General features: G+C 69.7%; 198 protein-coding genes and 2 pseudogenes (1 of these 200 only partly in view). 125 read left to right on the top strand and 75 right to left on the bottom strand.

All coding sequences use genetic code 11. The annotated features are described in order from the left end of the window. Positions 1-257, bottom strand: partial view of a preprotein translocase subunit YajC gene (locus HLB44_RS36755; RefSeq protein ID WP_425500797.1) — the beginning only. The gene continues 328 nt to the left of window position 1, outside the view; 257 of the gene's 585 nt are visible here — the first part of the coding sequence; it begins with the start codon at positions 255-257; its stop codon lies off the left edge, out of view. A gap of 155 nt (positions 258-412) precedes the next feature. Here HLB44_RS36755 and HLB44_RS10080 point away from each other — a divergent pair, with 155 nt between their 5' ends. Further along, positions 413-850 carry an HU family DNA-binding protein gene (locus HLB44_RS10080; RefSeq protein ID WP_173122452.1) on the top strand — a complete coding sequence of 146 codons (438 nt, stop codon included), beginning with the start codon at positions 413-415 and terminating at the stop codon, positions 848-850. 7 nt (positions 851-857) lie between these two features. Here the strand turns inward: HLB44_RS10080 and HLB44_RS10075 are convergent, their stop codons facing one another. Beyond that, a complete protein-coding gene (locus HLB44_RS10075; RefSeq protein ID WP_343051278.1) occupies positions 858-3,203 on the bottom strand; it encodes an ATP-dependent DNA helicase in 2,346 nt (781 codons plus the stop codon). 231 nt (positions 3,204-3,434) lie between these two features. Between HLB44_RS10075 and HLB44_RS10070 the strand changes: the two genes are divergently transcribed. After that, positions 3,435-3,656 carry a hypothetical protein gene (locus HLB44_RS10070; protein ID WP_173122451.1) on the top strand — a complete coding sequence of 74 codons (222 nt, stop codon included), beginning with the start codon at positions 3,435-3,437 and terminating at the stop codon, positions 3,654-3,656. Between the two features lie 15 nt (positions 3,657-3,671). Here the strand turns inward: HLB44_RS10070 and HLB44_RS10065 are convergent, their stop codons facing one another. Both HLB44_RS10065 and HLB44_RS10060 read right to left on the bottom strand, forming a co-directional pair. Further along, entirely contained in the window at positions 3,672-4,118 is a 447-nt protein-coding gene (locus tag HLB44_RS10065; protein WP_217283605.1) for a DUF1801 domain-containing protein, read from the bottom strand. Next, entirely contained in the window at positions 4,111-4,590 is a 480-nt protein-coding gene (locus HLB44_RS10060; RefSeq protein ID WP_173122449.1) for a cupin domain-containing protein, read from the bottom strand. The genes HLB44_RS10065 and HLB44_RS10060 overlap by 8 nt, the downstream gene beginning before the upstream one ends. Before the next feature lie 162 nt (positions 4,591-4,752). On the opposite strand from HLB44_RS10060, the gene HLB44_RS10055 reads away from it, so the two are divergent. From HLB44_RS10055 to HLB44_RS10045, 3 genes are read left to right on the top strand one after another with little or no spacing between them, the layout of a single operon-like run. Then, positions 4,753-4,905: a hypothetical protein gene (locus tag HLB44_RS10055; protein ID WP_173122448.1), complete on the top strand. Its 153-nt coding sequence runs from the start codon at positions 4,753-4,755 to the stop codon at positions 4,903-4,905. Between the two features lie 35 nt (positions 4,906-4,940). Further along, the gene (locus tag HLB44_RS10050; RefSeq protein ID WP_173122447.1) at positions 4,941-5,492 is read left to right on the top strand and encodes a DUF4136 domain-containing protein; all 552 of its coding nucleotides are present in this window, start codon (positions 4,941-4,943) and stop codon (positions 5,490-5,492) included. Positions 5,493-5,520: 28 nt separating this feature from the next. Then, the gene (locus tag HLB44_RS10045; protein WP_173122446.1) at positions 5,521-6,054 is read left to right on the top strand and encodes a hypothetical protein; all 534 of its coding nucleotides are present in this window, start codon (positions 5,521-5,523) and stop codon (positions 6,052-6,054) included. A gap of 35 nt (positions 6,055-6,089) precedes the next feature. Here HLB44_RS10045 and cls read toward each other — a convergent pair whose 3' ends face one another. The 6 genes from cls to HLB44_RS10015 all read right to left on the bottom strand — a co-directional run bounded on the left by cls (position 6,090) and on the right by HLB44_RS10015 (position 11,469). Then, positions 6,090-7,370, bottom strand: a complete 1,281-nt coding sequence (gene cls / locus HLB44_RS10040; RefSeq protein ID WP_173122445.1) for a cardiolipin synthase — start codon at positions 7,368-7,370, stop codon at positions 6,090-6,092. 91 nt (positions 7,371-7,461) lie between these two features. Next, on the bottom strand, positions 7,462-7,974 hold the full coding sequence (locus HLB44_RS10035) for a hemerythrin domain-containing protein (RefSeq protein ID WP_173122444.1): 513 nt from the start codon (positions 7,972-7,974) through the stop codon (positions 7,462-7,464). A gap of 164 nt (positions 7,975-8,138) precedes the next feature. Further along, a complete protein-coding gene (locus HLB44_RS10030; protein ID WP_173122443.1) occupies positions 8,139-10,265 on the bottom strand; it encodes a sodium:solute symporter family protein in 2,127 nt (708 codons plus the stop codon). Position 10,266: 1 nt separating this feature from the next. Then, positions 10,267-10,527, bottom strand: coding sequence for a DUF4212 domain-containing protein (locus tag HLB44_RS10025; RefSeq protein WP_173122442.1), 261 nt, complete (start codon positions 10,525-10,527; stop codon positions 10,267-10,269). Between the two features lie 76 nt (positions 10,528-10,603). Continuing rightward, positions 10,604-11,167 (bottom strand): tetratricopeptide repeat protein, encoded by a 564-nt coding sequence (locus tag HLB44_RS10020; protein ID WP_173122441.1) that lies wholly within the window; start codon positions 11,165-11,167, stop codon positions 10,604-10,606. 5 nt (positions 11,168-11,172) lie between these two features. Then, a complete protein-coding gene (locus HLB44_RS10015) occupies positions 11,173-11,469 on the bottom strand; it encodes a hypothetical protein (RefSeq protein WP_173122440.1) in 297 nt (98 codons plus the stop codon). 168 nt (positions 11,470-11,637) lie between these two features. Here HLB44_RS10015 and HLB44_RS10010 point away from each other — a divergent pair, with 168 nt between their 5' ends. The 3 genes from HLB44_RS10010 to HLB44_RS10000 all read left to right on the top strand — a co-directional run bounded on the left by HLB44_RS10010 (position 11,638) and on the right by HLB44_RS10000 (position 15,650). Then, positions 11,638-12,018 carry a hypothetical protein gene (locus tag HLB44_RS10010; RefSeq protein WP_173122439.1) on the top strand — a complete coding sequence of 127 codons (381 nt, stop codon included), beginning with the start codon at positions 11,638-11,640 and terminating at the stop codon, positions 12,016-12,018. A gap of 96 nt (positions 12,019-12,114) precedes the next feature. After that, positions 12,115-12,753: an MEDS domain-containing protein gene (locus HLB44_RS10005; RefSeq protein WP_343051277.1), complete on the top strand. Its 639-nt coding sequence runs from the start codon at positions 12,115-12,117 to the stop codon at positions 12,751-12,753. Next, the gene (locus HLB44_RS10000) at positions 12,750-15,650 is read left to right on the top strand and encodes an ATP-binding protein (RefSeq protein WP_173122438.1); all 2,901 of its coding nucleotides are present in this window, start codon (positions 12,750-12,752) and stop codon (positions 15,648-15,650) included. The genes HLB44_RS10005 and HLB44_RS10000 overlap by 4 nt, the downstream gene beginning before the upstream one ends. Positions 15,651-15,666: 16 nt before the next feature. On the opposite strand, the gene HLB44_RS09995 is transcribed toward HLB44_RS10000, so the two are convergent. Both HLB44_RS09995 and HLB44_RS37140 read right to left on the bottom strand, forming a co-directional pair. Further along, the gene (locus HLB44_RS09995) at positions 15,667-16,875 is read right to left on the bottom strand and encodes an MFS transporter (protein ID WP_173122437.1); all 1,209 of its coding nucleotides are present in this window, start codon (positions 16,873-16,875) and stop codon (positions 15,667-15,669) included. A 44-nt stretch (positions 16,876-16,919) separates the two neighbouring features. Continuing rightward, positions 16,920-17,999, bottom strand: coding sequence for a serine hydrolase domain-containing protein (locus HLB44_RS37140; protein WP_173122436.1), 1,080 nt, complete (start codon positions 17,997-17,999; stop codon positions 16,920-16,922). A 59-nt stretch (positions 18,000-18,058) separates the two neighbouring features. Between HLB44_RS37140 and HLB44_RS09985 the strand changes: the two genes are divergently transcribed. The 3 genes from HLB44_RS09985 to HLB44_RS09975 are packed head-to-tail and all read left to right on the top strand — an operon-like array spanning position 18,059 to position 20,808. Further along, on the top strand, positions 18,059-18,940 hold the full coding sequence (locus HLB44_RS09985; protein ID WP_173122435.1) for a DMT family transporter: 882 nt from the start codon (positions 18,059-18,061) through the stop codon (positions 18,938-18,940). 1 nt (position 18,941) lies between these two features. After that, positions 18,942-19,304: a translation initiation factor Sui1 gene (locus HLB44_RS09980; RefSeq protein ID WP_173122434.1), complete on the top strand. Its 363-nt coding sequence runs from the start codon at positions 18,942-18,944 to the stop codon at positions 19,302-19,304. 25 nt (positions 19,305-19,329) lie between these two features. Beyond that, positions 19,330-20,808 carry an RCC1 domain-containing protein gene (locus tag HLB44_RS09975; protein WP_173122433.1) on the top strand — a complete coding sequence of 493 codons (1,479 nt, stop codon included), beginning with the start codon at positions 19,330-19,332 and terminating at the stop codon, positions 20,806-20,808. A gap of 46 nt (positions 20,809-20,854) precedes the next feature. Here the strand turns inward: HLB44_RS09975 and HLB44_RS09970 are convergent, their stop codons facing one another. After that, a complete protein-coding gene (locus HLB44_RS09970; protein ID WP_173122432.1) occupies positions 20,855-21,073 on the bottom strand; it encodes a DUF3606 domain-containing protein in 219 nt (72 codons plus the stop codon). A gap of 178 nt (positions 21,074-21,251) precedes the next feature. Here HLB44_RS09970 and HLB44_RS09965 point away from each other — a divergent pair, with 178 nt between their 5' ends. From HLB44_RS09965 to HLB44_RS09935, 7 genes are all read left to right on the top strand, one after another. Continuing rightward, positions 21,252-21,989, top strand: a complete 738-nt coding sequence (locus tag HLB44_RS09965; protein WP_173122431.1) for a TetR/AcrR family transcriptional regulator — start codon at positions 21,252-21,254, stop codon at positions 21,987-21,989. A 114-nt stretch (positions 21,990-22,103) separates the two neighbouring features. Then, positions 22,104-22,706, top strand: a complete 603-nt coding sequence (locus HLB44_RS09960) for a BPSL1445 family SYLF domain-containing lipoprotein (protein ID WP_173122430.1) — start codon at positions 22,104-22,106, stop codon at positions 22,704-22,706. Between the two features lie 230 nt (positions 22,707-22,936). Beyond that, a complete protein-coding gene (locus HLB44_RS09955) occupies positions 22,937-24,103 on the top strand; it encodes an efflux RND transporter periplasmic adaptor subunit (protein WP_173122429.1) in 1,167 nt (388 codons plus the stop codon). Between the two features lie 13 nt (positions 24,104-24,116). Further along, on the top strand, positions 24,117-27,200 hold the full coding sequence (locus HLB44_RS09950) for an efflux RND transporter permease subunit (RefSeq protein ID WP_173122428.1): 3,084 nt from the start codon (positions 24,117-24,119) through the stop codon (positions 27,198-27,200). Positions 27,201-27,235: 35 nt separating this feature from the next. Then, on the top strand, positions 27,236-28,624 hold the full coding sequence (locus HLB44_RS09945) for an efflux transporter outer membrane subunit (RefSeq protein WP_173122427.1): 1,389 nt from the start codon (positions 27,236-27,238) through the stop codon (positions 28,622-28,624). Positions 28,625-28,713: 89 nt separating this feature from the next. Continuing rightward, the gene (serC, locus tag HLB44_RS09940) at positions 28,714-29,796 is read left to right on the top strand and encodes a 3-phosphoserine/phosphohydroxythreonine transaminase (RefSeq protein ID WP_173122426.1); all 1,083 of its coding nucleotides are present in this window, start codon (positions 28,714-28,716) and stop codon (positions 29,794-29,796) included. Beyond that, positions 29,789-30,973 carry a phosphoglycerate dehydrogenase gene (locus HLB44_RS09935; protein ID WP_173122425.1) on the top strand — a complete coding sequence of 395 codons (1,185 nt, stop codon included), beginning with the start codon at positions 29,789-29,791 and terminating at the stop codon, positions 30,971-30,973. The genes serC and HLB44_RS09935 overlap by 8 nt, the downstream gene beginning before the upstream one ends. Before the next feature lie 16 nt (positions 30,974-30,989). Here the strand turns inward: HLB44_RS09935 and HLB44_RS09930 are convergent, their stop codons facing one another. After that, positions 30,990-32,369, bottom strand: a complete 1,380-nt coding sequence (locus tag HLB44_RS09930; protein ID WP_173122424.1) for an MmgE/PrpD family protein — start codon at positions 32,367-32,369, stop codon at positions 30,990-30,992. Between the two features lie 7 nt (positions 32,370-32,376). Beyond that, a complete protein-coding gene (locus HLB44_RS09925) occupies positions 32,377-33,345 on the bottom strand; it encodes a tripartite tricarboxylate transporter substrate-binding protein (protein ID WP_173122936.1) in 969 nt (322 codons plus the stop codon). A gap of 155 nt (positions 33,346-33,500) precedes the next feature. Here HLB44_RS09925 and HLB44_RS09920 point away from each other — a divergent pair, with 155 nt between their 5' ends. After that, a complete protein-coding gene (locus tag HLB44_RS09920; protein ID WP_246312184.1) occupies positions 33,501-35,084 on the top strand; it encodes a multicopper oxidase domain-containing protein in 1,584 nt (527 codons plus the stop codon). Further along, positions 35,081-35,539: a hypothetical protein gene (locus HLB44_RS09915; protein ID WP_173122422.1), complete on the top strand. Its 459-nt coding sequence runs from the start codon at positions 35,081-35,083 to the stop codon at positions 35,537-35,539. The genes HLB44_RS09920 and HLB44_RS09915 overlap by 4 nt, the downstream gene beginning before the upstream one ends. On the opposite strand, the gene HLB44_RS09910 is transcribed toward HLB44_RS09915, so the two are convergent. Beyond that, entirely contained in the window at positions 35,496-35,777 is a 282-nt protein-coding gene (locus HLB44_RS09910) for a hypothetical protein (RefSeq protein ID WP_173122421.1), read from the bottom strand. The two genes, HLB44_RS09915 and HLB44_RS09910, sit on opposite strands and share 44 nt — an antisense overlap. Before the next feature lie 154 nt (positions 35,778-35,931). Here HLB44_RS09910 and HLB44_RS09905 point away from each other — a divergent pair, with 154 nt between their 5' ends. After that, on the top strand, positions 35,932-37,038 hold the full coding sequence (locus tag HLB44_RS09905; RefSeq protein WP_173122420.1) for an S-(hydroxymethyl)glutathione dehydrogenase/class III alcohol dehydrogenase: 1,107 nt from the start codon (positions 35,932-35,934) through the stop codon (positions 37,036-37,038). 40 nt (positions 37,039-37,078) lie between these two features. On the opposite strand, the gene HLB44_RS09900 is transcribed toward HLB44_RS09905, so the two are convergent. The 3 genes from HLB44_RS09900 to HLB44_RS09890 all read right to left on the bottom strand — a co-directional run bounded on the left by HLB44_RS09900 (position 37,079) and on the right by HLB44_RS09890 (position 40,198). After that, a complete protein-coding gene (locus tag HLB44_RS09900) occupies positions 37,079-38,179 on the bottom strand; it encodes a porin (RefSeq protein ID WP_173122419.1) in 1,101 nt (366 codons plus the stop codon). A gap of 46 nt (positions 38,180-38,225) precedes the next feature. Beyond that, positions 38,226-39,203 (bottom strand): Bug family tripartite tricarboxylate transporter substrate binding protein, encoded by a 978-nt coding sequence (locus HLB44_RS09895; RefSeq protein WP_173122418.1) that lies wholly within the window; start codon positions 39,201-39,203, stop codon positions 38,226-38,228. Between the two features lie 71 nt (positions 39,204-39,274). Continuing rightward, positions 39,275-40,198, bottom strand: a complete 924-nt coding sequence (locus tag HLB44_RS09890) for a dihydrodipicolinate synthase family protein (protein ID WP_173122417.1) — start codon at positions 40,196-40,198, stop codon at positions 39,275-39,277. A gap of 199 nt (positions 40,199-40,397) precedes the next feature. Between HLB44_RS09890 and HLB44_RS09885 the strand changes: the two genes are divergently transcribed. Then, positions 40,398-41,330 (top strand): LysR family transcriptional regulator, encoded by a 933-nt coding sequence (locus HLB44_RS09885; protein WP_173122416.1) that lies wholly within the window; start codon positions 40,398-40,400, stop codon positions 41,328-41,330. Between the two features lie 4 nt (positions 41,331-41,334). On the opposite strand, the gene HLB44_RS09880 is transcribed toward HLB44_RS09885, so the two are convergent. The 4 genes from HLB44_RS09880 to HLB44_RS09865 are packed head-to-tail and all read right to left on the bottom strand — an operon-like array spanning position 41,335 to position 43,747. Beyond that, positions 41,335-41,916 (bottom strand): pyridoxamine 5'-phosphate oxidase family protein, encoded by a 582-nt coding sequence (locus HLB44_RS09880; RefSeq protein WP_173122415.1) that lies wholly within the window; start codon positions 41,914-41,916, stop codon positions 41,335-41,337. Between the two features lie 4 nt (positions 41,917-41,920). Next, positions 41,921-42,862 (bottom strand): carbon-nitrogen hydrolase family protein, encoded by a 942-nt coding sequence (locus HLB44_RS09875; RefSeq protein ID WP_173122414.1) that lies wholly within the window; start codon positions 42,860-42,862, stop codon positions 41,921-41,923. A gap of 3 nt (positions 42,863-42,865) precedes the next feature. Next, positions 42,866-43,195: a hypothetical protein gene (locus HLB44_RS09870; RefSeq protein WP_173122413.1), complete on the bottom strand. Its 330-nt coding sequence runs from the start codon at positions 43,193-43,195 to the stop codon at positions 42,866-42,868. A 36-nt stretch (positions 43,196-43,231) separates the two neighbouring features. Continuing rightward, positions 43,232-43,747 (bottom strand): carboxymuconolactone decarboxylase family protein, encoded by a 516-nt coding sequence (locus HLB44_RS09865; RefSeq protein WP_217283602.1) that lies wholly within the window; start codon positions 43,745-43,747, stop codon positions 43,232-43,234. Between the two features lie 106 nt (positions 43,748-43,853). On the opposite strand from HLB44_RS09865, the gene HLB44_RS09860 reads away from it, so the two are divergent. From HLB44_RS09860 to HLB44_RS09845, 4 genes are read left to right on the top strand one after another with little or no spacing between them, the layout of a single operon-like run. Next, entirely contained in the window at positions 43,854-46,994 is a 3,141-nt protein-coding gene (locus HLB44_RS09860; RefSeq protein ID WP_173122412.1) for an ATP-binding protein, read from the top strand. An 18-nt stretch (positions 46,995-47,012) separates the two neighbouring features. Further along, the gene (locus HLB44_RS09855) at positions 47,013-47,261 is read left to right on the top strand and encodes a nickel-binding protein (RefSeq protein WP_173122411.1); all 249 of its coding nucleotides are present in this window, start codon (positions 47,013-47,015) and stop codon (positions 47,259-47,261) included. A gap of 11 nt (positions 47,262-47,272) precedes the next feature. After that, on the top strand, positions 47,273-47,662 hold the full coding sequence (locus HLB44_RS09850) for a GFA family protein (RefSeq protein ID WP_173122934.1): 390 nt from the start codon (positions 47,273-47,275) through the stop codon (positions 47,660-47,662). Continuing rightward, positions 47,611-48,225 carry an MAPEG family protein gene (locus HLB44_RS09845; RefSeq protein ID WP_173122410.1) on the top strand — a complete coding sequence of 205 codons (615 nt, stop codon included), beginning with the start codon at positions 47,611-47,613 and terminating at the stop codon, positions 48,223-48,225. Before HLB44_RS09850 ends, HLB44_RS09845 begins: the two co-directional genes overlap by 52 nt. 15 nt (positions 48,226-48,240) lie before the next feature. On the opposite strand, the gene HLB44_RS09840 is transcribed toward HLB44_RS09845, so the two are convergent. Beyond that, positions 48,241-49,053, bottom strand: a complete 813-nt coding sequence (locus HLB44_RS09840; protein ID WP_173122409.1) for an Ivy family c-type lysozyme inhibitor — start codon at positions 49,051-49,053, stop codon at positions 48,241-48,243. Between the two features lie 100 nt (positions 49,054-49,153). Between HLB44_RS09840 and HLB44_RS09835 the strand changes: the two genes are divergently transcribed. The 4 genes from HLB44_RS09835 (at position 49,154) to HLB44_RS09820 (ending at position 53,646) form a co-directional block, all read left to right on the top strand. Next, positions 49,154-49,720 (top strand): restriction endonuclease, encoded by a 567-nt coding sequence (locus HLB44_RS09835; RefSeq protein ID WP_343051275.1) that lies wholly within the window; start codon positions 49,154-49,156, stop codon positions 49,718-49,720. Between the two features lie 20 nt (positions 49,721-49,740). Then, positions 49,741-50,082, top strand: coding sequence for a hypothetical protein (locus tag HLB44_RS09830; RefSeq protein ID WP_173122408.1), 342 nt, complete (start codon positions 49,741-49,743; stop codon positions 50,080-50,082). Positions 50,083-50,097: 15 nt separating this feature from the next. Continuing rightward, positions 50,098-52,458, top strand: coding sequence for a CHASE domain-containing protein (locus tag HLB44_RS09825; protein ID WP_173122407.1), 2,361 nt, complete (start codon positions 50,098-50,100; stop codon positions 52,456-52,458). A gap of 78 nt (positions 52,459-52,536) precedes the next feature. Beyond that, positions 52,537-53,646: an MBL fold metallo-hydrolase gene (locus HLB44_RS09820; protein WP_173122406.1), complete on the top strand. Its 1,110-nt coding sequence runs from the start codon at positions 52,537-52,539 to the stop codon at positions 53,644-53,646. Here HLB44_RS09820 and HLB44_RS09815 read toward each other — a convergent pair. Beyond that, positions 53,612-54,280, bottom strand: coding sequence for an FMN-binding negative transcriptional regulator (locus HLB44_RS09815; protein WP_173122405.1), 669 nt, complete (start codon positions 54,278-54,280; stop codon positions 53,612-53,614). The genes HLB44_RS09820 and HLB44_RS09815 overlap by 35 nt on opposite strands. A 208-nt stretch (positions 54,281-54,488) precedes the next feature. Here HLB44_RS09815 and HLB44_RS09810 point away from each other — a divergent pair, with 208 nt between their 5' ends. Beyond that, entirely contained in the window at positions 54,489-57,083 is a 2,595-nt protein-coding gene (locus HLB44_RS09810; RefSeq protein ID WP_173122404.1) for an ATP-binding protein, read from the top strand. Here the strand turns inward: HLB44_RS09810 and HLB44_RS09805 are convergent. From HLB44_RS09805 to HLB44_RS09795, 3 genes are all read right to left on the bottom strand, one after another. Next, positions 57,058-57,666: a hypothetical protein gene (locus HLB44_RS09805; protein WP_173122403.1), complete on the bottom strand. Its 609-nt coding sequence runs from the start codon at positions 57,664-57,666 to the stop codon at positions 57,058-57,060. The genes HLB44_RS09810 and HLB44_RS09805 overlap by 26 nt on opposite strands. Positions 57,667-57,814: 148 nt before the next feature. Further along, the gene (locus tag HLB44_RS09800) at positions 57,815-59,149 is read right to left on the bottom strand and encodes a hypothetical protein (RefSeq protein ID WP_173122402.1); all 1,335 of its coding nucleotides are present in this window, start codon (positions 59,147-59,149) and stop codon (positions 57,815-57,817) included. Between the two features lie 247 nt (positions 59,150-59,396). Continuing rightward, positions 59,397-59,687: a YciI family protein gene (locus tag HLB44_RS09795; protein ID WP_173122932.1), complete on the bottom strand. Its 291-nt coding sequence runs from the start codon at positions 59,685-59,687 to the stop codon at positions 59,397-59,399. 39 nt (positions 59,688-59,726) lie between these two features. Between HLB44_RS09795 and HLB44_RS09790 the strand changes: the two genes are divergently transcribed. Beyond that, entirely contained in the window at positions 59,727-60,560 is an 834-nt protein-coding gene (locus HLB44_RS09790; protein ID WP_173122401.1) for a 5'-3' exonuclease, read from the top strand. Positions 60,561-60,627: 67 nt separating this feature from the next. On the opposite strand, the gene HLB44_RS09785 is transcribed toward HLB44_RS09790, so the two are convergent. Further along, a complete protein-coding gene (locus HLB44_RS09785; RefSeq protein ID WP_217283601.1) occupies positions 60,628-62,418 on the bottom strand; it encodes a peptide ABC transporter substrate-binding protein in 1,791 nt (596 codons plus the stop codon). Between the two features lie 175 nt (positions 62,419-62,593). Between HLB44_RS09785 and HLB44_RS09780 the strand changes: the two genes are divergently transcribed. Next, positions 62,594-63,700 (top strand): patatin-like phospholipase family protein, encoded by a 1,107-nt coding sequence (locus tag HLB44_RS09780; protein WP_343051274.1) that lies wholly within the window; start codon positions 62,594-62,596, stop codon positions 63,698-63,700. 82 nt (positions 63,701-63,782) lie between these two features. On the opposite strand, the gene HLB44_RS09775 is transcribed toward HLB44_RS09780, so the two are convergent. Further along, a complete protein-coding gene (locus HLB44_RS09775) occupies positions 63,783-64,799 on the bottom strand; it encodes an ABC transporter substrate-binding protein (RefSeq protein ID WP_173122399.1) in 1,017 nt (338 codons plus the stop codon). A gap of 274 nt (positions 64,800-65,073) precedes the next feature. Here HLB44_RS09775 and HLB44_RS09770 point away from each other — a divergent pair, with 274 nt between their 5' ends. After that, positions 65,074-67,143 (top strand): C2 family cysteine protease, encoded by a 2,070-nt coding sequence (locus HLB44_RS09770; protein WP_173122398.1) that lies wholly within the window; start codon positions 65,074-65,076, stop codon positions 67,141-67,143. Positions 67,144-67,434: 291 nt separating this feature from the next. Next, the gene (locus HLB44_RS09765; protein ID WP_173122397.1) at positions 67,435-68,271 is read left to right on the top strand and encodes an MBL fold metallo-hydrolase; all 837 of its coding nucleotides are present in this window, start codon (positions 67,435-67,437) and stop codon (positions 68,269-68,271) included. 205 nt (positions 68,272-68,476) lie between these two features. Here HLB44_RS09765 and HLB44_RS09760 read toward each other — a convergent pair whose 3' ends face one another. The 3 genes from HLB44_RS09760 to phhA form a co-directional block, all read right to left on the bottom strand. Then, positions 68,477-69,412 (bottom strand): S1 family peptidase, encoded by a 936-nt coding sequence (locus tag HLB44_RS09760; protein ID WP_173122396.1) that lies wholly within the window; start codon positions 69,410-69,412, stop codon positions 68,477-68,479. A 210-nt stretch (positions 69,413-69,622) separates the two neighbouring features. Continuing rightward, positions 69,623-73,183: a toll/interleukin-1 receptor domain-containing protein gene (locus HLB44_RS09755; protein WP_173122395.1), complete on the bottom strand. Its 3,561-nt coding sequence runs from the start codon at positions 73,181-73,183 to the stop codon at positions 69,623-69,625. 604 nt (positions 73,184-73,787) lie between these two features. Continuing rightward, entirely contained in the window at positions 73,788-74,699 is a 912-nt protein-coding gene (gene phhA / locus HLB44_RS09750) for a phenylalanine 4-monooxygenase (protein WP_173122394.1), read from the bottom strand. Between the two features lie 266 nt (positions 74,700-74,965). Between phhA and HLB44_RS09745 the strand changes: the two genes are divergently transcribed. From HLB44_RS09745 to HLB44_RS09615, 27 genes are all read left to right on the top strand, one after another. Continuing rightward, entirely contained in the window at positions 74,966-76,321 is a 1,356-nt protein-coding gene (locus tag HLB44_RS09745) for a DUF4384 domain-containing protein (protein WP_343051304.1), read from the top strand. 76 nt (positions 76,322-76,397) lie between these two features. Next, entirely contained in the window at positions 76,398-77,189 is a 792-nt protein-coding gene (locus HLB44_RS09740; protein ID WP_217283600.1) for a lytic transglycosylase domain-containing protein, read from the top strand. An 8-nt stretch (positions 77,190-77,197) separates the two neighbouring features. Then, on the top strand, positions 77,198-79,168 hold the full coding sequence (locus HLB44_RS09735) for a flagellar biosynthesis protein FlhA (protein ID WP_217283599.1): 1,971 nt from the start codon (positions 77,198-77,200) through the stop codon (positions 79,166-79,168). After that, on the top strand, positions 79,168-81,156 hold the full coding sequence (sctC, locus tag HLB44_RS09730; RefSeq protein WP_173122391.1) for a type III secretion system outer membrane ring subunit SctC: 1,989 nt from the start codon (positions 79,168-79,170) through the stop codon (positions 81,154-81,156). The genes HLB44_RS09735 and sctC overlap by 1 nt, the downstream gene beginning before the upstream one ends. Positions 81,157-81,184: 28 nt before the next feature. Next, positions 81,185-82,306: a SctD/MshK family protein gene (locus tag HLB44_RS09725; RefSeq protein ID WP_173122390.1), complete on the top strand. Its 1,122-nt coding sequence runs from the start codon at positions 81,185-81,187 to the stop codon at positions 82,304-82,306. A gap of 84 nt (positions 82,307-82,390) precedes the next feature. Beyond that, positions 82,391-82,702 carry a hypothetical protein gene (locus HLB44_RS09720; RefSeq protein WP_173122389.1) on the top strand — a complete coding sequence of 104 codons (312 nt, stop codon included), beginning with the start codon at positions 82,391-82,393 and terminating at the stop codon, positions 82,700-82,702. A gap of 27 nt (positions 82,703-82,729) precedes the next feature. Then, positions 82,730-83,134, top strand: a complete 405-nt coding sequence (locus HLB44_RS09715; RefSeq protein WP_173122388.1) for a hypothetical protein — start codon at positions 82,730-82,732, stop codon at positions 83,132-83,134. Positions 83,135-83,136: 2 nt separating this feature from the next. Then, positions 83,137-83,964, top strand: a complete 828-nt coding sequence (sctJ, locus tag HLB44_RS09710) for a type III secretion system inner membrane ring lipoprotein SctJ (protein ID WP_217283598.1) — start codon at positions 83,137-83,139, stop codon at positions 83,962-83,964. Between the two features lies 1 nt (position 83,965). After that, positions 83,966-84,514, top strand: coding sequence for a hypothetical protein (locus HLB44_RS09705; protein ID WP_173122386.1), 549 nt, complete (start codon positions 83,966-83,968; stop codon positions 84,512-84,514). Then, entirely contained in the window at positions 84,511-85,122 is a 612-nt protein-coding gene (locus tag HLB44_RS09700; protein ID WP_173122385.1) for a FliH/SctL family protein, read from the top strand. Before HLB44_RS09705 ends, HLB44_RS09700 begins: the two co-directional genes overlap by 4 nt. 70 nt (positions 85,123-85,192) lie before the next feature. After that, positions 85,193-86,533 (top strand): FliI/YscN family ATPase, encoded by a 1,341-nt coding sequence (locus HLB44_RS09695; protein ID WP_173122384.1) that lies wholly within the window; start codon positions 85,193-85,195, stop codon positions 86,531-86,533. Continuing rightward, positions 86,530-87,009 (top strand): hypothetical protein, encoded by a 480-nt coding sequence (locus HLB44_RS09690; RefSeq protein WP_173122383.1) that lies wholly within the window; start codon positions 86,530-86,532, stop codon positions 87,007-87,009. Before HLB44_RS09695 ends, HLB44_RS09690 begins: the two co-directional genes overlap by 4 nt. Continuing rightward, entirely contained in the window at positions 87,006-87,671 is a 666-nt protein-coding gene (locus HLB44_RS09685) for a hypothetical protein (RefSeq protein WP_173122382.1), read from the top strand. Before HLB44_RS09690 ends, HLB44_RS09685 begins: the two co-directional genes overlap by 4 nt. A 76-nt stretch (positions 87,672-87,747) precedes the next feature. After that, on the top strand, positions 87,748-88,368 hold the full coding sequence (locus tag HLB44_RS09680) for a DUF6683 family protein (RefSeq protein ID WP_173122381.1): 621 nt from the start codon (positions 87,748-87,750) through the stop codon (positions 88,366-88,368). 4 nt (positions 88,369-88,372) lie between these two features. Continuing rightward, on the top strand, positions 88,373-89,344 hold the full coding sequence (locus HLB44_RS09675; protein ID WP_173122380.1) for a hypothetical protein: 972 nt from the start codon (positions 88,373-88,375) through the stop codon (positions 89,342-89,344). Then, on the top strand, positions 89,344-90,429 hold the full coding sequence (locus tag HLB44_RS09670) for a sensor histidine kinase (protein ID WP_173122379.1): 1,086 nt from the start codon (positions 89,344-89,346) through the stop codon (positions 90,427-90,429). The genes HLB44_RS09675 and HLB44_RS09670 overlap by 1 nt, the downstream gene beginning before the upstream one ends. Beyond that, a complete protein-coding gene (locus tag HLB44_RS09665; RefSeq protein ID WP_173122378.1) occupies positions 90,426-91,088 on the top strand; it encodes a response regulator transcription factor in 663 nt (220 codons plus the stop codon). Before HLB44_RS09670 ends, HLB44_RS09665 begins: the two co-directional genes overlap by 4 nt. A gap of 84 nt (positions 91,089-91,172) precedes the next feature. Then, positions 91,173-92,033 carry a hypothetical protein gene (locus tag HLB44_RS09660; protein WP_173122377.1) on the top strand — a complete coding sequence of 287 codons (861 nt, stop codon included), beginning with the start codon at positions 91,173-91,175 and terminating at the stop codon, positions 92,031-92,033. Between the two features lie 70 nt (positions 92,034-92,103). Beyond that, positions 92,104-92,760, top strand: coding sequence for a type III secretion system export apparatus subunit SctR (gene sctR, locus HLB44_RS09655; RefSeq protein ID WP_173122376.1), 657 nt, complete (start codon positions 92,104-92,106; stop codon positions 92,758-92,760). 4 nt (positions 92,761-92,764) lie between these two features. Then, entirely contained in the window at positions 92,765-93,037 is a 273-nt protein-coding gene (gene sctS / locus HLB44_RS09650; protein ID WP_173122375.1) for a type III secretion system export apparatus subunit SctS, read from the top strand. Further along, positions 93,037-93,831 carry a type III secretion system export apparatus subunit SctT gene (sctT, locus tag HLB44_RS09645; RefSeq protein WP_173122374.1) on the top strand — a complete coding sequence of 265 codons (795 nt, stop codon included), beginning with the start codon at positions 93,037-93,039 and terminating at the stop codon, positions 93,829-93,831. The genes sctS and sctT overlap by 1 nt, the downstream gene beginning before the upstream one ends. Positions 93,832-93,835: 4 nt before the next feature. After that, positions 93,836-95,059 carry a type III secretion system export apparatus subunit SctU gene (sctU, locus tag HLB44_RS09640; protein ID WP_173122373.1) on the top strand — a complete coding sequence of 408 codons (1,224 nt, stop codon included), beginning with the start codon at positions 93,836-93,838 and terminating at the stop codon, positions 95,057-95,059. 15 nt (positions 95,060-95,074) lie between these two features. Then, positions 95,075-95,392 (top strand): FliO/MopB family protein, encoded by a 318-nt coding sequence (locus tag HLB44_RS09635; protein ID WP_173122372.1) that lies wholly within the window; start codon positions 95,075-95,077, stop codon positions 95,390-95,392. Between the two features lie 221 nt (positions 95,393-95,613). After that, positions 95,614-96,231 (top strand): hypothetical protein, encoded by a 618-nt coding sequence (locus HLB44_RS09630; protein ID WP_173122371.1) that lies wholly within the window; start codon positions 95,614-95,616, stop codon positions 96,229-96,231. 95 nt (positions 96,232-96,326) lie between these two features. Then, positions 96,327-96,701, top strand: coding sequence for a hypothetical protein (locus tag HLB44_RS09625; RefSeq protein ID WP_173122370.1), 375 nt, complete (start codon positions 96,327-96,329; stop codon positions 96,699-96,701). Continuing rightward, positions 96,698-96,931 (top strand): hypothetical protein, encoded by a 234-nt coding sequence (locus HLB44_RS09620; RefSeq protein WP_173122369.1) that lies wholly within the window; start codon positions 96,698-96,700, stop codon positions 96,929-96,931. Before HLB44_RS09625 ends, HLB44_RS09620 begins: the two co-directional genes overlap by 4 nt. A 13-nt stretch (positions 96,932-96,944) precedes the next feature. Then, complete coding sequence (locus tag HLB44_RS09615; protein ID WP_173122368.1) at positions 96,945-97,607, top strand: hypothetical protein; 663 nt, start codon at positions 96,945-96,947, stop codon at positions 97,605-97,607. On the opposite strand, the gene HLB44_RS09610 is transcribed toward HLB44_RS09615, so the two are convergent. Beyond that, the gene (locus HLB44_RS09610; RefSeq protein ID WP_343051303.1) at positions 97,555-98,094 is read right to left on the bottom strand and encodes an ABC transporter transmembrane domain-containing protein; all 540 of its coding nucleotides are present in this window, start codon (positions 98,092-98,094) and stop codon (positions 97,555-97,557) included. The genes HLB44_RS09615 and HLB44_RS09610 overlap by 53 nt on opposite strands. Positions 98,095-98,266: 172 nt before the next feature. Beyond that, a pseudogene (locus HLB44_RS38340) lies at positions 98,267-98,398 on the bottom strand (cysteine peptidase family C39 domain-containing protein); the annotation flags it as partial. Positions 98,399-98,685: 287 nt separating this feature from the next. Here HLB44_RS38340 and HLB44_RS09600 point away from each other — a divergent pair. Continuing rightward, complete coding sequence (locus tag HLB44_RS09600; protein ID WP_173122366.1) at positions 98,686-99,237, top strand: hypothetical protein; 552 nt, start codon at positions 98,686-98,688, stop codon at positions 99,235-99,237. Positions 99,238-99,243: 6 nt separating this feature from the next. On the opposite strand, the gene HLB44_RS38150 is transcribed toward HLB44_RS09600, so the two are convergent. The 4 genes from HLB44_RS38150 to HLB44_RS09580 all read right to left on the bottom strand — a co-directional run bounded on the left by HLB44_RS38150 (position 99,244) and on the right by HLB44_RS09580 (position 109,024). Next, on the bottom strand, positions 99,244-101,979 hold the full coding sequence (locus tag HLB44_RS38150) for a tetratricopeptide repeat protein (protein WP_173122365.1): 2,736 nt from the start codon (positions 101,977-101,979) through the stop codon (positions 99,244-99,246). 605 nt (positions 101,980-102,584) lie between these two features. After that, a complete protein-coding gene (locus HLB44_RS09590; protein WP_173122364.1) occupies positions 102,585-105,101 on the bottom strand; it encodes an IPT/TIG domain-containing protein in 2,517 nt (838 codons plus the stop codon). Between the two features lie 57 nt (positions 105,102-105,158). After that, on the bottom strand, positions 105,159-108,131 hold the full coding sequence (locus HLB44_RS09585) for an ATP-binding protein (RefSeq protein WP_173122363.1): 2,973 nt from the start codon (positions 108,129-108,131) through the stop codon (positions 105,159-105,161). Positions 108,132-108,259: 128 nt separating this feature from the next. Beyond that, entirely contained in the window at positions 108,260-109,024 is a 765-nt protein-coding gene (locus HLB44_RS09580) for a glutathione S-transferase N-terminal domain-containing protein (RefSeq protein ID WP_173122362.1), read from the bottom strand. Positions 109,025-109,123: 99 nt separating this feature from the next. Between HLB44_RS09580 and HLB44_RS09575 the strand changes: the two genes are divergently transcribed. From HLB44_RS09575 to HLB44_RS09560, 4 genes are all read left to right on the top strand, one after another. Beyond that, positions 109,124-110,323, top strand: coding sequence for a serine hydrolase domain-containing protein (locus HLB44_RS09575; protein WP_173122361.1), 1,200 nt, complete (start codon positions 109,124-109,126; stop codon positions 110,321-110,323). Continuing rightward, positions 110,320-112,800 (top strand): ATP-binding cassette domain-containing protein, encoded by a 2,481-nt coding sequence (locus tag HLB44_RS09570; protein ID WP_246312181.1) that lies wholly within the window; start codon positions 110,320-110,322, stop codon positions 112,798-112,800. Before HLB44_RS09575 ends, HLB44_RS09570 begins: the two co-directional genes overlap by 4 nt. A 250-nt stretch (positions 112,801-113,050) precedes the next feature. Next, complete coding sequence (locus HLB44_RS37785) at positions 113,051-113,221, top strand: TIR domain-containing protein (protein ID WP_173122360.1); 171 nt, start codon at positions 113,051-113,053, stop codon at positions 113,219-113,221. A 38-nt stretch (positions 113,222-113,259) separates the two neighbouring features. Then, the gene (locus tag HLB44_RS09560; protein ID WP_425500796.1) at positions 113,260-114,519 is read left to right on the top strand and encodes a S41 family peptidase; all 1,260 of its coding nucleotides are present in this window, start codon (positions 113,260-113,262) and stop codon (positions 114,517-114,519) included. A gap of 120 nt (positions 114,520-114,639) precedes the next feature. Here the strand turns inward: HLB44_RS09560 and HLB44_RS09555 are convergent, their stop codons facing one another. Beyond that, positions 114,640-115,743 carry a M14 family metallopeptidase gene (locus tag HLB44_RS09555; protein WP_173122358.1) on the bottom strand — a complete coding sequence of 368 codons (1,104 nt, stop codon included), beginning with the start codon at positions 115,741-115,743 and terminating at the stop codon, positions 114,640-114,642. 111 nt (positions 115,744-115,854) lie between these two features. On the opposite strand from HLB44_RS09555, the gene HLB44_RS09550 reads away from it, so the two are divergent. The 24 genes from HLB44_RS09550 (at position 115,855) to HLB44_RS09435 (ending at position 143,422) form a co-directional block, all read left to right on the top strand. After that, positions 115,855-117,081: an alpha/beta hydrolase family protein gene (locus tag HLB44_RS09550; protein ID WP_343051272.1), complete on the top strand. Its 1,227-nt coding sequence runs from the start codon at positions 115,855-115,857 to the stop codon at positions 117,079-117,081. 58 nt (positions 117,082-117,139) lie between these two features. After that, complete coding sequence (locus HLB44_RS09545) at positions 117,140-119,833, top strand: LuxR C-terminal-related transcriptional regulator (RefSeq protein ID WP_173122356.1); 2,694 nt, start codon at positions 117,140-117,142, stop codon at positions 119,831-119,833. Positions 119,834-120,027: 194 nt separating this feature from the next. Continuing rightward, positions 120,028-120,876, top strand: a complete 849-nt coding sequence (locus tag HLB44_RS09540) for a TauD/TfdA family dioxygenase (RefSeq protein ID WP_173122928.1) — start codon at positions 120,028-120,030, stop codon at positions 120,874-120,876. A gap of 22 nt (positions 120,877-120,898) precedes the next feature. After that, positions 120,899-121,957 (top strand): beta-keto acid cleavage family enzyme, encoded by a 1,059-nt coding sequence (locus HLB44_RS09535; RefSeq protein ID WP_173122355.1) that lies wholly within the window; start codon positions 120,899-120,901, stop codon positions 121,955-121,957. Positions 121,958-121,959: 2 nt separating this feature from the next. Then, a complete protein-coding gene (locus HLB44_RS09530) occupies positions 121,960-122,556 on the top strand; it encodes an RBBP9/YdeN family alpha/beta hydrolase (protein WP_173122354.1) in 597 nt (198 codons plus the stop codon). Positions 122,557-122,581: 25 nt separating this feature from the next. Beyond that, the gene (locus HLB44_RS09525) at positions 122,582-123,553 is read left to right on the top strand and encodes a quinone oxidoreductase family protein (RefSeq protein ID WP_173122353.1); all 972 of its coding nucleotides are present in this window, start codon (positions 122,582-122,584) and stop codon (positions 123,551-123,553) included. A gap of 26 nt (positions 123,554-123,579) precedes the next feature. Continuing rightward, positions 123,580-124,950 (top strand): MFS transporter, encoded by a 1,371-nt coding sequence (locus HLB44_RS09520; protein WP_173122352.1) that lies wholly within the window; start codon positions 123,580-123,582, stop codon positions 124,948-124,950. A gap of 23 nt (positions 124,951-124,973) precedes the next feature. Further along, complete coding sequence (locus HLB44_RS09515; protein ID WP_173122351.1) at positions 124,974-126,602, top strand: 3-(methylthio)propionyl-CoA ligase; 1,629 nt, start codon at positions 124,974-124,976, stop codon at positions 126,600-126,602. A 10-nt stretch (positions 126,603-126,612) separates the two neighbouring features. Next, the gene (locus HLB44_RS09510; RefSeq protein ID WP_173122350.1) at positions 126,613-127,704 is read left to right on the top strand and encodes a YeiH family protein; all 1,092 of its coding nucleotides are present in this window, start codon (positions 126,613-126,615) and stop codon (positions 127,702-127,704) included. A gap of 26 nt (positions 127,705-127,730) precedes the next feature. Continuing rightward, on the top strand, positions 127,731-128,726 hold the full coding sequence (locus HLB44_RS09505; RefSeq protein ID WP_173122349.1) for a tripartite tricarboxylate transporter substrate binding protein: 996 nt from the start codon (positions 127,731-127,733) through the stop codon (positions 128,724-128,726). A gap of 412 nt (positions 128,727-129,138) precedes the next feature. Further along, the gene (locus tag HLB44_RS09500; RefSeq protein WP_173122348.1) at positions 129,139-129,690 is read left to right on the top strand and encodes a TRAP transporter small permease; all 552 of its coding nucleotides are present in this window, start codon (positions 129,139-129,141) and stop codon (positions 129,688-129,690) included. Beyond that, positions 129,687-130,970 (top strand): TRAP transporter large permease, encoded by a 1,284-nt coding sequence (locus HLB44_RS09495; RefSeq protein ID WP_173122347.1) that lies wholly within the window; start codon positions 129,687-129,689, stop codon positions 130,968-130,970. Before HLB44_RS09500 ends, HLB44_RS09495 begins: the two co-directional genes overlap by 4 nt. A gap of 227 nt (positions 130,971-131,197) precedes the next feature. Then, the gene (locus HLB44_RS09490) at positions 131,198-132,178 is read left to right on the top strand and encodes a TRAP transporter substrate-binding protein (RefSeq protein ID WP_173122346.1); all 981 of its coding nucleotides are present in this window, start codon (positions 131,198-131,200) and stop codon (positions 132,176-132,178) included. A 14-nt stretch (positions 132,179-132,192) separates the two neighbouring features. Beyond that, positions 132,193-132,618 (top strand): MaoC family dehydratase, encoded by a 426-nt coding sequence (locus tag HLB44_RS09485; RefSeq protein ID WP_246312180.1) that lies wholly within the window; start codon positions 132,193-132,195, stop codon positions 132,616-132,618. A 4-nt stretch (positions 132,619-132,622) separates the two neighbouring features. Then, positions 132,623-133,435 (top strand): enoyl-CoA hydratase/isomerase family protein, encoded by an 813-nt coding sequence (locus HLB44_RS09480; protein WP_173122345.1) that lies wholly within the window; start codon positions 132,623-132,625, stop codon positions 133,433-133,435. 7 nt (positions 133,436-133,442) lie between these two features. Then, on the top strand, positions 133,443-134,588 hold the full coding sequence (locus HLB44_RS09475; protein WP_173122344.1) for an acyl-CoA dehydrogenase family protein: 1,146 nt from the start codon (positions 133,443-133,445) through the stop codon (positions 134,586-134,588). A gap of 36 nt (positions 134,589-134,624) precedes the next feature. Next, positions 134,625-135,824 (top strand): CoA transferase, encoded by a 1,200-nt coding sequence (locus HLB44_RS09470; protein WP_173122343.1) that lies wholly within the window; start codon positions 134,625-134,627, stop codon positions 135,822-135,824. Further along, positions 135,821-137,017, top strand: a complete 1,197-nt coding sequence (locus HLB44_RS09465) for an iron-containing alcohol dehydrogenase family protein (protein ID WP_173122342.1) — start codon at positions 135,821-135,823, stop codon at positions 137,015-137,017. The genes HLB44_RS09470 and HLB44_RS09465 overlap by 4 nt, the downstream gene beginning before the upstream one ends. Next, positions 137,017-137,796 (top strand): SDR family NAD(P)-dependent oxidoreductase, encoded by a 780-nt coding sequence (locus HLB44_RS09460; protein WP_173122341.1) that lies wholly within the window; start codon positions 137,017-137,019, stop codon positions 137,794-137,796. The genes HLB44_RS09465 and HLB44_RS09460 overlap by 1 nt, the downstream gene beginning before the upstream one ends. Positions 137,797-137,832: 36 nt before the next feature. Continuing rightward, positions 137,833-138,267, top strand: coding sequence for a MaoC family dehydratase (locus tag HLB44_RS09455; protein WP_173122340.1), 435 nt, complete (start codon positions 137,833-137,835; stop codon positions 138,265-138,267). Positions 138,268-138,276: 9 nt separating this feature from the next. Next, a complete protein-coding gene (locus HLB44_RS09450) occupies positions 138,277-139,488 on the top strand; it encodes a fumarylacetoacetate hydrolase family protein (RefSeq protein WP_246312179.1) in 1,212 nt (403 codons plus the stop codon). Between the two features lie 13 nt (positions 139,489-139,501). Beyond that, positions 139,502-141,088 (top strand): aldehyde dehydrogenase (NADP(+)), encoded by a 1,587-nt coding sequence (locus HLB44_RS09445; RefSeq protein WP_173122339.1) that lies wholly within the window; start codon positions 139,502-139,504, stop codon positions 141,086-141,088. A gap of 44 nt (positions 141,089-141,132) precedes the next feature. Continuing rightward, entirely contained in the window at positions 141,133-142,026 is an 894-nt protein-coding gene (locus HLB44_RS09440) for a helix-turn-helix domain-containing protein (RefSeq protein WP_173122338.1), read from the top strand. Between the two features lie 154 nt (positions 142,027-142,180). Then, a complete protein-coding gene (locus HLB44_RS09435; protein WP_173122337.1) occupies positions 142,181-143,422 on the top strand; it encodes a glycoside hydrolase family 88 protein in 1,242 nt (413 codons plus the stop codon). A gap of 34 nt (positions 143,423-143,456) precedes the next feature. Here the strand turns inward: HLB44_RS09435 and HLB44_RS09430 are convergent, their stop codons facing one another. The 4 genes from HLB44_RS09430 to HLB44_RS09415 are packed head-to-tail and all read right to left on the bottom strand — an operon-like array spanning position 143,457 to position 150,016. Next, positions 143,457-145,886 (bottom strand): efflux RND transporter permease subunit, encoded by a 2,430-nt coding sequence (locus HLB44_RS09430; RefSeq protein WP_173122336.1) that lies wholly within the window; start codon positions 145,884-145,886, stop codon positions 143,457-143,459. A gap of 12 nt (positions 145,887-145,898) precedes the next feature. Then, on the bottom strand, positions 145,899-146,939 hold the full coding sequence (locus HLB44_RS09425) for a WD40/YVTN/BNR-like repeat-containing protein (protein WP_173122335.1): 1,041 nt from the start codon (positions 146,937-146,939) through the stop codon (positions 145,899-145,901). A gap of 24 nt (positions 146,940-146,963) precedes the next feature. Next, the gene (locus HLB44_RS09420) at positions 146,964-148,325 is read right to left on the bottom strand and encodes a DUF1329 domain-containing protein (RefSeq protein ID WP_173122334.1); all 1,362 of its coding nucleotides are present in this window, start codon (positions 148,323-148,325) and stop codon (positions 146,964-146,966) included. Between the two features lie 11 nt (positions 148,326-148,336). Beyond that, positions 148,337-150,016 carry a DUF1302 domain-containing protein gene (locus tag HLB44_RS09415; protein ID WP_173122333.1) on the bottom strand — a complete coding sequence of 560 codons (1,680 nt, stop codon included), beginning with the start codon at positions 150,014-150,016 and terminating at the stop codon, positions 148,337-148,339. A 218-nt stretch (positions 150,017-150,234) separates the two neighbouring features. Here HLB44_RS09415 and HLB44_RS09410 point away from each other — a divergent pair, with 218 nt between their 5' ends. Both HLB44_RS09410 and HLB44_RS09405 read left to right on the top strand, forming a co-directional pair. Continuing rightward, entirely contained in the window at positions 150,235-150,507 is a 273-nt protein-coding gene (locus HLB44_RS09410) for a DUF4242 domain-containing protein (RefSeq protein ID WP_173122332.1), read from the top strand. 48 nt (positions 150,508-150,555) lie between these two features. After that, entirely contained in the window at positions 150,556-152,364 is a 1,809-nt protein-coding gene (locus tag HLB44_RS09405; RefSeq protein WP_246312178.1) for a tetratricopeptide repeat protein, read from the top strand. Between the two features lie 39 nt (positions 152,365-152,403). Here HLB44_RS09405 and gntR read toward each other — a convergent pair whose 3' ends face one another. Beyond that, a complete protein-coding gene (gene gntR, locus HLB44_RS09400) occupies positions 152,404-153,429 on the bottom strand; it encodes an HTH-type transcriptional regulator GntR (protein ID WP_173122331.1) in 1,026 nt (341 codons plus the stop codon). Between the two features lie 158 nt (positions 153,430-153,587). On the opposite strand from gntR, the gene HLB44_RS09395 reads away from it, so the two are divergent. Beyond that, positions 153,588-154,604 carry a Bug family tripartite tricarboxylate transporter substrate binding protein gene (locus HLB44_RS09395; RefSeq protein ID WP_173122330.1) on the top strand — a complete coding sequence of 339 codons (1,017 nt, stop codon included), beginning with the start codon at positions 153,588-153,590 and terminating at the stop codon, positions 154,602-154,604. Positions 154,605-154,629: 25 nt separating this feature from the next. Further along, positions 154,630-155,130: a gluconokinase gene (locus tag HLB44_RS09390; RefSeq protein WP_173122329.1), complete on the top strand. Its 501-nt coding sequence runs from the start codon at positions 154,630-154,632 to the stop codon at positions 155,128-155,130. 3 nt (positions 155,131-155,133) lie between these two features. On the opposite strand, the gene HLB44_RS09385 is transcribed toward HLB44_RS09390, so the two are convergent. Together HLB44_RS09385 and HLB44_RS09380 are read right to left on the bottom strand one after the other, a co-directional pair. Continuing rightward, entirely contained in the window at positions 155,134-156,195 is a 1,062-nt protein-coding gene (locus tag HLB44_RS09385) for a GGDEF domain-containing protein (protein WP_173122328.1), read from the bottom strand. 180 nt (positions 156,196-156,375) lie between these two features. After that, positions 156,376-157,254 carry a LysR family transcriptional regulator gene (locus HLB44_RS09380; protein ID WP_173122327.1) on the bottom strand — a complete coding sequence of 293 codons (879 nt, stop codon included), beginning with the start codon at positions 157,252-157,254 and terminating at the stop codon, positions 156,376-156,378. 102 nt (positions 157,255-157,356) lie between these two features. On the opposite strand from HLB44_RS09380, the gene argC reads away from it, so the two are divergent. Continuing rightward, the gene (gene argC, locus HLB44_RS09375; RefSeq protein ID WP_246312177.1) at positions 157,357-158,289 is read left to right on the top strand and encodes an N-acetyl-gamma-glutamyl-phosphate reductase; all 933 of its coding nucleotides are present in this window, start codon (positions 157,357-157,359) and stop codon (positions 158,287-158,289) included. Between the two features lie 83 nt (positions 158,290-158,372). On the opposite strand, the gene HLB44_RS09370 is transcribed toward argC, so the two are convergent. Next, positions 158,373-159,584 carry a multidrug effflux MFS transporter gene (locus HLB44_RS09370; RefSeq protein ID WP_173122325.1) on the bottom strand — a complete coding sequence of 404 codons (1,212 nt, stop codon included), beginning with the start codon at positions 159,582-159,584 and terminating at the stop codon, positions 158,373-158,375. Between the two features lie 83 nt (positions 159,585-159,667). On the opposite strand from HLB44_RS09370, the gene HLB44_RS09365 reads away from it, so the two are divergent. Then, the gene (locus tag HLB44_RS09365) at positions 159,668-160,477 is read left to right on the top strand and encodes a hypothetical protein (protein WP_173122324.1); all 810 of its coding nucleotides are present in this window, start codon (positions 159,668-159,670) and stop codon (positions 160,475-160,477) included. Here the strand turns inward: HLB44_RS09365 and HLB44_RS09360 are convergent. Continuing rightward, positions 160,474-161,052 carry a hypothetical protein gene (locus HLB44_RS09360; RefSeq protein ID WP_173122323.1) on the bottom strand — a complete coding sequence of 193 codons (579 nt, stop codon included), beginning with the start codon at positions 161,050-161,052 and terminating at the stop codon, positions 160,474-160,476. The two genes, HLB44_RS09365 and HLB44_RS09360, sit on opposite strands and share 4 nt — an antisense overlap. 244 nt (positions 161,053-161,296) lie before the next feature. Beyond that, a complete protein-coding gene (locus HLB44_RS37780; protein WP_281375138.1) occupies positions 161,297-161,893 on the bottom strand; it encodes a calcium-binding protein in 597 nt (198 codons plus the stop codon). A gap of 238 nt (positions 161,894-162,131) precedes the next feature. On the opposite strand from HLB44_RS37780, the gene HLB44_RS09350 reads away from it, so the two are divergent. The 12 genes and pseudogenes from HLB44_RS09350 to HLB44_RS09300 all read left to right on the top strand — a co-directional run bounded on the left by HLB44_RS09350 (position 162,132) and on the right by HLB44_RS09300 (position 177,043). Next, positions 162,132-162,359: a hypothetical protein gene (locus HLB44_RS09350; protein WP_173122322.1), complete on the top strand. Its 228-nt coding sequence runs from the start codon at positions 162,132-162,134 to the stop codon at positions 162,357-162,359. 96 nt (positions 162,360-162,455) lie between these two features. Beyond that, complete coding sequence (locus HLB44_RS09345; RefSeq protein ID WP_173122321.1) at positions 162,456-163,049, top strand: RNA polymerase sigma factor; 594 nt, start codon at positions 162,456-162,458, stop codon at positions 163,047-163,049. Beyond that, the gene (locus tag HLB44_RS09340; protein ID WP_173122320.1) at positions 163,046-163,672 is read left to right on the top strand and encodes an anti-sigma factor family protein; all 627 of its coding nucleotides are present in this window, start codon (positions 163,046-163,048) and stop codon (positions 163,670-163,672) included. The genes HLB44_RS09345 and HLB44_RS09340 overlap by 4 nt, the downstream gene beginning before the upstream one ends. A 7-nt stretch (positions 163,673-163,679) precedes the next feature. Next, positions 163,680-164,516, top strand: a complete 837-nt coding sequence (locus HLB44_RS09335; protein WP_173122319.1) for a caspase family protein — start codon at positions 163,680-163,682, stop codon at positions 164,514-164,516. A 79-nt stretch (positions 164,517-164,595) separates the two neighbouring features. Continuing rightward, positions 164,596-165,879 carry a type VI secretion system lipoprotein TssJ gene (gene tssJ, locus HLB44_RS09330; RefSeq protein ID WP_173122318.1) on the top strand — a complete coding sequence of 428 codons (1,284 nt, stop codon included), beginning with the start codon at positions 164,596-164,598 and terminating at the stop codon, positions 165,877-165,879. A 43-nt stretch (positions 165,880-165,922) separates the two neighbouring features. Next, complete coding sequence (icmH, locus tag HLB44_RS09325; RefSeq protein WP_173122317.1) at positions 165,923-167,134, top strand: type IVB secretion system protein IcmH/DotU; 1,212 nt, start codon at positions 165,923-165,925, stop codon at positions 167,132-167,134. Between the two features lie 510 nt (positions 167,135-167,644). After that, positions 167,645-171,151, top strand: coding sequence for a type VI secretion system membrane subunit TssM (gene tssM, locus HLB44_RS09320; protein WP_173122316.1), 3,507 nt, complete (start codon positions 167,645-167,647; stop codon positions 171,149-171,151). Between the two features lie 6 nt (positions 171,152-171,157). After that, positions 171,158-171,781 carry a type VI secretion system-associated protein TagF gene (gene tagF / locus HLB44_RS09315; RefSeq protein ID WP_173122315.1) on the top strand — a complete coding sequence of 208 codons (624 nt, stop codon included), beginning with the start codon at positions 171,158-171,160 and terminating at the stop codon, positions 171,779-171,781. Positions 171,782-172,361: 580 nt separating this feature from the next. Beyond that, complete coding sequence (locus tag HLB44_RS09310; protein ID WP_173122314.1) at positions 172,362-172,889, top strand: hypothetical protein; 528 nt, start codon at positions 172,362-172,364, stop codon at positions 172,887-172,889. Positions 172,890-173,001: 112 nt separating this feature from the next. After that, positions 173,002-173,700 (top strand): annotated as a pseudogene (locus tag HLB44_RS38335) (hypothetical protein); the annotation flags it as partial. 416 nt (positions 173,701-174,116) lie between these two features. Next, positions 174,117-174,278: a hypothetical protein gene (locus HLB44_RS38330; protein ID WP_425500800.1), complete on the top strand. Its 162-nt coding sequence runs from the start codon at positions 174,117-174,119 to the stop codon at positions 174,276-174,278. Continuing rightward, complete coding sequence (locus HLB44_RS09300; protein WP_173122313.1) at positions 174,275-177,043, top strand: calcium-binding protein; 2,769 nt, start codon at positions 174,275-174,277, stop codon at positions 177,041-177,043. The genes HLB44_RS38330 and HLB44_RS09300 overlap by 4 nt, the downstream gene beginning before the upstream one ends. Before the next feature lie 32 nt (positions 177,044-177,075). On the opposite strand, the gene tagH is transcribed toward HLB44_RS09300, so the two are convergent. Further along, positions 177,076-178,335, bottom strand: a complete 1,260-nt coding sequence (tagH, locus tag HLB44_RS09295) for a type VI secretion system-associated FHA domain protein TagH (RefSeq protein WP_173122312.1) — start codon at positions 178,333-178,335, stop codon at positions 177,076-177,078. 79 nt (positions 178,336-178,414) lie between these two features. Here tagH and HLB44_RS09290 point away from each other — a divergent pair, with 79 nt between their 5' ends. After that, positions 178,415-179,032, top strand: a complete 618-nt coding sequence (locus HLB44_RS09290; RefSeq protein WP_173122311.1) for an OmpA family protein — start codon at positions 178,415-178,417, stop codon at positions 179,030-179,032. A gap of 15 nt (positions 179,033-179,047) precedes the next feature. Here HLB44_RS09290 and HLB44_RS09285 read toward each other — a convergent pair whose 3' ends face one another. The 8 genes from HLB44_RS09285 to HLB44_RS09250 are packed head-to-tail and all read right to left on the bottom strand — an operon-like array spanning position 179,048 to position 191,719. Continuing rightward, positions 179,048-181,975 carry a two-partner secretion domain-containing protein gene (locus HLB44_RS09285; RefSeq protein ID WP_173122310.1) on the bottom strand — a complete coding sequence of 976 codons (2,928 nt, stop codon included), beginning with the start codon at positions 181,973-181,975 and terminating at the stop codon, positions 179,048-179,050. Beyond that, positions 181,972-184,143 carry a CHAT domain-containing protein gene (locus tag HLB44_RS09280; protein WP_173122309.1) on the bottom strand — a complete coding sequence of 724 codons (2,172 nt, stop codon included), beginning with the start codon at positions 184,141-184,143 and terminating at the stop codon, positions 181,972-181,974. The genes HLB44_RS09285 and HLB44_RS09280 overlap by 4 nt, the downstream gene beginning before the upstream one ends. Before the next feature lie 15 nt (positions 184,144-184,158). Then, positions 184,159-185,763, bottom strand: a complete 1,605-nt coding sequence (locus HLB44_RS09275) for a ShlB/FhaC/HecB family hemolysin secretion/activation protein (RefSeq protein ID WP_173122308.1) — start codon at positions 185,761-185,763, stop codon at positions 184,159-184,161. Between the two features lie 57 nt (positions 185,764-185,820). After that, entirely contained in the window at positions 185,821-186,885 is a 1,065-nt protein-coding gene (locus HLB44_RS09270; RefSeq protein ID WP_173122307.1) for a tartrate dehydrogenase, read from the bottom strand. A gap of 22 nt (positions 186,886-186,907) precedes the next feature. Next, the gene (gene hpaI, locus HLB44_RS09265) at positions 186,908-187,714 is read right to left on the bottom strand and encodes a 4-hydroxy-2-oxoheptanedioate aldolase (protein ID WP_173122306.1); all 807 of its coding nucleotides are present in this window, start codon (positions 187,712-187,714) and stop codon (positions 186,908-186,910) included. After that, positions 187,711-189,192 (bottom strand): NAD-dependent succinate-semialdehyde dehydrogenase, encoded by a 1,482-nt coding sequence (locus HLB44_RS09260; protein ID WP_173122305.1) that lies wholly within the window; start codon positions 189,190-189,192, stop codon positions 187,711-187,713. Before HLB44_RS09260 ends, hpaI begins: the two co-directional genes overlap by 4 nt. An 8-nt stretch (positions 189,193-189,200) precedes the next feature. Next, on the bottom strand, positions 189,201-190,727 hold the full coding sequence (locus HLB44_RS09255) for a UxaA family hydrolase (protein WP_173122304.1): 1,527 nt from the start codon (positions 190,725-190,727) through the stop codon (positions 189,201-189,203). 5 nt (positions 190,728-190,732) lie between these two features. Beyond that, the gene (locus HLB44_RS09250; protein WP_173122303.1) at positions 190,733-191,719 is read right to left on the bottom strand and encodes a Bug family tripartite tricarboxylate transporter substrate binding protein; all 987 of its coding nucleotides are present in this window, start codon (positions 191,717-191,719) and stop codon (positions 190,733-190,735) included. A 121-nt stretch (positions 191,720-191,840) separates the two neighbouring features. On the opposite strand from HLB44_RS09250, the gene HLB44_RS09245 reads away from it, so the two are divergent. From HLB44_RS09245 to HLB44_RS09215, 7 genes are all read left to right on the top strand, one after another. Continuing rightward, complete coding sequence (locus tag HLB44_RS09245; protein ID WP_173122302.1) at positions 191,841-192,797, top strand: LysR substrate-binding domain-containing protein; 957 nt, start codon at positions 191,841-191,843, stop codon at positions 192,795-192,797. Positions 192,798-192,863: 66 nt separating this feature from the next. Further along, the gene (gene phaR / locus HLB44_RS09240; protein ID WP_173122301.1) at positions 192,864-193,439 is read left to right on the top strand and encodes a polyhydroxyalkanoate synthesis repressor PhaR; all 576 of its coding nucleotides are present in this window, start codon (positions 192,864-192,866) and stop codon (positions 193,437-193,439) included. Between the two features lie 50 nt (positions 193,440-193,489). After that, positions 193,490-194,905 (top strand): 30S ribosomal protein S12 methylthiotransferase RimO, encoded by a 1,416-nt coding sequence (rimO, locus tag HLB44_RS09235; protein ID WP_173122300.1) that lies wholly within the window; start codon positions 193,490-193,492, stop codon positions 194,903-194,905. 2 nt (positions 194,906-194,907) lie between these two features. After that, a complete protein-coding gene (locus HLB44_RS09230) occupies positions 194,908-196,110 on the top strand; it encodes a PLP-dependent transferase (RefSeq protein ID WP_173122299.1) in 1,203 nt (400 codons plus the stop codon). Between the two features lie 26 nt (positions 196,111-196,136). After that, complete coding sequence (locus HLB44_RS09225; RefSeq protein ID WP_173122298.1) at positions 196,137-197,057, top strand: GGDEF domain-containing protein; 921 nt, start codon at positions 196,137-196,139, stop codon at positions 197,055-197,057. A gap of 110 nt (positions 197,058-197,167) precedes the next feature. Further along, positions 197,168-197,515, top strand: coding sequence for a type II toxin-antitoxin system Phd/YefM family antitoxin (locus tag HLB44_RS09220; protein ID WP_173122297.1), 348 nt, complete (start codon positions 197,168-197,170; stop codon positions 197,513-197,515). A 16-nt stretch (positions 197,516-197,531) separates the two neighbouring features. Then, positions 197,532-198,185, top strand: coding sequence for an AAA family ATPase (locus HLB44_RS09215; protein WP_173122296.1), 654 nt, complete (start codon positions 197,532-197,534; stop codon positions 198,183-198,185). 2 nt (positions 198,186-198,187) lie between these two features. Here the strand turns inward: HLB44_RS09215 and HLB44_RS09210 are convergent, their stop codons facing one another. The 4 genes from HLB44_RS09210 to HLB44_RS09195 form a co-directional block, all read right to left on the bottom strand. Next, entirely contained in the window at positions 198,188-199,600 is a 1,413-nt protein-coding gene (locus HLB44_RS09210; RefSeq protein ID WP_173122295.1) for a serine hydrolase domain-containing protein, read from the bottom strand. Between the two features lie 115 nt (positions 199,601-199,715). Next, positions 199,716-201,062 carry an argininosuccinate synthase gene (gene argG, locus HLB44_RS09205; protein WP_173122294.1) on the bottom strand — a complete coding sequence of 449 codons (1,347 nt, stop codon included), beginning with the start codon at positions 201,060-201,062 and terminating at the stop codon, positions 199,716-199,718. Positions 201,063-201,486: 424 nt separating this feature from the next. Beyond that, positions 201,487-201,993 (bottom strand): methylated-DNA--[protein]-cysteine S-methyltransferase, encoded by a 507-nt coding sequence (locus HLB44_RS09200; RefSeq protein ID WP_173122293.1) that lies wholly within the window; start codon positions 201,991-201,993, stop codon positions 201,487-201,489. Between the two features lie 4 nt (positions 201,994-201,997). After that, positions 201,998-203,452: a DNA-3-methyladenine glycosylase 2 family protein gene (locus HLB44_RS09195; RefSeq protein ID WP_173122292.1), complete on the bottom strand. Its 1,455-nt coding sequence runs from the start codon at positions 203,450-203,452 to the stop codon at positions 201,998-202,000. Between the two features lie 117 nt (positions 203,453-203,569). Between HLB44_RS09195 and HLB44_RS09190 the strand changes: the two genes are divergently transcribed. Beyond that, the gene (locus tag HLB44_RS09190; RefSeq protein ID WP_173122291.1) at positions 203,570-204,961 is read left to right on the top strand and encodes a phosphomannomutase/phosphoglucomutase; all 1,392 of its coding nucleotides are present in this window, start codon (positions 203,570-203,572) and stop codon (positions 204,959-204,961) included. Between the two features lie 32 nt (positions 204,962-204,993). Continuing rightward, complete coding sequence (locus HLB44_RS09185; RefSeq protein WP_173122922.1) at positions 204,994-206,277, top strand: 3-deoxy-D-manno-octulosonic acid transferase; 1,284 nt, start codon at positions 204,994-204,996, stop codon at positions 206,275-206,277. On the opposite strand, the gene HLB44_RS09180 is transcribed toward HLB44_RS09185, so the two are convergent. The 9 genes from HLB44_RS09180 to HLB44_RS09140 all read right to left on the bottom strand — a co-directional run bounded on the left by HLB44_RS09180 (position 206,274) and on the right by HLB44_RS09140 (position 215,509). Continuing rightward, positions 206,274-206,858: a hypothetical protein gene (locus tag HLB44_RS09180; protein ID WP_173122290.1), complete on the bottom strand. Its 585-nt coding sequence runs from the start codon at positions 206,856-206,858 to the stop codon at positions 206,274-206,276. The genes HLB44_RS09185 and HLB44_RS09180 overlap by 4 nt on opposite strands. A gap of 18 nt (positions 206,859-206,876) precedes the next feature. Continuing rightward, positions 206,877-207,689 (bottom strand): DUF899 domain-containing protein, encoded by an 813-nt coding sequence (locus HLB44_RS09175; protein ID WP_173122289.1) that lies wholly within the window; start codon positions 207,687-207,689, stop codon positions 206,877-206,879. A 122-nt stretch (positions 207,690-207,811) separates the two neighbouring features. Further along, positions 207,812-208,489 carry an NHL repeat-containing protein gene (locus HLB44_RS09170; protein ID WP_173122288.1) on the bottom strand — a complete coding sequence of 226 codons (678 nt, stop codon included), beginning with the start codon at positions 208,487-208,489 and terminating at the stop codon, positions 207,812-207,814. Between the two features lie 47 nt (positions 208,490-208,536). Next, entirely contained in the window at positions 208,537-209,781 is a 1,245-nt protein-coding gene (locus HLB44_RS09165; protein WP_173122287.1) for a helix-turn-helix domain-containing protein, read from the bottom strand. A 98-nt stretch (positions 209,782-209,879) separates the two neighbouring features. Next, entirely contained in the window at positions 209,880-211,082 is a 1,203-nt protein-coding gene (locus HLB44_RS09160) for a DUF1501 domain-containing protein (protein WP_217283593.1), read from the bottom strand. A 13-nt stretch (positions 211,083-211,095) separates the two neighbouring features. After that, entirely contained in the window at positions 211,096-212,466 is a 1,371-nt protein-coding gene (locus tag HLB44_RS09155) for a DUF1800 domain-containing protein (RefSeq protein WP_173122286.1), read from the bottom strand. Between the two features lie 125 nt (positions 212,467-212,591). Beyond that, the gene (locus HLB44_RS09150; RefSeq protein ID WP_173122285.1) at positions 212,592-213,938 is read right to left on the bottom strand and encodes a TolC family outer membrane protein; all 1,347 of its coding nucleotides are present in this window, start codon (positions 213,936-213,938) and stop codon (positions 212,592-212,594) included. 146 nt (positions 213,939-214,084) lie between these two features. After that, positions 214,085-214,741 carry a protein-L-isoaspartate O-methyltransferase family protein gene (locus HLB44_RS09145; RefSeq protein WP_173122284.1) on the bottom strand — a complete coding sequence of 219 codons (657 nt, stop codon included), beginning with the start codon at positions 214,739-214,741 and terminating at the stop codon, positions 214,085-214,087. A 42-nt stretch (positions 214,742-214,783) separates the two neighbouring features. After that, positions 214,784-215,509 (bottom strand): TetR/AcrR family transcriptional regulator, encoded by a 726-nt coding sequence (locus HLB44_RS09140; protein ID WP_173122283.1) that lies wholly within the window; start codon positions 215,507-215,509, stop codon positions 214,784-214,786. A 135-nt stretch (positions 215,510-215,644) separates the two neighbouring features. Between HLB44_RS09140 and HLB44_RS09135 the strand changes: the two genes are divergently transcribed. After that, a complete protein-coding gene (locus tag HLB44_RS09135; RefSeq protein ID WP_173122282.1) occupies positions 215,645-216,472 on the top strand; it encodes an undecaprenyl-diphosphate phosphatase in 828 nt (275 codons plus the stop codon). Between the two features lie 16 nt (positions 216,473-216,488). Here HLB44_RS09135 and trmB read toward each other — a convergent pair whose 3' ends face one another. Beyond that, positions 216,489-217,187, bottom strand: a complete 699-nt coding sequence (trmB, locus tag HLB44_RS09130) for a tRNA (guanosine(46)-N7)-methyltransferase TrmB (protein ID WP_173122281.1) — start codon at positions 217,185-217,187, stop codon at positions 216,489-216,491. 197 nt (positions 217,188-217,384) lie between these two features. Between trmB and HLB44_RS09125 the strand changes: the two genes are divergently transcribed. Both HLB44_RS09125 and dacB read left to right on the top strand, forming a co-directional pair. Next, entirely contained in the window at positions 217,385-218,491 is a 1,107-nt protein-coding gene (locus HLB44_RS09125) for a trypsin-like serine protease (protein WP_173122280.1), read from the top strand. Between the two features lie 204 nt (positions 218,492-218,695). Further along, positions 218,696-220,126: a D-alanyl-D-alanine carboxypeptidase/D-alanyl-D-alanine endopeptidase gene (gene dacB / locus HLB44_RS09120; RefSeq protein WP_173122279.1), complete on the top strand. Its 1,431-nt coding sequence runs from the start codon at positions 218,696-218,698 to the stop codon at positions 220,124-220,126. A gap of 193 nt (positions 220,127-220,319) precedes the next feature. On the opposite strand, the gene HLB44_RS09115 is transcribed toward dacB, so the two are convergent. Continuing rightward, positions 220,320-224,708, bottom strand: a complete 4,389-nt coding sequence (locus HLB44_RS09115; protein WP_173122278.1) for an anti-phage protein — start codon at positions 224,706-224,708, stop codon at positions 220,320-220,322. 163 nt (positions 224,709-224,871) lie between these two features. On the opposite strand from HLB44_RS09115, the gene HLB44_RS09110 reads away from it, so the two are divergent. From HLB44_RS09110 to HLB44_RS09100, 3 genes are all read left to right on the top strand, one after another. After that, complete coding sequence (locus HLB44_RS09110; protein WP_173122277.1) at positions 224,872-225,438, top strand: recombinase family protein; 567 nt, start codon at positions 224,872-224,874, stop codon at positions 225,436-225,438. 130 nt (positions 225,439-225,568) lie between these two features. Beyond that, complete coding sequence (locus HLB44_RS09105) at positions 225,569-226,450, top strand: hypothetical protein (RefSeq protein WP_173122276.1); 882 nt, start codon at positions 225,569-225,571, stop codon at positions 226,448-226,450. Between the two features lie 431 nt (positions 226,451-226,881). Then, positions 226,882-227,889 carry a protein NO VEIN domain-containing protein gene (locus tag HLB44_RS09100; protein WP_173122275.1) on the top strand — a complete coding sequence of 336 codons (1,008 nt, stop codon included), beginning with the start codon at positions 226,882-226,884 and terminating at the stop codon, positions 227,887-227,889. 280 nt (positions 227,890-228,169) lie between these two features. Here the strand turns inward: HLB44_RS09100 and HLB44_RS09095 are convergent, their stop codons facing one another. Next, positions 228,170-228,538, bottom strand: a complete 369-nt coding sequence (locus HLB44_RS09095; RefSeq protein WP_173122274.1) for a hypothetical protein — start codon at positions 228,536-228,538, stop codon at positions 228,170-228,172. Positions 228,539-228,714: the final 176 nt, after the last annotated feature.

Raw genomic sequence — 228,714 nt, 5'->3', positions numbered from 1 at the left:
AGCACCACGTCCGCAAGCGCTTCTTCCATCTGCAGCCGATGTTGCTCGGCGGCGGGCGTGAACGAGCCGCCCAGCGAGCGGTATGCGGCGACCAGCGATTTCAGCCGCTCCGTTTCCTGACGGTTCTCGCGTTGGCGCCGCTGCTGGATGCGCTGCAGGACGAAGATCCGAACCGCCAGCAACACGACAGCCACGACAAGCGAGGCAATGATCGATATCGGCAGCGGGCCGAGGTCAGCGAGTCGCAAGGGCGGCACCAGCGATCGAATGTGATTGCAGCTTACCGCTGCCCCCATTCGACAGTCCAGCATGGGCAGTGCGCCGCCCGGCCGCCCGCAATCCATGCATGATCCGCACATAGAATGCCGCGCCCGAACGATGGGCGCATCTCAATAGTCAGGACAAGATTCCCATGGCAACTGCATCGAAGAAGACAACGACCAAGACGACGGCCACCAAGAAGGCTGCTGCTCCCGCGAAGAAGGCCGTGAAGGTCAGCGCCCCCGCGAAGCCGGCCGCCGCGCCGGCCGCCCAGAAGCCCATCAAGACCGCGTTCAACAAGAGCGGGCTGGTTGCGCACCTGGCCGAGGTCTCTGCCGTCGAGGCCAAGGCCGTCAAGGCGGTGCTCGCTTCGCTGGAAGCGACGATGCTGGCGTCCGTGCACAAGAAGGGCCTGGGCTCGTTCACGCTGCCGGGGCTGCTGAAGGTCAACGTCCTCAACGTGCCCGCCAAGAAGAAGCGCACCGGCATCGATCCGTTCACGAAGCAGGAGCGGGTGTTCGCCGCCAAGCCGGCGACCGTGAAGATCAAGACGCGCGCGCTGAAGAAGCTGAAGGACGCCGCGCTCTGACGCAGCGTTAGGCGCCGGGCGCGCCGGCGCTCGCCACCACCTCGACCCGCCACCAGCTCGGCAGCAGCTGGCGCACCGCGGGCCGGCAGAACCGGCCGTCGATCAGGTGGATGCTGCCGACATCGGTCGGCGAGCGCAGCACCCGTCCCGCGGCCTGCACCACCTTGCGCAGGCCCGGGTACAGGTAGACGTACTCGAATCCGGCGCCGAACGCGCGGTCCAGCCGCTGGCGCAGCGCCTCGTTCACCGGATTCACCTGCGGCAGCCCGAGCGTGGTGATGAAGGCGCCGATCAGGCGCGTGCCGGGCAGGTCGATGCCCTCGGCGAACACGCCACCGAGCACGGCGAATCCGATGCCGTGCCCACCCGCCACGAAACGCTCCAGAAACGCCGCGCGCTCGCACTCGTCCATGCGCCGTTGCTGGCGCCACGCGGCCTCGTCCGGATAACACGCTATGAACGCGTCCGCGGCCTGCTCCATGTAGTCGTGGCTGCTGAAGAACGCCAGGTAGTTGCCGCGCTGCCGCCGCAGCTGCCGCGCGATCACGTGGGCGATCGGCAGCACCGTGGCCGGGCGATCGCCGTAGCGCGTCGACAGTGTCGGCACGATGCGCACGGCCAGCTGATCCGCCGAGTAGGGGCTGGGTACGTCGAGCCGGGCCGCATCGGCCGGGACGCCGAGCGTTTCGGCGTAGTACTGCATCGGCGTGAGCGTGGCCGAGAACAGGATCGCCGTGCGTGCGGCGGCGAGGCGCGGCTTCACGAACGGTGCCGGAATCACGTTGCGCAGGCAGACGGAGGGCCGGCTTGGTCGCCGCGAGCCACGGCGCGCGGGTGCTGCCCGCGTGACGTCGAGCAGCGAATGGGCCTCGTCGAAGACCTCGTGCAGCCGCACGAAGTGCAGCAGCGCGAAGTAGAAGTCCATCACCGCCGCGTCGAGCGCCTGCGGCGACGAGGCCAGCAGCGTTCCGGTCGCATCGATCACGGCGCGCACGGCCTTGTCGAAGCGTGCGGGCAGCGCGCTCAGGACCCGGTACGCCGCGTCGTCTTCACGACCCAGCGCGTTCCACACACGCAGCAGGCGGGCCAGTGCCTTCTTCAGCGCCGGCGGTGCGGCCCGGCGCGCGGCGTCGAAGATCGGCGGCTCGAGCGCTGCCGTGTAGCACGCGCGGGCGCGGTCGACGAGGTTGTGCGCTTCGTCCACCAGCACCGCCACGCGCCAGCCGTTGGCCTGCGTCAGCGCGAAGAGCAGCGCGGAGACGTCGAAGTAATGGTTGTAGTCGCCGACGATCACGTCGCACCAGCGCGCGAGCTCCTGCCCGAGGTAGTACGGGCACACGCGGTGCCGGCGCGCGATCTCGCGCAGCGATTCGGCCGACAACGGGCCCGGCGCCTGCACCGCATCGCTGCGGGCCTGCGGCAGCCGGTCGTAGAAGCCCTGTGCCAGCGGGCAGGACTCGCCGTGGCAGGCCTTGTCCGGATGCTCGCAGGCCTTGTCGCGCGCCACGAGCTCGATCACGCGCAGGCGCGGTGCGGGCTCGTCCTCTCCCCGCATCGCCCGCAGCGCATCGAACACCACCGCGCGCCCCGAGCCCTTGGCGGTGAGAAAGAACAGCTTGTCGAGCGCTTGTTCGGGCATTGCCTTGAGCAGCGGAAAGATCGTGCCGATCGTCTTGCCGATGCCGGTGGGCGCCTGCGCCATCACGCAGCGCCCGCGCCGGGCGGCGACGAACACGGCCTCGGCCAGCTCGCGCTGCCCCACGCGAAACGTACCGTGCGCGAACGTCAGCGCCCGCAGCGCCGCGTCGCGCAGCGTCCGATGGCGCATCTCGGATTCGGCCCACAGCAGGAAGCATTCGCACAGCTGCGCGAAGAAGCGCTGCAGCGCTTCGGCCGTGAAGCGCTCGACGAGGGCCGGTGCCTCCGCCTGCCGGTCGATGTCGAAGTAGACGAGGCCGACGTTGCACGCCGCAGCGCCGGTGGCGGCGCAATGCAGCCACGCATAGACCTTGGCCTGCGCCCAATGCAGCTCGCGGTGGTTCGGCGGCATCTGCTCGAGCGGGCCGCGGAAGGTCTTGATCTCTTCGAGCAGCTCCCGCGCGTCGTCGATGCCATCGGCGCGCCCGCGCACGAGCAGTTGCTTGTAGCCGCCCTGCAGCGGCACCTCGGCGCGGTAGCCCGGGCCGCGCCGCCGGGCGACCGCCTGATGTCCGGCCATGCCTTCATCGGCCGTCGGCGAGGGCGTGAAGCGATGGTCGAGGTCGCCGCGCCTGGCTGCGAACTCGCACAACGCGCGCACCGCGACCGTGTAGGCCGGCGCGGCCGGCAAAGGAACTGAAGGGGGCGTGGACACCTTGGCAAATGTCGCTGTATGGATATACAGTATCACCGACCAACGGTGTCAAGAGAAAGAGCCCGATGCGAACCTCACTGCGCCAGCACTACCAGCCCAGACGCGACCGTACACCGCGGTGGATCCGGCGCTTGTGGCTCTGGTTCTGACATTCGACACGGGTCCGGTGCGGCCGCGCCCCGCGAACTTCCGCGGCTGGGCGCATACTGCCTTCACACGATGGGGATACCGATGATCGCGACGCAGACTTTTCGCCACAAGGACTACGAGTTGACGTGTGGTGCCCGCGCCAGCGACAACGGGAAATTCGAGCCGACGCTGGTCGTCGCGCGCCAGGTCTGGCCGAGCCGGCCACGCACCATCGCCGTGTCCCGCGGCGGCCACCCGACGCCCGATACCGCGATCGAATCGGCGCGGATTCAGGGTGTCGAGTGGGTCAGCAACTTCGGATAGCCGACGAACGAAGCGTCAGGTGCTGCCCTCGACGTCGGCGCCGCCGGCGTCGGGCGAGACATGCTTGATCCACTCGCGCACCACGCCCTTCAATGCGGTGCGCTTGGCGCTGATGTCCTTCATGTCCCTGAACTCGACCGATGCGCGGTCCTTGGCCAGCCAGTGCAGCAGGTGGGTGGGGTCGGGGACGTACAGCGCTTCCGGTGGCAGGTCCTTCGCCTTCGCGCCGAAGTGGAAGATCAGCTGCACGCAGCCTTTGGCACGCAGCTGGAAGGTGGCGAAGAACTCGCTGGTGCGAAAGCTCGGTGCATTCCACTTGATGCTTTCGCCGATGTCGGGATGCGCGCCGAGGATGATCTTGCGGATGGCCAGGATCTCGGGCTTCGAAGGGTGATCGAGCCTCTCCAGGAACGCCGTGACCGAGGCGTTCTGCTGCGGGGCCGCCGTGCGCTCGTTACTCATGGGAAGAACCGTCCTTGCGCGTGAAGACATGGACGCCGTCCGTGACGACCACGGCCAGGTCATCGTCCGGATAGCTCGCTTGATCTCCAGCGCTGCGGTCACCGACCTCGATGTACCAGACATCGGCTGCGGTCTCGTTCTTGAGGTGGTGTGAATCACCGCTGCCGGCCTTGAAGCCCGCGCACATGCCGGGCTGAAGCTCGGTGGGTCCGGCATCGGTCACGAGCGTGGGCGAGCCTTCGAGGATGTAGACGAACTCGTCCTGCTTGCTGTGGTTGTGACGCACGGAGGAGATCGCACCCGGCTTCAGGCGCGTGAGATTGACGCCGAAGTTCGACAGACCGAATGCATCGCCGAGGCGTCGCTTCTCCCGGCCTCTGACCAACGAAGCGAACGGTTCCGGATAGCTTGTCTGCTTCGCGTGCGGAATCACATCGAGGGCGCGCCGCGCAGGCGATTTCTGATTCGACATGTGGCGTTGCCCTCGGGATGCGAACGAGATTCTCGCATCGCGGGCTCGAGGTCCTACAACCGTAATCGAGGCGCGCGGCATCGAAACCGCGCGGCAACCGACCGCGGGCTCAATGGACTGCGGCGATCAACGCAGCTCGCCGCCCGATCCAGGAGCCCCTCGATGAAGAAACCTCGCCATTCCATGGATGACCTGCTGCCGCTGGTCGTCATCGCCTTCAGCCTGCTGTGCGCCGTCGCGCTGGTGTTCGACCTGCAGGCGCCGGCGGACACGTTCGCGACGCAAGTGCAGGCCGACCTGCCAGCCTGGGCGTGAAGCCACGCCCTTCGTTTGCAACGCCCGAATCTCCCATGCCGAACCATCTCACCCCAAGCCGCCGCGCCGCCATCCTGGGGCTGCTGGCCGCCGTGCTCGCCGCCACAGGCTGCGCCTCCAAGCCCGACGTGCGCCACGATCAGGACGCCGCCTTCGACGTGAAGGCTTACCGGACCTTCGCGTTCTACGAACCCGCGACGCTGCACTACACCACGCTGCTCGAGCAGCGGCTGCGCCAGGCGACGCGCGAGCAACTCGAACGTGCGCACTACGTCTACGACGAGCGCGACCCTGACCTGCGCGTGAACTACCTGCTGCAGGTGGTCGACAAGCAGGCGTTGCGCTCGACGCCGAGCCCGCGCCTGGGTTACCGCGGCTGGAACGGTGGCAACCTGGAGACGATCGACGTGCGCGAAGGCACGCTGGCGATCGACCTGGTCGACGCCCGGCGCAATCTGCTGATGTGGCGCGCGGTCGCCGAAGGCCGCATCGACGACAAGGCGGCGCAGCAGCCCGGTCCGGCCATCGACGCCGTCGTGGCCGAGCTGTTCACGCGTTTGCCGGCCGGTGCGGCCGCCGCACGCTGAAGACCTCGACGCCACCCGAAAGCATCCAATGAAGCATCCCACCTTGCTGCTGGTCGCGCTGTGCCTCGCGTGCGCCGTCGCTCAGGCGCAGACCGGCTCCCGCGGCCCGACCGGTCAGCTCGTTTATCCGGCCAAGGGCCAGGGCGCGCAGCAGGCCGACAAGGATCGTTTCGAGTGCCACGAGTGGGCGCGCCAGCAGTCGGGCTTCGACCCGTCGCAGGCCGCGCCGGCTGCGCCCACGTCGACCGCCGCCATCGCGACGAGCGCGCAAGGCCAGGGCGCGGCCCCGGCGATGGCCGGCATGGCGATGGGCGCCGCGGGCGGTGCCGCGGTGGCCGAGCTGGCCGATCGTGATGCCGGCAAGGGCGCTGCCGTCGGCGTGCTCGGTGCAGGCCTGCGCCAGCGCGCGAAGCAGCAGCAAGCGATGTCCGCTCAGCAGCAACAGCAGCAAGCGCAGCAACAGCAGGTGCAGCAACAGCAGACGGCGCGCGCGCAGCAGCGCGGCCTCTACGACCGCGGTTTCGCGGCCTGCATGGAAGGCCGCGGCTACGTCGTCAAGTAATTGCCGCCGCTCAGCGCTCGCGTTGCGGCGCGAGGCTACAACTGCGCGCCGAACCACGACGCCGCGTGCTCCAGCGCCTTCTCCTGCCACGGCCGGCGCTGCCAGGCCTGCAGCGTCACCGCCTTCGACTGGCTGAAGTCGCGCTCGAAGATCTCGATCTGCTGCCGCGCGAATGCCGCGTCGATGATGTTCAGGTTGGCCTCGTCGTTGAGGCGGAACGATCGATTGTCGAAGTTGGTCGAGCCGACCGACAGCATCAGCGCATCGACCACCAGCACCTTGCAATGGAACATCGTCGGCTGGTATTCGGCGATCTTCACGCCGGCCTCGAGCAGCGGCCCCCAGCGCGCGCGCGAAGCGCGGCGCACGATGTCGGTGTCGATGTCCGGCCCGGGCACGATGATGCGCACGTCGACGCCGCGCCGCGCGGCGGCGGCCAGCGAGTGGGCCATCAGGTCGTCGGGCACGAAGTACGAGCTCGACAGGTGGATGCTGCGCGCGGCCGCGGTCACCGCGAGCAGGTACATCAGGTGCATGCTCTCGCTGCCGCCGCTGGGTGAGCTGCTGAACATCTGCGCGATGGCGTCGCCGCGGCGCTCCAGCGCGGGAAAGTAGTCGCCGCCATGCAGCACGCGGCCGGTGGCCTTCATCCAGTTGTCGGTGAACACCGCCTGCATCTGCGCCACCACCGGGCCAACGACACGGAAGTGCGTGTCGCGCCAATGGTCCTTGTCCTGCGCATTGCCGCGCCACTTGTCGGCGATGCCGACGCCGCCGGTGAAGCCCACCGTGCCGTCGACCACCAGCACCTTGCGGTGGGTGCGGTTGTTCATGCGCGAGAGGTTCCACCAGCGCGGCTCGTGGAAGCGCTCGATCTCGATGCCGGCGGCCTTCATCTCGTCGAGGTAGCGCGCTTCCATCTTCGCGCTGCCCAGCCAATCGAGCAGCACGTGCACGCGCACGCCGCTGCGCGCACGCTCGATCAGCGCGTCGGCGAACTCGCGGCCGATGCTCTCGGACCAGTAGATGTAGGTCTCGAAGGTGATCGTCCTGCGCGCGCCGCGGATGGCGCCGAGCATCGCCGGAAAGATCATGTCGCCGTTGAGCAGCACCTCGGCCTGGTTGCCGTCGAGCATCTGCGGCCCGAGCAGCACGCCCATCACGCGCCGGAACTGCGGATCGTCGGTGGCGTAGAGGTGCTCGACGCGCTGCTCGACCTTCTTTTCGCCGCTGCTCAGGTTGAGCACCACCAGCACCGCGATCAGGGTGAGCAGGCAACTCCCCAGGGCGATCCAGACGGTGGTGGACGTTTTCACGGCAGGCGCCGCAGGCCCGGGCCGGGACGAACCGGACTGCCCATGACATGCCGCGCGAAAGCAGCGTCCATGGGCAGTCCGCGCAACGGCGTCAGACCATCTGCCGCATCAGCTCGTCCTTGCGCGCCTGCATCTGCGTGCCGAGCTCCTTCAGATCGAGCTCCGACTTGCGCACCTTCGGGAACATCTCGCCTTCTTCTTCCTGCACGTGGTGGTCGATGTATTCGCCGAGCACCTTGACCTTGGCATCGTAGAGGTCGTCGGACGGCGACATGCCGCGGATCTGCGCGATCAGGTCCTTCGCGCTGGCGTGCTCGACTTCCGCCTCGTCCAGCAATGCCTGCTCGTCGAGCGCTTCGCGCGCGGCCGGGTAGAAGAGCTCTTCCTCGACCGTCGCGTGCACGGTCAGCATGTTGCAGATCTCCTCGGCCACGGCGCGCCGCTCGTCGTCCGCGGCTTCGGCCTTGGCGAGCTTGTCGTAGTTCTTGAACAGCTGCTTCACGTCCTTGTGATCCGTGGTCAGCAGCTTGATGGCGTCCGCGGCGGTGCTGCGCGCGCGGGTCGTTTCGGTGGTGGCGTGGGAAGTGCGATTGGCGGTGGGCATGTACAGCTCCTGGCTATGGGGTCTTGCGTCGCCTGTGGAATGGGCGGGACGCACGCCGAAGCGATGGCAAGCGCGATGCCTGCCCCGCGTTTGCCCGCCCGAAAATGAAGCGAGCCCCGCCGTTGCCGGCGAGGCTCGTGTCCCAGTGCGCCGCGGCGCGCGGCTCAGGCGTTGGCGAGTTTCAGGTCCGGGTACCGGACGTGCTCGACCAGTTCCTGCGTCTGCTGGTCGGGTTCCTTCGTCAGCAGGCTGACGATGATGATGACGGCGAATCCGACCGGCACGCCGAACAGGCCGGCCGAGATCGGCTGGATGCCCCACCAGATGTTGTCGGCGATCGGCGAGGTGACGCCGAAAACCCCGCGCATCCACGCCTGGGTCGTGGCCATGTAGTAGAAGGTCGTGCCCAGCCCGGCAATCATGCCCAGCGTGGCCCCCCACTTGTTGGCGCGTTTCCAGAAGATGCCGAGCACCAGCGCCGGGAAGAACGCGGCAGCCGCGAACGAGAACGCCGCCGAGACCAGGAACAGGATGTCCGCCGGTTTCTGCGCCGCAACGGCCGCCGCGGCCAGGGCCACGACCAGCAGCAGGACCTTGGAGATCGTCACCCGGCGCGAGGTCGGCGCGTTCGGATCGATCATCTTGTAGTACAGGTCGTGGCTGAGCGCGTTGGCGATCGTCAGCAGCAGGCCGTCGGCCGTCGACAGCGCCGCCGCGAGGCCGCCCGCGGCCACCATGCCCGAGATCACGTAGGGCAGCCCGCCGATGGCCGGCGTCGCGAGCACGATGATGTCGCCGCCGATCCGGATCTCACCCAGTTGCAGGATGCCATCCTTGTTGATGTCGACGACCGACAGCAGGGCCGGGTCGACGCGGTTCCAGGCCGATATCCATTCCGGCAGTTTGTCGAATGGCGTTCCGACGACGAGGCTGAACATCTCGTACTTCACCAGCACCGCGAGCGCCGGCGCCGTGAAGTACAGCAGGAAGATGAAGAACAGCGACCAGGTCACCGACTCGCGCGCCTGTTTGACCGAAGGCGTCGTGTAGTAGCGCATCAGGATGTGCGGCAGCGCGGCCGTGCCCACCATCAGGCAGAAGGTGAGCGCGAGGAAGTTGCGCCGCGATTCGTCGTACGCCTTCTTCGCTTTCTCGTCGCCATTGGGGTCGCCGGCGAACTGCTGGGCGTGCGGTGGCATGCCGGCCAGCGGTGCGGCGCGCGCCGTGTTCGCCGCCTTGGCTGCGGTCCAGGCCTTGCGCGCATCGGCCTCGTTCGCCGGTACCGCGGCCAGCGCCTTCTCAGCCGTGGCGATCTCGGCTGCCGGTGCATTGGCGGCCTTCAGGTCGGCGACCTTCTTCTGCGCAGCGGCACGATCGGCCGCCAGCGCGGCGGGCACGTCCTTCAACTTCGCGTCGAAGCCGTCGGCCAGGCCCTTGAACGCGGCCATCACTTCCTTCTCCTTCGGATCCTCCTTCAGGCGCTGCTCGGCCGCCGTGACCTTCTCGAGCTGGTAGCCGTAGATCGCCTGCGGGATCGGAATGCCGGTCTGCTTGACCGACAGCCAGATCACCGGCACCAGGTACGCGATGATCAGGATGATGTATTGCGCCACCTGGGTCCACGTGACGGCGCGCATGCCGCCGAGGAACGAGCACACCAGGATGCCGCCCAGGCCGACGAAGATGCCGATCTCGAAGGCCAGCCCGGACAGCCGCGTCGTGATCAGGCCGACACCGTAGATCTGCGCGACGACATAGGTGAACGAGCACAGGATCGCGCCGATGATGCCGACCATCCGCGGCAGGTTGCCGCCGAAGCGCGCGCCGAGGAAGTCGGGAATCGTGAACTGGCCGAACTTGCGCAGATAGGGCGCGAGGAACAGCGCCACCAGGCAGTAGCCGCCGGTCCAGCCCATGATGAAGGCCAGGCCGCCATAGCCGGTGAGGTAGAGCGTGCCGGCCATGCCGATGAACGACGCGGCGCTCATCCAGTCGGCGCCGGTCGCCATGCCGTTGTAGACCGCCGGCACGCGGCGTCCGGCCACGTAGTACTCGGCGGCGTCGGTGGTGCGGCTCATGATGCCGATGCCGGCATACAGCGCCACGGTGGCGATCAGGAAGATGAAGCCGATCCAGTTCTTGGGCAGGCCCATCTGCTCGAGCACCGCGAGCACGACGACGAAGGCGATGAAGCCCCCGGTGTACCAGCCGTAGACCTTGTTCAGCTGGCGGGTGAAGGCGCGGGTCGCGGTGGCATTGGAGCCTTCCACGTGTTCGAAGGTGCCGGCCATGTCAGTCCTCCTCGGCGACGCCGTGTTCCTGGTCGAGCCGGTTCATGTAGTTGGCGTAGTACCAGATGATGAGCACGTAGACGATCAGCGCACCCTGGGCCGCGACCCAGAAGCTGAACGGCCAGCCGAAGAAGGTGAAGTTGAGTTCGCGCGCATAGAACCCGACGACGTATGTCACCACGAACCAGATGGCCATCAGGATCGAGGTGATCCGCAGGTTCTTCCGCCAGTAGTGGTGGTGCCTTTCGCTCAATCGTTCCATCGACTGTCTCCATCGTTCGACCGGGATCGGCCCGGATCCGTGCTTGCCGCCTGGCGCGGTTCTTGTCGAGACGGAATCACGATGCGAGTCCGGTTTCGCGCTCCAGCTGCGCGGCGACCTGGGGCTCGAAACCCTTGAGATGCCGGATCACCCGACGCGCGGCGTCGGGCTCGTGGCGATCGATGTAGACCCGTGCCAGGTGGTACCAGCCGTAGGGACTCATCGGCTGCAGTTCGGTATTGCGAACCAGCGCGGCCTCGGCGTCTTCGTAGCGCCGCAGGCGGATCAGCGTCACGCCCAGGCCGTACCAGGCCCGGTCGAGCTTGGGGTCGAGCTCGACCGCGCGGCGGAACGCTTCCTCCGCATCCGCAAGCCGGCCGCGCTGTTCGAGCAGGAACGCGTAGTTGAACCAGTGGGCGGCACTGGCGCCGGGATGCGCGGCCACGAGCGCGGCGGCGTCGTGCAGGGCCTCGTCCACGGCGCCGCGCAGCGCGCGCGCATGGGCGCGGCTGGCCAGCGCGTAGGCGTCCTGCGGCCAGCGCAGCAGCATGCGATCGAAGACCCGCTCCGCCGCGGCGGAACGGCCCAGTACCAGCAGGCCGATCGCCTGCAGCTTCAGCCAGCGGTGGGCGAGCGGCATGCGGCTCACCGGCACATCTCCACGCCGATGCGCAGGCACAGGCTGATGCGCTCGAAGGTCACGATCGCGTAGACGATCACGAGCAGGAAGAAGGTGACGATCGGCACCTGGTGATCGCCCACCCGCGAGGGCGTGAGGCGGCGCACGACCAGCGTGAACGGCTTCGACAGCAGCTTCAGCAGCTGGTAGAAGAAGTTGCTGTCGCGCCGCGCGCCGGCGAGAACGAACAGCAACCCCTGCCCGAGCAGCGCCAGCAGCGGGATGTACAGCGTCAGCTGAACGAACGTGAGGAAGGTCAGCATCGCCACCCCTCTTGTCGTGTCTCCGTGCGCGCAGAGTCTCGTTCCCGCTGCCTTACGCAGTTCTGACAAACGGCCGCTGCTTCGCGCTTGTCCCGATCGGGCAAACCCTTGCCGTGGTGCGATGATCTTGGCCCGACGTCGTTGGCAGCCGTCGGCTGGAGAGTTCCGATGAGCACCGCACACGCCATCGCGCGCCTCGGATTTCAGAAGTGGTACGAGCGCGAACTGCTGCGCAGCCACGCCAACCTGGTGTTGCTGCTGTTGGCCACGCTCGGTCTGTTGGGGGCGGCCGAGCTGTATCAGGCGTCATTGCCGTTGCTGCAGCAGCTCGAGCTGCTGGGCGTCGGCGCCGCCAGCGCGGCGATCGGGCTGGTGGCGCTGCGCCGCTATCTGTACCGGCTCAACCATGCCGAGTACGTCGCGGACCAGGCGGTCTGCAAGGGCTGCGACACCTACGCCAAGCTGGAAGTGCTCGACGGCACGGCCGCTTCCAGCGTGCTGCACGTGCGCTGCCGGCGCTGCGATCACCGCTGGACGCTGCAGCTGTAAGCCGCCATCTGGCACGCGAGTTGCCTTCGTGCCAGCGAACCCGCCGGTAGGGGCCGATCCTGCCCAAACTTACCGACGTCGACGAAGGAGACTGCCGTGGCTGAACATCAACCGGTGCGACTGGGCGGATCGGTGCTGAGCCGTTCATGCCACGTGTGCGCCTTCTTCCATTCCAAGGAAGAGGAATACCGCGTGCTGATGCCGTTCATCAAGGACGGTTTCGAGCAGGGCGATCGCGCCTTCCACGTCGTCGACCCGAAACACCGGACCGAGCACCTGCGGCGCCTGCAGGACGAAGGCATCGACGTCGCCGATGCGCAGCGCCGCGGCCAGCTCGAGGTCCGCCGTTGGGAAGAGGCCTACATCAAGGACGCGTACTTCGATCAGTACCGCATGATCGACACGATCAAGGACGCGCTCGACCCGGCCAAGAAGCCGCCGGGCAAGCTGACCCGGCTGGTGGCCAACATGGAATGGGCATTGGAAGACTTGCCCGGCGTGCACGACATCGTCGAATACGAAACGCGGCTGAACCACGTCCTGCCCGAGTACCACGATCCGGTCGTCTGCACCTACGACCTGTCGCGCTTCGATGCCAGCGTGGTCATCGACATCCTGCGCACGCACCCGATGGTCATCGTCGGCGGCATCCTGCAGGAGAACCCGTTCTACGTTCCGCCGGACGAGATGCTCAAGGAGCTGCAGGAGCGAGCCGCCGAAAAAGCCCTGGAATGAGCGTGTCAGCGCCCGACGTCAGGCACGCGATCGAAGAGAACCGGCGCCTTCGGCGCACGATGCGCGACCTGGTCGCGCTGTCGACGCTGCCCGCCGTGTGGAGCGGACTGGATCGGGACGACATCGCGCGCAGCCTGAGCGGCGTGCTGCTCGATACCTTGTCGCTCGATGTCGTGTACCTGCGCTTGGCCGGCCGCACGGGCAAAGGCGCGGTCGACATCGTGCGCTGCGGCCGGCGCCACGACACCGACTACGAAACCACCGCCAAGGCAGCGCTGGCAGCGCTGCTGAACGCGCCGCGCGGCGAGTTGCCCAAGACCATCCCCGATCCCTGCGGCGCCGGCACGCTGCAGCTCGCCGTGGTGCGTTTCGGCGTCGGCGCCGATCCCGGCGCGCTGGTCGCGGGCTCGCGCAAGCCCGACTTCCCGACCGAGCAGGACCGCCTGCTGCTGGGCGTGGGTGCCAACCAGATGGCGATCGTCGTGCAGCGGCGCCAGGCCGAGGAGGAGTTGCAGCGGCACCGCAATGCGCGCCTCGCGCTGACCCAGGAATTGAACCAGGCCGTGACCGTCGAAGAGGCGGCCACCGGGGTGCTTCGCGCGGTCTGCGAGCACCTGGCCTGGGACGCCGGCTTCTTCTGGATCATCGATGACGACGGCGATCGGCTGGCGTGCCGGGCGCACTGGCATCGGCCGGACAGGCCGCCGAAGCAGTTCGTCGCGGCGAGTTGCGAAGCGTCGTTTCGAAGCGGCGAAGGCCTGCCGGGACGGGTCTGGGCCAGCGGCACGCCGGCCTGGATCGCGGACCTGTCACAGGACGGCAACTTCATGCGCCTGGCCGCGGCCGCGGAGGATGGATTGCGCTGCGCGTTCGCCTGCCCGGTCATCCTCGGCGACAGAACGATCGGCGTGATCGAGTTCTTCACGCACCAGGTGCGTGAGCTCGATGCCGACCTGCTGGAGATGGTCGGCACCGCCGGCGGCAACGTCGGCCAGTTCATCGAGCGCAAGGCGGCCGAGGACGAGCTGAGGCGAAGCGAACAGGAACTGGCGGAGTTCTTCGAGAACGCCACCATCGGGCTGCACTGGGTCGATTCCGACGGAAAGATCCTGAAGGCCAACCACGCCGAGTTGCAGATGCTCGGCTACACCCGCGCCGAGTACCTGGGGCGGCACATTGCCGAGTTCCATGCCGATCCGGATGTCATTGGCGCGATCCTCGACAAATTGAATGCCGGCGAGCGGCTGATCGAATATCCGGCGCGGCTGCGCTGCAAGGACGGGTCGATCAAGCACGTGCTGATCGATTCGAGCGTGTTGTGGAACGACGGCCGCTTCGTCCACACGCGCTGTTTCACGCGGGACATCACGGAGCGCACCCGTGTCGAGCGGGCACTGGCGGACGCCCGGTCGCGCCTGGAGGCCGCGCTCGAGGCGGGTGCGATCGCGACCTGGAACTGGGATATTCCGGGCAATCTGCTGTTCGGCGACGGCACCTTCGATCAGCTCTTCAACCTGCCGCCGTCCGAAGGCCAGGGCGGCGTGCTGGACAAGTACCTCGGTGCCATCCATCCCGACGACGTGCCCCGCGTCACCGCGGCGCTGGAGCGGGCGGTGCACAGCGGCGAACCCTACGAGGCCGACTACCGGATCGTGCAGCCCGATGGGTCGGCGCGCTGGGTGACCGCCCGCGGCCGCACCGAGCGCGACGCCGCGGGCCGGCCGATCCGCATGCCGGGCGTGTTGGTGGACATCACCGCGCGCAAGCGGCTCGAGGAGGCCCTGCTGGATGCCGACCGCCGCAAGGACGAGTTCCTGGCCATCCTTGCGCACGAGCTGCGCAATCCGCTGGCCCCGATTCGCAATTCGCTGGAGATCCTGAAGCTGCCGCGCATCGATGCGTCGGCGGTCGAGGAATCGCGGGCCATGATCGAGCGTCAGGTCCACCACCTGGTGCGGCTCGTCGACGACCTGCTGGATGTGTCGCGCGTGATGCGCGGCAAGATCGAATTGCGCAAGGAGCCGCTGGAGATCGCCGCCGTGGTCGCGCGTGCCGTGGAGACGGTGCAACCGCTGATCGACATGCAAAGGCACCGGCTCGAACTGTCGATACCGGACGAATCGCTGCTCGTCGATGCCGACCCGGTGCGGCTGGCGCAGGTGGTGGGCAATCTGCTGACCAACTCCGCCAAGTACACGGAGTCCCACGGCCACATCTGGGTGTCGGCGGTGCGCGAACAGGGCGTGGTTGCATTGAGCGTGCGCGATGACGGCATCGGCATGGCCGCGGAGATGCTGCCGCGCGTCTTCGAATTGTTCGTGCAGGTGGACCACGCCTCGACCCGCGCGCAAGGCGGGCTCGGCATCGGGCTGACGTTGTCGCAGAACCTGGTGCGGCTGCATGGGGGAACCATCGAGGCGCGCAGCGCAGGGCTGGGTCAGGGCAGTGAATTCATCGTCAGGTTGCCGCTGATGGCGCCAGCGCACGGCGAGCCGGTCGAGGGCCTGAGCGACGAACGGGCGCTGGAAGCGGCTGCATCCGGCCACCGGCTGCTCGTCGTCGACGACAACAGCGACGCCGCGACGAGCCTGGCGATGCTGCTGCGCATGCACGGGCATGAGGTGCGGATCGCGCAGGACGGGCCTTCCGCGCTGGCCATGGCCACGGCCTTCGTGCCCGACATGGTGTTCCTGGATCTCGGCATGCCGGGCATGGATGGTTATGAAGTCGCGCGCCGATTGCGTTCACAGCCGGCGCTGGAACAGGTCGTGCTGACGGCGCTGACCGGTTGGGGCCAGCAGGAAGATCGCCGTCGCACCGCCGAGGCGGGGTTCGACCACCACCTCGTCAAGCCGCTCGAGCTGAAGGCGCTGGAGACGCTGCTGAAGGCTTTGTAGCCGAAGCTGCGCCGGCTCAGCGTCTTCGCTGCCAGGCCGCGCCGCGCATCAGCAGCGCCGCGCAGGCCACGGCGCCCCAGCACGCGCCCGCCAGGAAGGCCACTGAACTGCCCCAGTGCATCCACAACCAGCCGCCGAGCGCGCCGCTGGCGAGCTGGAAGACGCCGGTCACGAAGTGGAACAGGCCGAAGGCCGTGGCGCGGATGTCGGCCGGCGCGAACTCGGCCACCGCCGCCGACAGGCCGCCTTGCGACAAGCCCATGTGCAGCCCCCACAGCGCGACGCCGCACCACAGGCCCGCCGCGCCCGGCCACATCGCCAGCGCCAGCTCGGCGGCGACCAGCGCCAGCAGCGATGCACCGAGCAGTGTCCACCGCCCGAAGCGGGCCGCGAGCAGGCCCGCGGGATACGAGGACATCGAATAGACCACGCTCATGACCACCATGACGAGCGGAATCCAGACCACGCCGAACTGCAGCTCCTGCGCGCGCAGCACCAGGAAGGCTTCCGACAGGCGCGCCAGCGAGAACACGGCCGTCAGCGCGATCAGCCACCAGAAGGCGCGCGGCAGCCGGGAAATCGCGGCCAGCTGCAGCGCCGCCGTGCGCTTGACCGGCGCCGCGGCGGGCGGCTCCTGCACGCCGAAGGCGAGCAGGGCCAGCGCGATGAAGGCCGGCACGCTCGCGATCCACAGCACCTGGCGCAGATCGCCGTTCCACAGCCACAGGAACAGCATCGCCAGCAGCGGACCGGCAAAGGCGCCGACGGTGTCGAGCGACTGGCGCAGGCCGTAGGCCGCGTCGCGCAGGTGCGGCGGCGTGACGTCCGCGACCATGGCATCGCGTGGCGCGCCGCGGATGCCCTTGCCGACGCGGTCGATCACGCGCGCCGCGACGACGCCGACGGCCGTGTCGGCCAGCGGAAACATCGGCTTCGTCAGGGCCGCCAGGCCGTAGCCCAGCAGGGCCAGCGGCTTGCGCCGGGCGAAGCGGTCGGACACGAAGCCCGACACCACCTTCAGCATCGACGCCGTGGCTTCGGCGAAGCCTTCGATCAGGCCGACGGCCAGCACCGACAGCCCCATCACGGTCGTGATGTACAGCGGCAGCACGGCATGGATCAGCTCGGACGACATGTCCATGAACAGGCTCACGGCACCCAGCACCCACACCGTGCGCGGAATGCGCGCAGCGCGGCTGGAAGCGGCGGTGTCCGGGAGGGTCATGAACGCGGTGCGTCGGCCGCCGGCATGGTACTCAGCCTGGCCGCTCAGCCGTCCTGCAAGGCGGCAGCGATCTGCCGGATCACCGCCGGAGCCGACGCCGCATCGAGCCAGCGCAGCACCACCACCGCATCGAGCACCGGATCGACCCACACCGTGTGCCCGCCGGCGCCGAGCATCATCATCGCCCGCTCCGACGCACCGGGAAAGTTGCGGCCGCCGCGGTTCAGCCACACCAGCCGGCCGTAGAACGGCGCCACCGGCGAAGGCTCGGCCATCGCGTCGATCCAGCTGGCGCGGATCGGCCCGCTGCGCCGGCCACGCTGCAGCTCGAGCATGCACTGGCCGATGCGGGCCTGGTCGCGCGCGCTGATCGAGACGCCGCCGCCCCAGTGCGAGCCGCCGGGCACCGACTGCACGCGGCCGACGCCAGGCAGGTCGATCCATGCGTCGTCATAACCGCGCCATGCGAAGCCCGCGCCGCCACCGGCCGCGTGCAGCATCTGGTCGAGGAACACCGCGGGCAACGGCGCGCGGAACAGGTGCAGCAGCGCCAGCGCCAGCTGGTTGATGCGCACGTCGTTGTATTCCCAGTAGCTGCCGGGCGATTGCAGCGGCCGCGCGCCGCCCTTCGGGCCGCCGGCCGCGCGCGGGTCCTGCGCCACCTTGCGCCAGCGATCCACCGTGTCGGGCAGGCCGAAGCAGCTGCCTTCCCATTCGCTGGTCTGCGTCAGCAGCTGGGCCCAGGTGACGGCGCGGTTGTGCGCGCTGTCGTCGAAGCCGATGCCGGGCAGTTGCCGGTGCACCGGCCGGTCCAGATCGGGCAGCAGGCCCTGCGCCTCGGCCACGCCGGCCAAGAGCGCGAGGTAGGTCTTGGCGACGCTGAAGGTCAGGTCGGCGCGCTCGGGCTCGCCCCAGGCGAAGCGCTCGCGGCCGTGCTGCCAGACCACGCCGGACTGCGGTCCGCGCGCGTGCACCGGGCCGAACAGCCGGTTGTACGGCGGCGGGTCGTCGTGGTGCACGCCCCACGGTTGCTGGCCGGGCGCCGGCGCGGCGGCGGGGTCGCGCGGCCAGGGCGTTTCGTGCGCCTGGGCCAGCGCGGCGGCGGCTTCGAGCTTCTGGTGCATCGTCATCGCAGGGCAGGGCGGCGGAGCCCCGCACTGTATCGGGCAGCGGGCCCGGCACAATGCCGGTCCGTTCGAATCCCCCTGCCAGCATGGGCCGCCGCGCCATTCCCTTCCTCTTCGTGCTGTTGTGGTCCACCGGCTTCATCGGCGCGCGGCTCGGCCTGCCGCACGCGCCGCCGCTGCTGTTCCTGGTGCTGCGCTATTTGGCTGTTATCGCGCTGATGACGATGGTGGCCCTGGTCATGCGTGCGCCATGGCCGCGCGGTGTGCGTGCCTGGGCCAGCATCGGCATCGCCGGCCTGCTGGTGCACGGGCTGTACCTGGGCGGCGTCTTCATCGCCATCAGCCAGGGCTTGCCCGCGGGCGTCACCAGCCTCGTCGTCGGGCTGCAGCCGCTGCTCACCGCGATGGTGGCAGTCGGCTGGATGGGGGAACGGCTCGGTGGCCGGCGCTGGTTCGGCCTGGCGCTGGGCTTCGCCGGCGTGGCGCTGGTGGTGTCGCGGCAGCTGGACGCCGGCTTTGGCGCCGGCGGCCTGCCGGCGGCCGTGCTGGCGCTGCTGGCGATCACCGCCGGCACGCTGTGGCAGAAGCGCTGGTGCCCGTCGTTCGATTGGCGCACCGGCCTCGTGGTGCAGTTCATTCCGGCGACGCTGGCCACCGCGGTGGCCGCCGCGCTGACCGAGCCGCTGCAGCTGCGCTGGACGGGAGAGTTCGTCTTCGCGCTCGGCTGGCTGGTCTTCGTGCTGTCGCTCGGCGCGGTGAGCCTGCTCAACGCGTTGATCCGCGCCGGCAGTGCGGTCGACAGCGCGAGCCTGTTCTACCTCGTGCCACCCTCGACGGCGCTGTTCGCCTGGGGCCTGTTCGGCGAGCGGCTGACCGGTGCGGCGCTGCTGGGCATGGCGCTGACGGTGGCCGGCGTGTGGCTGGCAAGGCTGAAGTGACATGCGCAAGACCGGATCGGGCGGGCTCGTCTACTCCACCGAAGGCGGCCGCATGTGCCCCGCCTGCCGCAAGCCGATTGGCGACTGCGTCTGCAGCGCACAGGCTGCGGCGGTCCGGCGCGGTGACGGCATTGTCCGCGTCGGGCGCGAATCCAAGGGCCGCGGCGGCAAGACCGTCACCGTCGTTCGCGGCGTCGAAGGCGACGCCGCGGCGCTGGCGACCCTGGGCAAACAACTGCGCACCGCCTGCGGATCCGGCGGCACCGTGAAGGACGGCGTGATCGAGCTGCAGGGCGACCACTGCGATCGCGTGGTCGCTTTTCTGCAGCAGGCGGGGTGGGCGGTGAAGCGCTCGGGCGGCTGACCGACCTGCGCCGGTCGGGATCACAATGCGCTCCCTCGAGACTTCCGCAACGGGATCCGCCATGCACGATCAAGGCGCTCGCATTCGCGCCGGCTCGAGGGCACTTCGACGCCTGCTGGCGACGCTGCTCCTCGGTGGCGCTCTCGAAGCGGTGATCGCGGCACCGCGGGTGCCCGACGCCACAGCGCTGTTCGATTGGGCCGAAGAGGCCTACGCGGGTTACTTCCCTTCGCACCAGGCCAACCAGAGCTTGGCGCCTTACGTCTACCGCTGCTACCCGGAGACCGGCAACTGCGTCGGCGTCGCGGGCACCGGCGTGTGGATCCTCGGACCGATCGCGGGCAGTGCCACCGTTCCGGCTTACGTCGGTGAGCTGGCCGCCTTCGCGTGCCTGGTGTATCCGGCCTCGTGCACCACCGGCCCGCGCCGCACACCACGCATCGCCGGTGGCTACAACGCGCTGAGCAGCATGGCCATCAAGGCCGATGGCTCGATCTGGACCTGGGGCAGCAACTTGTCCGGGCAGTTCGGAGACGGCACGGCCAAGGGCGCGACGCAGTGGTTGCCGAAGCAGGTGATGGGACCCGGAACGGCGATCGGCGTGGTGCTGGGCGTCGGCCACAGCAGCGTGATCGGCAGCCAGGGCACGGTGCTCGCTGCCGGATCGAACTCGGGCGGGACGCTGGGCAACGGGAGCTTCCTCGGCGAGCAGCTGTCCTTCGGTCCCGTCACGGTGACCAGTGCCGCCGTGCACCTGTCGTCAGCCGATACGCGGCAGGCCGTCATTCGATCGGATGGCAGCGTCTGGCGCTGGGGCATGAGCGCCACGGGCATGCCGTCGGACGCGACCAACAAGGCCGTGCGAATGGGCAGCTTCAACGATGCGGTCGACGTCGCCCATACCCAGCAGGCGATCTTCATCGTCCGCGCCGATGGCAGTGTGTGGTTCTGGGGTTTGAACGAGTACGGCCTGGGCGCTGGCGCCGTGGCGGCGGGCGCGACCACCGGTGCGCAGCCGGTGCAGATCCCGGGGCTCGATGGCGTGATCGGGATCGCCGGCGGCGCCCAGCACGTACTGGCGCTCAAGCAGGACGGCACGGTGTGGAGCTGGGGGCGCAACAACGCCGGCCAATTGGGGCTGAGCACGGCGACCACGCAGTCGAGCGTGCCCGCCCCGGTGCCGGGTATTGCCGACGTCGTGGCCATGTCCGCAGGCGCCCTGCAATCGATCGTGGTCCATCGGGACGGCGGCGTGTCCGGCTGGGGTCACAACGCCGGCAAGCTCTGCCTGGGCACCGACACGGCCATCGAGCCGCCGACACGAGTGCCCGGTCTCGATGCCGTGACAGACGTGGCTGCGGTGAGCAGCCGCGGCACGCTGCTGGTTCGAACGGACGGCACGGTCTGGGCCTGCGGCGCGAACCAGCTTGGCGTGCTGGGACTCGGCGAGTTCGTCACGAAGGTGCTGGTGCCCACGCCGGTCCCGGGGCTCAACCTCCACTGATGCGAGTCGGCTTCGCCGTGCCCCGCGCGGGCACGGCGACGCCATGTCAGCCGCGCGACGGCTTGTCGCTGTCGCTGCCCTTCCCGCGGGAAGACTTCAGGTGCTGCTCGACCTTGTCGGCGCTGTCGCCGGCGGCCTTGACGGCCGCCTTGAGCTCTTCCTTCGTGACACCGAACTTCTTCGCCCAGTCTGCGAGCTCGTAGTCCTGGTTGACATTGATGCGCTTGCGATCCTGGCCGCCTGTCTTGTCCTTGTTGTCCGACATGAGATGTCTCCTGCAGTGGTGGCCCCGAATTCGCGGCAAACGGTGTTCCTGGAGCGCGCCCGGTTGACAACCGACCGACTGGACGGTTAGTCTCCGCCCCCATGGTGCCCCCAAGCTCACTTCGTTCGCAGCCCCCCAAGGGGGCGCTCAGGACCTTCGGAACGGCCGGGCGGTCCTGATGCCTCCCAGCCCGTTCGGCGGACCGCTGGTCCCGCCCGCCAGCCCCGATATCGGCGCGACGCGCCTCGATGCGCTGCTCGATGCGGCCGAAGCCGTCATCGTGCGCGACGGCATCGCCAGCCTGACGCTCGACGCGGTCGCGGCCGAAGCCAAGGTCAGCAAGGGCGGATTGCTGCACCACTTTCCGAACAAGGACCGGCTGGTCGAGGCGCTGGTGGTGCGCACCGCGGGCAACATCCGCGCCCACAACGCCGAGGCTTACGAGCAGGTGCCGGCCGGCCCGGGCCGCATGGCGCGCGGCTTGCTCGCGGCCAACCTGCGCGACATGCACGAGTGGTGCGTGAGCTGCCAGCGCGGCTCGGCCGCGACCTTCTCGGCGCTGGCGCACAACCCGCAGCTGCTCGAGCCGATGCGCGAGGCCTACGCCGAGCTGCACCGCCGCGTCGCCGACGACGAGCTGCCCGAGGGCATCGGTGACGTCGTCGTCGCCGCGGTCGATGGCCTGTGGCTGTACTGGGTGCTCGGCCTGGTGCCTGTCGACCAGGCGATGATCGTGCGCGTGCGCAAGGCGCTCGAGAAGATCCTCGACGATGCGAAGCCGGCACGCGGGCACGCCAACGCGTCACGCAAGCGCGGGGCCGCGGGCAAGCCCGGGACCTCGCCGGCCAAGCCCGGGGCAGCGCCAGCCAAGCCCGCCAGTGCCCGAAAAGCGCCCGCCGCAGCGCGACGTCGCTAACAGCACGCCGCCGCCCTGTAGTCCGTCGTCGCGTCGACTTGTAGGACGGCCCATTTGCGCCGGTTCCGGGAACCGCGATTGCCGCGTTGCGAGCCCCTACCCAAGGAGCTTGCAATGAATATCAAAACTGGGCTGACGAGCATCGCCGTGGTGATCAGCGCACTGGCGGCCGGATGCACGACTACTGCGAACGTGACCTCGGCACCGACCCCGAGCGCAGCCGTCGGCCTCTCGCCACTGAGTGCCGAACAGCGGCGCGACCTGGCCGAGGGCTACACCGACAGCCTGAACCGCCTGTACGCGACGGCGCCACGCAGCCGCGAGCTGGTGGACGGCGCCGTCGGCGTGCTGGTGTTCCCGCGCGCGATGTCGGCCGGCCTGGTGGTCGGCGGCGAGATCGGCAACGGCGAGCTGCGCGTCAAGGGTCGCCACGCCGGCTACTACCGCACGACCAGTGCCTCGGTCGGCTTGCAGGCCGGCGCGCAATCGAAGGCGCTGGTGTTCCTGTTCATGAGCGACGAATCGTTGCGCCGCTTCCAGGACAGCAAGGGCTGGTCGATCGGCGCCGACGCCTCGGTCGCGCTGCTGAAGATCGGCGCCAATGGCGAGATCGACATCAATTCCGCCCGCGCACCGATCGTCGCCTTCGCGATGACCAACATGGGCCTGATGGCGAACCTGTCGCTGGAAGGCACGAAGATCACGCGCATCGGCTGATCTTCGACGCGGCGGCCGCGAGCCCCGCGTCTTTCCTCCCGTGGCGCCGCGCTTCATCGCGCGGCGCCACTTTCGTCTTGACTTCCCGATCCGCGCCCCTCGGCGCTGCCCGCTTGTCAGCGGCTGGCAGCAATCATCGGTTGGAATTGAAAACAGACCGTCTGGACGGTTGACGACCGACCGGCTGGACGGTATTGTTTCGTCCGTCCACCCACCACGAGGAACAGCCCGTGAATCGCGTGATCAAGTCGGCCGTGCTGCTCACGGCCTTGCTCGGCATCGGCGGCGCGCTCGCCGCCTGGAAATACAACGCGGCCGAGGCTTCGCAGGCAGCCGCGGCCGGCCACCCCGAACCGGCCGAAGCGGTGACCGCGGCCACCGCCGCGGCGCGCGAGCACCGCGCCGCCACCACCGCCATCGGCACCGTGCTGGCGCTGCGCTCGGTGACCTTGCGCAACGAGCTGGCCGGCACCGTGCGCCAGGTGAACCTGCAGCCGGGCGCGATCGTCGAGGCCGGCGCCGTGCTGGTCGCGCTCGACGTCGCGGTCGAGCTGGCGGACCTGTCGGCGCAGCAGGCCCAGCTGGCGCTCGCCACCACCAGCTTGCAGCGGCTGGAGCGGCTGCGCGAGCACAACGCCACCTCCGAGATCGAGGTCGACAGGGCGCGTGCCGAGCGCGAGGTCGCGGCGGCGCAGATCGCCCGCACGCGGGCGGTGATCGAGCGCAAGACGATCCGCGTGCCGTTCCGCGCCCGCATCGGCATCGCCGACGTGCACCCCGGCCAGTACCTCGACGCGGGCACCCCGATCACCACGCTGCAGAGCGTCGACGACGCGCTGCACGTCGACTTCGCGGTGCCGCAGGCGGTGGCCGCGGCGCTGAAGCCCGGTGACCGGATCGACGTCTTCGCCGGTGCCGACGCGGGCCAGCTGCCGATCGCCGCGAAGGTCGTGGCGCTGGACGCGCGCGTCGACCCGTCGACGCGCAACAGCACCGTGCGCGCGCGCTTCCAACTGCCGAAGGACGCGGCCAGCGCAGCGGCACTGCCACAGTCTGGAATGCCCGCGCCGGGCTCGTCGGTGCGCGTCGGCGTCAGCGTCGGCGCGGCGGCGCAGGCGGTCGCGGTGCCCGCCGCCGCGGTGCGCAAGGGTCCGGGCGGCGACCACGTGTTCGTGCTTGCCGCGGCGCCGGACAAGGCGCTGCGCGCGCAGCTGCGCAGCGTGCAGGTCGGTGCGGTGCTCGGCGACGAGGTGCTGATCGTGCGCGGCCTGGCGCCCGGCGAGCAGGTCGCGACCTCGGGCTCGTTCAAGCTGCGCGATGCGGCGCTGGTCGCTCTGAGCGGCGCGAGTGCCGCCACCACGACCTCGGTCCGCCCGCAGGCGGCGACCGGCGGCTGAAAGGGGCACGGCCATGCGTTCCTTCACCGATCTCTTCATCCGCCACCCGGTCCTGGCCGTGGTGGTCAACCTGGTTATCGCGCTGGTCGGCTGGCGCGCCCTGTCGACCTTGCCGGTGCAGCAGTACCCGAACCTCGAAAGCTCGTCGATCGTCATCACCACGGTCTACACCGGCGCCGGCGCGGAGACGGTGCGCGGCTTCCTGACGACGCCGATCGAACGCTCGGTGTCGGCGATCTCAGGCGTCGACCACGTCGAATCGAGCAGCCGCGCCGGCGTCAGCACCGTCACCGTGCGGCTGAAGCTGAACCACAGCGCGACCGCCGCGCTGGCCGAGGTGACGGCGCGGCTGCAGCAGGTGCGCTCCGAATTGCCCGGCGATGCCGAGCCGCCGGCGGTGGAGGTACAACGCGCCGACCGGCCCTACGGCACCTTCTACCTGAGCTTCAGCTCCGGCGAGCGCAGCGTCTCGGCGATCACCGACTACCTGCTGCGCAACGTGCAGCCGCGGCTGGCGACGATCGACGGCGTGCAGCGCGTCACCAACAACGAAGGCGGCCGCAACATCGCCATGCGCGTGTGGATCGACCCCGATCGCCTGGCCGCGCTGAACCTCACGCCCGGCGACGTGCAGGCTGCCCTGCAGCGCAACAACTACCTCGCCGCGGTCGGCCAGACGCGCAACGACCAGGTGCAGGTCAATGTGCTCGCCAACACCGACCTGCGCTCGGTCGACGAATTCAAGCAGCTGATCGTCGCCGAGCGGCGCGGCGCGGTGGTGCGGCTGGCCGATGTCGCGCGCGTCGAGCTCGGCGCCGAGGAGGCGCAGCTGGCCGCGAAGTACAACGCGCAGGAGGCCGTCTACCTCGGCATCTGGCCGGTGCCCGGCGCCAACGAGCTGGAGGTGGCTGACCGCCTGCGCGCGAAGATGGACGAGCTGCGCCCGGCGCTGCCCAGGGACATCGAAATGCGCCTGGTGTGGGACGGCACGATGTTCATGCGCGACGCGCTGACGGAGATCAGCAAGACGCTGGCCGAGACCGTCGCCATCGTCGCGCTGGTGGTGTTCCTGTTCCTCGGCTCGGCGCGCACCGCGCTCGTGCCGCTGGTGGCGATGCCGGTGTCGCTGATCGGCGCCGGCGCGGTGATGTTCGCCTTCGGCTTCAGCCTGAACCTGCTGACGCTGCTGGCGATCGTGCTGTCGGTGGGGCTGGTGGTCGACGACGCGATCGTCGTCGTCGAGAACGTCGAGCGCCACGTGCGCGACGGCAAGTCGCGTTTCGATGCGGCGCTGGCCGGTGCGCGCGAGCTGTTCGGCCCGATCGTCGCGATGACGATCACGCTGGCCGCGGTGTATGCGCCGATCGGCATCCAGAGCGGCCTGACCGGCGCGCTGTTCCTCGAATTTGCGATCACGCTGGCGGCGGCGGTGGTCGTCTCGGGCATCGTCGCGGTGACGCTGTCGCCGGTGATGAGCGCGCACTTCGTGCACGAGGGCGGCCACGAGGGCCGGCTGACGCGCTTCGTCAACCGCCAGTTCGACCGCGTGCGCGCCGCCTACGGCCGCGTGCTGGACGTCGCGCTCGGCCTGCGCACGGCCATCGTCGCCGGCGCGCTGCTGATCACCGCGGCGGCCTGGCCGCTGTACACCTTCTCGCGCCAGGAGCTGGCGCCGGTGGAGGACCAGCGCCACATCAGCCTGTTCTACGAAGCCTCGCCCGATGCGTCGCTGGCCGCGACGACCCGGGACCATCTGGACATCGTGAAGGCGGTGCAGGCCTTCCCCGAGACCGAGTTCACCTGGTCGCTGACGGCCAATTGGGGCGGCTTCGGCGGCATCGTCGTCAAGCCGTGGACCGAGCGCGAGCGCTCGACCGAACAGATGTACGGTGAGGTCTACGGTGCGTTGTCGCAGGTGCCGGGGCTGCGCGTGTTCCCGCGGCTCGATCCGCCGCTGCCGACGCCCGGGCAGTACGACGTCGAGCTGGTGCTGCAGAGCGACGAGCCGCTCGAGCAGCAGCTGCAGATCGTCGGCCAGGTCGTGAATGCCGGCATGAAGAGCGGCAAGTTCCTCTACGTCGACACCGACCTGAAGCTCGACCTGCCGGAGGCGCGCGTGGTGCTCGACCGCGAGCGCATCGCCGACCTAGGGCTCGACCTGGCCAGCGTCGGCCGCGAGCTCGGCACGCTGCTCGGCGGCAACCACGTCAACCGCTTCAACTGGTTCGATCGCAGCTACAAGGTCATTCCGCAGATCGGCGACGACGGCCGCGCGTCGATCGCGCCGCTGCTCGACCTGAAGATCAGGACCCCGGGCGGTGCGTTGGTGCCGGTGTCGACCTTCGCGCGCATCGAGACCAGCACCGCGCCGCGCACGCTGAACCGCTTCCAGCAGCGCAACGCGCTGCGCGTGTTCGGCGGCGTCGCGCCGGGCGTGACGAAGGAAGAAGGTTTGCGCGTGCTGGAGGTTGCGGCGCGTTCGGCCGGCGACGGCCGCGTGGTGCTGGACCACGCGGGCGAGTCGCGCCAGATCCGCCACGAAGGCTCGGCGCTGGCGGTGACGCTGGGCTTCAGCCTGGTGCTGATCTACCTGGTGTTGGCGGCACAGTTCAGGAGCTTTCGCGATCCGCTGATCGTGCTGCTCGGCTCGGTGCCGCTGGCGATCTCCGGTGCGCTGGTGTTCAGCTTCCTCGACCTGACGACGATCAACATCTACTCGCAGGTCGGGCTGATCACGCTGGTCGGGCTGGTCGCGAAGAACGGCATCCTGATCGTCGAGTTCGCCAATACGCTGCAGGCCCGTGGCCACGCCAAGCTCGCTGCCCTGCGCGAGGCGGCGCTGACACGGCTGCGGCCGGTGCTGATGACCTCGGCCGCGACGGTCTTCGGCCACCTGCCGCTGGTGCTGGTGTCGGGGCCTGGCGCGCAGGCGCGCAACAGCATCGGCACGGTGCTGGTCAGCGGCATGGTCATCGGCACGCTGTTCACGCTGGTCGTCGTGCCGGTGTTCTACATGCTGATCGCGAAGGACCGCCGGGCAGCGCAGGCTGCCGCCGGCGCGGACGAGGTGGCGCCGGGCGCGGTTGTCGCGGCCTGATGCCACTCCTGAACAAACGAACAAGGAGTCAAACGATGAGATCGATCTCGCTGCTGGTGACGGCGCTGGTGCTGGCCGGTTGCACCAGCCTGGCGCCGGACTACCAGCGGCCCGCCGCACCGGTGCCGGCGGCGTGGCCCGGCGCGAGCGCTGCCGCGGACGGCGCGCTGGCCGAGCCGCTGGCCTGGCAGCAGTTCTTCACCGATGCACGGCTGCGCACGCTGATCGGCCTGGCGCTGCAGCACAACCGCGATCTCGGCGTCGCGGCGCTGAACATCGAGCGCGCGCGTGCGCTGCATCGCATCGAGCGTGCGGACCGGCTGCCGTCGTTCGACGCCGGCCTGTCGTCGTCGCTGCAGCGCACGCCGGCCGGCCTCGCGCCCAGCGGCCGCGCCGAAACCATCCGCCGGCACGACGCGGCCATCGGCATCAGCAGTTATGAGCTCGACTTCTTCGGCCGCGTGCGCAGCCTGGACGACGCCGCGCTGCAGCAGTTCCTGGCCACCGAGGAGGCCCGGCGCAGCGCGCAGATCAGCCTGGTCGCCGAGGTCGCGAGCGCCTGGCTCGAGCTGGCGGCGGACCGCGAGCGGCAACGCCTGGCGCGCGAGACGCTGGACAACCAGCGCAGCGCGCACACGCTGATCCGCCACCGCGTCGAGTCGGGCGTCGCGTCGCAGATCGACCTGCGCCGCGCGCAGACCACCGTCGACTCCGCGCGCGCCGACCTGGCGCGCTTCACGACCCGCGTCGCGCAGCATCAGAACGCGCTGGCGCTGCTGGTCGGCGCGCCGCTGTCGGCCGAGCTGCTGCCCGAATCGCTGGCGCCGGTGGCGGCGCAGGACACGCTGCCGGCGGGCGTGCCGTCGCAGCTGCTGCAGCGCCGCCCGGACATCCGCGCGGCCGAGCATCGGCTGATGGCCGCGAACGCGCACATCGGCGCCGCGCGCGCCGCGTTCTTCCCGAGCGTCACGCTGACCGCCAGCGGCGGCGTCGCCAGCCGCGCGCTGGGCGAGCTGTTCCAGGGCGGCGCCGGTGCCTGGGCCTTCGTGCCGCAGATCGTGCTGCCGATCTTCGACGGCGGCCGCCGGCGCGCCGCGCTCGACGTGGCGCAGGTCGACCGCGACATCGCGATCGCGCACTACGAGGCAGCCATCCAACGCGCGTTCCGCGACGTCGCCGACGCGCTGGCACAGCGCGGCACGATGGGCGAGCAGCTCGATGCGCAGCAGTCGCTGGTCGCGGCGACGGCCGATGCCTTCCGCCTGTCCGACATCCGCTTCCGCCAAGGCGCGCAAGGCTACCTGGAAGTGCTCGACGCCCAGCGCGAGATGGTCACTGCCCGGCAGGCGCTGATCGGCGTGCAGCTGGCGCGGCTGACGAACCAGGTGACGCTGTACCGCACGCTGGGCGGCGGCTGGGCTTGAATGGCTTGGGGAGCGGCGGCGGGCAGGCGATCCGATATGCTCGCCCCTCGCGTGCGCCGCACGCGTTGTGCCACTCCCGGAGCCCTTGAATGACGCGTGTTTTCAACTTCTCCGCCGGTCCGGCGACCCTGCCTGAACCCGTGCTGCGCCAGGCCGCCGAAGAGATGCTCGACTGGCATGGTTCCGGCATGTCGGTGATGGAGATGAGCCACCGCGGCAAAGAGTTCATCGCGATCCACGCCGAAGCCGAGAAACTGCTGCGCGAGCTGATGGCCATTCCGGCCAACTACAAGGTGCTGTTCCTGCAGGGCGGCGCAATCGGCCAGAACGCCTTCGTGCCGATGAACCTGCTGCGCGGCAAGGCGGGCGCCGACTACGTGAACACCGGCGAGTGGTCGAAGAAGTCGCTGAAGGAGGCCGGCAAGTACTGCAGCGTCAACGTCGCTGCCAGCGCCGAGGCCGGCCACTTCACCAGCGTGCCGAAGCAGGACAGCTGGAAGCTCGACCCGAACGCCGCCTACGTGCACATCTGCTCCAACGAAACGATCGGCGGCGTCGAATACCACTGGACGCCGGACACCGGCAGCGTGCCGCTGGTCGCCGACATGTCGTCGAACATCCTGTCGCGGCCGGTCGACGTCAGCCGCTACGGCCTGATCTACGGTGGCGCGCAGAAGAACATCGGCCCGTCGGGGCTGACGATCGTCATCGTGCGCGACGACCTGATCGGCCAGGCGCTGCCGATCACGCCGTCGGCCTTCGATCTGAAGACGCAGGCCGACAACGACTCGATGTACAACACCCCGCCGACCTACGCGATCTACATCGCCGGGCTGACCTTCCAGTGGCTCAAGTCGAACGGCGGGCTGGCCGCGATGGAGGTTCACAACCGCGCCAAGGCGGCGCTGCTGTACGACTACCTCGACAGCAGCAGCTTCTACCGCAACCCGGTGGCGCGCGAAGACCGCTCGCTGATGAACGTGCCGTTCAAGCTGCGCGACGACGCGCTGGACGCGGCCTTCCTCAAAGGCGCCGAAGAGCGCGGCATGCTGCAGCTCAAGGGCCACCGCTCGGTGGGCGGCATGCGCGCATCGATCTACAACGCGATGCCGGTCGACGGGGTGAAGGCACTGGTGGCCTACATGAAGGAGTTCGAGGCGTCTCATGGCTGAGCACCTCAACATCCTGGTGCTGAACCAGATCTCGCCGCGCGGCCTGGCCAAGCTGCCGGCCGAGCGCTACACCGTCGGCGAGCACGTGGCCGATCCGAGCGCGGTGCTGCTGCGTTCGGCCGACATGCACGGCATGCAGATCCCGGCCAGCGTGCGCGCGATCGCGCGGGCCGGCGCCGGCACCAACAACATCCCCGTCAAGGCGATGAGCGCGCGCGGCGTGCCGGTGTTCAATGCGCCGGGCGCGAATGCCAACGCGGTCAAGGAGCTGGTGGTCGCCGGCATGCTGCTGGCGGCGCGCAACCTGCCGGCGGCGCTGCACTTCGTCGCCGGGCTCGACGCGCAGGCGGCCGACATCGAGCGCGCGGTCGAGGAGGGCAAGAAGGCCTTCGCCGGCATCGAGCTCGCCGGCCAGACACTGGGCATCGTCGGTCTCGGCAAGGTCGGCTGCCTGGTGGCCGATGCCGCGATCAAGCTCGGCATGAACGTGATGGGCTACGACCCGGAGATCACGGTCGACGCCGCCTGGAGCCTGCCGGCGCAGGTGCGCAAGGCGCACAGCGTCGCCGAGGTGCTGCGCGGCTCGCACTTCATCACGCTGCACGTGCCGCTGGTCGACGCGACCCGCGACTTGGTCAACGCCGACAACGTGATGCAGATGAAGCCCGGCGCGGTGCTGCTGAACTTCTCGCGCGAAGGCGTCGTCAACGAAGGCGCGGTGCTGGCGGCGCTGAACCGCAAGCAGCTCGGTTACTACGTCTGCGACTTCCCGAGCCCGGCGCTGCTGGCCCATCCGAAGTTCATCGCGCTGCCGCACCTGGGCGCATCGACGCGCGAAGCGGAAGAGAACTGCGCGCTGATGGTGGTCGACCAGCTGCGCGACTACCTGGAGCACGGCAACGTCGCGAACTCGGTCAACTTTCCCGCGGTGGCGATGGGCCGCGAGTCGGATTACCGCGTCGCGATCGCCAATGCCAACGTGCCCAACATGCTGGGCCAGATCTCGACCGCGATGGCCCAGGCCGGGCTGAACATCCACAACATGGTCAACAAGTCGCGCGGCGACGTGGCCTACACGCTGGTCGACGTCGACAGCGCGGTGGCGCCGTCGGTGCTGGCGGACATCGCGGCGATCGAAGGCGTGCTCGCGGTGCGCTACCTGCCGTTGCACGCGTGAAGCGCGCGCCCGGGTCTTAACCGGCGGCGGGCCGCGCCAGCGCAGCGAGCGCGCGCACGCTCGGCAGATCGGCAATCCCGCGGCAGGCGGCGATCAGCTGCGCCGTGCGGTCGGCACCCAGCACCGGCTCGGCCTGGTCGCTGAACTTCGCCTCGAGCGCGGCGTCGCTCATCGGCCGCTTCAGCGAGCCGATGGCGTGTTCGACGACGACCTGCACGCGCCGGCCATCGGCCAGCGTCGCGCTCACGTGCGCCGCGGCTTCGTCGATCGAATCGTCCACGGTGGCCGTCACCTTGCGGCGCAGCGCCACGACGTCGTCGCGCGTGACGATCTCATCGGCGAACTGGGGCTCGCCGGCGCGACCGAAGATCAGCCCCGCCGCGCAGCCGTGGTAGACGCTGAACTTGGCCTCCAGGCCATTCGCCGGTTCCTGCTTGCCGGTGAGCTCCAGCACCAGCGAGTGCACCCGCAGCTCGATGCGCTGGATGTCCTCCGCCCGCACACCCTGTTCGCGCAGCTGCACGCTGGCATCGATGACCGGATGGATGACGATGCCGCAGGCGAAGGGCTTGTAGGTGTTGAAGGAGATCTCGAAGCGCTCGCCCAGCTCGTCGGTCGCTTCGTGCCAGGCGCATTTGGTCGACACCGTCTGCGCGTAGCCGCGCGGGGCCTCCAGCGCCCGCGTGCTGGCCGTGAAGCCGTGCTGCGCGAGCAGCGCCGACGTCAGCCCGGCCCGCGCCGCGGCGCCCGGGTGGAACGGCTTGGTCATCGTGCCGAACTGCTCGCGCAGCCCCACCGGCTGCGAGGCGGCGATGCCCAGCGCCATCGCCGTGGCGTGGGTGTCCAGCCCGAGCAGCCGGGCGCAGGCCGCGGCGGCGCCCAAGCTACCGGTCGATCCGGTGATGTGCCAGCCGCGGTCGTAGTGTTCCGGGTACATCAGGTTGCCGATGCGGCAGGACACGTCGATGCCGAGCACCAGCGCGTCGATCAGCGCGCGCCCGCTCGCATCCAGGTGTTCGGCCAGCGCCAGCGCGGCCGAGGCCACCGGCCCGGCCGGATGGATGATGGTCAACAGGTGCGTGTCGTCGAAATCGAAGGTGTGCGAGCTGATGCCGTTCAGCAGCGCCGCGCTCGCGATGTCCACCTGCTCGCGGCGGCCGAGCACGCTGGCCTGCGCGGTGGGCTGCAGCACCTGCACGGCGGCCAGCGCGGCCCGCATCGCCTCGTGCGTGGCCGCGCCGACGGCGCAGCCGGCCCAGTTCAGGAAGGTGCGTTGCGCTTCGTGCTCGACCGCGTTGGACCATCCGCGCGACGGATGGGTGGCGACGAAGCCGGCCAGGATCTGCGTGATCGGCGGAGCGGCGTGGTCGGCGGCGACCTGGGTGTTGCGTGCCATGCGGTGCTCACTCTTCCAGGCGGATGTTGCGCTCGGCGGCCAGCGCCTTCCAGCGCATCAGGTCGGCCTGCATGTAGCTGCCGAACTGCTCCGGCCGCATCGGCATCGGCTCGACGGCTTCGCCGGCCAGCTTGTCCTTCATGTCGGTGGCCGTCAGCACCTCGTTGAGCGTGTCGTTCAGCTGCTTGACGATCGGCGCCGGCAGGCCGGCCGGGCCGACGACGCCGTACCACTGCAGCGCGTCGAATCCCTGGAAGCCCGACTCGATCATCGTCGGCACGTCCTTCACCGTGGCCTGGCGTTGCTGGCCGGTCAGCGCCAGCGCCTTGACCCGGCCCGAGCGGATGTGCGGCAGCGCCGCGGCCAGGCCCGGGAACATCGCCTGCGTCTGCCCGCCCAGCAGGTCGTTGAAGGCCGGTGCGATCCCGCGATAGGGCACGTGCACGACGAAGGTGCCGGTCTGCTGCTTGAACAGCTCCATCACCAGCTGCGTCAGCGTGCCGTTGCCGGCCGAGCCGTAGCTGAACTTGCCCGGGTTCGCCTTCAGGTACTCGACGAAGCCCTTGAGGTCGTTGACCGGCAGCGTGGCGTTCACCACCAGCACGTTCGGCGTGCCGCCGATCATGCCCACCGGCGTGAAGTCCTTGATCGGGTCGTAGGGCAGCCGGCGCGTGGCCGGGCTGGTGCCGTGCGTGGCCACATAGCCCTGCATCAGCGTGTAGCCGTCGGCGGGCGCCTTGATCGTCGCCGTGGCGGCGATCACGCCGCCGCCGCCGCCGATGTTGTCGACGATGAAGCTCTGGCCCAGCAGCCTGCCCCAGCGCTCGCACACCGTGCGGCCGACGAAGTCGCTGCCGCCGCCGGGCGGCACCGGCACGATGTAGCGCAGCGGTTTGCTCGGGAAGGCCTGCGCTCTCACGCCGGCGAAAGGCAGCCCGAGCAGCGGGGCAGACAACAGCACGGTTCGTCGCGTGATCATCGGTCACCTCCGTCGTCGGGCCGACTTTAGCCCCGCAGCGATCGTTCGACGATCGCGTCGCGCCGTGCGCCAGCGCACAGACCGGGCTCGCCGGTGCGAGCAACGTCTTGCGGTCCATGTGGACAAGGCCCGCAACGGTGCAAGGAGATCCCATGAGACATGCCCGCAAGCCGCTCACTTTGGTTGAGAGAGCCGCACGTTTGCGCCGGCGCTCGTGGGCCTGTTCAGCGCTGTCCGCAGCGCTCGTGCTGACGCTGGTGGCCTGCCGCGGCGGCGGCAGCGGCGACGGCGCGACGGCGCCGTCAACACCCAGCCCCGCGGCGGCAGCCAAGCCCGACCTCTACGACCTGCTGGAGATGGATTTCAAGACGCCGGCGGCGGTGGTCACGAACGAGCGCCACACCGGCCCCTTCGCAGCCGGCGACGCGCTGACCATGGGCGCGGTGCTCAAGCCGCTGACCCCCGGGCCGGTCAAGGAAATCCGACTCGACACCACCCACAAGATCATCGAGATCGCGCCCGGCGTGATGTTCAGCGCCTGGACTTTCGGCGACACGGTGCCGGGCCCGGTGGTGCGCGCCCGGGTCGGCGACCGCATCAAGTTCACGATGAGCAACCGCTCCGACGAGCCGGTGCCCGGCCTGCGCATGACCGCCGCGCCGATGATGCACTCGATGGACTTCCACTCGGCGATGGTGTCGCCGCAGGACAAGTACCGCTCGATCGCGCCGGGCCAGACCATCGCATTCGAGTTCACGCTGAATTACCCGGGCGTGTTCATGTACCACTGCGGCACGCCGATGGTGCTGGAGCACATCGCCTCGGGCATGTACGGGATGATGATCGTCGAGCCGCGCGCCGGCTATCCGACCAAGGTCGACCGCGAGTACGCCGTCACGCAGAGCGAGTTCTACACCCGCCCCGACCCGCGCAAGAGCAAGGTGAATGGGCAGATCCTCCACGTGCTCGACAACGACCGCCTGCGCGCCAAGGCGCCGACCTACACGGTGTTCAATGGCCGCCACAACGGCATGGTCGACAAGCCGCTGGACGCCAAGCCCGGCGAGCGCGTGCGCCTGTTCGTGATGAACGTCGGGCCGTCCAACACCTCGAGCTTCCACGTCGTCGGCACCATCTTCGACCGGGTGTGGGTCGACGGCAACCCGGACAACCAGTTCCGCGGCATGCAGACCGTGCTGCTCGGCTCCTCGAGCGGGGCCATCGTGGAGTTCATCATTCCCGAGGCCGGCAGCTACGTGATGGTCGACCACCACTTCGCCAACGCGTCGCAGGGGGCGGTCGGCCTGATCGCCGCGGGCGGCAAGCCCGAGGGCGGCGCGCCGGAGCACCACAACATCCCGGCCCCGGGCTCGCCGACCGATCCGCAGGCGGTGCAGGGCAAGCTCGCCTTCGAGTCGAAGTGCCTGGCCTGCCATTCGGTCGGCGGCGGCGACAAGCTCGGCCCCGACGTGCTGGGCACGACCAAGCGCCACGACGCGGCCTGGCTGACGCGCTGGCTGAAGGCGCCCGAGCAGATGCTGCAGACCGACGCGACGGCGAAGGCGCTGCTCGACAAGTGGAAGCTGCCGATGCCCAACCAGGGCTTGAGCGACGAGGAGATCAAGCAGTACCTCGCCTACTTCAAGTGGGCCGATCAGAACCTGCAGCCGCAGGCCAAGGCGCCGCCGCAGCCGGCCGCGCCGCCGGTGGCGGCCAGCCAGGCCAGGAAGCCATGAGGGCGATGCCGGTCGCGGCGGTCTTGGTGGTGATGGCGGCGTTCGCGCCCTCGGCCGCCCGGGCCTGCGGCGCCTGTGCCGAAGACAAGGTCGCCGCGACCTACGACCACGGCGTGGTGAGCCGCGCCGCGGCGAGCGGCGACGTGATGGTGTTCTGCGAGGTCACCGGGCCGCTCGATGCCCGCCGCCTGAAAGAGGTGGTGCGACGCGTGCGTGGCGTGAAGGCGCAGAGCGTGCGCATCTCGGTGCAGCCGGCGACGATGTCGTTCGCCGTCGACCCGGGCGTGCGTTCGCCGCAGGCCGCCGTACAGGAGGCGCAGCGCGGTCTCACGTCCGGCACGCGCCTGGCCATCGTGCAACTGCGCGGACCGCCGGACGATCCGACGGCACGCAGGGCGGCTCGGGACGGCTTCAGTGCGCCAGTTCGGGCAACTGCCGGTGCGCGGCGGCCTTGAGCGCCGAGTCGGCCAGCGCGCCGCTCGCCGCGAGGATCGTCTCCGCGAGCGTCGTGCGCACCAGCAGCGCCGGTCCGCGGTAGCTCAGCTCCGGCCCGACGCGGCGGACCTTGTGGTCCTCGTGCACCTCGACCACATGGCCCAGGTGCATCCTGAAGCGGCGCGCCTTGAGGTGGCCGTCGGCCTGCTTCACCACGAGTTGCACGTCACCGTTGTCCAACGTTTGAATCTTGTTCATGCAGCGTTCTCCCAGGTGGCGGACTATCGGCGAGTCCGGTGACAGCGCAGCGGCAGTTTTTCTCGCTTCCGGCCTGGCGCGCGGGCGCCTCCCTTGTTCGAGGGGGAGGCCGCGCGGCCGAGCCAGAATCGCGCGAACAACAGGAGAGCCCCGAATGAAGACGCGCGCAGCCGTGGCCTGGAAGGCCGGCGACCCCCTGACGATCGAGACCGTCGACCTGCAGGGCCCGCAGGCCGGCGAAGTGCTGGTCGAGATCAAGGCCACCGGCATCTGCCACACCGACCACTACACGCTGTCCGGCGCCGATCCCGAAGGCCTGTTCCCGGCCATCCTGGGCCACGAGGGCGCCGGCGTGGTGGTCGACGTCGGCCCCGGCGTCACCTCCTTGCGCCGCGACGACCACGTCATTCCGCTGTACACGCCGGAGTGCCGGCAGTGCAAGTTCTGCCTCTCGCGCAAGACCAACCTGTGCCAGCTGATCCGCGGCACGCAGGGCAGGGGGCTGATGCCCGACGGCACGGCGCGCTTCTCGATCGACGGCCAGCCGATCCTGCACTACATGGGCACCAGCACCTTCAGCAACTACATCGTGGTGCCGGAGATCGCGCTGGCGAAGATCCGCTCCGACGCGCCCTTCGACAAGGTCTGCTACATCGGCTGCGGCGTCACCACGGGCATCGGCGCCGTGGTGTTCACCGCGAAGGTGGAGGCGGGCGCCAACGTCGTGGTCTTCGGGCTCGGCGGCATCGGGCTGAACGTGATCCAGGGCGCGAAGATGGTGGGCGCCGACAAGATCATCGGCGTCGACCTCAATCCGCAGCGCGAGGCGATGGCGCGCCAATTCGGCATGACGCACTTCCTGAACCCGAAGGAGCACGAGAACATCGTCGATGCGATCGTGCAGCTCACCGGCGGCGGCGCCGACTACAGCTTCGAGTGCATCGGCAACACCCAGGTGATGCGGCAGGCGCTGGAGTGCACGCACAAGGGCTGGGGCCGCAGCATCATCATCGGCGTGGCCGAAGCGGGGGCCGAGATCAGCACGCGGCCGTTCCAGCTCGTCACCGGCCGCAAGTGGGAAGGCTCGGCCTTCGGCGGCGCCCGTGGCCGCACCGACGTGCCGAAGATCGTCGACTGGTACATGGACGGCAAGATCCGCATCGACGAGCTGATCACGCACCGGCTGAAGCTCGAGGACATCAATGAAGGTTTCAGCCTGATGAAGCGCGGCGAGTCGATCCGCTCGGTGGTGCTGTACTGACGGGCTTGCGCCCGTCGTGCTTTACTGACGGGGTTGCCGCTCAGAAGTCGTGCCGGATGCCGCTTTCGAAGGCGGTCGACTTCTTGCCACCGAAGTAGTTGGCCGCGCTCGGGCTGGCGCTCACCGCCGGTCCGCCCGGAATGGTGAACACGGCCGCGCCGCGGTTGTCGACGCGCGCGGCATGCACGTAGAGCGCGGTGCGCTTCGACAGGTTGTAGACATAACCGGCGCCGAGCAGCCGCGCGTCGTTCGCGCTCAACGCCGCCGTGGCACCGGTCTGGTCGGCATGCACGTAGGTCAGCTTGATCTGGCCGGCGCCCACCGCGATCAGCGCACCCACCTGCGTGCTCACCGTGCGGTCGCTGCCGAACAGCCAGCGCCGCTGGGCGATGCCGACCCGGTTGCCGCTGAACTCGTACGACACGCCGAAGGCCTGGTCGCGAAAGCGCTGGCCGCCGCTGGCGTTGCGCGTCGTGAACTGCGCGGCGGCCGCGTGCACGCCGCGGCCGGTCCAGCCGAGGCGGAAGCCATCGCCGTCGGTGAACCCCGCTGCCGTCGTGCCGTTCTCGCCTTGGGTGACGATCAGCATGCCGTAGAAGCCGCCGAGACCCGGCGGCAGGAAGTACTCCACCGCATTGCTCACGCGCAGCGTCGGGTTGGCGGCCTGCGTCTCGGGCGCGCTGCCGAAGGCCTGGCCCAGGGCACGCGAGGCGGTGAGCGAACGGAAGGTGTTGGCGCTGGCCACGCCGAGCGTCGAGAACGGATCGAAGGCGCTCCAGACCAGGTGCGTGGGCACCCAGTCGCGGCCCAGGCGCAGCTCGCCGAGCTTGACCGAGGCCAGGCTCACCGTCGAGCGCCGGTCCCAGAACTGCAGGCCGCCGGCGGCGCCGGTGTCCGCGCCGATCGTGCTGTCGAGATAGAAGCCGGCGCTCAGGCCGCCGCCCAGGTCCTCGATGCCGCGCAAGATCAGCTTGCTGGTCGAATTGGCGCCGCTCACTTGGGACGTCATCGATCCGAGTGATCCGTTGTCGACGCGGCGCACGGCGGCGTCGAGCGTGCCCGACACGGTGACGGACGACTGCGCCATCACGGAAATGCAGGCCAGGCCGAGCCCGGCCGCCCACAGCGGCTTCTGGTTCATGTCGATCTCCTCGGGGGTCGCGTGGGCCTGTCGACAGGCCCCTGGTTCACTCGGGCTTGAATCCCGCGGTCTTCAGCAGCTCCGCGCCCTGCGACACGTCGCTGGCGATGAAGCGCTTGAACTGCTCCGGCGTTTCGGAGACGGGCTCGATCCCGAGCGCCTCCAGTGCGCCGGACTTGGCCAGCGCGGCCACGGCGCCGTTGATCGCCGCATTCAGTGCCGCGATCCGATCGGCCGGCGTGTTCTTCGGAGCCCAGACGCCGTACCAGGACGCGTACGCAAAATTCGCGAGGCCCGCTTCGTGCACCGTCGGCACGTCAGGCGCCAGTGGACTGCGCTTCTTCGCGGTGATCGCCAGCGGCCTGACCCGGCCGGCCTTGGCCAGCGGCAGCACCGAGATCATCGAGTCGACCAGCAGGTTCACGTGGCCGCCGCCCACGTCCGTCAGCGCCGGCTGGGTGCCCTTGTAGGCGACGTAGGTGAACTTGACGCCGCCTTGCTGCGCCAGCAGCAGCGTGGCGAGGTGGCTGGGCGCGCCCGCGGCCGGAATCGCCGCGGTCCAGCTTTCGGGCTGCTGGCGTGCGGCGGCGAGCACGTCGGCCAGCTTGCGCTGCGCCGTTTGCGGCGCCACCACCACCATCAGCGGCGCTTCACCGAAGCGGGCCACCGGCGCGAAGTCGGTCTGCGGGTCGTAGGGCGGGTTGGTCAGTACCTGCCGGGCCAGCACGTGCGTCGCGGCGGAGAACAGCAGCGTAGTGCCGTCGGCCGCGGCGGTCTGCACCGCCTTGCCGCCGATCGTGCCGCTGGCACCGGCCCGGTTCTCGACCAGCACCGTCACGCCGAGCTGCTTGCGCAGCTGTTCGCCGAGCAGGCGCGCGGCGTTGTCCACGCCGCCGCCGGCCGCGAACGGAACGACCAGGCGCAAGGTCTGGCCGCGTTCCGGAAACACCGCCGCCGGCGATGCCCCCGCAGATGCGGCCCAGCCGCAGGCCGTCGCGACGGACAGCCATCTCAGCAACTTCATGATGTCTCCTTGACCCCACCCGCCCAGGGCACCCGCCGAAGCGGGCGCCTTCTCGTCACTGCTCGACAGCGTCAAGCCGCCAGGCCGGCCGCGCGCATCGCCGCGGCGATCTCCGCGCCGGCGCCTTCCGGCAGCGGCAGCAGCGGGCTGCGGATCGTCGCGTGTTCCAGGATGCCGCGCGCCACCAGCGCGTGCTTCAGCGCGACCGTGCCTTCCATGTGCGAGCCGCGGTGATAGACGTTCTTCGTCACCGGCAGCAGCCGGTCGTGCAGCGCGCGGGCCTTGGCATAGTCCTTGGCCTTGCCGGCGGCGATCATCTCGATCAGCGGCTCGGGCGCGATGCCGCCGTAGCCGACCAGCGCGCCGTCGACGTCGAACATCGTGTGCAGCAGGTACTCGTCGTGGCAGGTCAGGATCTGCAGCGCCGGACGCTCGCGGCGGATCACGGGGATCTCGGTGTCCCAGCGCTTCATGTTGCGCACGCCGTTCTTCATCGCGAACACACCCGGCATCGCGGCGATCTCGAGTTGCGTCTCGAGGTCGTAGGTCGCCTTGGTCGCATCGGGGTACTGGAACAGGATCAGCGGCAGGCCGCTGGCTTCGTGGATGGCGCGGTAGCGGTCCTGCGCGGCGCCCTTCTGGTAGCCGAAACGCAGCCAGCCGTGCGAGGGATACACCAGGCCGGCCGACGCGCCGGCCTTGACTGCGCGCTTGGCTTCTTCGGCGGCGACCTGCGTGCCTTCGAGCGTGATGCCCGCGATGATCGGCAGGCGCCCGCCCACCGATTCGCGGAAGCACTCGATGACCCTGGCCTGCTCGTCCTGCGACAGGAAGGTGCCTTCGCCGGCATGGCCGAGCACGGTCAGGCCCTTGACGCCGTCGATGCCGCCCAGCCATTTGCCGATGCGCAGGATGGCGGCGTAGTCGACTTCGCCGTCGAGGGTGAAGGGGGTGACGGGGGCGGGCACGAGGCCGCGCAGGTCCAGGGTCTTCATGGGTGATCCTTTCGGGTCGGGTCAACGGAGCGGGCGCTGGTCGGCGTCCGGTTCTGCGCCCCGGTCGGTGCCTGGGGAGGCGAGGGCGAGTGAGGTGACTTTAGGGACGCGCCGTTATCTCGCCTAGCTACACTTCTCAGACTTCAGACTTGCCGGATCAGGCAAGTCATCGCCTTTGCGGCAAACGCCGGAGACCCTCATGAACGTGGCCAGCGTGAAGCTCTTCCTCGAGGTGGCGGAAGCCGGCAGCCTGAGCAAGGTGGCGGCGCGCCGCCAGACGGTGCAGTCGCACATCAGCCGCCAGATCACCGATTTCGAGGCGGACACCGGCGGGCGCCTGTTCCGCCGCACCGGCCGCGGCGTCGCGCTGACCGAGCTCGGCGAACGCGCGGTGGCCCGCCTGCGCCCGTGGCTGCAGGAAACGGAGCAACTGGCGCAGGCGCTGCGTTCGGATTCGGGCCAGCTGATCGGCGTGGTGCGGCTGGGCATCATCCCTTCGGCGGCCCACCCGCTGGCCACGCGCCTGTTCGAGCGCCTGCAGGCCGAGCATCCGGGCATCCACCTCGACATCGCCGAAGCGCAAGGGGCGGAGCTCGATGCCATGCTGGACAGCGCCGCGGTCGACCTGGCCGTGCTGTTCCGCTTCCTTCGCCCTAGCGCCAGGGAGGAGCGTCTTCTGAGCGTGGCGCACACCTACCTGGTGTCCGCGCCGGGCGACGTGCTGACGCAGGAGCCGACGCTCAACTTCTCCCGGCTGGCCGGGCTGCGCCTGGTATTGCCGCGCCGCCCCAGCCACTGGCGCAACGCGCTCGACGAAACGGCCCGCAGCCTGGGCTTCAAGCTCGAAGCGGTGGCCGAGGCCGATTCGCTGACCGTGCAGAAGGAACTGGTGGCCTGCCGGCCCGGCCTCTATTCGATCCTCGGCCCGTATTCGATAGCAGCCGAAGTACGCAGCGGCCGCCTGCAGGCAACGCAGCTCGTCCGACCCGACCTGTGCCGCCACGTCACGCTGGCGCTGCCCAAGCACGGCAAGTCGTCACCGGCGTGCCGCGTGGTGGCCGAGACCCTGCAGCAGCTGGTGCAGGGCTGGGGCCAGCAGCTCGCCGAGCCCGCGGCGCCCGGGTCGACTTGAGCCCTCAGCGCCGCGGCAGCACGTCGGCGACGAAGTCGAACGACTTCCACTTCGGCTCCGGCGGCGTGTGCTCTTCGCGCGGCGCGTAGACCGAGAGCTCGCCGGCAGCGGTGCGGTGGATGTAGCGCGGGCAGTTCGGAAAGATGCGCTCGGCGCGCACGCGCACGATCAGCTGAGCGCCCGGCATCTGCGCGAGCAGCGGGTCGTCCTCGGCGATCGTCGCGCGGCCGTTCACGCGCAGCCGGCGCGGCGATTCGAAATCGATGAACAGCAGCCCGACGGCCGGGTTCACCAGCACGTTGCCCAGGCTGCGGAACATGCCGTTGCCGTCGTAGTTGGGAAAGGCCAGCTCGTCCGGCGCCGTCACGCGCACGAAGCCCGGCGCGCCGCCCTTGTGCGAGCAGTCGGGCCGGCCCTCGGCGTCGGCGCTGGCCAGGAAGAACAGCGTGCGGCTCTCGATGAAGGCGCGGTCGTCGTCGGTGAAGGCCGCCCGGCCGAGCCGTTCGTCGAGCCGGTCGGCCAGGCGCCGCGAGTCGAAGCGGTCCTGCAGCTGACGCATGCCCTCGTGGTAGACGGGGTGGTCCATCGTGTCACTCCTGGCCGAAGTGCACCGGCCGCGCCGGCGCCGTGTTGACCTGCAGCCGGAACAGGTCCGGCCGCGCGTAGTGTCCGACCACATCGAGGCTGCGGCGCGCAATGCCCACGCGCTCGAGCTCGATGTCGGCGAACAGCATGCCCTGAACCTCGTGCAAGGGCCCGGCCACCACCTTGCCGCCGGGCGCGACGACCACCGAGTCGCCGCCATTGATCCATTCGTCGTTGTCGTCGAACAGCCCCGCCTTGGGCGGCATCGCCGCGGCCAGGTCGCGGCCGCGGATCGCGCAGCCGGCGCCGATCACCCAGCAGCCGCCTTCGCGCGCGATGTGCTGCATCGTCGCCAGCCAGCGCTCGCCACTGTCGTAGGTGGGCGCGACGTAGAGCTGCACGCCCTGGGCGTACATCGCGCAGCGCGCCAGCGGCATGTAGCTCTCCCAGCACAGCAGCGCGCCGACGCGGCCGACCGGCGTGTCCACCGCCTTCAGCCCGCTGGCGTCGCCGAAGCCCCAGGCCATGCGCTCGGGGTTGGTCGGCATCATCTTGCGGTGGCGGTTCAGCAGCGCGCCGTCGGGGCCGATGATGACGACGGTGTTGTAGAGCGTGTCGCCGCCGGCGGCGCGGTCGGATTCGTCGATGCCGCAGACCACGGTCACCTCGTGCTGCCGGGCGGCCTGCTGCAGCGGCTGCAGATCGTCGCGGCCCAGGTCCACCGCCTGGGCCAGCAGCCGCGCGTGCAGCTGTTCGGTCAATGCCATGTCGGGGCCCGGGCGCAGCCGCCACAGCCAGGCCGGGTAGCCGGGCACGAAGGCCTCGGGAAACACCACCAGCCGGGCGCCGGCCGCGGCGGCTTCGGCCACCGCGGCGGTGGCGCGGTCGAGCGTGGCCGCGCGATCGAGGAAGACCGGCGCGTGCTGGACGATCGCGATCTTGGCCATGGTTCAGGCCTCCCCCGCCAGCACCCACTTCTCGCCGGCGGGCTCGCCGTCGCGCATCATCGTCAGCGTGCCGTCCAGGCGCGCGCCGCGCACCACGCCGTGCCAGCGCAGCGCGCCGTACTTGGCGCTGCGGGTCTCGGCCTCGAAGTGCACGGCGCCGTCGCGGGCGGTCGCGGTGTAGGGGCCGTCGCCGTAGCCGTAGCGGTCGCAGGCGCTCGAGCGGAAGCGGCCGCCCTCGAAGCTCAGCGTGTCGGCGTCGCCGGCGGTCTTGCCGCGCTCGAGCACGACGCCGTGGAAGCTGCGGCCGTCGAGGGTGGGGGTGTCGGTGGGCATGGCGAGGGCTCCTGGGTGAAGTGAAGCGGGGGGCGACTACTTCTTCGCGGCGCGTTCGGCGGCGACCCGCAGCGAAGTGTCCACCTCGGAGCGGAAGCTTGTCATGTCGATGGCCATGCCGTTGAGCACGGTGCTCCAGTGGCGTGAGATGGCTGCCAGCGCCACGGCTTCCTTGATCTCCTCGGGCGTGGCGCCGTAGGCCTTGGCCACCTGGGTGTGGAAGTAGACGCAGTAGCTGCACGGCACCTGCGCCGAGACCGCCAGCCCGATCAGCTGCTTCATCTTCGGGCTGATGCGGGTGTTCTCGGCCACCTGCACCTGCTTGAACGCCGCCCACGCGCCGGGCAGGCCTTCTTCGGGGTAGGCGAGGAAGAAGCCGGGCAGCACGCCGAGCGTGGCCTGGATGTCCTTGTGCGTGTCGGCCAGCGCCTTCTTCGAGGCGGCCGTCTGGGCCGGTGTCGCGGTTTGGGCGGAGGCGGTGCCGGCCAGCGTGGCGGCGAGCGTAAGGCCGATGGCCATCGCGGCGACAGACGAGATCAGGCGGGATTGCATGAGGAACTCCTTGGGTGCTAAATGGGCTGATCGCAACAGTGCTCTGGTCCCTGGAGCGCAACGATCCGCTCCTACCGTTGGAACCACGATGAGAAGCAGCGTGGTAATGCGCGCATCGAACGGCGACGGCGAACGGCGGGTCAGCGATGGCGCGCTGCAGATCCGCCTGCTCGGCGAGCTGCAGGTTGCGCGCGGCGGTGTGCCGGCGGCGCTGCCGGCATCGCGCCGCACCCGTGCGCTGCTGGGCTACCTGGTCGCCACCGGCACGCCGCAGTCGCGCTCGGCGCTGTGCGATCTGCTCTGGGACGGCCCCGAGGACCCGCGCGGCTCGCTGCGCTGGAGCCTCACGAAGCTGCGGCCGGTGGTCGACGACGACGGGCTGCCGCGGCTGGTGGCCGACCGCGAACGCGTGGCCTTCGACGCGCAGCGCTGCACGGTCGACACGGCGCAGATCGCCCAGTTGCTCAGCGCCGGGCCGGCGGCCACCGCGCTGCCTGAGCTCGAGCAGGCTGCCGCGCTGCTGCAAGGCGAATTCCTCGACGGCCTGGACCTGCCGGCCTGCTATCGCTTTCATCACTGGTGCATGGCCGAGCGCGAGCGGCTGGGCCGCGTGCGCCGCGAGGTGCTTTCCGCGCTGGTCGAGCGCCTGGCGCACGAACCGCAGCGCGCGCTGCCCTACGGCCACGCGATGGTCGCGGCCGACCCGCTGGCCGAAGGCGCGCATGCGGCGCTGGTGCGGCTGCTTGCCGCCGACGGCCGTTATCCCGACGCCGAACGCCACCACGACTGGGCGCGCGAGCTGCTGCGGCGCGAGGTGGCGCTGGCCGCGGGCGGTCCGCTCGACGAGGCGATCCGCGCGGTGCGGCGGGCGCAGCGCGAAGGCGGCGCGCGGCCGGCGGTCGATGCGGCGGCCGACGCCGCGCCACACGCTGCGGCAGATGCAGCGGATGCAGCGCCGGATACAACGCCGGATGCAGCGACCGTCGCGGCCTGCACCCCGGTGCCGCCGCAAGCGTCCGCCCGCGCGCTCGTCGGCCGCAGCGCCGAGCGCCGGCTGATCGACGCCGCGCTCGCCACGCCGGACCCGGCGCGCCTGCTGCTCTTCACCGGCGAGCCGGGCATCGGCAAGACGCGGCTGCTCGACCACCTGGCCGACATCGCGGCCGCGGCCGGGCACTGCGTGCTGCGCGGCCGCTGCTTCGAGGTCGAGATGGTGCGCCCCTACGGCCTGTGGCTGGATGCCCTGCGCGCGCTGCCGGCCGACACACTGGGCAGCGAGCTGCGCGCGCAGGCCGCGCCGCTGTTGACCGGCCGCGCCGCCGCCGGCGGCGACCGCGAGCGCCTGTTCGGCGCCGCGGCCGAGCTGGTGGCGCATCTGGCGGCGCAGCGCCCGACCGTGCTGCTGCTCGACGACCTGCAGTGGATCGACGAAGGCTCCGCCGCGCTGCTGCACTACGTGATGCGCTCGCTGCCGGCCAACGCGCCATTGCTGGTGGCCGGCGCCGCGCGCAGCGGCGAGCTCGACGACAACGCCTGGGCCAAGGGCCTGCTGCAATCGCTGGCGCGCGGCGGGAGCCTCAAACGCCAGCCGCTGGCGCCGCTGGACGAGGCCGAGGCCCATGCGCTTATCGGCCGAGCGCCGCTCGATGCCGCCGAGGCGGTGCGCCTGGCCGGCGGCAATCCGCTGTACCTGCTGGAGCTGGTGCGCGCCGCGGCCCACACCACCGACAACGCCACCGAGCCCGGCCCCGGCGGCATCGCCGCGCTGGTCGACGAGCGCCTGCAGGCGCTGGATCCGCCGGTACGCGACCTGCTCGGCTGGGCGGCGGCCTTCGGCGGCGCCCTGCGCCCCGAGCTGCTGGCGGCGGCGGCCGATCTGCCGCTGGCCGAGCTGCTGTCGCGGCTCGAGTGGCTGGAGCGCCGCGGCCTGCTGGCCGCCGGCGGCGCCGGCCGGCTGGACTTCGCGCACGACATCGTGCGCCAGGCGGTCTACCGCGCGCTGTCGCAGCCGCGCCGGCAGGCCATGCACCGCCGCTGCGCACGCGTACTTTGTGCGTCAGCCACCGACGACCCCGGCCTGCACGGCGAAGTGGTGCACCACGCCGCGCTGGCGCAGGACGCGCCGGCCGCCACGCGCGCCTGCCTGGCCGCCGGCGACCACTGCCTGCGCGTGTTCGCCAACGGCCAGGCCGCCGCGCTGGCCGAACGCGGGCTGCGCACGGTCGAGGCGCTGCCGCCGGGGCCTGAGCGCATCGAGCTCGAGATCGGGCTGCTGCGCCTGCGCGTCGCGGCGGCGGCGGGCCCGGGCGGACGCCGGCTGCCGGCGCTGGCCGAGCGCATCGAGGCGGCGATCGCCGCGGCCGAGGCGCTCGGCCAACACGCCCAGGCCTCGGCCGGCTGGGAGATCCTGGCGTTCTGGCGCCAGCAGGCGGGCGATGCGGCGCATGCGCAGCAGGCCAGCCTGGCGGCGCAGCGCCTGGCGCGCCGCGCCGATTCGGCGACCCACTGCCGCCAGCTCGCCAACAGCGGCCGCTGCCTGCTCGACATCGAGGCCGATCCGGTGCGCGGCAGCGCGCTGCTCGACGAAGCCTCGACGCTGGCCGATGAGCTGGACCTGCAGGTGATGGAGCTGCACTGGGGCCGCGGGCTGATCGCGCGCCGCCGCGGCGACCTGCCGCAGGCCGTTGCCGCGCTCACGCAGGCGGTCGAGCTGGCGCGGCTGACCGGCAACCACTGGCGCGAGATCGAGTGCCGCCTGTGGCTGGCCACCGCCGAGCTCGAGCGCGGCTGCCCGGCCGAGGTGCTGCGCCAGGTCGAAGAGATCGAGGCCGCGGCGCGCCGCATGGGCGAGCAGGCACCGTTCGCGCAGGCGCTCGCCGCGCTGGCACGGCTGCAGCAAGGCGAGCAAGCCGCCTGGGGCCCGCTCGGCGAAGCCATCGCCGACCTGCGCACGCTCGACGACAAGGCGCACCTCGCCTATGCCCTGAATGACGCGGCCGCGCTGGCGCTCGACGCCGGCCGCGCGGCCGACGCCGCCGCGTGGGCCGACGAGGCACTGGCCGCCGCCCGCGCGGTGCGCCGCCCGACCGAGGTGGCGGTGGCCACCGCCTGGGGGGCGCTCGCCGAAACCGATCCGCGCCGCGCGGCGCAGCGCCTTGCCGGCCTGCCGCCGGGCGAGCCGCCGAGCGAGCGCGCCGCCGCCGCGCTGGCCCACGCCGCGCGTGTGCTCGCCGCATCGACCACCTGACCGTCAAAGGAGAAGACCATGCCCCGCATCGTCGTCGAACGCCAGTTCGACACCCCGCAGACCGACGAGGACATGCGCCGCGTCGCCGACCAGGAGCGCCCCTGCCTGGCGGCCTACCAGGCGAGCTGGAAGCGCAGCCTGATCTCGGCCGACCGCAAGCGCATGGTCTGCGAGTACGAGGCCGCCGACGCCGAGACGCTGCGCCGCATCCAGCGCGAGGCCGGCGCGCAGTTCGATCGGGTGTGGGTCGGCGAGGTGATCGAGTGACGGCGGCGGCGATGCTTCAGGGTTCGTGCCTCTGCGGATCCGTTCAATGGAGGCTGCAGGCCATGCCGGAGTCGGCCACAGCCTGCAGTTGCACGGCATGCCGCCGATATGGCGTGCTGTGGGCCTATGGCTACGATGGCGAAGACATCCATGTCTCCGGCGTCACCAAAGCCTACGTTCGTGGATCCGCGCTCGGCTTTCACTTCTGCCCGGAGTGCGGCTGCGTCGCTCATTGGCGCTCGCTGCAACCCAATGAAGGAGGTCGGCGCCGAATGGCCGTCAACCTGCGCCTGACAGAGCCGGAGCCGATCGCCCATCTCCCGATCGACCACTTCGACGGCTTCGACAAATGGGAAGACCTGCCAAGGGACGGGCGCTGCATACGCGACCTCTGGTTCTAGTGCGCGCCGCCTCAACCTCGGAGTCCCCCGTCCGCGACAAGTCCGCACGCCAACGGACCATCGCGCGATCGATCTGGCTCACCGTGCCGGGAACGCTCGCCGTGCTGGGGCTGGCTGCACTGCTGCCCGCGATGAGCGGCATGGACGAGCTGAACCGGCGCATGGCGATGACGCTCGGCTGGCTGCTCGTGGCGCTGCTGCCGTATGTCGCGAGCTGCCTTCACATCGCGGCGGCGCGCTTCTTCGAAGGCTCGCATGATCCCCTGGCAGGTGCCGAGAGCGAGCGGCTGAGGATTCACTGCCGGGTGATGCAGAACACGCTGGAGCAGCTGGTGTGGTTTGCCTTCAGCGCGCTGGCGTTCGCAGCGTTCGCTTCACCGGGCCAGATGCGGCTCGTGCCGGTGGCCTGCGGGTTCTTCGCGTTCGCCCGCTTCGTGTACTGGTGGGGCTACCTGCGCAGCGCAACCCTCGGCCGGGCACCCGGCGTGCAGATGACGTTCACGCTCAACGTCACGCTGTTCGTCTACGCGATCATGCTCGCCGCCAGGCAGCTGGCCTGGTAGCCACCAACGCTCCCGTCACTTGCGAAACGCGGCCTTCCACAGCCGCTCGAGCTCGGCCGCAATGGGCGGCGGCGGCGCGCCGATCAGCGTCGAACGGCCGCGCTGAAAGACCTTGCCGACCACCTTCTGCGATGCCGCGGCATAGAGCACGACCATGCTGTTGTCGTAACAATCGTGGTTCTTGCAGACGCTGACGAGCTGGTACTCGGTGCCGGCAACCCGCACGGTCTCGACCGGCGGCGCCGGGCCGTCGAGCGTCATCAGCCACGGCTCCCTGGCCAGCGGGCCGAGCGCCTGTACGTACGCCCGCTTGAACTTCGCATCCTTCAGCAGGTCGGGCGGTCCGATCTGGATCGGCGCGGCCGTGCCCGGCGCCCGGTTGCGGTTCGGATCGCAATGCCGAACGCGCTGGCCCTTGAGTGCCGCCGGCAGCATCGCCATGACCTTCGGTCCACCCTCGACCGCGGCAAAGACGCCCGACGCGTTGCGGTAGAGCACGAAGACCAGCGCTTCGCCGCCTGCAACTTCGCTCGTCAATGCGGTCTCGAACTCCGGCGGTGCCGTGCCACGGAAGTAGGTCGGCACCGCCTTCACGTTGCGCCCGGTCAGCAGCGCCTTGCCCGCGTCCTGCACGACCAGCGAATCGCCGAGGTACTTCAGCTGGGGCAGCATGTAGTTCGAGCAGTCCGGCGCCAGCACACCGCCGTAGCGCTGCATCAGTTTGGCGTCGATCTTGCCCTGCGCCCAGGCCTCCGGCGCGGTGCCGAGCAGCAACAAGGCTATGCCGAGCAGCCGGTATTGCGGAGATGCCGTGCGGGGCGTGTTCATCGCGCTTCCTCTCGTGCTCGCCGTGGCGGCTTCATTGTGCTCACGCATTCGAACCGGACCGGCTGCAGGGCCGATACTGCGGCCCCCGGAGGACCTGCCCGTGAAGCTGAAGATGGCCCACAACTCGCTCTTCGCGATCCTGCTGCGATCGCGCTGGTGGGTGAGTTTCCTGATCGCCGCGGCGACCGCGCTGCTGGCGCGCCTGCTGCTGCCGAAGGACTACCAGTGGCTCGCCGTCTTCTCCGCGCTGCCGTTCATCGTCATCGGCGCGATCGCCGCGTGGAAGCAGCTGCAGCAGCCGAGCCCCGCGCGCGTGCAGGAGACGCTGCAGGCGATGGGCGCGATGCCGTGGGCGAAGTTCGCAGACACGCTGGAGCAGGCCTTTCGCGCCGACGGCCAGGAGGTCACGCGGCTGCCCGGGCCGAAGGCGGACTTCCAGTTGACCCGCGCCGGCAGCCTCACGCTCGTCAGCGGCCGGCGCTGGAAGGCGGCGCGCACTGGCGTCGAGCCGCTGCGCGAGCTGCAGGCGGCGATGGCCGCCAGCGGCGCGGCCTCGGGGCTCTACGTCGCGCTGGGCGAGCCGAGCGATGCGGCAATTGCCTTTGCACGCGAGAACGGGATCCAGATCCTGCGCGGCAATGATCTCGCGCGGCTGATGCGGCGCTGAGTGCGCTCTGACGCGTCGCCATGGCCCGCCGCCCCCGCGCGCCCCGGCTGTCGCACCACGTCTATGTGGTCGAGCTCTCGGATCGGGTCTGGAACGAACCGGCGTTTCGCAAGGCGAACCCCGACTGGCAGCTCGGCAAACCCTTCGTCTACGTCGGCATGACGGGGCTCGACCCCGACCTGCGTTTCGACCGCCACAAGGCCGGCATCCAGTCGAACCGCTTCGTCACGCTGTACGGCGTGCGGCTGCTGCCCGCGCTGTACGCGGTCTACAACCCGATGCCCTACGCGGCGGCGCAGGAGATGGAGGTGGAGCTGGCGATCGGGCTGCGCGAGGCCGGCTACGGCGTCTGGCAGGCCTGACAATTGCGCATGGCGATGAGCTCGACCCCTGGCACCGCCGCCCCGTCACGCCATCTGGCCGCCTGGATCGTGCTGCTGGCCGGCCTGGCGATTTCGGCGGCCGCCTTCTTCACCGTGCGCACGCTCGTCGAGCGCGAAGCGCGCCTGCGCTTCGAGGCGCTGGCCGGTGAAACCGCGGCGCTCATCCGTTCGCGCATCGAAGCCTACGACGCGGTGCTGTACGGCTTGCGGGCGCTGATGATGAGCCGCGACGACGTCAAGCGCGGCGACTTCAGGCGCTACGTCGAGACTCTGAACCTCGCGTCGTTCTATCCCGCGGTGGTGTCGGTCAACTACGCGCGCCGCGTGCAGCGCGCGGACAAGGCCGGCTTCGAGCTGCGGGTGCGCCAAGACACCAGCCGCGACGCCGCGGGCCATCCCGGCTTCGTCGTCTACCCACCGGGCGAGCGCGACGAGTACCTGGTGATCGAGTACATCGAGCCCTTCGACACGCCGGGCCGCAACGCCACCTTCGGCCGCGACGTCATCGCCGCAGACCACTCCGAGGATCGCATCCGCGCCACCGCGATGGCGCGCGACACCGGGCTGCCCTTCACCTCGGGCCGTCCGATCAACGATCCGCGCCTGCTGCGCGACGGCGTGCTGGGGATCCGGATGGCGGTGTACCGGCCGGGCCTGCCGGTGACCACGGTCGATCAGCGCCGCGCGGCCTACATCGGCTCGGTGGGTTATGCGGTCTCGGTGCCGGACCTGCTGCGCGGCGCGATCGAGCCCGCAAAACACGGCCGCATCGACGTGCGCCTGCACGACGTCGGCCCGACCGGCGCAGCGCCGCAAGCGCCGACGGCGGCGAACCTGCTGTTCGACAGCCGCCCGTCGCAGGCCGCTGGCGCGACTGAAGCGCCGCAGCATGCCGAAGCCGGCCTGCGCAGCGCCTCCGTCATCCGCGTCTCGGGCCGCCAATGGCTGATCGCATTCGACGATCGCGCCGGCCCCGAGCCGTCGGCACGCCTGCTGACCTGGGGTGCGTTGATTGCCGGCGCGACGATCAGCCTGCTGCTCTTCGCGACCATCCGCTCACTGGAGTCGTCGCGCCAGGCCGCGGTGCTGCGCGAGCGCCAGATCCAGCTCGCACAGCACCGCGACGAGCTCGAGCAGCAGGTGCGCGAACGCACCGCAGAGCTGCGGGTGGCCAAGGAGCGCGCCGAGGTGGCCAGTCAGGCGAAGAGCGCGTTCCTGGCCCGCATGAGCCACGAGCTGCGCACGCCCTTGAACGCGATCCTGGGCTACGCGCAACTGCTGAAGATGCGGCGTGACCTGAACGAGCGGCAGCTGCACGGCGTGCAGACGATGCAGCTCGCCGGCGAGCACCTGCTGCTGCTGATCAACGACATCCTCGACTTGGCGCGCATCGAGGCCGGCAAGGTCGAGCTGGCGCCGGGCGCCGTGCGGCTCGATGCCTTCCTGCGCGGAATCGTCGACATCGGCCGCGTGAAGGTGGACGAGAAGGGCCTCGACTTCCTGCTCGAGACCGATCCCGGCCTGCCGGCGGCGGTAATGGTCGACGAGCAGCGCTTGCGGCAGGTGCTGCTGAACCTGCTGGGCAACGCGGCCAAGTTCACCGACCAGGGCCGCGTGCGCCTGGGCGTCGAGTGCGGCGACGCGGCCGCTGCCGGCGCCGACGAGGCCCGCGTGCGCTTCGTCGTCGAGGACACCGGCGTCGGCATCCGCGCCGAGCACCTGCAGACGATCTTCCAGCCGTTCGAGCAGGTCGGCGATGTGCGCCGCCGCGCCGGCGGCACCGGCCTGGGTCTTGCGATCAGCCGCCAGCTGGTGCGGCTGATGGGCGGCGAGCTGCGCGTGGCGAGCGTCTTCGGCGCCGGCAGCTGCTTCGAGTTCGAGCTGTCGGTGCCGAACGGGGCGGAAGCGCCGGACAGCGCGCCGGAGGCGGAGGCGATCGTCGGCTACGAGGGGCAGCGCCGCACGCTGCTGATCGTCGACGACGTGCCGAGCAGCCGCCGGCTGTTGTCCGAGGTGCTGATGTCGGTCGGCTTCGCGGTGCGCGAAGTCGCCGACGGGCCGGCCGCGCTCGAGCCGGCGGCGCTGCGCGACGTCGATCTGGTCCTGATCAACATCCGGATGACGGGGCTCGACGGGCTGCAGGCCATCCACACACTGCGCGCGTCAGCCGGCGCCGGGGGCGTGCCGATCATCGCGGTGGCGGCAAGCGTCACCGGCGCGGAGCGTGCAGACAGCCTGGCCGCGGGCGCCGACGCGTTCCTGCAGCAGCCCGTCGACGGTGCCGCGCTGCTGCGTGCGATCGGCCAGCAGCTGGCGTTGGCGTGGCGCCTCGAGGGCCTGCGCAACACGGTCTGAACCAACCCGCGCTGACGCGTCGGATGCCGCTATGCCGCTGCGGCTTCGGTAGCATCAGGCGCGTGTTCGGAGCCCTGCATGAAGACCCGCAAGAAGGTGGTCGTGTGGTTGCTGTCACTTGCCGCGGCACTGGCGGTCGGGGCCTGGCTCGTGGTCCGACTGCCGTCGTTCGGAGGCGTGCCCGAAGGCGCTCGGCTCGAGCGCATGCGGCAGTCGAAACAGTTCCATGGCACGCGCTTCGAAAACACGCCGCCCTACGAGAGCAATCTCTCATTCGTCCGAGAGATGAAGTCGTACTTCGGCGATGAAGTGCGTGAGCCGCAGTTCGAGGTGCCGGTCGTGCGGCTGCCGGCCGAACAACTGGGCCGCCCAGTCGCGCCGGGCCTGCGGGCATGGTGGCTCGGGCATGCGAGTGTGTTGCTCGAGATCGACGGCGTGCGCATCCTCACCGACCCGGTGCTGTCCAGACGTGTATCGCCGTTCCAGTTCGCGGGGCCGGCCCGCCAGCATCCCGCGCCGCTCGCCATCGGCGAGCTGAAGAACGTCGACGCCGTCGTGATCTCGCACGACCACTTCGACCATCTCGACATGGACACGGTCCAGGCGTTGGGCCGGGGCGGCACGCATTTCTACGTCGGACTCGGGATCGGCGCGCACCTCGAGCGCTGGGAGGTGCCGGCGGCGCAGATCCACGAGATGGATTGGTGGGACTCGGCGCAGGTGCGCGGCGTCACGATCCATTGCACCCCGGCGCGTCACTACTCGGGTCGCAAGAGCATGAACAACTCGACGCTGTGGGCGTCGTGGCTGCTGAAAGGCCCGAACCACTCCGCCTACTTCAGTGGCGACACGGGCTATGCGGATCACTTCAAGGCGGTGCGCGAGCGGCTCGGCGCGCCGCAGCTGTCGATGATCAAGATCGGTGCCTACGGGGACACCTGGCTCGACATCCACATGAGCCCGGAGTCCGCGATCCAGGCGCACCGCGACCTGGATGCGGGCACCTTGCTGCCAGTGCACTGGGGAACCTTCAACCTGGCCTACCACGCATGGGACGAGCCGATGGTTCGCGCCGTGAAGGCGGCCAAGGCGCAGGGCGTTCAGATCGTGACGCCCCGGCCGGGCGAAAAGTTCGAGGTGGGCGCACCGTTCGTCAATCAGGCGTGGTACTCGAAGGCGGCGCGCTAAGTGTCGACGTGGCCTGCTGCGCCATTCCGTGGTGGCGCAGCATCGCGTTGGCCAACGCCAGCTGGCCGTACCGCGTCAGGCCGGCGATGCCGTCTTCGAGCACGCTGTCCGGGTCGCCCTGTCCGAGCTTGAACTGCACCTGCGTATCGAGGATGGTCGCCTTGAAAGGCACGATGGCGGTGACGAGCTGGTCGAAGCGTGGCCCCATCTCGTCGATCTGCCACGGGTTGGGATACGGGCCGTCCGCATGGCGGATCAGGGTCTCCAGCGCCTCGCGTGCGGCGCTGGCGCGGTCGTCCAGCGTGATCGCCACTTTGAAGTGCACGGCCTGGTAGTTCCAGGTCGGCGCGTACTTGCGCTCGCGCAGCCACGACGACGAGATGTAGCCCTGCGCACCGGAGAACGCGACCAGCGCCCGCTGCTCGCGCCGCACCAGTGCCAGCTGCGGGTTGAAGCGCGAGAAGTGCCCGATCAGCACGCCCGGCCCCGCTGAATCCCGTTGCAGCACGAGCGGCAGCGGCGAGGCCTGCAGGTCGCCATCCGCGGCGCTGATGACGAGCGCGAGCGGGTAGGCCGCGACCAGGCGGTCGATCTCGCTGTCGGCGGTCGGGCGGAAGATGTCCGGTGTGTTCATGTGCGTGGGTCGTGCCCTGCGTCGAAGAGGGCCGCGATGATACGGACCCGGCTCGAAGACGCCAGGTCCGGATCCGTGGCGTCCGCTATCGGCCCTTGGATCGGGCGCGGTCGGCGCCCGGGCGGTCAGCCGGCAAGGCGCTGGCGCCGGGCGGCCGGGGCACGGACTACACTGCCGCGAGCCGGCGCGACCGTTCCGCGCCGCCCCCATGCCCGAGCAAGCTGGCGCCTGCGTCTATCGATTCGCCCAGTTCGAGCTGCAGCCGGCCGAGCGCCGGTTGCTGATCGGAGGGGAGCCGGCCGTGCTCGCGCCACGCGCGTTCGACGTGCTGCTGGCACTCGTCGAGCGCGCCAACCACCTCGTCACGAAGGACGAGCTGTACGAGCGGGTGTGGCCCAGGCTCGTCGTCGAGGACAACAACCTGCAGCAGCAGATCGCGGCGTTGCGCCGCCTGCTCGGTGCCGACGCGATCAGCACGGTGACCGGCCGCGGCTATCGCTTCGAGCTGCAGCCGCAGCGGCTGGCGGAGCGTCCCGCGCCGACATCGGGCCCGAGCCGCCTGCCGCTGCAGCTGACGTCGTTCATCGGCCGCGAGCGCGAGATCGCCGAGGCCGCACGGCTGCTCGGCTCGTCGCGGCTGCTGACGCTGGTCGGCATGGGCGGCATCGGCAAGACGCGCCTGTCGCTGCGGCTGGCCGCCGATGCGGTGGACGCCGGCCCCGAGGGCGCCTGCTTCGTCGATCTCGCGCCGCTGCGCGATCCGTCGCTGGTCGCGAATCAGGTCGGGCAGGCGCTCGGTGTGCAGGAAGAGGCCGGGCGCCCGGTGTTGGGCACGCTGTGCGCGCACCTGCAGGCGCGCAGCCTGTTGATCGTGCTCGACAACTGCGAGCACCTGATCGGCGCCTGCGCGAGCCTGTGCGATGCGCTGCTGCGCGCCGCGCCGGGCCTGCGCATCGTCGCCACGAGCCGCGAACCGCTGCGTGTGCCCGGCGAGCAGCTCTATGCCCTGCTGCCGATGGGCGTCGAGCCGGGGGTCGGCACGGACGCGCTCGAGCCGGGCGACGCCGTGCGGCTGTTCATCGATCGCGCGCGGCTGCACAAGCCCGACTTCGTGCCCGGCGCGCGCGAGATGCCGCTGCTCACCGAGCTCTGCGCCCGCCTGGAAGGCATTCCGCTGGCGCTGGAGCTCGCCGCCGCGCGCATGCGCACGTTATCGATCGCCGACATCAATCACCGCCTGCGCGACCGCTTCAAGCTGCTCACCGACGGTGGCCGCGTGCTGGTCGAACGCCAGCGCACCATGCGCGCGCTGCTCGACTGGTCTTACGAGCTGCTGCCGCCCGATGAACGCGTGCTGTGCGAACGCCTGAGCGTGTTCGCCGGCGGTTTCGACCTGGCCGCCGCTGAAGGCGTCTGCGGCGACGCACCGCTGGCGCGCGAGGGCATCGTCGACCTGCTGTCGTCGCTCGTCGACAAGTCGCTGGTGCTGGCCGGGCAAGCCGCGCAAGGTTCGCAGTGGCGCGACCACACGCGCGACCCCACCCGATATCGCATGCTCGAGACGATGCGCGACTACGCGCGCGACAAGCTCGCGGCGCGCGCTGAAGGTGAACGTGAAGTCGAAGCGACTGCGCAGCGCCACTGCCATCACTTCCTCGCCGTCGCCAAGGCGGCGAACCAGGGCATTCGGGGTCCGCAGCAGGGGGCCTGGACCGAACGCGTCGAGCTCGAGCTCGACAACCTGCGCGGGGCCATCGCCTTCGCGCTCGCCGGCGGCGTCGACCCGATCATCGCGGTGAAGTTCGAGGTCGCGCTGCTGAAGTTCCGCCTGCTTCGCGGCCATGTCGGCGAGGGGCGCAAGGTGATCCACGCCGCGCTCGAGCTGCCCGCCGTGCGCGCCGCCGATGTCGCCCATGCACACGCGTTGTACGTGGCCGCCGGTCTCGCGGCGAACCAGGGCGAGTGCACGGAGGCGGCGCGGCTGCTGCAGGCGTGCCTGGCCCTGCGCCGCGGCTTCGGCAATCCCGTCGAAACCGCGGCGACCTTGTCGACGCTGGCGCTGGTTCGGCTGCAGGAGGGCGACGCGGTCCTTGCGCGCGAAGGCGAGGAAGCCGCGCTGGCGATATTTCGCGAGATCGGCGACCGGATCGGCGAGGCGATCGGCCTGCTTCACCTCGGCCAGATCGAGATGTTCGTCGACGACGACCGCCTGGCGCAGGATCGTTTCGAGGCCGGCCTGGCGATCGCGCGCGAGATCGACCACGCCGAAGTCCGCAGCGAGTGCGAGCGCATGTTGGGCGAGCTGGCGCTCGACCGCGGCGACGTCGCCGGCGCGAGGCTGCGCTTCGCGGCATCGTTGGCGGTTTGCCGGGATGCCGCAGACAAGCGCAACGAGGCGATCTCGCTGTGCTGCCTGGCGCGCACCGACCTCGCCGACGGCGACACCGCGCAGGCTCGCGGCAAGCTCGAGGCGGCGATGTGCGCGTTCAGGGGCTTCGACATGAAGCACGAGATGGTCGGGTGCATCGAGGACTTCGCCGCGCTGGCGCAGGCATCCGGGGACACCTGGCACGCCGTGCGCCTGTATGCGACGGCCTCCGCCGCGCGCGAGCGGCTGACGTTGACGCGCACGCCGCGCGCCGAGCGCCGGCTGCGTGGCGCGCTGGCGCTGGCTGCGAGCACGCTGGGCGAAGCCGACTTCCAGGATGCGATGCTGCAGGGCCGGGGCGCGCGGCTCGATGACGGCGTGCGCCAGGCGCTCGAGGCCGTGACGGGCGTCAGGCCGGGGCGCGGCGCGACCTGATCGCGGACCCCACGACGCCGCGTGCACGGAGCGCGGCCAGCGCCGCCAGCGCGGCCAAAGCGACCAGCGCCAATCCGAGGCCATCCGGCTCGGGAATGCGGAACACCGCTTCGGCCGTGGCGACCGCCAGCCCGCCCTTGAACAGCGTCACCACGTCGCCGCTGAAACTCAACGAGAAGGCGCCGTTGAAATCGGGGTTCGGGTCGCCGGCGATGACCACCGGGCCGATGATCGTGGAGTCCACTCCGGCCAGCTCGCCGAGCAGCACGTCGATGCCCGTCACGGCGGTCGTGCTCGGCAGGAACGCGCCATACGTGAACGTGATCGTGTCGGCGGTGTCGGGAAGATCGGTCAGCGTGACCGACGCGTAGAGCCAGTTGACCGAGCACGGCGCGCCATCGTTGGCCTTGAATCCATCCGAGGCGAGGCAGGCGGGGTCGACGTAGAACGTGGCGACGCCGAAGAAATCGAGCGGATCGAAGGTGCCGACGTAGATGGCGGCCTGCGCCGGCACGCCTGAGGCGGCGGCCGCGGCGGCGAGCGTGAAACGCGCGATCCAGCTGCGCAGGTGCGTACCGAGCATGGCCGGGCTCCCGGAGTAGATGCACGCACGCCGCCCGAGCGGCGCAGGTGTGCGGCCGATCATAGCGCCGGGGTTTGTCCGCGGGGCCCCCGCACCTCGGCGGGATCCGCCGCGACAGCCGCCCCCGAGCGCGCGCGCATGCGGTCGGTCAGCACGGCAGGGGCACCGCGGCGTCGCGCGTCCGCCGCACCCGGCAGTCCATCGCGCGCAGGCGGTCGATCAGCGCGGCCAGGTCGGGCCCGCCGATGCGCGCGAGCATCTCACCCTCGGAGATGCTGCGCCGGTGCGGCTGGCCGAGCGCCTGCTGCACGGCCAGCAGGTCGCGCCGGCACGCGTTCAGGATCACCTCGGTGCTTCGGCGAATGCGCTCGGCGGTGGCGACCGGCGTCGGCGCCGACGAGGTGACCGCCGACGCGATGGCGTCGATCGGCGGCAGCGCCTGCAGCGTCTGCACGTCGCCATGCTCGCGCAGCAGCGCAGCGAGGACCTTCCGGATGCAATGCAGGATGCTCGCCTCGTCGCGCCACTGCGACGGGGTCACGTAGCTGCGCCGCAGCGCCTGGCCCAGCACCGACTGCAGCGCAGGCTCGACCGCGCTGCCTTCGGCGATGCGGCCGCGGTGCAGGGCGAGCAGCGCCGATGCCGTCAACGCCTGACCGAGCTTGACCAGCAGCTCGATGCGCGACGAGGCCTGCATGTAGGCATAGAAACGATCCCAGTCGCCGATCAGGTCGAGCACGCGCTGCACCTCGACCGAGTCGACGTCGCCGTCGTAGCCGCCGTTCATCATGACGTCGAAGAACTCGCCGATCAGCCTGGCGCTGGCCGGGCAGACACAGTCGCGCGGCGAGATCAGCACGCCCGACGCATCGGCCAGCTCGTAGAGGCGTTGCCCGCTCATCGGGGCCGGGTCGAGGCACGTCATGTCGCCGCGGGTCATCGTCTGCCGCACGAGCATGAAAGGCGCCGTGGCGAGCATGTAGAACGCCGTCTCCAGCGGCCCGAGCTCGCCCTCGTGAACCGGCCGGTCGCGGCGCCGCGTCAGGTAGGCCGGCAGGCCCACCGAGAACTTCGAGAACAGGTAGGCCTGGACGAGGTTGAAGCGCGGGCTGGGCAGGCGCCGGTGCGCGATGTACCTGTCGCGCAGCACCGTCGTCAGCCGGTACCCGTCCTTGGCGTGCGGCATGATCAGCCGCAGGCTGCTGACGTTCATTTGCAGGCCGCGGCGCGAATCCGCGAACTTGCACGTCTCGTATTGGTTCTGCGTGATCTGCCGGTAGGGGTGCGGGCCGGCGTTGTCCTCCCCGATCTGACGCCCGACTCGATTCTGCAGCGACGAGATCCCGGCCCAGGCGTCGTACTCGAACTCCATGTTCTCCCGCCGGTACGGCGGCGGATGTTTCATCGAATACGCCCTCAGTGCCAACCGGTGCAGCGTCGGATGACGCTTGACGCAGGCCATCACTTCTGCGGTCAGGTTCATGGGGGACTCCAAGTCGACGGTTGGGCGGACCGACGCGAGCTGAAAGCCTTCGACGCGCGGCGGCGAGGGGGTGCAGCAAGCGCCGCCCGCCTCGCGCGCAGCGTCTGGTGCACCTCGATGGCCAGTGTCGAGATGGCCGCGGCGCGGCGTCCTTAGAGCGGCCTGAATTCGGGCTGAATTCGCGGTGCCGGGGACCGAGGCGATGCGGGAAGGCTGATCAGGTCGACCGGCCGTGACGGCCGGCGCGTCAAAGCAGCTTGAAGACCTCGGCCCCGGGCGCCGTCATGCTCGGCGTGAACTCGACGATCTCGAACGTCGCTGCGTCGTGGGCGACGAACGGGTCGTCGAGCATGGCGGCGCGCAGTGCATCGGCGTTGCCTGAGCGGGCCAGAATCACGCCGCCCGAGCGCGGCACGCGGCGTCCCGATGCGATGAACAGGCCGCTGGCGTAGTGGCCCTTGAGCCAGGCCACGTGTTTGCTCATCAGGCGATCGATCTCGGCCAAGGGCTTCTGATAGGTGAGCAAGACGATGAACATGATTGCGCAGCGGGGTGCGGGATCCCTTCCCGTTCGACCATGATCGTCCATCTGATCGACGGCACTTACGAGCTCTTCCGGCAGTTCTACGGGCTGCAGCGCATACCCGAAGCGAAACGGCGCCGCTGGGATGCAGCGGTGGGCGTGCTGCAGTCGATCCTCGAGATGATCGAGCAGGATGCAACGCACCTCGGGGTGGCGACCGACCACGTCATCGAGTCGTTTCGCAATGCGCTCTGGCCCGGCTACAAGACCGGAGCGGGCATCGACCCGGCGCTGTTCGCGCAGTTTCGCCCTCTGGAGGAAGGGCTGGTCGCGATGGGCGTGGCCGCCTGGCCGATGACCGAGCTCGAGGCCGACGACGCGTTGGCATCGGCGGCGAAGCTCGCAGCCGCCGATCCGGCGGTGCAGAAGGTATGCCTGTGGACGCCCGACAAGGACCTCGCCCAGTGCGTCGTCGGTGACCGGGTCGTGCAGGTCGACCGGAAGGCGAAGGCCATTCGCGACGCCAGTGCGGTGAAGGCAAAGTTCGGCGTGGAGCCGGCGCTGATCGCGGACTGGCTCGCGCTCGTCGGCGACGCAGCGGACGGTTATCCGGGAATCCCCGGGATCGGCCGGATCGGGGCGGCGCGCCTGCTGAATCAACACGGTCCGATCGAGGCATTTCCACCGGCACTGCTGGGCGGGCGCCTGGAGCAGGCGCTGCTCTTCAAACGGCTGGCGACGCTGCGAACCGACGCTGCGCTGTTCGACAGCGTCGAGGTGCTGCGCTGGAACGGGCCGACCGAACGATTCGCCGCGTGGACCGAACTGGCGCAGGCGCCCAAGCTGCTGGAGCGGTCTCGTCAGGCAGCGCTCAAAGCCACCAGGTAGGTGGCGCCGCAAGAACGGGCGCGGACATCCTGCTGCGTGCGGATCGGGTCATCGAATAGCGGACACGTCAGCCGCGGTACCAGTCGTGCACGCTGGCCGCCTCGCTGCCCCAGCCGCCGATCGAGGCCTGCAGCGAGTTGGCCAGCGCCGTCGGCTTCGGCCGCACGACGATCGGCACGATGGCGTGGTCGTTGCAGACGATGTCGTTCAGGCGGATCAGCAGCGCCGCGCGCTTGACGGGGTCGACCTCGCCCTCGGCGGCGCGGAACGTGCGGTCGTAGTCGTCGTTGCGCCAGCGCGTGATGTTGCGGCCGTTCCACTTGTTGGCCTTCGATGCCACCAGCCACGAGCAGAACAGCTCCATGAAGCGCCCCGGGTCGGGCCCGGCGCGCGTCACCGTGAACATCTGCAGGTCGGCGTAGAACTTGGTGTTGGTGTCCGGATTGGCGATGTCGCCGCCGAAGAACACCGCCGGCGTCACCGCCTTGAGCTCCATCTCGATGCCGGCGGCCTGCGCCGAGTGCTTGATGATCGCCTGCGTCTTCTGGCGCGGCGCGCTGGCGGAGGTCTGGAACAGCATCTTCAGCCGCTGCCCGCCCTTGGCGCGCACGCCATCGCCGCCGCGCACCCAGCCGCCGGCATCGAGCAGCGCATTGGCCTTCGCCAGGTCGAAGCCCGGACCGGCGCGGCGTGAGTTGAACGCCGCCGGGTTGTTCAGGAAGTTCGACGTCGGCACGCCGGCGCGGCCGTAGATGACGCGCTGGATCGCGTCGCGGTCGACCAGGTGCGCCAGCGCTTCGCGCACCGCCGGATCGAGCAGGAACGGATGCCGCGTCGACGGGTGCGACCGTTCGCCGTCGACCTCCTTCCACGGGTCGGCATGGTTCAGCAGCAGGTACTCGATGTCGCCGCCCGGCGCGAAGTCCATGCGCCCGCGGCCGCCGCGTTCGATGCGCGTTAGCACGTCATCCTCGACCTGCAGGTTCCAGCCGACGTCGTAGTCGCCCGACTGCATCACCGCGCGCGCGGCCGACACGGCGTCACCGCCGCCCTTGATCTCGAAGGCATCGAAGTGCGGGCGGTTCGGCAGGTGGTAGGCCGGGTTCAACTCGCCGCGCAGCATGTCGCCGGGGCGGAACTCGACGAAACGATAGGGCCCGGTGCCGACCGGCTTGAAGTTCGCCGGCGCGTCGCGCGACTTCGCGCCGATGTAGGGCGCGAAGTGCTTGTGCGGCAGCACGACCGAGAGCACGAAGGCTTCGGCCCAGGCCGGCGTCGGCTTGTCGAACTCCAGCCGCACGGTGTGGGTGTCGAGCTTGCGCACCAGCTTCACCGGGGCATAGGTGCCGAACGTGAACGCGCCGGTATCGGGATGGCGCGTGAACTCCCAGGTCGTCACGACGTCGTCGGCGGTGAACGGTTCGCCGTCGTGCCAGGTGACGCCGCGCTTGAGCTTCCAGGTCACCGAGAGTCCGTCGCGCGCGACGCCGCCGTTGGCCAGCGTCGGGACCTCCGCCGCGAGCAGCGCTTCGAGGTTGCCCTCGCGGTCGTAGCGCGCCAGCGGCTCGCAGAACATGCGCGCGCCGAAGGTGTCCTTGGCGCCGCTGCCGAAGTGCTGGTTCAGGTGGGTCGGCCCCTGCCACATCAGGATGCGCAGCACGCCGCCGCCGCCGCGCCGCGTCGGCTTGTAGACGAAGGGCGACTGCGCCCGCGCCGGCCCGGCTTGCGCCAGCAGCGCCGCCGCCAGCGGCAGCGGCACGCCGGCGGCGATCAGCTGGGCGATGAAGCGGCGGCGCGGCAGCGCACCCGCGGCGACGGCACGCAGCGCGGCGCGCAACTGGTCTTCGTGCACCGACATCCGCCCCTCCGGTCGCAGGCCGGGCGCCCGCGCCATGGCATTGGACGCGCGTGCGGGGCGGCGCGCCCATCACCTTCATTCGCACAGTGCCTTTGCGATGGCTGGCCGAGACCATAGGGAAAACCCCATACTGCCCCGCTGTTGCAAGGCTTCCTGCCGAAGCAAAGGAGATTCCTTGAACGACACGGCCTCGATCGACCGCCAGTTCCTGCGCCCGCCCATCGCCAGCGTCCCGCGCCCCGCGGCGCTGCCGACCTGGTGGAACCGCCTGCGCAACCCGCCGGCGCGCATCAACCTGGCGCTGCAGGGCGGCGGCGCCCACGGCGCATTCACCTGGGGCGTGCTCGACGCGCTGCTGGCCGATCCACGCATCCACATCGAGGGCCTGAGCGGCAGCAGCGCGGGCGCGATGAATGCGGTGGTGATGGCCGACGGCTGGGGCAAGGGCGGGCGCGAAGGCGCGCGCGAGGCACTGGCCGAGTTCTGGGCCGAGGTCGGCCGGCAGCTGCCGGCCGGCATGGTGACGCAGGGCGAAAGCGACGCCATCGACCTGTCGCCGGCCAGCAAGCTGCTGGCCAGCTGGGCCGGCTACTTTTCACCGGCGCAGCTCAACCCCTTCGACCTGAACCCCTTGCGCGTCCTGCTCGAGCGGCGCGTCGACTTCGAGCGCCTGCGCGCAGCCAGCCCGTTCAAGCTCTTCATCGGTGCGACGCAGGCCAGCAACGGCAAGCTGCGGGTGTTTCGCGAACACGAGCTCACGGTCGACGCGCTGCTCGCCTCGGCCTGCCTGCCGAAGATCCACCACGCGGTGGAGATCGACGGCGAAGCCTACTGGGACGGCGGCTACTCGGCGAACCCGGCGATCTTTCCGCTGTTCTACGACTGCACGGCGCGCGACGTGCTGCTGGTGCTGCTGAGCCCGCTGAAGCGTGAAGGCACGCCGCGGAGCATCGAGGACATCGAAGCGCGCATCGTCGAGCTCGCCTTCAGTGCCCACTTCATGCGCGAGATGCGCACCTTCGCGCAGGCCACCGCGTTTGCGCGGCCGAGCTTCCTGACCCGCGGCCGGCTCGAGCGCCGGCTGCAGCAGATGCGCTTTCACATGATCGATTCGAACGACCTGCCGAGCCTGCAGCGAACCGATACCAAGCGCCTGGCCTATGGCCCGTTCCTCGAGCGGCTGTGTGCCCAGGGGCGCGAACGGGCGGCGGCGTGGCTCGTCAATGACGCGTCCGGCATCGGGCGACGCTCGACCATCGACGTGCACGAACGTTTTGGCTGAGACAAGCATTGAACCCCCGCGCGCCGCCGCCGTCCGGCTCGATGCCTTCCTGAGCCACTCAGCTGGACGACGCGCGATGGCGTCACTCGACCACGCGGTCGGCGCGCATCAGCATGGTCGGCGGGATAGTCAGCCCAAGCATTCTTGCTGTTTTCTGATTGACGACCAGGTCGAACCTCAACGGCAGCTCGATCGGCATTTCCGCGGGCTTCGCACCCCGCAGGATCTTGTCCACTTGCGCGAGGCTCTGCAGGACGGTGGCCGACACGTCCGAACCGTAGGAAAGAAGCCCGCCCTCATCGACGAAGAAACTTTCGATGAATGCGCTGGGCAGGCGGCTGCGGTTGGCGAAGTCGATGATCCGCCTGCGCTCTCGGACAATCAGCGGCGAGGCGGACACCAAGAGCGCCTGCGCGCCGGAGGCGGTGATTGCGGTGAAGGCCGCATCAAGATCCTTGGCCTCGTCCACGAAGTGGCTGCTCAGATCGAAGCCGACTTTACGCGCCTCCGATACCGCCCTGTCCCTATCCGGCTTCCAGACCCCGCCATCGACTGTCGCGTAGATCACCGTTCCCGGATCGATCGCGGCGAGGCGCTTTGCGCCGGGCAGGATCTCGCGGAGAAGTTCGAGGCGCTTGAGATACACCCCGAAGCCCGCGGTCGAGGCGACGCCGGTTACGTTGCCGCCAGGTCGCGCGAACGAGGCGCCGAGGCCGAGTTCCAGGGGTGCGGCTACCCGGACGAAGACGATCGGGATCGGTCTCGTCGCGCGCGCGGCAGCGACCGCCGCCGGCGGACTTATCGCCCAGATCACATCCACCTTTTTGCGGACCAGCTCGGCGGCGAGTTTGGGCAGCCGCTCGGTCGACCCGGCGCTGTTGGCGCGTTCGACGATCAGTGTCTTCCCTTCAATCCAGCCAAGCTCTTGAAGGCGCTTAGTGGGTGCGCTCGAAGCGATCTGCTCAAGGGTTGGTGCTGGGAGATCGTTCAGAATCCCGAGCACGGGGAGCCGCCTCTGGGCCTGCGTCGTGGCTATGCCCGGCACCGCAAGCAGTGCGCTCGCGGCAATCAGGAACCGCCTGCGCCCCACTACGCTCATTGCTACCCTCCCTTCGAGCCGAGCGGTTCGATCACTCTGCTCTCGGACACCGCAGGGTGTCAACGCCACGGGCAGCTTTCTGGACAGCTGCGGCGCGGCCGCGCCCCCACCAAGCCGCTGCGATGGAACGGGCGGCCAATGAAGACCACTTCACCCGAGGGTTGTTGATCACGACGGGACGCGCAGGGCCATAGTCGGCAGCCCCGTGCAACGCTCGAATGCGCGGCGCGCGGGCACCTGAGTGCCCATCAACAGCAACACCCGGAGGCAACCCATGCCCACCACGAAGGTCGAGGTTCTCGAGCCGCATGCGCGCCACATCGGCAGCGCGATGCTGGTCATCACCGCGGACAGCAGCTGGGCCGTCGGCACGACGATGGCCAATGCCGTGAAAGTCTCGCTCCCCGGGGTGCCGTCGATCGACGACTCCACCTTCGGCTACTCGGCGGTGGCGGTGGAGAAGGACGGCGCGGGCTACAAGCTCTTCGTGCGCAATGACGAGGACGAGGACCAGGTGCTGGAGGTGCGGCTGGACAGCACCGGCCGCGCCGATGCCGCGACGCTGGCGCTGCTGCAGGGCGCCTCGCTCTACGCCGCCGAAGAGCAGTACAAGGTCGACCTGAACGACAGCGGCGGCTTCGGCCAGGGTGACGTGCTGCTGCAGGGCGGCGCGGCGAACCTGTACGTCAACGAGCTGGGGCACTACCGCATCGGCGTCGACAGCGCGTCGGCCACGCTGATGGTCGGCGCCGCGCCGCTCGACGACCAGCTGCTGCCGGCGGGCTGGGAGATCGTCGAGGCCGTGCCGACGGCCGGCGGCGGTTGGCGTGTGTTTGCGCAGGACCCGCAGGGCAACGTGTTTGATGCCAGCTTCGACGCTGGCGGCGCGTTCTCCGGCGGCAGCGTCCTGGGCGGGGCGGCGCTGGACGCGGTGGAGGCTGGGCTGGGCCTCGACATCGACGGCGACAACGACCTCGCGGCGCCGGCCGGCTGGACCAGCGTGATCCAGACGCCGTCACTGCGCACGGCGATCGACCAGGCGCTGGCCCCGCCGCCCGGCCAATTGGCGGCCCCCGGCGCCAACGCCGCCGTGATCTTGGCCGATGCGCCGAACACGATGACCCATGCCGAACTGGTGGCGCTGCTGCGCGGCGTCGTCACGTCGCACCAGGCCAACGGCAATGCGCCGATCACTGCACAGGAAGTGGCCGACCTGCAGGCGCTGGCCGCGCGCGGCGCAGCGGCATTTGCCGGCAACGGCGCGGCCGCTGACTATCTGAGTTATGTGTTCGCGCGCCTCGTCGAAGGCTCGGACGCCAACCGCTTCTACCAGGGCGGCAATGCGCAGCGCAGCGAGCTGGGCAGCCTGGCGGCCGGCGCCTCGCCCGAGCTGCTGGACAAGCTGATCCAGAAGTGGCTGCTGGGCGGCGACCTGCCCGGCGCCAGCACAGCGGGCGACAGCGCCACCGGTGCGGCGAAGTCGGTGGTCGCGGCGTATGCCAAGTCCAGCGGCGCGCTGTTCGTCGACGGCATCGCCGTGTCCGACGTCAACCAGGGCACGGCCGGCGACTGCTACCTCATTGCCGCGATGGGTGGCCTCGCGGTGACGAAGCCCACGGCCCTGCAAGAGTTGTTCGTCGAGAACACCGCGGTGGGCGACGTGCGCACCTGGGGCGTGCGCTTCTTCGACGCCAACGGCAAGGCCCATTGGGTGACGGTGAATGACATGCTGCCGGTGCCCGAGGCCGGTGGGACGACGCTGGCCTATGCCGGCTCGGCCAACAAGGCCCTGAACGGCGAGATCTGGGTGCCGCTGCTGGAGAAGGCCTATGCACAGGCCAACACGCTGGGCATCCTGCCGCGGGCCGAGAGCACGGGTTTCAACACCTACGCGGCGATCGAGGGCGGGCAGGGCGATCCGCTGGGCGCGTTGGTGCAGAGCAAGGTGATCGCGGTCAGCAACCCCGGCACGAGTTTCGGCAACAACGGCTACCTGGTGACGGTGCCGATGGACCGCACCAACCCCGAGGTGCGTGCGCAGCTGGAGGCGGCGATGGCCAGCGTGATCAACGCCGGCAAGGTGGTCTGGCTGGGTGTCAATGACACCGTGAAGGACGGTTTCGACAACCAGCTGCTGGTGGGCAGCCACGCCCACTTCATCGTCGACGCCGACCCGAACAACCCGAACAACACCGACGTGCTGGTCTACAACCCCTGGGGCCTCTCGACCTTGCCGACCCCGCCGGGGCCGGCGCCGGGCAACTTCGTCAGCCCCGCGACCTACACCATCGCGCAGCTGGTGGGCATTGCCGGGCTGGACTTCATGGTGCTGGAAGGCGGTTGACGCGGCGGGGCGGCGCTACACGCGGTGCTGCCGCGTTGGTGATTCACGCGGTGCTGCCACGTTGGTGATTCACGCGGTGCTGCCGCGTCGGTGATTCACGCGGCGCTGCCGCCGGCCGGCCTCGCAACGGGCCATCCGGATGGCCCGCCGCATTGCCCGCCGATGGCCCACACGGGCGATTCCGAACGAAGCGCGCGCCGGCACGATGTCTTCCCAGACACCTGCCGGCGCCGCGGCGCCGCCGGCAAACCCAGTGCCATCGCGCCCGCCGTGCTTCGAGGACCGTGAGCCATGACCGTGACCCCCCATCCCGCCGCTCCTGCCGCCAGCCCCGAGCTGATCGCGCCGGACACCTGGCTGATCCCCCATCTCGTGCCCGCCGGCGAAGGCCTGCTGCTGCCCGTCAATTCGATGGTCATCCGCGGGCGCGAGCCGGTGATCGTCGACACCGGCGCGCCGGCGCACCGCGCCAGCTGGCTCGACAAGGCGTTCTCGGTCGTCGAGCCTGAGGACGTGCGCTGGATCTTCCTGTCGCACGACGACGGGGACCACACCGGCGCGCTGTTCGACGTGCTGGAGCGCTGCCCGCAGGCCACGCTGGTGACCAACTGGTTCAGCGTCGAGCGGCTCGCGCTGGAGAAGCCGGCGCTGCCGCTGCACCGCATGCGCTGGATCGAGCCCGGCGGCAGCTTCGACGCCGGCGACCGCGTGCTGCAGCTGTTCCGCCCGCCGGTCTTCGACGGCCCCACGTCGCGCGGCCTGTTCGACCCGAAGAGCGGCGCGATGTGGATCGTCGATTCGTTCGCCTGCCTGACGCCCGGCTCGCTGGACGCGCGCGAGCTGCCGGCCGAGCTGCTGGCGAACTGCATGCCGGCGCTGAACAGCGCCGTGTCGCCGTGGCACGCGTGGCTCGACCCGCAGGTCTACGGAAGGCACGTCGACGCGGTGGAGGGCTACGGGGCGCGCACGGTCGCCTCGGCCCACGGGCCGGTGCTGCGGGGGGAGACGCTGGACGACGCGTTTGACCGGCTGCGGCAGATGGCGGGTGCGTCGATCATTCCGACGCCGGGGCAGGGGCTGTTGGATCAGATGTTGGTGGCGGTGATGGGGGAGGGTGTCGCAGCGTAACGCGGCGCTGGTCTGACTGGCGCCGCTCTCGCGCGCGAAAGGGCAGAGACGGATGGGGAGGTAGGGAGCTGGCGGCTGAGCCGGTACTACCAGCGAGGACTAGCCAGCAACGCATCGACGCGGCGGCTACTGGGACTAACTAACGACTTAAGGCCGCCAATCAAACCCGGAAGGAACGCGCGTCCAAGCGATTGGTAGGCGACTGCTACCAGTGCTGTACTGTCCAAGCGACGCTACCGGCATCGCGCGGAATGGCGCTGAAGGCTTCTCGTCCTTCGATCAGGCATGCGTCGAGCTGGTGCAACGAGGTCAGTCCATCACGCTCGAACGGCCATTTCGTCGGTACCGGATGTCCGAGCGCCGGCCAAAGGAGCGAGACGTATGCCGGTCCGTCGCACCCCTCGACAGATGAGCAAACCAAGCCGATGAGGTATCCCCGTTCGTCAAATACAGGGCCGCCGCTCATGGCGCCCCAGGCCGGGCAGTCCACCTCAACAACAGGCCATGAAAGCATGGCTCTGTCGCGCGACTGCGGGTAGACCTGCTGCACGCGACCCTGGCAGACGAGTACGTTGCCATGGCACGCGATCTCGCCCGGCTTGACGTCCATGCGATCACGTCGGAAGCCACAGAGCTTTAAGGTCTCGCCGATCCGCGGCGTGCGAGTTGTAAGGACCGCCTGCGAAAAGGCCCTGTCCGTCGGGAGCTCGGATGCGCACGACAGATTTAGCAGCTCGAGATCCGTCCCTCCAACCCACGTCGCGCGGTTAAGTCGCCAAAGATTCACGCGGTCGTGGAGCGGCCCAACGCAGACACAAGAAGCCTTCCCGGCCAACATTCGGTCGTAGTACGGCTTCACCACGTGATGGGCGCAGAGGGCAAGGCCTGGTGCGACCAGTACCGCGGAGCCGATCGCATCGTAGCCCTCATCAGCGGATGCGAAGTTCACCGAGAGAAGCATGCCTCGGAACACTGGCCAGCCACTCAGCCAAGCAGACCGACCGACGCTGCCGGCGATCCCGATCAAGGCCGCCTCGAACTGCAGGCTCTCTTCGGGCGCAAGCGCCCGCATCGGATCGTCGACAAACTGAGCGCCCACCCGGATCTGGCGTTGCGGAGGATCGTCAGGGTACGCTGGCATTCTGCAATTCTCCGGCGCCAGAGTGGGTGCCAGCAACAGTGCTGGCCCGGACGGGCTTCGACTCTACTCAGCTCATTCCGGATCGCTTGCCGTCCGCGATCTGAATCAATATCCAAACTACGTCGGCCTGATCCGAGCTCCGCGTTCCATCGTCAAGGCGAGTTCGCCGAACGCGACCTGCCTACCTTCCGACAGGTGCCGAAGCGCGAGTCAAGAGTCCGCTGCAGTGCCACTTATGTCGAAAAGCGCGCATTTCGGACTCCGAAGATCCTCTAGGATTAGAGCGAGTTGACGATCAGCATCATCGCCCCGGTACGCGTTCTGATCCAGCGCTGCAAGCGCCGCCTCGGCGATTGCAGCGGCTTCCTGCCTCTTGTCCGCGCAGGCTTGGACGAGCGAACGACGGCCCAGTTGGCGAACCGCATGAAGCGGATCATTGGGCCGATGTGCAAAGAGTTCAAACGCCCGCCGCCTGGCCTGCATCATCCTGAACCTGGAGAACGGTGGGGGCTGGTCCAGCAATTTCCACATTTCGTGCGTCGCATGCTCGAAATCATGCTCTCGTTGATTGGAGTTCACTCCGCAGTATGCCCGAGACGAACAATCAAACGCGGTCAATGCTCGTTCGTAGTCGCCGTGCTCCGCCAGAGCTTCACCTAGCAATTCCAAGCTCGACTCCAGGCTCGCCAAGAAGATGTCGGGCCGATCAATAGCTAGTTTCCTGAGCGGCTGTATGAAATCACTACTAAAGACAAGTACTTTGTTCAGTCCACCAAGGGTGGACGACAACTGATGATCCTCATTGTTCCGCCGTCGAAATCTGATGGATTCCCAGGACAACAAGCCGGGAGTTTCCACGAAGTGACTTGCAAGTCGATTCGCATCATCGGTGAACGCCTGGCCTTCCTCTGTACGACCCAAAGTCGGGAGTATTTGTCCCATTCTGTTCAGGCATATCGCTAGTTCCGGCAGAAACGTTTGAGGATCTAACTGGCCGAGAATTCCATATACAACCATTGCATCGCGAGCGGCTTCAAGGGCAATTTCGCCCAGCCCATGAGCCAAGAACATTGTGCTCAGGTCTTCCAAGCGGGCTGCGAGATAGGGCATGAACGCTGGCTGGCCGCTGGTCAATACGCTGCGGTAGAGATACAGCGCATCCTCCGCGAGCTTCATTGCGTCCTTGTGGGTGTTGAGGGCCAAAGCGATAGCCTCTCTGTGTCGCACGAAACCGCTTCGGCGCAGAAGGCCGCCGAGGCTTTCGTCGTCCGTTGCTTGGTAGGTGATCTCATGGATGCGAGCAGCCTCGTCGGCAGCTGAGAGGGCTTCCTGAAACAGTCCAAAGGCTGACAGCACAGTCGACCTTTGGCGAAGAATTACGGCCAGATTGGCCAGGTACTGATATGTGGTTGGTGTAGGAGAAATTGCCCGATAGCTAGCTAGGGCAGTATCGCTCGCTGCAGCAGCCTCGTCGCGCCGATCGAGATCCAACAGCCTGATTGCCAGCGACCCTTGGCAGAACGCTAGCACACCATAGATATACATGTCCGGCGAGGATTGATTGATCATTCCGAGACATATGGAAACCGCTTCTTCCAACGACGCGACGGCTTCGTCGTAGTCATGCGACTCAGCACTGCATTCAGCAGACGCCGCTAGCGCCAGAGGCAACTCGGGTAGCTTGCGATTGGGCTGGGCGAAGGCGACCTGTCTTAAGATCTCAACCGCGCGGAGAGATAAACTGGCTGCTCGCCGGGCATCTGAACTCTGCAGCATAGAGGCAAGGTTGGAGTGCAGCGCCGCAAGTTGCACTTGGCTCTCTGCAGGGTCACCATCTCTGCCAGCGTGAAGGGTTGCTTGCTTGAGGTCCAAAAGCCGTTCGGCGACTTTCACTGGTATCGAGTCGAGAAAGAGTTCCCATCCATCTAGAGCGCGATGTAGTGCTTCAAGCCCCTCCGGTGAGAGTATTGGAAGAAGTCGGTCCAGACGCTCAGTAAAGCGCATCGGCGCTCCCGTCGCAGCCCTCACGATTGCTGGTGCCCAGTTGGGAAGATGCGATCGAATTAGCTGATCGAGAAGCTGTCCGGCGGAGGCGCTTGCCTGACTCCCATGATCGTCGTGCGTCGCTCGCTCAAGGACGGTAACCAAAGTCTGGAACGCTAGGTTCACATCCGGCAGGTACTTGTGAGCGTCGCTCTCCAGCCAAGCGATACACCCCTCAAGTAGGGGTGAGTCGCCGAGCTTTGCCACCAGATGCTCGCCAATTAGATCCGGCTGCAATGGCACCAGTCCTCCTTCACCGTTGTCATACAGGCGCGTCAGGTGACTGAGCACGCGCGCCGTATCGACCGGTGCAGTCCGGTGGCCGGCGTAGTACTTGTCCTGCATGAGCAGCGCTTCAGAAGCCTGCTTGGTCGGCAAGCCTTGAAGCAAGGTGACTTGTGCCAAACCACGTTCCAAAGCGGTTCGCTCGTCCTCCTCCATTGGTCCAAGCACACGACTCCAGTGACGCCGCTCTAGGCCCAGAATTTGATCGAGCATTTTGGCGACACCCCGACTATTCTCCGACGCGTCAGCGAGCCAGAGAAGCACCCGCATCTGAATCTCGAGCGGGCTTTGAAACCGAGACGCGTCCGCGATGTCCTCGCGCAACTCCGTCGATTCTTCAAGGGATCGTGGGTGAAGGCCCTGGCTTCGTAGAGCCTTTCCGTACGCTTCGCAAGTGACTTCGAGTAGCTTTACGCGTTGGTCGAGCAAATCGAACGCCGGCATTTTCTCAACGGCTGTCCTGTCAGGATCATCGCGAAACGTCCCCTGCACCAGTTCGTTTTCATTCCGGAGTCGGTCCCACCAATCCCCAACCGTGCGAGCCAGGAGGACGATGCGGATCGGCCGTTCCCTCTTAGCCACAGGTGAAGCGAGCCACTCAACGATCTCCAGAATCTCCTCTCGGCGGCCCTCGGCGTAGTCCAAAACAAGGAGCAAGCCCGGCTCATCACCTAGCAGGATGATTTGCTCCAATGCTTGGCGATACTGCGTGCGCGTTGCCTCACCGGCGTGCGCTGGTCCTTCGACAAAGCCGGCTGCCCAGTCGTGGTTGCTTCGCAGCGTGTTAGCTACTTCGATAAGAAGGCGCGTCTTCCCCGTCCCGCCTGGTCCGTATAGGATTCGCCCGGCAGTGAAGACCGAAGAACTCAAGGCCCAGTTTAGGAATTCAGCGCGTAGCCCCGAAGCGTCGACGTAGCTGACTTGCGCATAGCGGGCCTGCAGCAATTGGCTCGGGCTAACCCTCAATAGGTCGGCAGACAACGATCCTTGCTTTGTGTCGAGCAGTCGTTGTCCGTGTTGACGCCAGTACAGTTCATGGAGCGGCAGGCGAGTTGGCAACGGTGTGCCGGCCAGGGTACGCCCAATCGCATGAAGGATCCTTTCTGTTGCCGATGCATCCTCAACATGATGAATGTTGAAGGGCTCCGGGATCTGTCGGAAATGGATCTCATCTGGGCGGACGTTGACCAACTTGTGCGCGGCAAAGGCGAGTGTCGCTTCGGCGTAAACATAGTCTGACACCAGGGCGCCGGCAGTCCATACAACAACGACGACGCGCGATCTTTCCAGTGCTGCCCGGATCTGCTTTGCGTATGAGGAGCGTGCTTCCAGCTCTTGGTCCCACCAAACAGAGCCGGGACCATACTGGCGCTCTATGGCCTCTGCCAAGTGGCGGGTGAGTTCGCGGTGGCGGGACGAGTAGCTGATGAATACTTCGTGCATAGCACCGAACCAGTTTAAAGGCCTTGGCCCTTCTGCTTGCATCGGGCCCCAAGTCAAGAGCCGCAAGCACGAATCCATCGACGCAATGTGCACCCAGCCCGGCGGCTCCGCCCTGAGGCATTTGCGGCTGACTCACAAGGCTTGCCCGAGGCTACCGTTATCGTCACCGCGAGTCTCGGCCCAGGAGGGCCGGCACGTCCACGTTCGGGTTTATCGTACCTCGTGGGATGCCACCCTTCCGCGAAAGCATGGTCGCGCGTGCACGTGGCGGCGTCAACGCTTCGGAGATCGGGAGGGCGACTCTCGCACCCTGTTTGGGATTGAATACCGCTTCGGGTCGATAGTGACCGTCAGCCGGTAGATGTCAGGCGCACGGTCTGATGCCCCGCCGCATGGTGGCCGACACTCTTGGCCTGACGACCACAGCCAGGCAAGTCGAGGGCTTGTGCGCGTATGCAACACCTGCTCACAGGCAGCGAGGGCACGCGATCACCTGTACGCGGCGGGTGTCGCACACGCCTTACCTCCGACGGACTTTCGAGCGCAGGAGCGCCGCCCAGAAGACAAAGAATCAACGACTCACGAGCGTCAGTCTCGACGCCCTTCACTTGTTCGACCCAGCTTTCGCAGCGTGATAGCTCCCATCCCCCCGCGCCACGACCCCATCACTCCCCAACACATCCCCCGGCTGATACTCGGGCCCGCTGTCCAGCTTCGCATACAGCGGCGCGAAGTCGATGTGCGCCAGCTGCAGCAGCTCGTCGAGATCGTCGATGACGAAGTAGGTTTCCTGGAAGTCGTCGATGCGGTAGTGCGTGCGCATCACCCGCTCGAGGTCGAAGCGCAGGCGGTTCGGTGATGCGCTGTCGAGCGAGAACACGCTCTCGGTGTATGACGAGGCGATGCCGGCGCCGTAGATGCGCACGCCGTCCTTCTGCTTCAGCAGGCCGAACTCGACCGTGTACCAGTACACCCGCGCCAGGTGGGCCAGCTTGCCGAGCCGCTGCGCGCGCAGGCCGCCTTGGCCATAGGCCTGGATGTAGTCGGCGATCACCGGGTTCATCAGCATCGGCACGTGGCCGAACACGTCGTGGAAGACATCCGGCTCTTCCAGGTAGTCCAGCTCGTGCGGCTTGCGGATGAAGTGGCCGGAGGGAAAGCGGCGGTTGGCCAGGTGCTCGAAGAACACGTCGTCGGGCACCAGCCCGGGCACGGCGACCACCTGCCAGCCGGTGCGCTTCATCAGCACGTCCGACAGGCGCCGGAAGTCGGGGATCTGCTCGGGGCCGATCGGCAGGTCGTGCATGCCGGCCACGAACTCGTCGCAGGCGCGGCCGGGCAGCAGCTTGGTCTGCCGCTCGAACAGCGTCTTCCAGACGCCATGCTGTTCCGGCGTGTAGCGCTCCCAGCCCTGGTCGATGGTCCAGTCGGCGCGCTGCGATTCGCCGGTGGCCAGGCCGTGGCTGGCATGCGCCGCGGCGGCTTCGCCGGATTGTTCGTTCAGCTGTCGTTGCATGCGGCGCACCTGTCGAAAGATCGATCCTCGACTGTAGCCACGCGGGCGCGCAAGCATCGTGCGCCGTGAAGGGGTGGGTTGCCGGACGACGCAGGATTCCTGCACCGGCGATTGAACCGAGCGCGCCGCCGCTGCAACTGAGGGCGGTGAGCGTGCGGCCGACCGGTCGCGCGCCGTCGCCGCGTCACCCTCGGGGAGTCCGATCCACCATGCCGTCGCGCCTTGTTCGTCCGCTGCGTGCTCTTGCGGCCCGCGCCTTGCCGGGAGTGCTCGCGCTGCTGTGCACGGGCATGTCGTCGGTCAAGGCGGCCGAGTCGGCCGCGCCGCAGCGCCTGATGAGCGATGTGCCCGCGCTGCGCCGCTGCGTCGACCACCTGCTGGCCGACTACGGCGTGCGTGACCTGGCTGTGCAGGTGGGAGAGATCGACGAGCGCGCGGCGCGCGGTGCCGGCGGCACCCGTGAGCTGATGCTGGCCGCTGCCGCCGACATCAGCGCGCGCAGCCGAGCCGTGCGCCTGCTGGCCACGCCGCGCGAGGCGGGCGCCGCGCTGGCGCCGGTGGCCTTGCGCGGCAGCCTGCGCCGCGCGGAGACGGGTGCGGGCGCCGAGTCCTTTTCGCTCGACCTGTCGCTGCAGGCGACCGACGACCAGTCGCTGCTGCCCGGCAGCGCGTCGCGCCACAGCGTCGCGCTGGCCGCGGGCCAGGCCGAGCTGGTCAAGTTCGGCACGCGGCTGAGCCTGCCGGCCAGCGGCGCCGAAGGGCCGGCGACCGCGCTGCGCCTGCTGGCCGATGTCGCCGCCATCGAGCTGGTCGGCCGCCTCGCCAAGGTGCCGTACTGGAGCTGCTTCGGCGCCGGCCTGGCCGAGCCGGCGGTCGCGGCCGAGGTGCAGGACTGGTACGACACGATGGCCACCCGGCCGTCGCAGCTGATCGCGTGGTTCCAGCAGCAGCTGCGCATGCGGCGCATCTACGACGGCCCGGCCGACGGCGAGGTCAGCGCGGCGTTGAAGGATGCCGTGGGGCGCTACCGCGAGCGGCTGGGCCTGTCGCGCGAGCCGAAGCTGTCGATCGACTTCTTCCATGCCTACCTGGCCACCGACCACCGCGCGCTGGGTGAACCGCTGCCGGCGCGCGAACCGGCGAGCACGCCGCCGCCGCAGAAGCCACAGCAGGTACCGCCGCAGACAGCGCCGCAGACGCCGCTGGAGGTGCGCATCGCGACGCCGAACGCCGGCGGCTTCAACCGCGGCGAGGCCGTGCGCCTGAGCGTGCGCCCGAACCGCGACGCGCATGTCTACTGCTTCCTGCAGGACGAGCAGCGCCAGATCACGCGCTTCTTCCCGAACCGCTTCCAGCGCGACTCGCGCGTCAGCGCCCAGGCCGGCGTGCAGCTGCCGGGCGCGATGCGCTTCGAGATCACGATGAACCCGCGCGGCACGCCCGAGATGGTGACCTGCTTCGGCACCGAGCGCGACGTGCTGGCCGCGCTGCCGGGCGAGCTGTCGGGCGCGGACTTCGCCGCCTTGCCGCTGAGCTCGTTCGAGCAGCTGCGCCAGGCCTTCGCGGCCGTGACGAATGGCACGCTGGCGCAGGAATCCTTCCTGATTCGCGCCCGCCGCTAGCCCTTGGCTTGAACGGGCTGCGCGGGCCGCGCAACCCAGCCCGGTCCCTCAAGCCCTTTGAGCACCGGAGCGCAGGATGTCCCTCAGACCCCCGAAGACGAGCACGGCCCGCCAGCTGCTGGCGCTGGCCGTGATCGCCTGCAGCGCCGGCGCCGCCGCCCAGCCGTGCACCGGTGCGCTGCCGGCGCCCGGTGCCTCCGCAGCGGACCCGTCAGCCCGCTTTCGCCTGATCGCGCAGCAGTGCCCGGGCCTGGTCGACAGCGGCGGCAGCGCCCGCGCGGCCGAGCAGCTGCTGATGTTCGACCGCGCGACGACCGTCGCGTTGTCGCTGCAGGACGCACCCGCTCAGGCGACGCTGGCGATGGCCGCGCTGCCGCCCAGCCGCGCGCCGCAGGCACCACTCGGCCGCGACGGCGAGCGCATCGTCGCGCTCGCGCCGGCGCTGGTGGATGCCGCCCGCGCGCACCAGCTCGACCCGCTGCTGCTGCACGCCATCGCGCACATCGAATCGCGCCACAACCCGCAGGCGGTCTCGCCGGCCGGTGCGCGCGGGCTGATGCAGGTGATGCCGGCCACGGCCGAGCGCTTCGGCGTGCGCAATGCCGAGCGCACGCTGCATGACACGCAAACCAACCTGCGCGCCAGCGCCGCGCTGCTGCGCACGCTGCAGGGCCGCTATGGCGCCGACCTGCGCCTCGTGCTCGCCGCCTACAACGCCGGCGAAGGCGCGGTCGCCAAACACGGCAACGACGTGCCGCCGTATCCCGAGACGCAGGCCTACGTGCGCGACGTGTCGGCGATCTACCGCCGGCTGAAGGACGAATTCCGCGTCTCCGCCGCTGGCGAGCTCGTGGCCAAGGGGTACTGACCGTGACCATGTCCGCCTACTTCCGCAGCGCCGGCAGCGTGCGCGAGGGCCTGCTCGCGCGCTACAGCGACCTGGTGATGGTCGCCGGCGTCATCGCCATCGTCGCGATGATGGTGCTGCCGCTGCCGATCTGGCTGATCGACCTGCTGGTGGCCTTCAACATCGCCTCGGGCATCCTGCTGCTGCTGCTGGGCATCTACATCCAGTCGCCGCTGGAGTTCTCGGTATTCCCCAGCGTGCTGCTGATGACCACGCTGTTCAGGCTGTCGCTGTCGATCGCCACCACGCGCCTGATCCTGCTGCAGGGCCACGCCGGCGACATCATCGACACCTTCGGCAAGGTCGTCGCCGGCGGCAACCTGGTGGTCGGCCTGGTCGTCTTCCTGATCATCACGGTGGTGCAGTTCATCGTGATCGCCAAGGGCGCCGAGCGCGTCGCCGAGGTCGCCGCGCGCTTCTCGCTCGATGCGATGCCGGGCAAGCAGATGTCGATCGACTCCGACCTGCGCGCCGGCCTGATCGACAAGGACGAGGCCAAGCGCCGCCGCCGCGCGCTGGAGCTGGAAAGCAAGCTGCACGGCAGCCTCGACGGCGCGATGAAGTTCGTCAAGGGCGACGCGATCGCCGGCATCGTGATCATCGTGATCAACCTGCTCGGCGGGCTGGCGATCGGCGTGATGATGCAGGACCTGGACGTCGGCAGCGCGCTGACGAAGTACTCCATCCTGACCATCGGCGAAGGCATGGTGGCGCAGATCCCGGCGCTGCTCGGCGCGATGGCCGCCGGCCTGATCGTCACCCGCACCGCCGACGAAGAGGACAAGCACCTCGGCGATTCGGTGCGCAAGCAATTGACCGCCAAGCCGCGCGTGCTGATCGTCGCCGGCGGCATCTGCGTGCTGATGGGCCTGGTGCCGGGTTTTCCGACCACCGTGTTTCTGCTGCTGGCGCTGGCCATCGCCGGCACCGGCCTGCTGATGACGCCGGCCTGCCGCGACTGGCTGCATGCGCGGCGCCACCCCGCGATGCGCGGGCTGGTGAAACGGCTCGACGTGCCGCAGCAGGTCACGCAGACGGCGCTGCCGCAGGCGCGGCCTGCCGTGCCGCTGCTGCTGCGCGTGCCGGCGGCCCTGCTGGCGGCTGAGCAGGGGCGCACGCTGACGCCGGCGCTGGAACAGGTGCTGGAGGAGTTCCAGCTCGGCCTCGGCCTGGCGCTGCCGCGCATCCACGTGCACGGCCAGCCGGGCGCCGCCGACGCCGGCCGCTGGGAGCTGCTGGCCTTCGAAGTGCCGATCGCGCACGGTCGCCTGCCCGAGGGCGTGTTCGACGCGGCCAGCGCGCTGGGTGAGCCGGTCAAACAGGCGCTGCGCCGCCACGCGCCGCTGTTCCTCGGCATGCAGGACACGACGAACCTGCTGACGCGCGCCTCGGTCGATGCGCCCGACGTCGTCAAGGAAGTGCTGCGCGCGCTGCCGGTGCAGCGCGTGGCCGACGTGCTGCGCAGGCTGGTCGGCGAGGCGGTGTCGATCCGCAACCTGCGCGACATCCTCGAGGCGCTGTCCGAAGCCGGCCAGCGCGACAAGGATGCGCACGCGCTGACCGAATTCGCGCGCATTGCGCTCAAGCGCCAGATCTGCCACCGCGTCGCGCCCGACGGCCGGCTGCCGGTGCTGATGCTGGAGCCGGCGCTCGAAGACCTGCTGCGCCAGGCGGTGCGCGTGACCGGCGGCGTCGCGCAGCTGGCGCTCGAGCCCGAGGCCGCGCGGCGCATCGCCGAGCGTATCGCCGCCTGCGTCACTGAGCGCGGCCCGCGCGCGCTGGTCACTGCCATCGACGTGCGCTGGCATCTGCGCAAGCTGATCGAGCCGGAGTGTTTCGACACGCCGGTGCTGTCGTACCACGAGCTGATGCCGACGCTCGAGCTCGACATCCTCGAACGCATCGACGTGCCCTCGGCGCCGATGCTGAAAGCTCAATGATGAACAACGCCACCATCTTCCGCGTGCTGCGCGACATCGCCACCCTGGTGACGCTCGTCGCCGGCGCGCTCACCGTGCTGGCCTTCACCGCCGCAACTGCCCACGCCGGCCCGCTGCCCAATGGCCAGCGCAATGTGTCGATCACCGCGCGCGAGCAGCCGATCGGCGCCTTCCTGCAGAACCTGTTCGCCGCGGTCGACGTGCCGGTGGCCGTCGGCCCGGGGCTGACCGGTGCGGTCAACGGCAGTTTCAACGGCCCGGCGGAGAAGGTGCTGCGCGATGTCGCGCGCGTCTACAACCTGGTCACCTACTTCGACGGCGCGGTGATGCACGTGGTGCCGGCGTCGGACCTGGTGCGCAAGAGCTTCAACGCGTCACCGTCGGCGGCCGAACGCCTGCTGCGCGAGGCGGGCGAACAAGGACTGCCCGATGCGCGCAACACCTTGCGCCGCGGCGGCGAGGGCCAGCTGCTGGCGGTCGGAACGAAGCGTTTCGTCGAGCAGGTCGACGAGATGGTGCGCGCCGCGCAAGTCGCGCCCGCGGCCGCGGCGCCCAACGCCGGCGCGATGGACTTCCGCGTCTTCTACCTGCGCTACGCCTGGGCGCAAGACCAGACGATGACCTTCGGCGGCAAGCAGGTCGTGCTGCCGGGCGTGGCGTCGATCCTGCGCTCGTTGGTCGGCGGGCGGTCAGGTGCGCCGCTGGGCCAGGAGGTGCTGCTGAAACCCACGCAGCCGAGCCTGCGCGGCCAGGGGCTGGCGGGGCAGGGCGCATCGGTCAAGACCAGCGGTTCGCGCGAAAGCGCGGCCGACCTGCTGGTCGCCGCGCTGGCCCGCACCGCGCAGCCCGCCGAAGGTCCGCCGGCAACGATCGCGCCGGACGCCAACCCGATCCGCATCGAAGCGGACCAGCGCCTGAACGCGGTGATCGTGCGTGACCTTGCCGATCGCCTGCCGCGTTATGAACAGCTGATCGCCGCGCTCGATGTCGAGCCGCAGTCGCTGGAGATCGAGGCGACGATCATCGACGTCAACACCGACCGGCTGCGCGAGCTGGGCATCGACTGGCGCTGGAACAACGCCGGCCAGTCGGTCGGCTTCGGTGGCAGCGTGCCGCCGATCGGCGCCGGCGGCGTGATCACCGCGGTGCTCGGCTCGGTCGGCCAGTTCGTCTCGCGCATTCGCGCGCTGCAGGCCGAAGGTGCGGCGCGCGTCGTCTCCAGCCCGCAGGTGGTGACGCTGTCCAACGTCGAGGCCGTGTTCGACAACAGCTCGACCTTCTTCGTGCGTGTCGCCGGCAAGGACGAGGTCGACCTCTTCAACGTCAGCGCCGGCACCTCGCTGCGCGTGACGCCGCACGTCTTCAAGGACCGCGAAGGCGCGCGCATCAAGCTGATGGTCAACGTCGAGGACGGCAACATCACCGGCCGCACCGTCGACCAGATCCCGGTGGTCGAGCGCTCGACGATCAATACGCAGGCGCTGATCATGGAAGGCGAGAGCCTGTTGATCGGCGGCATGACGCGCGACGTCACCTCGTCGAGCACCGACAAGGTGCCCGGGCTGGGCGATATCCCCCTGGTCGGCAACCTGTTCAAGAACAGCAAGAGCAACAGCTCGCGCATCGAGCGCATGTTCCTGATCACGCCCCGCCTGGCCGCCTCGCGTCCGGGCAGCGGCGGTGCCGCCGTGCCGCGCGCCGCGCCGGCGCAGGCCGCGCCGGGGCTGCCGACGGCGCCCCCGGCACCGATGCCGGCGCAGCCGCCGGCCGTGCTGCAGGCCGCCGCGCCGAAGCCGACCGCGCCGCAGGCGGCGCCCGCCACCTACGCGCCGCAGGCGGCGCCCGCCACCTACGCACCGCAGGCGGCGCCCGCCGTCTACACGCCGCCGGCGCGCGGCTCGGTCGTGCTCGACCTCGACGCGATGCCGACCCGCCAGCAGGTCGCCAACACCGGCCCGCGCGCATCGACCCGCACCACCACACCTTGATCACCCCTCGAACGGAACGCCGATCACCATGGACCGCGACCCGCTGATGCTCGATTCGCTGCAGGCCCTTGAACTGCGTGTGCTCGAAGGGCCGCAGGCCGGCGCACGCGCGCCGCTGGCCGCCGGCCGCGCGACCGTGATCGCCGCTGGCGGCTCGGCCGAGGCCGACATCGTGCTGCGCGACGACGCCGGCGCGGCCCGGCTGCGCATCACCGCCGACATCGCGCACGCGCTGGTCGAGGTGATCGAAGGGGAATTGCGGCTCGGCGACCAGGTGCTCGCCGCCGGCGCCCACGCAGGCTGGGCCCGGCATGCACCCTTGCGCATCGGCGACACGGTGCTGGCCTTCGGCCTGGCCTGCGAGGACGAGTGGCCGGCACCGGGCGAGGCGAGCGCTGCCGTGTCGACGACCGCCTCCGCCGCGGTTGATGGCGCCCAAAAGACGCGGCCGCTGCGCCGCCGCGCCGAGGCCTGGCTCGCCGCCACCGGCGCTGCGGTGCTGCTGGCCTGCGGCGGCACGCTGTGGATGGCGCACGTCGCCGCGGCGCCGCAGCCGCAGGCCGTGCTCACCGCTGCCGCCTTGGCCGATGCCCTGAAGGCGGGAGAGTTCGCGCCGCTCGACGCCGCCACGCTGCCCGACGGCAAGCCCGTGCTGCGCGGCCGCCTCGCCGACGCGGCGCAGCGCGCGCGCCTGGAGGCCTGGCTCGCGGCACGGCAGTGGACGCCGGCGCTGGACCTGCTGGTCGACGATCAGATCGCGCGCGAGATCGCCGAGGTCTTCCGCGTCAACGGCATCGCCGCGCAGGTGAAACCCGAAGGCGCTGGCCGCTTCGCTGGCGAGGTGGCCGAGCGGGATGCCGAGCGCCTCGGCCGTGCCGAGGACGTCGTGCGGCGCGACGTGCGCGGCCTGCAGAGGCTTGTTCTGCGCAACACCGCGACGCCACTGCCGCTGCCCACGCCGCCGGTGGTCGACGACCCGAACAAGCGCATCGCCTCGCTGGTGCCGGGCGATCCGGCCTACGTCGTCACGGTCGACGGCGCGCGCTATTTCGTCGGCGCGCTGCTGCCCTCGGGCCACCGCATCGCGCAGATCGCCGCGCAGCGCGTCGTGCTGGAACGCGACGGCCGCCAAACCAACTTGAACTTCTGAATCGAGACCCGCAACCCATGCCCCGTGCATGAATCCTTCGGCCGCCTCGGGAACGGCCTTCGCAACCCCAGGAGCCTTTCCATCATGAGCAGCACTTCACTCAACACCCTGTCTCTCCTCGCCACGACGCCGCTGTCGCAAAGCAAGGGCAGCAGCGCTTCCGGCAGCGGCAGCTTCTTCGAAGCGATGGCCCGCGCCTGGGGCCAGGCACTGGACAGCCAAGCCAACCTGATCCAGCAGAAATCCGACGCGGTGGCAGCCGGCGGCAGCGACAACCCGTCGGCGCTGACCGAGCTGACGACCGAGTCGCTGCGCATGAGCTTCCTGTCGAACAGCTCCAGCACGTCGATCTCGTCCGTGGGCCAGGCCCTCGAGACGATGGCGCGCAAGGGCTGACGGCCACCGCAACGCAGGAGACGCGACATGTCGTTCGAGATTGCCGCTGCGGCGGCCCTGGGTCCCTCCGCCGCGGGCGCGGCCAGCGCGGCTTCGCCCGTGCAGGTCGGCTACGGCGTGTCGCTCACCGACATCGGCAGCTTCCAGCAGGCGCTGGCCGGCGCGCAGGCGCGGCTGGAAGCGCAGCCGGTGCAGCCCACCTCCGAGGTGAGCAAGCAGCTGATGACGCCCTTCGAGCACATCAACAGCGAGGCCGCGAAGCTGTCGTCGCAGGCGCAGGCCGCGACGGCCGGCGGCCGCGACATGAGCCCCAGCGACGTGGTGCTGCTGACGATGCGCTGCCAGGAGTTCATGTTCCATTGCCAGCTGACGTCGAACATCGCGAACCGCACATCCGACGGCCTGCAGCAACTCTTCCGCCAGCAGGCATGACCATGAAATCCACTCGACTGCTCCTGTGCGCACTGGCCATCCTCGCCGGCTGCTCCAGCCAGGAGCTGTATTCGCAGCTCACCGAACGCCAGGCCAACGAGATGGTCGCGGTGCTGCGCGGCGCCGGCATCGATGCCGACAAGAAGGTGCAGGACGGCCGCTTCTCGGTGCTGACCTCACGCAGCGATTTCTCCGATGCCGTGCGCCTGCTCAACGCGCAGGGTTATCCGCGCGAGAGCTTCGACAGCATGGGCAAGGTCTTCAAGCGCGAGGGCTTCGTGTCGTCGCCGCTCGAAGAGCGCGCGCGGCTGGTGCATGCGCTGTCGCAGGAGATCTCGAACACGCTGGCCAGCATCGACGGCGTGGTCGCCGCGCGGGTGCACCTGGTGGTGCCCGAGCGCCATCCGCTGATGGACAAGCCGCAGCCGGCCGCCGCATCGGTCTTCATCAAGCACCGGCCCGACAAGGACCTGCGGCCGCAGGTCACGCAGATCAAGGCGCTGGTCGTCAACAGCCTCGAAGGCCTGTCCTACGACCACGTCACCGTGGCGCTGTTTCCGGCCGAAGGCATGCCGGTCGAGACGCCGCGCGTGATGGCCGCGGGGCCGGGGGCGCGCGAGGCCTCGCTGAAGGTGCCGCTGCTGCTGGGCGCGACGACGGGCGGCGCGGTGCTGCTCGGCAGTGCGCTGCTGTGGTGGCGCCGGCGCAATGTTCCGCGCGCACCGGTGCCCGCGCTGCTGCGCGCCTTGCCGGCCCCCGATACGGACATGACGCGGCCGCTGCCGGCCGATTTCCAGGCGGCGCTGCGGCGCCACACGACGGTGAGATGAGATGAGCACGACGATGACCCCTTCCGCGGCAGAAGCCGCGACCCGCCTGGCCACCGCCGCGCTGCGGCACCGCCGCGCCACGCTCGCGCAGCGCCTGATGGACCTGGCGCCCGCCGCCGTCGAGGCCGTCGACTGGGATGCGCTGGACCGGGCACCGGACTGGCTGGCGCTGCCCGATGCTGCGTTCCTGATCCTGCAGGCGCGCCTCGGGGCGCTGCTGCACCTGCCGGCGATGCGCCTGTGGATCGACGGCCCGCGGCTCGTCGCCGCGCGCGCGCTGTTGGGCGAAGCGGTGTTCGGCGATTTGCTGCTGCAGCCCGAATCGGCGATGCCGTTCGGCCTCACGCCGTTGGCGCGCATCGAGTCGGCGGCGCAGGTCGGCCCACGGCTGCGCGCGGCCGGCGTCGCGGTGTTGCTGGCGGCGTTGCCGCAGGGCGCGCTGCGCGACGCGGTGTGCCGCGCACTGGCGCCAGTCGAACCCGCGCGCATGACGCCGGAGCTGGCCGAGACGCTGATCGTTCGCGCCCGCGCGCTGGGGCAGGGCGCATGAGTTTTCTCTGGTGGCAGCGCGGCGGCGAGGCGCGCATCGCGTGCGATCGGCTCGTGCTGCGCGCGGCCGAGGTGCCGCTGCTGCAGCATGCGCTGGCGTTGCGCGACACGCTGGAACGCCGGCGCGACGAACAGGTGCAGGCGATCACCGACGCGATCGAGACCGGCCGCGCCGAAGGCCACGCGGCCGGCCTGGCCGAGGGCCGGCGCGCTGCAGCGCAGGAGCTGGCCGATGCGCTGGTCCGCGTCGCCGGCGAGACCCAGGCCGAACGCACGCGCCAGCGCGCCGACACCGCCGCGCTCGCGCTGCAGGTGGTGCGCAAGCTGCTGGGCGCATTCGCCGACGACGCGGTGCTGCTGGCGCTGGCCGCCACCGCTGCCGCCGAGCTACTGCCCGGCGCGCTGCCGGCGCTGGTCGTGCATCCGCAGCAGGCCGACGCGCTGCGTGCACGCCTGGCCGACGCGGCGCAAGGCGAGGGCGCACCGCTCTTCGAGGTGCGCGCCGATCCGCAATGCGCACCCGACGGCTGCCGGCTGGAGACCGAACACGGCAGCGTCGACGTCGCGCTCGAGGCGCAACTCGCGCGCCTGGCCGAGGTGTGGACATGAGCCACGCGCGGCCGCCCGGAGCGGCTCATTCCCGCTCGGCGGGACCGGCCGCAGGCTGTAGGGTGCACCAATGAGCGAAGTCGCCATCGACACCACCCAGCGCCTGCTGCGCACGTTGCAGGCCACGCGCACGGTGGTCGAGCACGGCCGCGTCGTGCAGGCCGGCGGCACGGTGCTGCGCGCCACGGGCTTGCGCGCGCGCATCGGGCATCAGTGCCGCATCGTCGACCCGGCGCGGCCGGACGACATCAGCGATCCGCTATTGGCCGAAGTGATCGGCTTCGCCGGACCCGAGGTGATCCTCGCGCCCTACGGCCCGCTGCAGGGCGTGGCCGTCGGTGCCGCGGTGCAGGCGCTGGCCGACGAGGCGCGTGTGCCCTGCGGGCCGGCGCTGCTCGGCCGCGTCATAGACGCCTTCGGCCGGCCGCTGGATGGCCGCCCGCTCGAGCCCGGGCCGGACCTGATGCACACACCGCTGTACGCGCCGGCGCCGCCGCCGCTGCAGCGCCGCGGCGTCGACGATCCGCTGCCGACGGGGGTGCGCGCGATCGATGCCGCGCTGACGGTGGGCATCGGCCAGCGCATCGGCATCTTCGCGATGGCCGGCGGCGGCAAGTCCACGCTGCTGGGCATGCTGGCGCGGCAGGCCGAGGCCGACGTCAACGTCATCGCGCTGGTCGGCGAACGCGGCCGCGAGGTGCGTGAATTCATCGACGAGAGCCTCGGCGAGCAGGGGCTCGCGCGCTCGGTGGTCGTGGTCTCGACCTCGGACCGGCCGGCGCTGGAGCGCGTGCGCGCCGCGATCGCCGCGACGGCCATCGCCGAAGGCTTTCGCGCACAGGGCAAGCGTGTGCTGCTGCTGGTCGACTCGGTGACGCGCTTCGCGCGGGGCTTGCGCGAGCTGGGGCTGTCGGCGATGGAGCCGCCGGTGCGGCGCGGTTATCCGCCGTCGGTCTTCGCCGAGCTGCCGCGCCTGTTCGAGCGCGCCGGCAACGACGCGCACGGCTCGATCACCGCGTTCTACACCGTGCTGGCCGAGGACGACGACAACAGCGACCCGGTGGCCGAGGAGGTGCGCTCGATCCTCGACGGCCACATCGTGCTGTCGCGCGCGCTGGCCCAGGCCCACCACTATCCGGCGATCGACGTGCTGGGCAGCGCGAGCCGCGTCTTCACGCGCGTCGCCGCGCCAGCGCACCGGCAGGCTGCGTCGCGGCTGCGTGCGCTGATGGCGCGGCATGCCGAGGTCGAGTTCCTGCTGCGCGTCGGCGAGTACCAGGCCGGCAGCGACCCGCTGGCCGACCAGGCGATCGAGCGCATGCCGGCGATCAAGGCGCTGCTGACGCAAGGCTCGGACGAGGCGACGGTGTTCGGCGAGACGATCGCGGCGCTGCAGCAGGTGGCAGAGTGACCGCCCGTCTGCCCAGCCCGGGAGAGGCGCAGCAGCTGGTGCGGCTGCGCGCGCTGCGCGTGCAGCGCTCGCGTGATGCGTTCACCGCCGCGTCGGCCGCCGTCGTCGACGCCGAGCAGGCGGTGCACGAGCGGCAGCGCCTGATCGACCGCGTGCGGCGCGAGATCGACGCGCTGGGCGAATCGGTGGCACACGGGTTCGACGGGCAGCTCGCGCGCTGGTCGCAGCACCTGGTCGCACAGCGCGACAAGCTGGCCGATCGGCTGGAACGCGCCGAGTACGCATTGGTTGGCGATGAGCGCAAGCTCGAGGAAGCCCAGGAGGCCGCGGCGCAGGCGCGCGCCGAGCTGACCCGCGCGCTGGCACGCGAGGACGCCGTGCGCGGCCTGCACGGCGAGGCGAAACGCGCGGTCGGCCGGGCGCGCGAGCAGCGTGCCGAGCTCGAGCAGGAAGACCTGCGCGTGGTGGCGCGATGAAGCTGGGCGCCGCCGCGGCCGCGCCGGCAGCAGGAGATTGCGCGCTGCCGCCACCGGCGTCTGCGCCGGCCGGACCCGCGGACGAAGGACGCGGTCAGGCGCTGCAACGTCCCGCGACGTCGGCGACGACGGGCCGGCTCGGCGAACAGTTTGCACGGGCGCTGCTGCAGCAAGCCGGGGCCGACGAGCCAGCGACGCCGACGGCCGAGGCCACCACGCCGGCAGGCCTGCTGGCCTGGCCGCCGGCCACGCCGCACGCGCCGCCGCTGGCCGCCGCGCCCACCACGCCGGCCGTGAGCGCCGGCGGCGATCAGGCCGCTGCCGCATGCGCGGCCCAGGCCGCGGCGCAAACCCGTGACGCCGCGGCGTGCACGCCCATCGTCGTGACGCCCACGGACGCCGGCACTGTCTGGGAGCTCTCGCTGAACGACCCCGACGGCCTCGCGCTGTCGCTGCGCGCCGAGCGCGTGGTCGCGCCGCAGCCCGCCGGCGCAGCGCCGGCACCGTGGACGCTGGCCATCACCACCCCCACTGCCGAGGCGGCAGCCGCGCTGCGGCAGCACGCGCCGCGGCTGGCCGACCGCCTCGCGGCGCGCGCACTGGCGCCCGCGCACCTGCGCATCGCTGACCAGCGCCCGGCGTGCGACGGGCACGCCGATTGAACCCGGCGCGCGCCGGCTGCAACACAGCGCGGACCGGCCCGGCGTCTCGCCGCCGGCCTCACCCGGAGTGTTTCGCATGAACCGACCGACCCCGCCCGATCTCACGCAGCGCCTGCGCGAGGCCATCGCCACCTCGCTGCGTGCGCTGCACGCGGTGGGTGTCAGCGAGGCGCCGCTGACGGTGCCGCGCGCGGCGTCGCCGCTGGCCCCGGGCCAGTTGGCCGCCACGCATCCGGGTCCGGCGCGCGAGCGCCTGGAGCTCGCCGCGCTGTACCAGCGCTGCCTGCGCCACTATCGCAGCGTCGTGCGGTCCGGCGACACGGCGGCGGCGGACGACGACGTCGGTGCCGCGCTGGCGCACTTCGTCGCCGCCAACCTGCACGCACTGCACGGCACCGAATCGCCGCCCGAGGCGCTGCCGGCGCTGAGCCACCAGCTGGTCGCGATCGTGCGCGGCAGCCCCGCCTGGCAGCGGGCGCCGCTGCGCGAGCGCCAGGCCTATGCCGAACAGCTGGCGATCCTGTCGGTGCTGATGACCGACCTCGCCGCGCGCGCACGCCGCGACGGCGCGGCCGCCATGGCGCACGTGAAGCAGGGCGCCGCCAACTACCTGCGCCAGCTGCTCGGTCTGGACCCGCATGCGCTGACACTCGATGTGAGCGGCCTCACGCTGCGCGACACCGCGCTCGCGGCCTGACGCCATGCAGGCGGTCACCCTCGCGCACAGCCCGGCGCTCGCCGCGTCCGAGGTCGCGGCCCCGGAGGATGCCGCGCTGCACACCGCGACGCTGCAGGCCGCCGCACGGCCGCAGGCTGTGGTGAGCGCCGAGGCGCCACGCGCGCCCGATGCGGCGCAGCCGGCGGCAGACCTGGCCAACGGCTTCGCACTGCCCGCCGACCAGCTGATGCCGGTGACACTGATCGGCCTGCAGGTGCATCCCGGCGACGCCTGGCCGATGGCGCGCCAGGCCGAGACGCCGGCATCGCGACGCGACGAGGAGCGCGACGAACCGCGGGCCGCGAAGCGCGATCCGGATCCGATCGCGCTGCCCGACGATCCGCTGTCCGATGACACCGCCGCCTACGATGCCCCAGCCGGCGTCGAGATCGACAACGGCGATGCCGCACAGTGGCAGGATCCGCTCGCCCGCGCGATCAACGAGCGCCTGGCCGCGCCCCAGCCGCCGGCTGCGCTGCGTGCCGCCGCCGAACACTGGTCGCGCGCCCGCTGTGTGGTGCTGGTGTGCCCGCAGGCCGACGACACGCCAGGCAGCGCCTGGGCCTTCGTGCTGTGGCCGCGGCCGATGCCGCGCCCGCGCGGCCCGATGGCCGGCCGCGTCGCCTTCAGCGGCCAGCGATTCCCGGCGCATCTGCAATGGGCGGCCGACGCGCCGGCGCGCGCCTGGTGCCAGGTGCGCGCGATCAAGGAACACCATCCGCGCGGCGGTCGCCGGCTCGTTGCGCTGGACAGCGCGGGCGCGCCGCTCGGCGCCGTGCCGTGCGAGCTGCAGCTCGGGCCGGTGCGCATCGGGCCGCCGCGCTGGCGGCAAGCCGGCGTACGCATCGATGCCGTGCGCCGCTTCTGGACCGCGCTGGGCGGGCAGTGGAGCGTGCTGGTGCTGGTGAGCCCGCAACCGCTGCTCGGCCCCCAGGCGCCGCTGCTGGAGACGTGATGTCCGCCACGCTCGACCTCGACCCACCGGCGCTCGAGACGCTGCCCCCGGCCTGCTGCCAGGCGCTGGCCGCCCTCGGCGATGCGGTCGCGCTGGTGCACCGCCGCTCGGCCACGCTGCGCTGGATCAGTCCGGCGTGGCGGGCGCTGCTGCCGACGATCGGCGCCGGCGCGTCGCTGGCCGCCGTCGACGCCGCGCTGCCCGCGCTGCTGTCGGCCGAAACGCCCGCGCCGCAGCGGCTGATCCTCGGCGACGCGTTCGCGGGGGACGCCCAGCTCGTGCCCTTCGACGCCGAGCACCGGCTGCTGCGCCTGGCCGATCGCCGCGAGCAGGGCCGCGCGCTGCAGCGCCAGCTCGACGACCGCGAGCAGCTGCTGTTCACCTCGCGCGTGATTTCCGTCGGCGAGATGGCGACCACGCTGGCGCATGAGCTGAACCAGCCGATCGGCGCCGCCGCGAACCTGCTGCGCGGCCTGCGCGCGCGACTGGCGCGGCGCGCGCTGCAGGCCGAGGAGACCGATGCGCTGGGCCGCGCGATCGAGCAGGTGATGTTCGCGTCGCGCGTGATCGGCCGTATCCGCGAGTTCACGCATTCGCACCAGCCGCGCCACGTTCGCGTCGATGTGGTGGCGCTGGTGCGCGCCTGCGCATCGCTGCTCGACTGGGACCTGCGCCGCAGCGGCGCGACGCTGACCCTCGACCTGCCCGACATGCCGGTGCGCGTGCGCGGTGACGTCGTGATGCTGCAGCAGGTGGTCGTGAACCTGATGCGCAACGCGCTCGACGCGCTGCGCAGCGACCCGCCGCCCAAGCCGCAGCTAAGCCTGCGGCTCTTCGTGCGCGAGCGCGACGTCGAGCTGCAGGTGCGCGACAACGGCTGCGGCCTCGCCGACGACGCGGCCGCCAGGCTCTTCGTGCCCTTCGCGTCGAGCAAACCCAACGGCATGGGCATCGGCCTGTCGATCTGCCGCTCGTTCGTCGAGCTGCACCAGGGCCGCCTCTGGTTCAGCCGCAATCCCGAGCGCGGCGCCACGTTCCATCTCGGCCTGCCGCTGCTGGCAGAGGCCGCCAAGGAGAATTCATGAGCAAGCGCTCAATGGTCTACATCGTCGACGACAACCTCGAATTCCGCGAGGCCACGCGCTTCTGGCTCGCCGGCTGCGGCTTCGAGGTGCAGGCCTGGGGCGACCCGCGCGAAGCGGTCGAGGCGCTGGCCCGGCGCGACCGCAGCGAACGCTGCTGCCTGATGCTCGACGTGCGCATGCCCGAGCTGTCCGGCCTCGACGTGCACGACCGCCTGGCCGAGCTCGACGCCGCGCCGCCTGTCATCTACATGAGCGGCCATGCCGACGTGCCGCTCGCCGTGGAGGCGATGCGCAAGGGCGCCGTGACGCTGCTCGAGAAGCCCTTCGACGACGAAGCGCTGGAGGCGGCACTCGATGCGGCGTTCGCGTCGGGGGCAAGTTCTCGTTCTCCGGGGGTCCCGGCGCCCGACGCGGCTGCACCGCGCGACGGCGAGGACGACGAAGCGCAGCGCCGCTTCACCGCACGCGAGGCTGCGTTGACGCCGCGCGAACGCCAGGTGCTCGGCCACGTGATCCAGGGTACCTACAACAAGAACATCGCCGACCGCATCGGCCTGTCGATCAAGACCGTCGAGCTGTACCGCGCGCGCGGCATGGCGAAGATGAAGGCGCGCTCGGTGGCCGAGCTCACTCGCATGATGGTGAGCGGGCGTGCTTAGTTGCGGGACGACGGAGGACATGAGCGGAACCGGGCACCCCGTGGCCTTGGCTCGCTCAGGTGACCGCACGCGAAAGCACAAGACATGAACATCGCCGAAACGACACACACCCGTCCCGTCCCACCGCCTGCCCGCGGCTGGGCCGCACTCGGCACCTGGTTCGAAGCGACCACGCCGCACGGCCCGCTGCGCCTGTACCTTGGCGAAGCAGTCGGCCCCGCACCCCACGCGGCCGCCGCCGCGCTCGCGCTGCAGCGCGGCGAGCCGATGGTGGCCGCACTCGACGACTGGCTGCGCGACCCGCCGGCATGGCGCTGGAGGCCCGAGCCGGCACCGATCAGCTCGACGGACGTGCGCCTGCCGTGGCGCGACAGCTGCCACCAACTGATCGGTACCTGGCCCTGGCTGCGATCCTTGCAGCCTCCGCCGGATCAACTGGCCACGCGCCTGCAATGGCCGGCGGTCGAAGCCGTGTTGAGCGCGGCGCGGCTGCACTTGTCGGCAGACGACCTGGACCAGATCGAGCCCGGCGGCGCGGTGCTGCTGCCGCCGTCGATGAAGCCGGACTGGACGGGTCGCCTGCGCTGCGCCGCCGAGCCTTCCGATGCCGGCGTGAAGGTCGACTTGCGTGATCCCTCGTCACCCCGCGTGCTGGCCGGACCGATGCCACCCCCGGAACCCGCCAACCCCGCCGCGGGCCGCCCCTGCGAAGTCCGGCTGCAACTGGCGCACGCGATCCCCGCCGACCGCCTCGCCGGCTGGCATCAGCCCTCGCTGGCCGACGCCATCCTGTCCGACCTGCCTGCCACGCTCTGGCAATTGCCGGCTGCCCGCGAGCCGGCCCGTTGCCTGGCCCACGGCCGTTTGATCCCCTGGGGCGACGGCTGGGCGCTCGCACTGCAGGGCCTGGGCGATCCGGAACAAACGCACGTTCGGCCCGCTTGAAGTCCGCCTGAAGCCCAAAAGCGCGCCGAAGCCTTGAACCGGCGCGCGCCCCGCGGCGACACAGCGGGCCATGGACCTCTCGCAATTCTCGCCATCGTCTGCGCTGCTCACCGTCGTCGTGCTGGCGCTGGCGCCCTTCGTCGCGGTGATGGTCACCTCGTTCACGAAGATCGTCATCGTGCTGAGCCTGCTGCGCAACGCGCTCGGGCTGCAGCAGGTGCCACCGAACGTCGTGCTCAACGGGTTGGCGCTGGTGCTCAGCATCTACGTGATGTATCCCGTGGGCAGCGAGATGGCCGCGCGCGTGCAGGCCGTGCCCGAGGCCGCCGCCGGCAACACGCAAGGCCTTCTGAAGGCGGCCGACAGCGCGAAGGAGCCGCTGCGCGAGTTCCTGATCAAGCACAGCCGCCCGCTGGAGCGCGCCTTCTTCCTGAAGACCGCGCAGAAGAGCCTGAAGCCGGAACAGGCCGCGGCGCTCACCGAGCGCGACTTCCTGGTCGTCGTGCCGGCCTTCACCGTCAGCGAGCTGTCGGTCGCCTTCGAGATCGGCTTCCTGATCTTCCTGCCCTTCCTGGTGATCGACCTGGTGATCTCCAACGTGCTGATGGCGATGGGCATGATGATGCTGTCGCCGACGACGGTGTCGATGCCGTTCAAGCTGCTGCTGTTCGTGCTGATCGACGGCTGGGTCAAGCTGACCCACGGCCTGATCCTGACCTACGCGTGACGCCATGGGTCACTCGGACATCCTTCAGTTGACCCAGCAGGCGCTGTGGTTCGTGCTGCTGCTGTCGACGCCGCCGATCCTGGTGGCGGCGGTGGTCGGCCTGGTGATCGCCTTCATCCAGGCCGCGACGCAGCTGCAGGAGCAGACGCTGCAGTACGTCGCCAAGTTCTTCGCGATCGTCATCACGATCTTTCTCACCGCGTCGCTGCTGGGCGGCGGCCTGTACCAATTCGGCGACCGCGTGTTCACCGACTTCGCCGGCCTGGTGCGCCGCTGATGGAAGCGCTGACGCTGGTCACCCCGCTGCGCGAGCTGGTGCTGCTGCTGGGCCTGTCGACCACCCGCGTCGCGGTGGCCTTCCTGCTGGTGCCCCTCTTCACCGCCGACCTGATCCCGTCGACCGTGCGCAACGCGATGTTCCTGGCCATCGCGCTGATGGCGCTGGTGATGCAGCCGGCAGGCGGGCCGGTGCCGGCCGGATTCGCGCTGATGCCGCTGTTCGCCAAGGAGGCCTTCATCGGCGGCGCGCTCGGCTTCCTGTTCGCCGGCGTGATGTGGGCCTTCGAGATCGGCGGCCAGCTGATCGACAGCAAGGTCGGCACGACGCAGGCGCAGGTGATGGACCCGCTGTCGGGCCACCAGACCTCGCTGACCGGCGCGTTGTTCGCGCGCCTGGCGAGCTGGGTGTTCATGGCCGGCGGCGGTTTCATGGTGATGATGGCCGCGCTGTTCGAGAGTTATGCGCTGTGGCCGGTGCTGGCACCGATGCCCGCGCTCGCCGCCGGCGGCGCACGGCTCTTCGAGGCCGAGTTCGGCCGCATCATGCTGCTGGGCCTGCTGGTGTCGGCGCCCGCGCTGGTGCTGCTGTACGCGGTCGACGTCGTGCTCGGCCTGATCAACCGCTTCGCGCAGCAGCTCAACGTCTTCTCGCTGTCGATGTCGCTGAAGGCGGTGGCCGCGACCTGGATCGTGCTGATCCAGCTCGCCAGCCTGGTGCAGCTGCTGCAGGACGACCTGCTGGGGCGCGGCGCGGTCGTGCTGCGCACCTTGCGCGCCTTGTTCGGGGGCTGAAGCCATGTCGGACAAGAACGACGGCGGCGACAAGACCGAACAGCCGACATCCAAGAAGCTGGAGGATGCGCGCAAGAAGGGCGACGTCGCGAAGAGCCGCGAGGTCACCAGCGCAGTCGGCCTGGTGCTGTGGCTGGTGATGGCGGCGCTGGCCACCGGCTTCGCGGCGAAACGGCTGGCGGCGCTGTTCGATGCGCTGTTCGGCGTCATCGGCGCCGGCTGGGCGAGCACCGGCTTTGCCGGCGCCGCGCGCACGATCGGCGCGCTGTCCGCCGAGCTGGCGCTGACGCTGGTGGCGATCCTCGTCGTGCCGGCGGCGCTGGTCGGGCTGCTGACCGACTTTCTGCAGACCGGACCGGTGCTGAGCTTCGACAAGGTGACGCCGAAGCTCGAGAACCTGAACCCGGTCGAGGGCGTCAAGCGCATGTTCTCGATGGATCACCTGATCGAGGTGATCAAGGCGCTGGCCAAGACCGTGCTGCTGCTGGTTGTCGGCTGGCTGGTGGTGCGCAGCATGCTGCCGCAGCTGGTGCGCCTGGGGCGCACGCCGGACCTGCCCGCAGCCGCCATCGGCTCGCTGATGCATGCGCTGACGCTGCAGCTGATGGGCTGGGCGGTGGGCCTGTTCGTGTTGGTGGCGATCCTCGACGCGGTGTACCAGCGCCATGCCTTCCTGAAGAAGATGCGCATGAGCATGCGCGACATCCGCCAGGAGATGAAGGAAAGCGAAGGCGATCCGCACATCAAGGCGCAGCGCCGCCAGCAGGCGCAGGAACAGGCGCAACGCCAGCAGGCGCAGGCCGCGCGCCAGGCGAGCGTGCTGGTGGTGAACCCGACGCATGTGGCGATCGCGATCGACTACGACCGCGAGTCCTGTCCGGTGCCGATGGTCGCCGCCAAGGGCGAAGAGCACGTCGCTCGCGCCATGCGGGCCGCGGCCGAGGAGGCCGGCGTGCCGATCGTGCGCAACGTCGCCCTGGCGCGCGACCTGCTCGCACGCGCGGAGGTCGGCGATGTCGTGCCGGCCGACCTGTTCGATCTGATCGCCGAGGTCATCCTGTGGGCGCGCGAGGTGCGCGAGCAGCTCGATGCACAGCGCGCGGCCGACCACGCCGCGGCCTGGAACCTGGCCGCACCCGACCCGGCGCCGCCGCGGCGCCGCGCCGCGCCCGGCCTGGACCTGACCGCCTACCCGGACCGCTCGGCCGGTCCGTCGCGCGACACCTGACGAGGACTGAACCCCATGGAATCGTTCGCCACCAATTTCGCCGTCACGCTGCTCGCGCTGGGCTTCGTGATCGCGCTGGCCTGGGTCTGCCTGCACCTGCTGCGCACGCGGTTGCAGCCGCGCGCCGCGCCCGGCCGCGCCGACGACGCGCTGCGTTTCGTGCGCGCGCTGCCGGTGGGCACCAAGGAGCGCGTCGTCATCGTCGAGCACGGCGGTGCGCGCTGGCTGCTCGGCGTCACGGCCGGCGGCATCAGCACGATCGCGCACTGGCCCGCCGCCGTGCCCGCTGACACCGTATCGGAGCGTCCACCGGTGGGTGGCGAAGGGCACTAGGAGTGCTCCTAGCTGCCGATCGTCCCGACTTACCAAACCCATTCGCATCGCCTGTAATGAGGCTGTCCACGGCGCGAATGCAAACCACAAAGGGCAGCGAGTCGTTGGTCTAGAGAGTGCCGAGAAAGAGGTCGAACAGCTCGATCGAGGCACGACAGCAATTGCAACCCCGGGGCGCCAAGTCGCATCGCGCTAATGCCCCACATCACTGGAGCATCATCATGGGACTTTTCGACAGCATCGTCGGCGGCGTCAGCAACCTGGTCGGCGCCGCGGCGTCCGCAGCCACTGCGGCCGCTTCCATCGCCTTTCCGCCGCTGGGCATCGCCACCGCCCTGGGCAACCTCGTCCAGCAAGGCATCGGCCAGGCGCTCGGCGCCGCGGTGCAGACGCTGACGCAGGTGGCCGGCATGCCCAAGTTCATCGCCAGCGAGGTCTCGGACCTGATCGGCAAGGTGCTGGACAAGGTGCTGCAGCCGTCCGACAAGGGCTGCGACCAGCGCGTGCAGGACTGCTGCGGCAACGACTACAACAACTTCGTCGAGAACTTCTGCGGCAGCATCATCAAGAACGCCATCGAGGAAATGAACGGCGGCAAGGGCAAGGGCGGCGGCAGCTGGTTCGAGGCCCTGGCCAAGGCGCTGGGCAAGGCGCTCGACGAGCAGGCCGGCGAGGTGTCGAAGCTGTCCGACGCCATCCAGGGCCAGGACGCCAAGGACAACCCCAGCGGCTTCACCGACCTGCAGGCCGCGTCGCAGCGCATGAGCTTCATGATGAGCGCCGCCGACCAGGTGCTGAAGACGCTGGGCGAAGGCCTGGCCACCCTGGCCCGCAAGTAATCGCGGCGCTTTTCGCGCGGGCCTGAGCGGTCCGCGCGTCCGGCGGGGCAAGGGTGCAGACGCTCTTGTCCCGCTGATCGTTTGTGGAGACTGCCATGACACTGCCTTTCGACTTCAGCACCGCGCTGTGGCTGCGCTCGGTGCCCGTGTGGGAGTGGGAGGCGCTGCCGCCGCCGCCACCGCCTACCGACGACACGGCGCCCGCCGCCGACGCTGCCGCGCCCGCGGACCCGAAGCCGCCCGCAGTCCCGGTCGCCGGCGAGCGCGAGGGCTTCCAGCGCGTCTTCAAGGGCTACGAGATCGCCGCCAGCGTGTTCGCGTACCCGGCCGACTCGCCGCTGTCGCGGCCGTGGCTCACGCACGACGCCGCCGATGACCGACGGCCCCGCGCTGACGAGGTTGATGACGATGCGGCCGCGCGCGCTGCCTTGCTGCATGCGGCCAACGACGACGGAGCCGAGCCGACATGATCCGCGCCGCCGACCTGATGCCGCTGGCCTCGACCGGCCTGCGGCCCGCACCCGCGCTGCGCGACAGCGCCGAGACGCTGAACCCGTCGTCGTGGTTCGACGGCGACGGTTTGAGCGCCGCCACCCGCATCGGCGTCGAGCTCGGGGCCGCTTCGCGGGGCCTGAGCGTCGCGCAGCATGCCGAGCGCGTGCTCGCGCATTTGTGCGGCGATCCGGCGGACGGGGCCTGAGGGGGTCGCAGCCATGACCGCGCTGCTGAGCGAACCGCGCTGGGCCCCGGCGGCGCAAGCGCTGGTCGACGGCTGCACCGACCTGCGCGACGACGAGGACCGTGTCGCGCTGCTCGCCGCCGTCTGCGAAGGCCTGGGCGACGAGCTGTACCCGGCCTTCCTGCGCGTGCTGTGGACCGTCGGCCAGCACGGCGACCACGCGGCCTGCGCCGCGATCGCCCGCGCGCTGGTGCACGCACTGCGCACCGGCCGCCTGCCCAGCGGCCGCCGCAGCGCCTGGGGCGACAGCGCGCCGACGCCGGCGCAAAGCGCCTTCGGCCGCGTGCGCTGCCTGGGGCCGCTGGAGTACCTGTGCGCCTGGCATGCGCAGGCCGACCCGGTGCGCGCGCTGTCGTCGGCGCAGTTCCACCTGGCGGCGCGGGCGCTGATGGATCTGGTCGGCGCCAGCGCCGAGGCGAGGGCGCTGTACTGCGAGAAGCTGCTGGCCGATGCGGACGATCCGCTGCCGGGCGCATTGACGCGCCAGACGCGCGAAGCCTTGCGCGCACTGGCGACGGCTTGGGGCCAGGGCGCGCCGTCCTTCGAGGCTTGCGCGCGCTTCCTGCAAGCGCTGCCCGGCGCGCTCACGCGACCGCTGCCGCCGGCGCTGTCTCGACTGCCGACTCACTTCGCGTAGGGATCAGCCGATACGGCAATTCCAGTTCGCACAGACGTTCCCTGACCGGAATGCCGAAGTACAGCAGCACCGGCCCGAGCACCAGCCACCCGATCATCGCGCTGTATGCGAAGAGGAGGGCGGCGATCGCAATGGCCATCACACCGTCGATCACCGCGGTCACGACGGACTCCGTCGGGATCTCCTGGATCGGCCGCGTTGAGGCCATGCGCGAGAGAATGTCGCCGACGATGCGCTTCTCGAAGAAGCTTGTCGGCAGCCGCAGCAGATGGTGGAGAACGTTCCCCCCCATCTGCATGCTCATCGCCTGCCCGATTTGCAGTATCACCCACGACCGAATGGCTTGGGTGCAGGTCTGGAGCACGTACATCGCTGCGAAGCCACCCGCGAGCACCAGCAGGATGTGCGAGTCGAAGCTGCTCACTGCCTCGTCGACGACGAGTTGCAAATACGAGGGTGCAGCGAGCGCGAACAGCTGCAGCAACACCGACAAGAGCACTGTTTGCGCCAAGGCGCGGCGCCATCCGGTCGCTCGGCTCCAAAGGTCCGACAGACGTGCGCCTATTCGCATCGTCTGCGCCGCGAAGTCCGCTGCGGGGAATACCTCGAGCGCTACGCCAGAGAAGTGCGGTGAAGCCTGCTGCAATGACAGCTTGCGTGGCGCCTTTGAGCGACAGTGCAAACCGCTGCCGCATGGCATTGAGATCGACCTTGTGTCCGTGATAGGCGGCGACCATCGCGAGCGAAGCGAGCCCGCACTCGGCCATTTCAGATTGAATGAACAGCGGCAACTGCCGACGTCGCAGGATCGTGGGCAGCCGTCCCCCTCGTTACGACCGCTGAGCGGGCACTCGTTGGCCGGTGGAGTCCAGCCAGATGGTCCCGGGTCCGCAAGGCCCAAGTCTTGTCTTGCCCAAGTCTTGTCCACCGGTGGGCCGAGGCGGTGCTGTAGCGGCTGGACTACCGCCGTTCTGCAGTGCGCCGACCGAGGGCGCGGCGGGGGCCACGGGACACCGGATTGCACAGACCTGCACTTTCGCCGATCATCCGCCGACACTTTGACCCCGCGGAGGAAGAAATGAAGCACGCAATCTGGCTTGTCGTATTCACCGCATTCGCGGCCTGCGCCCACAGCCAGGAGCTCCCGCGCGGGTGCCAGAACGCTTGCACCGCCACGGTGCAGGCTCGATTGGGCCCGCGAATCACGTCCACGAGGACCGAAGTGTGCGATCGGAACAACGCGGCAAAGTGCAAACAGAACGTGAAGATGTCGGTCGAGGAAGGAAAGTGCGTCGCCCGTTTCGAGTATTGTGTGCTCTGCATCGTCACCAAGGAAACCAACGGCGGCCACACGTTCTATCCGACCATCGAATGGACGATCGACGGGCCGAACAAATATCGCTTCGTCAACCCCGACGGCATCACGATCAAGAATCCCACGACGTCTCCACCTCCCAAGGAACACTTCAAGGACCGGAAGTGGTTGGCCAACGGCAGGAAGTTCACTTGGCGCGCTGCCGCTGCCTCATCCAATTCGGGCGATCACGACCACGCTCCGGTCGTGTTCAACAATGTCACAGGCGAACATTGCATTCCGAAGGATCCTGTCATCGTCAATGCGGAGAACTGACAAGCGCTACGGCCTATCGCCCCGCGCCGCCAACTCCGACTCGAGCTTCTCGCGTCGGGCGGTCAGCGATTGCAGGTCCGATACGGACTGGATGCGTTCGGCGATGTTGATGGCCTTCGCCAGGGCGTCGGCAGCGCCGCGCAGCACATCGCGCTGCAGCCTCGCGTCGCACAACCCTTGGAAGCTCTGCAAGGCCAGGGACCAGTGTTCGAGTCGCACCGCGATGGATGCAGCGGCGTCGAAGTTGACCTCCGCTTCCGCGGAGGAGGCCGTCGCGAGTTGCGCCAGACCGAGGTTGCACAGCGCCGTTGCCTCCAGCGACGAGTCCCCGACCTCTCGCGCCGTCAGGACGGCAGCCTGCAATTGCGCGATCGCCAGCGCATGATCCCCGACTTCCGAGTGCAGAAGCCCGAGGTTGCAACAAGCATTGGCAGCCCAGCGCCGGTCGCCGACCTCCTCGCCGATCGCGATCGCCCGGCGGTAGAAGTCGGCCGCCTCGTCATGGTGCTGCATCGCGAACATCACATTGCCGAGGTTTCCCAGCACACCACCTTCACGCCGGCGATGCCCCAGGTGACTGGCGATGTCCAGGGCCTTCAGGTAGTGACGACTCGCGTCGTCGAGCCTCCCTTCGGCGAGGGCGAGGCTGCCTTCGGCGTTGAGCACGATGAACTTCAGGCTGGGGTCCTGGCACCGCTCGGCGGCCGAAGCCGCGCGATCGAGGTGATCGCGCGCGCCTGGCAGGTCGCCCGCGCGCAACGATGGCTCGAAGATCGCGCACGACAGCCGGACGACGAGCGCGTTATCCGCCGCAGCGCGCGCCCGCTGCAACCCGCGCTCATACTCAGCCATCGCACCGCCGCGGTCACCCAGCGAGTACATCGCGTTGCCAGTGACACGCGAAATCGCGGCCTCGGCCGACGGCGACAGTCCCGCACAGTGCCGGACCCGCTCGACCAGTTGAAGCACCGCCGCGATCGGCCCCACACGCTGCAGCACGGCCGCGGCGACGACGAGGTTCTGCGTCGCCGCATCGGGATCCCCGCCCTCGGCGGCTCGGCGCGCCGCCGCGACGATGTTGTCGAGATCGCGACAGCGGCCGTTGCCGACCTCGTTCTCGTCGAATGTCGCGAAGTACTCCCAATGGCGCCGCAGCGTCGTCTCACGCACCAGTGGCAGCCCGGCCAGCTTGCCCGCCATGTAGTCGTGCACCGTGCGAAGCATGTCGAATCGATCACCTTCCATGCGGCGCACGATGGCCTTTTCGACCAGACCCTGCAGCACGTCGCCGACCCAGGCAGCGTCGCCCAGGCTACTCAGGTCGACCACGCGCTCGGTCGCACAGAGTGTGAAGCCGCCTTCGAATGCCGAAACCTGGCTCGCAGCCAGTTGTTCTGCTTCGGACAGCAGCGCCCAGGACCAGTCCATCGTCGCGCGCAACGTCGACTGCCGATCGACCGGCCCGGTGCGCCGTGCAAGCAGCTTGAAGCGGTTTCCCATGCCTTTGAGCAAGTCGCCTACCGACATCACCCGCGCCCGTGCTGCCGCCAACTCGATCGCCAACGGTAGGTGATCGAGCAGTTGGACAAGATCGCGGACCGGCTGATCTTGCGGCGAGGCGGCGGACGTACCGCCGAACTGGTCCATGCGGCGCATGAACAATTCCATCGCCTCCTCCACTTCCATCGGACCCAGCGCCAGGATGGCCTCTCCCCCGAGCCCCAGCACTTCACGACTGGTGATGATGAATCTCGCCTCGGACGAACGCTGGAGCCAAACCGCGACAGTGGCCAGAGCATGTCGCGCCACCTGTTCGAAGTTGTCGAGAAGCACCAGGCACGACCCTCGGCTCTCGATCACTTGCGCAATCTGTTCGATCGGATCACCGCCACTCAACGGCACATCGAGTCCTTGCGCGACAGCGTGCGTCACCCCTTCGGCGGTGGTCGCCGAAGACAGGTCGCAGAACCATGCCCCGCCAGGAAACCCGCCGAGGCACTCCTGGGCAAAGCGTTGGACCAACCGGGTCTTTCCGACACCCCCTGCGCCGAACACGGTCACAAGCCGCGTTTCATCCAGCAGCTCCCGCAGGTGCCGCAACCATTCTTGCCGGCCGATGAAACGGTCCTGCTCCGCCGGGAGCCGGTGCGGAATGGAGGCTACCGTGCACCAGCCAACGGAATCCCGGATCACGCGATATGCCTTCGCCGAATCGGCGGGCGGCAGGAACGGCGCCAGGTCGTCGCCGACCTCAATGACCTCGAGCGGATCGTCCAGTCCTTTGAAGGACCAATGACCATGACTCAGGCATCGGTGAGCGGTCGACCCAACGAGGTTCTCGATGACCGCCGCCGACACGAGCGTCTGACCCGAACGCGCTGCTGCCATGAACCTGGCCGCCACGGGAAGCGCGACACCATCGATCTCGAAAGGTGTCGCGCCTTGATGCCGATCCTCCGGACTGTTCTCGCGAAGCGTCACTTGCCCGGTGTGGATTCCGACACGGGCCTTCATCGCATCGGAAATGCCACGCAACGACCGGTGATACGCTAGTGCGAACTCGACAGCATCGACCGCGCGACGGAAGAGGATCAGAAAGCCGTCGCTCCGCCCGACCTCCTGTCCACCATGAAGACGAATCAGCTGGCGGGCCTGCGCATCGTGTTGTGACCACAGCGGCGCCATCCTCTCGTCGCCGAGGCGGACATTGAGCTGGGTGCTGTCGACGATGTCGGTCAGCACAAGGGAGACTGGGTCAGTCACCGAACCATCCTACGCTGGCATCGTTGGCGCCGCCCCAGCAGCGCGATCGCCAGGTGCATCTCGTCGACCAGCCGTGCCTGCAGGCACTGCCGGATCGTCGCGACCCGCCGCCCAGCCGCACGAGGCGGCGCTCGGCGTGCGCGCGCCGCAGCGGGCGGCCAGGAGTAGCGGTCGTCGACGCCGGTCGAGCCGCCGTCCATGCCGCCTTAGGCCTTGCGCAGGCGCACAACTTGCGGTGCTGGCTCGGGGGATTGCAGGGAAACCTCGGCATCATCTTTCAGATGCGAGGCGACTCGCGCAGGCGCGTCAACGTTATGTGATCGCGCTCGACCACGCGCGTGACGCCGGGAACCGTCAATGGGAAGGCAACACACGCTGCAACTTGGCCACCGCGGCGACTACGACATCGCGCGCCCACAAGCTCTGGTTGTCATACGCTGCGATTGGAATCCTCCTCGCTGCGCATGCAGCGCGGGCGATGTTCGCGCAGGGACCGCAGGCTGGCAACCAATGTCGTTGCGAGCCGTCCGCAATGCGAAGGAGTTTGCCGGCCGTGGGCTCCGAGGCACCGATCACATCCCGCGTCAGCGCCCCACGCACCCCGCCGTCGCCAGCCAGCCCGACAGCGCGCCGACGCTGCTGATCGCGCCGCCGGTCGACGGCGCCAGCAGCAGCACCTGGCCGTCGGCCGCCGAGGCGCCGACGTAGACCCGCTGCGCCGGATAGTGGCGGTAGCGGTAGGGGTCGTGGGTGAGCGATGGCGCGCCCGCCGGCGCCAGCAGGCCCGGGTACTGCCGCTCGGCCCATCCGAACAGGCAATCGGCGAGCAGCGCGAACGCCGCCGCATCGAACACCGTGTGCTCGTGGGCGCCGAGGTCCGGCGCCGCGCCGCGCACGAGGCCGGCATGGTCGCGTACCGAACCGCCCGCCGCGCCGGCATCGCGCGCGGGGCTCGCGGCACGCAGCCGGTAGTCGCCCGCAGTGGCATCGACGAACTGCGGATCGGCGAGCGCACAGCCCGGCTCCCAGGCCGGACATCCGGCCACGCCGGCGTGCAGGTTGGGGCGCGCGGCGGCAAAGGCGCCGGCACCGGTGCCGGCCTCGAGCAGCACGCCGCCCTGGCCCGCGGCGGCGGCCAGGATGTTGTTGCGCAGCGTGATGCGTCCGGCGCCGGCGCGCCGCAGGTGGAGCTGCACCGCGCCGTCGATGCCGCGGATGCCGTTGCCCGCGAAGGTGTTGTGCTCGATCGTGACCCGGCCGTCGGGGTCGTCGATGCGCAGCCCCGCTTCACCGGCGCCGGCGATCACGTTGTTCACCAGCTGCACCGTGCCGAGCACCTCGGTCGACGCATCGCTGCCGCCGAGCAGCACGTTGTTCAGCTCGGCGCCGGTGATGCGGTTGTCGTGGATGCGGATGTCGTCGATGCGGTCGCCGTCGAGGTGGCCGAAGAGCTGCACCGCGCGCCCGCCGCGCTGGTCGCGGATCTGGTTCCAGCCCAGCTCGATGTCGCGGTTGTGCCCGAAGCCGCCGAGGTAGATGCCGTGATGCAGCTTCTCGCCCGCCTGGCCGTTGCGATCGAGCAGGTTGCCCAGGATGCGGATCGCGCTGCTGGGGCCGTTGACGCCGATCGTGCCGCTGTCGCTGAAGCCGCCGTCGTGGAAGTGGTTGCCGACGATGCGGTGCCCGGTGCCCGTGATGGGCAGCGCGCTCTGCACCTGCGTGAACGCCAGATTGGCGAGCACGTAGTGGTCGCGCGCAGGCTCGGCGGTCATCAGCAGGATGCCGCGGCGCGCCGCCGGGTTGTTGAAGAGCGGCCGCTGCCCGGGGTAGCCGATGTAGGCGATCGGGCGCTCGGCGGTGCCGCTGGCCGCGCTGTCGGCGTCGAGGATCAGGATCGCATCCCACGACGGATTGCCCGGATCGAGCGTCGTTTGCGTGCCGCCCTGCAGGTAGACGATGTCGCCCGGCTGCATCAGCGCGCGCGGCCGGTAGATCGAGCGCCACGGCTGCGCGAAGCTGCCGGGGTTGGCGTCGTTCGCGTTGGCTGCAGCCGGGTTGACGAAGTAGATGCTCCCATCACGCAAAGTGAACGGCAGCGGGTTGCTGCGCAGGCCGTTGACGGTGACGACGATGTCGCCGGACTGCGCGGCCGGGCCGGGCTGGACGACGATCATGTCCAGCCCGCGCGCGACGGCGTTGTCCTCGCCCCAGAGCACGTAGCGCGCGACTTCGGCGCCGCCGATCGTCACGCGCGAGCCGCCGCGTGTGCTGCCGAAGCCTTCGCCGTAGATCGTCACGAAGGCGCCCAGGTCGTCCTGGCCGCCGCGACCGGGGCCGGAGGGCAGGTCGGTGAAGAACAGGCGCGGCGCGACCGTCGGGCCTTCGTAGGCCGCCTGTGCCGCGCCCGCGGCGAGCGCCAGGCTCAGCATCAGCGGTGCCGACGCGGCGCGTCGCGTCGCGAACGCGGCGGCTGCCAGCGCCAGTGCCAGCAGCGCCGGCAACGGCGGCTCGGGCACCTCGGCCAGCTCGATCGAGAAGCTGTACAGCGACTGGGCGCGTGCCCGCTCGAACTCGAACATGTTCTGGTGCGGGCTGTGGGTGAAGGTCATCGCCTGCATGCTGCCGAACGCGGCGATCAGCTCGTTGATGTCCTGCAGCGTCAGCGCGAGCAGGACGTTCAGGTCGTCGGTCGGCGGGAGGTACAAGTTGGCAGAGGTCCACTGCCAGATGTCGGCCGAGGGCGGGTCGCCGTCGGCCGGGAACTCCGGGCCGGTGCCGATGAAGGAGTAGACCCGCGCCGATGCGCCGGGCACGGCGATCAGCACGCCGCTGCCGGCCCGGTCGATCGGCAGCGACAGCGTGGCGGCGCCGGCTGTCTCGGCCGAGCCGCTCGCCGCGAGGAAGTCACCGCTCAGCAGGCTTTCGGAGTCCACGCGCACCGTCACGCTCAGCGCGGTGCCCGGCGGCACGACGCCGTCGGTGGCTTCGCCGCTGTTCGAGGTCACCATGGTCGTGTAGGCGATGTTCACCGGCACGGCGAACGCGGCGGGTGTGCACAGCGCCGCCAGCCAGAGGGCGGCGCGGATCAGAGGCTGTCGCATGCTGTCTCCCGGTGAGGGTCCTGCGCTGCACTCTGGCAGGCAGGCGTTGGAGCAGCGTTAGACGGCCGGCTCCAGCAGCAGCTGCGCCAGCGCCTGGTCGAGGCCGGGAGCCGGTGTGGCCGCCGGCGCTGCGCCTGCGCGCGCCGCGGCATCGATCTCGCGCTGCACCGAGCGCCGCAAGGGGCGCGGCGTGGCAGCCGCCGCCAGCACCGCCAAGCGCAGCCGCAGCGCATCGCCCTGCCGGCCGCGGCCCTCGCACCAGCGTGCGTACTCGGCCACGGCATGGGCCTGCGCGCGCGGGCTGTGCACGGCGGTTTCGGCGGCCCGCTGGAGTGCCGCCAGCGCCGCGGCGGAATCGCCGCGGCCGCGCGCGATCGTGGCCAGCGTCAGCCGGCATGTCGGCTCGAGGATACGGTCGCCGCCCGGACCGATCGCCTGCAGCGCCGCGTGCGCGTGGTGCTCGGCCTGCTCGGGCTCGCCCAGCAGCAGCCGCGCCTCGGCGAGGCCCTGCTGGAAGTACGCCACGTTGCGCAGCACGCCGGTGCGCTGGCACAGTGCGAGCCCTTCCTGCGCCAGCGGCAGCGCCGCGGCGCCGTCGCCATCGGCGATGTGCTCGCGGCACAGCTCGTTCAGCGCCGCCTGCTGGCCGACCACGATGTCGAGCTTGCGTGACGCCACCAGCGCTTCTTCGAGCAGCCGCCGGCCCGCCGCCTGCCGGCCGAGGTCGAGCTCGGCGCGCGCCAGGTTGATCGCGTACAGCGCGCCGGCCGCGTCGTCGCCCCGCGCCCGCGCGCGCCGCAGCACCTCGCGCAGGCAGGCCGCCGCTTCGTCGGCGTGGCCGCTGCGCAGCAGCACCAGGCCGAGCGTATTGCGGGCAGTCTGGATCGCAAACCCGTCACCGGCCTGGCGCGCCGCGGCCAGCGCCGCACGCGATGCGCCATCGGCCACGCCGAACTCGCCGCGCCGGAAGGCGAAGGCCGCGCGCGCCAGCTGCACGTAGGCGCAGGCGCCCTGGTGGTCGGGGCGCTGGGGATCGAGCGCATCCGCAGCCTGCGCGAACAGCTCGGCACCGCGCTGCTGCTCGCCGCGCGCGTCGAGATAACTCTCGAGGGCACTGGCGCAGCGTTGCAACCAGTCGGCGCGGCGGCGTTCGACGGCCCATTGCCAGGCCGCGAGCAGATTGCTGAACTCCACGCCGATCACGCGCAGCGCCTCGCGCTGGTCGATGGCATGGAAGCTCTGGTAGCGCGCCAGCACGCGCAGGTGGTGTTCGGCGAAGCGCTGCTCGGCGGCCGCGCGCGGCGGGCCGGCGCCGAGCTTCTCGAGCGCCAGCTCGCGCAGCAGCGGATGGAAGCCGAAGCGGCCGTGCTCGTCGGCGCGCAACAGGCTCTTGTCGACCAGCGCCGCCAGCAGCGCCAGCGGTGCATCGGCCACCGCCCGCGCCGTCTCGCGCGTGAAGCCGCCCGGGCACAGCGCCAGCGCCGCCAGCGCCTGCTGCTCGCGCTCGGCCAGCAGCCGCCAGGAGTGCTCGAAGCTGTCGTGCAGGTTCTGCTCGCGCCCGCGGCGCGCGCCGTCGAGCCAGCCGATCGACGCGCCGATCTCGCGCGTGATCTCGGCCACCGGCATCACCCGCACCCACGGCGCGGCGAGCTCGATCGCCAGCGGCAGCCCGCCGAGCCGGCGCACCAGCGCGGCGATGTCGGCGGCGCAGCCGGCGGGCTCGAAATCGGGCTGCACGCGCTGCGCGCGCTGCACGAAGAGCTGCAGCGCATCGGAGGCCAGCAGCGCATCGGTCTCGGTCTCCTCGTCGTCGGGCGCCGGCAGGCCCTGCAGCGGCAGCAGCCATTCGCCGCGCAACTCGAGCCGGCTGCGCGAGGTGACCAGCAGCCGGCAGCGCGGGCAGGCGTCCAGCAGCTGCTGCACCCAGTCGGCCAGACCATCCAGGTGCTCGGCGTTGTCGAGCACGAACAGCAGCGCACGGTCGCCGACCTGCGCGGCCAGCTGCTGCGGCAGCGGCAGCGCGCCGTCGGCGGCCACGCCGATGGCTTCCAGGCAGCGGAGCGTGACGCGCTGAATGTCTGCCAGGTCGTCGAGGTCGATCCAGTACAGCGCCTCGGCCCGCAGCGGCGCCGGCTCGCGCAGCACGGCGCGAGCCAGCGCGCTCTTGCCCACGCCACCGGGGCCGCTGAGCGTCAGCAGCCGGCAATCGCCGCCGGCCAGGGCGCTGCGGATGCGCTGCAGCTCGACGCGGCGGCCGACCAGCGGCGCTGCGGCAGCCAGCGCACTGGCGGCTGCCGGCGCGCTCGCTGCCCGGACGTGCGCCGCCCGCCCCGGCGCCGGGCGCTGCAGCGCGCGCGCCGCCGCGCGCAGCGCCGCCGACGGCTCGACGCCGAGTTCGTCGGCCAGCCGGCGCACGTAGGCCTGGTAGTCGCGCTGCGCCAGTGTGATGCGGTCGCTGCGCGCCAGCGCCCGCAAGCGGTGGCACAGCGCCGCTTCGTCGAGCGGATCGACGGCCAGCGCCTGCGCCGCCAGCGCCGCGGCCGCAGCGGGGTGGTCGGCCAGCTCGTCCACGCGGCGTTCGAGCGCATCGCGCCAGCGCGTGTCGAGGCGTGCGCGCTCGAAGCGCAGCCAGTCGGCGAAGGGCGCCGGCGCGCCGGCCTCGAAGCCTTCGAGCAGCGGGCCGCGGCGGCAATCGACCGCGGCGGCCCAGTCTTCGCGCGCCAGCGCCCGCTCGAACGCGGCGACGTCGGTGTCCGGCTGCCAGCGCAGCGCATCGGGGCTGGCCTGCAGCGTTTCGGCACCGATCAGCCGGCGCGCCTGCAGGAGAACGTAACGCAGGTTGGTGCGCGCCGCCCCGGTTGGGCGCTCGGGCCACAGCAGCGCGGCGGCCGCTTCGCGTGCCACCCAGTCGCGGCACAGCGCCAGGTGCACCAGCAGCTGCCACGGGCGCTCGGGCGGCATCGGCTGCTCCGATCCACCCGACACGGCGAACGCCGCGGCGCCGAACAGCTTGAGCGAGGGAGCGACCATGCCGTCCGGAAGCGTATGCGCGTTGCGCGGCGGCGTCCACCGCCTGGGAAGCTGCTGGCCGATGCCGACGCCCCGCTGCCTGGCGCACTCACGCGGCCGCTGCCACCGGCGCTGTCCCGACTGCCGACTCACTTCGCGTAAGTGCGCTCCAGGTACTCCAGGATGTCGCGCGACTCGAACATCCCGACATCGCGATTCGGATCGACCAGGTAGGGCACCTGGACCCGGCCGTGCTCCTTGAAGAAGACATCGCGCTTGCTGCCCGCCACCGGCTTGTAGCTGCCGGGCGCCAGCACGCGCGGCCGCGACGGCCCCATGTCCGACCATTGCAACTTGCCCAGGTTGACCAGCCGATAGGGCAACTCCAGCTCACACAGCCGTTCCCGGACCGGGCGCGAGAACGGGCTCGACTCAAAGCTGTACAGCACCAGCGCCTTCTTGGGCCGGGTCGACGGCCGCGCCGACAGGCCGCGCGGACCGCGCACGATGCCCGCCAGGCGTGATGCCAGCAGATTGAACGCCGAGGCCTTCAGGCCTGCGGGAGGCGCCGCATCGAGATAACGCTCGAACAGGTAGGACACGATGTCGTCCGCACCCGCCAGCTTCTGCCCGCTGTTCGGATCGACCAGCACCGGCACAGCGCTTCCGTCCGGCGCCGCCTTCTTACGCTGCGCCGCGAAACGCTTGCCGCCCGATGGGCACGGATAGACCATCGCATCGAGGTTCAACTCGGTCAGCGCCTCACGCACCAGCCGGCACTCGGCGCCGTCTTCCCGGTCGTACAGGATCAGCAGCTCCTGCGCCGCCTTGGCCGGCCGGTCGCCCCAGGTGCCGCGCCACAGCCGCAAGGACGAGGCCAGGCCCGAGGACAGCAGATCGAGGTTCTTGTTCATGGTGCTCCTTCAAGGACAGAGGATAGGCCCAGCCATCGCACGATCAACGCGACCGCTTCGACGCGTTATCGTTCGCGGCTGCATTCGCGAGGAGACAGGATGAGATTCAAGAAGATGGCGCTCGGCTTGCTGGCGGTCGTGGCGCTCACCGGCGTCGGCGGCTGGTTCAGCCTCGACAAGGAGGCGCGTGCGGTGCTGGTGACCTTGCCGACCAACCGCGACCTGCTGTTCTGGAGCCAGCCTCAGCGCGACGCGGCGTTCCGCGCCCTCGATCGGCTGCCGGTGCTGGCCAAGTCGCGCATCGTCGCGGCCGGCGGCCAACCCGTGCCGCTGCCGTCGGGTCCGCCGCTGAAGCTGGGCCTGGACGTCGACGCGTACATGGCCGGGCAGCGCAGCGCGGCGCTGCTGATCGTTCACGACGGCAAGCTGCGCCTCGAGCGCTACGGCCTGGGCTTCGACGGCAGCGGGCGCTGGACCAGCTTCTCGGTGGCCAAGTCGATGACCTCGACGCTGGTGGGCGCTGCGCTGCGCGACGGCCACATCCGCAGCATGGACGACAAGGTCAGCGACTACATCCCGCAGATGAAAGGCTCGGCCTACGACGACGTCAGCATCCGGCAGCTGCTGACGATGACCTCGGGCGTGCGCTGGAACGAGGACTACGCCGACCCGCGCTCCGACGTGGCGCAGTTCAACAACCACCAGCCGGAGCCGGGTGTCGACGCACTCGTGAGTTACCTGCGCCGCCTGCCGCGCGAGGCGCCGGCCGGCACGCGCTGGCACTACAGCACCGGCGAGACCAACCTCGTCGGCATCCTGGTCAGCCAGGCGACGAAGAAGCCGCTGGCGACCTACCTGTCGGAAAAGGTCTGGCTTCCGGCCGGCATGGAACAGCAGGCGACGTGGATGCTCAACAAGACCGGCCAGGAAATCAGCGGCTGCTGCATCCAGGCCACGCCCAGGGATTTTGCGCGTTATGGCCTGTTCATCCTCGACGGTGCACGGGCCGGCGGCCAGAGCATCCTGCCCGACGGCTGGCTGGCCGAAGCGACGACCGAGCGCACCGGCATCGGCCAACCCGGCCGCGGCTACGGCTACCAGTGGTGGACCTACGCCGACGGCAGCTTCGCCGCGCGCGGCATCTTCGGCCAGGGCATCTTCATCGACCCGAAACGCAAGCTGGTGATCGTCTCCAACGCCAACTGGGCCGGCGGCGCGACCGACCGAACCGCCAGGGGCGCACGGGACGACTTCTACCGGGCCGTGCGGAAGGCCATCGACGAGGAGGCCGCGCGATGAGCAAGGCGATGAGCAAGACGACGAACAAGACGAAGGGCAACGACACGCAGCGGCCCGCGCCGAACGGCGCCGACCGCCACGACCTGATCCGCGTGCAGGGCGCGCGCGTGAACAACCTGAAGGACGTCAGCATCCAGCTGCCGAAGCGCCGGCTGACGGTGTTCACCGGCATCTCCGGCTCGGGCAAGAGCTCGCTGGTGTTTGGCACCATCGCCGCGGAATCGCAGCGGCTGATCAACGAGACCTACAGCGCCTTCGTGCAGGGCTTCATGCCGACGCTGGCCCGGCCCGAGGTCGACGTGCTCGAAGGGCTGACGACCGCGATCATCGTCGACCAGGAGCGCATGGGCGCCAACGCGCGCTCGACGGTGGGCACCGCCACCGATGCCAACGCGATGCTGCGCATCCTCTTCAGCCGCGTGGGCAAGCCGCACATCGGCTCGCCCAACGCGTTCGCGTTCAACGTGCCCTCGGTCCGGGCGGTCGGTGCGATCACGGTCGAGCGCGGTGAAGGCAAGACCAAGACGGTGAAGCAGACCTTCAACCGCACCGGCGGCATGTGCCCGCGCTGCGAGGGCATGGGATCGGTCAGCGACATCGACCTGACCCGGCTCTACGACGACAGCAAGTCGCTCAACGAGGGAGCGCTCGTCATCCCCGGCTTCAGCATGGACGGCTGGTACGGCCGCATCTTCCGCGGCTGTGGCTTTTTCGACCCCGACAAGCCCATCAACAAGTTCAGCAAGCGTGAGTTGAACGACCTGCTGCACAAGGAGCCGACCAAGATCAAGGTCGACGGCATCAACCTGACCTACCAGGGCGTGATCCCGCAGATCCAGAAGTCCTTCCTGTCCAAGGACGTCGACGCGCTGCAGCCGCACATCCGGGCGTTCGTCGATCGGGTGGTGACCTTCAGCACCTGCCCGGAGTGCGGCGGCACGCGGCTCAGCGAGGCCGCGCGGTCCTCGAAGATCAAGAAGCTCAACATCGCCGATGCGTGCGCGATGCAGATCAGCGACCTGGCCGCCTGGGTGCGCGAGCTGAACGAGCCGACGGTGGCGCCGCTGCTCGCCGCGCTGGCGCACACGCTCGACTCGTTCGTCGAGATCGGGCTGGGCTATTTGTCGCTCGACCGGCCGTCGGGTACGTTGTCGGGCGGCGAGGCGCAGCGCGTCAAGATGATCCGCCACCTCGGCTCCTCGCTGACCGACGTCACCTACGTCTTCGACGAGCCGACCATCGGCCTGCACCCGCACGACATCCAGCGCATGAACGAGCTGCTGCTGCGGCTGCGCGACAAGGGCAACACGGTGCTCGTGGTCGAGCACAAGCCGGAGACGATCGTGATCGCCGACCACGTCGTCGACCTCGGCCCCGGCGCCGGCGCGGCGGGCGGCACTGTCTGCTTCGAAGGCACGGTCGACGGGCTGCGCGCCAGCGGCACGCTCACCGGCCGCCATTTCGACGACCGCGCCGCGCTGAAGAAGACGCTGCGCAAGCCCACCGGCGCGCTGGCGATCCGCGGCGCGAAGACGCACAACCTGCGCGACGTCGACGTCGATATCCCGCTCGGCGTGCTGGTCGTGATCACCGGCGTTGCGGGCTCCGGCAAGAGCTCGCTGGTGCACGGCTCGATGCCCGCCAGCGCGGGCGTGGTGGCGGTCGACCAGGGCGGCGTGCGCGGCTCGCGGCGCAGCAACCCGGCCACCTACACCGGCCTGCTCGACCCGATCCGCAGCGCGTTCGCGAAGGCCAACGGCGTGAAGCCGGCGCTGTTCAGCGCCAACTCCGAGGGCGCCTGCCCGGTGTGCAATGGCGCCGGCATGATCTACACCGACCTGGGACCGATGGCCAGCGTCGCCACGACCTGCGAGGAGTGCGAGGGCAAGTGCTTCCAGGCCTCGGTGCTGACTCACAAGCTGGGCGGCCGCGACATCAGCGAAGTGCTGGCGATGTCGGTGAGCGAGGCCACGGCGTTCTTCGGCGCGGGGAAGGCGAGCACACCGGCGGCGCATGCCATCCTCGAGCGGCTGGCCGACGTGGGCTTGGGCTACCTGAGCCTCGGCCAGCCGCTCACGACGCTGTCAGGCGGCGAGCGGCAGCGGCTCAAGCTTGCGACCCACATGGCCGAGAAGGGCGGCATCTACGTGCTCGACGAGCCGACCACCGGCCTGCACCTCGCCGATGTCGAACAACTGCTCGGCCTGCTCGACCGGCTCGTGGACGCCGGCAAGTCGGTGATCGTCATCGAGCATCACCAGGCGGTGATGGCGCACGCGGACTGGATCATCGACCTCGGGCCCGGCGCGGGGCACGATGGGGGGCGGGTTGTGTTCGAGGGGACGCCGGCTGAGCTGGTGGCGGCGCGTGCGACGCTGACCGGGGAGCACCTCGCGGCCTATGTCGGCGCCGACGCTCGAAAGCAGGCTAAAGGAGCGGCCGCAACAAGTGCTGTTGGGAGGTCGGATCGGGCGTAGCCGGTGTCAGCAGAACAGGTCGCGAAAGAGGTTGGCTCCGATGATTGCCGCGTCGTTCTTTCGAGGAAGGCGATAGCAGTCGTTCGTGGCTGCGAACGGGCGGCTTGTAGGCCTCCGCGCGCGAACCCGCGTTCCCCCGGACGGCTTCGGCGCGCTTGTTCGTGCGAGACTGCCTTGCCCATGGCCACGCGAGTGCTCCGAGCACGACGCCGACCCCGCCCTCCGCCCGGGCGGCGAAAGCGATCGGCCCGTGGCGTTCATCTCGTACGCTCGCGAAGACCAAGCCTATGCCGAACATCTTGCAGAGGCGCTGGCGGCGGTGTTCGTGGACCATCGTGCGAATTGGCAACTGTCGCGTGGCGACAGCTACCGAGACCAGTTGCAGTTGATGATCCGGGAAAGCGATGCCTTTCAGATTTGAACGAACGGAATTCACTCCGTATCATCGCCCGGTCAGCAATGATGAACAATTTCACTGCACCCTCTATCGGAGTCTTAAACAACATGTCCCTCTCTCGTCTCGCTCGAGCGTCATTGCTTCTAGTCGTTGGCCTTTGGGGGCTCTCAATAAGTTCCGCGGGGGCTCAAGCTCAGAAGCTCAGTCCCGATATGTTGGATGAGTTGAAGAAAGTCGCCGCCATCTACGGCATCATCCAAACGGAATACGTGACGCCCGTAGAGGGTACAGTAGTCCTGTCCGGCTGCATGAAAGGCATGCTGAATAGGCTGGACGCACAATCGGCCTATTTGGACAAGGAGGAGTTCGAGGATCTTATCCGGGGACCCTCAAGAGATGTTGTCGGAATTGGTGTCGAGATGGTCGTTCGTGCCGGCTTGCCAACTGTGGTCTCGGCCATTGAAGGCTCCCCTGCGGACCGAGTCGGGCTACGCCCCAAGGACTACATATTGGAGATCGACGGTCATTCAATGGAAGAGAGCGAGGTCCAAGACGCGGTCAAGAGGTTGCGAGGCAAGCCTGGTACAACGGTCAGCCTTGTTATCAGACGCCCAGGCGAGATGGAGAGCCGCTCGCTCACGCTGGTTAGAGAGCCAACCTATCTCAAACGGGTGTCTTCACGACGGACACCGTTTGACATCGGGTATTTGCGCATCCCCAGCGTCAACGAGAACACGGCATCTGATGTGCGCGCGGAGTTTCGCAAGCTTCAGGCCGCAGGCCCACTGCGTGGTCTCGTGCTCGACTTGAGAAACTCACCCGGCGGCCTGCTGCTGTCATCCATCGAACTGGCAGCGATGTTCTTGCCCCCGGATGCGCCAGTCGTGAGCACAGAGGGCCGCTCGTCCGAATCGAATAAAGCTTGGACGGCGAACAGAGACGAGATTCTGAAGAGCAAGTATGCAAAGCGCGACGATTGGCCCGACGCCATGAAGTCCGTGCCGCTGGTCGTTCTTGTCAACGCAGGTACTGCGTCTGGCGTAGAGATCATCGCAGCGGCATTGAAAGACAACGGTCGGGCCAAATTGATTGGCAGCAAGACGTTTGGTCGAGGAACGATTCAGACCGTGCGGCCATTGAGCAAAGATTCAGCGATCAAGCTGACCACCGCGTTCTACAAGACTCCAAGTGGACGTCATTTGCAAGGGAATGGACTAGAGCCGGACTTGCAGGCCCCTGATCTTCAGCGGTTGGAAGATGCAGGGACTGACCAAGATGCTGGTCTGAGCAAGGCGATCGGCTGGTTTCGTGCGCCATCATGAGACGGAGAGCAGTCCGGCATGACGCAGGCATGCGCTTCCGGATCTCTTGAGGAGAGCGCAAGTGAGCCGACGGCCCATCGGTAGACGCCCGACGGTCGCTGATGGGCCCCACGTCAGCCCTCAGGCCCGCACAAGGCCCGCCAGCGCCTGCCGGTAAACCTGGTCCGACCGGAACAGCACCATCTCCTTCCAGTCGTCATGCGGCGGAAAGAAGTGGTCGCGCGTCGCCTGGCGGATGGCCGCGGCCTTCGGGCCGCGTGGATCGCCGTGTCGCCACAGCCACGCGTCGTCGCGCAGCACGCGCGCGCCGCGCGGCGGCTGATAGGTGCCGAACTCGAGCGCCACGAAAGCGATGTCGGCATGCGCCAGCGCGCGTTCGTAGCCGAACTCGGTGAGACCGGTCTTCTCCTGTGAGCTCGACGTGCCGAGCAAGGGTTCGGTGACGCTGTCGCCCCACCACGCGCGGGCGCGCTTCACGCGCTCGCTGCCCGGCGCGTGATTGCAGATCGGCTCGCCGTAGCCGTAGGGGCCGAGGCCGGTGTGCATGTCGACGATCGCGACCGTCAGCTTGCGGCCGCCCGCGCGCGGCGCCAGGTGCTTCGCGAGGATCGCCTCGCTGGTTCTGCGGGCCCAGGTCGGGCCGGAACCACCGAAGAAGAGCCCGTCCGGGTGCGTGTACTGTCCGGTCGAGCGGGCCACGCGCTCGGCATGCTCGCCGTGCTGGGTCCGGTAGGCGGCAATCGCTTCGTCGCAGCTCGCGAGCGTGGCCTCGTCGAGGGACGACGGCGTGTAGTGCCGATGCAGCTCGACATAGCCGGGGTTGGCCGGCAGCGGCTGCGTGAAGTCGATCCAGTTGCGGTTGAGGTCGACGTTCTCCTCCGTCACCCGGCGCTGCCAGGCGAAGCCATGGGCGTTGATGCCGTGGATCAGCAGCACGCCCGTGTCGGGCGGCAAGGACTGCGACAGCGGGCCGCGCAGGAAGGCGATCTGCGGCCCGGAGCCGGCGTAGGCCTCGACGCCATGCGTGCCCGAGATGATCACGAGCGCCCGGGCTGCGTTCTCGGGGCCGAGCCAGGCGCTGTCGGCGAAGAGCGCCTCGCCGTGCGGCCCGGTCAGCGGATGAGGCCAGTGAGTGATGAGCGCGCGTCGCTTCGCTGCGGCGGCCAGGAATTCGTCGCGAGCTTCCAGGTGGTTGATGGAGTAGGCGGAAAGGTCGAGGTCCATCGGCTGATTGTGCGACCACACCCCCGGTATCGGCTGCCGATGACCCCGCGCGTGCAGGTTGCGCCGCGATGCGGACAATCCGCCTCTCCCGGCTTTCCCATCAACCCGCCCGTGCCGTCGATCGCTTGTCCCCCCGACCTGTTCCGAAGGCCGCGCCTGCTTGCAGCCGCCGCGTGCCTGGGCGTGCTGCTCGGCTGCGGTGGCGGCGATGGCGGCCGCACCGAAGAGGGCGGGAACCGCCAGGCGCTGGCCGCCGCTGCGGTGCGTTCAGCGCCGGTGGTGGGTCCGGGCGAGCTGAAGTCGGCGACGCCCATTCGCACCGTCGAGCTCGCCGCGATGGCGTCCGTGTTCGCCACGGTGCCCGAGCTCGGCGTGCAAGCGAAGTACGCCGTGACCACCTACCGCCTGACCTACGTGACGAAGGATGGCGACGGCCAGGACGTCGTCGCCTCGGCGCTGGCAGCGGTGCCGGTGAAGCCGGCCGGCCGACCCAGCCCGGTGATGTCGTGGCAGCACGGCACGCTGTTCCTGGATGCGCAGGCGCCCAGCAACACGGCCAACGAGTCGGAGGCAGCGGTGCTGCTTGCATCGCAGGGCTACATCGTCGTGGCCGCTGACTACGTGGGTTATGGCGCGTCCAAGGGCCGACCGCATCCCTACCTGCTGTCGGCACCGACGGCGGCGGCGGTGGTGGACCTGCTGACCGCGGCAAAGACCTGGCGAGCGACGAGCGGCGTGGTGGACAACGGCCAGTTGTTCATGGCCGGCTACAGCGAGGGCGGCTACGCCACCGTGGCGGCGCTGCGGTCGATGGAGACCACCGGCAGCCCGCACCTGGCGAATCTCGTCGGCGTGGCCCCGGGAGCGGGCCCCTACAGCGTCACGGCGACGATGGACGCCGCCCTGGCGATCGTGCGGCAGCGCAGCGAGCTGCTGCGCTGGGTGGCCTGGCCCGGCGTGCTGAAGAACCTGAGCACGACGACCCGCACGCTGCTGCGCGACGCCTTGGTGCACGAGATCCTGCCCGACGACGCGGACGTCACGCTGACCACGTCGTTCATCGACCTGTACCTGGCCGACGACACCGCCGCGCTGGACGCCCTGAGCAACGTGCACGACTGGCGCCCGACCTGGCCGGTGCTGCTGCACCATGGGCGCGACGATCGCACGGTCGCCTACAGCGTCGCCACGCGCACGATCGCGACGATGCGCGCCAACGGCTCGACCAGCGCCAGCCTGACCGATTGCCCGGTTCAGCCCGCTGGTCACCTCGACTGCGTGGTGCCCTATTTTTCGTTTCTTCTGAGCCGGGCAGCGGGCGCGGCGCGGGACCTCTGAGCGATTCGCCGCCAGTGCTCGGGACTGCAGCGGACTGCAGAGTTACCATGGTTTTGCCGTGGCGACGCTGTTGAACCCGGGTGCCCAGGGCACCACCGACGATCTTCTGCTGCGCGTCGCACCGCCGCGCGTGTCGCGCCAGTTGCTGGTGCGGCCGCGGCTCGCCGCCGCCGATGCGCGCTGGCGCGAAGCGCCGGTGCTGCTGGTGCAGGCACCGGCGGGCTTCGGCAAGACCTCGCTGCTGGCGCAATGGCGCCGCGAGCATCTGGCGCAAGGCACCGTCGTGGCCTGGTTCACCGCCACCGAGCGCGACGACCCGCCCCGCCTGTTGCGCGCGCTGACGCTGGCACTGCGCAGCGGCGCCGGCCGGCCGCACTTCGGCCACACGCTGCTCGCCGCCGAGGCCGCCGGCCTCGAAGGCATCACCAGCTGGCTGGCCGAGCTGGCGCACACCGCCCTCAACACCGTGCTGGTGGTCGACGAAGCCGACCGCCTGCCGGCGTCGGCACGCGATGCGCTGGCCTACCTGCTGCGCAACGCGCCGCCGAACCTGCGTGTCGTCGTCGGTGCGCGCACCGATTGCCGGCTCGAGCTGGACGACATGGCGGCTTACGGCCAGTGCGTGACGCTCGGCCCCGCGCAGCTCGCGTTCGAGCTCGACGAGACGCTGGCGCTGGTGCGCGAGCGCGGCGGCACGCGCTTCGACGCCGATGCGGCCGCGCGGCTGCACGAGCTGACGGAGGGCTGGCCGCTCGGGCTGCAGCTGGTGCTGGCGGCACTGGCCAGCGCCGCCGACCCGCGCGCCGAGCTGGCAGCGATCGCCGCGCGCGGCGGCGCATTGCACGAGCAGCTGGTCGGCCTGCTGCTGGCCAACCTCGCGCCCGACGACGTGCAGTTCCTCACCCGCATCGCCGCGCTCGACCTGCTGCATCCGGAGCTGTGCCGCGCCCTCGCCGGCGACGAGGCGCCGCAGCGCCTGGCGCGACTGGCGGGCGACACGCCGGTCTTCGCGGCGGCCGAGCAGGGCGACTGGCTGCGCCTGCACCCGCTGGCGCGTGACCTGCTGCGGCGCCGCTTCGCCGCCCTGGCCGAAGCCGAACAGGCGGCGCTGCACGGCGCTGCGGCCGACTGGCTGGCGCGCGAAGGGCTGATCGAGGACGCCGCGCGCCACGCGCTCGCGGCCGGGCGGCCCGATCAGGCCTACGCGCTGGCCGAGCGCAGCCTGTACGACTCGATCCTCTCGCGCGGCCGCCAGGGCGCCGTGCTCGACTGGCTGCAGCGGCTGCCGCAGCAAGAGCTCGACCGCCGCCCGCGCCTGCTTCTGGCCGCCGCATGGACGCTGGCCCTCAGCGACCGCCACGCCGAAGCCGGCCGCCTCGTCGCCCGCATCCTGGCGCAGCCCGAGGCCGACGATGCGCTGCGCTGCGAATGCGCGCTGATCGAGAGCGGCGCCGCGGTCTACGCCGACGACCCGGACCGCTTCGCCGCGCTGCACGACCCGTGGAGTCCGCAGCCGCCGCTGCGCGACGCGGTGCTGCTGCAGATCCACGCCAACCGCACCGCGTTCCGCACGCTGATCGAAGGCGAGCCGGCGCTCGCGCGGCTGCGCCAGCAGCAGGCACCGGCGATCGGGTTCGGTCCGGCGCTGGCCTATGTCGACCGCTGGCGCGATTTCATCGTCGCCCTGAGCTACCTGTGGGAAGGGCAGGCCCTGCTGGCCGATCAGCTGCTGCAGCCCACGCTGGCCCGCGCCGAAGCCGACCTCGGCAGGCGCAGCGTCTTCGCCTGCATGCTGGCAGCGCTGCGCGCCGCAGCGCTGTGGGAGCGCGACCGCCCGGATGAGGCCGTGGCGTTGCTGGCGAACCGGCTCGACGTGCTCGAGCGCAGCGGCCTGCCGGAGACCGTGCTGCTGGCATTCCGCACGCTGGCGCGCATCGCCGCGGCCGCAGGCGCCGAGCACCGTGCGCTCGAGCTGCTGGGGGCGCTGGATGCCGTGGGCGTCGCGCGCGGGCTGCCGCGCCTGCGCATCGCCAGCCTCGCCGAGCAGGCTCGCCTGCATGCGCGGCGCTACCGGTCCGAGACCTGCCGCGCGCTCGTCGAGCAGATCGACGCGCTGCTGGCCGAGCCCGCGCAGCCGGGCGGCCGGCTGTGGCGGCGCAGCGTCGAGCTGCTGCGCGAGGGTGCGGCCGCGCATGCCGCCATCGCCGCGCAGGCGTGGCGGCAGGCGCTCGAGCCGCTGCAGCGCGCCGATGCGATGGCGCAGGTGCTGAAGCTCGGCCGCCTGCACATCGAGCTGCTGGGCCTGCGCGCGTTTGCGCTCGACCGCTGCGGCGAGCGTTCCGCCAACCTGCTGCGCGAGGCGACCGCTCTGGCCGAGGCCTACGGGCTGATGCGGGTGTTCGCCGATGCGCACCCGGCGCTCGGCGACTGGGTCGTGCAGAGCGCGCACGCGGCGCGCACCGCCGCGCCCGGCGCGGCCACGCCGCTCGCGGCGCCGCCGCAGGCTCCGCCCGAGCGGCCCGCGCCGGCGCTGCGCGCCACGCCCAGCCTGGCGCTGACGCCGAAGGAGCGCGAGGTGCTGGCGCTGCTGGCGCGCAACCTGTCGAACAAGGAGATCGGGCTCGCGATGCAGGTCGGCGAGGAGACGATCAAGTGGCACATGAAGAACCTGTTCGCCAAGCTCGACGCCGGCACGCGCAAGCAGCTGGTGCAGCGCGCGCGCATCCTCGGGCTGCTCGAAGCGACCGCCTGACCGACCGGCCTGGCTAGCGCGTCGGCCGGACGCCGCTTCGGGCCGGGGCCCCCCTCGGCGATGGGGGGGAACAGGGGCCCCCCGCTTCCTACGATGCCTCCACACCAGAAGGAGACATCGCCGTGACGCAGACCCTCACCGACACGACCCCCGCCGCCCCGGCGGTGGTGCGCGCGGCAGCGCTGCAGCGCTCGATCCGCGTCGAGCCGCTGACCTGCGCGATCGGCGCCGAGCTGTCCAACGTGCAGCTGGGTGCCGCCTCGCGCGATGCCGACACCATCGCCGAGATCCGCGCGCTGCTGCTGAAGCACCGCGTGCTCTTCTTCCGCGACCAGGACATCAGCCGCGCCGAGCACGTCGCGTTCGCGCGCTGGTTCGGCGAGCTGGAGGACCATCCGGTGGCCGGCAGCGACCCCGAGCATCCCGGGCTGGTGCGCATCTACAAGTCGCCCGAGACGCCGAACGACCGCTACGAGAACGCCTGGCACACCGACGCCACCTGGCGCGAGCAGCCGCCCTTCGGCTGCGTGCTGCGCTGCGTCGAGTGCCCGCCGGTCGGCGGCGACACGATGTGGGCCAACATGGTGCTGGCCTACGAGCGCCTGCCGGAGACCGTGAAGGCGCAGATCGAGGGCTTGCGTGCGCGCCACAGCATCGAGGCCAGCTTCGGCGCCGCGATGCCGATCGAGAAACGCCTGGCGCTGCACGCGCAGTTCCCCGATGCCGAGCATCCGGTGGTGCGCACGCACCCGGAGACGGACGAGAAGGTCCTGTTCGTCAATGCCTTCACGACGCACTTCACGAACTTCCACACCGCGCGCAACGTGCGCGTCGGCCAGGACCACTCGCACGGCGGCGCGCAGCTGCTGCAGTACCTGGTCAGCCAAGCCTTCATCCCCGAGTACCAGGTGCGCTGGCGCTGGCAGCCCAACAGCATGGCGATGTGGGACAACCGCTCGACCCAGCACTACGCGGTGATGGACTACCCGCCGTGCCACCGCAAGATGGAACGCGCCGGCATCCAGGGCGACACCCCCTTCTGACCTAACCCACGAAAGACGCGACATGAACTTCCTCGACGGCTCGCTGTTCCCCGAGAACCAGGACAAGCTGGTGATCACCGCCGCGCCCTACGGCCCCGAGTGGGTGCCGTCGGACTTTCCGGAAGACATCCCGGTCACGATGGCAGCCCAGGTGCAGAAGGCCGTCGATTGCTGGAACGCCGGCGCCACGGTGCTGCACCTGCATGTGCGCGAGCTCGATGGCTGTGGGTCAAAGCGGCTGTCCAAGTTCAACGAGCTGATCGCCGGCGTGCGCCAGGCCGTGCCCGAGATGATCATCCAGGTCGGCGGCTCGATCTCGTTCGCGCCGGAAGGCGACGGCGCGGCCGCGCAGTGGCTGCAGGACGATACGCGCCACATGCTCGCCGAGCTCGACCCGAAGCCGGACCAGGTCACGGTCACCGTCAACACGACGCAGATGAACGTGCTGGAGCACATGGAGGCAGCGGACATTGCCGGCACCTCGCTGGCCGAGCCGCAGACCAACCGCGCCTACCGCGAGATGGTCGTGCCCTCCGGTCCCGGCTTCATCGAGGAGCACGTGCGGCGCCTCTCCGCCAACGGGATCCAGAGCGCGTTCCAGTTCTACAACATCAACAGCTACGAGACGGTGGAGCGGTTGATCCGCCGCGGCGTCTACAAGGGCCCGCTGGTGATGAACTGGGTGGCGATCAGCGGCGGCATGGACGCGCCGAACATCTACAACCTGTCGAACTTCCTGCGCGCCATTCCGGACGGCGCGATGCTGACGGTCGAAAGCAGCATGCGCAACGTGCTGCCGATCAACATGATCGGCATGGCGCTCGGCCTGCACGTGCGCTGCGGCATCGAGGACAACCTCTGGAACCAGTCGCGCACGGAGAAGATGAGCACCGTGCGGCAGATCGGGCAACTGGTGCGCCTCGCGCGCGAGTTCGGCCGCGAGGTGGCCACCGGCCAGGAAGCCCGCGAGATCTGCAAGATCGGCGTGTTCTACGACAGCGTCGAAGAGACGCTGGCCGCCAACGGTTTCGCGCCGAACCCGAAGGGGCGCCAGCAGGGCTTCCTGCGGCAGGTGGCCTGAGCATGGACCGCCTGCCTGCACGGCCCACCGTGCTGATCGTGCCCGGTCTGCGCGACGCGGTGCCCGGCCACTGGCAGACGCTGCTGGCCGAGGACCTGGACCTCGCGGGTTGGCCGGTGGCCAACGTGCCGCCGATGGGCCGCGAGAACCTGGACTGCGCGGCGCGCATCGACGCCATCGAAGTGGTGGCGCAGGCCATCGACGGTCCGATCGTTGTCGTCGCGCACAGCGGCGGCTGCGTGATGGTGGCGCACTGGGCGCAGCGGACCCGGCGGGAGGTTCAGGGTGCGGTGCTCGCCACGCCGCCGGATTTCGAGCGGCCGATGCCCGACGGCTACCCGACGCTCGCCGCGCTGCGCGAGGGCGGCTGGCTGCCGCTGCCGCGTCTGCCGCTGCCCTTCGACAGCCTGGTGATCGCCAGCCGCAACGATCCGCTCGCGAGCTTCGAGCGCACCACCGAGCTCGCGAGGTGCTGGAACAGCCGCCTCGTCGACATGGGCGACGTCGGCCACCTGAACCCGGCGTCGGGCTACGGCCGCTGGCCGCTGGCCCAGCTGTTCATCGAGCACTTCAGCGCCGCCCCGCAGGGCGCGGCCTGACAACACCCCCTCAAGGAGACAGACCATGGCCCAGACCATCCGATTGCACGAGACCGGCGGCGCGGAGGTGCTGAAGCTCGAGACCACCGAAGTCGGTACGCCGGGCCCGGGCCAGGCCCGCGTGCGCCACAGCTACGTGGCAGTGAACTTCATCGACATCTACTTCCGCACCGGCCGCTACCCGATGCCGCTGCCCAACGGGCTGGGCTCCGATGCGGTGGGCATCGTCGAGGCGGTGGGCGAGGGCGTCAGCTGCGTGCGCCCGGGCGACCGCGTGGGCTATCTGCTGGGCCCGCAGGGCGCCTATGCCGACGTGCGCCTGATGCCGGCCGAGGTGTTGATTCCGCTGCCGCCTGAAGTGAGCGACAGCACGGCCGCCACGCTGATGATGAAGGGCATGACGGCGCAGTACCTGTTCCGCCAGGTCTTCCCGCTCCAGGGCGGCGAGACGATCCTGTACCACGCCGCGGCCGGCGGCGTCGGCCTGATCGCCTGCCAGTGGGCGCGCGCGCTCGGCGTCACGATGATCGGCACCGTCAGCACCGACGAGAAAGCCGCAATCGCCAAGGCGCACGGCTGCAGCCACACCATCGTCACCAGCCGCGAGAACATCGCCGAGCGGGTGCGCGAGATCACCGGCGGCAAGGGCGTGCCGGTGGTGTACGACTCGGTCGGCAAGGACACGCTCGCCGCCTCGCTCGACTGCCTGCAGCCGCGCGGCGTGCTGGTGAGCAACGGCACCAGCTCGGGCCCGGTGGTGATCGACACCATGCAGCTCGCAATGAAGGGCTCGCTGTGGGTCACGCGGCCGGCGATGCTGCACTACGCCACGCCGCGCGCGAACATGCTGGCGATGGCCGACGAGCTGTTCGGCCTGGTGAAGGCTGGCCACATCCGCAGCGAGCCGAGCCGTGTCTATCCCCTGAAAGACGCGGCCGAGGCGCACCGATCGCTCGAATCGCGCGCCACCACCGGCGCCACCGTGCTGGTGCCCTGAAGCGGCCTCTCCCCGAGGACACCCTGATGAACCTGCACGACAAGCAAGCACGCCCGGCCGGTGACGAGGGCTACCTCGCCGGCCGGGGCGCCGCCTGGTTCGCGTTCGCGATGACGCTCGGCCTGATGATCGTCGACTACATCGACCGCCAGGTCATCGTCTCGCTGTTCCCGTACATGAAGCAGGACTGGGGCCTGTCGGACAAGCAGCTCGGCGCGCTGGTCTCGGTGGTTTCGGTCACGGTCGCGCTCGGCGCGCTGCCGGTGGCGCTGTTCGCCGACCGCGCCAGCCGCGTCAAGAGCATCGTGGCGATGGCCTCGGTGTGGAGCCTGGCGACCATCTCGTGCATGTTCACGCGCAGCTACGGATCGCTGCTCGGCGCCCGCGCGCTGGTGGGCCTGGGCGAGGCGGGCTACGGCTCGGTCGGCGCCGCGCTGATCGCCAGCCACTTTCCGGCCCGGCGCCGCGGCGCGCTGATGGCCGCCTTCTTCGCGTCGGCCTCGGTCGGCTCGGTGCTGGGCGTGATGCTGGGCGGGCTGATCGCGGCGCGCTGGGGCTGGCAGGCGGCGTTCGGCGTGGTCGGCGTGCCGGGCCTGGTGCTGGCGCTGCTGTACCTCAAGGTGCGCGACTACCGCACCGTCGTGCTGACGCCGCAGCTCGAGGCCGCGACCCGCACGCCCACCGGCACGCTGCGCAGCATCGGCGCACGACTGCTGGAGTCGCGCACGATGTTGTGGGTGTGCATCGGCGGCGCGGCGCAGCTGGTCGTCGTCTCGGCCGTCTGGTCGTGGCTGCCGAGCTGGCTGAACCGCGTGCAAGGCTTCGAGCCGGCCCGCGCGGCGGTGATGGCCGCCGGTGTCGTGCTGTGCGGCGCGCTGGGCAGCGTGCTGTGGGGCGCACTGGCCGACCGGGCGGGCTTGCGCCGCCCACGCGCCAAGCTGGAGGTGCTGGCGCTGCTGTGCCTGGCCTCGATGGGGGTGCTGCTGGCCGCGTTCGCGGCACCGGCCTGGGGCGTCGAATGGTCGCGCGGCACGCAGTTCGCGCTGATCGCCGCCGGCGGCTGCCTGATGACCTGCAGCGTCGGCCCGGTCTCGGCGGTGGTGATCGACGTCGTGCATCCCGGCGTGCGCGCCACCGGCGCCTCGGTGCTGGCGCTGTTCCAGAACCTGTTCGGGCTGGCGGCGGGGCCGTTCATCGCCGGCCTGCTGTCCGACCGCTGGGACCTGCCCACGGCGCTGGCCGTGATGCCGGCCTTCAGCGTGCTGGCGGCGCTGGCCTTCCGGCGCGCGGCCGCGAGTTATGAACCCGATCTGCGGCGCAGCGCCGATGCGGCGGCCGAAGGTGCTGCCGCTGCGCCCGCCGTGCCGCCCGCGCTGCCGCAGCGCGCCGCCGCCTGACCCTCGACCTCACGGAGCCCATGATGTACGCACAGATGATGCAGCAGCCGCTGCTGATCTCCAGCCTGCTCACCCACGCCGAGCGCCACCACGGCGACCGCGAGGTCGTCTCGCGCCGCGTCGAGGGCGACATCCATCGCTGCACCTACCGCGAGCTGGGCCAGCGTGCGCGCCGCCTGGCCAACGCGCTGCAGGCGATGGACATCGGCTTCGGCGAACGTGTCGCCACGCTCGCCTGGAACGGCTACCGCCACCTGGAGCTGTACTACGCCGTCTCCGGCTCGGGCGCCGTGCTGCACACGCTGAACCCGCGCCTGCATCCGGACCAGGTGGTGTGGATCGCCGACCATGCCGAGGACCAGGTGCTGTTCTTCGACTTGAGCTTCCTGCCGCTGATCGAGGCCATTGCGCCGCGGGTGAAGACCATCAAGGCCTTCGTCGCGATGACCGACCGCGCGCTCATGCCGGCGAAGTCGGCCGTGAAGAACCTGCTGTGCTACGAAGACCTGGTCGACGCGCACGACAGCGACTTCACCTGGCCGCGCTTCGACGAGTACAGCGCCTCGTCGCTGTGCTACACGTCCGGCACCACCGGCAACCCGAAGGGCGTGCTGTACAGCCACCGCTCGACGCTGCTGCACACTTTCGCCGCCGCGTTGCCCGACGGCCTGAGCTGCTCGGCGCGCGACACCGTGCTGCCGGTGGTGCCGATGTTCCACGTCAATGCCTGGGGGCTGCCGTACGTGGCCTGCATGGTCGGCGCGAAGCTGGTGTTCCCCGGCCCGTTTCTCGACGGCAAGAGCCTGCACGAGCTGTTCGAGGCCGAGGGCGTCACCGTCTCGGCCGGCGTGCCCACGGTGTGGCAGGGGCTGCTGGCGCACGTCGAGGCGCACGACCTGGGCTTCTCGACGATGCGCCGCACGATCATCGGCGGCTCGGCCTGTCCGCCGTCGATGATGCGCGCCTTCCAGGAGCGCCACGACGTGCAGGTGCTGCACGCCTGGGGCATGACCGAGATCAGTCCGCTGGGCACGGCCTGCACGCTCAAGCCTGCCCAGCTGGCACTGCCGCCGGAAGAGCGCTTGGCGGCCCAGTCCAAGCAGGGCCGCGTGGTGTTCGGCGTCGACATGAAGATCGTCGGCGACGACGGCGCCGAGCTGCCATGGGACGGCCAGGCCTCGGGCGAGCTGCTGGTGCGCGGGCCGTGGGTGGTGGCGAGTTACTTCAAGGGCGAGGGCGGCGACCCGTTGATCGACGGCTGGTTCCCGACCGGCGACGTCGCCACCATCGATGCCGATGGCTTCATGCAGATCACCGATCGCGCCAAGGACGTCATCAAGTCCGGCGGCGAGTGGATCGGCTCGATCGACCTCGAGAACATCGCGCTGGCCCATCCGGCGGTCGCGATGGCCGCCTGCATCGCGGCGAAGCATCCGAAGTGGGACGAGCGGCCGCTGCTGGTGGTGGTGAAGAAACCTGACGCGCAAGTGACGCGGCAGGACCTGCTCGGCTTCTACGAGGGCAGGATCGCCAGGTGGTGGACACCGGACGACGTGGTCTTCGTCGACGCGATTCCGCTCGGCGCGACCGGCAAGGTGCAGAAGAACAAGCTGCGCGAGCAGTTCCAGGACCATGTTCTTCCGACCGCTTGAGTAAGCGCGCATGAGCACCGCTCTCGCCCTGAGCGCCTGGCCCGCGCGCGGCCGCACGCTGTTCCCCGGCGTGCTCGCCAGCGTCGTCGTCGCCGCGGCGGCGACCTTCCTGTCGCAGCACTACGGCGCGCCGGTGATGCTGTTCGCGCTGCTGCTCGGGCTGGCGATGAACTTCCTGTCGGGGTCGTCGCCCCCTACGGCCCTGCGGGCCGGTCCCCCCGAGGGGGAGCGGCCGCCTTGGGGCGGCCCGGCGGCGGCCGCGGCCCCCTGCGCACCCGGCATCGAGTTCACCGCGCGCCAGGTGCTGCGCATCGGCGTCGCGCTGCTGGGCCTGCGCATCACGCTGGCGCAGATCGCGGCGCTCGGCATCGCGCCGGTGGGCATCGTGATCATCTCGGTCGTGCTGACGATCGGGCTGTCGATGCTGGCGGCGCGCGCGCTCGGCTTCAACACGCTGTTCGGCCTGCTGAGCGGCGGGGCCACCGCGATCTGCGGCGCTTCGGCGGCGATGGCGCTGGCCGCGGCGCTGCCGGCGCATCCGCAGAAGGAGCGCGCGACGCTGTTCACGGTGGTGGGTGTCTCCGCGCTGTCGACGCTGGCGATGATCGTCTACCCGATGGCCGTGCGGGCCTTCGGGCTCGATGCGCGCGGCGCCGGCGTCTTCCTCGGCGGCACGATCCACGACGTGGCGCAGGTCGTCGGTGCGGGCTACAGCCTGTCGCAGGAGACCGGCGACGTCGCCACCTTCGTCAAGCTGCTGCGCGTGGCGATGCTGCTGCCGGTGATCGTGTTCGCGGTGCTGCTGGCGCGGCGCGGCTCGAAAGGCGCCGCCGCGGGCCCGCGGCCGCCGCTGCTGCCGGGCTTCGTGGTCGGCTTCGCGGCGCTGGTCGGGCTGGCCAGCACCGGCTGGCTGCCGCAGCCGGTGCTCGCGCTCGGCAACGACGTCTCGCGCTGGTGCCTGGTGGCGGCGATCGCGGCGATCGGCATGAAGACGCAGCTGAAGGAGCTGGCCACCGTCGGCTTCAAGCCGGTGGCACTGATGCTCGGCGAGACCGTGTTTCTCGCCATACTGGTGCTGGCGCTCGTGCGCTGGCTGCCCTGATGAATCCAACGCACGGAAAGCTTTCGATGAACCCGACCCGACCCGCCTCCCCCACGCGCCGGCTGCTCGCCGCCGCCGCCGTGGCCACGGCTGCACTGCCGCTCGCGGCGTTCGCCCAGGCCAAGTGGCCCGAGAAGCCGGTGCGCATGCTCGTCGCCGGCCCGGCCGGCGGCTCGGCCGACATCCTGGCGCGGCTGCTCGGCGACCACCTCGCGAAGGACATCGGCCAGCCGGTGATCGTCGAGCCCAAGCCCGGCGCCGGCGGCATCCTTGCCGTCAACGAGCTGAGCCAGGCGCCGCGCGACGGCCACACGCTGCTGGTGGCGGTGAACTCGCTGGTCAGCGAGATCCCGCACATCGTGAAGACCAAGGTCGACATGTCCCGCGAGATCGTGCCGCTGGCCGAGCTGGCGCGCGGCGGGCTGGTGCTGGTGGGCAACCCGGCGGTGCCGGCGAAGACGCTGCCCGAGCTGGTGGCCTACGTGAAGGGCAACCCAGGCAAGGTGAATGTCGCGTCGTACACCGCCGGCACGCTCTCGCACGTGCTGGGGCTGCAGCTGAACAAGGCGGCCGGCATCGACCTGGTGCACGTCGGCTACAAGGGCTCGACGCCGGCGCTGCAGGATGTGATGGGTGGCCATGTGCCGCTCATGTTCGACGGTATTCCGACCTCGCTGCCGCTGCTGAAGGCCGGCCGGATCAAGGCCTTCGCCGTCAGCACGCCCAAGCGCTCGGCGCTGCTGCCCGAGGTGCCTACTTTCGCCGAGCTGGGTTACCCGCAACTCGAGGCCATTGCCTGGATGGGGCTGTGGTGCAAGCCCGAGGTGCCGGCCGCACTGCAGCAGCGCGTGCGCGACGCGGCACTGAAGGCGCTGGGCCAGGCCGGCGTGCGCGAGCGCCTGGCCGAGGTTGGCTTCGAACCCGGCCAGCCGCGGGCGGTCGACGAGCTGAGCAAGTCGCTGCGGGTCGATTACGAGCGCATGGGGACGCTGTTGAAGGCGATCGATTTCAAGCCCGAATAGGGTCCCGCCGTTCGCCGCTCTAGGTCCGCCCGGCGCGGTTTGACTGGCGCCGGGCAGCGAATCTGGGGACGCTTCTGTCAGTTGAGAGGTACGTCGACGGTCGGTCGGCAATCTCGGTTTTCGGCCAACAGCTCGGCGAAGGCTCCCATCGCCAGAAGAAGCTGAGCAAGTCGCATCGCAAGGCGGTGCTCGGCGGCGTGAAGGCGGCCGGCTTCGTGGTGAGCACACCAAGTCCTGTCAAAAAGTCCAAGCATTCGCTGCAAGCGTCCTAACCCCGTCCAGGGGCCACTCCCTAACATCCGCCGACTCAAGCCCAGCAAGCCGTGCAGGAGACCCGATGCGGACGCTTATCAAGATCGTGGACCGAGCCAACAAGGGACTGGAAGTCCTTGTCGGGCTCGCCCTGGCGGCCATGACCGCCATCATCTTCTTCCAGGTGCTCGTGCGCTTCGTGTTCGGGAAGTTCAACCTTCCGATCAGCGCGCCGTGGACCGAAGAGCTGTCGCGCTACCTGATGATCTGGGCCATCTTCATCGGCGCCGCGCTCGTCGCCAGACGCGCCGACGCCCTGGCCGTGGAAGCGCTGGTGCAGGCTGTGCCGGCCGCTGTCGGCCGAGCCATCAAGTACTGCGCGCACGCGCTGTCGCTGGCCTTCTACGGCTGGGTCTTCTGGCTCGGCCTGGCATGGGCGGAGTTCGGCAATTCCGAAGTGGCGCCGGTGCTGGGCGTGCCGATGATCTGGGTCTACTCGTCGATGTCGGTCGGCGCGGCATTGACGATCATCAACTCGATCACGCTGCTGATCGAGACCATCATCGACGAGAAGGACATCCTGGAAGTCATCGACTACGAGATGGAGGAAGCCCTCGCCGAGGTCGAACACGTCAAAGCCAACGAGAGGCAGCATGTGCCCGCGACCCTGAAGCTGTCGCTGGCCGGTCACAAGGAAGGCTGGACCCAATGATCACCGCGCTGTTCATCGCCGTCATCGTCCTGCTGTTCTTCAGCGTCCCGGTTGCGGTCTGTCTCGGTTTCTCGGCGCTCATCGCGCTGTACGTCAAGGGCATCCCGCTCGTCAACCTGGCGCAGTCGGTCTACGAGGCGCTGGATTCGTTCTCGCTGATGGCCGTGCCCTTCTTCATCCTGGCCGGCGGCCTGATGCAGACGGGGGGCATCTCCAGGCGCCTGATCGGTCTGGCCAATGCGCTGGTGGGCTGGTTCCGGGGCGGGCTGGGATCGGCCTCGGTGCTGGCGTCGATGTTCTTCGCGACCATCTCGGGCTCCTCGTCGGCCACCACGGCCGCGGTCGGTTCCACGCTGATCCCGGCGATGGAGAAGAAGGGCTATCCGAAGCCCTTCGCGGCGGCGACCTGCGCGGCCGCGGGTGAACTGGGAGTGATCATTCCGCCGTCGATCCCCATGGTGATCTATGGCCTGGTCGCCAACGTGTCGATCGGTGGACTGTTCCTCGCGGGCTTCCTGCCCGGGCTGCTGGTGGGCCTGTCGCTGGTCATCACGATCATCGTCATGGCGCGCATCAAGGGTTTCGACCAGACCGACACGGTGTCCTTCGCCGAGTGGCGAGCCCACTTGTGGAAAGCGACCAAGGACGCGTTCTGGGCGCTGCTGATGCCGTTCATCATCCTCGGCGGCATCTACGCCGGCGTGTTCACGCCGACCGAGGCATCGGTGGTGGCGGTGGTCTACGGCCTGGTGATCGGCATGTTCGTGTACCGCGAACTGAAGTGGAAGGACCTGCTGCCGATCTTCTCGAAGTCGATGGTGGCGACGTCACTGATCATGCTGATCGTCGGCTATGCGGCCATCTTCGGCTTCGTGCTGGCGCTGGAGCAGGTGCCGCAGAACCTGGGCCGCGCGATCTCGGAGCTGTCGTCGAACCCGCTGGTCTTCATGCTGCTCGTGAACATCCTGCTGTTCCTCGTCGGCACGCTGCTCGAAGCGCTGGTCACGATCATCCTGATCGCGCCGATCCTGGCGCCGGTGGCGGCGGCCTTCGGCATCGACCCGATCCACTTCGGCATCATCATGATCGTCAACGTCGCCATCGGCATGCTGACGCCGCCGGTCGCGGTGAACCTGGTGGTGGCCTGCAAGGTGGCCAACCTTCGCATGAGCCAGCTGACGAGGCCGGTCTGCCTGTACCTCGCGGTGCTGACGGTCGACGTGCTGATCATCACCTATGTCCCGATCATCTCGACGTGGCTGCCGTCGATCATGAAATAGCCGGGACCGCAGCGCAGCACGCTTGAGAAAGGGGCCGCGCGGCCCCTCTTTCATTTGCGTGCCTGCGGCATGCCGAACAGCCCGTTTGCAGGGCTGTCGAATAGTCCAAGCATTCGGGCCTGACGTCCTAACGCCATTCGTGTGCCTCTGAATAACATGACTGCATTCCCAGAAGAAGGCGCCATCGAGGCGCTCCATTTGAAACCCCGTTCTCAATCGGAGACTTCATGAAATCGTTCGTCATTCGCATGGCCCTGGCTTGTGCCACCGCCGCCGCCGGCTTCTCGGCACACGCCGAGCAGGTGCAGCTCAACCTCGGCCATACCCTGTCGCCCGACAGCCACTACCAGTTCATGGCCCAGCGCATGGCCGAGATCGCGGCCAGGAAGTCGAATGGCGAGATCAAGATCAACCTGTTCCCGCAGTCGCAACTCGGCGGCGAGGTCAAGATGATCCAGGCCGGCCGCACCGGCGCGCTCGACCTGTTCGTCACCGCGCAGGCGCCGCTGACCAACACGGTCAAGGCCTACAGCCTGTTCGACGTGCCCTACCTGTTCGACAGCGTCGACCAGGCCAACAAGGTGCTGTCGGGCCCGGTCGGCAAGGAATTCCTGGCCATGCTGCCGCAGCACAACCTGATCGGCCTGGGCTTCCTGTCGGTGATGGAACGCAACATCTTCTCGGCCAGGCCCATCAACAAGGGCGCCGACATGTCCGGCATGAAGGTGCGCGTGATGCAGTCGCCCGGCTACGTGAAGGCCTACGAGTCGTTCGGCGCGCAACCCACGCCGATGGCCTACGGCGACGTCTACCTGGCTCTGCAGCAGGGCGTGGTCGACGGAGCGGACACCTCGCCCGACCAGTTCCTGCAGGACAAGTTCGTCGAGGTCTCCAAGTTCTACAACCGCACCCGCGTGCACTACCTGCCGGCGCTGCTGATCGCCTCGAAGTCGAAGTTCGAGAAGCTGTCGCCCAAGCACCAGCAGATCGTCCAGGAGTCGGCCACCGAGGCGCTTCAGGCCGGCCGCGACTTCTACAAGAAGTCCTACGCCGAATCGATGGACAAGATGAAGAAGGCCGGCGTGCAGGTCGTCGAGCCGGATGTCGCCGCGATGAAGGCGCAGACGACGAAGACCACCGAGGCGCTGGTGGCCGCCATTCCCGACGGCAAGGCGCTGTTCGACAAGGTCCAGAAGGCCAAGCTGTAAGAGGCAAGCACATCATGGCCAAGCGACCCCACATGGACTGCTACGCGGTCGGCGACCACGCCGAATTCGCCAAGACGGTCTCCGAGTACGACGTGTACGGCTTCGCCGGCATCGTCGGCGACTTCTACGGCGTTCACGTCAACGAGGAATACGCCAAGACGACACGCTTCGAGAAGCGCATCGCGCAGGGCGCCCTGTCGGTCGGCTTCCTGGCAACCGTGATGGGCACCATGGCCGCGAAGGCGCCGAACCCCGGCGCCGTCTCGCACCGCTACGACATCACCTTCACGGCGCCGGTCTACATCGGCGACACCGTCACCGCCCGGCTCGACCTGGCGGACAAGGACGAGCCGCGCAACACCTGCATCTTCACCGCCACGGTGACCAATCAGAAGGGTGTTGTCGTCGCCAGCGGCAAGACCTACCTGAAGGTGCTGTGACGCCATGAACGCCGCCGCTTCGATGTTGTTGTGCGAGCAGGTCGGCGCCGTCCGCTTGCTGACCGTGAACCGCGCCGACAAGCTCAACGCCTTTGCGCCCGGACTGCTGCAGCTGTTGGACGGCGCACTGGACGAGGCAGCCGCCGACGAAGCCACGCGCGTGGTGGTGATCACCGGCGCGGGCAGCAAGGCGTTCGTCGCCGGCAACGATGTCGAGGCCCTGGCCGGGATGGAACCGGTGGCCGCCTACCGCGACATGGTCGCCGGCCACCGGGTCTTTCAGCGCATTCACGACTTTGCAAAGCCGACCATCGCGATGGTCAACGGCTACGCGCTCGGTGGCGGCTTCGAGCTGGCGCTGGCGTGCGACTTCATCGTCGCCTCCACCCGTGCGGTTTTCGGCTTCCCCGAGATCACGCTCGACACCATGCCCGGCTGGGGCGGCACGCAGCTCGCCGTGCACAGGATGGGCCTGACGCGGGCCAGGGAAATGGTGCTGTCCGGGCGCCATTACACGGTGGACGAATGCCGCGATTTCGGCTTCGTCAATCGTGTCGCGTCGCCGCAAGCGCTGCGCGAAGCCACCTTCGAGTTCGCCGCGTCGTTTGCGGCCCACCATCCGTTCGCCCTGGAGATGGCCAAGCGTGCGCTGAACCGCGCCGCCGAGCTGCCGCTGCAGGCGGGCCTGGAATTGGAAGCAGCCAGCTATGCGCTGAACTTCAGTGCGCCCCATGCCCGCGCCGGACTGCGCGACTTTCTTTCGCGTCGCGACGCCAAGGCCGCACGCGCTCGCACCACCCCCAACGAATTGAAGTGAGTTCCCCATGCACCCCTGGATGAACGACGAGCGCACGATGATCCGCGACGCGGCGCGCCGTTTCGCCGAAGGCGCGATCGCCCCGATTTCCGAAGAACTGTGGGAAGGGCAAGGCTTTCCGTACGACGTCTGGCGCCAGGCCGGCGAGCTGGGCTTCACCGGCCTGCCCTACCCGGAAGCGCACGGCGGCGGCGGCGGCTCGTGGCTGTCGTTCGTGATCGTGCTGGAAGAGCTGGCGCGCGTCGATTGCGCGGTCGCCAATTCATTGATGGCCAATTCGTCGGTCGCCAGCCTGTTGAACAACTTCGGCAGCGACGCGCAGAAGCATCAGTTCCTGCGCCCGATTCTCGACGGTTCGCGCATCGGCTCGATCGCACTGACCGAGCCCAATGCCGGCTCCGACGCCGCCTCGATCCAGACCCGGGCCACGCTGGTCGACGGCCACTGGAGCATCCACGGCGCGAAGATCTTCATCAGCAACTCGGGTACCGAAGTGAGCGGCCCGCTGGTGCTGGCCGCCGTCACCGGCAAGAAGCCGGACGGCCGCAGCGAGATCTCCAACATCATCGTGCCCGCCGGCACGCCGGGCTTCAGCACCGGCAAGAAGCTGAAGAAGATCGGCTGGCGCGCGTCGAGCACGTACGAGCTGTTCTTCGACAACTGCCGCGTGCCGGCCGAGAACCTGCTGGGCGAACGCGGCGCCGGCCTGCGGCAGACCTTGTCGACCATCAACACCGGCCGCATCCTGATCGGCGCCATGGCGCTGGGCATCCTGCAGGGCTCGCTCGACCGCTCGACCGCCTACATGAAGGACCGCTCGCAGTTCGGCAAGCCGATCGCGAGTTTCCAGGCGCTGCAGTTCAAGCTGGCCGACATGGCGACGCACACGCATGCCGCGCGCCTGATGCTGTACCAGGCTGCGGCGCTGAAGGACGAAGGCCTGCCCTTCGACCGGGAAGCGTCGATGGCCAAGCTGTTCGCCACCGAACGCGCGATGGAAGCCGCGCACCAGGCGATTCAGATCCACGGCGGCTACGGAATCATGAGCGAGTACCCGGTGTCGCGCGCCTTCGGCGACGCGAAGGTGCTGGAGATCGTCGAAGGCACGTCCGAGATCCAGCGAATGATCATTTCGCGGGACCTGCTGAAGTGACCCCCCGCACCACCGAATACTGAATTGGAGTCCGTCGTGTTCAAAGACATCAAGGTCCTCAGCTTCACCCACTTCCTGCAGGGCCCGTCGGCCGTGCAGATGCTCGCCGACCTCGGCGCCGACGTGATCAAGATCGAGCCGCCGAAGGGCGCCTTCGAGCGCCACTGGGCCGGCTTCGACGCGTTCATCGAGGGCGTCAGCGTCTTCTTCATGCTCGGCAACCGCAACCAGCGCAGCCTGTCGATCGACCTGCGCACGCCCGAGGCGAAGGAGATCATCCTGCGCATGGTGCGCGAGGCGGACGTGCTGGTCGAGAACTACCGTCCCGGCGTGATGAAGCGCCTCGGCTTCGACTACGAGACGCTGAAGTCCATCAACCCGCGCCTGATCTACTGCTCGTGCACCGGCTATGGATCGGACGGCCCGTACCTGGAACGCCCGGGCCAGGACCTGCTGCTGCAATGCATGAGCGGCATCGCGATGTTGTCCGGCGAGGCGGGATCGCCGCCGACCCCCGTGGGATCGGCGATCGTCGATCAGCATGCCGCGATGCTCGGCGCCTTCGGCGTCGTCGCTGCGATGTACGAGCGCGAGAAGACCGGCAAGGGCAAGCTCATCGAGAGCAACCTGCTCAACGCCGCGCTCGACCTGCAGATCGAGCCGCTGACCTACTTCCTGAACAAGGGTCCGCTGTGGCAGCGCAGCTCGCCCGGCATGGGCAGCCGCTTCCACCCGGCGCCGTACGGCGTGTACCAGACCAGCGACGGCTGGATCGCGATCTCGCTGACCTCGGCCGACAAGCTCGTCAGCGCCTTCGGTGCCGAGCCGTTCGGGCGTTATTCGGACCGCGACCAGACCGACAAGCGCAGCGAGATCCACCAGGCCGTGTGCGCCGCGCTGAAGCATAAGACCACCGCCGAATGGGAAGCCGTCTTCGCGCGCTGCGACGTCTGGAACGCGCCGGTCAACGACTACGAGCAGGTCGCCGCCGACCCGCAGGTGGCCTTCAACAAGATGATCATGGACGTCGAGCATCCGGATGCCGGCGCCGTCAGGCTGCTGGCGCACCCGGTGCGCTACGACGGCGAAGCGCCGCCGGTGACGCGCCCGCCGCCGCGCATCGGCGAGCACACCCGCGAGGTGCTGGCCGAGCTGGGCTACGACAGCGCGCAGATCGAGGCGCTGGTCGAGAGCAAGGTCGTCAAGCCGATGGCGGTGAAGAGAACGCCGGCATGAACGACGCGTGGAAATTCAACAGCGCCGGACAGATCGTGTTCGGCAACGGTGCCGTGCAGCGGCTGCCGGCGCTGATCCGCCGCCTGGGCGCCCGGCGCGTGGCGGTGGTCACCGATCCCGGCATCGTGAAGGCGGGCCTGCTGCGCCGGATCGAGGACGTGCTGCGCGCGGCCGACATCGAGCCGCAGGTGTATGCGCAGGCGATGCCGGAGCCGGACATGGCTTCCGTGCTGGCCTGCTGCGCTGCCTTGCGTGCCACGAAGCCTGACCTGCTGGTCGCGCTGGGCGGTGGCTCCTGCATCGACCTGGCGAAGATCGTTGCGCTGCTGCTGACGCACGGCGGGCACCCGTCGGACTACTACGGCGAGAACAAGGTGCCTGGCGACATGATGCCGATCATCGCCATCCCGACCACGGCCGGCACCGGCTCCGAGGTGTCGCCGGTGGCCATCGTCACCGACGACCGGTCGAAGATGAAGGTCGGCCTGTCGGACAACCGTCTGCGGCCCGCCGTGGCGCTGCTCGACGCCGAGCTGACCCTGAAATTGCCGCCCGCCATCACCGCCTGCACCGGCATGGACGCGCTGACGCAGGCCATCGAGGCCTACTACGGCAAGGACCACCGCTATGTCGAGAGCGATGGCGACCCGATCTACCAGGGCGCCAACCCGATGAGCGATCTGCTGGCCGAGCGCGCCATCGCGCTGCTCGCAGAGAACCTTCCCATCGCCGTGCACCAGGGCAGCAACCTGGAGGCGCGCTCCAACATGATGCTGGGCAACATCCTCTCGGCGCTCGCCTTCTCCAATTCGGGCGTGTCGTGGGTGCATGCCGTGGCCTACCCGGTGGCCGAGCGTGCGCCGCGCCCGCATGGCGAGATCGTCGGCCTGCTGCTGCCCTACGGCATGCGCTACAACGCCGCCGTGGCTCCGGACAGGTTCGCCCGCATCGGCGAGCTGCTGGGCGAGTCGCCCCGCGCCTCGCGCGAGGCGAAGGTCGAGGGCGGCATTGCCCGCATCTTCCGCCTGCTGGAGGTGCTGCGGCTGCCGTCGAAGCTGTCGCAGATCGGCATCACGCGCGACCAGATCGACGGCATCGTCGAGAGCTCGCTGACCATCGAACGGCTGAACCGGCTGAACCCGCGCGCGCCGGTGCGGGACGACCTCGTCCGCCTGCTGAACGAGGCGCTGTGATGGCCCTGATCACCGAAGGCCGCTTGATGGACCAGGTGGCGCTGGTCACCGGCGCCACGTCGGGCATCGGCGAAGCCATCGCCCGCCGCTTCGGGGCCGAGGGCGCACGCGTGGCCGTCGTCGGCCGCGACCACGAGCGCGGCGAAGCCGTCGCGCGGTCGATCGCCGAGGTCGGCGGCACGGCGCAGTTCTTCGCCGCCGACGTGACGTCGGACGACGCCGTGGGCTCGCTGGTGCGCGCGGTTCTGGATCGCTTCGGCGGGCTGGACATCGTCGTCAACAACGCCGGGCTGTCGGTGCCCGGCAACGTCGTCGACACCGCGCCGGCGCAGTGGGACGCGTTGTTCCGCATCAACGTCCGCTCCGCGTACCTCGTGAGCCATCACACGCTGCCGCACCTGCTGGCCTGCGGCGCCGGCTCGGTGATCAACATCTCGTCCGAAGCCGGTCTGAAGGGGCTGAAGGACCGTGCCGCGTACTGCGCCGCCAAGGCCGCGCTGGTCGGCCTGACCAAGGCGATGGCGGTCGACCACTCGCCCCACCGCATCCGCATCAACTGCATCTGCCCGGGCACGGTCGAAACGCCGATGGTCAGGCGCCTGATCGACAGCGATGCCGACCCGCTCGCGATGAAGAAGGCGTTCCTGCAGCGCCGCCTGACGCCCCACCTCGGTTCGCCCGAAGACATCGCCGAGGCCGCCGTGTATTTCGCGCTGCCCGGAAACGGCTACGTCACCGGCGCCGTCCTGTCGGTGGACGGCGGCTCGCTCGCGCGCTGACCGAAGCGCCCACCCCACAGCCCCAAGGAACCCGCCATGAGCGCACATACCACCCGTCGGCTTCGCTTCGACGACATCCCGGTCGGCCGCAAGCAGACCCTGTCGCGCACCATCACCGGCGCCGATGTCGATGCCTTCGGCCATCTGTCGGGCGACCTCAATCCGCTGCACATGGATGCCGCGTTCGCGGCCGGCACGCCGTTCGGCAAGCGCGTGGCGCACGGCCTGCTCACCGGCGCCATCGTCTCGACGGCCCACACCGAGCTCACCGGCCCCGGCTTCGCCTATGTCGGCCAGGAACTGAAGTTCCTCGGGCCGGTGTTCGTCGGCGACACGATCACGGTCGAGGTGACCGTGGTCGACAAGAAGCTGGCCAAGCGTATCCTGGTCATGGACACCATGGTGCGCAAGCAGTCGGGCGAGGCGGTGCTGGGCGGGCTGTCGGCGCTAAAGGAACTGCGCCTTGACTGAGGCCGCGGGATGACCATCAATCAATTCAAGGAGTGCACGATGTACTCGAGCTCGGACATGCTTCCCGCCGACCACCTTGCCGGCACGCTGATCGGCCGCGCGTGGCTGCCGGGCCCGCTGGGTGGGCCGGCGGTCATCACGTTGCGCGAGGACGGCGTCTACGACCTGAGCACGGTCGCCGCCACGGTCAGCACGCTGCTCGACCGGGAGGACCCGGCCGCGCTGGTGCAGCGCACGCCGGGGCGGCGCATCGGCAGCGTCGACGACGTGCTGAGGAACTCGGTGCCCTCGCCCGACCCGAGCCAGCCCTACCTGCTGGCTCCCTGCGACCTGCAGGTCATCAAGGCCGCCGGGGTCACCTTCGCGGCCAGCATGCTGGAGCGCGTGATCGAGGAGCAGACCCGCGGCGACGCGGGCCGCGCGGCCGAGGTACGCGGCCGCGTGCGCTCGCTAATCGGCGACGACCTGGCCGCCGTGGTGCCCGGCTCGCCGCAGGCGATGAAGCTGAAGGCGCTGCTGATCGAGCAGGGCCTGTGGTCGCAATACCTCGAGGTGGGCATCGGCCCCGACGCCGAGATCTTCACCAAGGCCCCGGCGCTGGCCGCCGTCGGCACCGGCGTCGAGATCGGCATCCACCCCCAGTCGGCGTGGAATAACCCCGAGCCCGAGGTCGTGCTCGCGGTCGACAGCCGCGGCCGCATCGTCGGTGCGGCGCTCGGCAACGACGTGAACCTGCGCGACTTCGAAGGCCGCAGCGCGCTGCTGCTCAGCAAGGCCAAGGACAACAACGCCTCGTGCGCGATCGGTCCGTTCATCCGGCTGTTCGACGCCACCTTCTCGCTCGACGACGTGCGTGCGCAGGAGGTGGAGCTGCTGGTCCAGGGCGAGGACGGCTTCGTGATGCGCGGCAGCAGTTCGATGAAGCGCATCAGCCGCGACCCGCAGGACCTGGCCGCGCAGACGCTCAACGCGACGCACCAGTACCCGGACGGCTTCATGCTGTTCCTGGGCACGCTGTTCGCGCCGACCGAGGACCGCGGCGAACCCGGACACGGCTTCACCCACCACGTGGGCGACGAGGTCACGATCCGCAGCGCGAAGCTGGGCACCTTGCGCAACCTCGTCAACACCTCCGACCAGGTGGCCCCTTGGCGCTTCGGCCTGCGGGCGCTGATCGCCAACCTGGCCGCGCGCGGATTGCTCGCCGACGGCAGGCTCTGAATCGGGACAAGACATGAAGATCACCGGCGAAATGTTGATCGGCGGCGCCGCGGTGCGGGGCCAGCTGGCCGAGTTGCAGGCCATCGACCCGGCTTCGGGTTCAAGCCTCGGCCCCTGTTTCGGGGGCGGCGGCGCGGCGGAGGTCGAACGCGCCTGCGCGCTGGCTGCCGCGGCCTTCGACCGCTATCGCGAGACCACGCTCGAACAGCGCGCGCACTTCCTGGAGCGCATCGCCGAGGGCCTGGTCGACCTGGGGCCGGCGCTGATCGAACGCGCGCAGGCCGAGAGCGGCCTGCCCAAGGCGCGGCTCGAAGGTGAGCGCGGCCGCACGGTCGGTCAGCTGCGGCTGTTCGCCTCGGTGGTGCGCGACGGCCGCTGGCTCGACGTGACGATCGACAGGGCGCTGCCCGACCGCGTGCCAGGGCGCCGCCCCGACCTGCGGTTGCGCAACGTCGCGCTCGGCCCGGTCGCGGTATTCGGCGCCAGCAACTTCCCGCTGGCGTTCTCGGTGGCCGGTGGCGATACCGCGTCGGCGCTGGCCGCGGGCTGCCCGGTGGTCGTGAAGGCGCATCCGGGGCACCTGGGCACCTCCGAGCTGGTCGGCCGCGTGATCCAGGCAGCAGTGCAGGCCTGCGGCCTGCCCGAGGGCGTGTTCTCGCTGCTGATCGGCGAAGGCAATGCCATCGGCCAGGCCCTGGTCTCGCACCCCGCGATCCAGGCCGTCGGCTTCACCGGCTCGCGCGCGGGCGGGCTGGCGCTGTGCCGCATCGCCGCCGCGCGCCCGCAGCCGATTCCCGTCTTTGCGGAAATGAGCAGCATCAACCCGGTGTTCCTGCTGCCGGGCGCGCTGGCCACGGCGCCCGAAGCGCTGGCGCAGGCCTGGGTCGACTCGCTGGTGCTGGGCGTCGGGCAGTTCTGCACGAACCCGGGCCTGGTCCTCGGCAGCGCGGGCCCTGCGTTCGACCGCTTCAAGGCGGCGGCCACCACGGCCCTGGGTGCCAAGGACGCGGCGGTGATGCTGACGCCGGGCATTCACTCGGCCTACCAGTCGGGCGTGCAACGCCTGCAGGGCGTCGCCGGCGTGCGTGAACTGGCGCGTGGTACCTCCGCTGCCGACGATCGGCCTGGTGCGGCGCAGCCGGCGCTGTTCTCGACAACGGCGCACACCGTGCTCACGCGGCCCGAGCTGGAGCAGGAGGTCTTCGGCCCCGCCGGCGTGCTGGTCGACTGCGAGGACATCGCACAAATGCGAACCATCGCCGAACACCTGGAAGGCCAGCTGACCGCGACGCTGCACCTGACGGATGCGGACCATGCCGAAGCACGCCAACTGCTTCCGGTACTGGAACGCAAGGCCGGCCGCATCCTCGTCAACGGTTTCCCGACGGGGGTCGAGGTCGCGCATGCCATGGTGCACGGCGGACCGTTCCCGGCCACGTCGGACGGCCGCAGCACATCGGTCGGCGCGCTGGCGATTCAGCGTTTCCTGCGTCCGGTGTGCTACCAGGACCTGCCCGACGCCCTGCTGCCCGGTGCACTGCGCGAGGGCAACCCGCTGCGCGTGCCGCGGCTGATCGACGGGAAGCGCGAGGGGGGATGAGGCCGGGCCTATAGTGTCCGGATCAATCGATGGAGAGTGTCCCGATGCACGGCATGTCCTGCTGCCGACTGCCGATCTTCAGGATCGACAACTTCGATTACGGCTCGCAGATCAAGTCGCTCGACTTCCACTTCGCGCCGCTGCAGAACCTGATGTCGACGCTGCCGTATCCGCACCGGCACGATTTCTACCAGATCGACTGGGTCGAACATGGCACCGGCCACCACATCATCGATTCGGTGAACTACGAGGTGAAGCCGAGAACGCTTTTCTTCATGGCGCCGGGCCAGGTCCACGACTTCGTGCTGTCGGACGACACGGTGGGCTTCACCATCAACTTCAGCGCCGAGTTCTTCGTGCTGCAGCTGCAGAACAAGAACATGCTGAGCGAGCTGCCGGTCTACGACCTCGACAACAGCGTGCAGGCGCTTTACCTCGACGACGCGCAGGCGCGCAGCATCGTCGAGACCTTGAATTCGATCGGCGAGGAGTACGTCGCCGACCAGTCGGGCTGGGCCGACGTCGTGCGCTCGTACTTGTACATCCTGCTGGTGAAAGCCTCGCGCATGGCCGAGCCCGGCGTTGGCACCGACCCGGCATCGCGCAGCCTGTTCCTGGCGCGCCGCTTCAAGAGCCTGCTCGAGAAGGACTTCAGCACCGTGCAGGAGGTCGGCGAGTACGCGCAGATGCTGCGCGTGAACGAGCGCTCGCTGAACGAAGCGGTGCGCCGGGCCACCGGCACCACCGCGGCCAAGCAGATCCGCGAACGCGTGATGCTGGAGGCCAAACGCCTGCTGCTGCACTCCGAGGTCAGCATCGCCGAGGTGGCCGACCGCCTGGCCTTCGACGACCCGGCCTATTTCAGCCGTGCGTTCAAGAAGCACACCGGGCGTTCGCCGCTGGAGTTCCGGCAAAGCCTCGCCAAGCTCACCAGCTGAGCCGGGCCCGAGGTCGGCCCGAGGGGTCCTGCTGAAAAGTCCAAGACAAGCCGCGCTTCGTCCTAACGTGGCTTGGCATCTGCCTCCTAGAATTTTTTCCAGTGCTGCGGGCCCCGCCCGCCGGCGATCGAAACAGTTCCCGGAGAGCTTGTACATGACACACGAAGTGAGCGGCCAGGTGCCAAGCCAGCACGCCACGCCGGCCCAGCTGGCCCTGTTCTCGCAGACGCTCGACCAGATGGCGCGCAAAGTGGCCGAAGACGAGCCGACGCTCGGCGTCGAGTTTCCGCACGTCACCGCCGCCGACGGCTCGTGGATCAAGCTTCCGGCCTCGCTGTCGGCCGGCTACACCGGCGAGGCCTGGAGTCACGGCAACTGGCTGTGCGGCTTCTGGGTCGGCCTCTTGTTCGCCTCGTACCTGAAGACGAAGAATGACAAGTACCTGGTCTGGGCGCGTGAGCGCATGCGCCTGGTGGCGCAGCGCGCCGAGGACCCGAACACCCACGACATCGGGTTCATCTTCGACAGCAGCGCGATCCCCGGCTTCCACATCACCGGCGACCGCTGGTATGCCGACATCGCCCTGCAGGCGGCCGACAAGCTGCGCGCACGCATCGTCACCACGCAGCGCGGCGCCTACCTGGCGTCGTGGGGCCCGATGGACGACCCGCGCGGCCGCCGCAGTTCGGCCATCGACACGATGGCCAACCTTTCGCTGCTGTACTGGGCTTCGAACCACAGCGGCGACGCCAGCTTCCGCCTGGCCGCCGACGCGCACGCGGCACTGACGGCGCAGGCCTTCGTGCGCCCTGATGGATCGACCTACCACGCAGTGGAGTACGACGTCTCGAGCGGCGAACGGATCCGCGGCTACACCTTCCAGGGCGCCTTCGACGAATCGGCCTGGTCGCGCGGCCAGGGCTGGGCGATCTACGGCTACGTGACTTCCGCGCGCGAGACCGGCCGGCGCGACTATCTGCAACTGGCCGAGCGGCTGGCCACGTACTACATCAAGCGGCTGGAAGGCCGCGTCGTGCCGCCGTGGGACTTCGATGCCACCGGCGCCGACGCGCTCATTCCGGACACCGCCGCCGCAGCCGCTGTCTCGTCGGCGCTGCTCGAGCTGGGCCACATTCATCCCGACGCCGACATGGGTGCGAAGTGGTCGCGGCGCGGCCTGGCGATGCTGGAAGGCCTGTGCCGCGACGAATTCGCGGCCGACCCCAGGCACCGCGGCCTGCTGCGCAACGCGTGTTACTCCAAGCCGCACAACGAAGGTGTCAACAGCGCAACGATGTTCGGCGACTTCTTCTTCGCCGAAGCACTGTGCCGGGCTGCGCTGCCGGGCGCGTTGCGGCCGCTGTCGGCACCGGCCGTCGCGCCGGCCGCGTGCTAGCGTTGCACCTCTCGGCGAAGTACCTTCGAAGTGATCAGGCGTCCGTCGCCGTCCACGGGTTTGCGCGCCGCAGCTGCAACCCATCCGGCAGCAGCACCTGCGACAACGCCGGAATCAACACCACCGCCCCCACCATGTTCCACAAGAACATGAAGGCCAGCAGGATCCCCATGTCGGCCTGGAACTTGATGGGCGAGAGCGCCCAGGTCAGCACGCCGGCGGCCAGCGTGACGCCCACCAGCGCGACGACCTTGCCGGTGAATTTGAGCGCCCGCGCATAGGCCTCGGCCAGCGGCACGCCCTGGCGCTGCTGCGCCAGCTGCACGCTCAGCAGGTACAGCGCGTAGTCCACGCCGATGCCCACGCCGAGCGCCACCACCGGCAGCGTGGCCACCTTGACGCCGATGCCCAAGACCACCATCAGCGCCTCGCACAGCACCGAGGTCACGATCAGCGGCACCACTGCGACGACCACCGCGCGCCAGCTGCGGAAGGTGATGAAGGCCAGCACGATCACCGCGGCATAAACCCACAGCAGCATCTGCGTCCAGGCCTGGCGCACGACGATGTTGGTGGCGGCCTCGATGCCGGCCGAGCCGGCGGCCAGTAGGAAGCGGCGTTCGGGCGTCGAATGCGCCGCAGCGAAGGTGGAGGCGGAGGCCACCACGCGGTCCAGCGTCTCGGCGCGGTGGTCCGACAGGTAGGCGATCACCGGCATCACCGAGCATTCGGTGTTGAACAGGTCCGGGTTGTTGACGCTGGCCTGCTGCGCGCCGTAGTTCAGCACGTCCTGGTTGCGGGCGATCGTCAGCCACTTCGGGCTGCCCTCGTTGCTGCCTGCGGTGATCTGGCGCACCGCATTGGTCAGCGCGGCGGTGGTCTGCACGCCGTCGACCTGCTGCAGCGCCCAGGCCAGGCGGTCGGCCTCGACCAGCGTGGTGTACTTCAGGCAGCCTTCCTTCGCGGTCTTCACGATCACTGCGAAGGTGTCGGACGACAGCGCGTAGCGGTCGTTGATGTACGCGTTGTCGCGGTTGTAGCGCGAGTCGGCACGCAGCTCCGGCGCACCGGGGTCCAGGTCGCCGATCGCCAGGCGCTGGCTCATCCACCAGCCGAAACCGGTCAGCAGCACGGCGACGGCGATCGCACCATAGGCGTAGCGCCGCTCGACGAAGCGTTCGAGCCCGCGCCACAGGTGTTGCATCGCCCCGCTCGGGGACTGCTCGGCGCGCAGGGCACGCTCGGCCGCCGCCGGACTGACGCCCACATGGGACAGCAGCACCGGCAGCAGGATCAGGTTGGTGACGATCAGCACCGCGACGCCGAGGCTTGCGGCCAGCGCCAGCTCGCGGATCACCGCGATGTCGATCAGCATCAGCACGCCGAAGCCGACCGCATCGGCCAGCAGGGCCGTCAGCCCGGCGAGGAACAGGCGCCGGAACGTGAAGCGCGCGGCCACCAGGCGGTGCGCGCCGCGGCCGATGTCCTGCATGATGCCGTTCATCTTCTGCGCGCCGTGGCTGACGCCGATGGCGAAGACGAGGAAGGGCACGAGGATCGAATACGGGTCGAGCTCGAGGCCGCAGGCGGCCACCAGGCCGAGCTGCCACACCACCGCCACCAGCGAGCAGGCCAGCACCAGCAGCGTGCTGCGCACGCAGCGGGTGTAGGCGTAGATGATCGCCGCGGCCACCAGGGCCGCCAGGCCGAAGTACAGCGCCACCTGCATCAGCCCGTCGATCAGGTCGCCGACCAGCTTGGCGAAGCCGACGACATGCACGCTGACCGCGCCGTCGGCCTCGTGCCGGCCGCGGATCTGCTCGACGGCGCGCGACAGGGCGCGGTAGTCGATGCGCTGGCCGGTCGTCGGGTCCTGGTCGAGCAGCGGCACGACCAGCATGCTGGACTTGAAGTCCTTGCCGACCAGGCTGCCCACCAGGTTGGCGCGTGCCAGGTTGCCGCGCAGCTGCTCGGTGGCGCGCCGCGAGCCGTCGTAGTTGTCCGGCATCACCGGGCCGCCGCGAAAGCCTTCCTCGGTGACCTCGGTCCAGCGCACGCCGGGCGCCCACAGCGACTTGATCCAGGCGCGGTCGACGCCCGGCGTCAGGAACACCTCGTCGTGGATGCGCCTGAGCGTCTCCACGTACTTCGGCTGGTAGATGTCGCCGTCGCGTGCCGCGACGACGATGCGCAGCGAATTGCCCAGGCCGCGCAGCTCGCTGCGGTGTTCGAGGTAGTTCTGGATGTACGGGTGGCTGCGCGGGATCATCTTCTCGAAGCTGGCGTTGAGCCTCAGCTTCGTCGCCGCGAGGGCGGCGAAGACGATGGTCAGCAGCGCGCACAGCAGCAGCACCGCGCCGCGGTGGTTGAAGACCAGCCGCTCCAGTCGCGAGCCCGATTGCGGGTCGAAGTGCTCCAGCGCGGGCGGGGCGGCCGGGGTGTCGCCGGTGTCGGCAGCGTGCATGGGCGAAAGTCCTCAGGGAAGCGTGATGGCGCGCACGCCGCGCGGCCCGGCGAGCACCAGCGCGCCGGGCGCGGCGGCGACCGCGGCCGCGGGCAGCGGGCGCTCGACGGCGATCGGCACGAAGCTCGCGCCGTCGTCGCGGCTGGCGAGCACGTGGCCGGCCTGGCTGACCAGCACGAAGCGGTTCTGCGCGTCGAGCGTTGCCGCGGGCAGGCCGATCTGCAGCCCGGTGGGCACGGCGGCCCACGAGCGGCCGCCGTCGGTCGAACGCAGCACGGTGCCGCGCAGGCCGTGCACCAGCACGCCGCGCGGGTTGCCGATCACGCCGAACAGCGTGCCCTTGTACGGCAGCTCGATCGCCTTGAAGCGGCCGGCGTCGCGGTCGAGCTTCAGCAGCAGGCCTTGCTCGCCGGCGATCCACACGTCGGCTCCGATGCCGCGCACCGCATACAGGTGCAGGCCCTTGGGGTTGTCGGCCGCATGCAGCCAGGGCTGCCAGCTCGCGCCGCCGTCGGCGGTGCGCAGGATCTGGCCGAAGGCACCGACGACGAAGCCGGTCTCATCGTCGGCGAACCAGCAGTCCAGCCAGGGGTTCTCGGCGCCCTGTGCGGCGAAGCGCGCGGCTTCCTTGGCGGCGGCGTCCAGCCTGGGATCGGCCAGGCGCTGGTAGTGGGCCAGCATCAGCGCGCCGGCCTGGCGCCCGTCGAGCAGCCGCCGCCAGGTGCGGCCGCTGTCGCTGCTGCCGAGCACCAGGCCGTCGTGGCCGCAGGCGTAACCCTGCCTCGGCGTCGGGAAGTGCACGGCGATCAGATCCGAGCTCGCCGGCACCTCGGCCTGCTGCCAGTGCCGGCCGCCGTCGTCACTGAAGAGCACGTGGCCGCGCTGGCCGACGGCGACGAGACGCTCGCCGGCACGCGCCAGGCCGTTGATGAGGCCGCGCTCGGCGAGCGGGCTGCGCTGGGCCGGGGTATCCAGCACGTCGCGGCCCGGATTGCCGAAGGCCGCGGCGCCGGCGAAGGCGGCCGGGAGGCCGAGGAAGTGACGGCGCTTCATGGGGTCGGACGCGTCTTTCGGACGTCAGCGGATGCCGGCGCCGGCCAGCGCATCGGCCGACCATTCGCGCTCGGGCAGCGGCTTGGTGTGGCGCAGGCCGCCGGTCTCGGCGATGAAGCCGGTGAGCGAGTAGACGCGCGACACCAGGTCGTAGTGGCCGAACATGTCGGTGTAGGGGGCGGGCAGGTCGTAGCTCGGCGCCATGTAGGCGAAGCCGGCGCGGTAGAGCTGGCCGCGCGCGTCGTACTCGTCGCTGGCCAGCGCCGCCCACGAGTCCTCGTCGAGGTAGAAGGTGCGCTTGCCGTAGACGTGGCGCTTGCCGTCCTTCAGCTTGGCCTCGACGACCCACACCCGGTGCAGCTCCCAGCGCACCAGGTCGGGGTTCAGGTGGTTGGCCTTGAGCAGCTCGTCCTGCTTGGCCTGGTACACCGCGGCGTAGGTGTTGTAGGGCACCAGCATCTCCTTCTTGCCGATCAGCTTGAAGTCGAAGCGGTCCATCGAGCCGTTGAAGATGAAGGTGTCGTCGAACGTCGTCGCGCCGGCGGTGCCGGGGTTGGGCGTGTCGTGCGCCAGGTCGGGCGCCACCTTCACGCGGCGCTGGCCGGGCAGGTAGCTCCAGGCACGGCGGTCCTTGGTGCCGATGTCCAGCGGGTCGACCAGCATCAGCGCCTCGCCGGCGCGGCGGGCCGGGCCGGTGTAGCTGAGCTTGATGCGCCAGAAGGTGTCGGCGCCGGTCTTGGTGGTGTCCCAGAACGGGAACTCCTGCACGCTGATGCCTTCGGTGGCCAGCGTGGCCCGGCCGCTCGCGTCGACGCTCAGGTTGCGGTACTTGGCTTCGTAGGCGGGGCCGTTGAAGCGCACCAGGTGGTTCCACATCGCCTCGTAGCCGTCCTTGGGCAGCGGGAACGGGAAGCCGGCGTGTGCGCCTTCCATCGAACGGCCGTCGTTCAGCGTCTTCGCGCGCACGGCGTTCTTCGCGGTGTTGTCGGCGACGAACTTCGGGAACGCGACGCTGCGGTGCGTCGGGTAGACATCGACGCGGAAGCTGGGGTACTTCTGCAGCAGCGCCTTGGTGCCCTCGGTCAGCCGGTCGGCGTGCGCGGCCATGGTCTTGGCGTCGACGACCAGCCGCGGCTTCTCGGCGGCGTAGGGGTTCGGGCGCAGGCCATCGCCGGGCTTGAAGCCGGCCGGCGCGCTGGTCAGGCCGCCGGCGTAGGCGGGAATGGTGCCGTCCTTGTTGCCGGCCTTCTCGGCGCCGATGGCGGTCAGCGTGCTGCCGAGCGCCTTGGCCTCGTCGGGTGTCACGGCGGCGTGCGCGCCGGCGGCGAGGCCCGCGGCGACGAGCGCAACCAGCAGGCGGTGAAACTTGAAGTGCGGGCTGTTCATCGTCGTTTCCTTCAGAAGGTGGTCTTGAACGTCAGGCTCACGAAGCCGCGGTCGCGCAGCAGCGTCGTGAAGCCGTTCTGCGTCGTCACGGCCGTGCCGTTGTCGCGATAGCGGCCGACGTAGTCGATGTATTTCAGGTCGAAGCGGTACTTCTGATGCACGTCGGCGGCGAGGCCGATGCTGTAGTTGCCGCTGCGCTCGTTGCCGCCGAAGACGGTGGGCGCGTTGCCCTTCAGGCCGATGGCGTAGGTCATCGGGGCCGACACGTCGACGCCCGGCAGCACCTGGAACCAGCTCGGCGTGAAGCCGACGCCGGCGCCGAGGTAGTCCTTGGTGATGCAGCCGTCCCACTTGTCGCGGCCCTTGCAGGGTGCGAAGCCTTCGGCGTAGAACAGGTTCGCGCCGCTGCGCACCTTGCGCCAGCCCGAGGCCACCAGCTCGGCGTTCCAGCTCGCGGCGTCGAACAGCGGCGTCTTGCCGATCACGCCCAGGCCGTTCACCAGCGCGTGCCAGGTGTCGCCGCGCGGGCCCTTGGTCTCGCCCCGCGCCGGCAGGCCCGGCGCGATGCCGAGCACTTGAGACGATAGCGGCGTGTTGCGGCGCATCGACAGCTCGGCGCCGACGCTGATGCCGGCGATGTTCTTCGCCAGGCTCAGGCCCAGCAGGTCGATCTTGTCCGCGTAGATCAGCGTGTAGCGGCTGTTGTTGTTCGGCGCGGCCTGCGTGATGAAGGTCTGCGGCAGCTTGTCGGCGAACCTGCGGTAGTACAGGCCCACGGTGCCGTCGAGCCAGGCCGGGCTCCAGCGCGCCGAGGCGCCCCATTCGCCGCGCTGCTTCGGCTCCGACGCGTTGGTGCGCGAAGCGAAGCCGAGCTGTGCGTTGAGGAACTGGCGGTCGGGGCCGTTGAAGGCGAAGTCGACCGGGCCGAGGTAGGTGCCGCCTTCGGGGTAGCGGAAGGGCTCCCATTCGAGCAGCGCCTGCGCCGCGAGCGACAGCGTCTCGCTGACCTGCGCCTGCGCCGACAGCTGGTTCAGCGGCCGGAACAGTTCCTTGGCCTCGGTGCCGGGCGTGGCGAAGCCCTTCTGCAGGTCGAGCGGGTTCTGCGCATAGGCCACGCTGTGCAGGTTGCCGCCGAGCAGCAGCGACTCGCCCCAGTAGACGGTGTGGCGGCCGAGCTTGGCGCGCAGCGGCATCTCGCCGAGCTCGACGCCGCCGAACACGAAGGCGTCCATGATCTCGCCCGAGCCGCCGCGGTACAGCCGCTGGGTCGTCGACGAGTACTGCTTGCCGACGTAGCTGGGGATGTTGGTGAGCGGCGCATTCGGGTTGCTGCGGCTGGCGCCGGAATAGGCGCCGTCATACCAGCCGGTCGCGCTGACGCGCAGGCCATGCTGCTTGCGCCAGACGAGGTCCATCTCGCTCAGCAGGTCGAAGCGCTGCGCCACGGCATCGCCCTTGTCGAAGCTGTAGGTGCCTTCGTCGGCGAGCGCCGAGTTGCCGATCTTCGGATCGCGCTGCTCGGTGCGCACGGCGTAGTTCAGGCGCACCGAGTTGTCCCAGCGCAGCACCAGGTCGGGGTTGCCGAGGTCGATCTCGACGCCCAGGGCCGGCGCGGCGGCCAGGCTCGTCAGCGCAGCGGCCAGCGCGATGTGCCGCGGTCGAAGAAAGGAATGAAGTGTGATTCGGCGCATCGTGTCTCCGCTCGTTGGTCTGCATGCAGGCCGGCGGATCGCGCTGAGGAGCCGGCCTTCGATGGCGGCGACTCTAGGTTTGGGACTGGGGACGAGCCCCCCTCTTGGCGGGGGAGGGCGCCTGTAAGGATCACCCCGCGCCAGCGACGAACGGAGCGGACGCCGTGCTCGGCCATGGCATCCGACTTCATCCGTTGCCGAGTTGTTCAGGAGGTCTTATGCCCAAGTTCATCATCGAGCGCAACATGCCCGGCGCCGGCCAGCTCACCGAGGGCGATCTGAAGGCCGGGTCGGCGAAGTCGAGCGCGGCCCTGCGGGAACTGGGCCCTTCGGTGCAATGGGTTCAGAGCTACGTGACCGACGACAAGCTCTATTGCGTGTACATCGCCTCCGATGAAAGCCTGGTGCGTCGCCACGCCGAGCTTTCCGGCTTTCCGGCGGACAGCATCGCCCGCGTGAGGTCGGTGATCGATCCGACGACGGCCGAGTAAAGACCTGGCCGCCAGCGCTCCCTCCAACCCTTTCGCCAAGGAGGCGATATGCAGTGCGTTCCTCGTGGTTCGGTGCGCCGGCTGGCGCGCGGCCTGGCGGCCGCAGGGTTCCTGAGCGTGGCAGGCCTGGTACCCGGCGGCGCCGGGGCCGGCGACGCCGCGCGCCCCGATTTCGACTCGCTGCTGGATGCCGGCGGGCGCGCGTGCGGGCCGGTGTTCAATGGCCCGCCGCGGCTGCTGCAGGCGCTGGTACGGGTGAAGAGCGACACCGCGTCCGCAGCGAAGAGCGCCGCCGACGCGCCGCCGGCGCTGTACCCCGCGCTGGGGCGCCTGTCGATGCGCATCGAAACGCGGTCGCCCCAGGCCCAGGCCTACTTCAACCAGGGCTTGCGGCTGGCCTTCGGCTTCAACCATGCCGAGGCCCGGCGGGCCTTCCAGGCGGCACAGCGGCTGGACCCGCAGTGCGCGATGTGCTTCTGGGGCGAGGCCTTGGTGCTCGGTCCGAACATCAACGTGCCGATGATGCCCGAGGCCCATGCGCCGTCGTGGGCCGCGCTGCAGAAGGCCGCCGCGCTGAAGGCGCCGGTCAGCGACCGCAACCGCGCGCTGATCGAGGCGCTGGAGACGCGCTATTCCAGCGACCCGCAGGCCGACCGGCCGGCCCTCGATGCCCGCTATGCCGATGCGATGAAGGCGGTGGCCGCGCGTTTCCCCGCCGATGACAACGTGCTCGCGCTGGCGGCCGAGGCGGCGATGGACACGCAGCCCTGGGACTACTGGGAGGCCGCCGGCGCCAGGCCGAAAGGGCGCGGTGCGACCATCGTCGAGACGCTGGAGACCGTTCTCGCGCGCAGCCCCGATCACCCGGGCGCGATCCACCTCTACATCCACGCGATGGAAGCCTCGACCGAGCCCGAAAAGGCACTGCCCGCGGCGCGCCGGCTGGCCGCGCTGACGCCCGGCGCCGGCCACCTGGTGCACATGCCGGCGCACATCTACTATCGCCTCGGCATGTACCGCGAGGCGCTGGTGGCGAACCAGCGCGCGGTGCGCGTCGACGAGGACTATTTCAAGACCTCGCCGTCGGACCCGATCTACAAGGCGGCGTACTACCCGCACAACCTGCACTTCGTGATGGTCTCGGCGCTGATGGGGGGCCAGGCGCCCACGGCGCTCGCCGCCGCGGCGAAGCTGGATGCGGCGATGCCGGTGGACGTCGTGCGGGCCTTCGCGATCATGCAGCCGATCAAGGGCGCACCCTTCGCGGCGCATGCGCAGTTCAGCGACGCCAAGACCGTGCTCGCGCTGCCCGCGCCGCCGCAGGACCTGGTGCTCGTGCGCGCGATGTACCACTACGCCCGCGCCGCGGCGCAGGCGGCCGCGCGCGACTTCGCCGGGGCCGAGCGCGACATCGCCGCCCTGGCGACGCTCGAGAGCAGCGCCGACTTCAAACCCTTCGAGCCCTGGGGCGTGCCGGCGCAGGCGATCGTGCAGACGGCCCACCGCGTCGCGCAGGGGCGGCTGGCCGATGCCCGCGGCGACCTCGACGCTGCGGCCAAGGCCTACGAGAGCGCCATCGCGACCGAAGACACGCTGAGCTACACCGAGCCGCCGTACTGGTACTACCCGGTGCGCCAGAGCCTCGGTTCGGTGCGCCTGCGCCAAGGCCGGTTGGACGAAGCGCGCGACGCGTTGCGCGAATCGCTGGTGCGCGTGCGCAACAACGGCTGGGCGCTCGCGGCGCTGGCCGAGGTCGAGCGCAGGCGCGGCGACGCGGCCGGTGAACGAGCCGCTCGGGCAGCAACGGCGCGCGCGTGGTTCGGGGCGAAGCCGGGGCCGGACCTGGCGCGGCTGTAGCAACCAGCGTGAGGGAGCCTTCCTTCAAGAAGGCGTCCCTCAAGCACTCTGCCGCGCAATGACCTCATAGCCCAGGTCGACGCAGCTCGCCGGCACGGCCTCGCCCCGCATCAGCGCCAGCAGCATGCCTGCGGCAGCGATGCCGATCGCCGCGCGCGGCGTGCGCACCGTCGTCAGCGGCGGCACCATCTGGTCGCTGCCGGTCAGGTCGTTGAATCCGGCCACGGCCACGCGCTGCGGCACGGGCACGCCGAGCCGCAGCGCGGCCAGCAGCGCACCCTGCGCGAGGTCGTCGTTGCAGAAGAAGATCGCTTCCACCGGCGGCGTCTGGGCGACGATCTGCTCGAACATCGTGCCGCCGAGCGCGAGCGACGACGGCGCCGGGTTCACCCACTCGAGGGTCGGCGCGTGCAGCCCGGCCGCCTGCATCTCGCGGCGCCAGCCGTCCAGCCGCTGCAGCGTGCGCGGATCCAGCTGGGCGGCGGCGAAGGCGATGCGCCGGTGGCCATGGCCGATCAGATGACGCGTTAGTGCAGCGGCCGCATCGGCCTGCGAGAAGCCGACGCAGTGCACGTCCGGCGACGTCGAGGTCTCCATCAGGTGCACGCAGGGCACGCCGCTGGCCTCGATCAGCGCGCGCGTCGTCTCGCTGCGCTGCAGCCCGGTCACCAGCAGGCCGGCCGGGCGGTGCTGAAGTTGCTCGCGCAACAGCTGTTCCTCTTCGCCCGCGTCGTAGTGGGTGACGCCGATCAGCGTCTGGTAGCCGGCCGGCCGCAGCGTGCGCTGCACGCCTTCGAGCAGGTCGACGAACAGGGCGTTCGACAGCATCGGGATCAGCAGCGCGACATGGGTGCTGTGGCGTGAGGCGAGGGCGCGGGCGGCCGGATCGGGCACGTAGCCGAGCCGAAGGGCAGCAGCCTTCACACGGGCGACCAGCTCGGGATCGACCGCGCGCTCGCCGCGCAGTGCGCGCGACACGGTGATCGGGCTGACGTCCGCGGCGCGGGCGACGTCGGCAAGTGTGATTCGGCCGGTGGCGCGGGAGCGGACAGGGCTGGGCGGCATGAGGGGGCGGCGACGGTCGAATCGGGGAGTTGTAAGGATAGCGATATCCAAGCGCTGATTCCCACGTGGCGCTTCTTGTACGGGTAATTGCTTATCTCGTATTGGATAGCGCTATCCTAAGATGCACCTGTCGGTTCGCAACACCTGCAGGAGTCCCCATGAAGACGATCAAGCACCCGCCCGTGGCCTCGCGCCGCTCCGCATTGCTCGGCGCCGCCGCGCTCGGGCTTGCCGCGTTGGCAGCGCCGGCGGCCTGGGCACAGGCCGCGTGGCCGAGCAAGCCCGTCACGCTGCTGGTCGGTTACCCGCCGGGCGGCCAGACCGATTTCGCCGGTCGCGTGCTGCTGGCCAGTCTGGGCAGTGCGCTCGGCCAGCCGGTGATCATCGACAACAAGGCCGGCGTCAACGGCAACCTCGCGGCGGCCGACGTGATGAAGGCGCCTGCCGACGGCCACCGGCTGCTCGTCGGCAACGGCTCGATGACCATCGCGGCGCATGTCTACACGACGCTCGGCATCGTCGACCCGCGCCAGCTGACGCCGATCGGCGTGATGCTGCAGTCGGCGCTGGTGCTCGCGGTGCCGGCGACGTCACCGTACAAGACCTACGCCGAGTTCGCCGAGCATGCCAAGGCCAAGAGCCGCAACGGCCAGGGCATCGACTACGGCACCGGCGGCGTCGGCGCGCTGACGCACGTGACGATGGAATTGCTGCGCGAGCGCCTGGGCAACGTCAAGATGAACCACGTGCCGTACAAGGGCAGCAGCCCGGCGATGACCGACCTGATCGCCGGCCGGCTCGACGCGATGTTCGACGCGACCTCGGTGATCGCGCCGTTCATCAAGTCCGGCCAGCTGCGGCCGCTGCTCGTCACCAGTGACAAGCGCGTGCCCGCGTTCCCCGACGTGCCGACCGCCGCCGAGGCGGGGTTGAAGGACTTCACCGTCATCTCGTTCATCGGCCTGTACGGCCCGCCGGGACTGAGCGCCGACATCGTGAAGAAGGCCAACACCGCGCTGAACGCGGCGCTGAAGGACCCGGCCGTCACGAAGGGCATCCTCGACCGCGGCGACGAACCCGGCGGCGGCACGGCCGAGCAGCTCGGCACGCTGACGCGCAGCCACTACAAGACCTGGGGCGACGTGGTCAAGGCCAACAACATCCGCGCAGACTGACGTGCCCGTTTCCCGAAGAGATCGCATGGCTTCGCTGGTCGTGATGGGCGTGTCGGGCTGCGGCAAGTCGCGGGTCGGGGCGCTAGCGGCTGAACGGCTCGGCCTGCCGCTGATCGAGGGCGACGAGTTCCACTCCGAAGCGAATCGCACGCTGATGCGCGACGGCGTGCCGCTCACCGACGCGCACCGCGCGGACTGGCTCGACGCCTTGGGCGCGGAGCTCGCGCTGCGCCCGGGCGGCGCGGTGCTCACCTGCTCGGCGCTGAAGGCCTCGTACCGCGACCGGCTGCGCGCGGCGGCGCCGGGGCTGCGCTTCGCGTGGCTCGACCTCGACGCTGCGGCCGCCCAGGCGCGTGTGGCGCAGCGATCGGCGCATTTCTTCCCGGCCGGGCTGGTGGCGACGCAGTTCGAGGCGCTCGAGCCCCCGCTCAAAGAGCCCGGCGTGCTGCGCGTCGACGCGCTGCTGCCGCCGGAGGCGATTGCGCAACGCGTCGTCCGCTGGATCACCGACGCCGCGCTGACCTGATCACTACGCCGCAGCAGCGACCACGCGGTTGCGGCCCGCGCCTTTTGCGCGATAGAGCGCCGCGTCGGCCTGCTGCACGGCCTGCTCGAAGGGCACATCGACGGGCATCGGCATCACGCCGAAGGACACCGTGACAGGGATCATGCCGGCGCCGGCCTCGCACGGCGAGCGCGCGATGTGCGCTCGCATGCGCTCGCACAGCTGCGCGGCGCCGGGGGCGTCGCAGCCGGGCAGCAGCAGGATGAATTCCTCGCCGCCCCAGCGACCGAGCAGGTCGCCGGCGCGCAGCTGCCCGTGCAGCAGCCCCGAGACATGCTGGATCACCCGGTCGCCGGCATCGTGGCCATGCCGATCGTTGACCTGTTTGAAGTGGTCGATGTCGGCCAGCACCAGGGCCACGGCGCTGCCGTCGCGCCGCGCGCGCTCGATCTGGCCCTGCGCCAGCGTGAGGAAGTGGCGGCGGTTCCACAGCCCGGACATCGCATCGGTGGTGGCCATCTCGCGCAGCCGCGCCTCGGCCTCGGCGACGCGCTGCACGTAGTAGCGGCCGGTGTAGCCGAACATCACGAAGACCACCGTGATGTTGAGCCAGCGCAGCGCGGTGGTCACCTCGTTGGGCAGCGGATAGCGGATCGGGATCAGCTGCGTCGCTGCGTCCAGGCCGAGGTAGACCAGCAGCAGGAAGGCCAGTGCCGTGGTGGCGTGGCGCGCTGCGCGGCTGACCGCCACCGCCGAGATGAACACCAGCAGGAAGTAGTGCACCCCGCTGGCCCAGCCCAGCAGCACGGTGCACAGCCCCGCATGCACCAGCACCTCGGTCCACATCAGCAGCACCGCCGGCAGGTTGCGGCGCTGGCCCAGCAGGTGCCAGGCGGCCGCGTACATGCCCAGGCTCACCACGTTGACGATGGCCATCACCGGCATGCCGAGCACGAAGAAGACGACCAGGTAGATCAGGTCGACGCAGCCGGCGAACACCGCGATGCGACGCAGCATCAACCAGAAGGCCGCGCGCGACATGCCGGTGACGGCGGCGGCGGCAGCGGAGGGCGGGGTGGTGTTCATCGGTACAGGCTGATCGGTGTTTCGGCATCCTGGGGCTGCGACGGGAGTGAATGCAGCTTGTGCCGCTGGCGCCCGGTGTGCGGTATTGCCGAGACCTGCGCTGGCCAGAATCGCGGAGTGCCCGGCGAAGCAGTTCCGGGCCCGCATCGGACCGTGACACGCCGCGTCGGCGGCAGGCGCCTAGCCGATGCCGGCCAGCACACGCAGCACGTGCTGTGTCGCGCCGTCGGGCTCGCCGCTGCGGTGCGCGAGGCCGAGCGGCCGCCACAGCGCCGGTTGCAGCGGCAGCATGCGGATGCGCGGCTCGGGCGAAGGGGCGCTGGCCTCGTGCGGCAGCAGCGTGGCGCCGTAGCCGGCGGCCACCAGGCTCTTGATCGCGTCGTTGTAGTTCAGCTCGATGCGCGCGCGCGGGTGCTGGCCACCGGCGGCGAACCACTCGGCGCACAGGCGCGACAGGCGCGTGCCGGCATCGTTGAGGATCAGCGGCTGCACGGCCAGCCAGGCCGGCGTCACGCGCTTCGGCGCGGCCCAGCTGGCCGGCACGAAGGCCATCACCCGGTCGCGGCGCCAGCGCTGCACGCGCAGGCCGGCGACTGGCGGCTGCGGCAGCGCGACGAGGCCGATGTCCAGCGTGCCGGCGGACAGCCGCGCCAGCGTCTCCTCGGAGGTCAGCACGGCAACCTGCACGTCGATCTGCGGATGCTCGGCGCGCAGCGCCTGCAGCGCCTGCGGCAGCAGGTGCGCGATGGCGCCGGTGGAGGCTCCCACGCGCACGCGCCCTGCCGTGCCGGCGACCTGGCGCTTCAGCGCATCGATCATCTCGTCGGCTTCGGCCAGCACGCGCCGCGCGCGCTCGATCAGCAGCATGCCGGTGCCGGTGGCCACGACCGCTGCGCGCCCGCGCACCAGCAGCCGAGTGCCCAGGCGCGACTCGAGCTCGGCGACGTGCAGCGTCACCGTTGGCGGCGCCAGGTGCAGCGCGCGCGCCGCGGCAGCGAACGAACCGAGGTCGTGCACCGCGAGCAGCGTGCGCAGGCGGTCGAGGCTCAGCTCGCGCATGAGGTGGATTCAGGATTCATGAACGAAGCCTTTGCACGATTCAACTTGTGCGATCGTACGCCGCGCGCCGACGATACACGCCTCGTTCAACAGGAGTCGCACATGAAGCCCGTCGTGTTCGTCGATGGCGACCGGGGCACCACCGGCCTGCAGATCGCCGCGCAGCTCCAGCAGCGCAGCGAGCTGTTGCTGCTGACGCTGCCGCCCGAGCGCGCCAAGGATCCGCGGTGGCGCGCCGATGCGCTGAACCGCTGCGACGTGGCCGTGCTGTGCCTGCCCGACGACGCGGCGCGCGATGCGGCGGCGATGGTCGAGAACCCCGCCGTGCGCATCATCGACGCCAGCTCGGCGCACCGCACCGATGCGGCCTGGGTCTATGGGCTGCCCGAGCTGTGCGTCGGGCAGCCCGAGCGCATCGCGGCCGCGCGGCGGATCTCGAACCCCGGCTGCTATCCGACCGGCGCCGTCGCGCTGCTGCGGCCGCTGGTCGATGCCGGGCTGCTGCCGCGCGACCATCCGATGACGATCCACGCGGTGTCGGGCTACTCGGGACGGGGCCGCGCCGGCGTCGAGGCGCACGAAGGTGCCGATGCCGCCGCCGCGCCGCCGCTGCAGGTGTATGGGCTCGGCCTGGCGCACAAGCACGTGTCGGAGATCCAGCAGCACGCCGGCCTCGACACGCGGCCGTTCTTCGTGCCCGCCTACGGCAACTACCGGCAGGGCATCGTGCTGACGATCCCGCTGCACCTGCGCCTGCTCCCGGCCGGCACCGGCGCGGAGCGGCTGCACGAGTGCCTGCACGCCCGCTACGCCAGCGCACGCCATGTGCACGTGCTCGGCATGGCGGAGGCCGCGGCGCTCGAGCATCTCGACCCGCGGCTGCACAACGGCAGCAACCGGATGAGCCTGGCCGTCTTCGCCAACCAGCGCCACGGGCAGGTGCTGCTGGCCGCGGTGTTCGACAACCTCGGCAAGGGCGCGTCCGGGGCGGCGCTGCAGAACCTCGATCTGGTGCTTGGCCTGGCGGGGGCGTGATCGACGTGCCGGCTTCGGCACATGAAGAACGTGGAGGCGCCGGCGCCGCACGAGTCGACACAAGGCGTCAGCTTCAAGCGCCTTCAGTGGCTCTTCGTGCTCCGCAGGGTTCGCAGCAGTGCCAGCTGCGCCAGCAGCCCGGCCACCACCGACACCAGCATCTGCAGCCCCAAGTTGACCGGCCCGACGTGCGGCATCAGGCCCACGATGAAACCACCGAGCGCGCCGGTCAATTGCTGCATCAAGCCACCGACCGCCGCGGCCGAGCCGGCCAGCGCCGGCACCAGGCCCAGCGCGCCGCCGAGTGTTGCGGGCATCAGCAAACCGTGGCCGATGCCGAGCAGCATCAGCGGCAATGAAAGGCCGAGCGGCGTGTGCAGGCCGGCCAGGCCCAGCGCCAGCACCAGCACGACGCTGGTCACGGTGCACAGATGTCCGAGCAACATGATCCTGCTGTCCGGCAGCCAGCGCACCAGGCGCGTGCAGAGCAGGTTGCCGAGGACATAGGCACAGGGCACGCTCATGATGTACCAGCCGATCTGCTCCGGCTTCACGCCGTAGCCCGCCAGCACGATCGGCGCACCACCGAGGAAGGCGTAGAACGAGGCCGAGGTCATCGCCAGGATCAGCACGTGCAGCAGGAATCCGGGCTGGCGCGCCAGATGGGCGTAGCCGCGGAACAGGTCACTCCAGCCGCCGGGGGGCTGTGCATCTTGTGGCTTGCGCGTCGGCAATCCCCACCAGGCGGCCACCATCAGGAGCGCCGCCAGCACCGCCATCGCGACGAAATTGGCCTGCCAGCCGAGCCGCGAATGAACCTGGCCGCCGAGCAGCATCGCCAGCGGCGGCGACAGCCCGATCGTCATGCCGATGAACGCCATCACGCGCGTGCGTTCGGGGCCGGCGAACAGGTCCTGCACCATTGCGCGCCCCACCACGACGCCGGCGGCACTGCCAGCGCCTTGCAGCACCCGGGCCGCGATCAGCATCCAGAGGTCCGATGCAGCAGCTGCCAGCGCCGAGCCGACGAAGGCCAGCCCCAAGCCCGCGAGCAGGACGGGCTTGCGCCCGATGCGATCGGACAACGCGCCGTGCACGAGTTGCAGGATGCCGTAGGCGGCGACGTAGCCGCTCAACGTGAGTTGCACCTGGGCCTGGCTCGTTGCGAAGGTGACGGGCCACTGCTGCATGGAAGGCACGCAGATCGTCATTGCCAGCAGGCCGAAGACGTACTGCGCCATCAGGTTGGCGATGAGCCGACCCGGTCGCTGCGGTCCGGCCGGGTCGCCGGTCATCGCGCGCGGTGCATCGAGAGGGTGGCCTTGCTGGTCATGTTCGTTCGAGTTGGGGGCCGCGGCCCGTGACGACAATGGCGCGAATGGCCTCGATCCCCGCGCACCGCATCATCGCCGCTGACGAGCATCGGGTGCCGAAGCTCTTCCGTGCCTTCGCGGTGCGCAGCGACGAGCGCCGGCATGCCGCCGACGCCCGGGCGCCCTACGGCCGCGTGCACGTCGTGCGCACGGCGTTTCTCGATGCCGGCTCGCTGGCGCGCCTCGCGGCGCAAGGCTATGCGCGCGTCCGCATCGAGACCTTCTCGGACATCGACTACGCGACCACGACGCTGCAGGAGCTGGCCGCGGCCGTGCCGCGCGTGCCCGACCTGGTCGGCAGCATCGCCGCTGCCTTGCAGTTGACGGGCGTGCTGGGCGACGACGCCACCGCCTACCGCAGCAGCGTTGAGACGCGCATCGACTACCTCGCCTCCTGCGGCGCCGGCTTTCACAACGACGTCGCTCGCCATTGGTCGCGCTGCCTGTTCTGGATTCTTGCGCTCGATGTCGGCGATGTGGAGTTCGTGATGCCGCATGCCGGCGTTCGCGTCGGATTGGCGCCCGGCGACCTGGTCGTCTTCGACCAGACGATGGCGCACGGCCTGTGCCGGCCGGCCGACGACGGGCAGGCGGTGGCGGCGTCGTTCGATGCCGGCGAGCAGTGCCGTCAGCTTTTCCTGACCGGCGAGCTGCTGCTCACCGATGCGCAGTGGGCGGCGCTCGGCGCGCCGTGGCTGCCGGTGTCAGAGCACGACCTGCGCGGCGCGCTCGACCTGCGGGTGGCGGAATTCGACGAGCGCAGCGGCGCGATCAAGCGCCCGGCTGCGCTGCGGGATTGCATGAAGCAGCTCTAGTCAGGGGTCACCCTGAACCACAGCTGGTCGTAGTAGATGATGCCGCCGACACCGCTGGTCGGGGCACCGAAGCCGACGAAGACGCGGTCGGTGAAGGTGCCGGTCCAGCGCTTGAACTTGCCGGTGCCGCCGGCGATGATCCCATCACCGCCGCCGGCGATGACGACCAGCGCACCCTTGTCGGCATGCAGCGGCGGCTTCAGCGCCGGATCGATCGGCGCGCCGCAGGTACCGTTGACGCCTGAGACGACGTGCAGGTCACCTTCGTTGAGCGCGAACGCGATGAACTCGCTGAAGCACAGCGACCCGCCCGATCCAAAGGCAAAGGACTTGCCCCAGACATAGGCGGTACCCCGCTGGTTGCCCGTGGCGGCATAGACCGGGAACTGCGTCGTCGGGAAGCAGCTGCTGGCGCACCAATCCGCAAAGGCCGGGGTCGCGGGCGGCGTGCTGACGTTGGCCGCCGGGATGCCGTTGAAGACCAGGTCGATGGTCTGCGCCGCGATGGCGGTGCCGGGCCATGCCGCGGCGAGCGCGAGGATCGAGGACGCCAGGAGGTGAGGAAACTGCTTCATGGCCGACAGCCCTTTCGAAGGACAAAGTGGACATGAACCCCCACGAGGGGCGCCAACGTTTTGGGGGAGGGCATGTCCACCCCTGCCCCCAGCGGGGGTGTACACGCGCCGAGCGGTCGGGCAAATGCTCCTGTTCCCGCCCCTGTGCGGCCGGTGCGGCGATGGCCACGTATTTGATACGCTAGAGCGCAACGCAAGCGAAAACGGCCGCCCGCGGGCGGCCGTTTCTCGAGCGGAACGCAGCTCAGGGCAGGATCCAGTCCGCCCCCGGCCCGCCGATCTTCAGATCGAAGCCCGGCCCGCCGACCAGCACGTCGTTGCCGCGCCCGCCGCGCAGGATGTCGTTGCCCGTGCCGCCGCTGACGAAGTCGTTGCCGGCGCCGCCATTCATGCGGTCGTTGCCGGCGCCGCCGTGCATGCTGTCGCGGCCGCGGCCGCCGTGCATCACGTCGTTGCCCGCGCCGCCGTGCATCCAGTCGTTGCCGCAACCGCCGTCCAGGTGGTCGCGCCCGCCGCGCCCGGCGATGACGTCGTTGCCGCAGCCGCCGTCGAGGTGGTCGTCGCCGTTGCCGCCGACCAGCACGTCGTTGCCGCAGCCGCCGTGCGCGGTGATGTCGGCGTTGACGTTGGCGTCGACGACGAGGGTGTCGTTGCCGCCGCCGAGCTGGAAGTCGGTGTTCTCCAGCTGCTGCTTGGTCATGAACTGGGTCTGGCCGTTGACGGTGACCTCGTACAGGCCGAGCAGCCCGGCGAGGCCGTCGGCCTTTGCGATGTGCACGTTGTCGTTGCCGTTGGTGCCGTAGACGGTGTTGGTCGGGCCGGCGGGAGGAATCGGGAACATGGTGAACTCCTGGTGTGGGGGTGGGGTGCCGCGACACGTTTCGAAGAGTTCGCGTCGCTGGGGTCCATTGAAGTGGTTGCGCCCGGATGCGCCAAGACGGGACGATCGGCAGTTGGGTGTGCTCCCAGCTCGGGTCGGGCCGCATCGCGGCGCTCCCGACCGTGACTTCCGCAACGACCGTTTCGGCGGTTGGCTGCAACTCAGGGTCGAGCGCAAAGCCTTTCCGATGGAGCCGACCATGAGCCACTGCCAACACCACCACGCCGCCGGCCACGATGCCGCCCGTTTCGAGCTGCTGTTCATCTCGCTGTTCGACGAGGGCCGCGGCTACGCCTTTCCCTGCGATGCCGACGGTCGCGTCGATCTCGACGGCTTGAGCGACCGCGTGCGGCTGAACTACCTGTACGTGCGCAAGATGATCGGCCGCGATTTCAGCGCGCCGGCGGTGCGCCCGACCTTGCAGTGACAAACGTTTGAACCGCGCGCCCCCCCACTGCAACTGAGGGGGGCGTGCGACGGCTGGGCTATATTGGTTCGACGCCACCGTCAGCCCCCGCACGCCATGGACAACGACCGGGTCAAGGCTTTGCTCGAACGCATCGGGCAGCAGGATCAGGCCGCGTTCCGTGAGCTGTACAAGGCGTTCAGCCGCCGCGTCCACGCGTACGTGCTGAACATGCTCAAGGACTCGGCCCGTGCCGAGGAGGTTCTGGTGGACACGATGTACGAAGTCTGGCGCGCACCGGCGCGCTTCCGCGGCGAATCGCAGTTCAGCACCTGGCTGATCGGCGTCGCGCGCAACAAGGCGCTGATGGTCTACCGCGGCCGCCGCCCCGACGAACTGCACGACGACCTCGACGACATCGCCGAGACGACGCCGTCCGACAGCCCCGACGCCTTCGCGCAGCTGGCCGCGAAGCAGCGCACCCAGGGCGTGCGAGCCTGCATGGACAAGCTCTCCGACGAGCACCGCGAGTGCATGCACCTGGTGTTCTACGAGGGCTACTCGCTCGCCGAGGTGGCTTCAGTGCAGAACTGCCCGGAGAACACGGTGAAGACGCGCCTCTTCCATGCGCGGCAGAAGATCAAGGCCTGCCTTGCGCGGCTGGTGCAGCGCGAGGGTGGGGCGGTTCCCGAGGGGGCGGTCAAGTCATGAGCTCGCGCTTCGAAGAGCTGCTGCCGTTCTACGTCAACGACAGTTTGCAGGGCGAGGACCGCGCGTGGATCGAGCGTCACCTGGCCGACAACGCCGACGCGCGCGCCGAGCTGGAGGACTGCCGCGCGCTGCAGTCGCGCATCACGCACAGCCTGCCCGAGGTGCCGGCGACGATCGGCCTTGACCGCGTGATGACGCGCATCCGCGGCGACCAGCCGGGGCTGCTCGAGCGGCTGGCGGCATTGCTCGGCTTCAGCGGCGGCCTGAAGCCGGGGGCTGCGTTCGCGGGGCTTGCGATCATCGCGGTGCAGGCCGGCGTGATCGTCAGCCTGGTCGGCGGTGCGAGCAACGAGGACGACATCACCGGCCTGCGCGCGCCGAAAGCCACCGCGGTGCACGACGGCCCGCTGCTGAAGATCAACTTCGCGCCCGATGCGAAGGAGTCGGAGATCCGCCACCTGCTGGTTTCGGTGCAGGGCCGCCTGGCCGGTGGCCCGGGGCAGCTCGGCGATTACTACATCGCCGTGCCCGCCGGGCGTGAGGCGGCACTCGCCGAGCAGGTGCGCAAGAGCCCGATCGTGCAGGCGGTGTCGCTGGCGCCGGGGCTGCCGCCGCGCGATTGAGGATGCCGTGTCCACCAACAGCTTCCATCCGACGCGCCGGCGCCTGCTGCGGCAGGGCCTGGCCTGGCTCGGCGCGGCCGGCCTCGGCATGCCCGCCCTGGCGCAGCGCTCCGAGCGCCGCATCGCGCTGGTCATCGGCAACGGCGCCTACCGTTCGACGCCGCTGAAGAACCCGGTCGGCGACGCCGAGGCAGTGAGCGCGAGCCTGAAAGCATTGGGCTACGAGGTCATGCTGCGCCGCGATACCAATTTCGTCGACCTGATCGAATCGCTGCGCGACTTCTCGGTGCGTGCTGCAGCCCATCCGGTGCGCGTGCTGTTCTATGCCGGCCACGGCATCCAGGCGCGCGGGCGCAACTACCTGCTGCCGGTGGATGTCGAGCCGCAGAGCGAGGATGAGATCGCTGCCAAGGCGGCCGACGTCGGCCAGGTCATCGACCGGCTCGGTGCGCTCAAGCACGGGCTGAACATCGTCGTGCTCGACGCCTGCCGCGTGAATCCCTTCGCCGGCGGCGTGATCGTCGGCCCCGACGGCCGGCGGCTGAAGTTCCGCGGCGTCGCGCGAACGGGCCTGGCGCCGCTGGATGCGCCGGTCGGCACGCTGGTGGCGTTCTCGACGGCGCCGAACGGCGTCGCGCTCGACGGCGCCGGCAGCGCGCACAGCATCTACGCGCGCCATCTGCTGCAGCACCTGCCGACGCCCGGGCTGCCGGTCGAGCAGCTGTTCAAGCGCGTGCGCATCGGCGTCGCCGACGAGACGCAGCGGGTGCAGGTGCCCTGGGAATCGTCGAGCCTGACAGCAGACTTCTGTTTCAAGAGCGGGCCGCAGGGACAGTGCGGATGACCAGCGTTGCGCGGGCGCGGGCGATGGCCGGAGAATGGCCGCCGCCTCGTATGCGCTTGCGTCGCCGCGAGGCTCCTCCATGAGTCGCCGCCACTTGCTTGCCTGGCTCGGCACCGTGTCTGCCGTGTGGCCCGCCGCGTGGCTCGCGGCGCTGCCGCGTGCGCTGCAGGCGCAGGTCACGGCGGCCACTGGCGCGCGCCGCGTCGCGCTGGTGATCGGCAACGCGCAGTACGCGCAGGCGCCGCTCGCCAATCCCGAGAACGATGCGCGGCTGATCGGCAGCACGCTGAAGGCGCTCGGCTTCGAGGTCGACCAGCACCTGAACCTGAAGGCGCGCGAGTTCAAGCGCGTGCTGCGCGACTTCGGCCGCCGCATGGACGACGACGACAGCGCGCTGGTCTTCTTCTACGCCGGCCACGGCATGCAGATCGACCGCCGCAACTACCTGCTGCCGGTCGACCTCAACCTGCGCGACGAAGGCGAGATCAAGGACGAATCGATCGACATCGAGGACGCGCTGCTGGCGCGCATCGACCGCGTGCGGCCGCGCGCGCGCATCTTCATCATCGACGCCTGCCGCGACAACCCGTTCACCAGCGGCCGCACGCGCAGCATCCGCGTCGGCAGCGGACTGGCCGAGATGGCGGCGCCGGGCGCGTTGATCGCGTTCTCGGCGGCGCCGGGCCGCACCGCCGAGGACGGCCCGCCCGGCAGCAACAGCATCTACAGCCGCCACCTCGCGCAGGAGATGCGCGGCGAGGGCATCGAGGTCGAGGAGATGCTGAAGAACGTGCGCGTGAAGGTGTTGCGCGACACGCAGGAGCGGCAGATCCCGTGGGTCAACACCTCGATGGTCGTGAACTTCGTGTTCAACCCCGGCGCCGGTGCGCTGGCCGCGGCCGCGGTGCGCAGCCCGGCCCCGCGCGCGCCGGCTTCCGTCCCCGGCGGGCCGGTCGTCGAGGCCAGTGCCGGCCGCCGGACATTGCGCCTGGCGATCCGCGCCGAACGCAGCCTGAACACCGATCGCGCGCAGACGCCGGCCTCGCTCGCGCTGCGGGTGTACCTGCTGCGCGACGCGGTGGCCTTCCAGCGCGCCAGCTTCGATGCGCTGTACGAGCACGACGAGGCCACGCTCGGCAGCGCGCTGCTGAAGCGCGAAAGCCTGCACCTGCGCCCCGGCGAATCGCGCGAGCTGGTGCTGAGCCTGGGCGACGACGCGCGCCTGGTCGCCGTGTTCGCTGCCTACCGCGAGCTCGAGCGCAACCAATGGCGCAGCGTGCTGCCGCTGCCCGCCGACGACGCGATGCCGCCGGCGCGCCTGGATGCGCAGGCGCGGCAAGTCCAGCTGGCCTGGGTGCGTTGAGATGACCGCCCCCCGGTCGCAACGCTGAAGCACGCCACCCCGCATGGCCAAGATGGGCGCCGCCGCAACGATCCGGCGTGAGCCTGGGTTGGCGCCGCCGTCGGTCCCCGCGCCCGGGTTCGAGCCGCCCGAGGTGGCCGATGCCGATCGGCTGGCGCGTGCGCTGCACGACAGTGCCCGGCCGTTGATCGCGCTGGCGAGCCAGCTGCGCCGCGCGGTGGTCGATGCGCCCGAGGGCCTGAAGCCGGCGCTGGCCGATGCGGTCGAGCGATTCGAGCGCGAGCTCGCAGGCGCCGGCTGGGACGAGCGCGGGCTGTCCGCGGCCAGCTACCTGTTGTGCGCCTGGGTCGACGAGGTCGTTGCCGACACGCCATGGGGAGCGGGCGGCGCCGGATTGCTCGAGCGTTTCCATGGCGAAAGCAGCGGCAGCGATCGGGTGCTGCGCCTGCTGTCGCGGCTGGCCGAGCGGCCGCAGGAGAACCGCGCGCTGCTGGCGCTGTTCCACGCCTGCCTGAGCCTGGGCCTGCACGGCCACGTGCCGGCCGGGCCGTCGGGCACCCGCCAGCTCGAACAGTTGCGCACCCGCGTCTTTCTGACGCTGCCGCGTGATGAGACTGCGCTGTCGCCGCCGTGGCACCCTGCCGTCAAGCCCGGTGTGCCGTTGTGGCGGCGCCGGCTGACGCTGGGCGCGCTGCTGCTGCTCGCGCTGGCCACGCTCGGCGTCTACACCAGCAGCCACCTGCTGCTGGCGGCGCAGGTCGATGAAGTATTCGTTTCGATGCAGCGGCTGGCCGCCGATCCGCCGCCGACCGCGGCCACCGCCGCCATCACGCCGGCAAACGGACCCGCGCGCCTGGCGCCGCCGCTGGCCGCCGAGGTCAGCGCCGGTCGCATCACGGTGCGCGACGAGGCCCATCGCAGCACGGTGTCCATCGCCGCGGGCCAGTTGTTCGAGGGCAGCGGCACGCAGCTCGCGTCGTCGGCCGCGCCGCTGCTCGCGCGCATCGGCTCGGCGCTGGCCGCGCACGGCGGCAAGGTGGTCGTGATCGGCCACACCGACGGCAGCGACCGCCGCACGGCGCGCCTGCCCTCGGCCTGGCACCAGTCCTACGAATGGGCGCGCGAGGCCGCAAACGCGCTGGAGCGCACGCTGCCCGCTCACCGCCTGGCCGTCGAGGGCGCCGCCGACCAGGACCGCCCCGGGCCCGGGCCGGCGCTGCCGCCGCGGCGGGTCGACATCGTGCTGTATCCCTGATCGGCATGGAGTGGTTGGCATGAGACTCGCTCGACCGTCCGATCACCGCCCGTTGCGGACGTTCGTCGTGCGCTGCGTGCCTGCACCGCACACGATCAGGCCGGCGGGGCGCTCTGTTCCGCTCATGTCCCCCGGGCCGGGCGGCGTTGATGCGCCCCGGGCGGTGCCCGGCCGGCCCTCCTCCTTGACTTCGCTCCACAGAGCGCCCCGCCGTCCTGATCCGCTGCGCCCTGGCAGGCCATCGCATGCCACGGTGTCGCCACAGCCAAGGGCGCTGGGTGCCCGGCGTAGCGAAGTCAAGGAGGAGGGCCGGCCGAGATCTAGCCTGAGACATAGAAGCGCAGCCCGGCCCGGGGGACATGAGCGGAGCCGGGCACCCAGTGGCCTTGGCGCGTTCGGTGCCCGCATGCGCAGTCCCCGCATGCACGACCGCAACGGGCCGCAACTAGCCGTTCGCCAGCGAGCACGCGAGCACACCGCCCTCGCGAGAAGCGCCGGGGAGGCATTGAGGTGACCGCACATCCCGAGCGCCAAGCCGCCGCCGAGCCCGCGCGCAACGCTGCGGACGGCGCGACCAAGGCGCGGCTGCAGGGCCTGGCGAATGTTGCCGGGGCGGCGCTGCTCATCTGGCTGTCGGCGCCGCTGCTGTCGATCGGCGGGCGCCATCCGTTCGACGGGCGCGGCGCGCGGCTCGCGCTCTTGCTGGCCCTGGCCGGCGCGCTGGTGCTGGCTGGGCTGGTGCGGCGCTGGCTGCGGCAGCGGCGCAATGCGCAGCTGTTCGCACAGCTGCAGGCGAGCGATGACGCGTCGCAGGCTCTGACGCAGCGCTTCGCCAGTGCGATGCAGCTGTTGCGCGCGGGCCTCGGCGCGCGCGGGGGCGGCGCGCCGGCGCACTGGTGGCAGCGGCGGCGGCAGGTGTACCAACTGCCGTGGTACCTGTTCATCGGCGCGCCCGGTGCGGGCAAGACCACGGCCTTGTTGAACGCCGGGTTGCGCTTTCCGCTGGCGGAGCGGCTCGGGGCCGCGCCGGTCGCCGGCATCGGCGGCACGCGGCAGTGCGACTGGTGGTTCACCGACCAGGCGGTGTTCATCGACACCGCCGGCCGCTACACGACGCAGGACAGCCGCGGCGACCAGGATGCGTCGGAGTGGCGGCTGTTCCTGCAGCTGCTGCGGCGCCACCGCGCGGTGCAGCCGATCAACGGCGTGATCGTCACCGTCAGCGCGCCCGACCTGCTGCAGGGCGGCGCGGAGCTGGCGCACCAGGCGGCGGCGGTCGATCGCCGGCTGCAGGAGCTGCGCACGCAGCTGGGCCTGAGCTTCCCGGTCTACCTGCTGGTGACCAAGGCCGACCTGCTCGCCGGCTTCATCGAGAGCTTCGGCGACTTCGACCCGGCGCAGCGCGAGCAGCCCTGGGGCATCACCTGCGAGCTCGGCGACCGCGGCGCGGACGTGCCGGACGACCTGGCCGTGCGGCTGGCCGAGCTGCCGGCGCGCCTGGCCGCCGCGGTGCCGCAACGCCTGCAGGCCGAGCCGCTGCCGGAGCGGCGCTCGGCGATCTTCCATTTCCCGGCGCAGATCGAAGCCCTGCTGCCGGCGCTGGACGGCTTCGCGCGGCGCGCCTTCCGCCACGCCGCCGATGCGCCGGCGCAGCCGCTGCGCGGCATCCACTTCAGCAGCGGCACGCAGGAAGGCAACCCGATCGACCGCGTGATCGGCGACTTGAGCCGCAGCTACGGTTTCGGACTGACGCCGCGCGAAGTCGAGCCCGGCCGCGGCAAGGCCTTCTTCCTCGCCGGCTGGCTGACGCGGCTGGTGATCGCCGAGGCGCCGCTGGCCGGCTTCAGCCTCGCGCGGCGGCGGCGCCGGCGCTGGCTGGAGGCGACCGCCGGCGCCACCGCGGCGCTGCTGATGCTGCTGGCCTGCGTCGCGTGGCTGCACAGCTACCGCCAGAACAGCGAGTACGTGGCCGCGGTGCGCGAGCGCGTGCAGCGCGTGACGCAGGAAGTCGGGCCGGCGCGGGACGGGCGCATCGACCGGCTGCTGCCGCTGTATGCGCTGCTGCACCAGCTGGCGTCGAGCGGCTCGGTCGACCCCGACAGTCCTGACGATGTGCCCTGGGGCCTCGGCTTCGGCCTGTTCCAAGGCCCGCGGCTGGCCCGCTCGGCCGACCAGACCTACCACCGCGTGCTGGACCGCAGTTTCGCGCCGCTGGTCGTCGAGCGGCTGACGCAGGCGGTGCGCCAGGAGCAGGATGCCGCCACGCGCTACGAGGCGCTGCGCGTGGCGCTGATGCTGGTGACGCCGGGCCGCCTGCAGCGCGGCGAGGTGCAGCGCTGGGCGGCGCATGCCTATGCCGCGCCGGGTGCGGCCACCGTCGCCCCCGGCGCGGGCGAGCAGGAAGAGTGGCTGCGTCATTTCGATGCACTGCTCGAACGCAACGCCGTGCTCGAGGCGATGCGGCTCGACGAAACCACGCTGCAGGCCGCACGCACCGCGCTGTCCGCCGTTCCGCTGGAGCAGCGCGTGCACGACCGGCTGCTGCGCCGCGCGCGCGAGCGCCTGGGCGGCGCGCAGGCGCTGGCCGAGCTGGCCGGCCCGGCGGCGGTGCTGGCCTTCGCGCCCGCCGATGCGGCCGTGGCACCGCCGGCGATTGCCGCGCCGCTGACGCGCGAGGCCTGGCGCAGCGTGATCGAGCCGGCGGTGGAGCCGACGATCGCCGAGATGGCCGACGAGGCTGAATGGGTGCTCGGCGAGCGCTCGCCGGCGCTGCGGCGCCTGCTGACCGATCGCGAGACACGCGTGCCGGTGGCGCGCGGCGTCGGCCAACGGCACGCGCAGGCGACGATCGCCGCCTGGGACCGCCTGCTCGGCACGCTGGCGCTGCAGGCGCCGGCCGACACCGAGGCGCTGGCGCGTTTCGCCACCGAGCTGGCGGCACCGGACTCCGCGCTGCGCCAGCTGCTGCGCCGCGTGGCCGCCGAGTTCGCGGTGCCGGAGATTGGGGGGGCGTCTGTATCGCCCGCCGCGCAGGCGCGCGATGCGACGCTGGCCGCTCATTTTGAAGGTTTGCGTGACTATGCCGCCAAGGCGGTGGCCGACCGCGCGACGGGCGGTGCCGCGGCCGGTGCGCTCGACCGCCTGCTGGTGCCGCTGGCCGCCGCGCTGCAGGATCCGGCCGGCGCACGCGCCGGCGAGCTGGTGCGCGAGCTGCGCGCCGAGAGCGCCGCGGCGCCGCCGCCGGTGCGCGCGATGTGGCTCGCGCTGGCCGAGGCGCTGGCCGCCGCGCAGAAACGTGCGCTGGAGCGCCGCCTCGGCGGCAGCCTGGCCGAGCTGGCGCAGGCCTGCCGCCGCCTGACGGCCGAGCGCTTCCCGTTCGCCGCCGGCGCGACGCGCGACCTGCCGTATGCCGACTTCGCGCGCCTGTTCGGCCCGCAGGGCCTGTTCGACAGCGTCTTTCGCCAGCACATCGCGCCGCGCATCGACAGCCGGCAACGGCCCTGGCGCCTGCTCGACGATGCGGATGCGCCGCCGCAGGCGGTCGCCGCGCTGCGCGCTTTCGAGAGTGCCGAGGACATCCGGCGCCTGTTCTTCCCCGGCGGGCGCGGCCTGCCGCAGCTGCGGCTCGAGCTGACGCCGCAGGCGATGGATCCGGAGCTGCTGCTGTTCAGCCTCGACGTCGACGGCCAGTTGCTGCGTTACGAGAACGGCCCGCGCCGGCCGAAGGCGCTGCAGTGGCCGGGGCCGGCGGCGACGCAGAAGGTGGTGCTGCGCATCCTGCCGGCCGGACCGAACGGCATCGGCGCCGAAGTGCACGAAGGCCCCTGGGCGCTGCTGCGCGTGCTGCAGCGCCACGGGCTGACGCGTGGCGGCGCGGCGCGCACGGTGCTCGCGCGGATCGAGGTCGACGGCCGCGCCCTGCAGCTCGACGTCCAGGCCGAAGCCGGGGCGGGTGGGCCGGCGAGCGCCGCGCTGCTCGGCGAGCTGGGCCGCTTCCGCTGCCCCGAACCCTGGTGAGGTGACATGCACGACGTGCTGACGCGCTCGATCGGCTGGTACGGCAAGCTGCCCTGGGTCGGCGACTTCGTCGGCCAGGGCCTGCCGTGGCAGCGCCTGTGGGACGAGTGGCTGCAGCGCGGCCTGCCGGCGGCCGAGGCCACGCTCGGCAGCGCCGCGCTGCGCAACTGCGTTCGCGGCATGGCGCCCTGGCAGGGCCTGCTGCTGCCGGCGGACGGTCAGGGTATGGGCTGGTGCGGCATCGTCGCCGGCTCGCGAGACCGCGTCGGCCGCGTCTTTCCGCTGCTATTGGCGGAGGGGGTGCCGCGGGCCGCATTGGACGCCGTGCCGCTGGTGCGGCTGCAGGCCCGCATGCTGGGATTGAGCGACTGGTTGTGGGATGCGGCCCGTTTCGAGTCGGTGGAGGAGTTCGAGCAGGGGGCCGCGGCGTGGGCGGGGAGTGACTGGCCGCAGGTCACCGAGGCGCCGGGCGGCGCTGGCGTGGTAGTCGACCGCGTGGCCGACCTGCGCCGCAGTTGTCCTGGCGCGGCGTCGTTCTGGTGGCCCACCGAGCCGGTGCCCGATGTGCGGCAGCCGATCGCCGAATCCTGGCCGCCGTCGGACGGACTGCTGCTGCGCATGTTGGGGTAAGGACGGCTAGGGCGGACACGCGCGGCGCCCACCCCTCCCGCTACTTCTGCACACAATCCGGGGTAACCCCGGATCAGGGGTGTGGCCGGTGCAGCACGAATGCTCTACATTGCGCCGCTTGGGGAGTGCGCGCGCTCTGTACGCTGCGCTGATTCATCACAACGCTTCTGCACGACGGAGCCGCATAGGCCGCCCCGCATGTGCCAGGGGCCGCATCGTCTCCCACCCCCGGGGCGACAACGCGCCTCAGGCGCCGTAAAGTAGACGGGATAGGGAGTGCCAGCGCGCCAGCGTAGGCTGCAACAACCAAGGCGAAGCTTCGCCGTACAAGAGAGGGAACCTCGGTGAGGCGGAATTTTGCAACCTCAGGACATTGCTCATTGCCTCGCCTCCACGACGATGCGGGCGCTGCCGGCTGCCCGGCGAGCATGTCAACGCACAGCAAGAAGCTACCAAGCGTCTAGGCGCTTAGTACCGACGCGTCAGTAGCCAGCGCCTTGCGCAGGCGCTGGCACAGTGCACCGCGTCGCACCCGGCACGTGCCGACGGCGACAACCCATTGTTCGAAGGAGCGGATTCCATGAGAGTCGTGGTCATTGCGTTCGCGTGCGTTCTGACGGTCGGCGCCAGTGCGCAACCGATGAGTGTTCAACTGGCCGCAGCCCACAATGACAAGCTGCAACGGGCCTACACCCCATACAGCGTCGCTCTCGGCGAACAGATCGGGCCGGAAAGGCTGCGTCAGCTCCAGCCGATCGTCGAGCGTCGCGTGGCGTGCAAGTGGGGAGGTGTCTGGCAGGAGTGCGGATACCTACTCATCAGGAACGCATCGATTCTCGACGCCGGAGAGCGCAAGGCGGTGCGAGACCTCATGCTGAATCCGTGTGTCGGCATTGAGAAGACCCTGGCACGTGCTCCGTCGTCCAAGGTCATTCATGCATCCAGGGCGAAGGCGTTGAGGCAGCTATGCGCAATGAACGCGCTTCTGTCGGGAGAAGTCCGAGATGCCGAGCCAGGCTCGACTCTAGAAGAGAAGTCGAAGCCCAGCAGTCCCGGCGACCTTGCGCTGGAATCCAGAATTTCTACACCAAGTACAAAGGTGAATTGAAGTGGCAGATTGGTACATTGGAATCCGGGTCGAAGACAGCAAAGTCGAGTTCGACTTCGACAATCTCCTGAATGGCCAGAGTCCGGTCATTCTCCGGAACTTCGGGCACGCGATGGTCACCATCACGGACCCGAGCGGCAACACCGAGGTGTTCGGCTGGATGCCGGATGGGACAAAGGGAGCCGGCGATGTACTTCCGGTCGGCGGCCATGTCTCCATGGATCAAAGTGACCATGAGTGGACGTTCGAGAAACGAATATCCGTGAGCGAAGCCCAGGTTGCTGCTCTGCGCGCCTACGTCACGCAACTCAATGCGATCGACGCCGCGGATGCCAGCAAGCCTTTCGACCAGACGACGCTCAGATACTATGCCGCGCCCGGCGCACTGATCACGCTACCCGGGAAGATCGTATTCAACTGCGTGGGATTCGTTGCCGAGTGCATGAATCGTGCGGGTGTTACGCAGCTCACGGACATCTTCACGGCCAATCTTTCCCCTGGCGGAATCGCCAAGGACGACCCCGCGCCGAGACAGCAGGCGGCACTTGCCGGCGTGAAGGTGTGGGAGAAGGAGTTCGTGGGTGGGCAGATCCTTGCAGACACGCTGATCTACGACTTCAGCGGTGGTGGCACGGTCCGGGGTACCGGCCAGACGACCGACAACGCCGGTAATGTGCACAAAGGCGCCGACTTCATTGTTTCCGCAAACGGGAACGTCGAGGCTGGAGAAGGCGACGACTACGTCTTCGGTGGAAGCGGTGCGAATCGCATCGATGGCGGGAAGGGGAATGACTTCCTCGACGGCGGGAACGGCGCCGACACGTACGTGTTCTCCACTGGATGGGGTGTCGACACGGTTCGCGACGGGGATGGTGTTGGCCAGTTCGAGGTCGCCGGGTTTCAAGGAGGCCTACCCATCGGCCGGAAGGCGCCGGGGCTTGGCGGCGTCTGGAAGAGCGATGACGGAAGCGTGCGGTACCAGTTGATCCGGGAAGGCACCAGCGACACGCTCGTCATCACCTTCTCGGGCGCCAACAAGGGCAACTCGATCATCGTTAAGAACTGGTCGCCCACGACGACGGCAAGCAGTTCCCAGCAGCTGCAGCTTGACGCCACGGCCCAGGGGGTGCTGGAAACGACGAACTCTCGGGCGACAACTACCTCAGTCTCCTGTTCCTTTCGCCGGAGCAGTACACCTACGCGGACCCGCCCATCGCCGATAACTTCGTGTTTTCGGCGGACCACGGCAACGACGTCATCGATGGTGGCGATGGCGACGATCTCGTCGACGGCGATGGAGGCGACGACATCCTGTTCGGTGGCGACGGCGGGGATCACATGTTCGGTGACGCTTCGTTCAGGCTCGAGGTTCGAGACGGCGTTGAGTGACAGGTGGCGCGGGTGACGACGAAATCTGCGGCCTTGCCGGGTCCGACACACTGCTCGGTGGCGACGGCAACGACAAGCTCTACGCCGTGGGCGGTTCGTCGTCCACCCAGAACGGCATCAGCTCCGGGGGCGACTCCGACATCCTGATTGGCGGCGCCGGCAACGACGAGCTGTATGCCGGCAATGGTCATGTCGTCTACCGCTTCGAAGGTGACTTTGGCAACGACGCCATCAAGTTTTCGAGCGACCGCGTCGCCGCAAGGAACGCCGTCATCGAATTTGGCACCGGCGTCACGCCGGCCAATATCCAGGTCAGTGCCATCCCAGGCGGCGTCATCCGCCTGGCCGTGTCCGGCACCGAGAACAGCGTGCTGGTGGAAGAGTTCACTTCGTCGCAGCGGCCGCTGACGGGCGTGCGCTTCATGGACGGCACCGTCTGGACCTACGACGACGTGGCAAGCCGGGTGTCGACTGCCGCGTCCGAAGGTCCGGACGAGCTGCTCGGCACAGCCGGTCCGGACGTGATCGATGCGCTGGGCGGCGACGATCTGGTGCGTGGCGGTGCCGGCAACGACACCCTGTCCGGAAGCGCCGGCAACGACCGGCTGTTCGGCGACGGAGACGACGACGTTGTCGATGGTGGCGCCGGCAACGATGAGTTGCGCGATGGCCCGGGCGCCGATGTGGTCCGCGGCGGTATCGGCGACGACACGATCTACGTCGAAGGCGGCGGCGATACCGTCGATGCAGGCCCGGGCAACGATGTCGTCAACGCCACCTCGGACCCGGAGCTGATTCTGCTGTCCCCCGGCTGGGGTCAGGATGCGTACTTCTGGCTCGTCGGCGGCGACACCTTGCGTTTCGGAACCGGCATTGCGCCGACGGACCTCACCTTGTGGACCGTGGGCCCCAATTTGCGCATCGAGCACTCCGCGACTGCCTCGACGGCGACGCTGGACGGCTTTCACGGCGGTTGGGATCCGACAGGCCTGAAGTTCGAGTTCGCTGACGCTACGGTATGGAATCTGGCGGCGATCCAGTCTGCCATCGCTGGGGTGCTCGGCACCGAGGGCGACGACGTTCTTCAAGCGTCTGCCAACGGCGGACTTGTGCGGGGCTTGGCCGGCAACGACACGCTCAATGGGTCCGCGGCCGCGGACACGCTGGATGGAGGTAGCGGCAACGATCGCATGACGGGCGGAGCAGGCAACGACGCGTACGTCATCGACGCCACGGCCGACCAGGCCATCGAGGGCAGCAGCGCCGGTACGGACACCGTTCGGTCATCCAATGGCACGGGCAATGCGCTCGACAACACGATCACCGGCAACGGTGGCGCCAACGTGCTGGATGGCGGCACCGGCAACGATGTGCTCAGTGGCGGGACAGGCAACGACAGCTACGTCGTCGATGCGTCAGGCGACTCGATCATCGAAGCGGCCGGTGGCGGTGTCGACCTCGTCACGACAAGCCTCGGCTGGACGCTCGGCGCCGAGCTCGAGAACCTGACCCTGACCGGCACGGCGGCGGTCAACGGCACGGGCAATGGACTCGCAAACAAGCTGACCGGCAATGCAGGCGACAACGTGCTCAACGGCGGTGCAGGCAACGATACGATGATCGGCGGGGCCGGCAACGACACCTACATCGTCGACATCAGCGCCGACGTCGTGACCGAGGCGGCGAGCGCGGGCAACGACACGATCGAGTCCAGCGTCACGCTGACGCTCGCGACGAACGTCGAGAACCTGACGCTGACGGGAAGTGCGCCGCTCAACGGCACCGGCAATACGCTGAACAATGTGCTCCGGGGCAATGCCGGCGCCAACACGCTCAACGGCGGGACCGGGGCCGACGCGATGACGGGCGGCACGGGTGACGATATCTACGTCGTCGACAACGCAGCCGACACGACGGTCGAAGTTGCCGACGAAGGAATCGACCTCGTGCAATCGGCCATCACGTGGACGCTCGCGAACCACGTCGAGCGCCTGACCTTGACCGGCACGTCGGTGATCAATGGCACTGGCAATGCGCTCGACAACATGTTGACGGGCAACAGTGGAAACAACACGCTCAATGGTGGTTCCGGCAATGACATGCTCGACGGAGCTGCAGGCAACGACACGATGCTGGGTGGCACTGGCGACGACACCTTTGTCGTTAATGTGGCGACTGACGTGGTAACGGAGAACGCCGACGAAGGAATCGATGTCGTTCTATCGGCCGTTGCCTGGACGCTCGGAAATCACCTCGAGAACCTCACCCTGATCGGTTCGAGCCTGGTGAATGGCACCGGCAATGCGTTGAACAACACATTGCTGGGCAACGTCGCGGCGAACGTCCTGAGCGGTGGGGCGGGCAATGACACGCTGGACGGCGCGGCCGGCAACGACACTTTGGCGGGCGGTACCGGCGCCGACACGTATGCCTTCCAGCGCGGGAACCAGGTCGACACCGTCCAGGAGAACGATGCCACCGCCGGCATCGTCGATTCGGTGCTCTTCGGCGCCAACATCGCAACGAGCGACATCGCCTTCTCTCGCGTCGGCAACGACTTGCAGGCAACGATCAATGGCACCACCGACACGCTATTGATCAAGGACTGGTACCTCGGCAGCGCGCATCGTGTCGAGCAATTCAAGTTTGCCGACGGCACGGTGCTGTCGGATGTTCAGGTGCAGCCCGCTGGCGCTGGAGCCGTTGGATTGGTCGGGATCCTGGCTTGGGATTCGGCGGGATCTGGCGCGGGCGGATTGTTCTGACGTAGCGGGACCCGGTGCCGCCGGCGCTTCGCCTAGTGCCGCGCCGACTCCCCCTCCGCCGGCGGCTCGCCGCCCGCCTGCGCCGCAAACGCCTCGTACGCCCGCACGAATTCGCGCCCGAACGCGCTGTCGAAGGTGTCGTCCAGGTGCTCGACCAGGCGCGCGTGCGCCTGCTGCAGGCGCTGCCACAGCTGCGCCTCGCGCAGCGCGGGCATCACGCGGGCGGCGCCCTGCGGCGGATCGGCGGAGGCTTCGATCGCGGCCGGGCCGAGCTGCGTGATCAGGTCGAGCATGGCCGCCCGCATGCCCGCGGCCATCGCCAGCTGGTGCACCTGCAGGTCGTGGTTGGCCGCGCGCACGGCTTCCACCGGGCCGAGGAAGCCCGGCCGGCCGGCGGGCTCGAGCAGCAGCTTCAGCGCCTCGCCGACGTCGGGCGCGAACTTCAGCAGGTTGTTCTCGCGTGCCGTGACGCCGGTGCCCTTGGCACGCAGGTTGCGCTTGGTCAGCGCGCGGGCGCGCAGCAGCTCCAGCGTGCCTTCGGTCGAGGCGCGCAGCAGCGCGCCGAGGTGCGCGAGGGTCACGGCATCGAGCGTGAACGGCGTCGCCGGGTCCAGCCCGGCGCCGTGCAGGAAGGCCTGCCGCAGCGCCTGGTAGTCGGCGCTCGCGGCAGCGGCCGCCTCCGCCGCGAGGCTCTCCGGAGGTGGGCGCTGCATCAGCAGCGTCGGCGGCCAGACCGCGTCCTGCTGTGGCCCGGGGCGCCCCGCCGCGCCGGGTGGCAGCGAGGGATCGCGCAGCGCCGGCAGCGGCGACTCGGGGCCGAGCGGGTCGGGCACGGTTTCCAGGTCGAACCAGCGGTCCAGGCGCGCCGGCGGCGGCGCGGGTGGCGCGGGCGGCGCGTACGGCACCGGACCGGGATTCGGAACGGCGGCGACCGTCGTCGCCAGCGGATCGTTGTGCGGCACCAGCGTCGGCATGCCCACCCACTCGACCGCCAGCTCGAAGCCGCCGATCCGCAGCCGGTCGCCGGGGCGCACCAGCCGCTCGTGGTTCGGCATCAGCCGCTCCTCGTTCACCGTCATCGGCGAGATCGTGCTGAGGCAGCGCAGCAGCGCCTGGCCGTGCGCTTCCGCGGCGATCCACGCGTGGTGGCGTGAAACCAGCCGCAGTGGATCTTCCAGCACGACCTCGCAGTTCTGCGCGCGGCCGATCGTCGCGCCGGCCGGGCCGACCGCGATCAGATCCACCCCGCCGGGAGCGCTGTCGGGCCGGCGGAGGATGCGCAAGGCGAACATGGGCGGAAGATTGAACCGGATCGCGCCCCGCCGCAACCCAATGCCCGTCGTCCGTTACGTCGGTTCTGGGGAGATCGGGATGCTGCGTCCGTCCAATGTCCTTCATGTCGTCCGCGCCGGCGGGCCTTGGCGCCTGCTGGCGCTGGCCACGCTGATCCTGTCCGCCGCCATGGGCGCATCGGCGCAGACCACGCTGCATTTCCGCGAAGGGCAGCGCGTCGATCCGCAGCAGGTGCGCGAGATCCTGTCGACCGACGCCTCGAAGCGCGGTCGCACGCGCTCGATCCGGCTGCTGGACGCCGCAGCGGGCGATGCCCCGCCGGTGGCCGGACCGGCCGACTACGAAGCGTCGGCGGCGCCGGCCAGCGCGCTGTCGCTGCCGGTGCAGTTCGAATTCGATTCGACGGCCATCCTGCCCGAGGCGCGGGGCCAGCTCGACGCGCTGGCCGAAGGCATCAAGCTGCTGCCGCCCGGCCGGCGCGTGGTCATCGAGGGCCACACCGACGCCAGCGGCAGCGACGACTACAACCAGCAGCTGTCACGCCGCCGCGCAGCCGCCGTCAAGCAGTACCTGGTGCAGCGGCACGGCATCGATGCGCAGCGCATGCGCGAGGTCGGCCTGGGCGAGCGCCAGCCGATCGAAGGCGCCGACCCGTTCGCGCCCGACAACCGGCGCGTGCAGTTCCGCGGCGGGTGAGCTGCCGGGCGCCGCTCAGCGCGCCGGCCGCACCGCATCGGAGATAGAGCCCGGCAAGCCGCCGCGGCCGGCGCGCACCAGCGAGCTGCCGTAGCCGATGCCGCACATGTCGCGCCCGATCAGGCCGACATCGAGCACCTGGGCGTCCAGCGTCTTCAGGCTGCCGGCCAGGTCGAGCGCGGGGCTGGCGATCTGGATGTTGCCGGACAGGCCTTCCGGCGCCGCGGCCTGGATCACGTTGCTGCCCGCGCCGCGCGGATCGAACGGAATCAGTTCCGTGCCGCCGACGCGCAGCGCGCTGCCGCTGGACAGCAGCGCCTGAACCTCGATGCGAATGTCGCCGCCACTGGCGCGCGGTGCGGCGGTATTGGCCTGGATCGAGCCGTTGTCCAGCACCAGCACGGGCGTGCTGACGCGGATGTTGCCGCCATTGCCGTTGAAGGCGCCGAGCACCGAGCTCTCGATCTGCGCGTCGCGTATCAGCAGATAGCGCTGCGCCGAGACGCTGATCGGCCCGCCGTTGCCGTTCTGCGCGGATGTGAGGATGCGCGCGTCGTTGCGCATGATCATGTCCTCGCGCACCTGCACGTCGATGGCATTGCCGGGGGCGCTGCCACTGGACGAGGCGATCAGGCTCGCACCGTCCATCTGCAGGCGCTGCGCGCTGACGCTGATCGATTGCGGCGTCAAGGCGGTCAGGTCCGGTTCCAGCGATTCGTTCTTGATCGTCATCGCCTGAGGCGCGTCGGTCAGCAGCACCGCGCCGCTGGCGGCCACCACGATCTGCCCGACCTTGCCGGTGGAGGTGGCTGTCGCGCGGCTGCGGATGCCGGTCAGCGGATCACCCTGGCCGTCGATCAACAAATCGCGCGTCTCGATGCGGATCGCGCCCGAACGGCCTTCGGCATGGGCGTTGGCACTGATCACGCCGCCGCGCAGCAGCGAGACCTGCTCCGCGCGCCGGACCGTGATGTCGCCCGCCGCGCCCGGGCCGACGGAGGTGCCGAGGATGCCGGTCGTCAGGCCTTGCGGGCCGCTGCCCTCGATCAGGAGGGTCCTGGCCTCGACCGTGATCGCGCCGCCGCGGCCGGTTCCGGCCGACAGCGCCTGGATCAGGCCGCCGCGAACCATCGTCAGGCGCTCCGCGACCTGCACCGTCACGACCCCGCCGTCGCCGGCGCCCAGCGTCGTGCTGGAGATCGACGCCGGCCATTGCTCGCGCCCGTCGAGCAGCATCCGTTCGGCGGTGACCGAGACGGTGCCGCCCGCGCCGGGGCCCGAGGTGTTGGCGGAGATGCCGGCGGGCCCACCGCCGAGGATCGTGATGTCGCGCGCTTCCACTTGCACCCGACCCGCCGGTCCGCCCGGGCCGTGCGCCAGTGAACCGGGCTCCATCGATCCCAGCGAGTCGCTGTAGATCCCGGAGGGGAAAGCGTCGTCACTCGCGGTGTCGATCAGGATCGATTGCGCCTTGACCGACACCGAGCCCGCCCGCTGCGTGGCGATCGGCGCGAACCCCGGATGGGCGGTGGCCGAGCTGGTGATGTTGCCGCCGCCGCGCAGCACGAGCGGCCCGTCGACGAGCACGGTCACCGCGCCGGCCGGTGTCGCGACGAAGGTGGAGTCGCTGGAAATGCTGGGCGGCAGGGTCGCGCCGGTGCCGTCCAGCGTCAGCGCGCCGGCCTTCACCTGCACCGATCCGGAGGCGCCGAAGCGCGTCAGGTCCGGCGCATCGACGCCGGCCAGGGCCTGCGAGAACACGCCGCCGCTGTCTGTCATCCGCAGCGGCCCCTGGACGTCGACGGCGATGTTGCCGGCGTTGCCGAGGGCCTGGGTGAAGCTGGCGATGGCGGTCTGGCCGCTCACGCTCATCGACGCGGCGCTGACGCTGATGTCGCCGGCCGGCGCTGCCGACGAGGTCGTCGTCAGGATGCCGCCGACCTCGCCACCGATGGCAATCGAGCCCAGGCTGCGCACGCGCACCGGCGGCCCCGCGGCCGCGCTGTCGAAGGCCATGTGCGAAGCGATGCGCGAGTCCTGCAGGCGCAGCGCGTCGCGCACCAGCACGTCGACCGCGCCGGCGGCCTGCAGCACGGGGATCGCAGTGATCGCTGCGAATTGAAGCTCGAGCGTGCCGGCCTGCACGGCGACGCGGCCCTCTGCCGTGCTGGCGAACGAGCCCAGCAGCGTGATGCTGCCGCCGAGGCTGCGCTCGGGCGCCGCCTGGCGCGGATCGACCGGTATCGCTGCGCCTTCAGCGCCGGCGGCGAGCAGCCGCAGCACGCCGGTTTCGGTGTGGATGGCGGCGCGGTCCAACTCGATCGATCCGGCGGTGATGTCGATGTCGCGGTCGTCGAGGAAAGCATTCACCCGCGCGCCCGGCAGCAGGCGCACCGCGCCCGCGGCGGCGGCGCCCAGGAATCCGAACGCCGCGGGCGCGGCCACCGTCAGCGTGCTGTCGGGTCCCCGCCCGGCGCCGAACACCGTGCCATCGGCGAAACGCAGCTCGTGGGCGGTGCTCAAGTGGAAGGCGGCGGGCACGTCGATGCGCGCGCCCGGCCCGACGGTCACGCCGTTCGGATTGATCAGGTAGAAGTTCGGCCGGCTCCCGGAGGCCGCCGACAGCCGCAGCGTGCCGTACAGGCCCGACGGCTCGCTGCCGCTGACCCGCGCGATCACGTTGTTCAGCGCGGGCGTGGCGGTCGTGAAGGTCGCCGATTCACCGGCCTCGATGCCGAAGCGCTGGAAGCTGTGGAAGAGGTTGCTGCCGGCGCGCCGGCCCACGCTCTCGGGAATCGTGAACTGGCCGCTGAAGGCCTGCGGCGTGCGGCCCCAGCTGCCGTCCGTCAGCGCGCCGGCCTCGGCGCCGCCGGGCAGCGCGGCGAACAGCATCGCCGCCAACGCCGCAGTGACGCGGCCGCGGCGCTCGGATCGAGCACTCATAACCAGCTCCCGACGAGGATGAAGGCGCCCCAGTGGAACGGATGATTGAACGCGGGTTCGGCGATCAGCGATCGCTGCACCTGCTGCAAGGCCTTGGCCTTGCTGATCTGCGGCTCGCCGAGGCGGGCATAGAAGCGCGACATCAGCTGCATCGCCGCGGCGTCGGACACCGGCCACAGCGTGCCGAGCGCGCTGCCGGCGCGCGCCTTCAGCGCCGCGCCCGACAGCCCCAGCGGCGCGCGGTCGTCGCCCTCGGCGGTCTGGCAGGCCGACAGCGCGAGCAGGTCGATCGGTTGCCGGCGCAGCTTCTCGGAGCGCAGCAGGCGCTGCAGGCCGTCGATCGTCAGCAGGCCGTCGTAGGTCAGCAGGAAGCTCTCGGCGGCCGAGCTGCTGAAGACGCCATGCGAGGCGATGTGCACGAGTGAATAGTCGCCGGTCGCGAAGCGCTGCTCGAACTGCGCCAGCGTGAAGGCCTGGTCGAGCAGCACGTCGCTCGGCAGGCGCTGGCGCAGGCTATCGATTTCCTGCTTCACACCGGGCAGCGCCAGCGCCTCGCGGGTTTCCTGGCGCGTCAGCGTGCGGGTGGCCGTGCCGCCCAGGGCTTCCAGGACCCAGCGCGGCAGCTGGTCGACCACCGGGCCGGGTTCGGACAGGCCGGCGAGCAGCAAACGCGGATTCGCCTGGCGGTTGCGCGCGGCACGCGTCAGGCTCAGTGCCGGCGCGGTGACCACCGCGTACTTCTCGATCGCGAAGCGCTGGCCATCGTGCAGCGCGCCATAGGGCAGCAGCCGCAGCACGCCGTCGGGCACGATCACCAGCGTGTCGATCTGCTGCTCCGCCAACAGGGCATCCAGCGGGCGCAGCAGTCGGTCGTACAACACGCCGGCCGCGGCTTCGTAGGGGCGCTGGCGGCGCAGGCTGTCGGCAAAGCCCAGCACCAGCTTCTGCAGGTCGTCGGCATCGATCGCCTGCGAGCGGCGCTGCAGCCCGTCGGCCGTCTCGACCAGCATCTCCAGCCGCTCGGCGAAGATGATCGGATAGACCACTGCCGTGCCCTTGGGCAGCACGCCGGCGTCGAGCGAGCGCGCCGATTCCACCGTGCAGCGCTCGCCGAGGAAGTCGTCGAGCTCGCTGCGCTTGACCAGCTCGACCACGTTGCGCGCCTCGCGGGCGTATTGCTGTGCCGCCGCGCCGGCCGCGGCATCGGCCTTGGCGAGCAGCAGCTCGGCGAGGCCCAGGTAGATCGGCTCCAGCGTCTCGCGGAACGACGAGCGGCCGTCCTCGTACTCGATCGGGATGTCCTGCCGCACCGCCTCGATGTGCTCGACGGCGCGGCGATAGGCGGCGACGGCGCGATCGGTGTCGCCCGCGGCCTTGAAGAGGCGGCCGCGCCGCCATTCCAGGCGGAACAACAGGTCGCGCGCGTTGGCCGCCTGGGCGCGTGACACGGCATCGTCGGTCAGGCGCAACGCATCGTCGATGCGCCGCTCCGCTTCGTAGAGCTGGCCGAGGCCGTCGAGCGCTTCGGCTTCGAGGCGCGCATCGGCCAGGCCGGCGGCCAGCGCGCGGGCGAGTGCGAGCGACTCGTACGCCAGCGGCTTGCCCGCGGCGCCGAGGCCGAGTGCCTGCATGCCGAGGTTCGCGGCATAGCCGGCACGCTCGCGCGCATCGGCGATCGTGGGCAGCCGCGTGGCGGCCGCGCGCAAGGCGTCACCGCGCGCGCCGGGCGCCGTGAGGCGGGCCAGGTTCAAGGCGGTGCTCAGTTGCAGCGAGGCGTCGCCCGGCGCCAGCCGCTGGGCTTCGAGGTAGAGGCGGCGCGCCTCGTCGTCGTGGCGCAGGCCGAGCATCACGTTGCCGAGGTCGTTGGCCAGTGGCGCGCGTTCGGCCGGGGTGCCGGCGCGCTCGTAGGCCTCGCGCAGCAGCGGCTCGGCTTCCTTGGTGCGGCGCATCTGGTACAGCGTGAGGCCGAGCGCGGCCGCGGCGCGCGCCTTCAGTGCCGGCTCTGCCGCGCGGGCGTGGGCCTCGCGCAGGTGCTCGCTGGCGCGCTGCAGATCGCCGCTGCGGCGCAGCTGCGTGCCGTGGTCGATCAGCGCGGCGGGGTCCTTGGCCTGCGCGGGCAGCGCGGCGAGCAGGGCGCACATCACGAGGGTGAGCGGGCGCAAACGCATGGTGGAGCCCTCCTGCTAGAAGACCTCGTAGCGAATCTGCACGTGAACGCCGCGGTCCTGCAGCGCGCCGTGGCTGGCGACGGCCGGCGTCTTCAGCTTCTTCGCCGCCTGGAGCTCGACGCTCCAGCCGCCGCCGAAGCGTGCATCGAGTGCCACGCCGGCGGAAGCGATGCGTTCGGTGCGCTCGCCACGGTTGCGTGCGCTGCCGGCATCGATGAACGGCGCCAGGATCACCCGCGGCTCGGACTCGGCCGTGCCGATCACCGGCATCTGCAGCTCGACCGTGCCGATGGCGCCCGAGTCGCGCACCAGCTGGTTCTCGCGATAGCCGCGCACGCTGGCGACGCCGCCGACGGCCAGGCGCTCCAGCGGCAGCAGCCGGTCGCGGCTGTGCTGCACGGTGGCTTTCAGCACCAGCTGCGCGCCCGGCAGCACACCGAGCCGCTGCGCGAACTGGGCCTGGCCGAGCCAGAACGCATAACGCCGTGCCGGAGCGGCCGGATCGACGCTGGTGTCGATGTTCGTGCGGCCCCAGGTGAACGTGGAACGCAGCGCCAGCGCCTGACCCGGCTGGCGCCGCGTGTAGTCCTGCGAGAAGCGCCACGCGTGCAGCCGCGACACGCCGTCCGGCTCGCCCGGCGTGAACGAGAACGGCTCGCCGAGCAAGGTCGTGCGGTTCTCGCGCTGCGTCCACACCAGGCCGAGCGTCAGGCGATCGTTGAGTGTCTCGAAGAACGCGCGCGTGAAGCTCACGTCCAGGCTCTTGACCCGGCTGACGATATCGATGCTGGCGACCGGCTCCTCGATCACGCTGGCGTCGCCCTGGTCATGGCGCAGGCCGAAGCTGCCACCAACGAGCGGCAGCGGCACGCTCCATCCGACGTTGGTTCGCTCGGAGCCGCGGCTCGCCAGCGCGGTCGCGTCGACGACGTCGCCCAGGCCGGTCAGGTTCCACAGCGCGCCGGTCACGCCGCCGGCGCCTTCGCCGACCGACGGCGGCCGGTGGTTGTTGGCGAAGAGGGCCAGCTTGTACGGGCGGGCGCGCGTCACCTCGACTTCCAGCGCCGCCTCGCCCAGCGCGGCACCCGGCACGATGCGCGCATTCAAACGCGCGATCAGCGGGTCCTCGAGCAGGCGCTGGAAGCGGTCCTGCAGCAGGTTGATGTTCAGCACCTCGTTCGGCCCGTGCACCAGCCGCTCGGCGACATAGCCCTCGCGCAGGCGCTCCTGCCCCTGCACCCGCACGGCCAGCAGGCGGCCCTCGACGATGACGAAGCGGAAGCGGCCGTCGCGCCAGGCGCCTTCCGGAATCACCGCGCCGGAGGTGACGAAGCCGCGTTCGATCAGCAGGCGCGTGATCGCCAGCCGCAGCTCTTCGAGATCCGCCGTCGTGACGGGACGCTGCGTGTAGGGCCGCGCGAGTGCTTGCAGGTCGGCGTCGCCGACGACGGTGGCGCCCTCGAAGACGAAGGTCTCGATCGGGCCGAGCGCCCGGCCCGCCTCGCGCAGCGGCGGCAGCCGGAAGGATTCAGCCTCCGGCGCGGGCTGCTGCGCCGCGCACAGCGGGGCGAGGGCGGCGAGGCCCCACGCGAGTGCGGAGGAGGGGAGCTTGCAGGGCACGACGCCGACCGGAGAAAGGTCCGGCGATTGTGGCGCCCTGCCGGGCCGGCATGCGGCTCAGATCAGCGCCGCGATCGCTTTTCCCATCTCGGTTGTCGATGCGCTGCCGCCGAGGTCGCCCGTGCGCGGGCCTTCGATCAGCACGCGTTCGATCGCTTTCACGATCGCATCGTGCGCATCGCGGCGGCCGAGGAAATGAAGCATCAGCGCGCCCGACCAGATCATCGCCACGGGATTGGCGATGTTCTTGCCGTAGATGTCCGGCGCCGAGCCGTGCACCGGCTCGAACAGCGAGGGGAAGCGGCGCTCGGGGTTCAGGTTGGCGGAAGGCGCCAGGCCGATCGTGCCGGTGCAGGCGGGCCCCAGGTCCGACAGGATGTCGCCGAACAGGTTCGACGCGACGACGACGTCGAAACGCGAGGGCTGCAGCACGAAGCGCGCCGACAGGATGTCGATGTGCTGCTTGTCGACGGTGACCTCGGGGAAGTCTGCGCCGACCGCATCGGCCCGCTTGTCCCACCACGGCATGCTGATCGCGATGCCGTTGGACTTGGTGGCCACCGTCAGGTGCTTGCGCTGGCGCGATTGCGCGAGCTCGAAGGCGTACTTCAGCACGCGGTCGGCGCCGAAGCGGCTGAACACCGACTCCTGGATCACGATCTCGCGCTCGGTGCCCTCGTACATCACGCCGCCGAGGTTGGTGTATTCACCCTCGGTGTTCTCGCGCACGATCATGAAATCGATGTCGCCGGCCTTGCGCCCGGCCAGGGGGCAGGGCACTCCCTCGAACAGGCGCGCCGGGCGCAGGTTGATGTACTGGTCGAACTCGCGCCGGAACTTCAGCAGCGAGCCCCACAGGGACACGTGGTCGGGCACCGTCGCCGGCCAGCCGACCGCGCCGAAGTAGATCGCGTCGTGGCCTTGGAGCTGCGCCTTCCAGTCGTCCGGCATCATCTGGCCGGTCTTCGCGTAGTGGTCGCAGCTGGCCCAGTCGATCTGGGTGAACTCCAGTGGGATGTCGAAGCGGCGCGCGGCGGCTTCGAGCACACGCAGGCCCTCGGGCATCACTTCCTTGCCGATGCCGTCGCCGGGGATCGCGGCGATCTTGAACGGGGTGCTCATCGTTGTCTCATCCTTCGTGTGTTCAGTAGGCGGAGGCGCCGGCGGCGCCCATGGCCGCATCGGTGCCGAGGCCGAATTCCTCGGCCAGCTTGCGCGCCGCCTGCGCGAGCAGCGTGATGTCGATGCCGACGGCGACGAAGTGCGCGCCGTAGTCGAGATAACGCCGCGCCTGAGCGACATCGACGGTCATCGTGCCGGCAGCCTTGCCGCTGGCGACGATGGTCTTGATGGCACCTTCGATGGCTGCCTGCACTTCGGAGTGCGCGGGATTGCCGCGATGCCCCATCGATGCCGCCAGGTCCGACGGTCCGATGAACACCCCGTGCACGCCGTCGACCGCGCAGATCGCTTCCAGGTTCTTCAGCGCCGTCACCGTCTCGGCCTGCACGATCAGGCAGACCTCGTCGTCGGCCACGTGCACATAGTCGCGCCGCGCGCCCCAGCGCGAGGCACGCGCGCCGCCGGCGCCGACGCCGCGGATGCCGCGCGGCGGATAGCGCGTCGCCGCGGCCAGCGCGGCGGCCTGCGCGGCCGTGTCGACCATCGGCACCAGCAGCGTCTGCGCGCCGATGTCGAGCAGCTGCTTGATCAGCGCCGGGTCGCCGTTGACCGAGCGCACCACCGGATGCACCGGGTAGCCGGCGACCGCCTGCAATTGCGCCAGCATGCTGGGCACGTCGTTCGGCGCATGCTCGCCGTCGATCAGCAGCCACTGGTAGCCGGCGCTGGCGCAGACCTCCGCCGGGTACGGATGGGCCAGCGACAGCCACAGGCCGATCTGCCGTTCCTTGCGTTCCAGCGCGGCCTTGAACGGATTGCGCGTCGTCATGAGAGATTCCCTTCGCAGACGTATTTCAGGTGCATGTAGTCGTCGAGCCCGTGGCGCGAGCCCTCCCGACCATAGCCTGATTCCTTGACGCCGCCGAAGGGGGCGGCTTCCGCAGCGAGCGCGCCCTCGTTGATGCCGACGATGCCGGTTTCCAGCGCATCGGCGACACGCCAGGCGCGCGCGATGTCACGGGTGTAGAAGTAGCCGGCGAGGCCGAAGGGCGTGTCATTGGCCTGCGCGATGACCTCGGCCTCGCTGTGAAAGCGGAACACCGGCACCACGGGGCCGAAGGTCTCTTCCTGGGCCAGCGCCATCGCCGGCGTCGCGCCGGTCAGCACCGTCGGCGCGTAGTAGTTCGGGCCGTGGACGACGCCATCGCGCACGCGCCGGCCGCCGACGACGACGCGCGCGCCGTGCCGCACGGCATCGTCGACATGGCGCTCGATCTTCTCGACCGCGCGCGCATTGATCATCGGGCCGATCTGCGAGTCCTCGCGCTGCGCCGGGCCGACTTTCAGCGCGCCGACGCGCGCGGCGAGCAATTCGACGAAGCGATCGTGCACGCCGGCCTGCACGTAGACGCGGTTCGGGCAGACGCAGGTCTGGCCGCCGTTGCGGAACTTGGCCACAATCAGGCCCTCGACGGCGGCGTGAATGTCGGCGTCGTCGAAGACGATGAAGGGCGCGTTTCCGCCGAGCTCGAGCGACAGCTTCTTCAGCGTTGCCGCCGATTCACGCGCCAGCAGCTTGCCGACCGGCGTCGAGCCGGTGAAGCTGATCTTGCGCACGCGCGCATCGGCGAGCCACGCGCCGATCACCGCCGGCGTGTGCTCGCGCGATGCGCAGACGATGTTCAGCACGCCCGGCGGCAGGCCGGCCGCTTCCGCCAGTGCCACCAGCGCCAGCGCGGTCAGCGGCGTGTCCTCGGCCGGCTTGCCGACGACGGTGCAGCCGGCGGCCAGCGCCGGCGCGATCTTGCGGGCGATCATCGCCGCCGGGAAGTTCCACGGCGTGATCACCGCGACGACGCCGACCGGCTCCTTGACCGTCCACATGCGGCGGCCGGTCACCGGCGCCGGGATCACATCGCCATGCGCGCGCACGGCTTCCTCGGCGAACCACTCGACATAACTCGCGGCATACGCGACCTCGGCGCGGCCCTCGGCGAGCGGCTTGCCCTGCTCGAGCGAGATCAGCCGGCCAAGCTCTTCCTGCTGCGCGGTGATCGCCGCGAACCAGCGCTTGAGCACCTGCGCGCGCTGCTTGGCCGGCGTTGCGCGCCAGGCGGCGAAGGCGGCGTGCGCCGCGTCCACCGCGGCGGCGGCGTCGGCCGGGCCACTGTCGGGCACCTGCGCGATCAGGCTGTCGTCGGCCGGGTTCAGCACGGCGAACACGTCCTGCCGGTCGGCATCGCACCAGCGGCCGGCGATGAAGTTCTGCGTGCGCATCCACTGCGCGCGGCTCGGGTTCTGGGTCATGGGATCTTTCAGCTGACGATGCCCAGGTGCCAGGGCACGAATTCGTGGTCGCCCAGGCCCAGCAATTCACTCTTGGTCGGGTGGCCGGACGCAGCGCGCAGGATGTGCTCGAAGATGCGCTGACCCATCTGCGGGACGCTCAGTTCGCCGTCCAGCACCAGGCCGCAGTTGATGTCCATGTCCTCCTCGAGGCGGGTGAACATCGGTGTGTTGCTGGCCAGCTTGATCGTCGGCGCCGGCTTGGAGCCGAACATCGAGCCGCGGCCGGTGGTGAAGCAGATCAGGTTCGCGCCGCTGGCGATCTGGCCGGTCGAGGCCACCGGGTCGTAGCCCGGCGAGTCCATGAACACGAAGCCCGCCTGCGTGATCGGTTCGGCGTATTCGTAGACCGCCTGCAGCGGCGTGGTGCCACCCTTCATCGCCGAGCCGAGCGACTTCTCGAAGATGTTGGCCAGCCCGCCGGCCTGGTTGCCGGGGCCGACGACGCCGTTGAACTGGCCGTTGTGGCCGCGCGTGTACTCCTCCCACCAGGCCAGGCGGTCGAGCAGCTTCTGGCCGACCGCGGGCGTCACCGCGCGCCGCGTCAGCAGGTATTCGACGCCGTGGATCTCGGGTGTTTCCGACAGGATCGCGGTGCCGCCGTGGCGCACCAGGATGTCCATCGCCGCGCCGAGCGCCGGGTTCGCGCTGATGCCGGAAAAGCCGTCGGAGCCGCCGCATTCGAGGCCGATCTTCAGGTGGCTGGCGGACACCGGCACGCGCTTGACGTCGTTGGCGCGCGGCAGCATCGATTCGATCGCCGCGATGCCGGCGGCGATCGTCGCGCGCGTGCCACCGGTGTCCTGCATCACCAGCGTGTGCAGGTGGCCGCCCGGTTCGAGCCCTTGCGAGCTGACCAGGTCGGCCACCTGGTTGCGCTCGCAGCCGAGGCCGACGATCAGCACGCCAGCCAGGTTCGGATGGCGCGCGTAGCCGGCGATGGTGCGCCTGAGCACGTCGAAGTGCAGGCTGGGCGAGGACATGCCGCAGCCGCTGGTCTGCGCGAAGGCGACGACGCCGTCGACGTTCGGGTACGCGGCCAGCCGCTCGGGCGTGAAGTGCGCGGCGATCTGCTTGATCACCGTCGACGAGCAATTGACCGACGACAGGATTCCGATGAAGTTGCGTGTCGCGACGCGGCCGTCGGGTCGCACGATGCCGAGGAACTTGGCGCGCTGGTCTTCGGGCAGGTAGTCGACCGGCCGCACGTCCTCGCCGAAGCCGGGATCGCGGTCGAAATCGACCAGTGCCAGGTTGTGGCCGTGCACGTGCTCGCCGGCCTCGATGTCGCGCGAGGCGACGCCGATCACCGCGTCGTACTTCTTCACCGTCTCGCCGGCGGCGATGCGGCGCGCGGCGATCTTGTGGCCGGCCGGCACCTGCGCGCGGATGCGCAGGCCGAGCTCGGGCAGCTGCTGCCCGAGGGCCAGCGCTTCACGCGCGATCAGCACGTTGTCGGCCGCGTGCAGCCGGATCAGCGGGGTGGGAGTGGCCATCTCGTTCAGCCCTTGGCCATCAGTTCCTTGAGCTTCAGGCGCTCGATCAGCACGGTCTCCTTCCTATAGGTCGCGGCGACGTACTTCTCGTAGTCCGGCCCGTCGAGGTACATCGGCGGCGAATCGATCTTGTCGCAGGCGGCGAGGAACTCGGGGCTGGCGGCGGCGAGCTTGAAGGCCTCACGCAGCTTCCTGACGATCGCCGGATCGAGCCCCTTGGGCGCGCCGATGCCGTTGGGCGCATCGACGACGACGTCGAAGCCCTGCTCGCGCAGGGTCGGCACGTCCGGAAAGTCCTGCGTGCGCTTCTCGCCCCAGGTGGCCAGCAGGCGCAGCTTGCCGGCCTTGACGTGCGGCGCCCACGAGCTGGAGTCGGCCAGCGCATCGATCTGGCCGCCGATCAGGTCCTGCAGCGCCGGTGCGCCGCCCTTGTACGGGATGTGGTTGAACTGCGCGCCGGCGGCGAGCGCGAACTCCTCCATGCCGACGTGCGTCGCACCACCGATGCCGGCGCTGCCGTAGGTCAGCCGGCCGGGCGCGGCCTTGGCGGCGGCGACGAAGTCCTTCAGCGTCTTCCACGGCGCGTCGGCGCGCACGGCGATGCCGAAGGTCTGTCCCGACGTTCGGGCGATGTAGGTCAGGTCCTTCAGCGGATCGATCTGCACGGTGCCCAGCTGCGAGAAGCGGGCGACCGAGATCGGGATCTGGCCGATCGTGTAGCCGTCCGCCTTGGCGGTGGCCATCGCCTTCAGGCCGAGCATGCCGGAGGCGCCGGCCTTGTTGTCGACGACGATGGTCTGGCCCAGCACCTTGGCCGCGGCGCCGCACAGCGCGCGCATCGTCAGGTCGGCGGTGCCGCCGGCCGGCCAGGGGCAGATGAAGGTGATCGGGCGCTCGGGATAGGCATTGGCGAAGGCGGCGCGCGGCGCGAGCGCCAGCGTGGCGGCGGAGCCGAGGCTGCCGAGGATCAACTGGCGGCGGGTGGTGTTCATCTGCTTTGTCTCCTGGATGTCGATGCGGGGCTTCCCGATGGGCCGGATTGTCGGCAGCAGCACCATTCCGATCCAATGAAGATGTGGACTCTCTTCATTCCGTTTGGGTTATGGTCCGGCGATGAGCGACATCGACCGCGTGCTGCGCTCGAACCTGAAGCTGCGCCATCTGCAGCTGGTGGTCGCGCTCGACCAGTTCCGCCACCTCGGTCGCGCCGCGGAGTTCCTGTCGCTGACGCAGCCGGCGGTGTCGAAGTCGCTGGTCGAGATCGAGCGCATGTTCGGCCTCGACCTGTTCGTGCGTTCGTCCCGCGGCACCGAGCCGACGCCCTACGGTTCGACCGTCGTGCGTTTCGCGCGTTCGGTGCTCGCCGACTTCGACCGCACGCGCGACGAGATCGCCGCGGTGGCCAGCGGCGCCGCCGGCCGGGTCAACGTCGGCGCGATGGTTGTCGCGACGCCCTCGCTGCTGGCGCGCGCGGTCGAGCTCTTGAAGGCGCGCTCGGCGCAGACCACGGTCTCGGTCGAGGAGGGCGACCTGACGCGGTTGCTGCCGCGGCTGCGCGTCGGCGAGCTCGATCTCTTCGTCGGCCGGCTCGAGCCCGGCTACGCAGCGCCCGACCTGGCGACCGAGGCGCTGTACGACGAGCCGATGTGCGTGGTCTGCCGGCCCGACCATGCGCTGGCGCGCAAGGCCAGACCGAGCTGGAACGACCTGGCCGGGTTGCCCTGGGTGATGCCGCCCGCGTGGGCCTCGTCGCGCATCAAGCTGAACCAGATGTTCTACAAGCACGCGCTCGATCCGCCGGTGGACGTGATCGAGTCGGCCTCGTTCCTCGTCACACTCAGCTTCCTGCGCGAGCGCGCGGCGATCGCCTTCGTCGCCCGCGGCGTCGCGCGCTTTCTCGAACGCGAGGGCCTGGCCGCGACCGTGAAACTGAAGGTGCCGATCGAGCTGCCGCCGGTCGGCCTGATCACGATGCGCCAGCGCCGGCCCACGCCGGCCACCGAGCAGCTGATCGAGTGCCTGCGCCGCGCCGCGAAGGGCCGCACCGGTGGGCCGGCGCCGGGCGGGTAAGCCCTGCCGGAAGCGCCCGCGGGGCCTCCGTAGAATCTTTTCGAATTGCCTGAGGAGTTGTCCCCGATGCCTTCCCATCGACGCGGCGCTGCCGACAGCGGCGCTGAAGCGTCCCCGTCCAGCGGACCGCGCGTTCTGAAGAAGTACCCGAACCGTCGCCTCTACGACACCCGGACCAGCAGCTACATCACCTTGGTCGACGTCAAGCGCATGGTGCTCGACGGCGAGCACTTCGAGGTGCGCGACGCCAAGACCTCCGACGACCTGACGCGCAGCATCCTGCTGCAGATCATCCTCGAGGAGGAAACCGGCGGCGTGCCGATGTTCAGCACGCAGATGCTGGCGCAGATCATCCGCTTCTACGGCCATGCGATGCAGGGGCTGATGGGCTCGTACCTCGAGAAGAACCTGCAGGCCTTCGTCGACGTGCAGACGCGTTTCTCCGACCAGACCAAGGGCCTGTACGACCCGAAGACCTTCACGCCGGAGACCTGGGCCCAGTTCATGACCGGCCAGGCGCCGCTGATGCAGGGCTTGATGGGCACCTACCTCGAGCAGAGCAAGACGCTGTTCGAGCAGATGCAGGAGCAGATGAAGTCCTTCCCGGGCCTGCCGGGCTTCCCCGGCGTCGGCAAGCGCTGAATTTCACTCGCCGGCCCGGGCAGCGGGCAGTCGCGAGACAATCGCGGCCTATGCATGACCTCTCCCTGCCCACCCCGGCGGCCGCCACCACCCCGGCCAAGCCGCCCAAGGTCGGCTTCGTCTCGCTCGGCTGCCCGAAGGCGCTGACCGATTCCGAACTGATCCTGACCCAGCTCTCCGCCGAGGGCTACGAGACCAGCAAGACCTTCGCCGGCGCCGATCTCGTCATCGTCAACACCTGCGGCTTCATCGACGACGCCGTCAAGGAAAGCCTGGACACTATCGGTGAAGCGCTGGCCGAGAACGGCCGCGTGATCGTCACCGGCTGCCTGGGCGCGCGCGCCGCGTCCGACGGCGCGAACCTGGTGCGCCAGGTGCATCCGAAGGTGCTGGCCGTGACCGGCCCGCACGCGACGCAGGAAGTGATGGACGCCGTGCACCTGCACGCGCCTAAGCCGCACGACCCGTTCATCGACCTGGTGCCCGAGGCGCGCGGCATCGCCGGCATCAAGCTGACGCCGAAGCACTACGCCTACCTGAAGATCAGCGAAGGCTGCAACCACCGCTGCACCTTCTGCATCATCCCCAGCATGCGCGGCGACCTGGTCTCGCGGCCGGTCGGCGACGTGCTGGCCGAGGCGCGCGCTCTGTTCGAATCCGGCGTCAAGGAGCTGCTCGTCGTCAGCCAGGACACCAGCGCCTACGGCGTCGACGTCAAGTACCGCACCGGTTTCTTCGACGGCAAGCCGGTCAAGACGCGCATGGTCGAGCTGTGCCAGCAGCTCGGTGAGCTGGCCGCCGCGCACGGCGCCTGGGTGCGGCTGCACTACGTCTACCCGTATCCGCATGTCGACGAGGTGCTGCCGATGATGGCCGCGGGCCATGTGCTGCCCTACCTCGACGTGCCGTTCCAGCATGCGCACCCCGACGTGCTCAGGCGCATGAAGCGCCCGGCCAGCGGTGAACGCAACCTCGAGCGCCTGCTGAAATGGCGCGAGGCCTGCCCGGAGCTGATCGTGCGCTCGACCTTCATCGCCGGCTTCCCCGGCGAGACCGAGGCCGAGTTCCAGATGCTGCTCGATTTCGTGCGCGAGGCGCAGATCGACCGCGCCGGCTGCTTCGCCTACTCGCCGGTCGACGGTGCGGCGGCCAATGCGCTGCCCGATCCGGTGCCGGCCGAGCTGCGCGAGGAGCGCCGCGCGCGCTTCATGGCGGTGGCCGAGGAAGTCTCGATCGAACGACTGAAGCGCCGCATCGGCGCGACGATGCAGGTGCTGGTCGACCGCGCGCCAGCGCTCGGCCGCAAGGGCGGCGTCGGCCGCAGTTATGCCGATGCGCCGGAGATCGACGGCACGGTGCGGCTGCTGCCGCCGGAGAAGGCCTCGAAGACGCTGAAGGTGGGCGAGTTCACGCGGGCGCGCATCGTCGCGACCGAAGGGCACGACCTGATCGGCGTGCCGCTGTGACCATGGGCGCGAACGGCTTGAAAACCACGCAGGACCTGATCACCGGCCTCGTTCACCACCCGTACGAGCCGCCGGCCGGCTTCGGCGCCGTGATGCCCGGCGTGCACAAGGCCTCGACGGTGACCTTCCCGAACACCGCCGCGATGCGTTCGCGCAGCTGGAAGAGCAAGCAGGGCTACACCTACGGCCTGCACGGCACGCCGACCACCTTCACGCTCGAAGAGCGCATCGCCGCGCTCGAAGGCGGCCGCTTCTGCGCGCTGGCGCCGAGCGGGCTGGGCGCGATCGTGATGACCAACATCGCGCTGCTGAAGCAGGGCGACGAGCTGCTGCTGCCCTCCAATGTGTACGGCCCCTCGCGCGAGATGGCGCGCACGCTGCTCACCGACTGGGGCATCACGCACCGCTTCTACGACCCGCTGGCGGCCGCCTCGCTGGCCGCGGCGATCGGCGAGCGCACCAAGCTGGTCTGGCTCGAAGCGCCCGGCTCGGTGACGATGGAGTTTCCGGATCTGCGCGGATTGATCGCCGCGGCCAGGGCGCGCGGCGTGCTGACGGCGCTGGACAACACCTGGGGCGCCGGCCTGGCGTTCCGTGCCTTCGAGCTGGCCGACGGCCTGGGCGTCGACCTGGTGATGCAGGCGCTGACCAAGTACCCGTCGGGCGGCGCCGATGTGCTGATGGGCTCGGTCGTCTGCAACGACGAGGCGCTGCACCACCGCATCCTGCAGGCGCACATGCGCCTCGGGATCGGCGTCGCCGCCAACGATGCCGAGCTGGTGCTGCGCTCGCTGCCGACGATTGCGCTGCGCTACCGCGCACAGGACGCGGCGGCGCGCACGCTGGCCGCCTTCCTCGCGCAGCAGCCGGCGATCAAGCGGCTGCTGCATCCGGCCTTCGACGGCTCGCCCGGCCATGCCTTCTGGCGCGAGAGCTGCGGCGCGGCGGCGGGCCTGTTCTCGGTGCTGCTCGACCCGGGCCTGCCGATCGAGCGTGTCGATGCCTTCATCGACGCCTTGCGCCTGTTCCGCATCGGTTACTCCTGGGGCGGCCCGGTCAGCCTGGCGGTGCCCTACGATCTGCGTTTGATTCGCGACGATGCCGCCGGCGCGCTGCAGGGCCCCCTGGTGCGCTTCTCGGTCGGCCTCGAAGCGGTCGGCGACCTGCAGGCCGACCTGGCGCAGGCGCTGCGCCAACTCGACTGACCGCACGACTGACGGCAACGGCAACGATGGGCACCGAGGACACCACCGTCATCATGAAGACCGGCGATCACTCGCTGGTGCTCAGCCTCGGGCCCTCGGCGCAGCGCCGCTCCTGCCTGATCGTCTACAGCGGCGCCGAGACCGGCAAGCGCTACGTGCTCGACGGCCGCGCCACCACCATCGGCCGCCTTGCCGACATGGGCGTCTTCATCGACCACCCGAGCGTCAGCCGGCGCCATGCCGAGCTCGAGCTCGCCGGCGACGTGATGATGATCCGCGACCTCGGCTCGGCGAACGGCACCTGGGTCAACGACATCCGGCTGCCGGCGCCGCAGGCGCTGAAGGACGGCGACCTGATCCGCCTCGGCAAGGTGTTCCTGAAGTACTACGAGCAGGAAAACCTCGACGTGCTGCTGCACGACCGCATCTACCGCATGGCGACGGTCGATGCCGGCACCGAGATCTTCAACCGGCAGTACCTGGTCGAGTTCCTGAAGGGCGAGTTCAAGCTCGCCAAGCTGACCGGCCGGCCCTTGTCGGTCGTCTACTACGACCTCGATTTCTTCAAGAGCGTCAACGACAACTACGGCCACGGCGCCGGCGACCAGGTGCTGAAGGAAAGTGCGGGGGTGATCAAGACGGTCGTGCGCAAGGACGACCTGCTGGGCCGGCTCGGCGGCGAGGAATTCGTCGTCGTGCTGCCGAACACCGTGCTGGCGGTGGCCGCGGAGCTGGCCGAGCGCATGCGCGCCGCGGTCGAGGCGCACGACTTCGTGCTTGCGTTCCAGACCCAGCTCGGCCGGCGCAGCGTGACGCATCGACAGACGATCTCGCTCGGCGTCGCGCAGCTCGGCGAGCCGATGCAGGAGTCGCCCGAGCTGCTGGAAGCGGCGGACGCTGCGCTCTACCGCGCCAAGCGGGGCGGACGCAACCGCGTCGATCACTGAACGCGCGCCGGCTCGCCGGCACGGCAGGCCACTTCGGTCGAAATGGCCATTTTGGCCAGAATGGATCGGCGCTCCGTACAATCGCGCCATTCCATCCCGGGGGCGGCTCCATGACGACCGAACTGCGTGCGCTGAACGACCTGCCGCGCCAGAACGCGACGCAGGTCAAGAACCGCTGGGGCGAGGTGGTGCGGCTGGTGCGGCAAAGCGGCAGCGTCGCGATCACCCACCATGCCAACGTCGAGATGGTGCTGGTGCCGGCCGCCGTCTACGAGCAGGTGGCGCGTGAGCTGCAGACGCTGAAGGCGCAGCAGCAGTCGCAGCTGGAGGAGCTGGCGCAGCGCTTCGAGGCGCGGCTGGCCGGGCTGCAGCACGCGGCCGCGCCGCAGCAGCTGGATGCCTTGCTCGCCGCGCGCGGCAAGCTGACGCGGCGTCCGAAGGCGGGCGCCACCTTCTGATGCCGCCGGTGGCCACGTGCCGGCGTTGCGTCCGTTCATCCTGGTGCTGGCCGGCGTCAACGGCGCCGGCAAGAGCTCGGTCGGCGGTGCGCTGCTGGCCGAGCATGGCCTGACCTGGTTCAACCCCGACAGCCTGGCGCGCGAGCTGATCGCCTCGCACGGCCTCGCGCCGGCCGATGCGAACGCGCGCGCCTGGACCTTCGGCCGCCAGCGGCTCGAGGCGGCGATCGCCGGTGGCCTGAACCACGCGTTCGAGACGACGCTGGGTGCGACGACGATTCCGGAGCTGCTCGAGCAGGCCTCGCGCAGCCACGACGTCGTGATGCTGTACTGCGGGCTGGGCTCGCTCGAACAGCACCTGGAGCGCGTGCGCCAGCGTGTGGTGCAGGGCGGCCACGACATCCCGGAGGCCAAGATCCGCGAACGCTGGCTGAGCTCGCGGGCCAACCTGGTGCGGCTGCTGCCGGTGCTCGCGCGCCTGCAGGTGTTCGACAACAGCATCGACGTCGCGCCCGGCGAGGACATCCCCGATCCGCGGCTGGTGCTGGAGATGGCCGGCGGCCGCGTCGGCTTTCCGGCGCCCGGTGATGCGGCGGCGCTGCGGGCGACGCCGCCCTGGGCGCGGCCGATCCTGCAGGCGGCGTTCGAGCTGGCGCCGCCGGTGGCCTGAGGCTACGGCGTCGAAAGGGCCGCCACCGGCGCCGGCAGCGCCTCGATCACCTGCGCGACCAACCGGTCGATGTCGTCGATCACCGCGCGGCGGATCTTCGCCGGGCCCATGCGCACGACGACCAGCTGCTGCGACGGCACGATGACGATGAACTGGCCGGTGTAGCCGCGCGCGAAGTAGGTGTCCTTCGGCAGCGACGGCAGGCCCCAGGGGATGCCCCACTGCCCCATCGTGCCGGGCAGCGCATTGGTCCACAGCCCGGCGCCATAGCCGGTGCCCGGCGTCGGCGTCGTGCTGTCGCGCACCCAGCCCGGCGGCAGCAGGCGCTCACCGCCGACCACGCCATCGTTCAGGAACAGCAGGCCGAGCCGCGCCCAGTCGCGCGCCGGGGCGTAGGTCGAGTGCGAGATCAGCGGGGTGCCGGTGGCATCGGCGTCGATCTGCACGTCGCGCATGCCGAGCGGCGCGAACAGCGCCTGCTGCGCATGGCGCCGCACGCCGGCCGCGCTGCCGCCGAGCGTGTCGCGCAGCACGCGGCCGATGGTCAGGAAGTTGGCATCGGAATACGCCCAGCGCGTGCCGGGTGCCTCCCCCGGCGGCAGCGCGGCGATTGCGGCGACCGGATCACGCTCGACGTACTTGATGCGCGAATCGAGGTCGAAGCCGCTGTTATTCTGCTCCGGCACCGCCAGCCCCGCGGTCTGACGCAGCAGGTGGTCGATCGTGATGGCGCGGCGCGGATCATCGGGGTCGCTCCACTGCGGAAGAAGAGCGCCGCGGTCGAGCGCCAGCTGCCCGCGCTGCACCAGCGTGCCGACCAGCGCATTGGTCAGCGTCTTGGCGACCGAGAAGCTCAGCATCGGCGTGCGCACGCCGATGCCGGGCGCATAACGCTCGGCGATGACCCGGCCGCGGTGCACGATCACGACCGCCTGCGTGTGGCGGTAGGCATCGCCCGGCGGCTCGGCGAAGGCTTGGTCGAGCGCTGCGGCGAGGCGCGGATCACTCGCGGGCACCGGTGCCGGTCCGGCGATCTCCGGCAGCAGCGGCGGCGTGTCGCCCCAAGCCAGCGGCGGATCCGGCCGCGGCGGGGCATCGTTGTCGTGCAACAGCAGGCAGCCTTCGCCGGGGCGGTGGATCGCCCGCGTCCGGTAGCCGCCGCCGATCTGCGTGCGCACCTGCTGGCGCTCGGCATCGACGTCGACCTGCACGAACGGCCGCAGCAGCGGCATTGCGCCGTGCACTTCGACCGACTGGCGGTAGACCACGTCGGCCGGTCGGCCCGTGATCAGGTGGCCGGAGCACATCAGGTGGCTGGTCAGGCCCGAAGCAACCGTCAGCGGCTGGTCGAGCGGTGTCAGGCTGCAGCCGGCGATCGAAGCGGTGGCGGCCAGGGCGAACAGGGTGGGGCGCATGGGGTCTCGTGAGCGGAGTGGCAACGAGACGCCAGCGTGCCGGGCGAGCACCGCCCGGTCCTGCCGCATTCGGAATTCGGCGAGCCGGAAACCGAATGCGGCGCTCGGGTGACGGTTACGGCTCGGTCGAACCCGGCGACGACAGCAGCGCGAAGGGGCCATCGGTGCCCGAACCGAGCAGGCCGACCTTCGAATAGATGCCGAGCTTGTCGCGGGTATCGGCGATGTCGAGGTTGCGCATCGTCAGCTGGCCGACGCGGTCGGCCGGCGTGAACGCGCCTTCGCCCTTTTCCATCGTCAGCCGCTCGGGGTGGTAGGTGAGATTCGGGCTGACGGTGTCGAGCAGCGTGTAGTCGTTGCCGCGGCGCAGCTCCAGCGTCACCTCGCCGGTGATCGCGCGGGCCACCCAGCGCTGCGCGGTCTCGCGCAGCATCATGCATTGCGGGTCGAACCAGCGGCCCTGGTACAGCAGGCGACCGAGGCGCCGGCCGTTCTGGCGGTATTGCTCGATCGTGTCCTCGTTGTGGATGCCGGTCACCAGGCGCTCGTAGGCAATGTGCAGCAGCGCCATGCCGGGCGCTTCATAAATGCCGCGGCTCTTGGCCTCGATGATGCGGTTCTCGATCTGGTCGCACATGCCCAGGCCGTGGCGGCCGCCGATGCGGTTGGCTTCTTCGAACAGCGCGACCGGGTTGGCGAAGCTCAGGCCGTTCAGTGCCACCGGCTGGCCTTCCTCGAAGCGCACGGTCACGGTTTCGGGCTTGACCGCGACGTCCTCGCGCCAGAACGCGACGCCCATGATCGGCTGCACGATGTTCAGGCCCTTGTTCAGGAACTCGAGGTCCTTGGCCTCGTGCGTCGCGCCGAGCATGTTCGAGTCGGTCGAGTAGGCCTTCTCGACGCTCATCTTGTAGTCGAAGCCGTTGGCGATCAGGTACTCGCTCATCTCCTTGCGGCCGCCGAGCTCGTCGATGAAGCGCTGGTCGAGCCAGGGCTTGTAGATGCGCAGCGCGGGGTTGGCGAGCAGCCCGTAGCGGTAGAAGCGCTCGATATCGTTGCCCTTGTAGGTGCTGCCGTCGCCCCAGATGTTGACGCCGTCGTCGCGCATCGCGATCACCAGCGCCGTGCCGGTCACCGCGCGGCCGAGCGGCGTGGTGTTGAAGTAGGTCGCACCGCCGGTCGAGATGTGGAAGGCGCCGGACTGGATCGCCGCGATGCCTTCGGCGACGAGCTGCGGGCGGCAGTCGATCAGGCGGGCGATGTCCGCGCCGTAGGCTTTGGCCTTGCGCGGGATGTCTTCGTAGTCGCTCTCGTCGGGTTGGCCCAGGTTTGCTGTGTACGCGCAAGGAATCGCTCCCTTGGCACGGATCCAGTGCACCGCGGCGCTGGTGTCCAGTCCGCCGGAAAACGCGATGCCGACACGTTCGCCGACGGGAAGCTGCTGAAGGATGGTGGCGGCCAAGGCTCGGATCTCCGCGGAGTGAAAGGGCAACCGCGAATTATCGCTGCGCCGTCCGCGAGGCGTGCACAGACCGAGCGAGCCAAGGCCACGGGGTACCCGCTGCCGCCGGCCAGGGCCAGAGGCCCTGGCGTTCGCCAGGCACAAACAGTCCACTGGACTGTTTGTGTCCGGGCTCACTCCCCCGGTCGCTGCGCTCCCTCCTCCTCTTACCTCGCTGCAGCGGGCACCCCATGTCCTTGGCAACGGCACCGCGGTGGCGTGCGAAGAATCAATTCCAGGGCCGTGCCAGATCAGGACGGCAGGGTGCCCTGTGTAGCGAGGTAAGAGGAGGAGGGAGCGGAGCGACCGGGGGACACGAGCGCAACAGGGCACCCTGGCGGCCTGATCTCGCTGAGTCTCCAAGCGCATTGGCAGAACATGGTCCTCATGCGGTGAGCGCCTCGGCCCGGGCCTGCTCCAGGGCCAGCAGCGCGCGCTTGCGGTCGAGTCCGCCGGCATAGCCCGTCAACGCACCGGAGCGGCCGAGCACGCGATGGCAGGGCACGAGCACCGACACCGGATTGCGCCCGACTGCTGCGCCGACCGCGCGCACCGCATGCGGCACGCCGGCGCGCTCGGCGAGCGTCGAGTAGCTGCAGGTCGCGCCGCGCTCGAGCGCGAGCAGCTGCTGCCACACCGCCTGCTGGAACGGCGTGCCTTGCAGGTCGAGCTGCAGCTCGCCGGCCGCGTCATGACCGGCGAAGTACGCGTCCAGCGTGCACCGTGCCGCGCGCAGCCAGCGTTGCTGCGGATTCAGCGGCGCATCGAGCGGGCCGGGGTGGTGGGCCTGGCCGTCGAACCACAGGCCGACCAGCCCGCGTTCGCTGGCCGCCGCCGTCATCGGGCCCATCGGGGTGTCGAGGCGCGCCTGCGCCGTGATGTCGAGTTTCATCGGGTCACTCCAGGTTCAGCCACAGTTTCATCACCGCGTAGGCCCGCCACGGCCGCCAGGCCTCGGACTGTTGCGCCGCGAGCCGCGCATCGCGGGTGCCAAGCGCATTCAGGATGCCGATGTCGGTCGCCGGCCAGGCATCGGGCCAGGCCAGCGCGCGCATCGCGATCAGCTGGGCGCTCCAGTCGCCGATGCCGGGCAGCGCCTGCAGCGCTTCCAGCGTCGGCTGCAGCGGCGCCGCGCGGTGCAGTTCGATCCGGCCCTCGGCGACGGCCGCGGCCAGCGCCTGCAAGGCGCGCACGCGCTGGCGCACGATGCCGAGCTTGCCGATCACTTCCGGGTCGGCTTCGGCGACGATGCGCGCCGACGGGAACAGGCGGTCGAGCCCGGCGAACGGCGTCTCGACCGGCATCCCGAAGCGCTCGACCAGCCGCCGCGTCAGCGTGCGCGCCGCGGCCACCGTCACCTGCTGGCCGAGGATCACGCGCACCGCGCTCTCGAAGGCGTCGGCCGCACCGGGCAGTCGAATGCCTTCGCGCAGTGCGCCCGGCACGGCGGCGAGCACCGGATCGATCTGCGCCGGATCGGCATCCAGGTCCAGGCACTGCCGCATGCGCTGCACGACGGCGCCGAGCGCCGGCAGCAGCGCCGGCGCAATGACCAGCTGCACTTCGTGCCGTGCCGGCACGAAGCGCGCCTCGACCCAGCCGGTGAGTGCCTGAGCGCGATGCTCGACCGCCAGCGTGCGCCGCAGCGCGAGCCCGTCGACCGCTTCGACGCCGGCAATCGCGCGGTTGGCGAAGAAGCGCACCACGCCATCGATGTCGTAGGGCGGCCGGTAGGCCAGGCGCAGGCTCGTCGGGCCGGCCGGTGCCGGTGGGGGCGCCGCTTCGCCGCGGTCGCGCCGCAGCGCGCTCGGGCTCATGCGATAGCGCTCGACGAACGCGGCATTGAAGCGGCGCAGGCTCGCGAAGCCGCTGGCCAGTGCGACCTGCGTCACGGGCAGGACGGTGTCGGTCAGCAGCCGCTTGGCCAGCAGCAGCCGTTGCGTCGTCAGGTAGTCGATCGGCGTCACGCCATGGGCCTGCGCAAAGATGCGGCGCAGATGGCGGTCCGTGACGCCCAGCCGCGCGGCGACCGCGGGCAGCGGCGGGTCCAGCCCTTCGTGCGCCGCGCTTTCGAGCATCAGCGCCGCCTGCTGCGCCAGCACCTGCGACGAATCGGTCAGCGACAGCCCCGGCGCCAGCTCGGGCCGGCAGCGCAGGCAGGGCCGGAAGCCGTTCGACTCGGCCTGCGCCGCGTTCGGGAAGAAGCGGCAGTTCTCGCGCCGCGGCGTGCGCACGCGGCACACCGGGCGGCAGTAGATGCCGGTCGACGTCACGCCGACGAAGAGCCGCCCGTCGAAGCGGGCATCGTGCGTCGTCAGCGCGCGGTAGGCAGCGTCGTCATGCAGGGTCATGGCGCGATGGTAGGCGCCGGGGCGGTCCGCACTAGCCGTTTTCGGACCTGTCCCTGTGGCGCCCGGCAGGCCAGCGTCCGTCCTTAGAATCGCGCCCACTCCAGATACGGGGATCCCATGCAGGTACAAGCCTCGGCCTTCAAGGCCTATGACATCCGCGGCATCGTCGGGCAGGGCATCGACGAGACATTCGCCGAGCACCTGGGCCGCGCCTTCGGCAGCGAGGCGGTCGCCGCCGGCGAGAAGGCGGTGGTCGTCGGCCGCGACGGGCGCATTTCCGGCCCGGGTCTCGTCGCCGCGCTGATCCGCGGGCTCACGTCGACCGGGCTCGATGTCGTCGACATCGGGGCCGTGACGACGCCGATGCTCTACTACGTCGCCGCGACGCGCGGCAAGCATGGCTGCCACAGCGGCATCCAGGTCACCGGCAGCCACAACCCGAAGAACTACAACGGCTTCAAGATGGTGCTCGCCGGCAAGGCGATCTATGGCGAGGCGATCCAGGCGCTGAAGCGCCGCATCGAGGCCGAGGACTACACGCCCGGCCGCGGCCGCAGCGCGACGATGGACATCTTCGCCGAGTACAGCCACCGCATCACCCGCGACGCGAAGCTCGCGCGGCCGATGAAGATCGTCGTCGACTCGGGCAACGGCATCCCGGGTGCCTCGGCGCCGCAGATCCTGCGTGCGCTCGGCTGCGAGGTGATCGACCTGTACTCGCGCGTCGACGGCGACTTCCCCAACCACCATCCCGATCCGAGCAAGCCCGAGAACCTGAACGACCTGATCAAGGTGGTGCATGCCACCGAGGCCGAGCTCGGCATGGCCTTCGACGGCGACGGCGACCGGCTCGGCATCGTCACCAAGGAAGGCACCATCATCTACCCGGACCGCCAGCTGATGCTGCTGGCCAAGGAGGTGCTGTCGCGCCACCCGGGCGAGACGATCCTCTACGACGTCAAGTGCAGCACGCGCCTGGCGCCGATGATCCGCGAAGCCGGCGGCGTGCCGCTGATGTACAAGACCGGCCACTCGCTGATGAAGGCCAAGCTGGCCGAGATCGGCGCGCCCATAGGCGGCGAAATGAGCGGCCACATCTTCATCGCCGACCGCTGGTACGGCTTCGACGACGCGATGTACACCGCGGCGCGCATGCTCGAGATCCTGTCGCGCACCGACGATCCGAGCGCGATGCTCAACGCCCTGCCCACCGCCTTCAACACGCCCGAGCTGAACGTGCCCTGTGCCGAGGGCGAGCCGGCGCAGGTCGTCGAGGCGCTGAAGGCGCAGGCGACGTTCCCCGGCGCGAAGGAGATCATCACGATCGACGGCCTGCGCGTCGACTATGACGACGGCTTCGGCCTGGTGCGCGCGTCGAACACCACGCCGGTGCTGGTGCTGCGCTTCGAGGGCCACACGCCCGAGGCGCTCGAGCGCATCGAGCACGAGTTCATGAGCGCGCTGCGGGCCGTGAAGCCCGACGCGCAGATCGCGCTGGCGGCGCATTGACCGACACCGCGCGCGCGCCGGCGCTGCTGGGCATGACCCCCCTGGTCCACCGGCTCGCGCGCGCGCTGTATGCGCTGTTGTTGCGGCTCGGCTTGCCGCTGTACCTGTGGCGGCTGTGGCGGCGTGGCGCGCGCGAGCCGTGGTATCGGCGCGCCTGGAGCGAGCGGCTCGGGCTCTACCGCGGCCAGGTCGCGCCGGGAGCGCTGTGGCTGCATGCGGTGTCGCTCGGCGAGACGCGGGCCGCCGTGCCCTTGATCGACGCGCTGCGCGCGCAGCAGCCGGGCCTGCGGCTGCTGCTGACGCACGGCACCGCCACCGGCCGCCACGCCGGCCGCGCGCTGCTGCGCGAAGGCGATCTGCAGGCCTGGCTGCCCTACGACATGCCGGGCGCCGCGCGGCGCTTCCTGCGCCACTTCCGGCCGGGTGTCGGGGTGCTGATGGAAACCGAGCTGTGGCCGAGCCTGATGCGCGAGGCCGAGCGCCTGGATGTGCCGATGGTGCTGGCCAACGCGCGGCTGTCCGAGCGCAGCGCGCGGCGCGGCCGCCGGCTCGCGGCGCTGATGCACCCGGCCGCGCGCCGGCTGACGCTGGTGCTGGCGCAGACGCACGACGACGGCGGGCGCCTGTCGGCCGCCGGCGCGCCGCAGGTGATGGTCGGCGGCAACCTGAAGTACGACATGACGCCGCCGCCGCGCCTGCTGGCGCAGGGCCTGCAATGGCGCCAGGCGCTGGCGCGGCCGGTGGTGCTGGCCGCCGTCACGCGCGAGGGCGAAGAAAAGCCGCTGCTCGAGTTGTGGCGCGGGCTGCCGTTGCCGCGTCCTTTGCTCGTCATCGTGCCGCGCCATCCGCAGCGCTTCGACGAGGTGGCGGCGCTGGTGCAGGCATCCGGCCTGACATTGGCACGGCGCCGCTCGTGGACCGAGACGCCGCCGGCCGACGCGCGCCAAGCCGATGTCTGGCTCGGCGACAGCCTGGGCGAGATGCCGCTGTACTACGCCTGCGCCGATGTCGCGCTGCTCGGCGGCAGCTTCGCGCCGCTCGGCGGGCAGAACCTGATCGAGGCCGCTGCCTGTGGTTGCCCGCTGGTGATGGGGCCGCACACCTTCAATTTCGCGCAGGCGGCCGAGCTGTCGCTCGCCGCCGGCGCCGCGTTGCGCGTGCCGGATCTGGCCGCCGGAGTCGACGCGGCGTTGAAACTGGCGGCCGATCCGCAGCGCCGCGTCTGGGTCGAGCGCGCGTTCGCCTTCGCCGCCTCGCACCGCGGCGCGGCGCAGTGGATGGCGCAGCGCGTGCTGGCGTTGCAGCGCGAGGACTAAGCAGCGCCAGCGCGCGCGGAGTCCGAACGGCGCGTGCGGCCGCGCCAGGACCTGAAGGCACGGCACACGCCGCTGGCGACGACGGCGGTGATGACGAGCATCGTCGCCAGATGAACGCCGACGGCGGCGAGTGCCAGCAGCAGCGAGCCCGATGCGGTGATCTCGCGCGCCGGCGTGCCGGCCAGGCACAGCGGCACCAGCGCCGGCACCAGCATCAGCCCGGTGCCGTGCGCGGTGGCCATCATGAACGACCACAACGCGAGCCCCGCATGGCCGCTCGGCACGCGCAGCCGCGGTGCCGGCCGGCCCGCGAGGTGCACGATCACCACGCCGACGAGCAGCCCGGCGGCGACGGCCTGCAGCCAATCGCGGTCGATCGCGAGCCCGAGCGCGACGACGCCGGCCACCAGGCCGATCGAGCTGGCATGGCCGATCGCGATCGGCAGCAGCGCGCGCAGCGCCTGGGCGGGGTCCTGCGTGCGCAGTCCCCATGCTGCGGCCAGCGCCCAGCCGGTGGCCGGGTGCAAGCCGTGCAGCGCGCCGAGCGCGGCCACGGCGAGCCAGGGCCAGAGATCTGCCATCACGTGACCCCGCGGGACTCAGGCGTGCTCGCTGCAGCACGCACCGTCGGCCGGCGCGGCGCGTTCGTGCCTGGCCGGCGCGGCCTGCTCGCGCAGCGCCGGCTCATAGCGGTCGTGATGCCGCACCCACGCCATGGTGTGGCTCAAGCCGTCCTCGTCGCGGCCCTTGGGCGCGATGTCGAGCAGCTCGTACGCGCCCATCATCAGCTCGACGCCGCGGCCGTAGGTCGAGTAGGTGTGGAACACGGTGCCTGCATCGTCCTTGTAGAACGCACTGATGCCGGGCGCCTCGTCGACCGGGAACGGCTGCAGCGCGTAGTTGTAGAGCACCGGGCCCAGCGCGCGTTCGTCCGGCGTGAAGCTGACGCCGAAATCGCGGTTGAAGTGGTTGCCGAACGACGACACCCACGGGAAGCGCCAGCCCATGCGCCGGCGGAAGCGCTCGATCTCGGCCAGCGGCGCGCGCGAAACCACCGCCAGCGCCAGGTCGCGCTGCGCCAGGTGCGGCAGCGCGCCGTCGATGTGGTCGGCCATGAACGAGCAGCTCGCGCAGCCGGCCTCCCAGCCGGGGCCGAACATGAAGTGCTGCACGACGAGCTGGCGCTGGCCGCCGAACAGCTCGGCCAGCGTGCGCGGACCGTCGGGCGTGTCGAAGACGTAGTCCTTGTCCAGCCGCACCCACGGCAGTGCACGGCGCTGGCGCGCGAGCTCGTCGCGCTGCCGCGTCAAGGCCTTCTCGCTTGCCAGCAGCGCCTTGCGCTCGGCCAGCCAGTGGTCGCGCGAGACGACCGGGTGCGCTGCGGTGGGGTGGTCTGCAATCGGGGTGCTCATCGAATTTCTCCTGGGCTCATCGAGCCGTTCGGGGGTGGTGGGCAATGCCGCGGCCAGGCCGCCCGCTTTCGGCGAGCGGCCGTCGCGCGTGGCCGCTGACTTGGCGGCCTAGGGGTGGATGCTCAGGGGCGCGTGCGCTGCGGGCGCCGCACGGCGCGGACCTTGCCGCTCGTGCCGCCGCCGCAGTACAGCAGCGCGGCGCCGTCGGACTCCAGCCCGCTGACGCCGGTGCCGGCGGGCATCTGCAGGCGCTCGAGCACGGCGCCGTCGTGCGGATCGACGCGGCGCAGCTCGCTGTCGTCGCCGTCCCAGGTGCCGTGCCACAGCTCGCCGTCGATCCAGGTCACGCCGGTGACGAAGCTGTTCAACTCGACCGTGCGCATGACCGCGCCGGTCTGCGGATCGATGCGATGGATGCGGCGGTCGCGGTACTGGCCGACCCACAGGCTGCCCTCGGCCCACGTCAGGCCGGAGGCGCTGCCGCCGCCGGGCGTCGGGATCGATGCGACCACCCGTGCGCTGACCGGGTCGATCTTGTCGATGCGCGACTCGGCGATCTGGTACAGGAACCGGCCGTCGAAGGCGGTGCCGGCGTCGCAGGCGCAGGCCAGCGAGTCGACCGGCTCGCCGCTGGCGGGATCGATCGCGATCAGCTTGGTGCCGGTGGCGGCCCAGACGCGGCGGCCGTCGTGCGTGACGCCGTTGATGCGCTCGGCGCCCGGGAAGGGGCCGTATTCGCGCACGATCTCGGCGGGTTGCGCCGAAGGGGGTGCTGCGTTCTTGTTCAAGGTGCTGGTCATGGCGGGGTTCCTCGAAGGCGCCGTCACATCGGCGCGGTGAGGTCACTCTACGCAGGCGGCAGCGCAGCGGGGAGTAACAAGATCGTCGTGAATCCGGCCAGCGGCGGCGCGAGCCAGCGCTGCGCGCGCGCGCGGCCGATGGCGCGCACGCGGCCTGCGGCTTCGAGCTCGACCAGCGCACGCTGCACCGTGCGCTGGCTCGCCCCCAGCGCGACCGCCAGCGCCGATGTCGACCACGCCGCGCCGTCAGCCAGCAGCGCAAGCAGCGAGGCCGTCTCGCCGTCGATCGGCGGTACCAGCACGACGACATCGCGCGTGGGGTCGTGCGGGCGCAGCGCGAAGCCGCGCGCGGTGGCGTCGATGCGTGCCAGCGGCGCCAGCAGCGCGCGCAGGCGGCCGATCTCGACGCGCAGCCGCGCGCGGTGCGTCTCGTCGGGCCGCTGCATGCGAAAGGCCGAGGCGATCAGCGCGTTGCGATCGACGTCGCCGGGCCAGCCTTCGGCCAGCGCCTGCGCCAGCGCGAACAGCAGCGGACGCCGGGCCAGCGATTGCCGTGCGGCACCGGCGCGCAGGCTGCGCCGGCAGGCATCGACCACCAGCGCATCGGCATCGAGCACGGCGGCGACTTCGTCGAGCCGCAGCAACTGCTCGAGCCCGGCGACGCGGCGCCGCGCGGCGGGCCGATCGAGCGCGGCGCACGCTTCGGCCACTTCGGCCTGCAGCGCCGGCACGCGTGCGCGGGCGGCCGCGTCGTGTGCCCGCGCGAGCGCGACCTGCGCCCGCGCGAGCGCGGCGGGCGTCGCGTCCACGCACAGCGCGCGCAGCGCCAGCTCGGCAGCGGCCAGCTCGGCCACCGCGGCGAGCGCCGGCGGCAGCCCTCGCGCGTCGATCTGCGCCAGCGCGGTGCCGGCGTCGGCCAGCCGGCCCAGCAGCACCAGCCGCCGCGCCGCGATCAGCCGCGCCTGCGTCGCGTTGGCGCGATCGGCATGCGCCTCGAGCGTCGCCGCCGCGGCGAGCAGCACGCGCGACCCGCCGCCGAAATCGCGCATCGCCAGCGCCACCTCGGCCTGCGCGACGACGCAACGCGCCCGCGCCAGCGCCTCGTGCGGTCCAAAGCCGCGCGCGGCGCGACGCAGCAGCTCCCGCGCGCGCGCATGCTCGCCGAGCTGCGCCATCGCGATGCCGCGCAAGGCCAGGGCCGGCGCATCGTCGCGCAGCGCGATCCGCTTGAGCGCGCCCAGCGCATCGCCGGCGGCGAGCGCTCGCGCCGCGGCATTGGTCAGAGAGTCCATGGGCGCGAGGCTAACCCGACCTATGTCCTGTCTGCCTGCGTCACGCTACACCTGGGCAGGCCAACCCGGCGCCGCGCCGGGCCGACCTCGCGCGTTCTTCAAGCCCGCCACAGCGGCAGGCTGGCCAGCCCACGCGTCCCGGGCAGGACCTCCCTGTCCAGTGCGGCCGCCGGCGTGCGCAGATGCTCGTGCAGCACCGTCCTCAGCAGCGCCCGCAGGTCGGTCGTGATGCGCAGGTCGCGGCCTTCGAAGCGCTCCTGGGTCGCGAGGCCCGGCCAGTCGGCGAGCACCCGGCCGCCGCGCACACCGCCGCCGAGCACGAAGGCCGCGCCGCCGCTGCCGTGGTCGGTGCCCTGGGTGCCGTTGCTGGCAACCTCACGACCGAATTCGGTCACCACCAGCACGACGCTGCGCTGCCAGAGCCCCGGTGTCGCCGCCAGTCCTTCGCGCAACGCCGCGAGCATCGCATCCAGCCGCCGCAGGTTCGCGTCCAGCGGCCCCTGCGCCGCCGCCTGGTTCGCATGCGTGTCCCAGCCGCCGAGCTCGAGCACCGCCGCTTGCGGGCCATCGGCGCGGGCGAGGAACTCAGCGGCGCGCTGCGCCAGCAGCACGCCGTTCTGCTGCTGCGGCCGCGCGCCGGCGGGCCCGGCCATCGGTGAGCTCGCCATGTCCGGATGATCGGCGCGCAGCGCGCGCGCCCGTTCGAGCGCCTGGGCCAGTGCCGGGTCGGATTCGTACAGCCGTGCCAGCCGCTGCAGCAGGTCGGGCGACGGGTCGGGCAGGGCCGACGGCGCCCAGCTGTCGACGGCGGCGGGACCCCGCAGCACCAGCGGCACGGCGGTCTGCAAGGCCAGCCCCTTGGCACCCGGCGCGGCGCCGAGCGCGCGGCCGAGCCAGCCGCTTGATAACTCGTAAGGCCGCTGGCCACCGGATTCGAGCAGCTGCTGCGCCTCGAAGTGCGAGCGCTCCTTGTACGGCAGCCCGGTGGCATGCACGACGGCCAGCTCGCGCCGCTGGTACATCGCGTGCAGCTGCTCGAGCGCCGGATGCAGCGCGAACGGACCGTCGAGCGGCCGCGGGGCCTCGGCGAACTGGGCCAGCGCGCCGCGCGCCGCGGCAAACGCCGGGTCGCCCGGCACCGGCACCGCCGACAGGCCGTCGAGCCCGCCGCGCAGGATCACCAGCACCAGGCGCGGACCGTCGGGGCGGCCGCTGCCGGCCAAAGCGAGCGACAGCGGCGCGAGGCTTGTCAACGCGGCGGCGGCCAGCAGGCCGCGGCGGGTGCTCATCAGGGGGCTCATGGGGGAACCTCGTTCATCGACGCTGGAACTCGGGCGCCATCAGCAGCAGCGCCAGGGCCTGGCCGCTGTCGGACGCGCGTTCGATCTGCTGGCGCGTCGCGGCGCCGAGCAGCGGCCCGAGGCTGGCCTCGGCGAGCTGGCGCGCATCGACCTGCGCGCCGAGCCGCTCGCCCAGGCGCGCCGACCACTCGACGCGCTGCCACACCGCTTCCGGGCCCAGCCACTCCTCGGCACGATCGGGCCAACCGGCGGGCGAGGGCGCGTTGTGAAGGCGCTGGCCGAGTGCGGCCAGGCCGGCGTCCGGCGCGCGGGCGACCAGGCGCTCGCCGAGCTTCAACGTGCGCGCGGCCGAGACGACGAATTCCTCCGGCGTCTTCAGCTTCGCCGGCTGCGGTGTCCAGGCCTCGGGCGCATCGAGCAGGGCCTGGTAGACGCGCGGCAGATCGCCTTCGCTGCGGCCAAAGGCTTCGGCCAGGCGGTCGACCAATGCCGGCGGTGGTTCGTCGGCGACGAAGTGGCGCGCGAGCTTGGTGGCGATGAAGCGCGCGGTCGACGGCTGGCGCACCAGCATCGCCAGCACCTCGTCGAGCGCCTGCGGCCCTTCGTCGAAGCGCCGGCCGAGCACCGTCTTGGCACCCGGCTCATGCCAGTTCGGATCGAAGACCGGGCCCGACGGCAGGCCGCCGCGCCAGCCGGTCAGCAGTGCGGCCAGCGCGGTGACGTCGGCCTGTGAATAGCCGCCCCACGGGCCGTAGCGGCCGGCGCCATGCGCCGCGCCCAGCGTGTGCAGCTCCAGCACCTCACGCGCGAGGTTCTCGTTCAGGCCGGTCAGCCGCGGCGTGTTGCCTTCGCCCATGTCGCGGCTGCGCCGCGCGACCCGCTGCACCACGCGCGACTGCGGTCCGGCGGACAGGTGGTTGTCGAGGTAGCGCAGCATCGCCGGATGGGTCGTGCTGGCCTTGAGCAGCTCGGTGAAGCGGCCGCCGATGTGCGGCCGGATCGCCTCGCGCTCGAACGCGCCGACGAGGCCGCGCACGCTGCCCTTGCCGAGCGACACGGTGAAGTGGTTGGTCCAGAACAGTGCCAGGCGCTCGGCAAACGGGCGCCGCGTGCTCGCCGCGGTGGCCAGGCGGGCGCGCAGGTCCGCGGCGATGCTGTCGCGCAGCGCGCGCGGTCCGTCGTCGGTTTGGCGGCGCGCCGCGACCTGCAGCTTCAGGCCTTCGGCGCTGTCGACCAGCGTGTCGCCGGCGCGTGCGGCCTGCACGTCGGCCGGACCGATCTGTGCGCGCAGCCAGTCGCGGGCATCGCGGCCGATGCTGCCGAGCTCGGCTTCGCCGAGGCCGAAGCGATGCGCCGCGAGCGCGGCCTGCAGGTTCACGGACATGCGCGGATCCTCGTGAAGCCGATGAATCCAGTATCGGCGTCGGATCGTGCAGCGCCATCGGGATCAAGCGCAAAGAAATGAAAAGCGCCCGCCGAGGCGGGCGCTTCGCTTGGAGCGAGAGCGGGTCAGCGCGCGAGCAACGCGTCGACCGCCTGCACGTCCTGCGGGTTCAGCTGGCCGGCGGCCTGGCGCAGGCGAAGGCTGGTCATGACCGTGTCGTAGCGCGCCTTGGCCAGGTCGCGCTGCGTCGTGAAGAGCTGGGTCTGCGCGTTCAGCACGTCGAGGTTCACGCGCACGCCGACGCGGTAGCCGAGCTGGGTCGCTTCGAGCGCCAGCTTGCTCGACGACTCGGCGGCTTCGAGCGCCTTGACCTGCGCTTGCAGCGATTGAGCGCCGTAAAAGGTCTGGCGCGTGGCCTGGGCGACACCACGGCGCGACGCTTCGAGATCGTTGCGGGCCTTCTCTTCCAGGATCGTCGTTTCGCTGACGCGGTTCTGAATCGAGTTGCCCGCATACAGCGTGTAGTTCAGCTGGACGCCAACCGTCGCATTGCGGGTCGTGCCGGGCCGACCGCCGCCGATCGATGCTGCCGAGCCGGTCTCGCGTGTATTCCCGACGGAGCCGATCAGGTCCACCGTCGGCAAGTGGCCAGCGCGCGCCTTGGCGGTCTCCAGCTTGGCGATGTCGAGGCCGAGCCGTGCCTTGCGTACCAGCGGATGCTGTGTGTCAGCGCGAAGCACCCACTCCTCCGGATCGGGCGCCCCGAGCGGCGGCAGCGCGACCGGCACTGCCAGCGGCTTGGGCGCGATGCCGGTGCGGCCGACCAGTTGGTCCAACGCGATGCGCTTGGTGCGCAAGTCGTTATCGGCCGCGATTTCCTGCGCGGTGGCCAGGTCGAAGCGGGCCTGCGCTTCGCGCGTGTCGGTGATCGTCGCGGTGCCGACTTCGAAATTGCGCTTCGCGGACGCCAGTTGCTCGCTGATGCCGGTGCGGTTGGCCCGGGCCGTGGCCAGCGTGTCCTGGGCCGCCAGCACGTCGAAATAGCCCTGGGAGACGCGCACGATCAGGTCCTGTTCGGCGATTTCGAGATCGGCCTTTGCCACGTCGAGTGCGCGATATGCCTGGTCGATCGTCGCGGCGTTGGCGCGGTTGAACAAGGGATGCCTGGCGTTGACTTCGACCTTGCCCGTGTTGGCGCTGAGGTTCGAACCGGCGACCGGGTCGATCTCGGTTCGCGTCGCCGACCCGGCCAATGCAACGACCGGCCGACGCAGCGCTTCCGCTTGCGCCGCCTTGTACTGCGCCGAATCTGCCAGCGCCTTCGCCGCCAGGTACGTCGCGTCATAGGCATGCGCCGCGTCGTACAGCTCCTTCAGGCTTTGCGCCTGGGCCGTGGCTGCCGCCAGCATGCCGAGCGCCAGGATGATCGTGCGCAGGCGCGGGGCTGGGGGTCGCTGGTGCTGGCTGGGCATCGAAGGTCCTCGAATTGGAAGCGTTGTTGGGAGAGTGGGCGCAAGGGCGCGTTTTTAGGGCCAGGACCGCATCCGCGCCAACGGAAATGCGACGGGCTGCGTCGGGGCTGCGATGAACTGCGGCGTCTGCAGGCCCATCGGCCGCGTCAGAACGTGAAGCGCGTCGGCGCTTCGAAGCCTTGCAGCCGGCCGGCGACAGTGTCGAACAGCTCGACGGTCTGGAACGAGGTCTCGCCCAGGCGTGTCACGCGCACCGCCCGCATCACCGGCTCGGTGCCGACGATGCCGATCAGCCGGCCGCCATTGACGCGCAGCTGGTCGAGCAGCGCCTGCGGCAGCACCTCGACCGAGCCGGACAGCACGATGACGTCGAACGGCGCTTCGGCGGCCAGTCCGGCGGCGCCATCGGCCTGGCGCACGCTGGCGTTGCTGATCGCTGCCCGCCGCAGGTTGTCCTGCGCGAGCTGCACCAGCGCCGGGCGCAGCTCGAGCGAGATCACCGATTGCGCACGGTGCGCGAGCAGCGCGGCCATGAAGCCCGAGCCGGTGCCGACCTCCAGCACACGCTCGTGGCGCAGGACCTGCGCCTCCTGCAGCAGGCGTGCCTCGACCTTCGGCGCCAGCATGCACTGGCCTTCGGGCAGCGGCACTTCCGCATCGACGAACGCCAGCGCGCGGTAGGCGGCGGGCACGAATTCCTCGCGCTTCAGCGTCGCCAGCAGCGACAGCACGCCGGCGTCCAGCACGTCCCACGGACGGATCTGCTGCTCGATCATGTTGAAGCGGGCCTGTTCGACGTTCATGGCGCGGGTGTCCTGCGAGTGCAAATTCGAAAAGCGGCGATTCTATTTCGCGGCCTTGGCCCTGCGAGCTGCGGCTGGTGCGCCGCTGCCCGGGCCGCTCTCATTGCATGTCAGCGCCGGTGCTTCGACGGTGGCATGCCGGCACAGCCCGCTGAGCACCAGGTCGACGTGCTGGCGGATGAAGTCGCGGCCGTCGATGTGGTGCTCTTCGACGGCGCAGGCGCCGAGCGAATGCTTGTGCAGGCAGACCATGATCATCGGCAGCACCAGCGAGTGCACCGCCACGCCGACGTCGACCGGCCGGAACTCGCCGCTGTCGATGCCGCGCTGGATGATGCCGCCGAGCAGCGCATGCGCCGGCTCGACCACTTCGTGGATGTAGTAGTCGCCGATCTCCGGGAAGTTGCGCACCTCGGTGACCACCAGCTTGAAGACCGCCGACGCCGGGCTGTCGTAGACCTGCGTCCACCAGCGCACGAGGATGTGGCGCAGCAACTCGCCCGGCGTGCCGGGGAACGTGGCGGCCTCGGCAGCACCGGCGGCGAGGCGTTCGGACAGGTTCTGCGCGATCGCCGCCTTCAGCAGGTCTTCCTTGCTCGGGTAGTACAGGTACAGGGTGCCCTTCGAGACGCCGGCACGGATGGCGACTTCCTCGGCGCGCGTGGCGGCGAAGCCTTTCTCGACGAAGAGCTCGAGCGCCGCGTCGAGCAGCTCCTGCGGGCGGGCGTCCTTGCGCCGGCGGCGGATGGGGTTGTCGCTGGGATCCATAAATTAATGACTGACCGGTCAGTAATATAGCCCGCGACGGGTACGGCGGTCAACCTCGACAACCCGAGCGCGTCACCGCCGGGGACCGTCATGCCCCGTCGGTATCATGCGCGGCTTTGATTGCCGGGAGGGTCGGTGGACCTCGTGTTGTTGCTGAAGGCCGCGATCATGGGCCTGGTCGAGGGCCTGACCGAGTTCCTGCCGATCTCGTCGACCGGGCACCTGATCCTCGCCGGTTCCCTGTTGGATTTCGCCGACGCCAAGGCCAAGGTCTTCGACATCGCGATCCAGACCGGCGCGATCGTTGCGGTGATCATCGTCTACTGGCAGCGCCTGCGCGATGCGCTGACGCAAGTGCAGCGCAGCGAGGCGGCGCGGCGCCTGGTCGCCAACGTGGCGATCGGCTTCCTGCCCGCGGTGGCGCTCGGGCTGTTGTTCGGCAAGCTGATCAAGGCGCACCTGTTCAACGCGCCGGTCGTCGCCAGCACCTTCATCCTCGGTGGCCTGGTGATCCTGTGGGCCGAGCGGCGCCCGGCGGCTGCCGCGCCGCGCCTGGTCGAGGCCGACGACATGCGCGCCATCGATGCGCTGAAGGTCGGCCTGGTGCAATGCCTGGCGATGATCCCCGGCACCAGCCGCTCGGGCGCGACGATCATCGGCGGCATGCTGCTCGGCCTGTCGCGCAAGGCGGCGACCGACTTCAGCTTCTTCCTGGCAATTCCGACGCTGGTCGGCGCCGGGGCCTACAGCCTCTACAAGGAACGCGACGCGCTGGCGCTGACCGACCTGCCGGTGTTCACGGTCGGCTTCATCGTCTCGTTCCTGTCGGCCTGGGCCTGCGTGCGCTGGCTGCTGCGCTACATCTCCAGCCACGATTTTGTGCCCTTCGCCTGGTACCGCATCGCCTTCGGCGCCGTGGTGCTGGTGACCTGGCTCGGCGGCTGGGTGCAGTGGGCGGATTGATCCGATCCGCGGCGCCTCAGCGCCGGGTGAAGAGCAGGTCCCACACGCCGTGGCCCAGGCGCTGGCCGCGGGCCTCGAACTTGGTCAGCGGCCGCCAGTCCGGGCGCTCGGCATAGGCCGTTGCCGTGTTGGCCAGCGCCGGGCAGGCGCTCAGCACTTCGAGCATCTGCTGCGCATAGTCCTGCCAGTCGGTCGCGCAGTGCAGGTAGGCGCCGGGCGCCAGGCGTGATGCCAGCAGGTCGACGAACGCCGGCTGGATCAGCCGTCGCTTGTGATGCCGCTTCTTGTGCCAGGGATCGGGGAAGTAGACGTGCACGCCGGCCAGCGTCGCGGGGGCGATCATCTGCTGCAGCACCTCGACCGCGTCGTGTTGGACGATGCGCAGATTGCTCAGCCCGCGGTCGCCGATCTGCTTGAGCAGCGCGCCGACACCGGGCTCGTGGACTTCGACGCCGAGGAAGTCCGTCTGCGGCTGGGCCGCGGCGATTTGCGCCGTCGCATCGCCCATGCCGAAGCCGATCTCCAGCACCAAGGGGGCGCGGCGGCCGAACGCCGCTGGTGCGTCCAGCGGCCGCGGTTCGAACGGCAGCACGAAGCGGGGACCGAGCTCGAGCAGCGCGCGCTGCTGGCCGGTGCCCATGCGGCCGGCGCGCAGCACGAAGCTGCGGATCGGTCGCTGCGGGCGCTCGGGGCTCGAGGGATGTTCGGCATTCATGGCTCGGAATTGTGCATTCTGGTTCCATCGATTAAGTAAGAACCCGGTGTCGGGGGTGCATACACAGGCGCCCCTTGCACCACGCCCAGACACGACCAACACTCAAGCCCATCAAGGACTTAGCGCCGAGGAACAGAACCTGCTTGAAGCCGGGCACGAGATTGCACTCGTTACTAAATCTTTTTGGGGTCTTCCAGATGAAACGCAAGCTGCTGGTCCAAGTCACCCGTGTTGCCGCGGCGGTGTTGCCGTGGATGCTCGGGGCCTTTGCATCCGGGCCCGCTCACGCGGGCCTGCTTCCCGGTGCGTCGTACACGCCGCTGATCGTCGCCGGCGCGCCGCCGGATTCGCCCGCAGCGCGCGTCGATGCCAACCTGCCGACCTCGCCCTTCTCCGGCGTCGTCAGCATCAACATCCGCTACGCCAACGGCGACTCGTTCATCTGCTCCGGAGCGCTGGTCTCGAAGCGTGACGTCGTCACCGCCGGCCACTGCGTGGACAGCGACGGCAACGGCACGGTGATCGACATCAATGCGCCCGGCAACGACGTGCGCGTGGTGTTCAATTCGCAGCCCAATCCGGGCGACCCGGGCCGGGCCATCGTCACCGCCGACAAGGTGTCGATCAACCCGAACTACAAGGGCTTCGGCAACTGCCCTCCGGGCGTCAACAGCTTCTGCGTCAACGACGACGTCGCCGTCGTCCACATGAACGCGGATGCGCCCGACACGGCGGCGATCTACCGCATGTTGAACCCGGACACGGTCAACAACGGCCAGCTGATCACGATGGTCGGCTACGGCACCTCCGGCACCGGTCCTGATGGCTTCACGGTCGGTCCGAACTTCCGCATCAAGCGGGTCGGCATGAACGTGATGGACCTGTACGACCTGGATGACGAGCAGGGATTCGTCGCCGGCCCGCAGGAGGTCTGGTATGCGGACTTCGATGGCAATGGCCTGGACGTGTTCTGCGACTTCTTCGGCACCTGCACGCAGGTCCTGCCGAACGACAAGGAAGCGGGCCTGGGCGGTGGCGACTCCGGCGGGCCGAGCTTCGTCTTCATGGACGGCGAATACTTCCTGTACGCCAACAACACCTTCGGCGGCACGCTCTTCGACGGCCAGATCGCCGGCAGTTTCGGCACCTTCAGCGGCGGCATCGTGCTGGCGTCGTATGCCGACTACCTCGAACAGGTCACCAACGGCGCGATCCAGATCATCCCGGAGCCGGGCTCGCTGGCGCTGGTGGGCGTCGCCGCGGCCGCGCTGCTGGGCGCGCGCCGGCGCAAGCGGGCCGGCTGAGTAGTCCGAGCTGGGCTGCGCGGCGCCTTCCTCCTAGGGGGGCGCCGCGAATAGCGGGCGCGACGTGGCTTTGTTCCATTGAGCGCCGCCGCCCTGCGCCCCTAGTCTCGAGGGGTGTCATGCCGTTCTGCGAGTGCTGATCCCGATCACGGCCGCCGCCGCTGGCTGCGGCACGCCGCGGCGTGGGCCGCGGCCGGTGTCCCGATGGCTGCGGAAGCGGCCATCGCACCCCAGAAGAAGACGGGCGACTGGAGCGACCTGCCGCCGGCGCTGCGCGCGCTGATCGCCGGCGCGGGGCTGCCGGCCAGCAGCTTCGGCGTTCAGATCGAGGAGGTCAGCGGCCGCGGCCAGCCGCTCGCCTCGCTGAATGCCGACGAGCCGTATCAGCTCGCCTCGACGGCCAAGGTGATCACCGCGCTCGCGGCACTCGATCTGCTGGGCGCGCACTACCGCTGGCGCACCTACGCTTTCCTCGGCGGGCCGCTGTCCTCCGATGGCCGCCTGCTCGGCGACCTGCTGATCGTCGGCGGCGGTGATTCGCGGCTGCGTTCGACGGATCTGCTGGCCTGGTTCGAGCGCATGCAGCGCCAGGGGCTGCGCGAGATCTGGGGCAATGTCGTGCTCGACCGCTTCGCTTTCCGGCTGCGCGAGGACGACCACTCGAACACCCCGCCGCCGGCGACGGACCGGCCGCATCACGTGCGGCCCGATGCGCTGACGCTCGACGAAGGCGTGCTGCACGTCAACGTCCAGGCCGTCGCACGCGGCAAGCCGCTGGTGCAGCTGACGCCGCCGCTGGCCGGGCTGAAACTGGTCAACGAGCTGAGCGCCGAAGCCGGCTGCGCCGTGTGGGCGCAGGCGGCGTCGGCGCCCGGCGTCGCGCCGACGCTGGCGCTGCGCGGCCGCTGGTCCGCCGGCTGCGGCTCGCGCGCGCTGACGCTGGCGCCGCTGTCGCACGATGAATTCACGGTGCGAGCCGTCGAGGGCCTGTGGCAGCAGGCCGGCGGCCGGCTGCGCGGTCGCGTGATCGACAAGCGACTGCCGGATCGCGCTTCGCTGCTGCCGCTGGGCGCCGACGGCGAGGCGGTGCTGCCGCATTCGGTCCACCTGTCGGAGCCGCTGCCGCAGGTGATCCGCGAGATCAACAAGTCCAGCGACAACCTGGGCGCGCGCAACCTGATGCTGTCATTGGTGCGCGGCTTCCCGATGCGCGCCGCGACGCTGGCCGAGGCGCGCCAGCGCGTCGACGAATGGCTGTTGCGCCAGGGCCTTCAACCGGGCGACATCTCGCTGGAGAACGGCTCCGGCCTGTCGCGCGGCGAGCGCGGCAAGCCGCGCGCACTGGTGCAGCTGCTGCGTCGCGCCTGGGCGTCGAACCAGGCGCAGGCCTTCATCGATTCGCTGCCGATCGCTGGCGTCGACGGCACGCTCGCCCACCGCATGACCAGCGGCAAGGCCACCGGCTCGGCCTTCCTGAAGACCGGCACGCTGCTCGATACCCGGGCGCTCGCCGGCTATGTCAAGACCACCAGCGGGCGCACCTATGCGCTGGCCGCGCTCGTCAACCACCCCGAAGCGCAACGGGCGACACCCTCGCTGGACGCGCTGGTCGAGTGGGTGGCACGCAACGGCTGACGCGCGAAGCTCGACCGGACATGCGAAGGGCCCCGTTCGGGGCCCTCGACATTCCTGGAGCGGGTGAAGGGATTACGACCCACATTTGCAGCACCCCGATCGCACCCCCGTAGCCGGGGCTAAAGGGCGTTCTTGAGCGACAAATCGTAGCACTGGATCGTAGCAGTCTCGTTCCTCCGTCTGCGGCCCGGGTTCAGTTGTTGTAGAGGTAGAAGACGAGGTCCTCCGAACGAGCGCGCCCCTGCCTGACCAGCTCGATGTGCTCCTTGTGTCGCAGGTAGAGCATTTCATTGCGCACGTAGATCCCGCGCTGCACCTGCTCGCGGGCCGTGACATCTCGCCACCTGGTGGCGCTCTTGCGCAACCGAATGAAGGACAGTTCAAGGTCGGTCTTCGGCTCAGTGATCGACGTTGCGATGACCTGGCTGAAGCCCTTGGCTGTCTCCTCCATCGGCCCCGCGCTGGTCTTCGCCTTCTGTGGTCGACGGAAACGCATCGCCGCCCGTACGACGCCGTCGACCCTCGCTGCAGTCGAGAGGTAGTACACGTTCTCGGCGGCGCTCGCCGCCTGCAGCACGTTGAGTTTGTCCACATCTCCAGGTTGAGCTACCTCGATCACCTGCTCGCCGTGATCGCCCACGACGTAGGAGTCCTTGTCGAACAGGAACAACAACAGCGTGGGCGACAAAGGAAGGAACATCTGCAGCCCCTTCCAGCTCAACCCGGTGGTGCTGCCGAACTTGACGAAGCTCATGAGCTGATTGGCGCTGACGACGGGCGTGTCTGACGCGATGAACTCGCTTCCGGGCCCAGCGACCAAAAGGCGCCAGTCGAGGTCCATGATGACGGGAAAGTGCTCTGCAGCGATGCCGAGGGACAAGCGCACCGCCTCGTCGAACCCAATGAGCACCTTATCCATGCTGCCTGGCGGGACGCGCGGGTCATCCTTGAGCACCTGCTTCCAGAACCCGTCCGTCATCTCGTTGAGCGTGTCGGCGGCGTGCTGCGTGCGGTACGCCTGCGTGACGACGTGGAAGCAAAGGGTAAGGTGCTCCTCGGAGAAGCGCGCCGCTAGCGCCCGCTCAGCGTGGATGCGCTCGATGTACTCCGCGACCTTGCCTTCAGCGACTGAAAGCGCCTTCTCGGTCTCGGACTCCTTGCCGTAGAAGTAGTCGCGGTAGCACTGCGTTTTCAGCTTGGCGTTGAGGATGTCCTTCTGCCCCGGGATGTTGAAGAGGTTGATGCTCGTCCCGTTCGCCGAAAAGCGCCGCAGGTAGAACCTCGGGACGAAGTGGTGCTTCTTGTTGTCCGGCATCGCGATGGCTGCACGGCCAGGATTATTGATAGAGACGAGGAGGATCGCTCGTCTCCACCATCTGCCAGCTAAGCCATTGATTCGCCTGGTTTGCAGCGGTGTCCCAAGGTCAGAGATTGGGTTACTGGATTGTGCACCCGGAGCTGCGCATTCAGTTGGTGCAACCGGCGACGTGCATCGTTCCCTCAGCGAACTAGGCGCTTGGCAACTGGGTATTTGTTCGTGCGGCCGACCTCGACGCGCGTACGCTGCCCCCCCCAAATGGAAGAGTGAGATGGCCCAATCCTTATCGTCGTACGAAGTTTCGTACATGTATAGCCGGAAGAGGATCAGCAACTGCAAAACACCCATCACTGCTGGGTTACCTGCTTCCTCGCGCATTAGGCGACTGATTTCGATTCGGGGAAGCCGACCGGGGCGCTGCAATTCCTGCCCGAGCTTAATAAGTCGGTAAGCCGGGGTTGGATTGTCTTCTACCACAGATTGGACGTTGTCCACGAGATCCAATGACTTTACCGCTGAGCCAGCCTTCATGACGAACGAAGTTGTCATCATTCGCAGTAAGAACGCTATGCCGTTTCGAATGATCTTCTCGGCTTCTTCGGCATTAACGTCCTTTGTCTTGGATTGAACTCTAGCGATTATCGTGTCGACGAGATCCGCGGAGTCTCGGAAGTGATTGAAAAGATCCTGCACAGCCCTCATAGAGCTGTCAAATATCGCTCGAATGGATTCGTTCTTTACTCCGCGGGAGTAATTTGAGAATTGATGCGTAAGTAGAATGCCTGTCATCTCGATGGCTTTCAAAAGGCTAATGATGTCGTGAAAGGTATCCCGCTCGCCTTCAACGGGCTTGCTTTCCAGTCCGTCGGTGTTGTCATATCGATCGCGCGCCTCGGCTCGTGTTTGCCTAAACTGATCCGGTTTGCGCTCCTGATAGGTTATCTGGGGGGCTTGGGCCAATAGATCAGATATATTGCCGACGTCGGCCTTTGTGAGCGATAAGGGAGCAACCTTCTGGAAATGACCGTTAACAGCACTGACCAACTGGGTCAATATTGTACTATCGCCTGTGTGATGTGCGAGAAAGAGCAGGGCATTTGCGCATTCTCGCGCGTAAAGATTTTTCAGACAGTACTGAATGTAGTCAATGACGTCTTGGTCTTTTATGGCGATTGCTGCGTACTTTCCAAGGAAGTAGTAGTACGTGTAAGGGTAAGTGAATGCTATCGTTTCGCCGTCTTGCGTCATCAATCTGGAGCGAAGTAGTATTTGCAGTATATCCTTTTCGCTAATCGTTGACCATTCTGCGGAATACTTCTTCACGAACTTCCTAAACTCGGCAACTGTGATCGACTGCTGATCGTGCCCAAACTTTTTGATAAACCAACTAAGGTGATTGCAGACTGACAGAATTAGTCCAAAATCAGATTTTGGCACTTGAGCAGAGTCCAACGCCCCAATGATGAGAAAGTAATAGTAGTGGGCGAATGCGGAGTTGTGCGCCTCGGCTGCTACACCAGAAGAGTTAGCCTGGAGAAGAGACAGCACAAAGATAGGAACGGTCGTTGCGACATACTGCAACTTTGTACTCTCTATCAGTTGCTCAGCTTCGTCGCAGGCTCTAAGAAACTCATTGTGATCAGTCGATTCGACACCACCAATGCGAATCCACTTCTTGATCAGCTCATGCCTACGGGCGTGACCTAGCGGAAGCAGTTTGTAGAACTTATACGCTTGCGCTTCCAAAAGATCGCCTCCGCCGAACAGTTCTCTGACCGCGAAGTTTTCTCCGACCGTCGTGATTATCCTGGAGCAGCGCAACCTTAATCCTAGCAGGAACTTATTCTTTCGTTCGGCGTTGAGATTGACGCGATCGAAATCATCAAAGAGAAAGACCTTCCGGTCGTTTGGCGCTTGAAGATAGGCGGCGAGATTAATCTCGCCGTATTGTTCGCAGACGGCGCTCTTTACAAGTGGGGCAACATCTGACGCGTGACTGGGTTTGACTTTCTCGCCTCTGAACAAGAGGGGTAGCCGGCCAGATTGATGGTACGCCTCCATCAATCGGTAGAGCAGCCGAGTCTTGCCTGCTTCGTCGTCGCCCTGAATCAGTATGTCTGTATCGAGGTCCGACACTTTCAGCAGGGTCGAGGAATTGATTTTCTGGGTGGTCTTGGCTTCTCCGCCCGCGGTCGCCTTCGCCTCTTCGTCGAAATCGGGAAAGACGTAGAAGTCCTGCAGTATCAATGGCCGCCCCGATGGGTGCTTTAGCGTTGCACCAGGATCATGTAGTTCAGTCGTAAACGCGTCGCTCAGCGACAGTTCCGCTGGGTTGCGTTTCGGCAGCGGCCGGTAGTCTGCCCAGTCCTTCGATCCGTCTGCCGTCGACGTATACCTGTTTGTCGTCCAGGCGTACCGCTCGGTCTTGAATCTCCTGAGCTTCAGATCGATGATGGCGATGTTGAATGCTGACTCCGCTGAGCTGCGGGATTGAAGGCAGGCCCCTTCGATATACAAACACTCTCCGTCTTCCTTGTCATCGATCAGGCGGCTGGCGCTCTTGTGTTCGTGACCCGTAACGATCAGATCTTCCAGGCGATGCAGGAATGAACGGAAGGCTAAGTAGTTGTTTTGGCTGTACCAGTTAAGAGGATGGTGCAGCACTCCGATTCTTAGATCGCAGTTGGCGTCGATATCCTTGAACTGCTCATAAGGGAAGAGTAGGTTCCCTTGTTGTTCATGTTTCGTCGACATCCAGGAAGCGTTTAGCACGTCGATCGATACTTTCAGCTCGTCGACATTGAAGGTATAAGTCCACCAGAGCTGGTTATCAAAGGATAGGATGTCCTTATTCTCCAGTTTGCGCTTTAGCGCGAAGAATTCCCGTTGGACTTTTGTCGCGGTCCGCACATAGGTGATGGGTATATTGCCGGACTTCTTTGGAATATTGTCGATAACTGCGAGCCTTGCATCTTGCTCACCGGTGAAATCGCAGTCATGATTTCCTGGTGCCAATATTACGTGAACAGGGAGGCGCTTCTCAGTCCGAATGGCTCGTACAACTTCTAGTATGAACTGCTCGGCAAGTTTGTATTCCGCTTTGCTGCCGGCTTGCGCGATGTCGCCACTTATCACGACCGCCACGCAAGACGCATCAGGAAGATGCTGAAAGGTCGCAGCCGCGGTTTGCTGAGGTCGCTTCAGAATGCGGTCAGTCTGGTGCAGGATGTGAATGTCGCTCAGGTGCAAAACTAGAAGGGTCATGTCTGCTCGCGCTTCAATCGGTAACGGTACTCTACTGGCTGTTGAGAACCGACCGGTTTCTGACGCATGCGCGGCTCCGCGCCTCGGATGTTAGAAAAATAGCCTTCCGCATTTCCGACGATTCCGCTAGGCTGACAGCGTTTTCCAACAGGAGGAGCGGTTGATGGCTACGTTCGGGTACGGCAGGGTCAGCACGGACCAGCAGCACACGGAGAACCAGCGAATCGAGATCGAGCAGGCGGGCCACCAAGTCGACTACTGGTTCGAGGATCGCGGTGTGTCGGGCAAGGTGCCCGCAGCGCAGCGACCACAGTTCGCGGCGATGCTCGACAAGATCCGGGACGGCGAGACGCTGGTCGTCGCGAAGCTCGATCGACTGGGCAGGGATGCGATCGACATCATGCAGGTGGTCCGGGGCTTGGCAGACCGGAGCATCAAGACCGTGGTACTCGCCCTCAGCGGTCAAGATCTCACGGCGCCCGCCGGGAAGCTGATGCTGGCGATGCTCTCGGCGGTGGCCGAGATGGAGCGCGACCTACTGGTCGAACGCACTCAGGCTGGACTTGCCAGGGCGAAGGCTGAAGGCAAGCGACTAGGACGTCCCAGAAAGACGAGTCCGCAGCAGCATCAAGAGATCCGCGCCGCCTTGGCCGCAGGTGCAACGGTCGCGGCCACGGCTCGGCAGTACGCTGTTTCACGCGCCACGATCATTGCCATCAGAGAGAGCTGAGGCGCGGGGGGATCGCCAGAGGGCGCTGGCTATACTGGGCCGAGAAGGGCGCACTCGCGCCCAAGCCACTACATCGGCGCTGCAGGCTCAGCCCTCGCAGGCCGCTGGACACCCCCGGAGACACCGATCCATGACCGCCAGATTTGACGGGCTGAGGTTCAGCTGCGTCGTCGACTTCCTGCGCGTGAACGTCGAGCTTCCTCGTACGACTCAGGGGTGGACCCTGCAGGAGCACGTCGGAGCGCAATACGCCGATCCAAAGGACAAGGGACCGGGTGGGGCAGCCACGAAGTTCCTCATGACGTACAACTGCCCGAAGTCCTGGTCCGAGGTTCAGGCGAGCCTGGACAAGATCTCGGCAACCTACGGCCTTGCGCGAGAGCCGCAGGTCGCCGAGATGGAAGTCGCCTTCGATGCGTTCGACGGGGTCGGCAACCGGGAGCGGCTGGGCCAGCTGACGCACGACTTCTTCCGGTACACCACACACCATCCCAGTCACAACAAGCGGTTGCAGCCGCAGTACGACAAGAGCGACCCGGCGACGAGGCGCTGGCCGATTGGCGCTGAACACAAGTTTGCACCGGAGGTAAACAGGCTCCTCAAGGAGGGCGGTACCCTCTATGTGGGCGACGATGACGAACCTGTGGGCCAACGCTACTACCTGAAGACCACGGACAAGGGGGGCGACCTGAAGCTTCGGCCTTCCGAATGGCGTGCACGAATGGAAGTCACGCTGCGTGCCATGGATGGGGGGCTGCCCTTCAGTACCATCGAGGAAGCCCGAGGGTTCAAGTTCGAGACGCTCACCAAGCTTGGCTTCCGCTTCCGCCTTCCCAAGGACCTTCCTGCTGTCGAGCACCGGATGACCTCGTTCGCGCGGGCCATCAAGCCGACCCGGGGGCTGCCTGGGAAGTTCGGGCGGCGCAAGTTCGACCCAGAGCTCATGGCGGATCGGGAGCTGAACGAAAAGGCGCGCAACGCTCTACGTGGGCTGACACGTCGCATGAGCTAGCCGCGCTCGCCGTCCGGCGAGGCGCTGCCGCTGCCCACGACAGAAATTCGGGCAGACGAGCCACCGAGGAGCGTGCGTAAGTCATTGATGACTAAGGATTCGCGGCTCCGGCAAGGGGCAGCGCCTATTAACTACCATACGCGTCCTTTATATAAGCAATTGCCGATGGAGATCGAGGGCGGTAGCAGCGCGAGGGTGGTAGCACCGCAACCACCATCACCAGTCGGAAGGATGGGCACGAGGGCCAGTGCGACCAGGGACGAAGCGATCACCTGACCTGTGGCGAGAAGTTCGCGGCGATCGTTGATCGCGTCCCGGACGAGCGATGTCGTCCAAAATCGTCAATCGGTGGCCCGGTGATGTATGCGCCCCCGGCCTCGGGATAAAGGTCAATGGGAGCTCAAAGAATCGTCAACGAGTAGCTTTGCCCTATGGAAATCAAGAGCTGGTGGAAGAGGGAGCCGACTGAGCGGTACTGGCTTGAACTGACAGATCGGGACGACCTGGGTGCCGACCTGCGAGCACCGGAGACCAACGAGTCGGGCGAACCGGACTGGCACTACCTCATCATCAAGGAGACCCAGCCTGGCGACGTCGTGTTCCATTACCACAAGGCCCGCGACGCGATCGTCGCCGTCTCGGTGGTCGCAGGCACCTGGAGGCCGAAGCCGATCACGTGGGGCGCGCGAGGAACGTTCGCTCGCGCCAAGGGCGTGCAGCCCTACCTGCGGCCGGGCATCGTCGTGCCGCTCGCGCAGTTCACCTTGCTTCCGGCGCCGCTGACGCTGGACCGACTTCGATCGCTCAAGCAATGGCTCATCGATCTCCGGGCCGAAGTTGAAGCTCGATACGGCAAGCCAGCGTACCTTCCCTTCGAGGTAGCTGATCGGCCGGTGCGGATGCTCCAGGGGTACGGGTTCAAGTTGCCGAGGGACTTCGTCCTCGGAGTGCCGGAACTTGCTCCCTTCGCCGACCTCGCCGGGCCGTTGCTCCGATCAACTGCTGTTGTCGCTCAGGAACCCGGTGCTGAAGGGCAGCAATACCTGACAGATGGCGTACTCCGAGCCGCTATCGAGCAGCGCGCCATGAGGGCGGCCACAGGTCACTTCGAAGAGCTTGGCTACGTGGTCGTAGACGTGTCCAGAACGATGCCGTACGACCTGCACGCGACCCGGGCCCAGGAAGAGCTGCACGTAGAAGTGAAAGGCACAACCGGCACCGGCTCGGCGGTCTTCCTAACCCGGAACGAGGTGCAGCACGCGAAGGCGAATCCGGACAAAGCGGTCCTGTTCGTGCTGTCTGGGGTGGAGGTTCGATCGGAGCCTTCAGGCGTCGTTGCCTTCGGTGGTACCGCTGCGCTGCTGATGCCATGGACCGTAGACGATCGAGACTTGGACCCTCTGCAGTTCCGCTACGCAGTGCCTCCAACACATGTGTGAACCCCGGGGTCCTAGAAGCAGGCCGAGGAGCCGTAGGCCCTCGTTTTGTCCTGGGCCGCTCTGCCGGGATTTCTCTTATAGGGCGATGGGCAGGGATGGGCATCGGGTTGACGGCGGCGCGCCCGAGTGGACGCATCGACGCTGATGCGCTGAAGGTCGCCGTCGCATCTACTGCTTCTGCCGCAGCTCGCAGCTCGAGCGCCTGGTGGATCAGCAACGAGGGCGCCGCGATGGCGCGTACGGCGCACGCTCAGCGCGGCTGCTCCCCGTGCCAGCCTCGCTACGTGGGGCCATCTCTGGGGTGGTTCGTGACCGCCGTGTTGACCGTCCCGGATTCCGACACCGCGAACAGGACCGCTGGCTCCGCCACGTCACGCAAAGCGCCATCCTCGCACCACTGGAACGCGATCGCCTGCGACGCGTCCGCGTCCGGCAGGGTTGTCGACACCTCGATGAAGTCAGACTTGTGCAGCCCCCAGAGCTGCATGACGAACCCGTCCCGGGACGGCCTGTGGATCTCGACGCAGCTGGCTACAACGATCTCGGTCCCGGGCCGGAACAGAGCGCGCTCGTCCTGCAGGCGTCGCAGGTGATCGCGTGTGCCGCTGATCGCGGCGTCGATCGAGTCCGCTTCGATGAGAGTCGTCAAGTACCCGTGCCCTGCTTCCGGAGCGGGCGAGTGAAACGCGAGGTGCGCGACGTCCCCGATCGACACTTCAAATTCCCCCACCTGTAGACACCCAAACTCCTCCAGGCAGGACGTGGTCGGATTATTGATCGGTCATGCTTCGGCGGCGATGGCCAAGCGCGCGGCCGCCTCCTTCA

This window comes from Pseudaquabacterium terrae (assembly GCF_013266755.1).
Classification (GTDB): Bacteria; Pseudomonadota; Gammaproteobacteria; order Burkholderiales; family Burkholderiaceae_C; genus Pseudaquabacterium; species Pseudaquabacterium terrae.
The sequence above is the reverse complement of the archived record's forward strand: the minus strand, read 5'-3'. Positions and strand labels throughout refer to the sequence as shown.

Coding starts and splice junctions, on each gene's coding strand:
- HLB44_RS09250 (WP_173122303.1), bottom strand. CDS start 191,719: ATGAACACCACCCGCCGCCAGTTGATCCTCGGCAGCCTCGGCTCCGCC.
- HLB44_RS09660 (WP_173122377.1), top strand. CDS start 91,173: ATGAACATCGCCGAAACGACACACACCCGTCCCGTCCCACCGCCTGCC.
- HLB44_RS09670 (WP_173122379.1), top strand. CDS start 89,344: ATGTCCGCCACGCTCGACCTCGACCCACCGGCGCTCGAGACGCTGCCC.
- HLB44_RS09225 (WP_173122298.1), top strand. CDS start 196,137: ATGGGCACCGAGGACACCACCGTCATCATGAAGACCGGCGATCACTCG.
- trmB (WP_173122281.1), bottom strand. CDS start 217,187: ATGAATGCCGAACATCCCTCGAGCCCCGAGCGCCCGCAGCGACCGATC.
- HLB44_RS09110 (WP_173122277.1), top strand. CDS start 224,872: ATGGCTACGTTCGGGTACGGCAGGGTCAGCACGGACCAGCAGCACACG.
- HLB44_RS09705 (WP_173122386.1), top strand. CDS start 83,966: ATGAGCACGACGATGACCCCTTCCGCGGCAGAAGCCGCGACCCGCCTG.
- HLB44_RS09805 (WP_173122403.1), bottom strand. CDS start 57,666: ATGCTCGGTACGCACCTGCGCAGCTGGATCGCGCGTTTCACGCTCGCC.
- HLB44_RS09920 (WP_246312184.1), top strand. CDS start 33,501: ATGAGACATGCCCGCAAGCCGCTCACTTTGGTTGAGAGAGCCGCACGT.
- HLB44_RS09520 (WP_173122352.1), top strand. CDS start 123,580: ATGAACCTGCACGACAAGCAAGCACGCCCGGCCGGTGACGAGGGCTAC.
- HLB44_RS09480 (WP_173122345.1), top strand. CDS start 132,623: ATGAACGCCGCCGCTTCGATGTTGTTGTGCGAGCAGGTCGGCGCCGTC.
- HLB44_RS09360 (WP_173122323.1), bottom strand. CDS start 161,052: ATGAAGCAGTTTCCTCACCTCCTGGCGTCCTCGATCCTCGCGCTCGCC.
- HLB44_RS10010 (WP_173122439.1), top strand. CDS start 11,638: ATGAGCACCGCACACGCCATCGCGCGCCTCGGATTTCAGAAGTGGTAC.
- HLB44_RS09280 (WP_173122309.1), bottom strand. CDS start 184,143: ATGCGTTTGCGCCCGCTCACCCTCGTGATGTGCGCCCTGCTCGCCGCG.
- HLB44_RS09515 (WP_173122351.1), top strand. CDS start 124,974: ATGTACGCACAGATGATGCAGCAGCCGCTGCTGATCTCCAGCCTGCTC.
- HLB44_RS09125 (WP_173122280.1), top strand. CDS start 217,385: ATGAAACGCAAGCTGCTGGTCCAAGTCACCCGTGTTGCCGCGGCGGTG.
- HLB44_RS09950 (WP_173122428.1), top strand. CDS start 24,117: ATGCGTTCCTTCACCGATCTCTTCATCCGCCACCCGGTCCTGGCCGTG.
- HLB44_RS09755 (WP_173122395.1), bottom strand. CDS start 73,183: ATGCACGAAGTATTCATCAGCTACTCGTCCCGCCACCGCGAACTCACC.
- HLB44_RS09270 (WP_173122307.1), bottom strand. CDS start 186,885: ATGAGCACCCCGTTCAAGATCGCCGCGATCCCCGGCGACGGCATCGGC.
- HLB44_RS09435 (WP_173122337.1), top strand. CDS start 142,181: ATGACACACGAAGTGAGCGGCCAGGTGCCAAGCCAGCACGCCACGCCG.
- HLB44_RS09885 (WP_173122416.1), top strand. CDS start 40,398: ATGAACGTGGCCAGCGTGAAGCTCTTCCTCGAGGTGGCGGAAGCCGGC.
- HLB44_RS09455 (WP_173122340.1), top strand. CDS start 137,833: ATGAGCGCACATACCACCCGTCGGCTTCGCTTCGACGACATCCCGGTC.
- HLB44_RS09430 (WP_173122336.1), bottom strand. CDS start 145,886: ATGCACGCTGCCGACACCGGCGACACCCCGGCCGCCCCGCCCGCGCTG.
- HLB44_RS10035 (WP_173122444.1), bottom strand. CDS start 7,974: ATGCCCACCGCCAATCGCACTTCCCACGCCACCACCGAAACGACCCGC.
- HLB44_RS09465 (WP_173122342.1), top strand. CDS start 135,821: ATGAACGACGCGTGGAAATTCAACAGCGCCGGACAGATCGTGTTCGGC.
- HLB44_RS09740 (WP_217283600.1), top strand. CDS start 76,398: ATGTCCCTCAGACCCCCGAAGACGAGCACGGCCCGCCAGCTGCTGGCG.
- HLB44_RS09345 (WP_173122321.1), top strand. CDS start 162,456: ATGGACAACGACCGGGTCAAGGCTTTGCTCGAACGCATCGGGCAGCAG.
- HLB44_RS09160 (WP_217283593.1), bottom strand. CDS start 211,082: ATGAGCCCCCTGATGAGCACCCGCCGCGGCCTGCTGGCCGCCGCCGCG.
- HLB44_RS10030 (WP_173122443.1), bottom strand. CDS start 10,265: ATGGCCGGCACCTTCGAACACGTGGAAGGCTCCAATGCCACCGCGACC.
- tssJ (WP_173122318.1), top strand. CDS start 164,596: ATGAGTCGCCGCCACTTGCTTGCCTGGCTCGGCACCGTGTCTGCCGTG.
- HLB44_RS09810 (WP_173122404.1), top strand. CDS start 54,489: ATGCCCGAGCAAGCTGGCGCCTGCGTCTATCGATTCGCCCAGTTCGAG.
- HLB44_RS09450 (WP_246312179.1), top strand. CDS start 138,277: ATGACCATCAATCAATTCAAGGAGTGCACGATGTACTCGAGCTCGGAC.
- HLB44_RS09100 (WP_173122275.1), top strand. CDS start 226,882: ATGGAAATCAAGAGCTGGTGGAAGAGGGAGCCGACTGAGCGGTACTGG.
- HLB44_RS09970 (WP_173122432.1), bottom strand. CDS start 21,073: ATGTCGGACAACAAGGACAAGACAGGCGGCCAGGATCGCAAGCGCATC.
- sctC (WP_173122391.1), top strand. CDS start 79,168: ATGAACAACGCCACCATCTTCCGCGTGCTGCGCGACATCGCCACCCTG.
- icmH (WP_173122317.1), top strand. CDS start 165,923: ATGGCCAAGATGGGCGCCGCCGCAACGATCCGGCGTGAGCCTGGGTTG.
- HLB44_RS09785 (WP_217283601.1), bottom strand. CDS start 62,418: ATGTCGGTGCACGAAGACCAGTTGCGCGCCGCGCTGCGTGCCGTCGCC.
- sctT (WP_173122374.1), top strand. CDS start 93,037: ATGGAAGCGCTGACGCTGGTCACCCCGCTGCGCGAGCTGGTGCTGCTG.
- HLB44_RS09665 (WP_173122378.1), top strand. CDS start 90,426: ATGAGCAAGCGCTCAATGGTCTACATCGTCGACGACAACCTCGAATTC.
- HLB44_RS09790 (WP_173122401.1), top strand. CDS start 59,727: ATGATCGTCCATCTGATCGACGGCACTTACGAGCTCTTCCGGCAGTTC.
- HLB44_RS09490 (WP_173122346.1), top strand. CDS start 131,198: ATGAAATCGTTCGTCATTCGCATGGCCCTGGCTTGTGCCACCGCCGCC.
- HLB44_RS09590 (WP_173122364.1), bottom strand. CDS start 105,101: ATGCGACAGCCTCTGATCCGCGCCGCCCTCTGGCTGGCGGCGCTGTGC.
- HLB44_RS09675 (WP_173122380.1), top strand. CDS start 88,373: ATGCAGGCGGTCACCCTCGCGCACAGCCCGGCGCTCGCCGCGTCCGAG.
- phhA (WP_173122394.1), bottom strand. CDS start 74,699: ATGCAACGACAGCTGAACGAACAATCCGGCGAAGCCGCCGCGGCGCAT.
- HLB44_RS09830 (WP_173122408.1), top strand. CDS start 49,741: ATGGCCCGCCGCCCCCGCGCGCCCCGGCTGTCGCACCACGTCTATGTG.
- HLB44_RS09420 (WP_173122334.1), bottom strand. CDS start 148,325: ATGAACAGCCCGCACTTCAAGTTTCACCGCCTGCTGGTTGCGCTCGTC.
- HLB44_RS09915 (WP_173122422.1), top strand. CDS start 35,081: ATGAGGGCGATGCCGGTCGCGGCGGTCTTGGTGGTGATGGCGGCGTTC.
- HLB44_RS09870 (WP_173122413.1), bottom strand. CDS start 43,195: ATGCCCACCGACACCCCCACCCTCGACGGCCGCAGCTTCCACGGCGTC.
- HLB44_RS09290 (WP_173122311.1), top strand. CDS start 178,415: ATGCTGCGTCCGTCCAATGTCCTTCATGTCGTCCGCGCCGGCGGGCCT.
- HLB44_RS09700 (WP_173122385.1), top strand. CDS start 84,511: ATGAGTTTTCTCTGGTGGCAGCGCGGCGGCGAGGCGCGCATCGCGTGC.
- HLB44_RS10055 (WP_173122448.1), top strand. CDS start 4,753: ATGAAGAAACCTCGCCATTCCATGGATGACCTGCTGCCGCTGGTCGTC.
- HLB44_RS09535 (WP_173122355.1), top strand. CDS start 120,899: ATGAACTTCCTCGACGGCTCGCTGTTCCCCGAGAACCAGGACAAGCTG.
- HLB44_RS09585 (WP_173122363.1), bottom strand. CDS start 108,131: ATGGTCGCTCCCTCGCTCAAGCTGTTCGGCGCCGCGGCGTTCGCCGTG.
- HLB44_RS37780 (WP_281375138.1), bottom strand. CDS start 161,893: ATGTTCCCGATTCCTCCCGCCGGCCCGACCAACACCGTCTACGGCACC.
- HLB44_RS10070 (WP_173122451.1), top strand. CDS start 3,435: ATGATCGCGACGCAGACTTTTCGCCACAAGGACTACGAGTTGACGTGT.
- HLB44_RS09975 (WP_173122433.1), top strand. CDS start 19,330: ATGCGCTCCCTCGAGACTTCCGCAACGGGATCCGCCATGCACGATCAA.
- tagH (WP_173122312.1), bottom strand. CDS start 178,335: ATGTTCGCCTTGCGCATCCTCCGCCGGCCCGACAGCGCTCCCGGCGGG.
- HLB44_RS09105 (WP_173122276.1), top strand. CDS start 225,569: ATGACCGCCAGATTTGACGGGCTGAGGTTCAGCTGCGTCGTCGACTTC.
- HLB44_RS09895 (WP_173122418.1), bottom strand. CDS start 39,203: ATGAAGTTGCTGAGATGGCTGTCCGTCGCGACGGCCTGCGGCTGGGCC.
- sctR (WP_173122376.1), top strand. CDS start 92,104: ATGGACCTCTCGCAATTCTCGCCATCGTCTGCGCTGCTCACCGTCGTC.
- HLB44_RS09560 (WP_425500796.1), top strand. CDS start 113,260: ATGATGAACAATTTCACTGCACCCTCTATCGGAGTCTTAAACAACATG.
- HLB44_RS09510 (WP_173122350.1), top strand. CDS start 126,613: ATGAGCACCGCTCTCGCCCTGAGCGCCTGGCCCGCGCGCGGCCGCACG.
- HLB44_RS10000 (WP_173122438.1), top strand. CDS start 12,750: ATGAGCGTGTCAGCGCCCGACGTCAGGCACGCGATCGAAGAGAACCGG.
- HLB44_RS09820 (WP_173122406.1), top strand. CDS start 52,537: ATGAAGACCCGCAAGAAGGTGGTCGTGTGGTTGCTGTCACTTGCCGCG.
- HLB44_RS09385 (WP_173122328.1), bottom strand. CDS start 156,195: ATGAACACCACCCCGCCCTCCGCTGCCGCCGCCGCCGTCACCGGCATG.
- HLB44_RS09530 (WP_173122354.1), top strand. CDS start 121,960: ATGGACCGCCTGCCTGCACGGCCCACCGTGCTGATCGTGCCCGGTCTG.
- HLB44_RS10025 (WP_173122442.1), bottom strand. CDS start 10,527: ATGGAACGATTGAGCGAAAGGCACCACCACTACTGGCGGAAGAACCTG.
- rimO (WP_173122300.1), top strand. CDS start 193,490: ATGCATGACCTCTCCCTGCCCACCCCGGCGGCCGCCACCACCCCGGCC.
- HLB44_RS09625 (WP_173122370.1), top strand. CDS start 96,327: ATGACACTGCCTTTCGACTTCAGCACCGCGCTGTGGCTGCGCTCGGTG.
- HLB44_RS09630 (WP_173122371.1), top strand. CDS start 95,614: ATGGGACTTTTCGACAGCATCGTCGGCGGCGTCAGCAACCTGGTCGGC.
- HLB44_RS09735 (WP_217283599.1), top strand. CDS start 77,198: ATGTCCGCCTACTTCCGCAGCGCCGGCAGCGTGCGCGAGGGCCTGCTC.
- HLB44_RS09725 (WP_173122390.1), top strand. CDS start 81,185: ATGGACCGCGACCCGCTGATGCTCGATTCGCTGCAGGCCCTTGAACTG.
- HLB44_RS37140 (WP_173122436.1), bottom strand. CDS start 17,999: ATGCACCAGAAGCTCGAAGCCGCCGCCGCGCTGGCCCAGGCGCACGAA.
- HLB44_RS09945 (WP_173122427.1), top strand. CDS start 27,236: ATGAGATCGATCTCGCTGCTGGTGACGGCGCTGGTGCTGGCCGGTTGC.
- phaR (WP_173122301.1), top strand. CDS start 192,864: ATGCCTTCCCATCGACGCGGCGCTGCCGACAGCGGCGCTGAAGCGTCC.
- HLB44_RS09930 (WP_173122424.1), bottom strand. CDS start 32,369: ATGGCACGCAACACCCAGGTCGCCGCCGACCACGCCGCTCCGCCGATC.
- HLB44_RS09570 (WP_246312181.1), top strand. CDS start 110,320: ATGAGCAAGGCGATGAGCAAGACGACGAACAAGACGAAGGGCAACGAC.
- serC (WP_173122426.1), top strand. CDS start 28,714: ATGACGCGTGTTTTCAACTTCTCCGCCGGTCCGGCGACCCTGCCTGAA.
- dacB (WP_173122279.1), top strand. CDS start 218,696: ATGGCTGCGGAAGCGGCCATCGCACCCCAGAAGAAGACGGGCGACTGG.
- HLB44_RS09815 (WP_173122405.1), bottom strand. CDS start 54,280: ATGAACACACCGGACATCTTCCGCCCGACCGCCGACAGCGAGATCGAC.
- HLB44_RS10060 (WP_173122449.1), bottom strand. CDS start 4,590: ATGTCGAATCAGAAATCGCCTGCGCGGCGCGCCCTCGATGTGATTCCG.
- HLB44_RS09445 (WP_173122339.1), top strand. CDS start 139,502: ATGAAGATCACCGGCGAAATGTTGATCGGCGGCGCCGCGGTGCGGGGC.
- HLB44_RS09860 (WP_173122412.1), top strand. CDS start 43,854: ATGCGCGCATCGAACGGCGACGGCGAACGGCGGGTCAGCGATGGCGCG.
- HLB44_RS09220 (WP_173122297.1), top strand. CDS start 197,168: ATGACGACCGAACTGCGTGCGCTGAACGACCTGCCGCGCCAGAACGCG.
- HLB44_RS09475 (WP_173122344.1), top strand. CDS start 133,443: ATGCACCCCTGGATGAACGACGAGCGCACGATGATCCGCGACGCGGCG.
- HLB44_RS09410 (WP_173122332.1), top strand. CDS start 150,235: ATGCCCAAGTTCATCATCGAGCGCAACATGCCCGGCGCCGGCCAGCTC.
- HLB44_RS09245 (WP_173122302.1), top strand. CDS start 191,841: ATGAGCGACATCGACCGCGTGCTGCGCTCGAACCTGAAGCTGCGCCAT.
- tagF (WP_173122315.1), top strand. CDS start 171,158: ATGCACGACGTGCTGACGCGCTCGATCGGCTGGTACGGCAAGCTGCCC.
- HLB44_RS09395 (WP_173122330.1), top strand. CDS start 153,588: ATGAAGACGATCAAGCACCCGCCCGTGGCCTCGCGCCGCTCCGCATTG.
- HLB44_RS09685 (WP_173122382.1), top strand. CDS start 87,006: ATGAAGCTGGGCGCCGCCGCGGCCGCGCCGGCAGCAGGAGATTGCGCG.
- HLB44_RS09115 (WP_173122278.1), bottom strand. CDS start 224,708: ATGACCCTTCTAGTTTTGCACCTGAGCGACATTCACATCCTGCACCAG.
- HLB44_RS09150 (WP_173122285.1), bottom strand. CDS start 213,938: ATGCCCAGCCAGCACCAGCGACCCCCAGCCCCGCGCCTGCGCACGATC.
- HLB44_RS10045 (WP_173122446.1), top strand. CDS start 5,521: ATGAAGCATCCCACCTTGCTGCTGGTCGCGCTGTGCCTCGCGTGCGCC.
- HLB44_RS09985 (WP_173122435.1), top strand. CDS start 18,059: ATGCCGGTCCGTTCGAATCCCCCTGCCAGCATGGGCCGCCGCGCCATT.
- HLB44_RS09600 (WP_173122366.1), top strand. CDS start 98,686: ATGAAGCACGCAATCTGGCTTGTCGTATTCACCGCATTCGCGGCCTGC.
- HLB44_RS09935 (WP_173122425.1), top strand. CDS start 29,789: ATGGCTGAGCACCTCAACATCCTGGTGCTGAACCAGATCTCGCCGCGC.
- HLB44_RS09190 (WP_173122291.1), top strand. CDS start 203,570: ATGCAGGTACAAGCCTCGGCCTTCAAGGCCTATGACATCCGCGGCATC.
- HLB44_RS09370 (WP_173122325.1), bottom strand. CDS start 159,584: ATGACCGGCGACCCGGCCGGACCGCAGCGACCGGGTCGGCTCATCGCC.
- HLB44_RS09770 (WP_173122398.1), top strand. CDS start 65,074: ATGCCCACCACGAAGGTCGAGGTTCTCGAGCCGCATGCGCGCCACATC.
- HLB44_RS09525 (WP_173122353.1), top strand. CDS start 122,582: ATGGCCCAGACCATCCGATTGCACGAGACCGGCGGCGCGGAGGTGCTG.
- HLB44_RS09175 (WP_173122289.1), bottom strand. CDS start 207,689: ATGAGCACCCCGATTGCAGACCACCCCACCGCAGCGCACCCGGTCGTC.
- HLB44_RS10065 (WP_217283605.1), bottom strand. CDS start 4,118: ATGAGTAACGAGCGCACGGCGGCCCCGCAGCAGAACGCCTCGGTCACG.
- HLB44_RS09310 (WP_173122314.1), top strand. CDS start 172,362: ATGAGAGTCGTGGTCATTGCGTTCGCGTGCGTTCTGACGGTCGGCGCC.
- HLB44_RS09165 (WP_173122287.1), bottom strand. CDS start 209,781: ATGGACTCTCTGACCAATGCCGCGGCGCGAGCGCTCGCCGCCGGCGAT.
- HLB44_RS10020 (WP_173122441.1), bottom strand. CDS start 11,167: ATGCCGCTCGCCCACCGCTGGCTGAAGCTGCAGGCGATCGGCCTGCTG.
- HLB44_RS09500 (WP_173122348.1), top strand. CDS start 129,139: ATGACCGCCATCATCTTCTTCCAGGTGCTCGTGCGCTTCGTGTTCGGG.
- HLB44_RS09350 (WP_173122322.1), top strand. CDS start 162,132: ATGAGCCACTGCCAACACCACCACGCCGCCGGCCACGATGCCGCCCGT.
- HLB44_RS09775 (WP_173122399.1), bottom strand. CDS start 64,799: ATGAGCGTAGTGGGGCGCAGGCGGTTCCTGATTGCCGCGAGCGCACTG.
- HLB44_RS09390 (WP_173122329.1), top strand. CDS start 154,630: ATGGCTTCGCTGGTCGTGATGGGCGTGTCGGGCTGCGGCAAGTCGCGG.
- HLB44_RS09715 (WP_173122388.1), top strand. CDS start 82,730: ATGTCGTTCGAGATTGCCGCTGCGGCGGCCCTGGGTCCCTCCGCCGCG.
- HLB44_RS09615 (WP_173122368.1), top strand. CDS start 96,945: ATGACCGCGCTGCTGAGCGAACCGCGCTGGGCCCCGGCGGCGCAAGCG.
- HLB44_RS09185 (WP_173122922.1), top strand. CDS start 204,994: ATGACCCCCCTGGTCCACCGGCTCGCGCGCGCGCTGTATGCGCTGTTG.
- HLB44_RS09380 (WP_173122327.1), bottom strand. CDS start 157,254: ATGCGCGAGCTGAGCCTCGACCGCCTGCGCACGCTGCTCGCGGTGCAC.
- HLB44_RS09575 (WP_173122361.1), top strand. CDS start 109,124: ATGAGATTCAAGAAGATGGCGCTCGGCTTGCTGGCGGTCGTGGCGCTC.
- HLB44_RS09845 (WP_173122410.1), top strand. CDS start 47,611: ATGGGAAGACCTGCCAAGGGACGGGCGCTGCATACGCGACCTCTGGTT.
- HLB44_RS09260 (WP_173122305.1), bottom strand. CDS start 189,192: ATGACCCAGAACCCGAGCCGCGCGCAGTGGATGCGCACGCAGAACTTC.
- gntR (WP_173122331.1), bottom strand. CDS start 153,429: ATGCCGCCCAGCCCTGTCCGCTCCCGCGCCACCGGCCGAATCACACTT.
- HLB44_RS09765 (WP_173122397.1), top strand. CDS start 67,435: ATGACCGTGACCCCCCATCCCGCCGCTCCTGCCGCCAGCCCCGAGCTG.
- HLB44_RS09995 (WP_173122437.1), bottom strand. CDS start 16,875: ATGACCCTCCCGGACACCGCCGCTTCCAGCCGCGCTGCGCGCATTCCG.
- HLB44_RS09620 (WP_173122369.1), top strand. CDS start 96,698: ATGATCCGCGCCGCCGACCTGATGCCGCTGGCCTCGACCGGCCTGCGG.
- HLB44_RS09890 (WP_173122417.1), bottom strand. CDS start 40,198: ATGAAGACCCTGGACCTGCGCGGCCTCGTGCCCGCCCCCGTCACCCCC.
- HLB44_RS09210 (WP_173122295.1), bottom strand. CDS start 199,600: ATGCGCCCCACCCTGTTCGCCCTGGCCGCCACCGCTTCGATCGCCGGC.
- HLB44_RS09440 (WP_173122338.1), top strand. CDS start 141,133: ATGCACGGCATGTCCTGCTGCCGACTGCCGATCTTCAGGATCGACAAC.
- HLB44_RS09980 (WP_173122434.1), top strand. CDS start 18,942: ATGCGCAAGACCGGATCGGGCGGGCTCGTCTACTCCACCGAAGGCGGC.
- HLB44_RS09825 (WP_173122407.1), top strand. CDS start 50,098: ATGAGCTCGACCCCTGGCACCGCCGCCCCGTCACGCCATCTGGCCGCC.
- HLB44_RS09555 (WP_173122358.1), bottom strand. CDS start 115,743: ATGGACCTCGACCTTTCCGCCTACTCCATCAACCACCTGGAAGCTCGC.
- HLB44_RS09405 (WP_246312178.1), top strand. CDS start 150,556: ATGCAGTGCGTTCCTCGTGGTTCGGTGCGCCGGCTGGCGCGCGGCCTG.
- HLB44_RS09840 (WP_173122409.1), bottom strand. CDS start 49,053: ATGAACACGCCCCGCACGGCATCTCCGCAATACCGGCTGCTCGGCATA.
- HLB44_RS09415 (WP_173122333.1), bottom strand. CDS start 150,016: ATGCGCCGAATCACACTTCATTCCTTTCTTCGACCGCGGCACATCGCG.
- HLB44_RS09505 (WP_173122349.1), top strand. CDS start 127,731: ATGAACCCGACCCGACCCGCCTCCCCCACGCGCCGGCTGCTCGCCGCC.
- HLB44_RS09155 (WP_173122286.1), bottom strand. CDS start 212,466: ATGTCCGTGAACCTGCAGGCCGCGCTCGCGGCGCATCGCTTCGGCCTC.
- HLB44_RS09695 (WP_173122384.1), top strand. CDS start 85,193: ATGAGCGAAGTCGCCATCGACACCACCCAGCGCCTGCTGCGCACGTTG.
- HLB44_RS09910 (WP_173122421.1), bottom strand. CDS start 35,777: ATGAACAAGATTCAAACGTTGGACAACGGTGACGTGCAACTCGTGGTG.
- HLB44_RS09900 (WP_173122419.1), bottom strand. CDS start 38,179: ATGAACCAGAAGCCGCTGTGGGCGGCCGGGCTCGGCCTGGCCTGCATT.
- HLB44_RS09875 (WP_173122414.1), bottom strand. CDS start 42,862: ATGGCCAAGATCGCGATCGTCCAGCACGCGCCGGTCTTCCTCGATCGC.
- HLB44_RS09855 (WP_173122411.1), top strand. CDS start 47,013: ATGCCCCGCATCGTCGTCGAACGCCAGTTCGACACCCCGCAGACCGAC.
- HLB44_RS09635 (WP_173122372.1), top strand. CDS start 95,075: ATGGAATCGTTCGCCACCAATTTCGCCGTCACGCTGCTCGCGCTGGGC.
- HLB44_RS09795 (WP_173122932.1), bottom strand. CDS start 59,687: ATGTTCATCGTCTTGCTCACCTATCAGAAGCCCTTGGCCGAGATCGAT.
- HLB44_RS09760 (WP_173122396.1), bottom strand. CDS start 69,412: ATGCCAGCGTACCCTGACGATCCTCCGCAACGCCAGATCCGGGTGGGC.
- sctS (WP_173122375.1), top strand. CDS start 92,765: ATGGGTCACTCGGACATCCTTCAGTTGACCCAGCAGGCGCTGTGGTTC.
- HLB44_RS09170 (WP_173122288.1), bottom strand. CDS start 208,489: ATGACCAGCACCTTGAACAAGAACGCAGCACCCCCTTCGGCGCAACCC.
- HLB44_RS09850 (WP_173122934.1), top strand. CDS start 47,273: ATGCTTCAGGGTTCGTGCCTCTGCGGATCCGTTCAATGGAGGCTGCAG.
- argC (WP_246312177.1), top strand. CDS start 157,357: ATGAAGCCCGTCGTGTTCGTCGATGGCGACCGGGGCACCACCGGCCTG.
- HLB44_RS10015 (WP_173122440.1), bottom strand. CDS start 11,469: ATGCTGACCTTCCTCACGTTCGTTCAGCTGACGCTGTACATCCCGCTG.
- HLB44_RS09800 (WP_173122402.1), bottom strand. CDS start 59,149: ATGAACCTGACCGCAGAAGTGATGGCCTGCGTCAAGCGTCATCCGACG.
- HLB44_RS09905 (WP_173122420.1), top strand. CDS start 35,932: ATGAAGACGCGCGCAGCCGTGGCCTGGAAGGCCGGCGACCCCCTGACG.
- HLB44_RS09680 (WP_173122381.1), top strand. CDS start 87,748: ATGAACCGACCGACCCCGCCCGATCTCACGCAGCGCCTGCGCGAGGCC.
- HLB44_RS09140 (WP_173122283.1), bottom strand. CDS start 215,509: ATGGATCCCAGCGACAACCCCATCCGCCGCCGGCGCAAGGACGCCCGC.
- HLB44_RS09200 (WP_173122293.1), bottom strand. CDS start 201,993: ATGAAACTCGACATCACGGCGCAGGCGCGCCTCGACACCCCGATGGGC.
- HLB44_RS09255 (WP_173122304.1), bottom strand. CDS start 190,727: ATGGCCACTCCCACCCCGCTGATCCGGCTGCACGCGGCCGACAACGTG.
- HLB44_RS09425 (WP_173122335.1), bottom strand. CDS start 146,939: ATGAAGCGCCGTCACTTCCTCGGCCTCCCGGCCGCCTTCGCCGGCGCC.
- HLB44_RS09145 (WP_173122284.1), bottom strand. CDS start 214,741: ATGAACGTCGAACAGGCCCGCTTCAACATGATCGAGCAGCAGATCCGT.
- HLB44_RS09865 (WP_217283602.1), bottom strand. CDS start 43,747: ATGCAATCCCGCCTGATCTCGTCTGTCGCCGCGATGGCCATCGGCCTT.
- HLB44_RS09485 (WP_246312180.1), top strand. CDS start 132,193: ATGGCCAAGCGACCCCACATGGACTGCTACGCGGTCGGCGACCACGCC.
- HLB44_RS09880 (WP_173122415.1), bottom strand. CDS start 41,916: ATGGACCACCCCGTCTACCACGAGGGCATGCGTCAGCTGCAGGACCGC.
- HLB44_RS10050 (WP_173122447.1), top strand. CDS start 4,941: ATGCCGAACCATCTCACCCCAAGCCGCCGCGCCGCCATCCTGGGGCTG.
- HLB44_RS09965 (WP_173122431.1), top strand. CDS start 21,252: ATGCCTCCCAGCCCGTTCGGCGGACCGCTGGTCCCGCCCGCCAGCCCC.
- HLB44_RS09580 (WP_173122362.1), bottom strand. CDS start 109,024: ATGAACAAGAACCTCGATCTGCTGTCCTCGGGCCTGGCCTCGTCCTTG.
- sctU (WP_173122373.1), top strand. CDS start 93,836: ATGTCGGACAAGAACGACGGCGGCGACAAGACCGAACAGCCGACATCC.
- HLB44_RS09285 (WP_173122310.1), bottom strand. CDS start 181,975: ATGAGTGCTCGATCCGAGCGCCGCGGCCGCGTCACTGCGGCGTTGGCG.
- HLB44_RS09960 (WP_173122430.1), top strand. CDS start 22,104: ATGAATATCAAAACTGGGCTGACGAGCATCGCCGTGGTGATCAGCGCA.
- HLB44_RS09460 (WP_173122341.1), top strand. CDS start 137,017: ATGGCCCTGATCACCGAAGGCCGCTTGATGGACCAGGTGGCGCTGGTC.
- sctJ (WP_217283598.1), top strand. CDS start 83,137: ATGAAATCCACTCGACTGCTCCTGTGCGCACTGGCCATCCTCGCCGGC.
- HLB44_RS09340 (WP_173122320.1), top strand. CDS start 163,046: ATGAGCTCGCGCTTCGAAGAGCTGCTGCCGTTCTACGTCAACGACAGT.
- HLB44_RS09365 (WP_173122324.1), top strand. CDS start 159,668: ATGGCCTCGATCCCCGCGCACCGCATCATCGCCGCTGACGAGCATCGG.
- HLB44_RS09230 (WP_173122299.1), top strand. CDS start 194,908: ATGGGCGCGAACGGCTTGAAAACCACGCAGGACCTGATCACCGGCCTC.
- HLB44_RS09180 (WP_173122290.1), bottom strand. CDS start 206,858: ATGGCAGATCTCTGGCCCTGGCTCGCCGTGGCCGCGCTCGGCGCGCTG.
- HLB44_RS09195 (WP_173122292.1), bottom strand. CDS start 203,452: ATGACCCTGCATGACGACGCTGCCTACCGCGCGCTGACGACGCACGAT.
- hpaI (WP_173122306.1), bottom strand. CDS start 187,714: ATGACGACGCGCAATCCGTTCAAGGCCGCGCTGGAACGCAAGGAACGG.
- HLB44_RS10080 (WP_173122452.1), top strand. CDS start 413: ATGGCAACTGCATCGAAGAAGACAACGACCAAGACGACGGCCACCAAG.
- HLB44_RS09495 (WP_173122347.1), top strand. CDS start 129,687: ATGATCACCGCGCTGTTCATCGCCGTCATCGTCCTGCTGTTCTTCAGC.
- HLB44_RS09720 (WP_173122389.1), top strand. CDS start 82,391: ATGAGCAGCACTTCACTCAACACCCTGTCTCTCCTCGCCACGACGCCG.